The 230,686-nt window shown below is 69.2% G+C and carries 167 protein-coding genes (2 of these 167 cut by a window edge); 103 read left to right on the plus strand and 64 right to left on the minus strand.

Annotated features, from left to right (window positions below; genetic code table 11):
* The 3 genes in view from OG947_RS14300 to OG947_RS14310 are tightly spaced (each overlapping or abutting the next) and all read right to left on the minus strand, a layout consistent with a single transcriptional unit that may run on beyond the window.
* Nucleotides 1–251 carry the 5' portion of a hypothetical protein gene (locus tag OG947_RS14300; protein WP_328812120.1) on the minus strand. It extends 742 nt beyond the left edge of the window, so the window shows 251 of its 993 coding nt (coding positions 1–251); its start codon is at nt 249–251; the stop codon falls past the left edge of the window.
* A complete protein-coding gene (locus OG947_RS14305; RefSeq protein WP_328812121.1) occupies nt 248–1,381 on the minus strand; it encodes a glycosyltransferase in 1,134 nt (377 codons plus the stop codon). Before OG947_RS14305 ends, OG947_RS14300 begins: the two co-directional genes overlap by 4 nt.
* On the minus strand, nt 1,378–2,463 hold the full coding sequence (locus tag OG947_RS14310) for a hypothetical protein (protein WP_328812122.1): 1,086 nt from the start codon (nt 2,461–2,463) through the stop codon (nt 1,378–1,380). The genes OG947_RS14305 and OG947_RS14310 overlap by 4 nt, the downstream gene beginning before the upstream one ends.
* Nucleotides 2,464–2,657: 194 nt before the next feature.
* On the opposite strand from OG947_RS14310, the gene OG947_RS14315 reads away from it, so the two are divergent.
* From OG947_RS14315 to OG947_RS14330, 4 genes are read left to right on the plus strand one after another with little or no spacing between them, the layout of a single operon-like run.
* Nucleotides 2,658–3,611 carry a WcbI family polysaccharide biosynthesis putative acetyltransferase gene (locus tag OG947_RS14315; protein ID WP_328812123.1) on the plus strand — a complete coding sequence of 318 codons (954 nt, stop codon included), beginning with the start codon at nt 2,658–2,660 and terminating at the stop codon, nt 3,609–3,611.
* Nucleotides 3,608–4,606: a glycosyltransferase gene (locus tag OG947_RS14320; protein WP_328812124.1), complete on the plus strand. Its 999-nt coding sequence runs from the start codon at nt 3,608–3,610 to the stop codon at nt 4,604–4,606. The genes OG947_RS14315 and OG947_RS14320 overlap by 4 nt, the downstream gene beginning before the upstream one ends.
* Nucleotides 4,603–5,934: a glycosyltransferase family 2 protein gene (locus OG947_RS14325; RefSeq protein WP_328812125.1), complete on the plus strand. Its 1,332-nt coding sequence runs from the start codon at nt 4,603–4,605 to the stop codon at nt 5,932–5,934. Before OG947_RS14320 ends, OG947_RS14325 begins: the two co-directional genes overlap by 4 nt.
* 40 nt (nt 5,935–5,974) lie before the next feature.
* On the plus strand, nt 5,975–7,165 hold the full coding sequence (locus tag OG947_RS14330; RefSeq protein ID WP_328812126.1) for an NAD(P)/FAD-dependent oxidoreductase: 1,191 nt from the start codon (nt 5,975–5,977) through the stop codon (nt 7,163–7,165).
* 1 nt (nt 7,166) lies between these two features.
* Here the strand turns inward: OG947_RS14330 and OG947_RS14335 are convergent, their stop codons facing one another.
* On the minus strand, nt 7,167–7,796 hold the full coding sequence (locus tag OG947_RS14335) for a TetR/AcrR family transcriptional regulator (RefSeq protein ID WP_027504593.1): 630 nt from the start codon (nt 7,794–7,796) through the stop codon (nt 7,167–7,169).
* A gap of 89 nt (nt 7,797–7,885) precedes the next feature.
* Between OG947_RS14335 and OG947_RS14340 the strand changes: the two genes are divergently transcribed.
* Nucleotides 7,886–9,229, plus strand: a complete 1,344-nt coding sequence (locus tag OG947_RS14340; RefSeq protein ID WP_222631775.1) for a cytochrome P450 — start codon at nt 7,886–7,888, stop codon at nt 9,227–9,229.
* Here the strand turns inward: OG947_RS14340 and OG947_RS14345 are convergent.
* The gene (locus OG947_RS14345) at nt 9,171–9,599 is read right to left on the minus strand and encodes a DUF1707 SHOCT-like domain-containing protein (RefSeq protein WP_222645497.1); all 429 of its coding nucleotides are present in this window, start codon (nt 9,597–9,599) and stop codon (nt 9,171–9,173) included. The two genes, OG947_RS14340 and OG947_RS14345, sit on opposite strands and share 59 nt — an antisense overlap.
* Before the next feature lie 130 nt (nt 9,600–9,729).
* On the opposite strand from OG947_RS14345, the gene OG947_RS14350 reads away from it, so the two are divergent.
* A complete protein-coding gene (locus tag OG947_RS14350) occupies nt 9,730–10,248 on the plus strand; it encodes a PadR family transcriptional regulator (protein WP_156380457.1) in 519 nt (172 codons plus the stop codon).
* Nucleotides 10,249–10,339: 91 nt separating this feature from the next.
* On the opposite strand, the gene OG947_RS14355 is transcribed toward OG947_RS14350, so the two are convergent.
* Nucleotides 10,340–11,164: an acyl-[acyl-carrier-protein] thioesterase gene (locus OG947_RS14355; protein ID WP_442973064.1), complete on the minus strand. Its 825-nt coding sequence runs from the start codon at nt 11,162–11,164 to the stop codon at nt 10,340–10,342.
* A 14-nt stretch (nt 11,165–11,178) separates the two neighbouring features.
* Nucleotides 11,179–11,673 carry a type II 3-dehydroquinate dehydratase gene (aroQ, locus tag OG947_RS14360; RefSeq protein ID WP_222649752.1) on the minus strand — a complete coding sequence of 165 codons (495 nt, stop codon included), beginning with the start codon at nt 11,671–11,673 and terminating at the stop codon, nt 11,179–11,181.
* A gap of 32 nt (nt 11,674–11,705) precedes the next feature.
* Between aroQ and OG947_RS14365 the strand changes: the two genes are divergently transcribed.
* Nucleotides 11,706–12,998: an MFS transporter gene (locus OG947_RS14365; RefSeq protein WP_328812127.1), complete on the plus strand. Its 1,293-nt coding sequence runs from the start codon at nt 11,706–11,708 to the stop codon at nt 12,996–12,998.
* On the opposite strand, the gene OG947_RS14370 is transcribed toward OG947_RS14365, so the two are convergent.
* A complete protein-coding gene (locus OG947_RS14370) occupies nt 12,946–14,163 on the minus strand; it encodes an MFS transporter (RefSeq protein ID WP_328812128.1) in 1,218 nt (405 codons plus the stop codon). The genes OG947_RS14365 and OG947_RS14370 overlap by 53 nt on opposite strands.
* Before the next feature lie 49 nt (nt 14,164–14,212).
* Between OG947_RS14370 and OG947_RS14375 the strand changes: the two genes are divergently transcribed.
* The 4 genes from OG947_RS14375 (at nt 14,213) to OG947_RS14390 (ending at nt 17,718) form a co-directional block, all read left to right on the plus strand.
* Nucleotides 14,213–15,244, plus strand: coding sequence for a LacI family DNA-binding transcriptional regulator (locus OG947_RS14375; protein ID WP_328812129.1), 1,032 nt, complete (start codon nt 14,213–14,215; stop codon nt 15,242–15,244).
* A 110-nt stretch (nt 15,245–15,354) separates the two neighbouring features.
* On the plus strand, nt 15,355–16,314 hold the full coding sequence (locus OG947_RS14380) for a lysophospholipid acyltransferase family protein (protein WP_328812130.1): 960 nt from the start codon (nt 15,355–15,357) through the stop codon (nt 16,312–16,314).
* Between the two features lie 16 nt (nt 16,315–16,330).
* The gene (locus tag OG947_RS14385; protein ID WP_037184717.1) at nt 16,331–16,714 is read left to right on the plus strand and encodes a MerR family transcriptional regulator; all 384 of its coding nucleotides are present in this window, start codon (nt 16,331–16,333) and stop codon (nt 16,712–16,714) included.
* Between the two features lie 8 nt (nt 16,715–16,722).
* Complete coding sequence (locus tag OG947_RS14390) at nt 16,723–17,718, plus strand: aldo/keto reductase (protein ID WP_328812131.1); 996 nt, start codon at nt 16,723–16,725, stop codon at nt 17,716–17,718.
* Nucleotides 17,719–17,809: 91 nt separating this feature from the next.
* Here the strand turns inward: OG947_RS14390 and OG947_RS14395 are convergent, their stop codons facing one another.
* Nucleotides 17,810–18,553: a giguanylate cyclase gene (locus OG947_RS14395; protein ID WP_328812132.1), complete on the minus strand. Its 744-nt coding sequence runs from the start codon at nt 18,551–18,553 to the stop codon at nt 17,810–17,812.
* A gap of 245 nt (nt 18,554–18,798) precedes the next feature.
* Between OG947_RS14395 and OG947_RS14400 the strand changes: the two genes are divergently transcribed.
* The 14 genes from OG947_RS14400 (at nt 18,799) to tuf (ending at nt 34,419) form a co-directional block, all read left to right on the plus strand.
* On the plus strand, nt 18,799–19,611 hold the full coding sequence (locus OG947_RS14400) for a TIGR03084 family metal-binding protein (RefSeq protein WP_222645501.1): 813 nt from the start codon (nt 18,799–18,801) through the stop codon (nt 19,609–19,611).
* Between the two features lie 5 nt (nt 19,612–19,616).
* Nucleotides 19,617–21,320: an acyclic terpene utilization AtuA family protein gene (locus tag OG947_RS14405; protein ID WP_328814032.1), complete on the plus strand. Its 1,704-nt coding sequence runs from the start codon at nt 19,617–19,619 to the stop codon at nt 21,318–21,320.
* Complete coding sequence (locus OG947_RS14410) at nt 21,317–22,465, plus strand: acyl-CoA dehydrogenase family protein (RefSeq protein WP_027504606.1); 1,149 nt, start codon at nt 21,317–21,319, stop codon at nt 22,463–22,465. Before OG947_RS14405 ends, OG947_RS14410 begins: the two co-directional genes overlap by 4 nt.
* Nucleotides 22,462–24,060, plus strand: coding sequence for an acyl-CoA carboxylase subunit beta (locus tag OG947_RS14415; RefSeq protein ID WP_328812134.1), 1,599 nt, complete (start codon nt 22,462–22,464; stop codon nt 24,058–24,060). The genes OG947_RS14410 and OG947_RS14415 overlap by 4 nt, the downstream gene beginning before the upstream one ends.
* Nucleotides 24,061–24,065: 5 nt before the next feature.
* Nucleotides 24,066–26,036, plus strand: coding sequence for an acetyl/propionyl/methylcrotonyl-CoA carboxylase subunit alpha (locus tag OG947_RS14420; RefSeq protein WP_328812135.1), 1,971 nt, complete (start codon nt 24,066–24,068; stop codon nt 26,034–26,036).
* Nucleotides 26,033–27,193, plus strand: coding sequence for an acyl-CoA dehydrogenase family protein (locus tag OG947_RS14425; protein WP_027504609.1), 1,161 nt, complete (start codon nt 26,033–26,035; stop codon nt 27,191–27,193). Before OG947_RS14420 ends, OG947_RS14425 begins: the two co-directional genes overlap by 4 nt.
* Complete coding sequence (locus tag OG947_RS14430; protein WP_328812136.1) at nt 27,193–28,014, plus strand: enoyl-CoA hydratase family protein; 822 nt, start codon at nt 27,193–27,195, stop codon at nt 28,012–28,014. The genes OG947_RS14425 and OG947_RS14430 overlap by 1 nt, the downstream gene beginning before the upstream one ends.
* Nucleotides 28,015–28,019: 5 nt before the next feature.
* A complete protein-coding gene (locus OG947_RS14435) occupies nt 28,020–28,682 on the plus strand; it encodes a TetR/AcrR family transcriptional regulator (RefSeq protein WP_328812137.1) in 663 nt (220 codons plus the stop codon).
* A gap of 65 nt (nt 28,683–28,747) precedes the next feature.
* Entirely contained in the window at nt 28,748–29,281 is a 534-nt protein-coding gene (locus tag OG947_RS14440; protein WP_328812138.1) for a DUF3558 domain-containing protein, read from the plus strand.
* Complete coding sequence (locus OG947_RS14445) at nt 29,278–29,799, plus strand: DUF3558 domain-containing protein (RefSeq protein ID WP_222645506.1); 522 nt, start codon at nt 29,278–29,280, stop codon at nt 29,797–29,799. The genes OG947_RS14440 and OG947_RS14445 overlap by 4 nt, the downstream gene beginning before the upstream one ends.
* Before the next feature lie 291 nt (nt 29,800–30,090).
* The gene (gene rpsL, locus OG947_RS14450) at nt 30,091–30,465 is read left to right on the plus strand and encodes a 30S ribosomal protein S12 (protein ID WP_027504614.1); all 375 of its coding nucleotides are present in this window, start codon (nt 30,091–30,093) and stop codon (nt 30,463–30,465) included.
* Nucleotide 30,466: 1 nt separating this feature from the next.
* A complete protein-coding gene (rpsG, locus tag OG947_RS14455; RefSeq protein ID WP_027504615.1) occupies nt 30,467–30,937 on the plus strand; it encodes a 30S ribosomal protein S7 in 471 nt (156 codons plus the stop codon).
* Between the two features lie 90 nt (nt 30,938–31,027).
* Nucleotides 31,028–33,130, plus strand: a complete 2,103-nt coding sequence (gene fusA / locus OG947_RS14460) for an elongation factor G (protein WP_027504616.1) — start codon at nt 31,028–31,030, stop codon at nt 33,128–33,130.
* Between the two features lie 98 nt (nt 33,131–33,228).
* Nucleotides 33,229–34,419 carry an elongation factor Tu gene (gene tuf / locus OG947_RS14465; protein WP_027504617.1) on the plus strand — a complete coding sequence of 397 codons (1,191 nt, stop codon included), beginning with the start codon at nt 33,229–33,231 and terminating at the stop codon, nt 34,417–34,419.
* 61 nt (nt 34,420–34,480) lie between these two features.
* Here the strand turns inward: tuf and OG947_RS14470 are convergent, their stop codons facing one another.
* Together OG947_RS14470 and OG947_RS14475 are read right to left on the minus strand one after the other, a co-directional pair.
* Nucleotides 34,481–35,146, minus strand: coding sequence for a hypothetical protein (locus OG947_RS14470; protein ID WP_027504618.1), 666 nt, complete (start codon nt 35,144–35,146; stop codon nt 34,481–34,483).
* A gap of 100 nt (nt 35,147–35,246) precedes the next feature.
* Nucleotides 35,247–35,531 (minus strand): hypothetical protein, encoded by a 285-nt coding sequence (locus OG947_RS14475; RefSeq protein WP_027504619.1) that lies wholly within the window; start codon nt 35,529–35,531, stop codon nt 35,247–35,249.
* A gap of 113 nt (nt 35,532–35,644) precedes the next feature.
* On the opposite strand from OG947_RS14475, the gene OG947_RS14480 reads away from it, so the two are divergent.
* Genes OG947_RS14480 through OG947_RS14490 form a run of 3 tightly spaced genes read left to right on the plus strand, consistent with a single transcriptional unit; the run spans nt 35,645 to nt 38,823 of the window.
* Nucleotides 35,645–36,409, plus strand: a complete 765-nt coding sequence (locus OG947_RS14480; protein WP_027504620.1) for a glutamate racemase — start codon at nt 35,645–35,647, stop codon at nt 36,407–36,409.
* Nucleotides 36,410–36,460: 51 nt separating this feature from the next.
* Complete coding sequence (locus OG947_RS14485; protein ID WP_328812139.1) at nt 36,461–37,678, plus strand: MFS transporter; 1,218 nt, start codon at nt 36,461–36,463, stop codon at nt 37,676–37,678.
* Between the two features lie 44 nt (nt 37,679–37,722).
* Nucleotides 37,723–38,823, plus strand: coding sequence for a HoxN/HupN/NixA family nickel/cobalt transporter (locus OG947_RS14490; protein ID WP_056441783.1), 1,101 nt, complete (start codon nt 37,723–37,725; stop codon nt 38,821–38,823).
* A gap of 10 nt (nt 38,824–38,833) precedes the next feature.
* Here OG947_RS14490 and OG947_RS14495 read toward each other — a convergent pair whose 3' ends face one another.
* Entirely contained in the window at nt 38,834–40,336 is a 1,503-nt protein-coding gene (locus OG947_RS14495) for a UDP-N-acetylmuramoyl-L-alanyl-D-glutamate--2,6-diaminopimelate ligase (protein ID WP_328812140.1), read from the minus strand.
* Between the two features lie 65 nt (nt 40,337–40,401).
* On the opposite strand from OG947_RS14495, the gene OG947_RS14500 reads away from it, so the two are divergent.
* A complete protein-coding gene (locus OG947_RS14500) occupies nt 40,402–40,911 on the plus strand; it encodes a GNAT family N-acetyltransferase (protein WP_197027738.1) in 510 nt (169 codons plus the stop codon).
* A complete protein-coding gene (locus tag OG947_RS14505; RefSeq protein ID WP_081821128.1) occupies nt 40,908–41,654 on the plus strand; it encodes a GTP pyrophosphokinase in 747 nt (248 codons plus the stop codon). Before OG947_RS14500 ends, OG947_RS14505 begins: the two co-directional genes overlap by 4 nt.
* On the opposite strand, the gene OG947_RS14510 is transcribed toward OG947_RS14505, so the two are convergent.
* Together OG947_RS14510 and OG947_RS14515 are read right to left on the minus strand one after the other, a co-directional pair.
* Nucleotides 41,628–43,214 carry an NCS1 family nucleobase:cation symporter-1 gene (locus OG947_RS14510; protein ID WP_056441786.1) on the minus strand — a complete coding sequence of 529 codons (1,587 nt, stop codon included), beginning with the start codon at nt 43,212–43,214 and terminating at the stop codon, nt 41,628–41,630. The genes OG947_RS14505 and OG947_RS14510 overlap by 27 nt on opposite strands.
* 133 nt (nt 43,215–43,347) lie before the next feature.
* Entirely contained in the window at nt 43,348–44,049 is a 702-nt protein-coding gene (locus OG947_RS14515) for a GntR family transcriptional regulator (RefSeq protein WP_056441789.1), read from the minus strand.
* Nucleotides 44,050–44,486: 437 nt separating this feature from the next.
* Here OG947_RS14515 and mftF point away from each other — a divergent pair, with 437 nt between their 5' ends.
* The 4 genes from mftF (at nt 44,487) to OG947_RS14535 (ending at nt 49,453) form a co-directional block, all read left to right on the plus strand.
* Complete coding sequence (gene mftF, locus OG947_RS14520) at nt 44,487–45,893, plus strand: mycofactocin biosynthesis glycosyltransferase MftF (protein WP_027504628.1); 1,407 nt, start codon at nt 44,487–44,489, stop codon at nt 45,891–45,893.
* Nucleotides 45,894–46,011: 118 nt separating this feature from the next.
* A complete protein-coding gene (locus OG947_RS14525) occupies nt 46,012–47,274 on the plus strand; it encodes a transcriptional regulator (RefSeq protein ID WP_222650055.1) in 1,263 nt (420 codons plus the stop codon).
* Between the two features lie 104 nt (nt 47,275–47,378).
* Nucleotides 47,379–48,902: an aldehyde dehydrogenase gene (gene adh, locus OG947_RS14530; protein ID WP_027504630.1), complete on the plus strand. Its 1,524-nt coding sequence runs from the start codon at nt 47,379–47,381 to the stop codon at nt 48,900–48,902.
* 56 nt (nt 48,903–48,958) lie between these two features.
* On the plus strand, nt 48,959–49,453 hold the full coding sequence (locus tag OG947_RS14535; RefSeq protein ID WP_037184728.1) for a DUF779 domain-containing protein: 495 nt from the start codon (nt 48,959–48,961) through the stop codon (nt 49,451–49,453).
* A 21-nt stretch (nt 49,454–49,474) separates the two neighbouring features.
* Here the strand turns inward: OG947_RS14535 and OG947_RS14540 are convergent, their stop codons facing one another.
* Nucleotides 49,475–50,338 (minus strand): type IV toxin-antitoxin system AbiEi family antitoxin domain-containing protein, encoded by an 864-nt coding sequence (locus OG947_RS14540; protein WP_328812141.1) that lies wholly within the window; start codon nt 50,336–50,338, stop codon nt 49,475–49,477.
* A 166-nt stretch (nt 50,339–50,504) separates the two neighbouring features.
* Here OG947_RS14540 and eat point away from each other — a divergent pair, with 166 nt between their 5' ends.
* From eat to OG947_RS14570, 6 genes are all read left to right on the plus strand, one after another.
* Nucleotides 50,505–51,935: an ethanolamine permease gene (gene eat / locus OG947_RS14545; protein ID WP_222649740.1), complete on the plus strand. Its 1,431-nt coding sequence runs from the start codon at nt 50,505–50,507 to the stop codon at nt 51,933–51,935.
* Nucleotides 51,932–53,344, plus strand: coding sequence for an ethanolamine ammonia-lyase subunit EutB (locus OG947_RS14550; RefSeq protein WP_056441800.1), 1,413 nt, complete (start codon nt 51,932–51,934; stop codon nt 53,342–53,344). Before eat ends, OG947_RS14550 begins: the two co-directional genes overlap by 4 nt.
* A complete protein-coding gene (eutC, locus tag OG947_RS14555) occupies nt 53,341–54,066 on the plus strand; it encodes an ethanolamine ammonia-lyase subunit EutC (RefSeq protein ID WP_328811239.1) in 726 nt (241 codons plus the stop codon). Before OG947_RS14550 ends, eutC begins: the two co-directional genes overlap by 4 nt.
* 26 nt (nt 54,067–54,092) lie before the next feature.
* Nucleotides 54,093–55,598 carry an amidohydrolase gene (locus OG947_RS14560; RefSeq protein ID WP_328811240.1) on the plus strand — a complete coding sequence of 502 codons (1,506 nt, stop codon included), beginning with the start codon at nt 54,093–54,095 and terminating at the stop codon, nt 55,596–55,598.
* A gap of 625 nt (nt 55,599–56,223) precedes the next feature.
* Nucleotides 56,224–64,899: a non-ribosomal peptide synthetase gene (locus OG947_RS14565; RefSeq protein ID WP_328812142.1), complete on the plus strand. Its 8,676-nt coding sequence runs from the start codon at nt 56,224–56,226 to the stop codon at nt 64,897–64,899.
* A 211-nt stretch (nt 64,900–65,110) separates the two neighbouring features.
* On the plus strand, nt 65,111–91,618 hold the full coding sequence (locus OG947_RS14570; protein WP_328812143.1) for a non-ribosomal peptide synthase/polyketide synthase: 26,508 nt from the start codon (nt 65,111–65,113) through the stop codon (nt 91,616–91,618).
* Nucleotides 91,619–91,670: 52 nt separating this feature from the next.
* On the opposite strand, the gene OG947_RS14575 is transcribed toward OG947_RS14570, so the two are convergent.
* Complete coding sequence (locus OG947_RS14575; RefSeq protein WP_328812144.1) at nt 91,671–93,050, minus strand: wax ester/triacylglycerol synthase domain-containing protein; 1,380 nt, start codon at nt 93,048–93,050, stop codon at nt 91,671–91,673.
* Nucleotides 93,051–93,459: 409 nt separating this feature from the next.
* Here OG947_RS14575 and OG947_RS14580 point away from each other — a divergent pair, with 409 nt between their 5' ends.
* A complete protein-coding gene (locus tag OG947_RS14580) occupies nt 93,460–101,958 on the plus strand; it encodes a non-ribosomal peptide synthetase (RefSeq protein WP_328812145.1) in 8,499 nt (2,832 codons plus the stop codon).
* Here OG947_RS14580 and OG947_RS14585 read toward each other — a convergent pair.
* From OG947_RS14585 to OG947_RS14615, 7 genes are all read right to left on the minus strand, one after another.
* The gene (locus OG947_RS14585) at nt 101,955–103,397 is read right to left on the minus strand and encodes a wax ester/triacylglycerol synthase domain-containing protein (protein ID WP_328812146.1); all 1,443 of its coding nucleotides are present in this window, start codon (nt 103,395–103,397) and stop codon (nt 101,955–101,957) included. The two genes, OG947_RS14580 and OG947_RS14585, sit on opposite strands and share 4 nt — an antisense overlap.
* A 144-nt stretch (nt 103,398–103,541) precedes the next feature.
* Entirely contained in the window at nt 103,542–104,387 is an 846-nt protein-coding gene (locus OG947_RS14590; protein WP_222631717.1) for an ABC transporter permease, read from the minus strand.
* Complete coding sequence (locus tag OG947_RS14595; protein ID WP_037184733.1) at nt 104,384–105,184, minus strand: ABC transporter permease; 801 nt, start codon at nt 105,182–105,184, stop codon at nt 104,384–104,386. Before OG947_RS14595 ends, OG947_RS14590 begins: the two co-directional genes overlap by 4 nt.
* Nucleotides 105,181–106,179 carry a daunorubicin resistance protein DrrA family ABC transporter ATP-binding protein gene (locus OG947_RS14600; RefSeq protein ID WP_027504640.1) on the minus strand — a complete coding sequence of 333 codons (999 nt, stop codon included), beginning with the start codon at nt 106,177–106,179 and terminating at the stop codon, nt 105,181–105,183. Before OG947_RS14600 ends, OG947_RS14595 begins: the two co-directional genes overlap by 4 nt.
* Before the next feature lie 230 nt (nt 106,180–106,409).
* Complete coding sequence (locus tag OG947_RS14605) at nt 106,410–107,375, minus strand: hypothetical protein (protein ID WP_328812147.1); 966 nt, start codon at nt 107,373–107,375, stop codon at nt 106,410–106,412.
* Nucleotides 107,376–107,425: 50 nt separating this feature from the next.
* Complete coding sequence (locus tag OG947_RS14610; protein ID WP_328812148.1) at nt 107,426–108,883, minus strand: wax ester/triacylglycerol synthase domain-containing protein; 1,458 nt, start codon at nt 108,881–108,883, stop codon at nt 107,426–107,428.
* Nucleotides 108,884–108,986: 103 nt separating this feature from the next.
* Entirely contained in the window at nt 108,987–110,435 is a 1,449-nt protein-coding gene (locus tag OG947_RS14615; protein WP_328812149.1) for a wax ester/triacylglycerol synthase domain-containing protein, read from the minus strand.
* A gap of 246 nt (nt 110,436–110,681) precedes the next feature.
* Between OG947_RS14615 and OG947_RS14620 the strand changes: the two genes are divergently transcribed.
* Both OG947_RS14620 and OG947_RS14625 read left to right on the plus strand, forming a co-directional pair.
* Entirely contained in the window at nt 110,682–111,716 is a 1,035-nt protein-coding gene (locus OG947_RS14620; protein ID WP_328812151.1) for an alpha/beta hydrolase, read from the plus strand.
* A gap of 87 nt (nt 111,717–111,803) precedes the next feature.
* Nucleotides 111,804–112,694 carry a glycosyltransferase gene (locus OG947_RS14625; protein WP_051613102.1) on the plus strand — a complete coding sequence of 297 codons (891 nt, stop codon included), beginning with the start codon at nt 111,804–111,806 and terminating at the stop codon, nt 112,692–112,694.
* Nucleotides 112,695–112,875: 181 nt separating this feature from the next.
* On the opposite strand, the gene OG947_RS14630 is transcribed toward OG947_RS14625, so the two are convergent.
* Nucleotides 112,876–113,352 carry a hotdog fold domain-containing protein gene (locus OG947_RS14630; protein ID WP_027504645.1) on the minus strand — a complete coding sequence of 159 codons (477 nt, stop codon included), beginning with the start codon at nt 113,350–113,352 and terminating at the stop codon, nt 112,876–112,878.
* 587 nt (nt 113,353–113,939) lie between these two features.
* On the opposite strand from OG947_RS14630, the gene rpsJ reads away from it, so the two are divergent.
* From rpsJ to OG947_RS14690, 12 genes are all read left to right on the plus strand, one after another.
* Nucleotides 113,940–114,245: a 30S ribosomal protein S10 gene (rpsJ, locus tag OG947_RS14635; RefSeq protein WP_003938093.1), complete on the plus strand. Its 306-nt coding sequence runs from the start codon at nt 113,940–113,942 to the stop codon at nt 114,243–114,245.
* 14 nt (nt 114,246–114,259) lie between these two features.
* The gene (gene rplC / locus OG947_RS14640) at nt 114,260–114,925 is read left to right on the plus strand and encodes a 50S ribosomal protein L3 (protein WP_328812152.1); all 666 of its coding nucleotides are present in this window, start codon (nt 114,260–114,262) and stop codon (nt 114,923–114,925) included.
* Nucleotides 114,922–115,611 carry a 50S ribosomal protein L4 gene (rplD, locus tag OG947_RS14645; protein ID WP_027504647.1) on the plus strand — a complete coding sequence of 230 codons (690 nt, stop codon included), beginning with the start codon at nt 114,922–114,924 and terminating at the stop codon, nt 115,609–115,611. The genes rplC and rplD overlap by 4 nt, the downstream gene beginning before the upstream one ends.
* Complete coding sequence (rplW, locus tag OG947_RS14650) at nt 115,608–115,913, plus strand: 50S ribosomal protein L23 (protein WP_027504648.1); 306 nt, start codon at nt 115,608–115,610, stop codon at nt 115,911–115,913. The genes rplD and rplW overlap by 4 nt, the downstream gene beginning before the upstream one ends.
* A 47-nt stretch (nt 115,914–115,960) precedes the next feature.
* Nucleotides 115,961–116,797: a 50S ribosomal protein L2 gene (gene rplB / locus OG947_RS14655; RefSeq protein ID WP_027504649.1), complete on the plus strand. Its 837-nt coding sequence runs from the start codon at nt 115,961–115,963 to the stop codon at nt 116,795–116,797.
* A gap of 17 nt (nt 116,798–116,814) precedes the next feature.
* The gene (gene rpsS, locus OG947_RS14660) at nt 116,815–117,096 is read left to right on the plus strand and encodes a 30S ribosomal protein S19 (protein WP_027504650.1); all 282 of its coding nucleotides are present in this window, start codon (nt 116,815–116,817) and stop codon (nt 117,094–117,096) included.
* Nucleotides 117,093–117,497 (plus strand): 50S ribosomal protein L22, encoded by a 405-nt coding sequence (gene rplV, locus OG947_RS14665; RefSeq protein ID WP_027504651.1) that lies wholly within the window; start codon nt 117,093–117,095, stop codon nt 117,495–117,497. Before rpsS ends, rplV begins: the two co-directional genes overlap by 4 nt.
* The gene (gene rpsC / locus OG947_RS14670) at nt 117,497–118,300 is read left to right on the plus strand and encodes a 30S ribosomal protein S3 (protein WP_027504652.1); all 804 of its coding nucleotides are present in this window, start codon (nt 117,497–117,499) and stop codon (nt 118,298–118,300) included. Before rplV ends, rpsC begins: the two co-directional genes overlap by 1 nt.
* A gap of 3 nt (nt 118,301–118,303) precedes the next feature.
* Entirely contained in the window at nt 118,304–118,720 is a 417-nt protein-coding gene (rplP, locus tag OG947_RS14675; RefSeq protein ID WP_027504653.1) for a 50S ribosomal protein L16, read from the plus strand.
* Nucleotides 118,720–118,965, plus strand: a complete 246-nt coding sequence (rpmC, locus tag OG947_RS14680) for a 50S ribosomal protein L29 (protein ID WP_027504654.1) — start codon at nt 118,720–118,722, stop codon at nt 118,963–118,965. Before rplP ends, rpmC begins: the two co-directional genes overlap by 1 nt.
* Entirely contained in the window at nt 118,962–119,243 is a 282-nt protein-coding gene (gene rpsQ, locus OG947_RS14685; RefSeq protein ID WP_027504655.1) for a 30S ribosomal protein S17, read from the plus strand. The genes rpmC and rpsQ overlap by 4 nt, the downstream gene beginning before the upstream one ends.
* 100 nt (nt 119,244–119,343) lie before the next feature.
* The gene (locus tag OG947_RS14690; RefSeq protein ID WP_222645519.1) at nt 119,344–120,036 is read left to right on the plus strand and encodes a hypothetical protein; all 693 of its coding nucleotides are present in this window, start codon (nt 119,344–119,346) and stop codon (nt 120,034–120,036) included.
* A 6-nt stretch (nt 120,037–120,042) separates the two neighbouring features.
* Here the strand turns inward: OG947_RS14690 and OG947_RS14695 are convergent, their stop codons facing one another.
* The 6 genes from OG947_RS14695 to OG947_RS14720 all read right to left on the minus strand — a co-directional run bounded on the left by OG947_RS14695 (nt 120,043) and on the right by OG947_RS14720 (nt 129,019).
* Nucleotides 120,043–121,587, minus strand: a complete 1,545-nt coding sequence (locus OG947_RS14695) for an alanine/glycine:cation symporter family protein (RefSeq protein WP_328812153.1) — start codon at nt 121,585–121,587, stop codon at nt 120,043–120,045.
* Between the two features lie 76 nt (nt 121,588–121,663).
* Complete coding sequence (locus tag OG947_RS14700; RefSeq protein WP_222631698.1) at nt 121,664–122,668, minus strand: aldo/keto reductase family protein; 1,005 nt, start codon at nt 122,666–122,668, stop codon at nt 121,664–121,666.
* A gap of 42 nt (nt 122,669–122,710) precedes the next feature.
* A complete protein-coding gene (locus OG947_RS14705; protein ID WP_222649728.1) occupies nt 122,711–125,830 on the minus strand; it encodes a helicase HerA domain-containing protein in 3,120 nt (1,039 codons plus the stop codon).
* A gap of 14 nt (nt 125,831–125,844) precedes the next feature.
* Nucleotides 125,845–126,531 carry a hypothetical protein gene (locus OG947_RS14710; protein WP_222630467.1) on the minus strand — a complete coding sequence of 229 codons (687 nt, stop codon included), beginning with the start codon at nt 126,529–126,531 and terminating at the stop codon, nt 125,845–125,847.
* Nucleotides 126,528–127,550: an endonuclease domain-containing protein gene (locus OG947_RS14715; RefSeq protein ID WP_027504660.1), complete on the minus strand. Its 1,023-nt coding sequence runs from the start codon at nt 127,548–127,550 to the stop codon at nt 126,528–126,530. The genes OG947_RS14710 and OG947_RS14715 overlap by 4 nt, the downstream gene beginning before the upstream one ends.
* A gap of 137 nt (nt 127,551–127,687) precedes the next feature.
* A complete protein-coding gene (locus OG947_RS14720) occupies nt 127,688–129,019 on the minus strand; it encodes an AIM24 family protein (RefSeq protein WP_328814034.1) in 1,332 nt (443 codons plus the stop codon).
* A gap of 182 nt (nt 129,020–129,201) precedes the next feature.
* Here OG947_RS14720 and rplN point away from each other — a divergent pair, with 182 nt between their 5' ends.
* From rplN to OG947_RS14745, 5 genes are all read left to right on the plus strand, one after another.
* Nucleotides 129,202–129,570, plus strand: coding sequence for a 50S ribosomal protein L14 (gene rplN, locus OG947_RS14725; RefSeq protein ID WP_027504662.1), 369 nt, complete (start codon nt 129,202–129,204; stop codon nt 129,568–129,570).
* A 1-nt stretch (nt 129,571) separates the two neighbouring features.
* On the plus strand, nt 129,572–129,886 hold the full coding sequence (rplX, locus tag OG947_RS14730) for a 50S ribosomal protein L24 (protein ID WP_027504663.1): 315 nt from the start codon (nt 129,572–129,574) through the stop codon (nt 129,884–129,886).
* On the plus strand, nt 129,886–130,452 hold the full coding sequence (gene rplE / locus OG947_RS14735; protein WP_027504664.1) for a 50S ribosomal protein L5: 567 nt from the start codon (nt 129,886–129,888) through the stop codon (nt 130,450–130,452). Before rplX ends, rplE begins: the two co-directional genes overlap by 1 nt.
* A 4-nt stretch (nt 130,453–130,456) precedes the next feature.
* Nucleotides 130,457–130,642 (plus strand): type Z 30S ribosomal protein S14, encoded by a 186-nt coding sequence (locus OG947_RS14740; RefSeq protein ID WP_027504665.1) that lies wholly within the window; start codon nt 130,457–130,459, stop codon nt 130,640–130,642.
* A 194-nt stretch (nt 130,643–130,836) separates the two neighbouring features.
* Nucleotides 130,837–132,351, plus strand: coding sequence for an APC family permease (locus OG947_RS14745; RefSeq protein ID WP_051613170.1), 1,515 nt, complete (start codon nt 130,837–130,839; stop codon nt 132,349–132,351).
* 71 nt (nt 132,352–132,422) lie between these two features.
* On the opposite strand, the gene OG947_RS14750 is transcribed toward OG947_RS14745, so the two are convergent.
* The gene (locus OG947_RS14750; protein ID WP_328812154.1) at nt 132,423–132,896 is read right to left on the minus strand and encodes a hypothetical protein; all 474 of its coding nucleotides are present in this window, start codon (nt 132,894–132,896) and stop codon (nt 132,423–132,425) included.
* 709 nt (nt 132,897–133,605) lie between these two features.
* Here OG947_RS14750 and rpsH point away from each other — a divergent pair.
* From rpsH to map, 9 genes are all read left to right on the plus strand, one after another.
* Entirely contained in the window at nt 133,606–134,004 is a 399-nt protein-coding gene (gene rpsH / locus OG947_RS14755; RefSeq protein ID WP_027504667.1) for a 30S ribosomal protein S8, read from the plus strand.
* Nucleotides 134,005–134,018: 14 nt separating this feature from the next.
* Nucleotides 134,019–134,558 (plus strand): 50S ribosomal protein L6, encoded by a 540-nt coding sequence (gene rplF, locus OG947_RS14760; protein WP_328812155.1) that lies wholly within the window; start codon nt 134,019–134,021, stop codon nt 134,556–134,558.
* Nucleotides 134,558–134,980, plus strand: coding sequence for a 50S ribosomal protein L18 (gene rplR / locus OG947_RS14765; RefSeq protein WP_037184745.1), 423 nt, complete (start codon nt 134,558–134,560; stop codon nt 134,978–134,980). Before rplF ends, rplR begins: the two co-directional genes overlap by 1 nt.
* Before the next feature lie 46 nt (nt 134,981–135,026).
* On the plus strand, nt 135,027–135,698 hold the full coding sequence (rpsE, locus tag OG947_RS14770) for a 30S ribosomal protein S5 (RefSeq protein WP_027504670.1): 672 nt from the start codon (nt 135,027–135,029) through the stop codon (nt 135,696–135,698).
* Nucleotides 135,691–135,876: a 50S ribosomal protein L30 gene (gene rpmD, locus OG947_RS14775; protein WP_027504671.1), complete on the plus strand. Its 186-nt coding sequence runs from the start codon at nt 135,691–135,693 to the stop codon at nt 135,874–135,876. Before rpsE ends, rpmD begins: the two co-directional genes overlap by 8 nt.
* Nucleotides 135,873–136,316 carry a 50S ribosomal protein L15 gene (gene rplO / locus OG947_RS14780; protein WP_027504672.1) on the plus strand — a complete coding sequence of 148 codons (444 nt, stop codon included), beginning with the start codon at nt 135,873–135,875 and terminating at the stop codon, nt 136,314–136,316. The genes rpmD and rplO overlap by 4 nt, the downstream gene beginning before the upstream one ends.
* Nucleotides 136,317–136,536: 220 nt before the next feature.
* Nucleotides 136,537–137,859, plus strand: coding sequence for a preprotein translocase subunit SecY (gene secY / locus OG947_RS14785; RefSeq protein WP_027504673.1), 1,323 nt, complete (start codon nt 136,537–136,539; stop codon nt 137,857–137,859).
* Entirely contained in the window at nt 137,856–138,443 is a 588-nt protein-coding gene (locus tag OG947_RS14790; RefSeq protein ID WP_027504674.1) for an adenylate kinase, read from the plus strand. The genes secY and OG947_RS14790 overlap by 4 nt, the downstream gene beginning before the upstream one ends.
* 3 nt (nt 138,444–138,446) lie before the next feature.
* Entirely contained in the window at nt 138,447–139,241 is a 795-nt protein-coding gene (gene map / locus OG947_RS14795) for a type I methionyl aminopeptidase (RefSeq protein ID WP_056441857.1), read from the plus strand.
* Nucleotides 139,242–139,269: 28 nt separating this feature from the next.
* Here map and OG947_RS14800 read toward each other — a convergent pair whose 3' ends face one another.
* Both OG947_RS14800 and OG947_RS14805 read right to left on the minus strand, forming a co-directional pair.
* Nucleotides 139,270–140,289: a glutathione S-transferase family protein gene (locus OG947_RS14800; RefSeq protein ID WP_222639397.1), complete on the minus strand. Its 1,020-nt coding sequence runs from the start codon at nt 140,287–140,289 to the stop codon at nt 139,270–139,272.
* Between the two features lie 9 nt (nt 140,290–140,298).
* Complete coding sequence (locus tag OG947_RS14805) at nt 140,299–141,015, minus strand: GNAT family N-acetyltransferase (protein WP_328812156.1); 717 nt, start codon at nt 141,013–141,015, stop codon at nt 140,299–140,301.
* 82 nt (nt 141,016–141,097) lie between these two features.
* On the opposite strand from OG947_RS14805, the gene OG947_RS14810 reads away from it, so the two are divergent.
* From OG947_RS14810 to OG947_RS14820, 3 genes are all read left to right on the plus strand, one after another.
* Nucleotides 141,098–141,688 carry a PadR family transcriptional regulator gene (locus OG947_RS14810; RefSeq protein WP_285184409.1) on the plus strand — a complete coding sequence of 197 codons (591 nt, stop codon included), beginning with the start codon at nt 141,098–141,100 and terminating at the stop codon, nt 141,686–141,688.
* Nucleotides 141,685–143,208, plus strand: a complete 1,524-nt coding sequence (locus OG947_RS14815; protein WP_222639404.1) for an MFS transporter — start codon at nt 141,685–141,687, stop codon at nt 143,206–143,208. Before OG947_RS14810 ends, OG947_RS14815 begins: the two co-directional genes overlap by 4 nt.
* A gap of 110 nt (nt 143,209–143,318) precedes the next feature.
* Complete coding sequence (locus OG947_RS14820; RefSeq protein ID WP_222631659.1) at nt 143,319–144,110, plus strand: enoyl-CoA hydratase/isomerase family protein; 792 nt, start codon at nt 143,319–143,321, stop codon at nt 144,108–144,110.
* Here OG947_RS14820 and OG947_RS14825 read toward each other — a convergent pair whose 3' ends face one another.
* Together OG947_RS14825 and OG947_RS14830 are read right to left on the minus strand one after the other, a co-directional pair.
* Nucleotides 144,111–144,881 (minus strand): tyrosine-protein phosphatase, encoded by a 771-nt coding sequence (locus OG947_RS14825; protein ID WP_222649724.1) that lies wholly within the window; start codon nt 144,879–144,881, stop codon nt 144,111–144,113.
* Nucleotides 144,874–162,525, minus strand: coding sequence for a non-ribosomal peptide synthetase (locus OG947_RS14830; RefSeq protein WP_328812157.1), 17,652 nt, complete (start codon nt 162,523–162,525; stop codon nt 144,874–144,876). Before OG947_RS14830 ends, OG947_RS14825 begins: the two co-directional genes overlap by 8 nt.
* A 198-nt stretch (nt 162,526–162,723) precedes the next feature.
* On the opposite strand from OG947_RS14830, the gene OG947_RS14835 reads away from it, so the two are divergent.
* Entirely contained in the window at nt 162,724–163,203 is a 480-nt protein-coding gene (locus OG947_RS14835; protein WP_027504681.1) for a MarR family winged helix-turn-helix transcriptional regulator, read from the plus strand.
* Between the two features lie 110 nt (nt 163,204–163,313).
* Nucleotides 163,314–165,245, plus strand: coding sequence for an MDR family MFS transporter (locus OG947_RS14840; RefSeq protein WP_156380482.1), 1,932 nt, complete (start codon nt 163,314–163,316; stop codon nt 165,243–165,245).
* A 266-nt stretch (nt 165,246–165,511) separates the two neighbouring features.
* Here OG947_RS14840 and OG947_RS14845 read toward each other — a convergent pair whose 3' ends face one another.
* Both OG947_RS14845 and OG947_RS14850 read right to left on the minus strand, forming a co-directional pair.
* Entirely contained in the window at nt 165,512–167,008 is a 1,497-nt protein-coding gene (locus OG947_RS14845) for a molybdopterin-dependent oxidoreductase (RefSeq protein WP_328812158.1), read from the minus strand.
* Between the two features lie 13 nt (nt 167,009–167,021).
* The gene (locus tag OG947_RS14850; protein ID WP_328811260.1) at nt 167,022–168,320 is read right to left on the minus strand and encodes a D-arabinono-1,4-lactone oxidase; all 1,299 of its coding nucleotides are present in this window, start codon (nt 168,318–168,320) and stop codon (nt 167,022–167,024) included.
* 53 nt (nt 168,321–168,373) lie between these two features.
* Between OG947_RS14850 and OG947_RS14855 the strand changes: the two genes are divergently transcribed.
* On the plus strand, nt 168,374–169,009 hold the full coding sequence (locus tag OG947_RS14855; protein WP_328812160.1) for a TetR/AcrR family transcriptional regulator: 636 nt from the start codon (nt 168,374–168,376) through the stop codon (nt 169,007–169,009).
* Nucleotides 169,006–170,142 (plus strand): alanine racemase, encoded by a 1,137-nt coding sequence (locus OG947_RS14860; protein ID WP_027504694.1) that lies wholly within the window; start codon nt 169,006–169,008, stop codon nt 170,140–170,142. Before OG947_RS14855 ends, OG947_RS14860 begins: the two co-directional genes overlap by 4 nt.
* Before the next feature lie 6 nt (nt 170,143–170,148).
* On the opposite strand, the gene OG947_RS14865 is transcribed toward OG947_RS14860, so the two are convergent.
* Both OG947_RS14865 and OG947_RS14870 read right to left on the minus strand, forming a co-directional pair.
* Nucleotides 170,149–173,562 (minus strand): TM0106 family RecB-like putative nuclease, encoded by a 3,414-nt coding sequence (locus OG947_RS14865; RefSeq protein ID WP_328812161.1) that lies wholly within the window; start codon nt 173,560–173,562, stop codon nt 170,149–170,151.
* Nucleotides 173,563–173,592: 30 nt separating this feature from the next.
* Nucleotides 173,593–174,546 carry an alpha/beta hydrolase gene (locus OG947_RS14870; protein ID WP_328812162.1) on the minus strand — a complete coding sequence of 318 codons (954 nt, stop codon included), beginning with the start codon at nt 174,544–174,546 and terminating at the stop codon, nt 173,593–173,595.
* Between the two features lie 89 nt (nt 174,547–174,635).
* On the opposite strand from OG947_RS14870, the gene OG947_RS14875 reads away from it, so the two are divergent.
* Nucleotides 174,636–175,247, plus strand: a complete 612-nt coding sequence (locus OG947_RS14875; protein ID WP_328812163.1) for an alpha/beta hydrolase — start codon at nt 174,636–174,638, stop codon at nt 175,245–175,247.
* A gap of 2 nt (nt 175,248–175,249) precedes the next feature.
* Here the strand turns inward: OG947_RS14875 and OG947_RS14880 are convergent, their stop codons facing one another.
* Nucleotides 175,250–176,824 (minus strand): molybdopterin-dependent oxidoreductase, encoded by a 1,575-nt coding sequence (locus OG947_RS14880; protein ID WP_027504698.1) that lies wholly within the window; start codon nt 176,822–176,824, stop codon nt 175,250–175,252.
* A 122-nt stretch (nt 176,825–176,946) separates the two neighbouring features.
* The gene (locus tag OG947_RS14885; protein WP_027504699.1) at nt 176,947–178,737 is read right to left on the minus strand and encodes an AMP-dependent synthetase/ligase; all 1,791 of its coding nucleotides are present in this window, start codon (nt 178,735–178,737) and stop codon (nt 176,947–176,949) included.
* A gap of 146 nt (nt 178,738–178,883) precedes the next feature.
* Here OG947_RS14885 and OG947_RS14890 point away from each other — a divergent pair, with 146 nt between their 5' ends.
* On the plus strand, nt 178,884–180,578 hold the full coding sequence (locus OG947_RS14890; RefSeq protein ID WP_051613107.1) for a DEAD/DEAH box helicase: 1,695 nt from the start codon (nt 178,884–178,886) through the stop codon (nt 180,576–180,578).
* Between the two features lie 42 nt (nt 180,579–180,620).
* Here the strand turns inward: OG947_RS14890 and OG947_RS14895 are convergent, their stop codons facing one another.
* A complete protein-coding gene (locus OG947_RS14895) occupies nt 180,621–181,907 on the minus strand; it encodes an MFS transporter (RefSeq protein WP_081821135.1) in 1,287 nt (428 codons plus the stop codon).
* A 431-nt stretch (nt 181,908–182,338) separates the two neighbouring features.
* On the opposite strand from OG947_RS14895, the gene OG947_RS14900 reads away from it, so the two are divergent.
* Entirely contained in the window at nt 182,339–184,630 is a 2,292-nt protein-coding gene (locus tag OG947_RS14900) for a putative bifunctional diguanylate cyclase/phosphodiesterase (RefSeq protein ID WP_222631621.1), read from the plus strand.
* A 4-nt stretch (nt 184,631–184,634) separates the two neighbouring features.
* On the opposite strand, the gene OG947_RS14905 is transcribed toward OG947_RS14900, so the two are convergent.
* A complete protein-coding gene (locus tag OG947_RS14905; RefSeq protein WP_328812164.1) occupies nt 184,635–185,246 on the minus strand; it encodes a histidine phosphatase family protein in 612 nt (203 codons plus the stop codon).
* 98 nt (nt 185,247–185,344) lie between these two features.
* Between OG947_RS14905 and OG947_RS14910 the strand changes: the two genes are divergently transcribed.
* Together OG947_RS14910 and OG947_RS14915 are read left to right on the plus strand one after the other, a co-directional pair.
* Complete coding sequence (locus OG947_RS14910; protein WP_027504702.1) at nt 185,345–186,520, plus strand: acyl-CoA dehydrogenase family protein; 1,176 nt, start codon at nt 185,345–185,347, stop codon at nt 186,518–186,520.
* An 11-nt stretch (nt 186,521–186,531) separates the two neighbouring features.
* Nucleotides 186,532–187,692, plus strand: coding sequence for an acyl-CoA dehydrogenase family protein (locus OG947_RS14915; protein ID WP_328812165.1), 1,161 nt, complete (start codon nt 186,532–186,534; stop codon nt 187,690–187,692).
* A 58-nt stretch (nt 187,693–187,750) separates the two neighbouring features.
* Here the strand turns inward: OG947_RS14915 and OG947_RS14920 are convergent, their stop codons facing one another.
* The 8 genes from OG947_RS14920 to OG947_RS14955 all read right to left on the minus strand — a co-directional run bounded on the left by OG947_RS14920 (nt 187,751) and on the right by OG947_RS14955 (nt 196,591).
* Nucleotides 187,751–188,725 (minus strand): 2-hydroxyacid dehydrogenase, encoded by a 975-nt coding sequence (locus tag OG947_RS14920; protein ID WP_328812167.1) that lies wholly within the window; start codon nt 188,723–188,725, stop codon nt 187,751–187,753.
* On the minus strand, nt 188,722–190,035 hold the full coding sequence (locus OG947_RS14925) for an enolase C-terminal domain-like protein (protein WP_222645945.1): 1,314 nt from the start codon (nt 190,033–190,035) through the stop codon (nt 188,722–188,724). The genes OG947_RS14920 and OG947_RS14925 overlap by 4 nt, the downstream gene beginning before the upstream one ends.
* Before the next feature lie 268 nt (nt 190,036–190,303).
* Nucleotides 190,304–191,020, minus strand: coding sequence for a sulfite exporter TauE/SafE family protein (locus tag OG947_RS14930; RefSeq protein WP_328812168.1), 717 nt, complete (start codon nt 191,018–191,020; stop codon nt 190,304–190,306).
* Nucleotides 191,021–191,030: 10 nt separating this feature from the next.
* Nucleotides 191,031–192,062 (minus strand): ABC transporter ATP-binding protein, encoded by a 1,032-nt coding sequence (locus OG947_RS14935; protein WP_231476221.1) that lies wholly within the window; start codon nt 192,060–192,062, stop codon nt 191,031–191,033.
* A complete protein-coding gene (locus tag OG947_RS14940) occupies nt 192,034–193,053 on the minus strand; it encodes an ABC transporter ATP-binding protein (RefSeq protein WP_307108320.1) in 1,020 nt (339 codons plus the stop codon). Before OG947_RS14940 ends, OG947_RS14935 begins: the two co-directional genes overlap by 29 nt.
* Complete coding sequence (locus OG947_RS14945) at nt 193,050–194,033, minus strand: ABC transporter permease (protein WP_328812169.1); 984 nt, start codon at nt 194,031–194,033, stop codon at nt 193,050–193,052. The genes OG947_RS14940 and OG947_RS14945 overlap by 4 nt, the downstream gene beginning before the upstream one ends.
* A gap of 11 nt (nt 194,034–194,044) precedes the next feature.
* Complete coding sequence (locus OG947_RS14950) at nt 194,045–194,971, minus strand: ABC transporter permease (RefSeq protein ID WP_027504709.1); 927 nt, start codon at nt 194,969–194,971, stop codon at nt 194,045–194,047.
* A gap of 72 nt (nt 194,972–195,043) precedes the next feature.
* Entirely contained in the window at nt 195,044–196,591 is a 1,548-nt protein-coding gene (locus OG947_RS14955; protein WP_328812170.1) for an ABC transporter substrate-binding protein, read from the minus strand.
* A gap of 370 nt (nt 196,592–196,961) precedes the next feature.
* On the opposite strand from OG947_RS14955, the gene OG947_RS14960 reads away from it, so the two are divergent.
* A complete protein-coding gene (locus OG947_RS14960; RefSeq protein ID WP_328812172.1) occupies nt 196,962–197,981 on the plus strand; it encodes a 2-hydroxyacid dehydrogenase in 1,020 nt (339 codons plus the stop codon).
* The gene (locus OG947_RS14965) at nt 197,978–198,364 is read left to right on the plus strand and encodes a universal stress protein (protein WP_027504712.1); all 387 of its coding nucleotides are present in this window, start codon (nt 197,978–197,980) and stop codon (nt 198,362–198,364) included. The genes OG947_RS14960 and OG947_RS14965 overlap by 4 nt, the downstream gene beginning before the upstream one ends.
* A 31-nt stretch (nt 198,365–198,395) precedes the next feature.
* On the opposite strand, the gene OG947_RS14970 is transcribed toward OG947_RS14965, so the two are convergent.
* The 5 genes from OG947_RS14970 to OG947_RS14990 form a co-directional block, all read right to left on the minus strand.
* Nucleotides 198,396–199,289: a LysR substrate-binding domain-containing protein gene (locus OG947_RS14970; RefSeq protein WP_027504713.1), complete on the minus strand. Its 894-nt coding sequence runs from the start codon at nt 199,287–199,289 to the stop codon at nt 198,396–198,398.
* 33 nt (nt 199,290–199,322) lie between these two features.
* On the minus strand, nt 199,323–200,585 hold the full coding sequence (locus OG947_RS14975; RefSeq protein WP_328812173.1) for a glucarate dehydratase family protein: 1,263 nt from the start codon (nt 200,583–200,585) through the stop codon (nt 199,323–199,325).
* Nucleotides 200,582–201,535: a 5-dehydro-4-deoxyglucarate dehydratase gene (locus OG947_RS14980; RefSeq protein ID WP_222631604.1), complete on the minus strand. Its 954-nt coding sequence runs from the start codon at nt 201,533–201,535 to the stop codon at nt 200,582–200,584. The genes OG947_RS14975 and OG947_RS14980 overlap by 4 nt, the downstream gene beginning before the upstream one ends.
* 111 nt (nt 201,536–201,646) lie before the next feature.
* Nucleotides 201,647–203,245: an aldehyde dehydrogenase (NADP(+)) gene (locus tag OG947_RS14985; RefSeq protein ID WP_328812174.1), complete on the minus strand. Its 1,599-nt coding sequence runs from the start codon at nt 203,243–203,245 to the stop codon at nt 201,647–201,649.
* 184 nt (nt 203,246–203,429) lie between these two features.
* Nucleotides 203,430–204,227 (minus strand): TspO/MBR family protein, encoded by a 798-nt coding sequence (locus OG947_RS14990; protein ID WP_328812175.1) that lies wholly within the window; start codon nt 204,225–204,227, stop codon nt 203,430–203,432.
* Between the two features lie 362 nt (nt 204,228–204,589).
* Between OG947_RS14990 and OG947_RS14995 the strand changes: the two genes are divergently transcribed.
* From OG947_RS14995 to OG947_RS15030, 8 genes are all read left to right on the plus strand, one after another.
* Nucleotides 204,590–205,147 (plus strand): alternate-type signal peptide domain-containing protein, encoded by a 558-nt coding sequence (locus OG947_RS14995; RefSeq protein ID WP_027504718.1) that lies wholly within the window; start codon nt 204,590–204,592, stop codon nt 205,145–205,147.
* Between the two features lie 49 nt (nt 205,148–205,196).
* Nucleotides 205,197–205,757, plus strand: coding sequence for a hypothetical protein (locus OG947_RS15000; protein WP_328812176.1), 561 nt, complete (start codon nt 205,197–205,199; stop codon nt 205,755–205,757).
* A complete protein-coding gene (locus tag OG947_RS15005; RefSeq protein ID WP_307091496.1) occupies nt 205,754–206,314 on the plus strand; it encodes a signal peptidase I in 561 nt (186 codons plus the stop codon). The genes OG947_RS15000 and OG947_RS15005 overlap by 4 nt, the downstream gene beginning before the upstream one ends.
* Nucleotides 206,311–206,871: a hypothetical protein gene (locus OG947_RS15010; RefSeq protein WP_328811273.1), complete on the plus strand. Its 561-nt coding sequence runs from the start codon at nt 206,311–206,313 to the stop codon at nt 206,869–206,871. The genes OG947_RS15005 and OG947_RS15010 overlap by 4 nt, the downstream gene beginning before the upstream one ends.
* Nucleotides 206,864–208,393: a signal peptidase I gene (locus OG947_RS15015; protein ID WP_328812177.1), complete on the plus strand. Its 1,530-nt coding sequence runs from the start codon at nt 206,864–206,866 to the stop codon at nt 208,391–208,393. The genes OG947_RS15010 and OG947_RS15015 overlap by 8 nt, the downstream gene beginning before the upstream one ends.
* A gap of 79 nt (nt 208,394–208,472) precedes the next feature.
* On the plus strand, nt 208,473–208,979 hold the full coding sequence (locus tag OG947_RS15020; RefSeq protein ID WP_307108326.1) for a mycothiol transferase: 507 nt from the start codon (nt 208,473–208,475) through the stop codon (nt 208,977–208,979).
* Nucleotides 208,980–209,041: 62 nt separating this feature from the next.
* Nucleotides 209,042–209,593 carry a hypothetical protein gene (locus OG947_RS15025; RefSeq protein WP_328812178.1) on the plus strand — a complete coding sequence of 184 codons (552 nt, stop codon included), beginning with the start codon at nt 209,042–209,044 and terminating at the stop codon, nt 209,591–209,593.
* 46 nt (nt 209,594–209,639) lie between these two features.
* Entirely contained in the window at nt 209,640–210,107 is a 468-nt protein-coding gene (locus OG947_RS15030; protein ID WP_222632966.1) for a phosphoribosyltransferase, read from the plus strand.
* Between the two features lie 10 nt (nt 210,108–210,117).
* Here the strand turns inward: OG947_RS15030 and OG947_RS15035 are convergent, their stop codons facing one another.
* Both OG947_RS15035 and OG947_RS15040 read right to left on the minus strand, forming a co-directional pair.
* Entirely contained in the window at nt 210,118–211,428 is a 1,311-nt protein-coding gene (locus OG947_RS15035) for an MCE family protein (RefSeq protein ID WP_328814035.1), read from the minus strand.
* A gap of 66 nt (nt 211,429–211,494) precedes the next feature.
* A complete protein-coding gene (locus OG947_RS15040) occupies nt 211,495–212,523 on the minus strand; it encodes an NADPH:quinone reductase (RefSeq protein WP_328812179.1) in 1,029 nt (342 codons plus the stop codon).
* Nucleotides 212,524–212,621: 98 nt separating this feature from the next.
* On the opposite strand from OG947_RS15040, the gene OG947_RS15045 reads away from it, so the two are divergent.
* From OG947_RS15045 to OG947_RS15055, 3 genes are read left to right on the plus strand one after another with little or no spacing between them, the layout of a single operon-like run.
* A complete protein-coding gene (locus OG947_RS15045) occupies nt 212,622–214,268 on the plus strand; it encodes an alkaline phosphatase D family protein (protein WP_328812180.1) in 1,647 nt (548 codons plus the stop codon).
* 45 nt (nt 214,269–214,313) lie between these two features.
* The gene (gene trhO / locus OG947_RS15050; RefSeq protein WP_328812181.1) at nt 214,314–215,162 is read left to right on the plus strand and encodes an oxygen-dependent tRNA uridine(34) hydroxylase TrhO; all 849 of its coding nucleotides are present in this window, start codon (nt 214,314–214,316) and stop codon (nt 215,160–215,162) included.
* Nucleotides 215,159–216,046, plus strand: coding sequence for a pseudouridine synthase (locus OG947_RS15055; RefSeq protein WP_328812182.1), 888 nt, complete (start codon nt 215,159–215,161; stop codon nt 216,044–216,046). Before trhO ends, OG947_RS15055 begins: the two co-directional genes overlap by 4 nt.
* A gap of 25 nt (nt 216,047–216,071) precedes the next feature.
* On the opposite strand, the gene glsA is transcribed toward OG947_RS15055, so the two are convergent.
* Entirely contained in the window at nt 216,072–217,265 is a 1,194-nt protein-coding gene (glsA, locus tag OG947_RS15060) for a glutaminase A (protein ID WP_328812183.1), read from the minus strand.
* On the minus strand, nt 217,262–218,092 hold the full coding sequence (gene thiM / locus OG947_RS15065) for a hydroxyethylthiazole kinase (protein WP_328812184.1): 831 nt from the start codon (nt 218,090–218,092) through the stop codon (nt 217,262–217,264). The genes glsA and thiM overlap by 4 nt, the downstream gene beginning before the upstream one ends.
* A gap of 254 nt (nt 218,093–218,346) precedes the next feature.
* Here thiM and OG947_RS15070 point away from each other — a divergent pair, with 254 nt between their 5' ends.
* From OG947_RS15070 to OG947_RS15105, 8 genes are all read left to right on the plus strand, one after another.
* Nucleotides 218,347–218,547, plus strand: a complete 201-nt coding sequence (locus OG947_RS15070) for a cold-shock protein (RefSeq protein ID WP_027504730.1) — start codon at nt 218,347–218,349, stop codon at nt 218,545–218,547.
* A gap of 172 nt (nt 218,548–218,719) precedes the next feature.
* Nucleotides 218,720–219,799, plus strand: a complete 1,080-nt coding sequence (locus tag OG947_RS15075; RefSeq protein WP_037184768.1) for a BMP family lipoprotein — start codon at nt 218,720–218,722, stop codon at nt 219,797–219,799.
* 2 nt (nt 219,800–219,801) lie between these two features.
* Nucleotides 219,802–221,379: an ABC transporter ATP-binding protein gene (locus tag OG947_RS15080; RefSeq protein ID WP_051613115.1), complete on the plus strand. Its 1,578-nt coding sequence runs from the start codon at nt 219,802–219,804 to the stop codon at nt 221,377–221,379.
* A complete protein-coding gene (locus tag OG947_RS15085; RefSeq protein ID WP_231476227.1) occupies nt 221,376–222,575 on the plus strand; it encodes an ABC transporter permease in 1,200 nt (399 codons plus the stop codon). Before OG947_RS15080 ends, OG947_RS15085 begins: the two co-directional genes overlap by 4 nt.
* Nucleotides 222,575–223,840 (plus strand): ABC transporter permease, encoded by a 1,266-nt coding sequence (locus tag OG947_RS15090; protein WP_027504732.1) that lies wholly within the window; start codon nt 222,575–222,577, stop codon nt 223,838–223,840. Before OG947_RS15085 ends, OG947_RS15090 begins: the two co-directional genes overlap by 1 nt.
* Nucleotides 223,841–223,937: 97 nt before the next feature.
* Entirely contained in the window at nt 223,938–224,585 is a 648-nt protein-coding gene (locus OG947_RS15095; RefSeq protein ID WP_027504733.1) for an SDR family oxidoreductase, read from the plus strand.
* Between the two features lie 39 nt (nt 224,586–224,624).
* Nucleotides 224,625–225,488 carry an HAD family hydrolase gene (locus tag OG947_RS15100; RefSeq protein ID WP_328812185.1) on the plus strand — a complete coding sequence of 288 codons (864 nt, stop codon included), beginning with the start codon at nt 224,625–224,627 and terminating at the stop codon, nt 225,486–225,488.
* A gap of 15 nt (nt 225,489–225,503) precedes the next feature.
* Nucleotides 225,504–226,247, plus strand: a complete 744-nt coding sequence (locus tag OG947_RS15105; protein ID WP_222632959.1) for a siderophore-interacting protein — start codon at nt 225,504–225,506, stop codon at nt 226,245–226,247.
* Between the two features lie 22 nt (nt 226,248–226,269).
* On the opposite strand, the gene OG947_RS15110 is transcribed toward OG947_RS15105, so the two are convergent.
* The 3 genes from OG947_RS15110 to OG947_RS15120 form a co-directional block, all read right to left on the minus strand.
* The gene (locus OG947_RS15110; RefSeq protein ID WP_051613116.1) at nt 226,270–226,830 is read right to left on the minus strand and encodes a hypothetical protein; all 561 of its coding nucleotides are present in this window, start codon (nt 226,828–226,830) and stop codon (nt 226,270–226,272) included.
* A gap of 61 nt (nt 226,831–226,891) precedes the next feature.
* Nucleotides 226,892–227,698: an ESX secretion-associated protein EspG gene (locus tag OG947_RS15115; RefSeq protein WP_328812186.1), complete on the minus strand. Its 807-nt coding sequence runs from the start codon at nt 227,696–227,698 to the stop codon at nt 226,892–226,894.
* Nucleotides 227,695–229,116, minus strand: a complete 1,422-nt coding sequence (locus OG947_RS15120) for a hypothetical protein (protein ID WP_328812187.1) — start codon at nt 229,114–229,116, stop codon at nt 227,695–227,697. Before OG947_RS15120 ends, OG947_RS15115 begins: the two co-directional genes overlap by 4 nt.
* Before the next feature lie 155 nt (nt 229,117–229,271).
* Here OG947_RS15120 and OG947_RS15125 point away from each other — a divergent pair, with 155 nt between their 5' ends.
* A complete protein-coding gene (locus tag OG947_RS15125; protein ID WP_328812188.1) occupies nt 229,272–230,468 on the plus strand; it encodes a metallophosphoesterase in 1,197 nt (398 codons plus the stop codon).
* Here the strand turns inward: OG947_RS15125 and OG947_RS15130 are convergent.
* Nucleotides 230,431–230,686: the final stretch of a PucR family transcriptional regulator gene (locus OG947_RS15130; protein WP_328812189.1), read on the minus strand. 1,061 nt of this gene lie beyond the right edge of the window; 256 of the gene's 1,317 nt are visible here — the last part of the coding sequence; its start codon lies beyond the right edge, outside the window; it ends in the stop codon at nt 230,431–230,433. The two genes, OG947_RS15125 and OG947_RS15130, sit on opposite strands and share 38 nt — an antisense overlap.

Raw genomic sequence — 230,686 nt, forward strand, 5'->3', positions numbered from 1 at the left:
GCCATGCGGTCGGTCATCCCGGGGACCGAGGTGGGCGCCCAGTGGACGACCCCGTGAGCGGTGGGGTCGTCCGGATCGTCACCGCCGTCGGGTGTGTCGAGAGGAAGTGTGATCCACCCCGCGAACGGGTCGATGTCCGACGGCCGGGGCCGCGAGGACAGCACCGTCACCGGCTCGGCGAGCGCCCGTGCGACGGACCGGGCGCGGGTCAGATGCCCCACGCCGTGGTGGTGGACGTAGTACCCGATCATGCAGGGACGGCGGCGGTTCGGCCCGACGTCGTCAGCAACTCGCGGTAGAGGTCGAGATAGCTGTCCACCATCGTCGCGTCCGAACAGATGCGCTCCGCGCGAGCGCGGGCGTGCGCACGGGGGAGGCGCGCAGCATCTCCGATGGCCCCGGCGAGAGCGTCGATGTCGTCGGCGGGCACCATCCGGCCACACGTGTCGTCGAGGATCTCCGGGATGCCGCCGCGACGGAAGGCCGCCACCGGTGTGCCGCACGCGAGTGCTTCGGCGACCACGAGCCCGTACGGCTCGTCCCACTGCGGCGTCACCAGTGCGACGGCGGCTCCGCCGACCAGATCGGCGAGTTCCTTCTGCATCAGGTGACCCTCGTAGGTGACGCCGTCGCCGAGGCGGGGCTCCACCGCCGTCCGGAAGTAGTCGTCGTCGGCTGCCGGTCCGGCGATGCGCAGGTGGTAGCCGGCGCGCCGGGCGGCGTCGATGGCGAGATCGACCCCCTTCTCGGGAACCAACCGGCCCGTCCACACCGCGTACTCGCCCGCCCCGCCGCGATCGCCGGTGCCCTGGCCGAACGGCCACCGGTCGAGCGGGATCCCGTTGGGAACCACGGGGATCGGACCCGCGACGGGTAGCCACTGCTGCGCCGTGTACTCGCTCACCGCGGCGTACCCGGTGTTCGGATTGAGCGGCACCGCGGCCGCCGACTCCAGCCAGGCGAGCGGTGGCGTGTGCAGCGTCGTGAGCATGGGGACCGGCACCATCGAGGACATCGCGATGGGCAGGTAGTGGAGGCTGTGATTGTGGATCACGTCGAACGACTGTGCCAGGGGCCCGGCCAGTTCGAGCATGACCGACAGATAGGCGTGATGCTCGTGCACCACCCACGACGGTCCCATGTGTTCGGTCCGCGCGTGCGGACTCATCTGGAACGTGTGGACGTCGATGACGTCGTGCGCGACGTCGGTCGACGTGCCTTCGGCACCGAAGAGCGTGACGCGATGGCCGCGCTCGGTGAGGGCATGGGCGAGATGCCACACGTGTGCCTCGAGGCCACCCGCGAACGGTTGCGCGATGGGGAAGCGCGACGATCCGAGAAGGGCGATGCGCAGTGGACGTGCGGTGGCGGCGAACGTCATACGAGCACGGCTCCGTCCGCGCGGCCCGAGGCGACGGGAGCGGACAGGGCACGGTAGAGCGCGGCGTGCTCGGCGGCGATCGCGCTCTGCTGATGGCGTCGGTAGTCGGCGAAGTCCGGGCCGGTCGGCTCGGTGCGCAGCGCCTCGCCCACCGCGGCATCGAGCGACGCGGGATCGAAGAGGCCGGGTCCGAACACGAAGGTGGGGCACGGGAACTGATCGGCGAAGTGGCCGATGTCCGGGACGACGGGGACGACGCCGAGGTCGCGGCACGCCTCCATCCAGCCAGAGTGCGTACCGAAGCGGTACGGAAGCACGGACACGTCGATCTCGGACAGGTACTGCCACAGCTCCGCGTCGGTGAACCGACGATGCACCCGCACGTCGACGTCAGGGTGATCACGGAAGGCCAGCAACCGCTCGCCGCGCTCCGGTGCGTACCAGTGGCTCGTGTGGTCGAACACGTCGTCGTCGATGTCGAGACGCACCACGGCGTCGCGTGCCGACGCGGCCGCCACGACCGTCGACATGACCGCCTCGGGATCGAGGTTCGCGCGCAGCGACTTGGCGTGCACGGCGACGACTGCGCGCTCGTGCGCCGTGGTGTCGCGTGCGGCGATGACGTCGAGCGGTGCGACGTGCGGATGCGGGATCACCATCGCCGAGCGGCCCCACAGACGTTCGATCTCCCGAGCGGCGCGGTCGGTCAGCGTGATGACGGCGGCCGCGGCGGGGACGAGGACGTCGAGCTGGGACCGGTGCATGTCGAGCTCGGCGAAGTGTGGATTGTGCAGGTCGTGCACTGTGAGGACGAGGGGGGTCGACGACTCGCGCAGCACGGAGACGACGTCGGCGAGACGGTCCGGTGTGGCGGCGTCGAAGCCGAAGTGCAGGTGCACCACGTCGATGTCGTCGATGTGCGCGCGGAGATAGTCGGGCTCGAGCAGGCGCGGGGGCCACCACTGCCCGGGCGTGGTCGCCTCGAGGGGCCGGGGATCGTCGAGCAGAAGAATGTCGTCGCCCGTGGCGACGACAGCGGCGACGTACGGGTGCGCAGCAGGGATGGATGCGACGGCGATCACGGCTCGGGTCATCCTCTCGGGGGCAGACGCGCGCGCCCGAGGGGTGGGCAGGGCGGCACGGGTGTACGAACAGGGATCGGGCCGCCTTCTGGACCACGACAAAAGTGGAATGCCCCGGGGGGCTCGTCCACAAACGCGGTGTCGTGCAGGTCTCTCACCGCTTCGCCTGCACGCTGTGCGGGTAACCCGACGCCATGCCTCACTCTGCGTCGACCGAGCCGGACGGCCGGACGCGTCACTACGGCGAGTTCTACGGTCTCGACCCGATGCCCGACGATCCACCGCTGTGGATCGTGCTCGGGAACTGCCAGGCCGAGGCCGTGCGAGTGATGCTCGACGAGGTGCCGGACGCGCCGTTCCGGACCGTGCGCATGCCGCCGGTGCACGAACTCGACTCGGCCGACGTGCGGCACCTCGCCGAGCTGGCCGGCCGGGCCTCGGTGTTGCTGGCGCAGCCGGTTCGCGATGACTACCGCGAGCTGCCGATCGGGACGAACCAGGTGGCGTCGATGCTGCCGGAGCACGCCCGGGTCGTGCGGTGGCCGGTCTTCCGGTACAGCGGGCTGTACCCGTTCCAGGTGATCGTGCGGCACCCGAGCGACCCGTCGGCGTCTCCCGCCGGCGCTCCGTACCACGATCTGCGCACGGTGCTCGTGGCCGCAGGCAGAGTGGAATCCGAGCAGTGGCGCGCCGCTCCCGTCGCCCCTGACGCGCTGCGCGCGAACGCCGAGGCGAGCATCGCCGAACTCGCACGACGCGAGCGCCGGGACTGCGACGTCGCGATCTCGGACGTCCTGACCGCGCACGGAGCGGACGCCGCACACACGATCAATCACCCCGGCAATCCCGTGCTGCTCGAGCTGGCCACGCGCATCCTGTCGGCAGCCGGTGTCGACGCTGCGGCGGCGGATCCCGGCCGCGTACTGCTCGATTCGGTGCACACGCCGCTGGAGTCCGCTGTCGTCGACGCGCTCGGCCTCGGCGCCGCGCCCCGGCCGGACTGGGTGATCGGCGGCTCCGTCGTCGATGCCGAGGACATTCACCGTCGCCAACTGCAGTGGTACGCCGAGCATCCCGCGTTCGTGGACGCCGCGCTCACCCGACACGCGGACACGCTCTCGCTGCTGCTACCTGAGGTCGCCTCGTGACGTCGGTCGCGCATCTCGTCATCGGTCCCGAGCGACACGGGGTGGTGCAGTTCGCGCTGCGCATCCGCGACGGCATCACCGACGCCGGTCTCGAGTCGACGCTCCTGCGTCACGAGTCCGCGAGTGACGTCACGTCGATTCCGGACGTCGACGTCGTGCACCTGCACGTGACGGACCGGTTGTTCGGGTCACCGGCGACGGCTGCGGCCGGGGTGGTCGAGGAGCTGGCGCGGCGCATCCACGCATCGGGTTCCGCGTTCGTGGTGACGCTGCACGATCTGCCGCAGCCGTCCGACGGCCGATCCGCGTCCGCGCGCGTCGAGTGCTACCGACGGGTGGTCGCGTGCGTGGACACGGTGATCGTCAGCAGCGAGCACGAACGAGACCTGGTGCGCGAGGCCGGTATCGGTACCCCGTCCGTCGTGATCCCGCTTCCCGTGGCGACGGGGGTCGGCATCCGCATGGACAGCGGCGAGGTGACCGTCGGCGTCCTCGGGTTCCTGTACCCGGGCAAGGGACACGCCGAGGTGCTGGACGCGCTGCCCCCGGGCGCGCACCTGCTGGCACTGGGAACGCCGTCGCCGGGACACGATCATCTGGTCGACGAGCTGACCGAGTCCGCAGCGGCACACGGCACCACCGTGCGTGTCACCGGCTACATCGACGACGCCGACCTTCCGGTCGAACTCGGCCGCGTCACCGTTCCCGTGGCGCATCATCGGCACATGTCCGCGTCCGGGTCGATCAACACCTGGATCGAGCACGGCCGCCGACCGCTGGTGGTGGCCGGCGCGTACACCCGTGAGTTCGCCCGGCGCTCGCCCGGCACCGTGACCCTGTACGAGGAAGACCGTCTCGCCGAGGCGCTGGCCGACGCGGCGGGTGACCCCGAGTCGACGTGGCTGGAGGACGGGGTCGTCGCGCACCCCACGCGCGCGGAGGTCGGCGCCGCGCACGTGCGGGTGTACGCGGAGTCGGCCGTGGTGCACGCGTGATCACCACCGCCGTCCCCACCCCGCTCGGCCACGCGGTGCCCGGAAACAGGTGGGATCTGCTGCGCGACATCGATGCTCCGCGCCCGTCGGTCAGCGTCGTCGTGCCCTATTTCGAACAGCAACGGTCGCTGGATCTGGTTCTCGCGGCGCTCGAGCAGCAGACGTACCGCGCGTTCGAGGTGATCGTCGCGGACGACGGCTCGGCCACGGCGCCGCTCGTCCGCAGTGCACTCGACGTCACGGTGGTCTCGCAGGAGGACCGTGGCTTCCGCGCCGCCGCGGCGCGCAATCTCGGGGCGCGTGCCGCGTCCGGTGACGTGCTCTGTTTCCTCGACGCCGACACGGTTCCCGAGCCCGGGTACCTCCAGGCGCTCGTGCGTCTGCCGTCGCTGGTTCCCGATGCACTCACGGTCGGTCGACGGCGACACGCGGACCTGTCCGCGCTGGGCCGACTTCCGGGGCCGGACGACGAGATCCTCGACGAGCCGCGCTGGTTGATCGACGCGTACCGCGGTTCGCGCGATCTGCTCGATGCCGATCATCGCTCCTATCGCCACGTCATCAGCGCGGTGATGTGTTGCACCGCAGCATTCTTCGAGGAGATCGGCGGCTTCGACGAGTCGTTCGGCGGATACGGCGGAGAGGACTGGGAGCTGGCCAATCGCGCCTACCTCGCCGGCGCCCTGATCGCGCATGTGCCGGACGCCGTCGCCTGGCACGACGGTCCCGACTGGGCCGGCCGACCCGGTGAGCAACGCACCGAGCAGAAGAACACGGAGGCCCTGTCCCTGCTTCCACTCGTCACCGACCCCGCTGCGCGCACCCACGGCGTCCGGTACGCCGTTCCCGACCTCACGGCCGTCGTGCACGCCGACGGACACAGTGCCGCATCGCTGTTGGTGACGGTGGGATCGGTGCTCGCGCAGGGGGACGTCACCGTGTGGGTGGACGGGACGGACGCCGCGGATCTCGTCGCGTCGTGGCGGACCGACGACCCGCGAATCCGCCTCGGTGTCCCCGGCGGCGACGACGTACGGCGCAGCCGCTTCGGGCTCGACCTCGTCGGTCCGGTCGTCCTGGCCCCGGATGCAGCGCGGACGCTGGCGGCGTCAACGCCTCCGCAAGGCCCCGGTCTGGTGCGGTCGACCGTGCCCGGCGGCAGTGTGGAGTGGTGGTCGTGGCGCGCCGTGCGCCGGGCCCGCCGGTGGGCCGACGCACTGGATCGCACCCCGCAGCAGGCCCTCGCCGACCTGTTCGGCATCACGGACGTACCGGCCGACGAGGTCGGCATCGCCGCGGGTCCGCATCAGCCGGACCTGTCGTGGTGAGACCCCCGAACCATTCGAGTCACAGGACACCGGAGGCATCATGACCACCGAGCACGACATCGTCATCATCGGCGGGGGCAACGCGGGCATCAGCGCCGCCGCCCGTTTCCTGAACAAGGGCGTCTCCGACGTGGTGGTCATCGAACCGCAGGAGGTGCACACCTATCGGCCGCTGCTGTCCTACGTCGGCGGCGGGCAGGCGTCCCTCGCGTCCGCGCAGCGCTCCCAGCGCTCGGTGACACCGAAGGGCTGTACCTGGATCCAGGAGCGTGTCGTCTCGGTGGACACCGTGACGCGGACGGTGCGCACCGAGTCGGGCACGGAGGTGCGCTACCGCGACCTCGTCGTGGGATCCGGTCTCGTGCCCGATCACGACGCACTGCCCGGAATCGACGCGGCGCTGGCGTCGTCGTCGGTGGCGAGCAACTACCTCGACGAGGCGACGCGTACCTGGCACCTCGTGCAGACGATGCGTCCCGACGGGCACGCCGTCTTCACGGTTCCTCGTGCGCCGGTGAGCTGCACCGGCACCACCATCAAGCCGCTGTTCCTCGCCGCCGCGCACTGGCGGAAGGTGGGTGCCGCGCCGTCTATGACGCTGGTGGTCGACCGCCCGGATCTCGTGGGAGTGCCGGCGCTCGACGCCCGGCTGCGGAAGTACCTGCGGGAGCTGGATGTCCGAGTGCTTCACCGCACCGCCGTGACGGCGCTCGCGCCGAGCGAGCGATCGATCACGGTGACTGGCGCGGACGGTCGCACCGAGCGGATCGGCTACGACATGCTGCATCTGGTGCCGCCCTACCGCGGACCGCGGTGGGTCGAGGAGACCGGCCTGGCGAGCGCTGATCCCGGCACGCACGCAGTGGTGGACGTGGATCCGCGGACCTTCCGGCACCGCACACACGAGGGCGTGTGGGCCGTGGGCGACGGCGCGTCCATCGACACCGATCCCTCGGGCGGCGGACTACGGCGCCAGGTGTCGATCCTCGTCGACAACGTGCTGGCGCAACGATCGAACGAGACGCTGGGGGAGTACGACGGCTACACCGTGGCGCCGATCCCGGTGGACGCGCGGCGTCTCATCGCGGCCGAGTTCGATCGCACCGGCGAGATCACGTCGTCGTTGCCGTCGTTCCTGGACCCGCTGAAGCCCCGTCGGCTCTCGTGGGCGGGCGACCGGTTCGGCCTGCCGTTCACGTACTGGCACCTGTTGCTGAAGGGCCATCTCTGAGTCAGCTCGTCGGGCGCAGCATTCCGGTGAGGAACAGTTGCGTAGCAGCATCGACGATCTCGTCGGGGGTCGCACCGATGTGGTCCTGCAACCGGGCGGAGACGAGTTCGGAGCAGGCGCCGATGAACATCAACGCCATGAGCCGGTCCTGCGGCGGCGGGAGTGCGCGGTCGGCCCAGAGTTCGTGCGAGCGTTCGACGACCACGTCCGCGACGGCGTCGATGGTCGCCTGACGTCGAGCTCGCAGGGTCGGTGACGCCATCGACTCGACGAACGCGATCCGGCCCTTGCGGGGGTCGGAGAGCATGATCGACACCACGGCGCTCAGAGCGGCCCGCACGCGGTCGGCGACGTCTCCGTCCGTGGACGAGACGGCATGGATCGCAGCGCTTCTCACCTCGTCGGCAACGCTGTCGAGCACGGCGAGCAGCAGGTCCGACTTGGTGCGGAAGCTCTCGTAGAAATACCGCTCGGTGAGCCCGGCGGCCGCGCAGACCGCGGTCATCGTGGTCTTGTCGGTGCCCACCGAGGACATGAGGTCCAGGCCCGCCTCGATCAGTGCGGCCCGGCGGCGGACGGCGCGGTCCGCCGCGTCCACTCCGCCGTAGGTCCTGCTCGCGGGTTCCGCCATGCCGTCAGTCTCGCAGGTCTTGACGAGCGCCTCTCCTGTGACGCACACTACATCTGACAGGACGCCCTGTCAGATACTCAGGAGGCCCCATGGCTCACGCGCTCGCCGCCCCACCGCTCGGCTCCGATCTCCGTCCCGTCATGGGCAGTGCGGGCATCCCCTACGTCGGCCGTTCGATGCAGTACATCCGGGACCCCCTCGCCCTGTGGCGGCAGCAGGAGCGGCGCTACGGGCAGGTCTCGTGGCACACGATGGCGGGCCGGCGCGTGGTGCTGGTGCTCGGCGCCGACGGGTGCGAGGAGATCCTGACCAACCGGGACAAGGCGTTCAGCAACGCACTCGGCTGGCGGCCGCTCATCGGGCCGTTCTTCGACAACGGGCTCATGCTCATGGACCTCGGCGAGCACCGCCACCACCGGCGGCTGCTGCAGCAGGCGTTCACCAAGGACCGTCTCGCGTCCTACGCCGCGGCGATGGAACCGCTGATCGCCCGCACCGTGCAGGAGTGGGACTCGTCGGAGCACTTCGAGATCTATCCCGCCGTGAAGTCGTTGACGCTCGGCCTCGCGACCGAGGTGTTCATGGGCGGGGTGCGCGACGGTGACACCCGGCTGGACGCCGTCAACAAGGCCTTCGTCGACTGTGTTCAGGCGGCGACGTCCATCGTCCGGCTCGACGTGCCCGGTGGTCGGTGGCGCCGGGGTCTGAAGGGTCGACGCTTCCTCGAAGACTTTCTGCGGGACTATCTTCCGGATCGGCGGCGCGGCGACGGCCGAGATCTGTTCTCGGTGCTCGCCCACCTCGAGGACGACGACGGCGAGCGCTTCTCCGACGACGCGATCATCGACCACATGATCTTCCTGCTGATGGCAGCGCACGACACGTCGACCATCACCATCTCCACGATGGTCGATCAGCTCGGCCGACACCCGCAGTGGCAGGAGGAATGTCGCCGGCAGTCGCTGGCCGCGGGCCCCGACGTCTCCGCACCCGAGGCGCGGGCGGGTCTGACGGCACTCGACGCGGTGATGAAGGAATCGCTGCGCATGCTCGCTCCGCTGCCCACCATGGCGCGATGGACGGTGCGGGACACGGTGATCCGCGGCCATCACGTGCCTGCCGACGTGATGGTGGTGGCCACGCCGCACTACACGCATCACGATCCCACCTACTGGTCGGACCCTGAGGTCTTCGACCCCACCCGCTTCGACGGTCGCGCGCTGCCACACAAGTTCGCGTGGCAACCGTTCGGCGGCGGGGTCCACACGTGCCTGGGTCAGTTCTTCTCGGCCATCGAGATCACGATGGTGCTGCACCACCTCCTGCGCCACCACACGTGGTCGGTGCCGGCCGATCGTGCGACACCGATCGACTTCACCTCCCTGCCGTATCCCAAGGACGGGCAGCCCGTGCGGCTGCAGCGCCGCAGCTGACGGTGCCGAGGCCCTGTGTCGCCGCGGCGATGCTGTGTACGAGCAGCACCATGCCCCACGGCCCGGCCACCCAGACGGGCCAGGGGTACAGCATCGATCCCGAGGCGACGCAGGTGATCACGTAGATCACGCTGCACAGCGCGACCACCGACGCCCACCGCAGCCACGCGGCCGCGGGCACGGTCGTCGGATGTCCGGGTGTGGACGGCGCTGGATGCAGATCGGCGGTGACGGCGGCCAGGTCTGCATCGGAGCGGGCCGAGACCACGGCCGCGGAGCGGGTGTCGAACTCGTCCAGGGTCAGGCGCCCGTCTCCCACCGCGGCGGTGAGGAGTGCGAGTGCCTGCTCGTGTGTCTGCGGTGCGGTCATCGAACGCTCGATTCGTCGGGGTGGTCGAGATCGGGGTGGTCGAGATCGGGGGTCGACAGTCCACTGTGGAATGTCCAATCTCAGACTGCACCGTCCACTGTGGACTGTCAAGGTGTGGGACGATGACGCCATGGCCGACACTCGTGGCACCACCGTCAACGCGACGGCGGCCTCTCTGCTGGGATTCCTGCACAACGGGCCCATGTCCGGATGGGACCTCGTCGCCACGGCGCAGGTCTGCATCGGCGGCTTCTGGACGGTCACGCGCTCCCAGGTCTACCGCGAACTCTCCGGCCTCGCCCGCGCCGGACTGGTGGAGGAACTCGAGACGCAGGCGCGTGATCGCAAGCCGTACCGCATCACCGACGCGGGGCGAGCCGAGTTCGCCGCCTGGATCTCGGTGCTCCCCGAGCCGGAGGTCATTCGTCATCCGCTGCTGCTGATGATCTCCTTCGGCGAGCACGTGCCGGCGTCCGTGCTGAGCGAGGCAGTGGCGGCGCACCGGAGCACGCACGAGGAGAACCTGCGCCGGTATCGCGAGCAGAAGGACGCCGCGCTCGACGATCCGTACGCCGCGGCCACCCTCGATTTCGGCATCGCCTACGAGACGATGGTGTTGAGCTGGCTCGACGGCCTGCCCTGGCAGTAGGCGACCGGCCTCCGGCCTGCCCGGGCAGTAGGCGACCGGCCTCCGGGGTTTCTGCTCTCCTCGCGCCCCCTGCGAGCGGGATCCCGCCGACTCAGTCGGCGAGAGGAGCAGAAACGCCACTCACGCCGGCGCGCGCCACCACGCACGCGACCGTGCGCACCGAGTCGTCCACCATGAACCACACCGTCACCGCCGGTGCACCGTCCACGTCGTGCCGACGCCAGCGGAGCGTGACGTGGTCCGGCGCCATGATCGGCGAGAGGTACTCGATGACCGCGCGGTGCGGTCCGCCGGTGATCTCGCCGGACTCCGCGCGGGCGAGCACCTCCTCGACGGCCTGCCAGTAGGCGGCGTTGTTCACGTGGTTGAACGCGTCGACGTCGGTGATGCGCAGCGGGAACGCGAGATCTGTCAGCGAGGACTCCGGCGCCGGATCACGGAGCCACTGCTTCCACTTGAGCCGACTCTCGCCCGCCGTGCGGGTGAGCAGCGCGAGCCCCTCGTCGGAGATGCGCGTCGGCATGCCCGTCGTCGACGAGATGCTGATCCAGAATCCCTCGGTGCGGATGTGCGCGCCCTTGTCGCCGGTGATGTCGACGCGCATGTTCGACCATCGCGTCGACAGACCGGAACACCAGCGCCGCAACGTGATCCGCTCGGGCCAGACCGACGGTCGGTCGATGTCCATGATCGTGCGGCGCACGATCCAGAACGGATCCGTCTCCCCGAGTCCGGAGGCGTCGAGGTTGTCCGACCCGATGTCCTGCAGGTACCGGGCGACGGAGTCGTAGCGCAGCCGGTTCGCGGTGTCGACGTTGCCGGCGCGGATGGGCCACGCGGTCTCGAACCCCTCGCCCGTCGGCGGCTGTGGTGCGAGTTCGTGGCTGGTGACGGGGGAGAGTTCCATGGTGCTCATTTCCGACGTGATGGTCAGGACGTGCGGGCGCAGATCTCGTCGACGGCGTAGCGGTACCCGCGGATGCCGCACCCGGCGATCACCGACACGGCGATCCCCGAGACGAAGCTGTGGTGTCGGAACTCCTCGCGGGCGTGCACGTTCGAGATGTGGATCTCGACGACGGGGATCTCGGGCACGACCAGAGCATCGCGCAGAACGACCGACGTGTGGGTCAGACCGCCCGGGTTGATGACGATTCCCGACGCCGTCCCGCGCGCCTCGTGAATCCAGTCGATCAACGTGCCCTCGTGGTTGGACTGCTCGGCGCGGACAGTGCGTCCGTGGCGTTCCGCGGTCTCGCGGCACAGCGCGACCACGTCGTCGAGCGTTTCGGTGCCGTAGACCTCGGGTTGGCGGGTTCCGAGCATGTTCAGGTTCGGACCGTTGAGCACCAGGATGGGCAGCGGGGAGGCCGGAGGCCGGCCGTCGTCAGGCAGCGTGTCGTGGTGGGCGTGACCGTGGGTCATGGGTGCGGACTCTACCCGGGAGACTGAGCAGCATGCGCGCGTGGATCGTCTGGGGAACAGGTGTCCTCGCCTACATCGTCGGCGTCCTGCATCGCACGTCGTTCGGTGTGTCGGGGCTCGACGCGGCGGATCGGTACGCCGCGAGTCCGTCGGTGCTGTCGTCGTTCGTCGTCCTGCAGGTCGTCGTCTACGCGGCCATGCAGATCCCCGCGGGAGTGCTGCTCGACAGGGTGGGTCCGCGCGCGATGATCGTCACGGGAGCGCTGGTCATGGCGTCGGGGCAGATGATCCTGGCATTCACCGACTCGCTGCCGGTGGCGGTGGCGGCCCGTGCCGTCGTGGGTGTCGGTGATGCGCTGACGTTCATCTCGGTGCTGCGGCTGGTGCCGAAGTGGTTCGCGCCCCGCCGGGTTCCGCTGGTCTCGCAGCTGACGGGCATCTTCGGGCAGGTCGGGCAGGTGCTGTCCGCGGTGCCGTTCCTGACGCTGCTGCACGGCGGGGGGTGGTCCGTCGCCTACGGCGCGGCCGCGGGCAGCGGGGTGGTGGTCGCGCTGGCCGCGTTCCTCGCAGTCTCGAACTCGCCCGATCCCGGACCCGGCAGCGCGCCGCGGGTGACGTTCCGCGAGACGGTGCGCAACATCTCCGTCGTCTGGTCACGGCCCGGTACCCGGCTCGGCTTCTTCTCCCACATGGGGACGCAGTTCTCCATCACCGTGTTCGCGCTGATGTGGGGAGTGCCCTACCTCAGTTCGGCGCAGGGGGTGTCGTCCGCAGTGGTGGGCGCGCTGCTCACCACGTCGGTGGTGTCGGCCATCGTGTCGGGCATCGTCGTCGGCATCCTGACGGGGCGTTATCCCATGCGTCGGTCGTGGATGGTGCTGGCGATCATGGCCAGCAACGCCCTCATGTGGGCGGTGGTGCTCGCTCTTCCGGGACCCGCGCCGACGTGGTTGCTCTTCGTCCTGGTGATCGTCATCTCGGTCGGTGGTCCGGGGTCGGCCATCGGCTTCGACTACGCGCGCACGTTCAACCCGTCGGTCGCGCTCGGCACCGCCCAGGGCATGGTGAACATCGGCGGATTCCTCGCGTCGCTGCTGGTGATGCAGGCCATGGGCGCCATTCTGAACGCGATGGGCGGGTATACCTTCGAGGCGTTCCGTGTCGCGTGGCTCACGCAGTACGCGGTCTGGGCCGTGGCGGCGACGGGTGTGCTGGTGGCCCGCCGCAAGACCCGTCGCGACGCGGGGATCTCGCCCCGGACCTGGCGTGAGGTCAGGGAGCGGATGCGGCCGCAGAGACCGGCACGGGAGCCGTCGGAGCCGTGAAGGCCGACCGCCCGGCGAGGACCCCGAGCAGTGCCAGCAGCATGGTGACGGCCGCGAAGATCAGCACCGCCGTCACCGACAGGGTGTCGACGATGCCGCCGCCCACCAGGGCACCCGTCGCAATGGCCACCTGGAAGGTCACGACGTAGATCGCCGACGCGCGGTCCGCCGCGGCCCCGGCCGGTGCCGAGTGCAGGACGGCGGACTGGATGCACACCGGGATGGTGGTGAAGGCCATGCCCCACAGAGCGATGGCGACGATCGCCAGCACGCCGGATCCGGTGGACAGCGCCAGGACCAGCGCCGCGAGCGCCGTGGTGATGGCGGTCAGGACGACGATCGTCGAGCGCCACGGACCGCGGTCGTACGTGCGACCGATGAGCCAGATGCCGGCGACGCCGGCGAGTCCGTAGACGAACAGCATGGTCGAGAGCACGCTCCCGGATGTGCCGATGCCCTCGCCGACCACGAGCGCGAAGTACGTGTAGCCGGCGAAGTGGCCCAGCGCGGCGAGGAACGTGATGCCGCACAGCAGGACGAGCACCCGGCTGATGCCGGGGCGCGACGTGGCCGTGGTGGCGACCGGAGTCGCGACCGGGAGAGCGGGCAGCAACCGGGTGAGGGCGACGGTGATGGCCAGCGCGACGACGCCGAGCGTCGCCGCGGCGACGCGCCAGTGCGTCCACTGTCCGAGGGCGGCGGTCAGCGGATTGCCCGCGACGAGTGCCAACGACGTCCCGGCGTAGACGAGCGCGATCGCCTTCGCGCGCTTGCCCGGTGCGGCGAGTGACGCCGCGACCGGAGCCACCACGGCCCAGAACACACCGTGGGTGGCCGCGCAGATCAGTCGTGCTCCGACCAGCATCGGATAGCCGACGGACACCGCCGACACGAGTTGCGACACCGCGAGTGCGCCGGCGGTGATGACGACGACCTTGCGACGGTCCCACGACTTCACCGCCGCCATCAGCGGCAACGTGATCACGGCGACCGCGTACGCGTAGAAGGTCAGCAGCAGCCCGATGGCCGATTCGCCGACACCGAGGTCGGCGGACATCTCGGGGAGCAGTCCCACAGGCAGCGTCTCCGCCGTGACGTAGATGAACGCGGTCGCGCCGAGGACGAGCAGAGCGGGCGTGTTCGCGCGCGGAGGTGCCGTGGACATGCTGTGTAACGATACACACGGACGGGGGTGGGCGATAGAGTGGCGATCGATGACCTCGCACACACGCGTCACCATGGCCGACGTCGCGGCGGCGGCCGGCGTCTCGGTCATGAGCGTGTCCTACGCGTACGGGCGGCCGGAGCGGGTCTCGGACGAGACGCGGGCGAAAGTGTTCGACGCCGCCGAGCGACTCGGCTACACCGGCCCGCACCGGGGCGCGCAGTCGCTGCGCAGCGGCCGCAGCAACAACCTCGCCGTGCTTCTGACGGAGAAGCTGACGTACGCGTTCGACGACCCGCAGGCCCGCCGGTTCCTGTCCGGAGTGGCCGACGCGTGCCTCGACACCGACACCGGCCTGGTGATCCTGCCGAACACGCGCGTCGCCCGCGACGTCGACCGGGTGCGCGACGCCGCCGTGGACGGGTACGTCTTCTGGACCACGGTCACCGGGGACCCACTGCTCGACGCGGCCGTCGCCACCGGGCGACCCGTGTGCGTGCAGGGCGGTCCGGAGCACGACGGCACGACGTTGGTCAGCATCGACGACGCCGCCGCGGCCGAGGCGGTCGCCCTGATCGCCCTCGCGGGTGCCGCGCGACCGCTGGTGCTCGCTTTTCCTGCCGACGAGCATCGGGAGCGGCGCCTCGTGCACGGACCGGATCCGGAGACGATCGACTTCCCGGTGACGAGGAACCGTCTGCGGGGCTACCGTGCGGCTGCCGAGGCGCTGGGGCTCGACTGGTCCGCGGTGCCCGTGGCGTTCGGCACCGGCAGCTTCCGCTCGGAGGGGACGCGCGCGATACAGGATCACCTGGACGCGCTGCGGCCGGACACGGTGCTGGCGATGAGTGACGAGGTGGCGCTCGGAGCATTGTCGGTGGTGCGGGACCGCGGCCTGCAGGTGCCGGGCGACCTGGCGATGGTCGGGTGGGACGACACCGAGGAAGCGGCGGGCGCAGGGCTGACGACGGTGGCCCAGTCGCTGTACGAGCAGGGGCGCAGCGCTGCGCGGGCCGTGCTCGCGGGTGAGCCGGTCGCGACACCGGAGTGGCACGTCGTGCGGCGGACCTCGACGAGGTGAGGCGTGCGAGGCGCACACGAACCACCGCCCCGGGGCCGGATGTGCTGATTCGTCACGGCCTGTGTGCAACCGGGGTACGGCGCATCTGACCGTGCAGTAGGTTCGGCCTCATGAGTGGCGCCGATCACACAGACATTTCCCCTACCGACCATCGCGATCCCGAGCTGCAGGACCAGGCCGAGCGGGTCGCCGCCGCTGCCCGGCTGAAGATGAAGGACAAGCGCGAGAACGCGTCCGGTGGACTCAGTGGCCTGGTCGCCTCGCGCGCCGGCGACTGGGACCTCACGGACCAGGACGTCGACAGCATGCGGCGCCAGGAGAAGTTCTGGAACCCGCTCGTCGACAAGTACTTCCGCATGGAGATCGACGGGTGGGAGACCATCCCGCCGCCACCGGTGCTGCTGGTCGGCGTGCATTCGGGTGCACCGTTCGTGTGGGACGCCTGGACGGTGGGGGCGCAGTGGTGGCGACGGTTCGGCCCGTCACGCACGTTGCACGGCACCGCACACGACGCGCTGATGGCCTTCCCCCTCATCGGCACGGTGTTCCGGTCGATGGGTGTCCTGCCCGCTGCTCCCGACTCGATGTCCACGGCACTGGCCGAGGGGCGCGACGTCATCGTGTGGCCCGGAGGTGAGGTCGACTCGCTGCGACCGTGGAGCGAACGTGACGTCGCCACCCTCGGCGGGCGCACCGGCTTCATCAAGCTCGCCATCCGCTGCGGGGTGCCTGTCGTGCCGATCGCCACCGTCGGCGGCGCCGACGCCATGCCCGTGCTGGTCCGCGGTGCCAAGCTCTCGAAGATGCTGGGGCTGGACAAGATCGCACGACTCAAGGTGTTCCCCATCGCCGTGTCGCTGCCGTGGATCATCGCGCCGGCCGCACTTCCGCAGATCCCGCTGCCCGCCAAGATCCGGACCCGCTTCATGCCGCCCGTCGAGGTGGATCACGATCTCGCCCGCGTGGACGACGAGGAGTACGTGGAGGCCAAGTACGAGGAGGTGCGGCGCTCCATCCAGTCCGGCATGGACGCGCTCGCCACCAAGAGGAAGTTCCCGCTCTTCCGCTGATGCCTAAGCTGACGGGGTGAGTCACAGCATCGCGGAGGCGTCCGAGCAGACCGGGCTGACCATCGACACGCTGCGGTACTACGAGCGTGACGGGTTGCTCCTGCGCGCGGTGCCGCGGTCGTCCACCGGACAGCGCCGCTACAGCGACGACGACATCACGTGGATCGTCCTCATCACCCGACTGCGCGCCACCGGGATGTCGATCGCGGAGGTGCGGCACTACGCCGACCTGGTGCGTCAGGGCGAGGGGACGGAGCAGCAGCGGCTCGACGCCCTCCGCGCGCATCGGGAACGGGTGCTGGCGCAGCTCGCCGAGGTGACCGGCCATCTGCGCGCGATCGACCACAAGATCGAGCTCTACGTCGACAGGCTTGACCTGGAGCGCACTCCAGCACGTTGAGTGGGGGCATGACGCTCACCTCACGCACCCTCGGTACGCAGTCCCCTCTCACCGTCTCCGCCCTCGGCCTCGGCTGCATGGGTATGTCCGAGTTCTACGGCGACACCGACCGCGCCTCCGGCATCGCCACCATCCACCGCGCTCTCGAACTCGGTGTGACCTTCCTCGACACGGCCGACATGTACGGCCCGTTCGTCAACGAGGAGCTGGTCGGCGAGGCCATCGCCGGCCGTCGGGACCAGGTGGTGCTCGCCACCAAGTTCGGCAACGAGCGACTCGCCGACGGCACCCGTCTCGGCATCAACGGCACCCCCGAGTACGTCCGCGCGGCCTGCGACGCGTCGTTGTCGCGGCTCGGTGTCGACCACATCGACCTGTACTACCAGCACCGCGTCGACAAGTCGGTCCCCATCGAGGACACGGTCGGCGCGATGGCGGAACTGGTGCAGGCGGGCAAGGTGCGCCATCTCGGGATGTCCGAGGCGTCGGCCGCGACCATCCGTCGGGCGCACGCAGTGCACCCGATCACGGCTGTGCAGACCGAGTACTCCCTGTTCACGCGGGATCTCGAGGAGACTGTGCTCCCGACGCTCCGTGAGCTCGGCATCGGGTTGGTCCCGTACTCGCCGCTCGGTCGCGGGCTGTTGACCGGCGCCATCGCGCACGAGTCGGAGTTGGCGGAGAAGGACTCGCGCCGCACCGCGTACTTCCCGCGGTTCCAGGGCGAGGCGCTCGAGGCGAACCTGACGCTCGTGGCGCGCATCCGTGAGATCGCGGACCGGTTGGGATGCACGCCCGGTCAGCTGGCTCTGGCGTGGGTGCTGGCGCAGGGCGAGGACGTCGCGCCGATCCCCGGAACCAAGCGCGTGCGCTACCTCGAGGAGAACGTGGCAGCGGCGGACGTCGCGGTGACGCAGGAGGTCCTCGACGAACTCGAGGCAGCGGTGCCCGCGTCGGCCGTGGCCGGAGCACGCTACGGAGACATGTCCAGCATCGACGAGTGAGCCCCGAGGCCACCCCCCACCGCGAGTACGTCGACAGTGTCGTGATTCCACTCGCGATCACGACACCACGGACGTACTCGCGGAGAGTGGCTCAGGACTGGTCGAGCCGCACTGCTCGCACGAACGTGTAGAGCAGTGCGGGAACGGCGATGACCAGTGACATGACCGGTGCCCACACGACCAGCGCGCCCAGCGGGGGGACGTCCTCGAACAGCATGTTGTAGCCGATGATGGACGTGACGGCGACACCGGCGATCGCGATGTGAGTGGCCAGCATCCAGCGGTCGAGGAAGACACCGGCGAACAGGCCGAGCACCACGAAGAAGGTGGTCTTCCCGACGGCGTAGGCGGGCGGCATGTCGGCGCTCAGGTTCGCGGCGAGGATGCCCAGGTTGGACAGGACGACGAAGGCGAAGGCGGTGTGCAGCCGCGGCCACGAGGTCACCGTCCACCAGAGAGCGGCGGCGAACGCGAAGGCCGCGCAGCCGATCTGCACGCCCACCGTGAACGTGGTGGTGCCGCCGAAGCCGTACAGGATCTCGAGGGTGGCGCACACGCCCATCGACGCGGTGAAGAAGGCGATGATCCACCGCACGACGCGCTGATCGGTGAACGACGACATGAGGCCGACGATCCACTCGTAGCGAGCCTCGAGTTCGCCGATCGGCTCGTCGTCGTCGTCGTACCGGGGTTCGTCGTACCCGGTCTCGTCGTGCCGCACCGGTTCCGGCGCCGGGTACTCGGCTCGGGGTCCGACGCCCGGACTGAAGGCCGTGGTGAAGGCGCCCGGCGCGCTGTAGGCCTGCCCCGGTCGTCCGTCTCGTGCACTGACCATGTCGGGTCCCGTTCCCTTCGGTGCCCGCATTCGCGGGCGGCCTCGTCCCGCCCGGCGTGTCGCGAGCGTCGTGATGGGTGTCGTGCGGTAAAGCGTCCAACCGCCTGTGGGATTCACCGTAAACCAGGCTTTCGGACCTGCGCTGCGGATGGATGGTGCCACGGATTGTTTTGGAGTTCGTCACAACGTCCAAGAACAAGCAAGCATGCTTGCTTTTTTGGCCCGTGGGTGCGACCGTTCCAGGCATGGCTGCTCTCGAGGTGTTGCTGCAGGACCTGCGTGCGGAGGGCGACGCGCTGGACGCGCTGGTCGCCGATGCCGACGACGCCGCGTGGCGCACGGACACCCCGGCGGCCGGCTGGACGGTGGCGCATCAGATCGCTCACCTGCACTGGACCGACCACGTCGCCGCGCTGACGACGGCCGGCGCCTCCGGTGACGAGGACGCCGAAGCGGCCTTCGACGCGGTGATCGCCGACGCGATGGGCAGTCCGGACTCGTTCGTGGACTCCGCTGCCGACGCACTCGCCGGAGAGCAGGTCAGCACCCTGTTGTCGCGATGGCGGCTCGGCCGAGTGCAACTGCTCGACGTCCTGACACACGTGCCCGACGGCGTGAAGATCCGCTGGTTCGGCCCGCCGATGAGCGCGATGTCGATGGCCACCGCGCGCATCATGGAGACCTGGGCACACGGTCAGGACGTCGCGGACGCCCTCGGCGTGGTTCGCGAACCGACGGCTCGGCTGCGTCACGTCGCGCACATCGGCGTACGCACCCGCGACTTCGCCTACGCGATTCGCGGCCTGACGCCGCCGTCGGCACCGTTCCGCGTCGTGCTCACCGCTCCCGACGGGAGTGAGTGGTCGTGGGGGCCGGAGGACGCGGAGCAGAGTGTCACGGGTTCCGCTCCGGACTTCTGCCTGCTCGTCACGCAGCGCGTGCACCGTGACGACACCGACCTCGTGGCCGTCGGCGACGACGCGGCGACGTGGCTGGGTCTCGCGCAGGCGTTCGCGGGGGCTCCCGGCGGTGGCCGGGACGTGCGGGTGGCGTCGTGACGGAGATGATCAGGGTCGGGAACTGCTCCGGCTTCTACGGTGACCGCGCGTCGGCCATGCGCGAGATGCTCGACGGCGGTGATCTCGACGTCCTCACGGGCGACTACCTGGCCGAGCTGACGATGCTCATTCTCGGACGCGACCGGATGAAGGATCCGACGCGCGGCTACGCCAGGACGTATCTGCGGCAGCTCGAGGAGTGCCTGGGCACTGCACTCGACAAGGGTGTCACCCTGGTCAGCAATGCCGGTGGGTTGGCGCCCGCACGACTGGCGGACGAGATCCGGTCCCTCGCCGACCGTCTCGGTCTGACCGTCTCGGTCGCCCACGTGGAGGGAGACGATCTGCACGACCGCGCCGAGGAACTGGGCCTCGGCTCCCCGCTGACCGCCAATGCCTATCTCGGCGCCTTCGGTGTCGCGGCGTGCCTGGACGCCGGGGCGCAGGTCGTGGTCACCGGACGCGTCACGGATGCGTCGGTGGTGGTGGCCCCGGCGATCTCCCGGTTCGGGTGGACCCGCGATCACCTCGACGAACTCGCGGGCGCCGTCGTCGCCGGTCACATCATCGAATGCGGAACCCAGGCGACCGGCGGGAACTACTCCTTCTTCGGTGAGATCGAGGATCTGCGTCGACCGGGGTTCCCCCTCGCGGAGATCCGGTCGGACGGGTCGTCGGTGATCACCAAGCACGAGAACACCGGCGGCGCCGTGACGGTCGGAACGGTGACGGCGCAGTTGATGTACGAGATCACCGGCCCGCGCTACCTCGGCCCGGACGTCACCGCGCGGCTCGACACGGTGCGGGTCTCGCAGGACGGACCCGACCGCGTGCTGGTCACGGGGGCTCGCGGCGAGGCGCCGCCGCCCACCCTCAAGGTCTCCCGGAACACGCTCGGCGGGTTCCGCAACGAGATGACCTTCGTGCTCACCGGGCTCGACATCGAGGCCAAGGCCAACCTGGTGCGCACCCAGATGACCGAGGCGCTGACGCCGCCGCCGCGCGACGTCGACTGGACTCTGGCGCGCACCGACCACCCTGACGCCGACACCGAGGAGGCCGCCAGTGCGGTGCTCCGTGTCGTCGTCCGCGACGCTGATCCGCAGCGTGTGGGTCGCGTGTTCAGCGCTGCCGCAGTGGAACTCGCGCTGGCGAGCTACCCCGGTTTCTGTGTGACGACGCCTCCGGGTCAGGGGTCGCCCTACGGCGTCTTCGAGGCCGGGTTCGTCGATCAGGCGGTGCCGCGGCACGTGGCGGTTCTCGCGGACGGCACGCGCGTCGACGTCGCACCGCCCACCGTCACCAGGGCTGTCGAGGCGGACCCGTCCGACGCGCCCGCAGGCCGCCTGCCGGCCGAACCGACACGCACGCTGCCGCTCGGCACGGTGGCGGCGGCGCGCAGCGGTGACAAGGGCGGCAACGCCAACGTCGGGGTCTGGGTGCGCGGCGACGCCGCGTGGGCCTGGCTCCGGTCGACTCTCACCACCGAGCTGGTGACGACGCTGCTCCCGGAGACGGCGGGCCTGCGCGTGCACCGGTACGAGTTCCCGCACCTGCGGGCCGTGAACATCGTCGTCGACGGGATTCTCGGAGAGGGCGTCGCATCCGGCGCTCGCTTCGATCCCCAGGCCAAGGGCCTGGGGGAGTGGCTGCGATCGCGGCACGTCCCGATACCCGAATCAGTACTCGCAGAAAGTGGACTCGCATGAGCACCTGGGGTGGCCCCGACCGAGCGCAACTCCGTAAGACGGTCCGGGGGTTCGTCGACCGCGAGGTGCTGCCGCACCTCACCGAGTGGGAGCGTGACGGCGAGATTCCCCGCAGTCTGCACCGCGCGGCGGCCGAGATCGGTCTGCTCGGGGCGCCGTTCCCCGAGGCGGTCGGCGGGGGCGGCGGCTCGCTGGTCGACGCCACGGTCATCTGCGAGGAGATGCACGAGGCGGGTGCGTCCGGCGGCCTGTTCGCGTCCTTGTTCACCTGTGGGATCGCGTTGCCGCACATGGTCGCTGCGGGCAACCCCGACCACCTCGAGAAGTGGGTCCGGCCCACGCTCGACGGCGAGCTGATCGGGTCGCTGGCCATCACCGAGCCCGGCGGCGGATCCGACGTGGGGCACCTGCGCACCCGAGCGGTGCGCGACGGGGACCACTTCGTCGTCAACGGCGCCAAGACCTACATCACCTCGGGGTGCCGGGCCGACTTCGTGGTCACCGCCGTCCGCACCGGTGGAGACGGCGCGGCCGGCGTCTCTCTGCTCGTCGTCGAGCGCGGCACACCGGGATTCGAGGTGTCCCGCAAGCTCGACAAGATGGGGTGGCGGGCCTCCGACACCGCCGAACTGTCGTACACCGACGTGCGCGTGCCCGTGGAGAACCTGGTGGGCCCGGAGAACTCCGGGTTCGCCCAGATCGCGCAGGCCTTCGTCTCCGAACGCGCTGCGCTGGCCGCGCAGGCCTACTCCTCGGCGCAGCGGTGCCTCGATCTGACGGTGGCGTGGACGCGGGACCGCTCGACGTTCGGCAAGCCGCTCATCGCCCGCCAGGCGGTGCAGAACACGCTCAGCGAGATGCACCGCAAGATCGACGTGGCCCGCACGTACACGCACGCACTGATCGATCGCCACGTCGAGGACGGCGACGACTGCATCGCCGAGGTGTGCTTCGCGAAGAACACCGCGGTCGAGGCCGGCGAATGGGTCGCCTCGCAGGCGGTACAGCTGTTCGGTGGACTCGGCTACATGGCCGAGAGCGAGGTCGAGCGTCAGTACCGCGACATGCGCATCATCGGCATCGGCGGCGGCACCACCGAGATCCTCACCTCGCTGGCCGCGAAGCGACTGGGGTACACCGCATGACGACTCTGACCTCCCGACTCGACAGCTCCGGTGACGCGTACGTCTCGGCCGCCGACACCATGATCGCCAAGCTCGCCGAGGTGGAGACCGAACACGCCAAGGCACTGGGCGGCGGGGGCGAGAAGTACGTCGCACGGCACCGCAGCCGCGGCAAGATGACCCCGCGCGAGCGCATCGAGATGCTCGTCGACCCGGATTCGCCGTTCCTCGAGCTGTGCCCGCTCGCGGCCTGGGGCACGGACTTCCCGGTCGGCGCCAGCGTGGTCGTCGGCATCGGTGTCGTCAGCGGCGTCGAGTGCCTGATCGTCGCCAACGACCCCACCGTGCGGGGCGGCACGAGCAATCCGTGGACCCTGCGGAAGACGCTGCGAGCGAACGACATCGCGATGCAGAACCGGCTGCCGGTCATCTCACTGGTCGAGTCCGGCGGTGCCGACCTCCCCACGCAGAAGGAGGTGTTCATCCCAGGTGGCCGCATCTTCCGTGATCTGACGCGCCTCTCCGCGGCCGGCATCCCCACCATCGCCCTCGTGTTCGGCAACTCCACCGCCGGCGGCGCCTACATCCCCGGCATGTCCGATCACGTCGTCATGATCGAGGAGCGGTCCAAGGTGTTCCTCGCCGGACCGCCGCTGGTGAAGATGGCCACCGGCGAGGAGACCGACGACGAATCGCTCGGCGGCGCCCGCATGCACGCCCGGACCTCCGGTCTCGCAGACCATCTCGCGGTGGACGAGAAGGACGCCATCCGCATCGGCCGCGGCATCGTGAAGCGGCTCAACTGGCACAAGAAGGGTCCGGCGCCGCGCACCGAGGTGCTCCCGCCCCGGTACGACGAGGAGGAACTGCTCGGTATCGTGCCGGCCGACCTCAAGATCCCGTTCGACCCCCGCGACGTCATCGCGCGCATCGTCGACGACAGCGACTTCGACGAGTTCAAGCCGCTCTACGGCTCGTCTCTGGTCACCGGATGGGCGGAACTGCACGGGTATCCGGTCGGCATCCTCGCCAACGCCCGCGGCGTCCTCTTCAGTGAGGAGTCGCAGAAGGCGACGCAGTTCATCCAACTGGCGAACCGTTCGAACACGCCACTGCTGTTCCTGCACAACACCACCGGCTACATGGTGGGCAAGGAGTACGAGGAGGGCGGGATGATCAAGCACGGGTCGATGATGATCAACGCCGTCTCGAACTCCACCGTCCCGCACATCTCGGTGCTGCTCGGTGCGTCGTACGGCGCCGGGCACTACGGCATGTGCGGTCGCGCCTTCGACCCGCGCTTCCTCTTCGCCTGGCCCAGCGCCAAGTCCGCGGTCATGGGCGGTGCCCAACTCGCGGGCGTCATCTCGATCGTCTCCCGCGCCTCCGCCGAGGCCCGCGGACAGGCGTTCGACGAGGAGGCCGACGCGGGTCTGCGCGCGATGATCGAGCAGCAGATCGAGGCCGAGTCGGTTCCCATGTTCCTCTCCGGACGCCTGTACGACGACGGCGTGATCGACCCCCGAGACACCCGCACGGTGGTGGGGATGTGCCTGTCGGCCATCGCCTCCGCCCCGATCGAGGGCACCGCCAACTTCGGTGTCTTCCGGATGTGACCGTCATGACCATTTCGTCAGTACTCGTTGCCAACCGCGGCGAGATCGCCCGCCGCGTGTTCACGACCTGCCGCGCCGAGGGCATCGACACGGTCGCCGTGTTCTCCGATCCGGACTCCGCGTCACCGCACGTCGCCGACGCCGACGTCGCCGTCCGGTTGCCCGGTTCCGCGTCGTCGGAGACGTACCTCCGCGGAGACCTGATCATCGAGGCGGCGCAGCGCGCGGGCGCCGACGCGATCCACCCCGGTTACGGGTTCCTGTCCGAGAACGCGGAGTTCGCGCGCGCCGTGCAGGATGCGGGCCTCACCTGGATCGGTCCGCCGGTGAAGGCGATCGAGTCGATGGGGTCGAAGGTCGAGTCCAAGGCCATGATGCAGAGCGCCGGTGTGCCGGTGCTCGATCGGCTCGACCCCGCGTCCGTCACGCAGGACGATCTGCCGGTGCTCGTGAAGGCGTCCGCCGGTGGTGGTGGTCGCGGTATGCGCGTGGTGCGTGAACTCGACGCCCTGCAGGACGAGATCGACGCGGCGTCGCGGGAGGCGCTGTCCGCCTTCGGTGACGCGACGGTCTTCTGCGAGCGCTATCTCGAGACGGGCCGCCACATCGAGGTCCAGGTCATGGCGGACCGCCACAGCACGGTGTGGGCGGTGGGCGAGCGGGAGTGCTCCATCCAACGACGCCACCAGAAGGTGGTCGAGGAGGCGCCGTCTCCGCTCGTCGAGCGCGTTCCGGGTATGCGGGAGAAACTGTTCGAGGCGGCGCGCATCGCCACCGAGGCGCTCGACTACGAGGGGGCCGGCACCGTCGAGTTCCTCAGCGACGAGCGCGGCAACTTCTACTTCCTCGAGATGAACACGCGCCTGCAGGTCGAGCACCCGGTGACCGAGTGCACCACCGGTCTCGATCTGGTGGCACTGCAGATCCACGTCGCCGCGGGCGGCGCGCTCCCGGCCGAGCAGCCCACCACGCGCGGACACTCGATCGAAGTGCGTCTGTACGCGGAGGATCCGGCGCGCGACTGGCAGCCGCAGAGCGGCGTCGTGCACCACGTCGAGTTCGACGGAGCGCGAGAGTTCGAGGTGCTCACGCGAACAGGCCTGCGGGTGGACTCGGGCATCGTCGACGGCAGCGTGGTGGGGACCCACTACGACCCTATGCTCGCCAAGGTGATCTCGTACGCGCCCACCCGGGAGCAGGCGGCCGGAATCCTGGCGAAAGCGTTGCTGCGCTCGCGCATTCACGGGGTGCGCACAAACCGCGACCTGCTCGTCACGGTGCTGAGACACCCCGCGTTCCTCGCGGGCGACACTGACACCGCGTTCTTCGCGACGCACGATCTCGCGGTCCTCGCTCGGCCCCTCGTCGACGACCGGGGTGTGCGGCTGTCCGCACTCGCCGCAGCGCTCGCGGACGCCACCCGATCGAGAGAATCGGCGACGGTGGGCCGATCCCTCCCCAGCGGCTGGCGCAACCTCGCCTCCGTGCCGCAACGCAAGACGTACGCGGTGAACGGCACCGAGATCGTCGCCGAGTACCGGCTGTCGCGCGGAACGCTCGTCACCGACGTCGACGACTGCGCGCTGGTCCGGGCCGAGTCCGACCGGGTGGTGCTGCTGGCCGACGGTGTGCGACGCGAGTTCCACGTCGCGGTCCACGGCGACGCCGTGTTCGTCGACTCGTCGCTCGGACCGGTACGGCTCGAACGGGTTCCGGTGTTCGTCGATCCGAGCGAGATCGTCGCCGCCGGATCGCTGCTGGCACCGATGCCCGGCAGCGTCGTGCGGATCGGTGCTGCCGTCGGCGACACCGTCACCGCCGGCCAACCGATCCTGTGGCTCGAGGCCATGAAGATGGAACACACGATTACCGCACCCGCGGCGGGCGTGCTGACCGAGCTCACGGTCACCGTGGGACACCAGGTGGACGTCGACGCCGTACTGGCGGTCGTCGCAGCAGAAGGAGATCAGGCATGAGCTTCATCGAGACGGACGAGCAGAAGAGCCTCCGCGCCGCGGTGGCCGGACTGGGCAAGCGCCACAACTACATCGACTACGTGCTGCCCAAGGCACGCAAGGGTGAGGCACTCACCGAACTGTGGCACGAGGCCGGGCAGTTGGGCTTCCTCGGGGTGAACCTCCCCGAGGAGTACGGCGGCGGCGGTGCCGGCATCTACGAGCTCGCACTGGTCCAGGAGGAGATGTCCTCGTTCGGTGCGGGCCTGCTGCTCGTGGTCGTCAGCCCGGCGATCTGCGGCACCATCATCGCGAAGTACGGCACCCCCGAGCAGAAGCAGTCCTGGCTGCCCCGCCTCTCGGACGGCTCCGCGATCATGGCGTTCGGCATCACCGAGCCCGACGCCGGCTCCAACTCCCACCAGATCACCACCACCGCGCGACGCGACGGTGACGAGTGGGTGCTGCGCGGCAGCAAGATCTACATTTCCGGCGTCGACCAGGCCGACGCGGTGCTCATCGTCTCCCGTACGGAGGACGCGAAGACCGGGAAGCTGAAGCCGGCGCTGTTCATCGTGCCGACCGATGCACCGGGCCTGAACAAGACGCAGATGCGCATGGACATCATCGAGCCCGATCATCAGTTCACGCTGTTCCTCGACGACGTCCGGCTGCCGGCCGAGGCGCTGGTCGGTGAGCCCGACGCGGCGTTGATGCAGTTGTTCGCGGGTCTCAACCCCGAGCGCATCCTCGGTGCGGCGATGGCCGTCGGCATGGGCCGCTACGCCCTCGACGCCGCCGTGAAGTACGCGAACGAGCGCACCGTGTGGAAGAGCCCCATCGGGGCGCACCAGGGAATCGCGCATCCGTTGGCGCAATGCAAGATCGAGCTCGAACTGGCGAAGCTGATGATGCAGAAGGCCGCGGTGCTCTACGACAGCGGTGACGATTTCGGTGCGGCGGAAGCGGCCAACATGGCGAAGTACGCGGCCGCCGAGGCCAGCATCAAGGCCATCGACCAGGCCATCCAGACGCACGGCGGCGCAGGCCTGACCGAGGAGTACGGCCTCGCGTCCATGCTCGGTGCGGCGCGCATCGCCCGCGTGGCTCCCGTCAGTCGGGAGATGATCCTGAACTTCGTGTCCCAGCACTCGCTGGGCCTGCCGAAGAGCTACTGATGGCGGGCAGGCCGGAGGCCGGTCGGGGCGACGGAATATCTGTGCGGGTCGATCGGTCGGAGGGCGTGGTGACTCTGACCCTCGACACCCCGCACAATCGCAACGCCCTCTCCACCGCCCTGGTCGACGACCTGACGGCGGGGCTCCGCGACGCGGGCGCGGATCGCGACGTCCGCGCCGTGGTCCTCACCCACACCGGCGGAACATTCTGTGCAGGTGCCGATCTCACGGAGGCGGGCAGTTCCGTCTCCTCGCGCACCGAGCAGATGCTGACGCTGCTGCGGGCGATCCTCGAGACGCCGAAGCCGGTGATCGGCAGGATCGACGGGCATGTGCGTGCCGGCGGTATGGGCCTCGTGGGCGCGTGCGATCTGGTGGTGGCCGGGCCGAAGAGTTCGTTCGCGCTGACGGAGGCGCGGCTGGGGTTGGCCGCGTCCATCGTCTCCTTGACGGTGGTGCCGAGGATGACCTCGCGTGCGGCGAGCCGGTACTTCCTGACGACGGAGACGTTCGGCGCGCACGAGGCGGAGGCCATCGGGCTCGTCACCGAGGCTGCGGCCGACACCGGGGCCACGGTGGCCGAACTCGTCGCGGCGATTCGTCCGTCGTCACCGCAGGGTCTCGCGGCGTCGAAACGCCTCACCACCGCCGCGATGCTCGAGGAGTTCGACCGCCGGGGCGCGGACCTGGCGGAGGAGTCCGCGAGGCTGTTCGCATCGGACGAGGCGCGGGAGGGGATGATGGCCTTTCTGCAGAAGCGCAGCCCGTCGTGGGCCGCACCGGCGGAGTCGTCCGGCGCCGCTGTGGGGAAGGAGACGTGACGGCCATGACCGTGCCCACTCGTCACCGGGTCGGTGACACCCGCAGCCCGAAGCAGGATCGCAGCCGCGCCACGCGACTGCGTCTGCTCGAGTCCACGATCGACGCGCTCGCCACCGAGGGATGGGCGGCGACGACGGTCGCCGTCGTGGCCGAGCGGGCCGGCGTCTCTCGCGGTGCCACCCAGCATCACTTCCCGACGCGGGAGGACCTCATCACCGCGGCGCTCGAGTACATGTTCGACACGCGCATGGGGGAGGCGCGAGCCGAGAGCAGTGCGCTCCCGCAGGGCGCCGGGCGGACCGAGGCCGTGGTCACCCGGCTGGTCGACTACTACACGAGCCCCATCTTCCGTGCCGCGCTGCAGGTCTGGACCGCCGCGGCCGCGGATCCCGAGATGCGTGCCCGGGTCCTGCCTCTCGAGGAGAAGTTCGGTCGCGTGGCGCACCGCACGGCGGTCGATCACCTCGGCGCCGACGACAGTGATCCGCGCACCCACCGACTCGTGCAGGCCACCCTCGACCTGGCCCGCGGGCTCGGTCTCGCCGACGTGCTCAGCGACGACTCGCGCCGCCGCGCCGAGATCGTGAAGGTGTGGGCCTCGGTGCTCGACGCCTCCCTGGCCCTCGACGCCACCACTACCACCGCGAGTACGTCCGAACCGTCGTGATCGGCGCTCGCATCACGGCACTTTCGGCGTACTCGCGACAGTCCGCACTCCGATAAGCTGCCGCCATGAACTCCGTGCGGTGGGCCGGCGTGGCAGCAGTGGTGCTGCTCGGGCTCACCGGTTGCGGATCCGACTCCGACGCCGCCACCGACGACGCGCCGTCCACGTCCGCGTCGCAGGGACCCGGCCCGTTCTTCAGCGTCTGCGGCGGTCTGTCCGACGAGGAGGTCCGCACTGCGTTCGCCGTGCCGTCGTTCGCGATCGTGACCCGCAACTCGGTGGGCTGCGAGTGGGAGGTGTCGGGTCCGACCGGCCCTTCTGTCAGCTTCTCCTGGTACCGCGGGAGCCCGATCGGGCGTGAGCGCATGGGGTCGGAACTGATCGGCCGACCGGCAGCGGACATCGAGATCGAGGGTCGGCCGGGGTTCGAGGCGCGATCCGAGAACGCGACGGGTGTGACGTACCTCTGCGAGAACGGTCTGCAGTACGGCGACGACTTCGTCCACTTCTCCGTCATGTACGCCGACAGCGCTCCCACCGCGGATCCGTGCGCCGTCGCCGAGAGTCTGATGACGCTCGTCGCGGAGCGCGCGCAGTGAGGGCCGGACGCGTTCTGGCGGCGCTGTCGGTCACCGCGGTGCTCGCCGGATGCGGGTCGACCATCGAGGGCACGCCCGTGGCGGCGGGCGTGAGTGGCGCGGACGGCGAGTTCCGCTCGCTCCTCGAGGAGTGCGACACGGTGACGCCGGAGCAGATCGCCGACGTCGTGGGCGGCGACGCCATCGACCAGGGCTTCATCGGGGCCATCTGCCGGTGGGACCTGACCGGCCCGGGCGGCGCGGTCAAGGTGACGTTCGACTGGTTCGAGACGGGGTCGCTCGCGGCCGAGCGCGAGGCGAACGAACGTATGGGGTGGACGGTGAGCGACGTCGAGGTGTCCTCGCGGAAGGCCCTCGAGATCCGTCAACCGGACGATCCGGCATCGTGCGGCGTGGCGGCGCAGTCGCCCGATTCCGGGGTCATCGGCTGGTGGGTGCAGTATCGGCCGGGGAACCCGACCGACCCCTGTGAGTCGGCCACGCGGTTGATGCAGCTGTCGCTCAATCTGTCGGCGTGACGACGGAAGGGTGAACTCCTGTACCCGATGCAGGGGCGTTTTGACCATCAGGCGCGCCGCCGGGTACCGTTACAGGTCGTGCCCGGCCCAGCCGGTACGTCTGTGTGCCTATGCGAGGTACAGCCGTGTTCGAGTTCACCATCGAGCAAGAACCGCGGCTGCCGTGTGGGGGTATGCGACACACCCGACCGCGGGGTGCACGAAGCCCGCGGAAGCACTACTGGGTGAGGGGCAGCGTTCTCTTGCCCCAACTGCTAGATCCCTGTTTCTCGACACGAAGAAAGCCGGTTCATGCCAACAATCAACCAGCTGGTCCGCAAGGGTCGCACCGACAAGGTCGCGAAGCTGAAGACCGCTGCCCTGAAGGGCAGCCCGCAGCGCCGTGGTGTGTGCACTCGCGTGTACACCACCACCCCGAAGAAGCCGAACTCCGCGCTTCGTAAGGTCGCTCGCGTCCGCCTGACCACGTCCGTCGAGGTCACCGCCTACATCCCCGGTGAGGGCCACAACCTGCAGGAGCACTCCATGGTGCTCGTGCGCGGTGGTCGTGTGAAGGACCTCCCGGGTGTCCGTTACAAGATCATCCGTGGCTCGCTCGACACGCAGGGCGTGAAGAACCGCAAGCAGGCTCGCAGCAAGTACGGCGCCAAGAAGGAGAAGAGCTGACATGCCACGTAAAGGCCCAGCACCCAAGCGCCCGCTGATCAACGATCCCGTCTACGGTTCGCCGCTGGTCACCCAGCTGGTCAACAAGATCCTGCTGGACGGCAAGAAGTCGACCGCGGAGCGCATCGTGTACCAGGCTCTCGAGCAGGCACGCGAGAAGACGGGCACCGATCCCGTCGTGACGCTCAAGCGCGCACTGGACAATGTCAAGCCGGCCCTCGAGGTCCGCAGCCGTCGTGTCGGTGGCGCCACCTACCAGGTTCCGGTCGAGGTTCGTCCGGGCCGCTCCACCACGCTGGCTCTGCGCTGGCTCGTCTCGTTCTCCCGCGCTCGTCGCGAGAAGACGATGGTCGAGCGTCTGGCCAACGAACTCCTCGATGCCAGCAACGGTCTCGGCGCAGCAGTCAAGCGTCGCGAGGACACGCACAAGATGGCGGAAGCCAACAAGGCATTCGCGCACTACCGCTGGTGATCGCGTCTCGGGGGCGCCGGGAAACATCCGGCGCCACCCGAGCGTTGAACCTTCGACTCACTTCTTCCAACACCAAGGCGGGATGAATTCGTGGCACAGGACGTGCTGACCGACCTGAACAAGGTCCGCAACATCGGCATCATGGCCCACATCGATGCCGGTAAGACCACCACTACCGAGCGCATCCTCTTCTACACCGGTATCTCGTACAAGATCGGTGAGGTCCATGACGGCGCAGCCACCATGGACTGGATGGAGCAGGAGCAGGAGCGTGGCATCACCATCACGTCTGCTGCCACGACGTGCTTCTGGAACGACAACCAGATCAACATCATCGACACCCCCGGGCACGTCGACTTCACGGTCGAGGTGGAGCGTTCGCTCCGCGTCCTCGACGGTGCCGTCGCCGTGTTCGACGGCAAGGAGGGCGTCGAGCCCCAGTCCGAGCAGGTGTGGCGTCAGGCCGACAAGTACGACGTGCCGCGCATCTGTTTCGTCAACAAGATGGACAAGCTCGGTGCGGACTTCTACTTCACCGTGCAGACCATCAAGGATCGCCTCGGCGCCAAGCCGTTGGTCATCCAGTTGCCGATCGGCGCAGAGGACAGCTTCGAGGGCATCGTCGACCTGATCGAGATGAACGCGAAGGTCTGGCGCGGAGAGACGAAGCTCGGCGAGACCTACGAGACCGTCGAGATCCCCGAGGAGCTGAAGGAGCGGGCCGAGCAGTACCGCACCGAGCTGCTCGAGACCGTCGCCGAGTCCGACGAGGCACTGCTGGAGAAGCACTTCAGCGGTGACGAGCTGACCATCGACGAGGTCAAGACCGCGATTCGCAAGATGACGGTCAACTCCGAGCTGTACCCGATCCTGTGCGGTTCCGCGTTCAAGAACAAGGGCGTCCAGCCCATGCTCGACGCGGTCATCGACTACCTCCCGTCCCCGCTCGACGTCGCCGAGACCATCGGTCACGCCGTGGGCGACGAGGAGAAGGAACTCACCCGCAAGCCGTCCGCCGACGAGCCGTTCGCGGCGCTCGCGTTCAAGATCGCGACGCACCCGTTCTTCGGCAAGCTGACGTACGTGCGCGTGTACTCGGGCAAGGTCGACTCCGGCTCGCAGGTCATCAACTCGACCAAGGGCAAGAAGGAGCGTCTGGGCAAGCTCTTCCAGATGCACTCCAACAAGGAGAACCCGGTCGCGACCGCCAGCGCCGGCCACATCTACGCCGTGATCGGTCTGAAGGACACGACGACGGGTGACACGCTCTGCGATCCGCAGAACCAGATCATCCTCGAGTCGATGACGTTCCCGGACCCGGTCATCCAGGTGTCGATCGAGCCGAAGACGAAGTCCGACCAGGAGAAGCTCGGCACGGCCATCCAGAAGCTGGCCGAAGAGGACCCGACCTTCTCGGTCAAGCTCGACGAGGAGACCGGCCAGACCGTCATCGGCGGCATGGGCGAGCTCCACCTCGACATCCTCGTCGACCGCATGCGTCGCGAGTTCAAGGTCGAGGCCAACGTCGGCAAGCCGCAGGTGGCCTACCGCGAGACGATCACCAAGATCGTCGAGAAGCAGGAGTTCACCCACAAGAAGCAGACGGGTGGCTCCGGCCAGTTCGCGAAGGTCATCATCGGCCTCGAGCCCTTCATCGGCGAGGACGGCGCGACCTACGAGTTCGAGAACAAGGTTTCCGGCGGTCGTATCCCGCGCGAGTACATCCCGTCCGTGGATGCCGGCGCGCAGGACGCGATGCAGTACGGCGTTCTCGCCGGCTACCCGCTGGTGAACGTCAAGCTGATCCTGCTCGACGGCGCGTACCACGACGTCGACTCGTCCGAGATGGCGTTCAAGATCGCGGGTTCGCAGGCCTTCAAGGAAGCTGCCCGCAAGGCCGGTCCGGTCATCCTCGAACCGCTCATGGCGGTCGAGGTGATCACGCCCGAGGAGTACATGGGCGACGTGATCGGCGATGTGAACTCCCGCCGTGGCCAGATCCAGGCCATGGAGGAACGCAGTGGTGCCCGTGTCGTCAAGGCGCTGGTTCCGCTGTCGGAGATGTTCGGTTACATCGGTGACCTGCGGTCTCGCACCCAGGGCCGAGCGAACTACTCCATGGTCTTCGACTCCTACGCAGAGGTTCCCTCGAACGTCTCGAAGGAGATCATCGCGAAGGCCACCGGAGAATAGTCTCCGAAGCTGGACCCGGTACCACCGTCACACCGCACCACCCGTAAGTACATCCGTAATGCTGCATAACGCAGGCAATAACAGTCCAGGAGGACACAGTGGCCAAGGCGAAGTTCGATCGGACCAAGCCGCACGTCAACATCGGCACCATCGGTCACGTTGACCACGGTAAGACGACGCTGACGGCTGCAATCACCAAGGTTCTGCACGACAAGTTCCCGGACCTGAACGAGGCGTCGGCCTTCGACCAGATCGACAAGGCTCCGGAGGAGAAGGCTCGTGGTATCACGATCAACATCTCCCACGTCGAGTACCAGACCGAGAAGCGTCACTACGCACACGTCGACGCTCCCGGCCACGCCGACTACATCAAGAACATGATCACCGGCGCGGCACAGATGGACGGCGCGATCCTCGTCGTCGCAGCGACCGACGGCCCCATGCCCCAGACGCGCGAGCATGTCCTGCTCGCTCGCCAGGTCGGCGTGCCGTACATCCTCGTCGCGCTGAACAAGGCCGACATGGTGGACGACGACGAGATCATCGAGCTCGTCGAGATGGAGGTGCGCGAGCTCCTCGCCGCACAGGAGTTCGACGAGGACGCTCCCGTCGTCAAGGTCTCCGCTCTCAAGGCCCTCGAGGGCGACGAGAAGTGGGCCGAGTCGGTTCTCGAGCTCATGCAGGCAGTGGACGACTCGGTTCCGGACCCCGTCCGTGAGACCGAGAAGCCCTTCCTCATGCCCGTCGAGGACGTCTTCACCATCACCGGTCGCGGCACCGTCGTCACCGGCCGTATCGAGCGTGGCTCGGTCAACGTCAACGAGGATGTCGAGATCGTCGGCATCAAGGAGAAGTCGACCAAGACCACGGTCACCGGCATCGAGATGTTCCGCAAGCTGCTCGACTCGGGCCAGGCGGGCGACAACGTCGGCCTCCTCGTCCGCGGCATCAAGCGCGAAGATGTCGAGCGTGGACAGGTCGTCGTCAAGCCCGGCACCACCACTCCCCACACGGAGTTCGAGGGCCAGGCATACATCCTGTCGAAGGACGAGGGCGGTCGCCACACCCCGTTCTTCAACAACTACCGCCCGCAGTTCTACTTCCGTACCACGGACGTGACGGGCGTCGTGACCCTCCCCGAGGGCACCGAGATGGTCATGCCCGGTGACAACACCGAGATGTCCGTCGTGCTGATCCAGCCGGTCGCCATGGACGAGGGCCTGCGCTTCGCGATCCGCGAGGGTGGCCGCACCGTCGGCGCCGGTCGCGTCACGAAGATCAACAAGTAAGACCGCCTCACACCGAACGGCGCTCACCCTGCGGGGTGGGCGCCGTTCGGCGTGTGTGGAATCAGGGCAGCACGACGACGTCCGCGGGAGAGCGCGGATCGATCTCGTAGTGGTCCTCGTACTGGCTGCTCATGCCGGTGACGCGCAGTGTCTGCCCCGCGCGGATCGCGCTCACGTCGATGCCCGTCTGCGTGTTGACGAAGACGGTGGTCTCCCCGGTCCGGTCCGCGATCGTGAACTTGTACCCGTACGGCAGATCGTCCACCACGGCGCTCGTGACGCGTCCGACGACCGTCACCAGCGACGCCTCGGTGGACTCGCCGACCACGCGGACCACAACCGGTCTGGGTGCCACCGCATCGACCGGTCCCAGCGACACGATGCTCGTCGGTCGCACCACCAGAAGTCCGGACTGGTCCGCGAGCGACCCCGTGACACGCACCGATGTACCCGGCACGACGTCGGTGGGCGCCGAGGCGCTGATGTAGATGCCGGCGGTGCGGTCCTGGATCCCGAACCCGACGTCGAGGAAGCTCGATGCGAAGGCACCGGGCGGTGTGGTGACCGTGCCGACCACGGTGACCGTGGCGCCGGCGGAGAGAGTGCGCACCTGCGCGATGGGCGGAGCACCGCCCGGAGCGGCCGATGCAGGGGATGCTCCGAGCGTGAGTGCCACGAGGGCGGTGAGGGTCGTGCCGACAGTGCGGCGAAGGATCGTGCGCATCATGTGAGTTCCGTTTCCGCGCCGATCCCGCGTCGGCGCGCGCGCAACCCTCGTCCTCTCGGGTCGCGACGGCAACCGTGCCGAAAAGCGTTGTGACGCCGACTCACTCGACGGCGAAATCCTCCACCGTGACCACAACGGGAATCCGGACGACACGCGCGAGCGTCTCCTGGACGGCGTGGACGACGGAGTCGGGATCTCCCGGACAGCGGACCGTGATGTGCACGGCGCAGGACTCGTGCCCCACCACCACGCCCTCGATGCGTCGACCCGGCAGCAGCGTCACGGCCTCACCGAAGAGGCCGGAGTGCAGGCCGGCCACACCGGGGACCGCGAGCACCGCTGCGGCGATGAGGTCGGCCTCATCGGGCTCGAGCGGAGCGGTCATCCGCTCAGTCTGCGCTCTGTCACATTCCGACCGGCCTCCGGCCTTCCCGCATCCATCGTGGCCGCGCGCCGACGTCCGGAGGTCGGCCGGTGCCGGGGCGGTAGATTGTCACCGTGAACGTCGCGCTGATCGACTCGGGCCTGGGGTCGTTGCCCACGGCAGCCCGCCTGCGTCGACTGCGCCCGTCGCTCGACCTTCATCTGTACCTCGACCCGGACAACGCGCCGTGGGGACCCAAGCCCACCGCGTGGACGGAGGCGCACGTCGTGGAGACGGCGCGGCGCGCCGTCGACGGTGGAGCCGAGGTGGTGGTGCTGCCGTGCAACACCGCCAGCGTCATTGCGCTCGACGCGACCCGCGCGGCCCTGGGGTCCACCCCCGTGGTCGGGACGGTTCCGGCCATCAAACCCGCTGCACTGCAGTGTGACTCGATCACGGTGTGGGCGACGGCGGCGACCACCGCGTCGTCGTATCAGGCGCGCTTGATCGCGGAGTTCGCGTCGGGTCGCACGGTGTCGGCCGTCGCGTGCCACGGGCTCGCCGATGCCATCGACCGTGGTGATCTCGCGGCCGTCAGCGCGGCCATCGCGTCGGCAGCGGCGCGGACGCCGGACGACGTGCAGGGCATCGTCCTGGGGTGCACCCACTATCCGCTGGTGGCGGACGAGATCATGGCGGCGCTGCCGCCGGGTGTGCGGATGTTCGACAGCGCCGAGGCCGTCGCGGCCCAGACTCTGCGCCGCCTCGACGAGGTGTCGTCGCCGCGTGAGGGACACGGGAGCGTGTCGGTGACCCTGTCGGGACGCGACGGTTCCCTCCCCGACAGTGCGTTGCGCTTCGCGGCCGGGCGATCGCTCGCGGTGCCCGCGACGCTCTGACGCCGTCACCGTCCCGGGAATGAGGAGTCGGTGGGGGGAGTTGGACCCACGGTGACGACGACCGAGGTGCGACCCCAGTCCTGGATGACCCCCGTTCGCTCGTTCTGGGTGGTGGCCCTCGTGTTCTTCACCGTCATGGGATCGTCGGCGGCGCCGTCCCCGCTGTACCCCGTGTACCAGTCCCGATGGGGATTCGGCGCGTCGACGCTGACCATCGTGTTCGCCGTGTACGTCTTCGCACTACTCGCCGCCCTGTTGACCGTCGGGTCGCTGTCCGACCACCTCGGCCGTAAGCCCGTGATCGTGACGTCGCTGCTCGTGCTGATCGCCAGCCAGGTCGTCTTCGTGTTCGCCGACGGGGTCGGCTGGCTCATCGCCGCGCGCGTCGTGCAGGGCCTGGCGGCCGGCGCGGCCATGGGTGCCCTGACCGCTGCGATCATCGATCTGCAGCCGACCGACCGTCTCGGCCCCCTGGTGAGCTCGGTCGCACCGGCCTTCGGGCTGGGAGCAGGCGGTATCGCGGCCGGACTGCTGGTGCAGTTCGCGCCGTTCCCCACGACGCTCGTGTACGTCGTGATGATCGTCGCGCTGGTCGTCCTCACGGCGCTCGTCGTGGCGGTGCCGGAATCCGCGGTCCGGGCAGGCTTCGACGACCGTCGACACGTCGTGCGGGTGCTGACGCCGACCCTCGGTCTGCCCGTGTCGATCCGTGCCCACTTCTGGCCGGTCGTCCCCGCGCTCGTCGCGACGTGGTCGCTGGGCGGGTTCCACCTGTCGCTGGGGCCGTCCATCATGGGCACGGTCTTCGATCTCCGCGGCGCCGTCGTGGGCGGGCTGGACATCTTCACGATGTTCACGGCCGGAGCGATCGGTGCCGCGTCCGCTCGTACTCTTCTCCCGCGCACGGCCATGACCGCCGGTGCACTCACTCTCGCCGCGGGCATCGTGGTGAATCTCGTCGGGCTGCACATCGCGGCGGCGCCGCTGTACTTCGTCGGGACCGCGGTGTCCGGGTTCGGCTGGGGCGCGACGTTCCTCGGCGCGATGAGCATCATCGGCGCTCTCGCACCGCCGGAGCATCGCGGCAGTGTCTTCGCCACGACGCTCGTGCTGAGTTACCTCGCCTTCAGCGTGCCGGCCATCGTCGCGGGTGTGGCGATCCACTCGGCCGGTCTCCTCGTCACCGCGACGGTCTACGGAGCGGTCGTCGTGGCGCTGGCGTCGGGTGCCGTCACGACGACGGTGCTCCGCTCACCCGCGCGCGTCTGACCCAGCACTGCGCGGACGGGTTCCATGAGGAATATTGGTGTCCCATGACGTCTGCCGACACCGTGACCGGACGTGCGCGTTTCACGCGCGACGAGATCCCCCGGCTCCTGGGCCTGGCAGCAGTGCTCGTGGCGCTGCACGTCGTCGGGTGGGGCCTGTTCCTGCACTACGACTCGATCCCGGCGATCCACGGCCTCACCGGCGCGGACGGCACTCTCGTCTACGCGGGCGCCGGGGTGTTGGCCTACACGTTGGGCATGCGGCACGCCTTCGACGCCGACCACATCGCGGCCATCGACGACACCACCCGACTGCTGCTGCAGAAGGGCAGGCGGCCCCTGGCGGTCGGACTGTTCTTCTCGCTCGGGCACTCGACGGTCGTGTTCGCGTTCGTCGCCGCGATCGCGTTCGCCGCATCGCGCGCGACGGACTTCCGGGACGCTTTCGCGGACACCGGCGGCATCATCGGCACCCTCGTCTCCGGCACGTTCCTCTACCTCATCGCGGCTCTGAACCTGGTCGTCCTCGTCGGCATCGTGCGCATGTGGCGTGCCGCGCGGCGCGGACAGTTCTCCGACGAGACGCTCGACGATCTCCTCGCACGCAGAGGACTGCTCAATCGGATCTTCCGCGGCCGCTACGACCGGATGATCAGCCACTCGTGGCAGATGTATCCGCTGGGGCTGCTCTTCGGCCTGGGGTTCGACACCGCCACGCAGGTCGGTCTGCTCGCCGTGGCGGGCACCAGCGCCATCGCCGGTGGCCTGCCGCCGATGGCCATCATCGCGCTGCCGGTGCTGTTCGCGGCCGGCATGTCGACGATGGACACGCTCGACGGCGTCTTCATGTCCAAGGCGTACGGCTGGGCCTTCGTCACGCCGGTCCGGAAGATCTACTACAACATCACGATGACGGGCCTGTCGATCTTCCTCGCCCTCGTGGTGGGCACCGTGCAGATCCTGTCGTTGCTCGGTGAGGAACTCGGACTGTCCGGCGGCATCTGGGACGCGGTGGCCGCAGTGGATCTCACCCTGGCGGGCCAGATCGTGGTGGTCGTGTTCGTGGTGGTCTGGATCGGCTCGATCGTCTACTACAAGGCGGCGCGCATCGACGACCGGTTCGAGCGGGAGACGCCGGCGAGCTGAGCCGCGGCAGTCATCGGGCGACGATCGCGTCGTGCAGTTCGGCGTGATCGTCGAAGTACACGGTTCGACTGCCGAAGTGCTGCCAGGTGTCGCTGCCTCGCCCCGCCACGACGACGGTGTCCCCGGCCGCCGCGTCCGCCACGGCGTGGTGGAATGCTGCGCGCCGGTCCGCGATCTCCACCACGCGGACGCCCCGATCACCGGACCGGGCGCCGCGCACGACGTCGGCGCGAATCGAGTGCGGATCCTCGCCGTTGGCACTCTCGTCCGTGACGACGATGTCGTTCGCATAGGCCGCGGCGACCGTGCCCAGCTCGACGCGCTTGCCCACGTCACGGTCACCGGTCGCCCCGATGACCAGGATCAGGCGCCCCGGGGTGATGCGCCGCAGGTACGGCAGGATCGCGCGCTGGCCGGACACGTTGTGCATGTAGTCGACGAGGGCGGTGAAGTCCTGGCCGGCCGACACGGTCTCGCACCGGCCCGGAATGCTGTGCAGCGCCGAGATGCCGGCGGCCGCACGCTCCGCGTCCACCCCACCGGAGACGAGGGAGGCGAGTGCGACCAGAGCGTTCGCCACCTGGTGGGGGCCGAGAACCTGCAGTGAGAGCGGGATGTCGCCCACCGGGGTCCGGGCGAGGAATCGGGTGCGATGCGTCGTGCAGTCGATGCGATCGGCGCGGAAGTCCGCCGAAGGATCGGACACCGAGCACGTCACCGTCGGCACCGCGCACTCCGACGCGAGCCGCCGCCCGTACTCGTCGTCGATCATGACGACGGCCCGTCCGGTGCGGTCCGGGGTGAACAGCGAGGCCTTGGTCCGGTAGTACTCCTCCATCGAGCCGTGGAAGTCGAGGTGGTCCCGGCCGAGATTGGTGAAGGCGGTGACGGCGAACTCCACCCCGTCGACGCGGTGCTGGGCGATGGCGTGCGACGACACCTCGAGGGCGGCGGCCGTGCATCCGTTGTGGACGAACGTCGACAGCGTGCGTTGGAGCACCGTCGCCTCGGGAGTGGTGCGCACCGGGGCCTCGTCGCTGCCGGCGCCGCTGACCGCCACCCCGGAGATCATCCCCGCACGATGACCCGCGGCGCGCAGGCCGGCGTGGTGGAAGTGCGTCGTGCTCGTCTTGCCGTTGGTGCCCGTCGCTCCGAACACGGCCATCGACGAGGACGGGCTCCCGTGGAACCATGCGGCCAGCGGACCGACGACGACCCGCGGATCCGCGACCACGATGCTCGGCAACCGGGTGCCGGGCCGATCGCTGAGCACGGCCACCGCGCCGGCGCGCTGGGCGTCCTCCTCGAAATCGAGACCGTGCCAGCGTGTTCCGGGGAGCGCGACATACAGATCGCCGGGCCGCACCGCACGCGAATCGTCACAGAGATCGTCCACCGTGACCGGCTGGGCGGGACCTGCGACCGATCCGCCCGCGCGGTCGGCGACGTCGACGAGGGACCTCGCCCCTTGGCCACCGGCATGCCGGATCGGACGGCGGGACACGACACTCACCAGGATGCGGTACCCGAAAGTAGAACGCTCAACCACCTCGGTGCGGCACCCGGGACACTGGAGGGGTGAGCGCAGCCGACGGAGACTCCACGCAGGCCCGAGTGGTGCTGAGGACCATGCCCGACGATCGACTTCCCGAATGGGTCGAGCGCAGCCGCGGCGACTACCGCGCCGATCGCGTCCGGGCGGGTGACACCCTCGAACAGGCGACCGACAACGCCGAGCAGAGTTTCTCCGCCTACTTCCCCGACGGTCGTCCGGCACCGCATCATCAGGTGTACGACGTGCTGGACGGCGAGACCGTGGTGGGGTCACTGTGGATCGGGCCCCAGTCGATCGCGACCACGACCGACTGGTGGGTCTGGGACGTCGCCATCGACGAGCGGTACCGGGGTCGCGGTCTCGGCCGGGCGGCGATGCTCCTGGCGGAGGACGCCGTGCGGGAGAACGGCGGAACGGTACTCGGGCTCAACGTCTTCGGCTTCAACACGGCGGCGCGTCGGCTGTACGAGTCGCTGGGGTACGACACCGCGTCCCTCCGGATGCAGAAGGTTCTCCGGAAGGACGCGCGATGAGCGTGGACGAGCCGGTGGTGTTCGACCTCACCGCGGCGCGCGACGAGTTCACCCGCTTCATGATGTCCTACCGCTTCGGCATGCAGGAGCTCACCACCAAGATCGACATCCTGAAGGACGAGTTCACGCACCTGCATTCCTACAGCCCCATCGAGCACGTGGTGTCGCGGCTGAAGACGCCGCGCAGCATCGCCGAGAAGGCCGTGCGCAAGGGGATTCCGTTGACGTTCCAGGCGATTCGCGCCGGTCTGTTCGACATCGCCGGCGTCCGGATCACCTGTAGTTTCATCGCCGACACCTATGCGGTGAAGGAGATGCTGGCGTCGCAGAGCGACATCCGAGTGCTCGAGTTCGAGGACTACATCGCGAATCCGAAGCCCAACGGGTACCGCAGTCTCCACCTCACCATCGAGATTCCGGTGTTCCTGTCCGACCGCACGGAGCACGTCTTCGTGGAGCTGCAGATCCGGACCATCGCGATGGACTTCTGGGCGAGTCTCGAACACAAGATCTTCTACAAGTACGACGGTGAGGTGCCGCAACGCCTGCGGGACGAGTTGCGCGAGGCGGCGATGGCCGCGGGCACGCTCGACATCACGATGGAGCGACTGCACGCCGAGGTGGTCCGTCTCGGCGACGCCCGCACCGACGCCGGCCCCGACTACGAGGAGCTGTTCCTGCGCTCGCTCATGCCGGGACTGGCGCCGGATCCGCGGTCAGGCGGGGACGTTCCGCACCCGTAGCGAGGTCTTCGTGGCCAGCACCCAGTAGAGGGCGAAGCCGATGCCGCAGCCGATGAACCAGCTGTACTGCGCCGCGGTGTGCATTCCGGTGAGGGTGCCGCCCGTGAGCACGGGGAACATCGCGAAGACGGCACCGACGGCGGTGGCGATCAGTGCGGCCGGGTTGTAGCCCTTGGCGTAGTGGTACGTGCCGCTCTCGTCCATGGTGAACAGGTCGTCGACGATGACCTTCTGCTTGCGGATGAGGTAGTAGTCCGCGATGAGGATGCCGAACAGCGGTCCGATGAACGCTCCCAGGGTCTCGAGCGTGTAGTGGATGACGTCGGGATTGTTGTAGAGGTTCCACGGCGTTATGAGCACGGAGCCGACGGCGGCGATCATGCCGCCGGCGCGCCAGCTGATCTTCTGCGGGCTGACGTTGGAGAAGTCGAAGGCCGGCGAGATGAAGTTCGCGACGATGTTGATACCGATCGTGGCGATCGTGAAGGTCAACGCGCCCAACACGATCGCGAAGGTGCTGTCGATGCGCGCCACCGTCGTGACGGGGTCGGTGATGAGCTCGCCGAAGACGGGAACGGTGAGGGACGCGGTGACGACGACGAGGATCGAGAAGAGCAGGAAGTTGACGGGCAGGCCCAGGAAGTTGCCGCGCTTCACGGCGGCGTAGCTCTTTCCGTAGCGCGAGAAGTCGCCGAAGTTGAGCATCGGACCCGAGAAGTAGGAGACGACGAGCGCGATCGCGCCGAGCATGACGGGCACCGCGGCGAAACCCGTGTAGGTGACGTCGCCGAGGTTCAGGTCGATGGCGCTCCAGCCGGCTTCGTGAATCAGGTAGCCGCACAACAGGAACATGACGACGTAGACGGCCGGGCCGCAGAAGTCGATGAACTTGCGGATGGACTCCATGCCGCGCCAGAAGACCGCCGCCTGCAGGACCCACAGGAGCATGAAGCTGCCCCACCCCAGAGTGGACAGTCCCGCGAAGCCGTGGAGGTCTCGGTCCGCCCACGGACCGAGCGCCGGGAACAGCTTGATCAACACGATGTCGAGCGCGGCGGAGGCCAGGAAGGTCTGGATCCCGTACCACGCCACCGCGATCAGTCCTCGGATGATGGCGGGAACGTTGGCCCCGAGGACGCCGAAGACCGATCGACAGATCACCGGGTACGGGACACCTGCGACCTGACTGGGCTTGGCCACCAGGTTGCAGAAGACGTAGACGATCGAGATGCCGACGAGGAGACAGACGAGCACCTGCCAACTGGCCAGTCCCAGCGCGAAAAGGCTGCCCGCGGTGACGTATCCGCCCACGGAGTGCACGTCGGACATCCAGAACGCGAAGATGTTGTAGGACGACCAGGTCTGCTTCCGCAGCGGGGCGAGGTCCTCGTTGGTGAGCCTCGGGTCGTACCCCTCCTTGATCACTCCACCCCCCACCGGATGTCCCTCTGCTGTCGACCCGCCTCCGGCGTACCCGTGTGCCTCGATCAGATCGTTCACACCGGAGCGGGACCCGGGAGGCGGGTCGAACGGGCCGGTGTGCGGAATGGTGTCGGTCATCGTGTCTCCGTCGCTGGTGCGGACCGTGGTCGGTGCTGCGGAGAAGTCTGAGCCCGTTGTATTTCCGTGTCGTGACGAAACCGATATATCTCTTTACCGGCAGGTTTCCGGGTCCGGTCTGTCCGGTTCCGGCTCAGGAGAGCAGGCCGGAACCCGCCGGAAGCGTCGCGATGACGTCGTTCAGCCGCTCGTTGTGGTGCCCTGCCGCCGCCAGGAGTGCCGCCGAGTCGCGGTCGACGAACGCGCGGACCATGACGCTGTGATCGTCGTTCAACGCCGCGCGGTCCGCACCCTTCACGTGCACCATCGGTTGGACCGGCTCCGTGACGTTCCACGCGACGTCGAGCATGTGGAGCAGGCGGTACATCCGGGACGGCGCGGTGAGGGCGACGTGGAACTCGCGGCTCAACCGGTGGTAGCGCTGGGGATCGTCGTCCGCGATCGAGGATCGGAGGTCTCGCTCGATCTGTTCGGCACGACGCCGTTCCCCGTCGGTGGCGGCCTCGGCCGCCACCGCGAGGGCGGCGTTCTCGAGCACCTCCCGAACGATGTACATCTCGCGCAGTTCCTGAGACGTCAACTGCGCGACCGTGTATCCGAGGTTGGGTCGATGCGACACCAGATTCTCGCCGATGAGGGTCTTCAGCGATTCGCGCACCGGGATGCGGCTGACTCCGAACACGTCGGCGACGTCGCCCAGGGGAATGGGCGTTCCCGGCGGGGCGTCACCCGACAGGATGACCCGGCGGAGTTCGGTGAGGATCTCCTCCTGTGAACCACCCGCGACGTCGCGGGACAGTTTCGCGAGCAGGGCCGAGCGGCGACGCGGCGGCATCGTGACCCCTTCTGCGAACCGGGACGGGACATGGCGACTCTAACCGGGGGAGTCGTCGGACGCTCGCGTGTCGCCGCATCGGTGCGACGAGAGTTGGTGAACGTTCACGTCGGCGGACGCCGGTCGATCGATCCGCTGCCGGGCAGTCGGCTCGCCTGCCCGAGCTCGCGGCGCGGGCTCCCCGGTGCACGTCGATCTGCCGTGGACGATCCGGTCGGCGGCCGCTCGATCCGAGCGAACCTCAAGTCTCGCTTGACAGTCGAGACCAGGCACGCCGACCGGTCGGGGTCACGGCGCGCCGAGCAGCGCCGATGCACGGTGCGCGCGGGGCGGGTGTCCCTCGAACGGACCACAGCGCGATTCCCGCGTCGGCGGGTGTTCGGGCCGATCCTGCCCGACTTATGACAAATACCGAGAGAGGCCCTTACGATGACCCGATGCGCGACGGTCGTCTTCCCGATGGATTCGGAGTGCGTATCGATCCTCGAGTGCGGACTCTCTCGAACGGTCGAGTTCTCCTCGGCGGATCGCCCACCAGGATGGTGATGCTGGCACCCGCCGCGGCCGCGATGATCGGCGACGGATTCCTGCGGGTGTCCGATCCCGACTCCGCCACGGTGGCGCGTCGACTGCTCGACTCCGGTGTCGCGAACCCCCGGCCGATGAGCACTCCGTCCGCCGCGGACGTGACGGTCGTGATCCCGGTCCGCGACAACCACGAGGGACTGCTGCGGCTGATGCGCGCGCTGCGTGGACTCCGCGTGATCGTCGTGGACGACGGGTCCCGCGTTCCCGTCCGGCACGCCGAGATCGCCGTGGACGAACTGTGTGCCTCGGTCGCGGTGGTGCGGCACGACGCCCCGCGGGGACCGTCCGCGGCGCGCAACGCCGGCCTTGCCGCGGCCACGACCGACTTCGTCGCGTTCCTCGACTCCGACGTGGTGCCGCGCAAGGGCTGGCTCGAAGTCGTCCTCAGTCATTTCTCCGACCCCTCCGTCGGGCTGGTCGCTCCGCGCATCGTGGCGCTCGAGCCGGAGGGCAGTGCGCTCGCCCGCTACGAGCGCGCACGGTCCTCCCTCGATCTCGGTCGCCGGGAGGCCCCGGTGTTCGCGGGTGGCCCGGTGTCGTACGTCCCCAGTGCGGCGGTCGTCGCCCGGCGACGGGCCGTGCTCGACTGCGGAGGCTTCGACGAGGCGATGCACGTGGCCGAGGACGTCGATCTGTGCTGGCGACTGCAGGACGCGGGATGGCGCCTGCGGTACGAGCCGGTGGCCCGCGTCGCCCACGATCACCGCGTCACTCTGCGAAAGTGGTTCGGCCGCAAGCTGTTCTACGGTACCGGTGCCACCGAGCTGGCCTCCCGCCACCACGGGAAGGTGCCGCCCGTGGCCATGGCGCGGTCGACCCTGCTCGCACTGCTGCTGGCCGCCTCGGGGACGCGTGCGGGCATGGTCGGTGCGCTGGTCACGCTGATCACCACGGTGGTCCGCCTACGGCGCCTGTTCGTCGATCTGGATCACCCCACTCGCCTCGCCGCGGTGTTCGCGGCACGCGGAACCGTCGGGGGCGCTTGGCAGTTGGCCTCCGCGGCGGTGCGGCACTACTGGCCGGTCACGCTGGTGGCCGTGCTGTTCTCCCGGCGCATCCGACGTCTGGCGCTGGCCATCGCGGTGGCGGAGGGTGTGCGGGACTGGGTCGAGCACCGGGAGCCGGGCGGCCTCGGTCCGGTGCGCTACGCGGCGTACAAGCGCATCGACGACGTCGCCTACGGCACCGGACTCTGGGTGGGTGCCGTGTCGCACCGCGACCCCCGTGCTCTGGTGCCGCGTCTCGGCAACCAGTAGTCCCTGCCACCCGCTCTGTGAGCTGGGTTACAGTGGAGGCCGGTCGAGTGTGCCGACCTGCCGGGCGAGGCTGTTGACGGAAGCGGGGTCTGTGGTGACGGTCAATCCGTGGGTCGCGATGAGGCCCGGGGACGACGCCGCCACGCTCGCGCGCTCCGTCTCCCGCGCTCACGAGACCTTCGTCGGGCCGGGCCTGTCGACCGTGGGACTCGCCCGTCCCGTCGATCCCCAGTCGCCCGTGCGGTCCGTCGTTCTCGACTCCTGGCTGCGCAGCCGCGACATGGGCGTCGACCCCGATCGTGGTGCGGACGATCTCCTCGACGACGTCACGCTCGCGCAGTACCGCGCCGATCACCCGATGTCCGTCATCCGACCCGTGGTGCGCAAGCTCCTCGTCGAGGACGCCGCCGACACCGGCCTTCTCGTGGCCATCACCGACGCGTCGGGCCGGCTGCTGTGGGTCGAGGGCGACACCGCGGCGAAGGATCGCGCGAACGCCATGAACTTCACCGAGGGCGCCGACTGGAGCGAGGGGCGGATGGGCACCAACGCCCCCGGCACCGCGTTGGCCATCGATCACTGCGTGCAGATCTTCGCGGCCGAGCACTTCTCGCGGCCCGTGCACGAGTGGAGTTGCAGTGCGGCTCCCGTCCATCACCCCGTCACCGGCCGCATCCTGGGGGCCATCGACATCACGGGCGGTCCGCGCGTCGCGGTTCCCGAGGTGCTCTCGTTGGTCCGCGCGACGGTGGCGGCGGCCGAGTCCGAACTGCGATTGCATCTGCTCGAGTCCCCGCGTCCCGATCTCGACACCGGAGTCCGGCTGGAGGTGCTCGGAGCCGGGCGCCCGTCGTTGGTCCGCGGCGGTGAACGCGTCGCCCTGTCCGGACGGCACGCCGAGATGCTGCTGCTGTTGCGGGCACATCCCGAGGGGCTGAGCTCCGACCATCTCGCCGCGCTGCTCGACGAGAACGAGCTGGACTCGGTCACCGTCCGAGCCGAGATGTCGCGCCTGCGCAAGGTTTTCGGTGCCGATGGCGTGGCCTCGCGGCCCTATCGACTGGTGGCGGAACTGTCGTCGGACGTCGAGGACGTGCGGGCGGCTCTCGACCGCGGGGACGTCGACGCGGCGCTGCGGCTCTACTCCGGCGTGGTGCTCCCGTCGTCGTACGCCCCGGGTATCGCGGAGATCCGCGAGGAGTTGCGAGTGCGCGTCCAGGCGGCGCTGCTGCGGTCCGGTGACCCGGTGCTGCTGGCGCGGTGGACGGCGTCGGTGCACGGCCGCGAGGACGCCGCCGCGTGGTCGGCCTACCTCGCCACGCTCAGCCCGTCCTCGGCGCTGTACGGGCAGGTCCAGGCTCGCCTCGCCCTGCTGGGCTGACCGAGTCGGCTCTGCAACGGTCATGCAACCGTCGTCATTCTAGTGTCCTGCATCACAGCCCCCGATGACCGTGGGGGTGGATCACCGATGAAGGAGCATGTTCGATGACTGTCTTCGCTCGCCCGGGTACGCCCGACGCCGCCATGTCTTTCGAGGCCCGCTACGACAACTGGATCGGCAACGAGTGGGTCGCTCCGGTCAAGGGTCAGTACTTCGAGAACCCGACGCCCGTCACGGGACAGAACTTCTGCGAGATCGCGCGCTCCACCGCCGAGGACATCGACCTCGCCCTGGACGCCGCACACAAGGCCGCGCCGGCGTGGGGCAAGACCTCGCCCGCCGAGCGCGCCGTCATCCTGAACAAGATCGCCGACCGCATCGCCGAGAACCTCGACTCCATCGCGCTCGCCGAGTCGTGGGACAACGGCAAGCCGATCCGCGAGACGCTGAACGCCGACATCCCGCTCGCGATCGATCACTTCCGCTACTTCGCCGGATGCATTCGTGCGCAGGAGGGTTCGCTGTCCGAGATCGACAGTGACACCGTCGCGTACCACTTCCACGAGCCGCTCGGCGTCGTCGGCCAGATCATCCCGTGGAACTTCCCGATCCTGATGGCCGTGTGGAAGCTCGCCCCCGCACTCGCCGCCGGTAACGCCGTCGTCCTCAAGCCGGCCGAGCAGACACCCGCGTCGATCATGTACCTGATCAGCGTCATCGGTGACCTGCTGCCTCCGGGCGTGCTCAACATCGTCAACGGCTTCGGCACCGAGGCAGGCAAGCCCCTCGCGTCGAGCCCGCGCATCAAGAAGATCGCCTTCACCGGTGAGACCACGACCGGGCGCCTGATCATGCAGTACGCCTCGCAGAACCTCATCCCGGTGACGCTCGAGCTCGGCGGCAAGAGCCCCAACATCTTCTTCTCCGACGTGCTGTCGCAGAACGACGACTACCAGGACAAGGCACTCGAGGGCTTCACGATGTTCGCCCTCAACCAGGGCGAGGTCTGCACCTGCCCGTCGCGTTCGCTGATCCAGCAGGACATCTACGACGACTTCCTCGCACTCGCCGCGATCCGCACCAAGGCCGTCCGCCAGGGTGATCCGCTGGACACCGAGACGATGATCGGCGCCCAGGCCTCGAACGACCAGCTCGAGAAGATCCTGTCCTACATCGAGATCGGCAAGGGCGAGGGCGCCAAGATCGTCACCGGCGGCGAGCGCGCGCAGCTCGGCGGCGACCTCAACGGCGGCTACTACGTGCAGCCCACCATCTTCACCGGTAAGAACAACATGCGCATCTTCCAGGAGGAGATCTTCGGACCCGTCGTCTCGGTCACGTCGTTCACCGACTACGCCAACGCCATCGAGATCGCCAACGACACGCTCTACGGCCTCGGCGCCGGTGTCTGGTCGCGTGACGGCGGCGTCGCCTACCGCGCCGGCCGCGACATCCAGGCCGGTCGTGTGTGGACCAACACGTACCACCAGTACCCGGCCCACGCGGCCTTCGGTGGCTACAAGCAGTCGGGAATCGGCCGCGAGAACCACAAGATGATGCTCGACCACTACCAGCAGACCAAGAACCTGCTGGTGAGCTACGCCCCGAAGGCTCAGGGCTTCTTCTGATGCAGCCGAACCACGGGTCGGCACCGCCTCCGAGGCTCAAAGCAACCGCCGGGGCGATGGAGCTTCTCCGTCGCCTCGGCGGGCTCCACGGCGCGCTGATGATGCATCAGAGCGGCGGATGCTGCGACGGGTCGTCGCCGATGTGTTACCCCGCAGGCGAATTCATCGTCGGGGACCGCGACGTCCTGCTCGGGCTCCTCGACCTGCGCGCGGAGGTCGGCACCGTCGCGGACGACCTGCCGAGCGACGGCGACGCCGTTCCGGTGTGGATCTCCGGGTCGCAGTTCCAGGCGTGGAAGCACACCCAGATGGTGCTCGACGTGGTGCCGGGCCGGGGCAGCGGCTTCTCCCTCGAGACGCCGGAGGGGTTGCGGTTCCTCAGTCGTGGGCGGGCCTACACCCCCGAGGAGAACGCGGAACTCGAGTCGCAGGACCCCATCACCGGCGCGCAGTGGGAGGAGGGCGCTCGCCCGCCCGTCCCCACCGAGTCCATCGTCGTCGCCGAGGCCGTCGACGCCTGCCCGGTGCCGGGGATGGCGATACAGGGTTGAGTCGGGTGCGCTGAGCCGCGGTCACCGCGGTTCAGCGCACCGTCGGAGCGCCGCTCGGACTTCGGCGATCACCTCGTCGGGTCTCTGCGTGAGGTCGCGCCAGGTGTACCGCAGCACCGTCCACTCCTGGACGACGACGTTCTGCCGAGTTCGGTCTCGGTGAAAGGCGGTGGGGTCCGAATGGAAGGCCCATCCGTCGACTTCGATGCAGACGCGTTCGTCGAGGAACACGAAGTCCAGCACGTAGTCGCGCCACGGAAAGTTGACCAGGAACCCTGTGATGCGTCCGGTGCGCATCACGATGACGAAGAGGCGCTCGGCCTCCGACCGAGTTCCTCCTTCCGCTGCCACGAGAAGCTTCTCGGCCGCGGGGGCGCCCCGTCGCCGAGGGTTCCGATCGTGTGCGCGCCGGAGCACCGCCGGCGACATCCGCCCGCGCAAGGCGACGTCGACGATGCCCATCCCCAACTCCTCGGACGCTTCGAGAACCGTGAGACCCGAGGCCGTGACTCGGATTCCGCGCATCGCCACCACATCGGCGGGGTCGAGGTTCCGTCGCCGCACCCGGACACCCGACGGTGCCCTGCTCCGTCCTCCGCGCGGGACCGTGACATCGACGATGCGTGGTGCAACCGAAACGAGTCCGTGCCAGTACGCGGCACTCACCGATGTCACGACGGCCCCGTCGCCGGCCCAGTACGCGGCGCACCGCACCCGAGCGGCGTCCGTCCACGGTCTGTCGCAGGCGACGTAGACACCGCGCGTGACCCGGCGCCAATGGCCCGCTCGGACGCGCCGATCGATCGCGTCCTGGCTCATCCCGGCGTCGTGAGCCTGCGTCGCGGTGATGACACCGTCGTGGAGCGCGAGAAGTCGATCGATCACAGGCGTTGGACGGCCGCGTCGGCTCTCCTGGTTCCGCCGGGTGCGCGGGGCCGCGGTTACCGCGGGTCAGCGCACCGTCCAGTGGAAAAACAATCGCAACGTCCCCGCAACACGGCAGTCCTAGCCTCACCTCACCACCCGCTCACACTCCGAAAGAGGCTCACCCATGGCCGTGAAGGAACCGCGCCCCGTGGCGTCCGATTCTCAGGCAGAATCGTCCGACTACCTGGCCAAGCGCACGCTCAAGACCGGCAGCGCGGGGTGGGTGCTGCTGGCCGGGCTGGGCGTCAGCTACGTCATCTCGGGTGACTATTCGGGATGGAACTTCGGGCTCGAGCAGGGTGGGTTCGGTGGTCTGCTGATCGCGGGCATCCTGATCGCCGGCATGTACCTGGCGATGGTGCTGGGCATGGCGGAGATGTCGTCTGCGCTCCCGGCAGCGGGCGGCGGATACACGTTCGCCCGGCGCGCGCTCGGACCGTGGGGCGGATTCGCCACCGGCACAGCCATTCTCATCGAGTATGCCATCGCCCCCGCGGCCATCGCGACCTTCATCGGCGCCTACGTCGAGTCGCTCGGCCTGTTCGGGATCACCGACGGGTGGTGGGTGTACCTCGCCGTCTACGCCATCTTCATCGGCGTGCACCTCGCCGGTGTCGGTGAAGCGCTGAAGGTCATGTTCGTCATCACCGGCATCGCTCTCGTAGGCCTCGTCATCTTCGCTGTCGCCGCGATCTTCCAGTTCGACGCCTCCAACCTCACCGACATTGCCCCGACGGATGCCGCGGGCGCCTCGAGTTTCCTGCCGATGGGGTACCTGGGGATCTGGGCCGCGGTGCCGTTCGCGATCTGGTTCTTCCTCGCGATCGAGGGCGTGCCGCTCGCGGCCGAGGAAGCGAAGGATCCGGCGCGCAACGTGCCACGCGGCATCATCGCCGCCATGGCGGTGCTGCTGGTGACCGCCACCGCCATGCTGATCCTCGTGACGGGCGCCGGCGGAGCCGACGCGATGCAGGCGTCGGGCAACCCGTTGGTGGAGGCGCTCGGCGACAGCGGCGCCGCGACGGTGGTCAACTACATCGGCCTCGCCGGTCTGATCGCCAGCTTCTTCTCCATCATGTACGCCTACTCCCGGCAGCTGTTCGCGCTGAGCCGCGCCGGCTACCTGCCGAAGTCCATGTCGGTGGTCAACAGCCGGAAGGCGCCGACGCTGGCACTGATCGTGCCCGGCGTCATCGGCTTCGCCCTGACGTTCACCGGCAAGGGCTCGATGTTGTTGAACATGGCCGTCTTCGGGGCAGCGCTGAGCTACGTTCTGATGATGGTGAGCCACATCGTGCTGCGTCGCCGCGAGCCCGACATGCCGCGCCCGTACCGCACCCCGGGCGGCACGGTCACGACCGGATTCGCGCTCGTCATCGCGGCCTTCGCCGTGATCGCGACGTTCCTCGTGGACAGCCAGGCGGCGCTGTGGTGCCTGGTCGTCTTCGCGCTCTTCATGGTCTACTTCGGCGTCTACAGCCGCCATCACCTGGTGGCCAATTCTCCGGACGAGGAGTTCGCGGCGCTCGCCGCTGCCGAGGACGAACTCGGGTGAGCACCTACCACCAGCAGATCTCGGGATCGACCTACACCTTCGACGGTCTCGTCGAGGTCATGGCGAAGGCCACCCCGGCGCGATCGGGCGATCAACTCGCAGGCTGCGCGGCGGAGTCGGACGCCGAACGTGCCGCCGCCGCCTGGGTTCTGGCGGATCTCCCGCTGCAGACGTTCCTCGACGAGCAGGTGGTGCCGTACGAGAGCGACGAGGTCACCCGCCTCATCATCGACAGCCATGACGCGCAGGCATTCGACGCTGTCTCGCATCTGACGGTGGGCGGTCTGCGGGACTGGTTGCTCACGGTCGCAGCGGAACCCGACAGCGCCCGGACACTGCGGGAGGTCGCGCCGGGGCTCACCCCGGAGATGGTGGCCGCGACGAGCAAGATCATGCGCAACCAGGATCTCATCGCGGTGGCGCGGGCGGCGACGGTGATCTCGGCGTTCCGCACCACCATCGGTCTGCCCGGAACGATGGCAACCCGGCTGCAGCCCAATCATCCGACGGACGACCCGCACGGTATCGCCGCGGCGACGCTCGACGGTCTGCTGATGGGCTCGGGCGACGCCGTCATCGGCATCAACCCGGCCACCGATTCACCCGCCGCGACAGCGGATCTGCTGTACCTGCTGGACGAGATCCGGCAGCGTTTCGAGATCCCGGTGCAGTCGTGCGTGCTGTCCCACGTCACCACCACCGTGGATCTCATCGGCAAGGGTGTCCCGGTGGATCTCGTGTTCCAGTCCATCGCCGGAACGGAGGGGGCGAACTCCAGTTTCGGGGTGACGGTGCCGATGCTCCTCGAGGCGAACGAGGCGGGAAAGTCGTTGCACCGCGGCACCGTCGGGAACAACGTCATGTACCTGGAGACGGGCCAGGGTTCGGCGCTGTCCGCGAACTCGCACGTCGGTACCGGGGGCAAGCCGGTCGATCAGCAGACGCTCGAGACCCGCGCGTACGGGTTGGCGCGGGCGCTCGATCCGCTGTTGGTTAACACCGTCGTGGGCTTCATCGGACCCGAGTACCTCTACGACGGCAAGCAGATCATCCGCGCCGGCCTCGAGGACCACTTCTGCGGCAAGATTCTCGGCCTGCCCATGGGTGTCGACGTCTGCTACACCAACCATGCCGAAGCGGACCAGGACGACATGGACACGTTGTTGACGCTGCTCGGTGCCGCGGGCGCTGCCTTCGTCATCGCCGTGCCGGGTGCCGACGACATCATGCTCGGCTACCAGAGCCTGTCCTTCCACGATGCCCTCTACGTCCGGCAGGTGTTGGGCCTCAAGCCCGCTCCCGAGTTCGAGGCGTGGATGCACCGGCTGGGGATGACCGACGACGCGGGGCGGGTCCTGCCCGTCGACGCCGCGTCGTCGCCGCTGCGAGCACTGACGACGCCGGCATGAGCACACCGGACTTCTGGACCGACCTGCGCGTGACGACGCAGGCGCGCATCGGGCTCGGCCGGGCGGGGGACGCCCTTCCGACGACGCGGGTGCTCGAGTTCCGGGCCGCCCACGCCGCGGCGCGGGACGCTGTCCACATGCCGCTCGACACCGACAGCTTCGCTCGGGAGATCGCGACTGTCGGACTCGGGGATCCGGTGGTCGTGTCCAGCAAGGCGTCCACCCGCAGCGAGTATCTGCGTCGTCCCGATCTGGGACGGCAACCCGACGACCTGTCCGGTGTCGACACGGTCGACGCGGACATCGGAATCGTGTTGTGCGACGGGCTCTCCCCGCGCGCACTGATGGATCACGGCGCAGGATTGCTCGCTGCGCTGAAGGAGTCGCTGGGTACGTTCACGATCGCGCCTCCGGTGATCGCGACCCAGGCCAGGGTGGCGCTGGGTGACCACGTGGGCGCTGCGCTCGGGGTGTCCACGCTGATCGTCGTCATCGGCGAGCGTCCCGGCCTGTCGGTGGCGGACAGCCTCGGCATCTACCTGACGCACGGTCCGAAGCCGGGCCGCAACGACTCCGAGCGCAACTGCATCTCGAACATTCACCCGCCCGGCGGCATGCACTACGACCATGCGGCGCGGGTGACGGCATCGTTGGTCGCGGGTGCGCGCACGCTCGGGCGGTCCGGCGTCGATCTCAAGGACTCCTCTCGCGAACTGACCTGACCCGCGCACCGTTAGGGTCTGACATCGTGCTGCTGCAACGTGTGCGCGTCGATCCCGCGCGGGACGACCTCTCGGACGTCCGCATCGTCGACGACCTGGTGAGCGAGATCTCGGCACCCGGGGAGCGCCTGACTCCCGCCTCCGCCGAGACCGTCGTCGACGGGCGCGGGGGAGTGGTGCTGCCCGGGTTCGTCGACGGGCACCTGCACATGGCGCAGTGGGCACTCGCGCGCCGCCGACTGGACGTCGGCGCGGCCACCAGTGCACGGCACCTCGTCGACCTGCTGGTGGCGTCGGGCCTCACCGGCGACGTTCGTGCACAGGGCTTCCGGGGTGCCCTCTGGCCGGACGCACCGCACAAGGACATGCTCGAGGCCGCGCTGCCGGGTGTGTCCGTCGCGGTGACGAGCATGGATCTGCACACCGTCTGGCTCTCCCCGGCGTTGCTGCGCGAGCTCGCGGTCGATCACCCCACCGGTGTCTTCCGCGATCACGACGCCATCGCGATCGCGAGTGCCGTCGACGCGCGTGTCGGTACGGGCGTGCTCGACGAGTACGTGTGCGAGGCGACCGAGGATCTCGCCGCGCGGGGCGTGACCGAGGTCCTCGACTTCGAGTTCGACGACAACCTCACCGCGTGGACGCGGCGCTTCGCCTCCGGTCGTCCGGCGGTGCGGGTGAGCGCGTCGACGTGGCCGACGTGGCTCGACGAGACTCTGGCGGCCGGACACCGGACCGGCGACGTCGCCGCGGACACGGGCCGCATGCTCCGCATGGGGCCGCTGAAGATCATGGCCGACGGGTCGCTCAACACGCGGACGGCCTGCTGCCACGACCCCTATCCCGACGCGGGGCACGCGGCGCCGGCGACGCACGACGCCGAGGCACACGGGCTGCTGCTCGTCGACCATCCGGAGCTGGTGCGATTGATCTCGCGCGCGGCGGGCGGTGGGATCGCCGCCGCGGTGCACGCCATCGGTGACCGCGCCAACACCGTCGTGCTCGACGCCTTCGAGACCGTGCGCGCGCTCATGGACTCGGGTGCTCTCCCCGTCGTCGGTGGACGCGTCGAGCACGCGCAGCAGGTCCGCCCGGAAGACCTGGACCGGTTCGCGGCGCTGGGCGTCGTCGCCTCTGTCCAGCCTCAGCACGCGGTGACCGACCGCGACGTCGCCGACGTGCTGTGGTCCGGCCGACGATCGATCGCGTACGGCTACCACTCGCTGCACCGCCACGGCGCGCTGCTGCAGTTCGGGTCCGACGCTCCCGTCTCCCCGCCCGATCCGCGGTCGGCCGTCGCCGACGCCGTGTTCCGCACCGACGACGAGCGACCGTCCTGGCATCCGGGCGAGGCGGTGCCGATGGACGTCGCACTGCGGGCGGCATCGGGTGGGCGCGCAGGTGTCGACGTCGGATCCGCCGCCGATCTCGTCGTGCTCGCCGAGTCCCCGTACGTCCTGTCGAACGCCGACCTGCGGTCCGTTCCGGTGATCGCCACGATCAGCGGTGGGCGCGCGACCCACGTGTCCTGAGCCTTCGCCACCGTGTCGGAGACACACGCGGTGGCCGAGCAACCCGACCAGTGTCGCTACCCGGCGGTAGTGTCGATGTGTGACAACAGTCTCGCGGTGTGGGTGCATGTTCCACGCCCGGTCGACGCCGCCGGGAGCGTCGCGGGCCGCATTCGGCGCGTCGGTGGGCCACGGGCGGCGCCTGTTCGGTGGAAAGTCCGACAATCCCTCCGGAAACGGGATCGTCGACCGTTTTCGTGCCATTCCTCGTGACGGGGGTGGGGACCGTGTTCCGAGGGCGTCGTCCCTGCTCACACACCCTTTTCTCGCGTTGCGCGGCGAGCGCGTTGGGTCGTACCCGACGTGGTCGACTAGCATGGAGGGCTGCTTGCCAACGAAAGGACTGTCATCGACCACGTCGATTCATCGTCACTGATCAGCGACGTAACGAGTGGCGCCCGCATTCCGGTAAGGAATGAGGTGGAAGTGGAGCACGACGCCCACGGGCGAATCGACGGGCACAGCGCCGGGTACGGATCGCGAATCGGGGGAATCGCTGTCCTGCCACCGTTCACGACGGTGGGCTCGGTCGGCCGGGGCGCGGTGCGCGAGCACGGTGTCGCGAGAGATCACGGGGAGTAGACGAGTGGATGACGGTGCACGGTTCGACGGCGGACCGGCTGACGACGACCGCTCCGACGAGACGGTGACGAGCGAGACGCAGGTGAGCTCGGCGGGAGTGCTGCCCGAGGGCGCGTTCCCGCTGTCGGGAGCACAGCGCGGCATCTGGTTCGCGCAGCAGTTGGCCGGGGACGTGCCGATCGCGATCGCGCACTACGTCGAGCTGAACGGAAGCCTCGACCTCGACCGTCTCGAGTACGCGCTGGACCGGGCGGGCCGCGAGTTCGGATCGGGCTATCTGCGTCTGGCCGAGGTGGACGGCGAGCCGTTCCAGTACGTGGACCTCAGCATGCGTGATCACATCTCCTACTTCGACCTGCGCTCCGAGTCCGACCCGGAAGCCGCGGCGATGGACTGGATGACGCGCGAGTACAGCACGCCGGTGGACATGCTCGTCGACCGCCTCGTGGTGTCCCACGTGCTGCAGTTGAGCGACGAGCGGTGGTTCTGGTACTCCCGAATCCATCACGTCGCGCTCGACGGTTTCGGCGCGATGACGATGATCCAGCGCACCGCTGCGCTGTACACGGCAGCGGTGGAGGGCAGGGAGCCCGAACCCTCCAAGGCCGTCGATCTGAACGATCTCTATGTCGACGACGCCAAGTACCGCTCGTCGGACCGCTTCGAGAAGGACGCCGCGTACTGGGCGGAGAGAGTGCGCAGCCTCCCGGATCCGCCGTCCCTCTCGGCCGTCACCGCTCCGCCGACGTCGCCCGCGCTCATCGCCGGTGGCTTCGTCTCCACCGACCTCGCCGAGCGCCTCGACCGGCGGGTCACCGAACTCGGCACCGCGTCGGCACCGTTCGTGGTCGCCGCCTTCGCCGCGTTCGTCTCCCGCATGACGGGGGCCGAGGACACGGTCCTGAGCCTGCCGGTCTCGGCGCGCACGACGGCGGCCATGCGTCGCTCGGGCGGCATGGTCTCCAACGTCGTCCCGCTGCGTCTCGCACTCCCGCCGAGCTGCACGGTCGCCGAGTCCGCGTCCCGCGCCCAGCTCGAACTCACCGGCGCCCTGCGCCGGCAGCGCTACCGCCACGAGGACATTCGTCGCGACAGCGGCGAGTCGGCGACCCAACGCGGACTGTTCGGCCCGTCGATCAACATCATGCTGTTCCACGACGAGCTGCGGCTCGGCGACCTCAACGGCTCGTACAACGTCCTGACCACGGGTCCGGTCGAGGACCTGGCGCTGAACATCTATCCCGGTGCGGACAGCCGCGAACTGCGGATCGACTTCGAGGCGAACCCGCTGCGGTACACGCAGGACCAGCTGAACGCGCATCGTGCCCGCTTCGTGCGCTTCCTCGATGCGCTGATCGATGCCGAGCCCGACGCACCGCTCGGGTCGCTCGAGGTGCTGACCGACGACGAGCGGCGGCGTTTCGTCCCCGCACTGGGCGGCGAGAGCTTCCCGCAGGTCACTTTCGGCGACATCATCGCCCGCGCCGTCGACGCCGCGCCGGACACGGTGGCCGTCACGTGCGGGTCGGAATCGGTCACGTACGCAGAGCTCGACGCGCGCTCCAACCGCCTGGCCCGGCTGCTGATCTCGCGGGGCGTCGGACCGGAGAGCGTCGTCGCGGTCGCACTCGGTCGATCGGTCGAGATGATCCACGCGACGTGGTCGATCGTGGCGTCGGGCGGCGCCTTCCTGCCCATCGACCCGGCGTATCCGCTCGAGCGCATCGTGCACATGCTCGGGGACTCGGGCGCCCGGATCGGCGTGACCACCCGACGACACGTCGCGGACCTGCCGGACACGATCGACTGGCTCGTCGTCGACGACGACGAGCTGTGCGGCGACCTCGAGGTCTGCTCGCCCGCCCGCATCACCGACGCCGAGCGATCGGCTCCGGTCCGACCGTTCACCGCTGCGTGGATGATCTACACCTCGGGATCCACCGGCTTGCCGAAGGGCGTCACCGTCGGCCACGACGGACTGTCGAACATCATCGGCGAGATGACCGTCTCGTACGGGGTGTCGACGAAGTCGGTCGTCCTCGGTGTCGCGTCGCCGAGTTTCGACGCGTCCATCTTCGAGCAGCTGATGGCGCTCTCGTCGGCGACGACTCTGGCTCTCGCTCCGTCGGGGGTGTTCGGCGGAGAGGAACTCGCGGACTACATCCGCGAGAAGAACGTCACGCACGTCGTCATCACGCCGGCCGCGTTGGGATCGTTGGACCCGGACGGTCTCGAGCAGATCGAGTCGATCATCAGCGCCGGTGAGGCTTTGCCGTCCGAGGTGGCGGCACGCTGGGCTCCGCGCACCGCGCTGCGGAACGCCTACGGCCCCACCGAGACCACGATGATCGGATCGATCTCCGATCCACTGGTGCCCGGTGCTCCCGTGACCATCGGGTCGCCCATCCGAGGAACGCGACAGGTGGTGTTGGACAACAGGCTCCGGCCCGTTCCCGTGGGTGTCGTGGGTGAGCTGTATCTCGCCGGTGTGGACCTCGCCCGCGGGTACGCCAATCGCTTCGCGCTCACCGCCACGCGCTTCGTGGCCGGACCGTGGGCCGAGCCGGGCGGGCGCATGTACCGCACCGGTGACCTGGTCCGGTGGACCGAGGACGGCGACATCGTCTACGTCGGTCGCGCCGACTCGCAGGTGAAGATCCGCGGCTTCCGCATCGAACTGGGCGAGATCGACGCGGTGCTCGCCGAGCATCCCAGCGTCCGTACCGCCGTCACCGTGGCGCACCGGCAGTCGTCCGGGGCCACGGTGCTCGCGGCGTACGTCGTGCTGCGTCCGGACACGACGCTCGAGCACACCGAACTGCTACGCCATGCGGCGCAGCATCTTCCGTCGCACATGATCCCTGCCGCCGTCGTGGTCCTGGACCGCCTGCCCGTCACCGTCAACGGCAAGATCGACCACCGGCGGCTGCCCGAGCCGGTGCTCGCGACGCGCGAGTTCCGCGCCCCGACCACCGTCGTCGAGGAGATCGTGGCATCCGTCTTCACGCAACTGATGGGTGTCGACCGGGTCGGACTCGACGACGACTTCTTCGCTCTCGGCGGCAACTCGCTCATCGCGACGCGCGCCGTCTCCCGTCTGGGTGCCGCACTGGGGACACAGGTCTCGGTGCGCACGTTGTTCGAGGCACCCACCGTCGAGTCGCTCGCGTCCCGACTGCAGCAGGGTGGCCACGGCGAGACCCGCACGCCGCTGGTGCCCCGCGAGCGGACCGGGCAGGTGCCGCTGTCGCTCGCGCAGCGCCGCATGTGGTTCCTCAATCAGTTCGACCCGTCGTCGGTCGCCTACAACATCCCGTTGGCCCTGCGCCTCGAGGGTGATCTGGACATCGCCGCGCTGCAGGTCGCGATCATGGACGTCGTCGACCGCCACGAGGCGCTGCGGACTTCCTACCCGGACACCGAGAACGGACCGGTCCAGGTCGTCCACGATCCCGAGGCCGTGGTGCCGGACCTGACACCCGTGCCGGTCGACGCGGAGGATCTGCACGGCGTGCTGATCTCCTTCGCGATGACCACCTTCCAGGTCACGGAGCACGTCCCGCTGGTCGGTCGCCTGTTCCAGATCAGCGAGACCGACCACGTGCTGGCCATCGTGGTGCATCACATCTCCGCCGACGGTGCATCCCTGACACCCCTCGCGCGCGACCTGATGGCGGCCTACAGCGCCCGCATCGCGTTCTACGCGCCCACGTGGACCCCACTGCCCGTGCAGTACGTCGACTACACGTTGTGGCAGCGGGAGGTGCTGGGGTCCGAGGACGATCCCACGTCGCTCATCGCGCAGCAGGAGCGCTACTGGGTCGAGACCCTGCGCGACGCACCGGATCTGCTGCCGCTCCCGATCGACCGGGCCCGTCCGTCCCGGTCGTCGCTCAGCGGCGGAGCGCACGCGTTCGAGATCGATGCCGAGCTCCACGCGAAGATGATCGACCTGGCCGGGCGCCACCGCACCACGCTCTTCATGGTGGTGCACGCGGCGCTGGCCGTGACGCTCGCCAAGATCAGTTCTACCGACGACATCGTCATCGGTACCCCGGTCGCGGGACGCGGCGACGCGGCGATCGACGACCTCGTCGGCATGTTCGTGAACACCTTGGCGCTGCGCACCACCGTGGGCAGTCGCCAGCCGTTCGACGCGCTGCTGGACCACGTCCGCGAACGCGACCTGCAGGCGTTCGCCAACAGTGACGTGCCGTTCGAGCGTCTCGTGGAGGTGCTGTCCCCGGCGCGGTCGGAGTCGCGTCACCCGATCTTCCAGGTGATGCTGGCGTTCGAGAACATGGGTCACTCGACGGTGGAACTCACCGGACTGCGCCTGTCCACGGTCGATCTCGACCTGCAGGTGGTCAAGTTCGATCTGCAGCTGACCATGACCGATCGCACCGACGACGCGGGCCGTCCCGCCGGTATGCCGGCCACCTTCTCGTACGCGTCGACACTGTTCGACGCCTCGACCATCGAGGCGATCACGCGCCGGTTCGTCCAGGTGCTGACCACGATCGTCGACGATCCCACCGTGTCGGTCGCCGACATCGACGTGCTCGACGCCAGTGACCGCGTGGTCGCCGAGAGGTCGATCCAGCGCGTGTCCGAGGGCCGTCCCGTGGGTGACGACACCATCGTCTCGCGGGTGCTCGATCACGCGGCGAGCCACCCCGAGGCGAGTGCGGTGCGGTTCGGCGAGGTCTCGATCACGTACGGGGAGTTGGACTCTCGTTCGCGCGCTGCTGCAGCGAGGCTGTACGCGATGGGGGTGCGGTCCGGCGATCGGGTCGCGGTGGTGTGCGACCGATCGGTGGATCTGGTCGCCGTGCTGTTCTCCGTCATGCGGGCCGGCGCGACCTACGTGCCGATCGACCCGGAGTATCCCGGTGACCGTGTCGACTACGTCGTCGCCGACTCCGGTGCGCGCTTCGCCGTGGTCTCCGCTCGGCTCGAGGACCAGGTGCGCCGCGACGGCCTGACCGTCGTCGTGGACACCGATGTGGTTGCGCCGGAATCGGATTCGGAGGCGGGGTCCACCGCGCTGCTGCCCATGGCACGGCCGGACGACGTCGCGTACATCATCTACACCTCCGGATCCACCGGGAACCCGAAGGGTGTCGCGATCCCGCACACCAACGTGGTGACGTTGCTGACGAACACCGAGCAGTACTTCGGCTTCGGACCCGACGACGTCTGGACGATGTTCCACTCCTACGCCTTCGACTTCTCGGTGTGGGAGTTGTGGGGCGCGCTCACCACGGGCGGCAGCGTCGTCGTGGTGGACCACTGGACCGCGCGCTCGCCGGGCGACTTCCTGGACATGCTCGCCGACCGGGGCGTGACGGTGCTCAACCAGACACCGTCGGCGTTCTACCAACTCGCCGAGGCCGAGCGCGATCGGGCGGGCACCGAGCTGTCCCTGCGCCACGTCGTCTTCGGCGGTGAGGCGCTGGATCTGTCGCAGCTGCAGCGCTGGTACGCGCGGCACGCGGACGACAGTCCCCGCCTCGTGAACATGTACGGCATCACCGAGACGACGGTGCACGTCACCTACCAGGAGCTGACGGCGGCATTCGCGGCCGCGGCCCAGGGCAGTGTGATCGGCGTTCCCGTCCCTGGGCTCGGCGGCATCGTGCTCGACGACGCCCTGCGGCCCGTGCCCGTCGGAGTTCCCGGTGAGCTCTACGTCCTGGGTGATCAGTTGGCACAGGGCTACGTCGGTCGCCCCGACCTGAACGCCACCCGGTTCGTGGCCAACCCGTACCTGGCCGGTCAGCGGATGTACCGATCCGGTGACGTCGTGCGGTGGAACCGCGACGGTGCACTGGAGTACCTCGCACGTGCGGACGCGCAGGTCCAGATCCGCGGTTTCCGCGTGGAACTGGGCGAGATCGAGACCGTGGTGGCGTCCACGCCCGGTGTCGCGGGGGCCGCGGCGTCGGTGGTGCGGCGTCCGGCCGGCGACGTGCTGGTCGCGTTCGTGGTGCCCGAATCGGGCTCCACGGTCGACGCGGCGGCAGTCACCGAACACGTCGCCTCGCTGTTGCCGGCGTACATGGTTCCCGCGCGCATCGTCGAGCTGGACCGTCTGCCGCTGACCGTGAACGGCAAGCTCGACCGCAAGGCGCTGCCCGAGGTCACCGAGGACTCCGATCGCACGTACCGCGCACCCGAGACGCGGGTGGAGAAGGCGATCGCGGGGGTCTTCGAGGACATCCTCGACGTCACGCCCGTCGGCCTGGACGACGACTTCTTCGGACTCGGCGGCAACTCGCTCGTCGCGACGCAGGTCGCGTCCCGCATCGGTACCGAACTGGGCGTGCACGTTCCGGTCCGCGCCGTGTTCGACGCGACCACCGTCGCCCGACTCGCGGCGGTCGTCGCCGAGCTCGGTGCCTCCGATCGACCCGCGCTCGTCGCCGGTCCCCGTCCCGACGTGATCCCGCTGGCACTCGCACAGCAGCGTATGTGGCTGAGCAACCGGCTCGACCCGTCGTCGCCGATGTACAACCTGCCGTTGGGCATTCGACTCGAGGGCCGTCTCGATCTCGACGCCCTGCGCCGGGCCGTGCACGACCTCGTGACGCGGCACGAGATCCTCCGCACCGTCTATCCCCACACGGACGGCGTACCGCGGCAGGAGATCCTCACCGTCGACGAGGCGGGCGTCGAGCTCGCGGTGGAGGACGTTCCGTCCGCGCGCTGGATCGACGAGTTCGTCGCTCTCGCGACGAGCGGCTTCGACGTCACCACGGCGGTCCCGCTGCGGCTCGCGGTCTTCCGTGACCCGGAGGTCTCCACCGAGGCCGTGCTCGCGATCGTCGTGCACCACATCGCCGCGGACGGCGTGAGCCGCGTGGCGCTGACCCGCGACCTCGTCACCGCCTACCTCGCACGCACCGAGGGCGTCGACCCCGCGTGGGCTCCGCTCCCCGTCCAGTACGCCGACTACGCGGTGTGGCAGCGCGACGTCATCGGCTCGCCCCGCGACGCCGAGTCGGTCGCGTCCGCCCAGATCGCCTACTGGAAGCAGGCTCTCGACGGCCTGCCCCCGGAGCTGGACCTGCCGCGTGACCGGGAGCGGCCGGCGTCGCCCACCCGCGAGGGTGCGTCCGTCCACTTCGCCGTGGACGGGTTCGCGGCGGACCGGGTGGAGGCACTGGCGCGCGACCACAACGCGACGCGATTCATGGTGGTGCACGCGGCACTCGCCGTCGTCCTCTCCCGCCTGTCCGGATCGACGGACATCGCGATCGGCACCGCTCTCGCGGGCCGCGGAGATCCGGCGCTCGACAACCTGGTCGGCATGCTCGTCAACACGGTGGCCCTGCGTCTGCGGGTCGACGAGGATCTGAGCTTCGCCGAACTGGTGGCCGCAGCCCGTCGCGTGGACGTCGACGCGTTCGCGCACTCGGAGGTGCCGTTCGAGACCGTCGTCGACGCCGTCGCGCCGCAGCGCACGGGATCGGTGCCGCCGCTCTTCCAGACCGCACTGGCGTTCCGCAACATCACGCCGGCGCGGGTGGAGCTGCCCGAGATCACCGTGTCCGAACTGGAGAATCCGTTCGAGCCCGCCAACTTCGATCTGTTGCTCACGGTCGACGACGACGGCTCGCGGAAGCCGGGCGGCGACATGACGATGATGTTCACGTACTCGACCGAGCTGTTCGACGAGGAGACGGTGGAGACCTTCGGCCGGCATCTGGCGTCGGTGCTGCGGGCCGGGGTCACCGAACCCACGCGCGTCGTCGCCGATCTGCCGCTCGCCGAGGTGGTCACCGCGGCGCCCGTGGTGGAGCCCACGACTCCCGCGGCGTACTCGGGACCGTCGGTGGTCACGTCGTTCGCGTCGGCCGTGGAATCGGATCCGGACGCCCCCGCCGTCGTGATCGGCGAGAACGAGGTCAGCTACGCCGACCTCGACGCTCGTTCCAACCGCCTGGCGCGCTGGCTCGCGGGGGCAGGAGTCGGTGCCGGGTCGACGGTCGCGGTCCGGTCCGGCGACTCCGGCCTCGACACGGACACCCTGGCCCTGTGGTGGGGGATCCTCAAGGCAGGCGCGGCGTTGGACATCGGCCGAGTCGCACCCGACGTGATCGTGCTGTCCGGCGCATCCCGCAACGGGAGTCGGGCGCCGCTGATCCTGTCGGTGGACGACGCCGCCGACGACGTGGCGCAGTTCTCCGCGCGCCCCGTCACGTACGCGGATCGGGCACGCCCGCAGAACGGAGCCGATCCGGCGCTGGTCCTGCCGACCGGGACGGGCTCGGTCGGCGTGCTCACGTTCGACGAGCTCTCCGGCATCGTGTCCGCCGAACTCGATCGACTCGCCGTGGACTACGAGTCCCGGTTGTTCGCGACGGCGGCGGTCTCGACCGTGTCGCAGGCGCTGCGGGCGCTGGTCGCCGGTGTCGCGGGCGCCGCTGTGCTGGTGCAGGACAGTGCGGCGGAGTCGCTGACGGACGTGCTGCTCGATCAGTGGGTGACGCACCTGTTCGCCACCCCGTCGGACCTGTCGGCGGTGGACGCCGGGGAGTTCGAGGATCTCGCCGTGGTGGTCACCGACGCGGGCCGGGGCGACAGCGAGTCGTGCGACGGCTTCGCCGACGGCACCGAGATCGACGTCGTGCCGTTGACCTCGACGGGTATCGGACTCGCCATGCGGAGCTCATGACGGGATCCGTCCACACCACGGTGACAGGCGCCGTTCACACCACCCGGGTGAGCGGCGTGCGCGCCGCCCTGCTCGATAGGGTGGATCAGATGGGGCGACGCCCCATGAAGCACGCGTGCGCGCATCCGCGGGGAGTGTCGCGAGTACGCAGCGGGATCGTCGGTGGGCAACCACGGGCGGGGCTCGGTATCGATTCACGAGGAGCACGACGATGACGGATGGCACTCCCGACGAGACCTCGAACGAGGACCGGTCGCGGGCGGAACGTCCGGGACGCGCGGGGGCACCCCGCCGCGAGCGTCCGACCAGGGAACGCCCGCGTCGCCGGCAGCGTCCTCGCGCGGCCACCCTGCCGCAGATCCTCGCGGCCGCCGTGGAGGCGAACGCCGACGGTGTGGCTCTGGTGTTCCGCGACGAGTCCGGCGCGACCACCGAGTGGACCTACCGCGAGCTCGACGCGGCGTCGTCGAAGCTGGCGCGCGAGCTGATCGCGCGCGGCATCGGCGCCGAGGACGTGGTGGCGCTGGCCGTCACGCGGTCCGCCGAGTCGATCCTGTCGATCTGGGCGGTCGCCAAGACCGGTGCGGCATACGTGCCGGTCGATCCGAAGTACCCCGCGGACCGCATCGAGTACATGCTCACCGATTCGGGGGCCACCCTCGGGATCACCACCACGGAGCACCGCGAGACCCTGCCGGAGGGAGTGGGCCCCAGCTGGCTCGTCCTGGGCGACGCCGACCTGGACGCCGCCGTCGACGCACGGTCCGCCGAGCCGGTCACCTACGCCGATCGCGTGCGGGTGCTCGGCCCCGCGAACACGGCCTACATGATCTACACGTCCGGATCGACGGGTCGACCCAAGGGCGTCGAGGTGACGCACGCCGGCCTCTCGAGCCTGGTCGCCGAGCAGCGTGAGCGCTTCGGTATCGACGCGTCCGCCCGCACCCTCGCCGTCGCGTCCCCGAGTTTCGACGCCTCGGTCTTCGAACTGCTCATGGCCGTGGGGTCCGGAGCGACGATGGTCGTCTCGCCGCCCGACGTCTTCGGTGGCGACGATCTGACGGCTCTGCTGCGCGAGCAGCGGGTGACCCATGCCGTCATCACCCCGTCCGTGCTGGCCTCGGTCACGCCGTCGGAGTTGCCCGACCTGCGGGTCGTGGTCACCGCCGGTGAGGCGTGCCCGCCGGAACTGGTGTCCCGCTTCGTGACCGACACCCGCCGCATGTTCAACGGCTTCGGTCCGACCGAGGCCACCATCATGACCAACTGCGCGGAGCTGTTCCCGGACGCGCCCGTCTCCATCGGCGGCGCGATCCGCGACTTCCGCACGCCCGTGCTCGACGGCCGCCTGCGCGACGTCCCGGCCGGTGTCGCCGGTGAGCTGTACGCGGCCGGCCCCGGTCTGGCCCGCGGGTATCACGGTCGGCCGTCGCTCACCGCGGAGCGTTTCGTCGCGGACCCCTTCGGTGAACCCGGCTCGCGCGTGTACCGCACCGGTGACCTCGCCCGCGTGCGCAGCGGCGGCGCGGTCGACTACCTGGGCCGCTCCGACTTCCAGGTGAAGGTCCGCGGGTTCCGCATCGAACTCGGCGAGATCGACGCCGCCCTGACGGCGCACCCGGACGTCCGCTTCGCCGCGGCGGCCGGTCATCAGCTGCCCGACGGCTCGACGGTGCTCGTGGCCTACGTGCAGCCCGAGCCGGGCCACGAGATCGACGTCGACGACGTCACGGCCTTCGTCGGCCGGAGCCTCACCGCGTACATGGTGCCGTCCGAGATCATCGTCATCGACGCCGTGCCCCTCACACCCGTCGGCAAGCTCGATCGCGCGGCGCTGCCGCAGCCGACCATCGGCACGTCGACGAAGGAGTACCGGGCCCCGGAGACCCGGACCGAGATCACGGTGTCCGAGGTGCTGGCGGACCTTTTGTCGGCCGAGCGCGTGGGTCTGGACGACACCTTCTTCGAACTCGGTGGCAACTCGCTGCTCGCGACCCAGGTGGTCGCCCGGATCAACCAGGCGGCGCAGTCCCGCATCGCGGTGCGGGACGTGTTCGAGGCGACCTCCGTCGCGGATCTCGCTGCGCGCGTGGATCTCTCGCTCGGTGCCCCCGAGCGGCCGCCGCTCGTGCGTCGTGATCGCTCGGGTGACCTGCCGCTGTCCTACGCCCAGCAGCGGATGTGGCTCACCAACCAGTACGACGTGACGTCGCCCGCGTACAACCAGCCTGTCGTGCTGCGGATGACGGGTGCTCTGGATCTCGAGGCGCTCGGCCACGCGTTCGAGGATCTCATCACGCGGCACGAGACGCTGCGCACCGTCTACCCGCAGACCGACAGTGGTCCGGTGCAGCGCATCGAGCCCGCGTCGTCGGTGTCGGTGGTGCTCGATCCGGAGCGGATCGACGAGAGCTCGGTGTACGAGCGACTGACCCCGGTGGTGCTCGACGGCTTCGACGTGTCGTCCTCGGTGCCCTTCCGTGCCAAGCTCTTCCAGATCGCGGACCAGGACTACGTCCTCGCCGTGGTCATGCACCACATCGCCAGTGACGGTGGATCGCTCGCCCCGCTGGTGCGCGACCTCACCACGGCCTACGTGGCGCGCAGCGCCGGTGCGGCTCCCGAGCTGCCGGAGCTCGAGGTGCAGTACGCGGACTACGCGATGTGGCACCGTGAGCTCCTCGGCGACGAGAGCGACCCCGAGTCGTTGAGCGCCAAGCAGATCGACTTCTGGACGCGCGCCCTCGCCGGCACTCCCGAGGTCATCGAACTCCCCACCGACCGGCCGCGGCCGGCGCAGCCGTCGTCCCGTGGTGCGACGGTGCCGTTCCGACTCGAGACGGACGTCGTCGAGGGTCTGAACGACCTCGCGCGACGCACCAACTCGACGCTGTTCATGGTGGTGCACGCCGCCCTGGCCGTGCTGCTCTCGCGCATGGCCGCCACCGACGACGTGTCCGTCGGCACGCAGATCGCGGGCCGCGGCGAGCAGGCGCTCGATCCGCTCGTCGGCATGTTCGGCAACACGCTGGTCCTGCGATCGCATCTGGAGCCGGGGGAGTCGTTCGAGGACTTCCTGCTCCGCACCCGCACCGCGGACCTCGATGCGCTGGGCAACTCGGACCTGCCGCTGGACCGGCTGGTCGAGATCCTGCGACCCCAGCGCTCGCTCGCCTACGCGCCGCTGTTCCAGGTACTGCTCATGCTGCAGAACTTCGAACGCACCGAGATCGAGCTGCCCGACGTCACCATCGGTCTCCTCGACTCGGACGTGCCGGTCGCGAAGCTCGACCTGACGCTGACGCTCATGGAGCAGGTGAACCCCGACGGGTCGCCCGGTCCCATCGACGGATCGCTGCTGTACGCCACGGATCTGTTCGACGAACCCACCGCACGCACCATCGCGGAACGCTACGTCGGCATCCTCGCCGCCGTCGTGGCCGATTCCTCCACCGCCGTCGGCGATCTCCCGCTGACCACCTCCGGCGAGCAGACGCAGCTCGCCGCGCTGCGCGGCATCGACGCTCCGCTGCCCGCCGAGACCCTCGTCGACGCGTTCCGCCGCGGCGCCGCACAGGATCCGACTCGGACCGCGCTCGTGTACGAGGGGACCTCTCTCACGTATGCCGAGTTCTCCACGCGGGTGAACCGGTTGGCACGGCACCTCGTCGCACTGGGGGTCGGTCCCGACGCCCGCGTGGCCGTCGGCATGCGTCGCTCGCTCGAGATGATGATCGGCATCTACGCGGTGCTCGAGGCCGGTGGCGCCTACGTGCCGGTGGATCCGGACCACCCGCACGAGCGCACCGAGTACGTCCTGTCCAGCGCCGCACCCGTCGTCGTCCTGACCACCACGCGCGATCACCGGGACCTGCCCGAGCACCACAACGTGATCGACGTCGACACGGTCGATCTCGCCGACGTGTGCGCGGAGCCGCTGACGGACGCGGAGCGGACGGGCACGCTCGTGCCGTCCAACATCGCCTACATCATCTACACGTCGGGCTCGACCGGCCGCCCCAAGGGCGTGGCGGTCTCGCACCGCTCCGTCCTGAACCAGATGCTCTGGATGCACGAGACGTACGACCTCACGGTCGGCGACACGATGCTGCAGAAGACGCCCGTCACCTTCGACGCGTCGGTGTGGGAGCTCTTCCTGCCGCTGCAGCTCGGCGCCACCCTCGTCGTCGCGCGTCCGGACGGCCACCTCGACGTGCAGTACCTGCTCGACCAGGCGCGCTCGCACGGCATCGCGATCCTCGAGTTCGTGCCGTCCATGCTCGAGCTCTTCATGTCCGATGCCGGTCTGGCCCTGCCGGGATCGTTGCGCTACCTGTCCGTGGGCGGCGAGGCGTTGTCCGCCGATCTGGTGCGTCGGTTCGCGGCCTCGTCGGCCGCCGAGCTCGACAACACGTACGGCCCCACCGAGGCGACGGTCACGTCCACGCTGCACCGGACCACCGACGCCGACGTCCGTACCGTGCCCATCGGTCGCCCGATCCGTAACACCGGTGCGCGCGTGCTGGACTCGCGTCTGCACGACGTTCCGGTCGGTGTCCCGGGAGAGCTCTATCTCACGGGCGCGCAGCTGGCTCGTGGGTACTTCGGTCGGCCCGACCTCACCGCCGATCGCTTCGTCGCCGATCCCCGCACGACCGGTGAGCGGATGTACCGGACCGGCGACCTCGTCTCGGTCACCGCGTCCGGTGAGCTGGAGTTCCTCGGCCGCACCGACTTCCAGGTCAAGCTCCGTGGTCTGCGCATCGAGCTCGGCGAGATCGAGTCCGCTCTCACCGCGCACCCGGACGTGGCCCGCGCCGTGGCCATCGTGCACTCCGACGAGCGCACCGGCGAAGCTCTGGTGGCGTACATCGTGCCGGAGGCCGGGCGCGCACCGGAACTGGCGAGTGTCCTCGACCTGGTCGCCGAGCGCGTCCCCGCGTACATGGTGCCGTCACACCTGACGGTGCTCGACGAGATCCCGCTCAGCCCCAGCGGCAAGCTCGACCGCCGCGCTCTGCCCGAGCCCGTGGACGTGTCCGGACCGCGGGAGTACCGGGCTCCGGAGACGGTGTCCGAGAAGGTCGTCGCGGACGTCTTCTCCGCACTGCTCGACGCCCCGCGCGTCGGCATCGATGACTCGTTCTTCGAGCTCGGCGGCAACTCGCTGGTCGGCATGCGCGCCGTCGCGCGGGTCAACGAGGCGCTGTCCAGCTCCATCGGCGTCCGCGATCTGTTCGAGAAGCCCACGGTGGCCGCGCTCGCCGCCCGGATCGACGCCGCGGCACACACCGGCCGTACCCGGCCCGTGCTGGCGCCGAGGGAGCGCCCGGAGCGAATTCCGCTGTCGCTCGCGCAGTCCCGCATGTGGTTCGTCAACCAGTTCGACACCGAGTCGGCGGCCTACAACATCCCGCTCGTCATCACGCTGCGCGGTGCGCTCGACGTGGGCGTGCTGCGCGCGGCCGTCGGCGACGTGCTCGAGCGCCACGAGTCTCTGCGTACTCTCTACCCGCAGGTGGACGGCACGCCGTACCAGGTGATCCTGCCCGCCGACCGGGTCGCCGGACAATTCGCCGTGACCGAGGTCGCCGCGGACGACGTGCAGGCGCGCGTCCTCGACATGGTGACCTCCGGTTTCGACGTCACCGCGGAGGTGCCGCTGCGCGGCGCACTGCTGCGGACGTCGGACACCGAGGCCGTGCTGGCGTTCGTCGTGCACCACGTCAGTGCCGACGGATTCTCGATGGGCCCGCTCGCCCGCGACGTCATGACCGCCTACGCGGCACGTCAGGCCGGCACGCCGGCGTGGTCCGAGAACGGCCCGCTGCGTCCGCTGACCGTGCAGTACGCCGACTTCTCCCTGTGGCAGCGCGAGATGCTGGGCTCCGAGTCCGACCCGGAATCGCTGGCGTCGCAGCAGGAGTCGTACTGGGTGACGCAGCTCGACGACCTGCCGGAGGTGCTCACGCTCCCGTCGGACCGCCCGCGTCCCGCGGTGTCCACCGGGGCCGGGTCCGCGGTCCACCACACGATCGATGCCGAGATCCACACTCGCGCGGCAGACTTCGCACGCGCCCACGACGCGAGCCTCTTCATGGTCGTGCACAGTGCGCTCGCCGTCGTACTCGCCCGACTGTCGAACACCACCGACATCGCCGTCGGTGCCCCCATCGCCGGTCGCGGCGAAGAAGCGCTCGACGACCTCGTCGGCATGTTCGTCAACACCCTCGTGCTGCGCACGCAGGTCTCCCCGCACGCCACGTTCACCGAGCTGCTCGCCGAGACGAAGACCGTGGACCTCGGCGCCTTCGGCAACGCGGACATCCCCTTCGAGCGGCTCGTCGAGGTCCTCGCTCCGGAGCGCTCGACATCGCACAACCCGCTCTTCCAGGTGGCGCTGGCGTTCCAGAACCTAGAGCGCACGACGTTCGAGCTCGGTGGCCTCGAGGTCGCCCGGTACGACGCCGGCATTCACTCCGCGAAGTTCGACCTGTCCATCGAGATCACCGAGACGGTGGAGGACGGCGGGCAGGCCGGAGGCCGGTCGGGCGACGTACAGGCCGCGGGCATGACGATGGAGGTGACGTTCTCGACCGACCTGTTCGATGCGGAGACCGTCACGCTGTTCTGCGAGCGCTTCGAGCGCGTGCTGGCCGCGGCGATCGAGACGCCCGACCGCGCCGTCGGCGACATCCCACTGCTCGACTCCGAGGAGGCGGCGTCGTTGGCACCCGTCACCGGGGACGACGCTGTGGCGGAGCGGACGCTCGGCGACCTCCTCGTCGATGCCGTCGAGAGCAACCCCGACGGCCCGGCACTGGTCTTCGACTCCGCGGTCCTGTTCGACGGGACGTCGGCGTCCTACCGCGAACTCGGCGAGTTCTCGGCTCGACTCGCCCGCGTGCTCATCGACCGGGGCATCGGAGCCGGATCCGCCGTGGCGCTGTCCGTCCCGCGCTCCGCGGAGTCGGTCGCGTTGATGTGGGCGGTGACCCGTACGGGTGCGGCCTTCGTCCCGATCGACCCCAACTACCCGGCCGATCGCATCGAGCACATGGTGATCGACTCGGGCGTCCGTGTCGGCCTGACGCTCGGCGTGCACCGGGCGTCCCTGCCCGACGAGATCGACTGGCTCGTCGTCGATTCCGACGAGATCCGGGCACAGGTCTCGGCCGCGTCGGCGGATCCGATCACCGACGCCGACCGCCGGACGGCCGTCACGCCGGCCGACCGCGCGTACATCATCTACACCTCCGGCTCCACCGGTCTGCCCAAGGGCGTCTCGGTGTCCCATCGTGGTCTCAACCAGCTCGGGGTCTCCCAGCGCGAGCAGTACCGCGTCGAGAGCGACTCGCGCGTCATGCACTTCGCGTCGCCGAGCTTCGATGCCTCACTGCTCGAGCTGCTCCTCGCGGTTCCCGCTGCCGCCGCGATGGTCATCGTTCCCACCACCGTGTACGGCGGTGAGGAGCTGGCGCAGTTCCTGCGCCGTCACGCGGTGACGCACGCATTCATCACCCCGGCCGCGCTGGCCTCGGTGGACCACTCGGGTCTCGAAGCGTTGCAGACCATCTCGGTCGGCGGCGAGGCGTACTCGCAGGACCTGGTCACCAGGTTCGCGCCGGGTCGCCGCATGCTCAACGTGTACGGACCGACCGAGACCACGATCGTCTCGCACATCGGCAAGCCCATGGTGCCGGGTGGCCCCATGCCGTTCGGCGGCCCGATCCGCGGCGGCCGCGCCATGGTGCTCGACAGTCGACTGGGTCCCGTTCCCGTCGGTGTGCCGGGTGAGCTCTACACCGCGGGACCCGGTGTGGCGCAGCACTACCACGAGCGCCGGGCACTCTCGTCCGAGCGCTTCGTCGCCGATCCGTACGGCGAACCCGGTGCTCGCATGTACCGCACGGGCGACGTCGTGCGCTGGTGGCGCCGCCCCGAGACGGGTGACCTCGAACTCGAGTACGTGGGTCGTGGCGACTCGCAGATCAAGATCCGCGGGTTCCGCATCGAGCCCGGCGAGATCGACGCCGTCGTGTCCTCGCACCCCGAGGTGCAGTTCGCGCTGACCACGCCGTTCACCACGGCAGCGGGGGCGAAGGTGCTGGTCACGTACGTCACGCTGACCGCGGGATCGTTGCTGCGCGAGTCGGACGTCACCGAGTGGGCAGCGGAATCACTTCCCGCGCACATGGTCCCGTTCGCCGTGGTCGTCATGGACGAGGTGCCGCTGGGTGCCACGGGCAAGGTCGACCGACGGGCTCTGCCGATGCCCGAGTTCGGTACCGACACAGACACGTACCGCGAACCCGCCACCGAGACCGAACGCGCGCTGGCAGCGGTCTTCGCCGACGTGCTCGGCGTCGATCGGGTCGGCGCGGACGACGACTTCTTCGCACTCGGCGGAGACAGCATCGTCTCCATTCAGCTTGTCTCCCGCGCCCGCGCGGCCGGGCTGTCGCTCAGCCCGCGTGACGTCTTCGAGCGCCGCACGGTGGCTGCCCTGGCGGCCGTCGTGTCGTCGGGGGAGAACGCCGTCCGCATGCTGCCCGAGCTCGAGGGTGGCGGCGTCGGATCCCGTCCGCTGACCCCGGTGGAGCACTTCATGACCCGCCGCGGCGGTGCCTACGAGCGCTTCTCGCAGAGCGTCGTACTGGACCTGCCGACAGGTATCGACGAGGCCGGTATCACCGCGACACTGCAGGCCGTGCTGGACCGTCACGACATGTTCCGCGCGCGCCTCACCGGGTCGCTCGACGACGGCTTCGAGATCGTCACCGCGGCACCGGGTTCGGTGGACGCCGCGTCGCTGCTCACCCGAGTCGACGTCGACGCCGACGTCACGGGCGACGACCTCGAGAAGGTGGCCCGCACGGCACTCGACTCGGCACTGGATCGCCTCTCGACGGCCGACGGTCGTCTCGTGCAGTTCGTCTGGCTGGACCGGGGGCCGTCGACCGGCGGCCACCTCGTCGTCGCCGGCCACCACCTCGCCGTCGACGGTGTCTCGTGGCGCATCATCGTGCCGGACCTGGTCACCGCGTGGTTCGGCGTGTCCTCCGGGACCGAGCCGACTCTGCAACCGGTGGGCACGTCGATGCGTACCTGGGCGCACGCGCTCGTGGACCAGGCGCCGTCGCGTCGCTCGGAACTGCCATTCTGGAGTTCCGTCGTGCGGTCCGAGGACGTGTTGCTCGGCGACCGCGATCTCGACCCTGCCGTCGACGTGCAGGCCACGCTCGACAAGGTGCGCGTCACCGTCCCGGCGGACGTCACGACCGCCGTCGTCACCGCTCTGCCGCAGGTGTTCCGGGGCGGTGTGAACGACGGACTGTTGTCCGCACTGGCTCTGGCCGTGGCGAAGTGGCGCCGTGAGCGCGGCACCGAGACGTCGTCGCTGCTGCTGCGCCTCGAGGGCCACGGCCGCGAGGAGGACGTGCTCGGTGACGCCGGACTCGCGGATCTGTCGCGGACCGTCGGCTGGTTCACGTCGATCTTCCCCGTGCTGCTCGACCTCACCGACGTCGACCTCGACGACGCGTTCGCCGGTGGCGCCGCGGCCGGCCGAGCTGTCAAGGCCGTCAAGGAACAGCTGCTCGCGGTGCCCGATCGCGGTATGGGCTACGGCATGCTGCGCTACCTCGACGAGACGGGACGCTCGGTTCTCGCGCGATCCGTCGGCCAGATCAGCTTCAACTACCTGGGCCGCCTGTCCGCGGGCGAGCTGCCCGAGGGTGCGGAGGGTCTGGGCTTCCTCCCGTCGTCCGACATAACCACCCTCGCGGACGTGCCTCTCGATGCCGACATGCCGGCGATCGCCGTGCTCGACATCAACGCAGTCCTCGCGGACGAGCAGCTCGGTGCCACGTTCGCCTTCCCCCGCGGCATCCTGTCGTCGGAGGACGTGTCCGCGCTCGGCACCTACTGGGTCGAGGCACTCACGGCGCTCGCTCAGCACGTCGGGAGCGGCGATGTCGGCGGCCTCACGCCGTCGGACGTACCGCTGGTGCCGGTGTCGCAGAAGGACATCGAGGTCTTCGAGAACGAGATGTCCGATGCCGGGTCTCATCTCGAGGACGTCTGGTCCCTTGCTCCGCTGCAGGCGGGTCTGCTGTTCCACTCGTCGATGCAGCCGGCCGGCGCTCCCGACGTCTACGTCATGCAGGTCGTGATGGACCTGACCGGCGACGTCGACCGGGACCGGTTCGTCGCCGCGGCCGGTGCGCTGCTCGCGCGCTACGACGGGCTGCGGACCTCGTTCCGCACCACCGCGGACGGTCGTGCGGTGCAACTGGTTCCGAGTTCCGCCGAGGTTCCGTGGGTCGACGTCGACCTGCGCGGCCACGACGACATCGAGGGCGACCTGCGCGTCGAGCTCGAGACCGAGCGGGACCGCCGGTTCGCGATGGACAGCGCGCCGCTGGTGCGCTTCCGGATGATCCGCACCGCCGACGACGCGGTCACGCTGTCGTTCATGGCGCACCACATCGTCATCGACGGATGGTCGATGCCGCTGGTGCTCAAGGATCTCCTCACGCTGTACGCGCTGCGCGGAGATGTGTCGCTGCTTCCCGAGGTCCGGTCCTACCGTTCCTTCCTCGAGTGGCTGTCGGTCCGCGACCGCGCCGTCTCGGTCAAGGCGTGGACCACCGCCTTCGCCGGCGCGGAAGAGCCGACGCTGTTGTCGGGAATCACCGATACGTCCGGGGTCTCGACCGACACGGGTCGGGTCGAGGTCGTCATGGACGAGAAGGTCACGTCCGAGCTGACCGATCTGGGGTCGCGTCTCGGTGTCACGCTCAGCACGATCGTGCAGGCGGCGTGGGGCCTCGTGCTCGCGCGCCAGCTGGGCCGCGACGACGTCGCGTTCGGTGGAACGGTCTCCGGTCGCCCCGCCGACCTCGAGGGCGTCGAGACCATGGTCGGCCTGTTCATCAACACGCTGCCCGTCCGCGTGCGCATCGACGAGTCCGACAGCATCGAGTCCTTCCTGCTCCGGTTGCAGGAGGAGCAGACGGCGTTGCTCGACCACCACTACCTGGGGCTGGCGGACATCACCACCGCTGTCGGCCCGGGCGCGGTGTTCGACTCGATCACCGTTCTCGAGTCCTACCCGGTGGACGAGGAGGGCCTGAAGGCCGCCGCGTCCATCGACGGCATGGCCGTCACCGGCGCTCAGGTGCTCGACGCGACGCACTACCCGATCAACGTGGTCACGTTCGCGGACACGCAGATCCGCATGACGCTGCGCTACCTGCGCGACCTGTTCTCCGACGAGTACGTGTCCGCACTGGGCAGTCGCCTGCAGGCCGTGTTCGCGGCGCTCGCCACGTCACCGGGTGCACCCGTCGGCCGCATCGAGACGCTGCTCGCCGACGAGCGCACCGACCTGCTGTCGCGCCGCGGATCCGCCGACGTCGACGAGCGCACGCTCGTCCGGATCCTCGAGGACGCCGCGGATCACGCTCCCAGCAGACTCGCCGTCCGCCAGGGATCGGTGCAGTGGACGTACGAGGAGCTCGACGCTCGTGCCACGCGCCTCGCGCGCGTCCTCGTCGACGCGGGTGTCGGACCGGACGTCGTGGTGGCCGTGGCGGTTCCGCGGTCGCCCGAGTTCGTGCTCTGCGTCTGGGCGGTCGCCAAGGCGGGCGGTTACGTGGTGCCCGTCGACCCGGCACACCCTGCCGAGCGCATCGACTACATGGTGCACGACTCGACGGCGGCGCTCGGCATCACGACGGTCGCCGATCGCCCCGCCGACGTCGACGGGCTGCGGTGGCTCGTCCTCGACGACGAACAGTTCGCGGCCGACGTCGACTCCCGCTCGCCCGAGCGCCTCACCGACGGTGAGCGTCTCGGCACCGTACGCATGAGCAACGCGGCGTACATGATCTACACGTCCGGATCGACCGGTCGCCCCAAGGGTGTCGTCGTCCCGCACACCGGTCTCGCCAATCTGGTGGCCGCACAGACGGACTCGCTGGGTATCGACCACGCGTCGATCGTCCTGGCCGTGGCGTCGACGAGCTTCGACGCGTCGATCTTCGAGATCCTGCTGGCCGCCGGCAATGCCGTGCCGCTGGCACCGGCGCCCGCCGGGTTCTACGGCGGACCCGATCTGGCGCGCTTCGTCACCGACGAGGGTGTCACCCACATGGTGATCACGCCGTCCGCGCTGGCGACCGTCGAGCCGGACGCGGTGCCGTCCGTGCGCGCCGTCATGCCCGTCGGCGAAGCTCTTCCGCCGGATCTGATGGCGGCGTGGGCGACGTCCGGCCGCACCGTCGTCAACGGGTACGGACCCGCCGAGACGACGATCATGATCAACGCGTCGGTGCCCCTCTCTGCAGGCGATCCGATCACGGTGGGCGGTCCCAGCAAGGGCACTCGCGAGTACGTGCTGGACGGCCGACTGCGGCCCGTGCCCGTCGGCGTTCCCGGTGAGCTCTACGCCGGAGGACCGGGTGTCGCGCGCGGCTATTTCGGCCGCCCGACGCTCACCTCCGAGCGCTTCGTCGCCGATCCGTACGGTCCCGCGGGGAGCCGTCTGTACCGCACCGGCGACGTGGTCCGCTGGACCGAGGCCGGCACCGTCGAGTACATCGGCCGCAGCGACTTCCAGGTCAAGATCCGGGGCCAGCGCATCGAGCTCGGCGAGATCGACGCCGCGCTTGCGGCGCACCCGGACGTGGACTTCGCCGTGACGGTCGGCCACCGATCCGTCGGTGGCGTCACCGATCTCGTGTCCTACGTCCTGCCGGCGGCATCCCTGCTCGAGGCGGGCGCGACCCTGGACGTCGCGGCCGTGCACGCCTCCGTCAAGGAGAGCCTGCCCGCGCACATGGTGCCCGCGGTGATCATGCCGCTCACCTCCGTGCCGCTGAACCCGGTCGGCAAGCTCGACCGCGCCGCGTTGCCGGAGCCCACCCTGGTGCGGCAGCAGGCCGAGTACCGCGCCCCGGAGACGCCCGAGGACCAGGCCGTCGCCGAGGTGTTCGCCGATCTTCTCGGCGTGGAGCGTGTCGGTGTCGACGACAGCTTCTTCGATCTCGGCGGCAACTCGCTCGTGGCCACCCAGGCCGTCGCGCGTATCAACGCGGCACTGGACACCCACATCGGCGTGCGCGACATCTTCGACGCGTCGACCGTGGGCGAACTCGCGGCGCGCGCACTCTCGGGTGGAGTCGGTCGTCGCCCCGCGCTCGTCGCGGGCGAGCGGCCCGATCCGGTGCCGCTGTCGCTCGCACAGCGCCGCATGTGGTTCCTCAACCAGTTCGACACCAGCTCGCCCGCGTACAACATCCCGCTGGCGGTGCGCCTCACCGGCACGCTCGACGTCGCCGCGCTGGAGGAGGCCGTCCGCTACGTCCTCGCCCGGCACGAGACGCTGCGCACGGTGTACCCCGGGTCGGAAGAAGGTCCCTACCAGGTCATCCTGGGTGTGGACGACGTTCCCCTCGACCTGGCGCCACGTCCGGTCGAGACCGCCGGTGTGCCCGGCGCGTTGTTCGAGTTCATCGCGTCCGGGTTCGACGTCACGGCCGCCGTGCCCGTGCGCGGTCTGCTGCTCGAGGTCGTCGACCCGGCCGGCGACGCGGCGGAGTACGTGCTGTCCATCGTCGTGCACCACATCTCCGCTGACGGATTCTCGCTCGGCCCGCTGGCACGTGACGTCATGGTCGCCTACTCGGCGCGCGTCGCCGGAGCGATCCCGGAGTGGGCACCCCTGCCCGTGCAGTACGCCGACTACGCGCTGTGGCAGCGCGAGGTGCTGGGATCGGAGAGCGACCCGGAGTCGTTGACCGCCCAGCAGATCGCGTACTGGAAGCAGCAGCTCGCCGGTCTGGACGATCCGATCGAGCTGCCGACCGACAGGCCGCGCCCGGCGGTCCAGTCCATGCTCGGCCACTCGGTGCAGTTCGCGCTGACACCCGAGCAGACGGCCGGACTGCGCGCCGTCGCCGCGTCGCGTCAGGGCACGCTGTTCATGGCCGTGCACGCGGCGTGGTCCGTGCTGCTCGGCGCCCTGTCGGGCTCGCGCGACATCGCCGTCGGAACCCCGATCGCCGGACGTGGCGAGCGCGAACTCGACGACATGGTCGGCATGTTCGTCAACACGCTGGCACTGCGTCTCGACGTCGATCCGGATGCGTCGTTCGCCGATCTGGTCGCGGCCGCCCGCGCGGCCGACCTGGCCGCGTTCGGTCACGCCGACGTGCCGTTCGAGCAGCTCGTCGAGGCCGTCGACCCGCGTCGGTCGACCGCGTACCACCCGATCTTCCAGGTGGGCTTCTCGTTCCAGAACCTCGCGCCGGTGACGTTCGAGCTCCCCGACCTCACCGTCGGGGACGTCGGGCTCGAGGCCGCGGTCTCGCAGTTCGATCTGCACCTCATCGTCAGTGAGGGAGCCGAGGACGGCTCGCTGCAGTCGGTGCTCACCTTCGCCGAGGCGCTGTTCGACCGTGCCACGGCCGAGTCGTTCACCGAGCGCTTCTCCCGCGTGGTCGACGCGCTGATCGCCCGTCCGGACGCACCGGTGCACACCGCGGACGTCCTGAGCGCGGACGAGCGTCGGTCGATCCTGGTGGACACCAACGACACTCGTGTCGCGGGTGCGCCCACCTCGGTCGCACGGATGTTCGCCGACCGGGTCGCCGAGCGTCCCGACGTCGCGGCCCTGACCGAGGGTGACGTCTCACTCACGTACGGCGAGTTCGGCTCTCGCGTCGCACGGCTGGCGCGCAGGTTGCTCGCCGACGGCGTGCGGACCGGTGATCTCGTCGCCGTGGCGATGCCGCGGTCGACCGAGTCGATGGTCGCGATGTACGCGGTGGTCCAGGCCGGTGCGGCCTACCTGCCGATCGACCTCGACCACCCGGCCGAGCGGACGGAGTACGTGCTGGGTGATGCCCGGCCGTCGCTGATCCTGCTGGGCGGTCGAGCTCTGTCGGCGCCCTCGGACGTCCCGACGATCGACGTGCTCACGGCGGAGCTCTCGGACTTCTCCGACGCTCCCGTCACCGACGACGAGCGCAGCCGCCCGCTGTCGGCCGAGGACCCCGTGTACGTCATCTACACCTCGGGGTCGACCGGACGTCCCAAGGGCGTCGCGCTGCCGCATCGCGCTGTGGCGAACCAGCTCTGGTGGATCCAGAACGAGTTCGAACTCACGGCGGACGACGCGATGGTGCAGAAGACACCGTCCACGTTCGACCTGTCGGTGTGGGAGCTGTGGTGGCCGCTGACCGCGGGCGCCCGGTTGGTGATCGGTTCGCCCGAGGCGAACCGGGACCCCGCCGAACTCGCGCGACTGATGCGCGAGCAGAACGTCACCGTCGCCGACTTCGTGCCGTCGCTCCTCGGTGCGTTCGCCTCGGTGGCGACGGCCGAGGACGTCGCGTCACTGCGAGCGGTCCTGTGCATCGGCGAGGCGCTGCCGCGCGATGTGGTCACCGCGTTCGGCCGACTGTCCGACGCTCCGGTGGTGAACCTCTACGGACCGACGGAGGCTGCGGTCTCGGTCACCGTGCACCACATCGCGTCCGACGAGACGGGTCCGGTGTCCATCGGTGGACCCGAGGCGAACGTGCAGGTCTACGTTCTCGATTCGCGACTGCGGCCGGTACCCGTCGGTGTCGCGGGTGAGCTCTACCTCGCGGGCGATCAGCTGGCGCTCGGCTACTTCGGCAACACCACCCTGACGGCGGAGCGCTTCGTCGCCGATCCGTTCGGGTCCGGCAGGCTCTACCGCACCGGTGACGCGGTCCGCTGGGTCACCCGCGGAGACGCGCGGGTGCTCGAGTTCGTCGCCCGCACCGACGACCAGGTCAAGGTGCGCGGTTTCCGTATCGAACTCGGCGAGGTCGAGGCCGCGCTGACCACCGCCGACGGTGTCGCCGCATCGGCCGCCACCGTCGCCCATACCGCCGGCGGCGAGCTGCTGGTGGGCTACGTGGTGCCCGAGAAGGACGTCACCCTCGACGTCGACGCGGTGCGGTCCGCTGCGGCCGAAGCGGTTCCGGGCTACATGGTTCCCGCGCGCATCGTGGTGATCGAGGAGTTGCCGCTGAGCGTCAACGGCAAGCTCGACCGTCGCCGATTGCCGTCGATCGATCTGGACGTGGCGCGGGAGTACCGCGCGCCGTCCACCCCGGTCGAGGAGATCGTCGCGGCCGCGTACGCCGCGGTGCTCGGTGTCGAGCGAGTCGGCATGGACGACAACTTCTTCGAGCTCGGTGGCAACTCGCTGTCGGCGACGCAGGTGGTGGCGCGGGTCAACGCCCGGCTGAACACCCGCATCGGCATCCGTGAGATGTTCGAGTCGGCCGACGTCGCGACGTTCGCGGCGCGCGCCGAGTCGGCGTCGACGTCGGACACCCGTGCACCGCTGGTGCCCGTCGAACGTCCTGCTCACGTGCCACTCTCGCTCGCGCAGTCGCGCATGTGGTTCCTCAACCAGTTCGACACGTCGTCGCCCGCCTACAACGTGCCGCTGGCCATCCGCCTCGAGGGTCGCCTGGATCTCGACGCACTGACGCTCGCCGTCCGGGACGTCCTCGACCGCCACGAGTCGCTGCGCACGGTCTACCCGCAGACTCCGGACGGCCCGACCCAGGTGGTTCTCCCCACTCGCGACGTGCCGCTCGACCTCGCGGTCGAGGACGTCACCGAGGAGAACATCGCCGCACGGCTGTTCACCTTCGTCTCCGGCGGCTTCGACGTCACCGCGGAGGTGCCCGTCCGCGGACTCCTGCTGCAGGTGACGGACGCGGCGGGAGACGCCCCCGCGCACGTGCTCGGCATCGTGATCCACCACGTGTCGTCGGACGGCTTCTCGCAGGGCCCGTTGGCCCGTGACGTCATGGTGGCCTACACCGCCCGCGTCCGCGGCGAGGCTCCCGGCTGGACGCCGCTCCCGGTGCAGTACGCCGACTTCGCGCTGTGGCAGCGGACCGTCCTGGGATCGCTGGACGACGACACCTCCGTCGTCTCGCGGCAGGTCGCGTACTGGCGGACCCGTCTCGCCGGCCTCGGCGACGCGCTGCCGCTGCCCACCGACCGCCCCCGCCCCGCGGTGCAGTCGTTGCAGGGCAAGTCGATCCGCTTCGAGATCTCCGCGGACACCACCGCCGCGCTCACCCGCATCGCGCAGGAGCGCCGCGCGACGCTGTTCATGGCGATGCACGCCGCCTGGTCCGTCACCCTGTCCGCACTCAGCGGCAGTCGCGACATCGCCGTCGGCACCCCGATCGCCGGTCGCGGCGAGCCGGAGCTCGACGACATGGTCGGCATGTTCGTGAACACGCTGGCACTCCGCGTCGACGTGGACCCGGACCTCACGTTCGGCGCCCTCGTGGACGCGGTTCGCGAGTCCGATCTCGCGGCCTTCGGCAACGCCGACGTGCCCTTCGAGCAGCTGGTCGAGGCACTGAACCCCGTGCGCTCCACGGCGTACCACCCGTTGTTCCAGGTGGGCTTCTCGTTCCAGAACCTCTCGCCCGTCCGGTTCGAACTGCCCGACCTCACGGTCTCCGACGCGGGCTTCGACTTCGACGTGTCGCAGTTCGACCTGCACCTCATCGTCAGCGAGGACGCCGCCGCAGGACAGATCGCGATGCTCACCTTCGCCACGTCGCTCTTCGACGAGTCCACGGCACAGGTCTTCGTCGACCGCTTTCTGCGCGTGCTCGACGCCGTCACCGCACGGCCCGAGGACCGCATCGCCGCCGTGGACGTCCTGTCGCCCGAGGAGCGCCGCGACATCCTTCTCACGCGAAACGACACCGCGGTGGCCGGCGTGCCCGAGCTCCTCACGGACATGTTCGCCGCGCGCGTCGCGGCGGCGCCCGACACCACGGCCCTGACGTATCTGGACGACTCGATCACCTACGGTGAGTTCTCCGAGAGGGTGTCCCGTCTCGCCCGGTTCCTCATCGGTGAGGGCGTGCGGACCGGTGACCTCGTCGCCGTCGCGATCCCGCGCTCGATCGACGCGATGGTCGCGATGTACGGCGTCGTCGCGGCGGGTGCCGGCTATCTGCCGATCGACCTCGACCACCCTGCCGAACGCACCGAATACGTCCTCGACAGCGCGTCCCCGTCGGTCGTCGTCATCGCGGGCACCCCGCTGTCCGTCGAGACCACGATCCCGACGGTGGATCTGGCGACCGTCGACGTGTCTCTCTTCGACGGCTCGCCCATCACCGACATCGATCGCAGTCGGCCCCTGTTGCCGCAGGACCGCGCCTACGTCATCTACACGTCGGGATCGACAGGTCGTCCCAAGGGCGTGGCCCTTCCGCATCGCGCCGTCGCCAATCAGATGACGTGGATCCAGAACGAGTACCGGCTCACGGCGACCGACGCGATGGTGCAGAAGACGCCCGCGACGTTCGACCTGTCCGTGTGGGAACTGTGGTGGCCGCTGACCGCCGGCGCGCGTCTCGTGCTGGCGTCGCCCGAGGGGAACCGCGACCCGTCGTACCTCGCTCGTCTGATGCGCGAGGAACGCGTCACCGTCGCCGACTTCGTGCCGTCGTTGCTCGGTGCGTTCTGCGCCGTCGCGTCGCGGGAGGACCTCGTGTCCCTGCGCGCCGTCCTGTGCATCGGCGAGGCGCTCCCGCGTGACGTCGTCCGGGCGTTCGAGGCACTGTCCGACGCGCCGCTCGACAACCTCTACGGACCGACCGAGGCCGCCGTCTCCGTGACCGCCCACCGCACGGTGCGCGGCGCGACCGGAGCCGTGCCCATCGGTACCCCCGAGGCAAACGTGCGCGTCTACGTTCTCGACGACCGGCTGCGTCCGGTCCCGGCCGGCGTCGGGGGAGAGCTCTATCTCGGCGGCGTCCAGCTCGCACTCGGCTACGTCGGTCGCCCGGATCTGACGAGCGACCGCTTCGTGGCGGATCCGTTCGGCGAGAACGGGTCTCGGCTCTACCGCACCGGTGACGCCGTGCGATGGAACGCCGACGGCGCACTGGTGTTCCTCGATCGCACGGACACCCAGGTCAAGATCCGCGGGTTCCGCATCGAGCTCGGCGAGATCGAGAGCGTGCTCGTGTCCCACGAATCGGTGGCCGCGGCCGCCGCCGCCGTGTCCTCGGGACGCGGTGGAGACACCCTCGTCGGCTACGTCGTCGCCCGTCCGGACACGACCGTGGACGTCGACGCCGTACGGGCCGCGGCAGCGGAACAGCTGCCGTCCTACATGGTTCCGCAGCGCGTCGTCGTGATCGACGAACTGCCGTTGAGCGTCAACGGCAAGCTCGACCGACGTCGTCTGCCGCAGGTCGGCGTGGACACCGCCTCGACCTACCGCGCGCCGTCGACGCCGGTGGAGGAAGTGGTGGCGGGAGCCATCGCCTCGGTGCTCGGCGTGCCGCGCGTCGGCGTGGACGACAACTTCTTCGAGCTCGGCGGCAACTCGCTGTCGGCGACGCAGGTGATCGCCCGCGTCAACGCCGCACTGAACGCCCGCGTCGGGATCCGGGAGATCTTCGAGGCGCCCACCGCGGCCGGTCTCGCCCTGCGCGCCGAGCGTGCGGTGGAGTACGGCACCCGCGTACCGCTCGCTCCCCGCGAGCGCCCGGACGAGATCCCGCTGTCGCTCGCTCAGCAGCGCATGTGGTTCCTCAACCGGTTCGACGCGTCGTCTGCGGCCTACAACATCCCGCTCGCCATCAAGCTCACCGGCGATCTCGACGTCGCGGCACTCGAGCAGGCGGTCGTGGACGTCGTCGGGCGGCACGAGGTGTTGCGCACGGTCTACCCCGAGGGCGAGAACGGCCCGCACCAGGTGGTGCTGCCGATCGACCGCACGGGGCTGTCGCTCACGGTCGACGACGTCGACGAGGCGGACGTCCGCGCACGCCTCTACGGCTTCGTGACTCGCGGGTTCGACGTCACCACCGAGGTGCCCGTGCGAGCGGCGATCTACCGGACCGGACCTTCGGAGCAGATCCTGGCGTTCGTCATCCACCACGTGTCGTCGGACGGGTTCTCGCTCGGGCCCCTCGCCCGCGACGTCATGGTGGCGTACTCGTCCCGCATCGCCGGCAACGCTCCGGTGTGGGCGCCGCTTCCGGTGCAGTACGCGGACTACACCCTGTGGCAGCTCGAGGTGCAGGGAGACGAGTCGGATCCCGAGTCCGTGCTCGCCCGGCAGGTCGAGTTCTGGCGTACCGCACTGGCGGGCATCGAGGGACCGATCGAGCTGCCGTTCGATCGCCCGCGCCCGGAGATCCAGGCCATGGACGGCGAGTCGGTGCGCTTCACCATCTCCGCCGACCGTGCGTCCGCTCTGAACCGTGTCGCCGCGGCGTCGCGTTCGACGCTGTTCATGGCGATGCACGCTGCGTTCGCCGTGACCTTGTCGAAGCTGTCGGGATCGCGCGACATCGTGGTCGGCACCCCCATCGCCGGCCGCGGCGAGCAGGAGCTCGACCAGATGATCGGCCAGTTCGCGAACACGCTGGGCCTGCGGCTCGACGTCGACCCCGACAGCACGTTCGCCGATCTCGTCGAGCAGGCGCGCGGCCGCGATCTCGCGGCATTCGGCAACGCCGACGTCCCGTTCGAGCGTCTCGTCGAGGCGATCAACCCCGAGCGGTCGACGGCGTACCACCCGCTGTTCCAGGTCGGCTTCTCGTTCCAGAACCTCGAGCAGATCTCGCTGACCCTGCCCGGTCTCGAGATCTCCGACCTCGGCGTCGAGACCGGCGCGGCGCAGTTCGATCTGCAGTTGCTCGTGGGTGCGGAGGAAGGTGGCGACGGTGTCACCAGTGCGCTCGACTGCGCGTTGACGTTCTCGACGGCGCTCTTCGATCGCAGTACCGCAGATCAGCTCGTGGAGCGGCTGCTGCGCGTTCTCGACACGGTGACGGACGATCCGACGGTGCCGGTGCGCGCCGTCGACGTCCTGTCCGACGCCGAACAGCGCACGCTGATCGACTCGGTCAACGCCACCGATCGCGACGGTGCGCCGTCGCTGCTCTCCGCGATGTTCACGTCGCAGGTCGCGGCCACCCCGGACGCGGTCGCCGTCACGTTCGAGGGCGAGTCCCTGACGTACGCCGAACTCGGCGCCCGTGTCGCTCGCTCCGCTCGCCACCTGATGGCGTCGGGAGTGGGCACCGGCGATCTCGTCGCCGTCGCGGTTCCGCGGTCGCTCGACTCGATCGTCGCGCTGTACGCCGTCGTGCAGACCGGCGCCGCGTACCTGCCGATCGATCCGGATCACCCGGCGGACCGCACCGAGTACGTGCTCGCGGACGCCGGGCCGTCACTCGTGATCACCGGACCCGACGGTCTCGCCGTGTCGAGCGACCTCGTGCAGATCGATCTGTCCTCGGTCGACCTCTCGACGTACCCGTCCGATCCGGTCACCGATGCCGAACGCAGCCGCACACTCCTGCCAGGTGACATCGCGTACGTCATCTACACCTCCGGGTCGACCGGCAGGCCGAAGGGCGTGGCCCTGCCGCACTGTGCCGTCGCGAACCAGATCTGGTGGATGCAGTCGGAGTTCGCCCTCACGGTCGACGACGCGATGGTGCAGAAGACGCCCTCGACCTTCGATCTCTCGGTCTGGGAACTCTGGTGGCCCCTCACCACGGGCGCCCGGCTCGTCGTGGCGAACGCCGAGGGCAACCGCGATCCGGTGTATCTCGCGCGCCTCATGCGCGACGAGCGCGTCACGGTGGCCGACTTCGTGCCGTCACTGCTCGGTGCGTTCACGGCCGTCGCGACCCGCGACGACGTCGCCGCGCTGCGTGCCGTCGTCTGCATCGGCGAGGCGCTGCCGCGCGACGTGGTCACCGCGTTCGCACGCCTGTCCGACGCGCCCGTGATCAACCTGTACGGGCCGACCGAGGCCGCGGTCTCGGCGACCGCCCACCGCATCACGGCGGCCGAGTCGGGTGTCGTGCCCATCGGCGCACCCGAGGCGAACGTGCGTGTGTACGTGCTCGACGACCGGTTGCGACCGGTGCCGCAGGGCGTCATGGGAGAGCTCTACCTGTCCGGCGTGCAGCTCGCCCGCGGCTACCACCGTCGGCCGGGTCTGACGTCGGAGCGCTTCGTCGCCCACCCGTTCGGCGAGGGCCGCCTGTACCGGACCGGCGACGCCGTGCGCTGGAGCGCCGGCGCCGACGGGCCCGAACTGGAGTTCGTGGCGCGGACCGACGACCAGGTGAAGGTGCGTGGTTTCCGCATCGAGCTCGGCGAGGTCGAGTCCGCGCTCACGTCGGCCGACGGTGTGTCCGCAGCCGCGGCCGCGGTCAAGCGCATCGCCGGCGGCGACGTCCTCATCGGCTACGCCGTGCCCGAGGCCGGCAGCACGGTCGACGTCGACGCCGTCCGGGAGACCATGCGAGGACTCGTCCCCGCGTACATGGTTCCGGCGCGGATCGTCGTCATCGACGAGCTGCCGCTCAGCGTCAACGGCAAGCTCGATCGCCGACTGCTCCCCGCGGTCGACGCGTCGGTCACCCGTGAGTACCGCGCACCCTCCACTCCCGTCGAGGAAGCGGTCGCGGACGCGTTCGCCTCCGTCCTCGGGGTGCAGCGTGTCGGCGTCGACGACAACTTCTTCGAACTCGGCGGCAACTCGCTGTCGGCCACGCGGGTCATCGCGCGGATCAACGCGCGCCTCGGAACCTCCGTCGGCATTCGCGAGATGTTCGAGACCGCGGATGTCGCCGGGTTCGCCGCGAGGGTGGAATCGGCGACGTCCGACACCCGCGCGCCGCTGGTCGCCAGGGAACGGCCGGACCGCATCCCGCTGTCGCTCGCGCAGCAGCGCATGTGGTTCCTGAACCAGTTCGACACCGTCTCGCCGGCCTACAACGTGCCGCTGGCCGTGCGACTCACCGGGCCGCTCGACGTCGACGCGCTCGTGCGTGCGGTGCAGGACGTCGTCGCCCGGCACGAGAGCCTGCGCACGTACTACCCGCAGGACGAACTCGGACCGTTCCAGAAGATCGTTCCGGCGGCCGAGCTCACCCTCGACTTCGAACGGGACTCCGTGGCCGAGGACCGCGTGCGCGGGCGACTGGTGTCGTTCGTCGCCCGCGGGTTCGACGTCACCGCGGGGGTGCCGGTGCGCGGTCTCCTGCTCGAGACCGGCGCGGACAGCCACGTGCTGATGATCGTCATGCACCACATCTCGGCGGACGGTTTCTCCGTCGCTCCGCTCGCACGTGACGTGATGATCGCGTACGGATCCCGGTCCGAGGGCAACGCACCCGTGTGGAGTCCGCTCGAGGTGCAGTACGCGGACTACACGTTGTGGCAGCGCGACGTTCTCGGAGCCGTGGACGATCCGGATTCCGTTCTCGCCGAACAGCTCTCGTACTGGAAGGAGTCGATGGCCGGGCTGGACGGGCCCATCGAACTGCCCTTCGACCGACCTCGTCCCGAGGTCCAGTCCATGAGCGGACACGAGATCGGGTTCTTCGTCCCGGCGCGGGTCATGGACGCGTTGCAGGAGGTGTGCCGAGGATCGCGGGCGACGCTGTTCATGGGTGTGCACGCGGCCTTCTCGGTGTTGCTCTCCAAGCTCGGCAACACCCGCGACGTCGTCGTCGGCACCCCGATCGCCGGTCGCGGCGACGAGGCGCTCGATCACCTCGTCGGCATGTTCGTGAACACGCTCGCGCTGCGACTGGACGTCGATCCCGATCTGTCGTTCGTCGATCTGGTGCGCAGTGCGTCGGCGGTCGATCTCGGCGCCTTCGCCAACGCGGACGTGCCGTTCGAGAACGTGGTCGAGGCGGTGGACCCGGAACGGTCGACCGCCTTCAACCCGCTCTTCCAGGTGGGCTTCTCGTTCCAGAACCTCGCACCGGTACAGGCGACGCTCTCCGGCCTGGAGGTCGCGGCGCTCGAACCGGGCTCCGAGATCTCGCAGTACGACCTGCATCTGGTCGTCGCCGAGGGACACGAGAACTCCGAGTACGGACGCGGTCTGGAGATGGCGTTCACCTACGCGACGTCGCTCTTCGACGAGGCGACCGTGCAGAGCTTCGCCGATCGTCTGCTGCGCGTGCTCGAGTCGGTTGCCTTCGCACCCGACACTCGGGTCCGCGACATCGAGATCATGAGCGACGACGAGCGGTCCGTCGTGGTGGTCGAGCGCAACCGCACCGAGATGGCGGGAGTGCCGCCGACGGTCACCGAGATGCTCGATCGTCAGTTCTCGGCGTCACCGGACGACACCGCGATCGTGGCGGGCGACGTCTCGCTCACGTACCGCGAGTTCGACGAGCGGGTACAGGCGCTCGCCCGCTATCTGATCGCCCACTCCGTCGGACCGGGAGACCTCGTGGCGGTCGCGATTCCGCGATCGTTCGACATGATGATCGCCCTGCACGCGATCGTGCGGTCCGGGGCGGCGTACCTGCCGATCGACCTCGAGCATCCGCCGGAGCGCACCAGGTACGTGTTGGCGAACGCGCGTCCGCGCGGCGTCCTGACGGTCTCCCCGGTGGTCCTGGATCTGGACGAGACGGGATGCTCACGCGTCGACGTGGACACGTTGGATCTGGACGAGTTCGCCCTCGGACCGATCCGCGAGGAGGAGCGCACCAGGCCCATCACGGGCGACGACCTGATGTACGTCATCTACACGTCGGGATCGACGGGCAAGCCGAAGGGCGTCGCGGTGGGTCATTCCGCCGTCGCGAACCAGCTGGCCTGGATGACGCGGGAGTACTCGCTGTCCACGGCGGACGCGGTGATCCAGAAGACGCCGGTCACGTTCGACGTGTCCGTGTGGGAGCTGTGGTGGCCGCTGACCGCGGGCGCCACGGTGGTGCTGGCCAAGCCGGGCGGGCAGAGCGATTCGCTCTACATCGCGGATCTGATCCGCACGCGGAACGTCACCGTCGCGGTGTTCGTGCCGTCCCCGTTCGTCGCCTTCCTCACGGTGGCCGAGGCCGCCGACGTGGCGTCGGTGCGTGCAGTGCTCTGCGCCGGCGAGGCGCTGCCGAGAGACAGTGTCGACGCGTTCGGCCGGATCAGCGACGCGCAGGTGGACAACCTCTACGGCCCGACCGAGGCCGCCGTCACCGTCACCCGTTTCTCGGGCGCGTACACCGGTACCTCGTCGTCGATCCCCATCGGGCGTCCGGCCGCGAACACCAGCGTCTACGTGCTCGACGGTGCCCTGCGTCCGGTCCCGGACGGTGTCGTGGGCGAGCTGTACCTGGCCGGCGACCAGCTGGCATGGGGATACTTCGGCCGGACCGAACTCACCGCGGACCGATTCGTTGCCAACCCCTTCGAGCCCGGCCGGATGTACCGCACGGGTGACGCCGTCCGGTGGACCACAGCCGGCGACATCGAGTACATCGGCCGTACCGACGATCAGGTGAAGGTCCGCGGCTTCCGCATCGAGCTCGGCGAGGTCGAGAAGGTTCTCGCCTCGTTCGACGGCGTGACCGTGGCCGCGGCCGCGGTCAAGCGCTTCGGCGGCAGCCCAGCCCTGATCGGCTACGTCGTCCCACAGGAGGGCTCGACGGTCGATCTCGCCGCGCTCGAGGAGTTCGCGGGAACCAGACTGCCGTCGTACATGGTGCCGAGCCGGATCGTCGTCATCGACGCCATCCCACTCGGAGCCAGCGGCAAGATGGACCGCAAGTCGCTGCCCAGCCCCGAGATGGCGGCCCAGCGGGAGTACCGGGCGCCCTCCACCCCGATCGAGGCCGCGTTCGCCGAGGCCTTCGCGTCGGTACTGGGCGTCGACCGGGTCGGCGTGGACGACAACTTCTTCGAGCTCGGCGGCAACTCGCTGAGTGCGACCAAGTTGCTGAGTACTGCCAGGGCGTCCGAGGCCATCGAACGCGACGTTCCGTTGCAGTGGATCTTCACCTCACCCACGCCGGCGACGCTCGCGGCGAAGGTCGAGGCGGGATCGGTCGGGGACGACAAGGACGCGCTCGGCGTGCTCCTGCCCATCCGCACCACGGGCAGCCAGGCGCCGCTGTTCTGCTTCCATCCGATCGTCGGGTTGGCGTGGAGCTTCACCGGTCTGGCGTCGCGATTGAGCCCGGAGATCCCGATCTACGGCATCCAGACGCCGGCCCTGTCCGGGGACGACACCCTGGAGGAGTCGATCACAGCGGTCGCCGAGCGCTACCTGGCGGAGATCCGCACCGTGCAGTCGGAGGGCCCGTACCGGTTACTCGGGTGGTCGTTCGGTGGCACCGTCGCCCAGACGGTGGCGAGCATGCTGCGCGAGGCAGGGGAGACCGTCGACCTGGTGGCGATCCTCGATTCCCGTGGCGGTCCTGCACCGACCGAGGCGAGCGGCGAGGAGACCTCACTGTCTCTGGCCGAGCTCCTCGGCGCTCTGGGCGTGAGCACCGAGGGCGTCCCGGACGTGCCCCTCGGCAGCTTCGAGGAGGCCGCTCGCATGATCGCGTCCGCACCGGCTGTCGCGGATGTCCTCGACGAACGCACGGTCGAGCTGATGCTGCGGGGTGCTGCGCACAACGGTGTGCTCATGGAACAGCACGAGTCGCCCTACTTCGACGGGACGCTGCTGTTCTTCGCGGCTGCGGCGGACGATCCGACCGGCCGCGTGTTCGCCGACAGCTGGATCCCCTACGCCGACGTGGTCGACGCGTACTCGGTGCCCGTGACGCACTGGTCGATGACCACCGACGCCGCGTGGGACGTCATCGTCCCGGTGATCCGCCGGGCCATCGGGGGCTGACGACGCCGGACCGGCGGGCGGGACGACGCGACCAGCGCCGTCCCGCCCGCGGTCAGGCCCGAGTCGTGTCGACGTCCGGGTCCAGCAGATCGAGTGCGTGTCGGACGACGTCCATGTAGTGCTCGATGTCCGGCAGGGACAGTGCGTTCGCTGCGACGGACAGGGAGATCGACGTGCCGACCGACCGCGCCGAGTGCGTGAGATGCACCCCGCGCACGGCGGGAAGAACTCCGTAGCAGCCGACCACCGGCGCGCCGAGCAGCGCGAGTGGCCCGCGTCCGTAGCTCACGTTGCTGAGCATCGTGGTCACCGGCGCGGTCGCGGGATCGGTCGACGGCGCCCGCGTGAGGGCACCGATCACGGGGACCACGACGGAGGGCAACGCACCGAGAGGGTGTGGTGGGCCCGTGCGCTCGGTGGAGCGAGCCACCGATTCCTTCGCCGCCACCAGCGACTCGTGGATTCTGCGGAGGCGTTCCGCCGGATCCGGCACGTCGGTGTGCAGGTCGACCATCATCGGCGTGAGTTGGTTCGCGGTGGTCGCGTCGGTGAGCGAGCGTGTGCTCATCGGCATCGAGATCGAGAGACTGCCCGCGGGCAACTCGCCTCGTTCCTCGAGATAGGTCGAGAGGGCGAGCGAGATGATCGCGGTCAGCATGTCGTTGACCGTCGTGCCCGGGTACGCGGACTTGACGCGCCGGATGCGGTCGAGGTCGAACCAGGCCAGGTCCCACGACATGTCCGGTTCCTTGTCACCGTTGAACCGTGTCGCGGGCACTGCGGTCGGCGCGGTCGACGACGCCGGTGGGGTCCCGGCACGAGACCGCGTCGACCAGCGGACCGCCACCGCGGCGAGGCGCACCAGGTCGGCCGGAACGCGAGAGAGTGCCCGCACTCGACCGGGAACCGGAACCTCGGCGGTCTCCGGTCGCGGCTCTGCCGGAGTGGGGGACAACATGCGGGAGATGAGGTCGGAGGCACTCACACCGTCGATCGCGCTGTGGTGGAACTTGGCGATCATCACCGTGCCGCCGTCGGGGACCCCGTCGACGCCGTGCAGATCCACCAGGAAATGCAGTTGCCACGCCGGCCCGGTGGTGAAGTCGAAGAACTCACGGGAGAGGTCGACCGTCCGGCGGCGCACGATCTCGACGTCGCCGTCCTGCTGGTGCGTCACGGTGACGTGCGAGTCGACGTCCGCGTCGGGGTCGTCCACCCAGAAGGGGTAGTGGATGTCGCCGGGGTAACGGTGGAGCCGCTGCCGGAAGATCGGGTCGAGGTGCACGATCGAGCGGGCGTAGGCCACCGCATCGGCGTGCGTGCGTAGTCCGGTACCGGGGCCCGCGGCGACGTCGACCACGAAGGCGTGGATGAGGATCGCCGACGTGTGCGGCGACTCGAGATAGAGGTTGAGGGCGTCACGGGACGTCATCGGTCGCCCTCGGGTGGGGGTGGAGCGTCGTATGGTTCGCCGGAATCGGCTCACGGGATCTCCTGTGCATGTCACGTCGGGTGGTGCCGCTTCCACGGTAGACAGCGGTGTCTCCGTCCAGGTGGTTCGTGCCTGATCCCGACAAGGTTCGGTCTGCTTTGTGTACTCTCCCGAATCGTGACGAATCAGTGATCGCGTCTCGCTTTCGCCGACCGACTCGGGTCGTACGTCGTCGGCGGACCGTGCAGCGAACTCGATGGTCGGACCCGGTTGCCTTGTCGGGGTTTTGGGACTGTGAAACACTGAATAACCGGATCGAGGACCAGCAGTCGAGGGTGGCGCGGACCGGGTTGCGATCCTCATCGACGACGCAGAGTGCGGTCGTCCCCGGATTCGGAGGTCCAGATCGGTGCAGTCGTTCGACACCGCGCGCGTAGCGAACCGAAGCGTCGGTATCGCCGAGGCGACGGACGCGGAGGACGACGGCGCCCGTGAGGACGGCCCCGCGCCCGTTCCCGACGCGGTTCCCCTGACCGCGGCTCAGCGCGGGATCTGGTTCGCTCAGCAGCTCGCCGGCTCCGTGCCGGTGTCGATAGCCCACTACGTCGACCTGCGTGGACCGGTCGACGCGGCGGCTCTCGAGGCGGCGATGATCTCGGTCGGCCGGCAGTTCGGGTCCGGGTTCGTGCGCATCGTCGAGGAGGACGGAGTGCCGGCCCAGGTGGTCGACCTGTCCATCACCGACACGGTGCGTTTCCTCGATCTGCGCGAGGATGCGACTCCCGTCGAGACGGCGATCGAGTGGATGCGCGCCGAGTGCGCCGCGCCCCTCGACATGACCTCCGACCGGCTGGTCGTCACCTACCTGATCAGGGTCGAGGACGAGCGCTACTTCTGGTACTGCCGGATCCACCACATCGTGTTGGACGGCTTCGGTGCGATGACCATGATCCGCCAGGTCGCGGCGCACTACACCGCGCTCGTCGAGGGCCGCGAGCCGACGCCGACGCGGGCGGGCGACCTCCGCACGGTCTACGACGACGACGTCGCCTACCGCGAGTCGACGCGATTCGAGAACGATCGCCGCCACTGGGCCGAGAAGTTCGAGACGCTCCCCACCGGAGTCTCGTACGTCGACAGCACCGCACCGGTCTCGGTGCCGTGCAGGGCTGCGTCGGGACGCACTCCCGTCGAGGTCGCGGAATCTCTCGCGAAGGGTGTCGACTCGCTCGGCACCACCACGGTCACGCTGGCCATCGCCGCGTTCTCGGCGTTCGTCTCCCGCACCACCGGAACCACCGACGTCGTGCTGTCCCTCCCCGTGTCGGGCCGCGCGAGCGCGGTCCTGCGGCGCTCGGGCGGCATGGTCTCCAACGTCGTTCCCCTCGTCGTCCGCGTCGACGCCGCCGCCACCGTGTCCGACGTCATCGACCGCGTGCAGCGCGAACTCACCGGTGCGCTGCGCCGACAGCGGTACCGGCACGAGGACATCCGGCGCGACGCGGGTGAGATGACGAACACGCGCGGCCTCTTCGGTCCCACCGTGAACCTGATGATGTTCGACAACGAGATCGTGCTCGGCGACGTTCGTGGGTCGTACCACGTGCTCACCACCGGCCCGGTCGAGGATCTCTCGATCAACCTGTACCCGGCTCCCGGCGACGGCGACGAGCTGCAGATCGACTTCGAGTCCAACCCGAACCTCTACACCCAGCAGCGCGTCGAGGACCTGCGGTCGCGGTTCCTCGACTACCTCCGGCGCTTCTCGCACAGCGCTGCGGACGGCCGGGTCCTCGACATCGAGGTCCTCTCCCCGCACGAGCGCGCCACCCTGGTGCCCGCGCGGGGAGCATCGAGCGTTCGACCCCGGCGATTCGTCGACGTCATCGACGACGCCGTCGCAGGGTCGCCCGACGCCATCGCGGTCGAGACGGCGCACGGCGCCCTCACCTACGCGCAGATGGACGCCTCGGCGAACCGCATCGCTCGACTGCTCGTCTCCCGCGGCGCGGGGCCGGAGACCACCGTGGCGATCGCCCTCCCACGGTCGCTGCACTCGATTCTCAGCACGTGGGCCGTGGCGCGAACGGGCGCGGCGTTCCTGCCGATCGACCCGGCGCTGCCCACCGCGCGCATCCTGCACCTCGTCTCCGACTCCGGGGCCGTCCTCGGGATCACCGACACCACCCGCGCGGGCAGCCTCCCCGATGCGCTCGACTGGCTCGCGATCGACGCCGTCGAGACCGACCGGCTGGTGTCGCAGTACTCGCCGGCGCGCGTCACCGACGCGCATCGGCTCTCGCCGATCCACCTCGAGACTCCGGCCTGGATGATCTACACCTCCGGATCGACCGGTCTCCCGAAGGGCGTCGTCGTCGGCAACGGCGGTGTCGCGAACCTGACGCGGGACATCGCTCTGCGTCTGGACGTCGAGTCGTCCTCCCGTGTCCTGGCCCTGGCCTCGCCCAGCTTCGACTCGTCGTTGTTCGAGATGCTCTCCGCCCTGAGCCGGTCGGCGACGCTGGTGGTGTCGCCGGCGGACGTCTTCGGCGGCGAGGAACTCGCGCGCTACCTGTCGGAGAAGGCGGTCACCCACGTGACCATCACCCCCGCCGCGCTGGCCTCCGTCGATCCGGACGGGCTCGATCACGTGCAGCACGTCGTCACCGCAGGCGAGGCCTGCCCACCCGATCTCGTGGCGCGGTGGGGTACCGGCCGACGCATGTACAACGCGTACGGACCCACCGAGATCACCATGATCAGCCACATGTCGCGGCCGCTGGATCCGGCCGCGCCGATCACCGTCGGCCGCCTGGTGCGCGGAGCATCGTGCCTCGTTCTCGATCCGTGGCTCCGGCCCGTGCCCGAGGGCGTCGTCGGCGAGTTGTATCTGTCGGGACCGTCCGTCGCGCGGGGCTACGTCCATGCACCCGGCGTCACGTCGGGGCGCTTCGTCGCGTCGCCGTACGAGCCGGGCGCACGGATGTACCGCACGGGCGATCTGGTGCGCTGGTCGGCCGACACCGAGATCGCGTACGTCGGCCGAGCCGACTTCCAGATCAAGATCCGCGGGATGCGCGTCGAACTCGGCGAGGTCGACGCGGTGCTGTCGATGCACGAGAGCGTCCGCGCGTCCGTGACCATCGCGCACCGACCGTCGTCCGGCTCCCTCGCGCTCGCGTCCTACGTCGTCCTGCAGGACGGCCGCACCGTCGACAGCGACGAGATCCACCGCTTCGCCGTGCAGAGTCTGCCGTCGCACATGGTGCCGTCGTCGGTGATGGTGCTCGACGCGCTCCCCATCACCGTCCAGGGCAAGATCGACCGGCGGAGTCTGCCCGAACCGGTCGTCGAGGTGCACGAGTTCCGGGCGCCGTCCATGCCGGTCGAGGAGATCGTCGCGTCGGTGTTCGGCGAGCTGCTCGGCGTCGACCGGGTCGGTCGCGACGACGACTTCTTCGCCCTCGGCGGGAACTCGTTGATCGCCACTCGCGCGGTCGCGCGACTCGGCAAGGCTCTGGACACCACGGTGACCGTGCGGACGCTGTTCGAGGCGCCGTCGGTGGCGGCCCTGGCGGCACGGGTGCAGTTCGAGTCCGGAGTCCCGCCGCGGCCACCCCTGGTCCGCCGCACGGCCGCCGACTCGGACGCTCTCGAGGACGCGCCGCCGTTGTCGTACGCGCAGCGCCGCATGTGGTTCCTCAACCGATTCGATCCGACGTCGGCCGCCTACAACATCCCGTTCGCCGTCCGGTTGGTCGGCGATCTCGACGTGCCGGCGCTGCAGGTGGCGATGCTCGACGTCATCGATCGGCACGAGTCGCTCCGCACGATGTATCCGGACACCCCGAACGGTCCCGTGCAGGTCGCACTGACGGCGGAGTCGATCGTTCCCGACCTCACCCCGGTCGACGTCCACGAGAACGCGCTGCCGTCCGCGGTGGCCGCGCTCGCCGGTCGTGCGTTCGACGTGACGGAGGAGGTCCCCGTCGCGGCGACCCTGTTCCGGACCGCGTACGACACGCACGTGCTCGCCGTCGTCGTGCACCACATCTCCGCGGACGGCGCCTCGATGGCTCCGCTCGCCCGCGATCTCATGGCGGCCTACAGCGCCCGGGTGTCGTGGTTCGCACCGACCTGGGCACCGCTTCCCGTCCAGTACGCCGACTTCTCGGTGTGGCAGCGCGACGCCCTGGGCGACGAGAACGATCCCGAGTCGGTCATCGCGCAGCAGGAGCGGTACTGGCTCACCGCGCTCGCCGACCTGCCGGACGAGCTGCCCTTCCCGGTCGACCGGTCGCGGCCCACCGAGCCGACGTATGCCGGTGCGTCGCACACCTTCTCGATCGAACCGGAGCTTCACGCGGCGCTCGTCGACGTGGCGCGCGCCCACAGCTCCACGCTGTTCATGGTCGTGCACTCGATCCTCGCGATCGTGCTCGCACGCCACTCGGGCACGGACGACGTGACGGTGGGGACACCGGTCGCCGGTCGCGGCGACGCCGCCGTCGACGACATGATCGGCATGTTCGTCAACACCCTCGCGCTGCGTACCCGCGTCGACGTCGGCACCGGATACCGCGACCTGCTCGCCCACATCCGCGAGCAGGACCTCGGTGCCTTCGCCCACGCCGACGTCCCGTTCGAGCGGCTCGTGGAGGTCATCGATCCGCCGCGCTCACGTGCGCGGCACCCCATCTTCCAGGTGCTCCTGTCGTTCCAGAATCTCGGCCAGGCGCACTTCGAGCTGACCGACCTGCGCCTCGAGACCGTCGAGTTCGATCTGGGTGTGGCCAAGTTCGACCTGCAGTTCACCCTCGTGGACTCCCTGACACCGCTCGGAGCTCCGGACGGTCTCGCCGCGACCATCGCGTACGCGACGGACCTGTTCGACCGGGAGACCATCGGGTCCCTCGCGGAACGTTTCGTGGCCGTCGCCCGCGCGGTGGCCGCGGATCCCGATGTCGTCCTCGACGAGATCGACCTGCTCGGCGGAGTGGAACGCGAGCGCATCACGGCGCCCGTGTTGCCGGAGGGGACCACGGAGGCGGTCTCGCTGACCTCGCGATTCCGTCGGCGCGCAGCCGAGAACCCCGATGCGACGGCACTCGTCGACGCCGCGGGTTCGCACACGTACGGAGACTTCGCGGCGCGCGTGAATCGCGTCGCCCGATCCCTGGTCGAGCGTGGCGTCGGCCCGGAGGTCGCCGTCGTCGTCGCTCTCCCTCGCTCGGTCGACGCACTCGTCGCGGTGTACGCCGTGCTCGAGGCCGGTGGCGCGTACGTCCCCGTGGATCCGGAGCAGCCTGCGGCCCGCATCGATCAGATCGTCGCCGCCACCGCGGCGCGCTGCGTTGTCGTGGCCGAGCCCGACGCACTCCCGGTGGCGGGCGAGAGAGCCGTGTCGTTGGCGACACTCGACGATCCGTCCGTCTCGTCCGCTCCGCTGACCGACGCCGACCGGACGGGCGCCGTGCGCGCCGGCACCACCGCCTACGTCATCTTCACGTCCGGCTCGACGGGTGTGCCGAAGGGTGTGTCCGTCCCGCACGGTGCCGTCACGCACCAGGTGGACTGGTTCGCGCGCACCTATGCGCTGACCGAGAACGACGTGGTGCTCGCCAAGACCCCGATGACCTTCGACGTCTCGGTGTGGGAGATGTTCGCGACACTGGCGGTCGGGGGCACCCTCGCCGTCGCCGATGCCGACGGTCACCGTGATCCCGAGTACCTGATGCGGGCAATCTCGCGGTACGGCGTGACGGCCGTGTCGTTCGTCCCGTCGATGTTCGCCGTCTTCACCGAGGCCGCTGACGACTACGCCTGCCGCTCACTGCGTCTGGTGTTCCTGGCAGGCGAGGCCCTCGGTCGCGCCGCGGTGGACACGTTCCGCGAGAAGTGCGACATCGACGTGCACAACCTGTACGGCCCCACCGAGTTCGCGGTCCACGCGACGGCACATCCGGTCGGGCGGGGCGAACCGCCGTCCGTGCCGATCGGGATCCCGGTCGACGGCACCGCCGCGCTCGTGCTCGACGGTCGCTTCCGGCCCGTGCCGGACGGTGTCGTGGGCGAGCTGTATCTGTCCGGCGTCCAGGCGGCGCGGGGGTATCACGGGCGTCCGGACCTGACGGCGGACCGGTTCGTCGCACTGCCCGGCCACGACGGTGCGCGCATGTACCGCACCGGTGACCTTGCCCGGTGGAATCACCACGGCCATCTCGAGTTCGCGGGGCGCGTCGACCACCAGGTCAAGCTGCGTGGACTGCGCATCGAACTCGGCGAGGTGGAGGCGGCGGTCTCCGCGTCGTCGCGCGTCGCCCGTTCGGTCGCCATCGTCCGCGACGACACGCTCGTCGCCTACGTCGTGCCCGCGCCGGGAGCGACCGTCGACACCGACCTGCTCCGAGCGGACGCGGCGCGCATCCTGCCGGCGTACATGGTGCCGGTCGTGGTCGTCCTGGACGCGCTGCCCGTCAGCGCGAGCGGCAAGCTCGATCGCTCGGCGCTGCCCGACCCGGTGGTGGACGTGCAGCGATACCGCGCACCGCGTACGCAGGAGCAACGCGTCGTGGCCGAGGTCCTCGCGGAACTCCTGGGCGTGGAGCGCGTCGGGCTCAACGACAACTTCTTCGCTCTCGGCGGGAACTCGCTGGTAGCGACCCGCGTCGCGGCCCGCATCGGAGACGAGTTGGGTGTGCGGGTGCCGTTGCGCGCCGTCTTCGACGCGGCCACGGTGGCAGACCTCGCGGACAGCCTCGACACCGTCGTCACCACCAGCCGACACCTGACGTCGACTCCCCGCCCCGAGGTCGTTCCTCTCGCTCCGGCACAGCAACGGCTCTGGCTCGCCAACCGTGTCGATCCGACGGCGGCGACCTACAACCTGCCGATGGGCCTGCGGCTCACGGGACCACTCGATGTGGATGCCCTGCGCGTCGCGGTCGACGACGTCGTCGCCCGACACGAGACGCTGCGCACCGTCTACCCCGACGTCGACGGTCACGGGCGTCAGTCCGTGCTCGCACCGGTGGGCCGGCCGCTGACCCCGATCCCGGTGACGGAGGCCGAGCTCGCGGCGCGTGTGGTGGCGGCGGCGACCACGCCGTTCGACGTGACGACGCAGGTGCCGCTGCGCGTCGAGTTGTTCCGCCTCGGCGACGAGGAGCACGTGCTCGTCGTGGTCGTGCACCACATCGCGGCCGACGGCTTCTCGATCGCGCCCCTCACCGTCGACGTCGTGACGGCATTCGCGTCGCGCACGGCGGGCGTGCTGCCGGCGTGGACGCCGCTCGAGGTCCAGTACGCGGACTACGCCCTGTGGCACCGCACGCTGCTGGGCGACCCGGCAGATCCCGAGTCGGTCTCGGCACGTCAGCTCGCCTACTGGCGCGAGACCCTGGCAGGGCTCCCTGGTGAGCTGTCCTTGCCGCAGGACCGTCCGCGTCCTCCGGCACCGTCCGGTGTGGGTGCCTCCGTGCGCTTCGAGATCCCGGCGCAGACGTACGAGCTGGTCCGCGATCTGGCGCGGGAGCGGCGCGCGACTCCGTTCATGGTGGTGCACGCGGCGCTGTCCGTCGCCCTGTCGCGCATCAGCGGGTCGACCGACATCTGCGTCGGCACCGCGGTGGCGGGTCGAGGCAGCGCCGAACTCGATCCTCTGGTCGGCATGCTCGTGAACACCCTGGTGCTGCGCCTGGCGGTCGACGAGGACGCGTCCGTCGTCGATCTCGTCGACGATGCGCGGGGTGTCGCCCTCTCGGCGTTCGCCCACGCGGACGTGCCGTTCGACACCGTGGTCGACACGGTGGCGCCTGCGCGGTCGTCGTCGCTGTTCCGCGTGGCTCTGGCGTACCAGAACACCGAGCGTTCGGAGATCGATCTCGCGGGTCTGCACGTCGAGCAGTTGCAGAACCCGTTCGATCCCGCCCAGTTCGATCTCACGCTGACCATCGAGGACTCGCCTCACCGCGAGCACTCGGACCCGGTGACCGGCATCGTCACCTATGCCACCGATCTGTTCGACGAGGCCACGGCGGCCACCTTCGCCACCGTCTTCTCGTCCGCGCTCGACGCGGTGGTAGCGGATCCGGGCGGTGCCGTCTCCTCGATCGCCCTGGCCTCGGGCCCGTCGACCGACGCCGACGAGCCGGTGGCCGCGGCCGTGCAGACGAGTCGGCCGCAGCCCGTCGACCTGGCCTCGATGATCACCGCGTCCGTCGAGGCGGATCCGGGAGCTCCCGCGTACGCACGGGGCGAGTTCGAGATCAGCTGGGCCGAGATGGACGCCCGGTCCAATCGCATCGCCCGGGTCCTGCTGGCCGAGGGGGGTGGACCCGGCCGACCGGTGACCCCGCTGGTCGAGGCACCCGAGGACAGGATCGCGGCGACCTGGGCCGCGGCGAAGATCGGCGCGACGCTGACGGACGCGGACACCGCGATCCGGGTGACGTCCGACGACCGTTTCACGCAGGGCCCGGTCGGACCGCTGTCCGCGGCGGACGGCATCGTGTCCGCCGGTCCCGGCGATCCGCTCGTCGCCCTGGGCGATGCCACGCTGACGCACGCAGCGCTCGCCTCGTGCATCACCGCGGACAGTCTTCAGGTGACGTACGAATCGCGGGTGGCGGTGGCCGCCGGGGCGCCGCTGGACCTCGAGGTGCTCGCCGTGGTGGTCGCTGCCGCGGCCGGAGCGACGACCGTGAGTCTCGACGCCTCCGACGATCTCGCCGACGCGCTCGCCGACGAGTGGGTCACCCATGTCGTGCTGTCCGAGTCCCAACTCGCGTCGCTCGACACGCAGGGACTGGACGACCTCGAGGTCATCGTCGTGAGCGATGCCGATCAGGCACCCGCGGCAGCGCCGCTGGACGTCACGGTGCTCACCGGGACGGCGCTGCGAGGCTAGTCGGTGTCGACGCTCGCGGGGGCCGCTGCGCGCGGCGCGGCGACGTCGTCGAGCGTGGCCGCCGCGAGCGCGTCCACGGCGTCCCGGATCATCGCGCAGTAGCGGTCCGGCTCCGCCATCATGGTCGACTCGACCGTCACGGTGAGTGCCAGACGGTTGCCGAGCGAGGTGATGTGGTGGATGAGGCCCATGCCGTCGACCGTGGGCATCGGCATGAACGCGGCCACCGCGCGGGCGCCCAGGAACCACAGGTCGTCGCTTCCGTGCGGCATGTTCGACACCACGGTGGTGGACGGCACTGTCGGACGGTCGTGAGGAGCCAGAGTGGACAGGGCGCCGATCGCCCGCAGGAGGAGGGGCGGGGCGACGTCGAAAGGGCTGACCTCGTGCCGAGACGTCAGATCCTGCACCCGCCTCTTGGCGTCGGCAGCCGAAGCGTGCACAGCGCGGAGGCGCAGGAGCGGGTCGACGACCGTGGTGTGCAGGTCGACGTCCGCGAACGTGGTCTGATTCGCCGCTGCGGTGTCGTGGGTCGCGTGGATGTCGAGCGGCATGGTCGTGCTCAAGGTGGCCGCAGGGTGTTCCCCTGCCTCGTCGAGGAACCGGGTGAGTGCCAGGGAGACCGCCGTGAGCAGCACGTCGTTCACGGTGATTCCGGGAACGGCTCGCGAGATCGTCCGGACGTGTGCGAGGTCCAGCCAGACGATCCGGACGCGGTGGTCGAGTGCGATCCGGGCGTTGAAGCGGGTCGCGGGCCGCGGTGGCCGCGGTGTCTCGGGGGCAGCCCGGCGCACGGCCGCCATCGTCCGGACGAACATCGCCGTCCGGCGGGGCATCGTGGCGGCGTCCTTCCACAGCGGCGGAATCGGGCCCGGAACCGCGGTTCCGCGGCGCTCCGCGACACGTCCGTCGTGCGAGAGGTCGGGAGACGCGAACAGGGCTCGGACCACGGCCACCAGCCCCAACCCGTCCATCGACGCGTGATGGACCTTGATCACCACCGCGGTCGCGCCCTCCGGAAGGTGCGGCACGCCGTGGATGCCCGTCAGGACGTGCAGTTCCCACCCCGACGACGCCAGCGTCATCGGAGTGGCCATGACCCGAGCGATGTGGCGCTCGACGGGGTCCCATCCCGGTCGATCGATCGGAGTGACGACGACGTGGTCGTCGAGGTCCACGTCGCCGGTCACCCAGAACGGGTCACCGAGATCGCCGGCGCGCCGTCGGAGCCGCCGGCGGAACACGGGGGAGACGTCGAGACGTCCACGCATCCACGCGCACACCGTGGCGTGGGTCGGGGATGCTCCCATCGTGCCGGCGGCGTCGAACACCATCACGTAGACGAGGTTGGCGATCACCCGCTCGCTCTCGGCGAGGACGTTGATCGCGTCCCGGGGTGATACTCGAACGCCGATGAAGGGCTGTCGGAATCGTGTCACGGCGTCGGTCCTCGCGTTCGGCCACTGCGCCGACCAGCATCCGCGGGCCGCGCCTACAGCGACTACATTGCCGGAACCGAGCGTTCTGTTACGCCCTTCTCGGGCCGATCGGGCGGCCATTGTGACCGGCCGGTCGCGGCAGCGTCAGAACGTCTCGGCGGCGCGACGGTACCCACGCACCGCAGGCCCCACGAACACCAGGAACAACCCGAACGACCAGGCCAGCGACTGCAACAGCGGGGAGGTGACCGGGCCACCGAGTGTGAGGCCCTTCATCGAATCGACCGCACAGGAGATGGGGTTGTGCTCGACGAACGGTTGCAACCACGTCGGATAGGCCCGCGTCGGGACGAAACCGGAATTGAAGAACATGAGAATGGTGAACACCATTCCGACGGCCTCGACCAGAGGGAAGGTGGTGGTCACGATCGCGGCCGAGGTGACGAACACCGCGAACCCGAGGCCGAACGCCAGCGGCACGAGCATCGCCAGCACGCCCGGAACGGGCCCCTGCTCGAACCGGAAGCCGAGCGTGAACCCGACGACGACGATGAGCAACGTCGTGGTGACGATGCGGGCGGTCTCGGCCAGGAGTCGACCCACCAGACCCGCGGCGCGGTGCACCGGCAGGGTCTGGAAGCGGGACACCAGACCGGCCGCACGCTCTCGGCGCAGACCCACCGCGCTCGCGAGCGACCCGGACATGGCGGCGACCATGGCGATCAGCGGGACGGTGCCGAAGATGCTGTTCTCCCCGGTGGCCGCCGACACGGAGTTGCCGAGCACCGTGCGGAGCATGAGAAGAAAGACCACCGGGTACACGACGGCCTGGATGATGGTCAGCGGATCGCGAGCCCAGCGACGGAGCAGGCGACCGCAGTGCAGCACGCTCTGCGACGCCAGCCCGGCGAGGCTGCGTTCGCCCACGAGGCGTTCCGGTTCGGGGAGCGCGCGCAGATCGAAGCGGGGTTCGGACGTGGTGTCGGTCATGATCGCCTCGTGCTGGCCCAGACCGCGAGCGGTACGAGGACCACGATGAGGCCCACCGCCCAGGCGATCGCCGGCCACAGTGTCGCGGAGTTGACGCCCCCTTCGGCCATGTCACGCATGGCCTTCGAGAAGAGGGAGATGGGCTGGTTGCGGACGAACGGACGGATCCATTCGGGGAAGCCTGTCTCGGGAACGAAGCCCGACGACAACATGCCGAGGATCAGCTGGGGCAGGGTCAGTGCCTGGCTGGTGGCCTCGGGGGACCGGGACAACGATCCGATCGCGTCGCCGCCCGTGGTCAGCGCCGCGCCGACGAGGAGTGCGAACAGCATGAAGATGACGGCGTCGTCGAGTCCTGCCTGGAATCGGAACCCGATGAGGGAGCCGTAGACCAGCGCGGCTATCAGGGAGAGACTCGCGTGCACCAGGTTGGCCGTCGCTCTCGACAGCAGCGGTACCCACGGGGTGACCGGCATCGTCTGCAGTCGGGTGGTCATACCCGACTGACCCTCGATGGCAGCACGCTGCGCTGCGGAGATGGCGGTGAACGCCATGGCCTGCAGGCAGATGATCGGCATGAGGAACTGGGCGTAGTCCAGGCCCTGGAACTGCATGACGAGCCGGAGCGGCAGGTAGAAGCCGACCGTGTAGACGGCCGGGGCGACCACGGCGACCACGAGGCTGCCGGACCTGGCCATCGATCCCAGGGACCGTCCGGACAGGCTCGCCCACTGCTTGAACGCCGTGGGTTCCGGTGCTCGGTGCGAGGCACGTCCTGCGTCTCGGGTGGCCGTCACGAGGGTGCGCCCGAGCCGATGGCGGGTTCGGCCGGAGCCGCATCACCCTGCGACTGACCGGTGAGGCTCAGGAAGACGTCGTCGAGGGACGGCCGGCGCAGACCGATGTCGGACAGTTCGATGCCCGCGGCGTCGAGCCTCTTCAGCGCCTCGGCCAGCGTGCCGGGGCCGTCCGGTGCGGGAATGATGATGCTGTCGCCCTGCAGGTCGGCGGCGCTGAAGGTGGGCGGAAGCAGACCGGCGAGAGCATCTGCGGCGCGGCGCAGTTCGGTCGGATCCAGCGGGCTGATGTGGCAGTAGTTGCCGCCCGTCATCGACTTCAACTCGTCGGCCGTGCCCTGCGCGATGACCCGACCGCGATCGATGACGATGATGCTGTCGCTGAGAACGTCGGCTTCCTCGAGGTACTGCGTGGTCAGCAGCGTCGTGATGCCCTGGTCTCGCAGCGACGACACGAGTGACCACACCGCCTTGCGGCTGCGCGGGTCGAGTCCGGTGGTCGGCTCGTCGAGGAACACGACCTTCGGACGCACCACGAGACCGCACGCGATGTCGATGCGTCGACGCATACCGCCGGAGTAGCCGCGGACCTGTCGATCCCCGGCCTCGATCAGGTCGAAGTCGTTGAGAAGGTTCTCGGCGCGCACACGGGCCGACTTCTTCGTCAGTCCCATGAGACGACCGAAGAGGACGAGGTTCTCCCGCCCGGTCAGGGCGTCGTCGAGAGCGGCGTACTGACCCGTCATGAGGATGGAACGCCGGACGGCCGCAGGATCCTGCGCCACGTCGTGGCCGGACACCACCGCACGTCCGCGATCCGGTCGGACCAGCGTCGCGAGCACCTTCACGGTGGTGGTCTTCCCGGCGCCGTTGGGCCCGAGAACTCCGAGGATGGAGCCGGTGGGGACGCTGAAATCGATGCCGCGCAGTGCGTCAACCGTTCCGAAGGACTTGTGAACGTCCTCTACGAGTACGGCTGTGTCGTCTGATGGCATTGGTCTCCACTGTCGTCGGGTGCGGTGTCGTCAGTGCTCGTCGCTCGAGAGCGATCATGCCCGACCGAGTCGGTCGCGGAGCGACGTGTCGAGCGTGCGGCACTGTCGAAGTCATCCCGCGAACCCCGACCGATGTTACTTCTTCCACGTGGGAGCCGTGGTGGTGGACCGAGTCCGACCACGTCCGAGGACGCGGCCGAACCCGTTTCGACTGTGTGGTGGCAGGTGAGTCAGGAGGCGACGTTCGCGCGCTCCCGTGCGTGGCGAGAGAGTCGCCCCAGGCGAGAGAACTGCGCGGCGGCGGAGTGCTCCAGGCCTCGCAGCTCGTCCTCCACGTGGTGCAGAACGGTGGCGAGATCGAGTGCGGGCACCGAGGAGGAGAGCGTCACCACGGTGGCTGCGCCGACACGGCACACGGTGGCGGTGACGGAACGCGCGTCCTCCGCGATGTGCGGTCCGAAGGACAGAAGGTCGGGCGTGTCGACCCCGGACGGCGGGACCGGCATGTCCGCGACGTGCAGAGCGGTGACGGGTGACGTCCCGGCCGGAACCGCGCGCCGCACGGCGGTGGAGACGACCGTCGACACCACGTCCGCGATCGTGGTCTGACCGAGTCCCGCGGAGATCTGCTCGAGTCGGACGGTGGGGAACTGCGCGACGAGTGAACGGGCGTCACCCAGTGGTGCCGGGTACGCCGGCGCGTCGGCACCGTCGAACGGTCGGTACGCGTGGCGTGCCACGGGCCCACCCGGACGAGCGGGACGGCCGGGAGCGAGGACGGTCTCGACGATGCGGGTGATCGTGCGCGACTCGACGGGCCCGACTGCGGAGCGGAACACGGCGACTGCCGATCCGCTCGGCACCGCATCGAAGCCCGACACCTCGGTGAAGACGTCGAGGCACCACGGTGCGTCGGTCGACGGGTGCGCGGCGTCGAGAAGCGCGACGACGGTGCCGGCCGCGACGCCCGGCGCGTGGACGGTCACCCGGGCGTGCTCGTCGGTTCCGAGCAGACCTGCCTCTGCGGCGAGGTCGGTCAGGTGCCTCGACATGCGATCCGGCGTGGAGCTCTCGGATCCCGGACGCACGACGAACACGTGACGGCGGAGAGACGTGGGTGCATGCGTCCAGACGCCGACGGATGCGCGAGGGGTGTCCGTCGTGGTGACGGGAGTGCGGCTGTGTCGGGGCGCCATGGCGTGTCCTTCGGTGTGCGGGTTCGGGCTGCGGAACGAGTGAGAGGACGTCACGGCGAAACCGTGATCGTCGTGGGGGTGACGGCCTGCGCCGCCGGAGGATCGGCGTCGCTCGGAGCGACCGCCGCCTCCAGACGGTCGAATGCGGTGCGGATGTGGCGTATGTATCGAGCGGTGTCCGGCATCGCGTCGTCCACGGACGTGACCGACACGAACATCGACGCGCCGAAGGTGGCGACGGCGTGCGCCAGAGCCACTCCGGTGACGGTGGGGAGGGGCCCGAAGACGCCCACCATGGGTGATCCGGCGATCGTGACTCCGCCCACGCCGTACGGCACGTTGGTGATCATCGTGTTGGTGGCGACCCGTGCCGGTGCGGCCGGTGACCTCATGGTCTTGCCCAGCAACGCCATCAGCGGCGCCGGCATCACGGTGAGCGGATGCGCCGGCAGCCGGGTGGCGACAGCGGTGGCGTGGTCCTTGGCCCGCGAAGCTGACGCGTGCACGGCCCGCAGGCGCACCACCGGGTCGATCACATCGGTGTGCAGCGACAACGTCGCGACCGCGATCCGGTTGGCGTTGGTGCTCTCCCCCATGGCGCGCGTGCTCACCGGGATGGTGGTGCCCAACGAGTCGGTGGGCAGCTCACCGTCCTCCGCGAGATACGCGGACAGCGCGAGCGAGACGACCGTGACCATGACGTCGTTGAGAGTGACGCCTCCGGCCCTGTTCTTCAGTGCGCGGACACGGCTCATCTCGAAGAACGTCATGTCGAAGACCATCGACGGGCGTACTCGACGGTTGAAGCGCGTGGCGGGGAAGGATTCGTGCGCTGCGGTGCCGGAGTCGGACGAGGCCTTCAACGCGCGGGCCGCCGTTCGCCGCCGCAGCGCCGCTCCCGTGAGGGTCACGATGTCGCGCGGAAGTGCGCGTGCCGCTCGGACGGGACTTGGGACGTCCACCGCAGTGTCCGGGTCCACGCGCGGTGTCGGGTTCGGGCCGAAGACGCGGTTCACCAGTTCGACGGACCCCATGCCGTCGATCGCGCTGTGGTGGCTCCGGAAGATCACTACGGTGGCGCCCTCGGCCACCCCGTCGATGCCGGTGACGTCGAGGACGAAGTGGAACTGCCACGGCGGGCGTTCACGCGGCAGCCGTGTGATCGTGAAGTCGGTGATCATCGACACGAGCAGGTCGCGGCTCTGTCCCGCCGGCGGCGTGTGCACGTACACGTGCTCGGTGACGTCGACCTCGGTCGGTACCCAGTGAGGGAACGCCAGGTTCGCGGGGACCGACACCAGCAGCCGGGTGAAGAGCGGGTCGAGCGCGAGGATGCCGCGCCCGAACTCGGCGGCATCGGCGACGGAGCGCACGGACGCGCCGTCGGCCAGGACGTAGCAGTGCACCACGGCGGCGGACGTGAGCGGCGACTCGAAGAAGAAATTGAGGGCGTCGCGTGCGTGCATGGCGGTACCACGTTCGGCCGTGCCCCGACGTGCCATGGTCATGTTCCGGCCCTTCAGCGATGTGATGAAGGGGAAAGCTACTCCGACCGAACGTTCTGTACAAGCTTTATGCCCGTTTTTACGCTGTAACAAAACTGTAGGCATGCTAAGCAACGGTGGCGACGGACGCGCGCTCGCTGGTGTCGGTCGCGACCGCGAGCGTGTCCACCGCCGAGGCGAGCAGTGCCGTGTAGTGGTCGACGTCCGGCATCAGGGCGCGGTGGGACACCGCGGTCAGGCACATCCGACCGCCGGCCGACACGACGACATGCGCGAGTTGGACCCCCTCCACCACGGGGAGGGGTGCGAACACGCCCGTCACGGGCGCGCCCGCCAACTCCATCCGGTCGTTGCCGTAGGCGATGTTGGAGATCAACGTGTTCGTGCCGGTCGTCGTGGGGGCAGCGGGGCGGCGGGGCATCAGTCGAGCGATCGCCGCCAGGAGTGGGGCCGGTGCCGAGTTCATGGGATGGGAGGGGAGGCTGCGGAGCCGCGTCGCGAGGTCGGACTTGCGGTCGCGTGCTGCCGCGGAGACCGCGCGCAGACGGTCGACCGGATCTGCGACGTCCGTGAACAGATCGACCACGGCGATCGCGAGCTGGTTCGCGGTCTCGCCCGTCGTGTCGACGGTGCGCACGTTGACGGGGAACGACGCCCCGAGGCTCGTGGCCGGGAGCTCGCCGCCCAGGTAGTCCGACAGCGCGATCGACACCACTGTCATGACGACGTCGTTCACGGTCGCGCCAGGCACGGCGGACTTGATCGCGCGAACACGATCGAGGTCGAACCACGCCATCCCGAACGTCATGTCCGGAGCGAGATTTCGATTGAAACGCGTGGCCGGGTAGTGATGGGCGGTGGGTCGCTGTACAGGGTCGAGCTGCCGGACCGCACGCCATCGGCGGACACCGCGGCCGGCGAAACCGGCGAACTCGCGGGGAAGCGAACGAAGAGCAGCGAACGGGGTCGGCACGGCGATGCTCTCGCGGTCAAAGACGTCGTTGCGGTGCGCCGAGACGTCGGCGGACGGCGGGGCCAGCATTCGGTGGACGAGCGACGTGGTGCCCATCCCGTCGATGGCGCTGTGGTGCACCTTGAGGAGGAGCACGCTGCCGCCCTCGGGAACGCCCGGTACTCCGCGCAGACCTGTCACGAGGTGGATCTGCCACGCGGGGACGTCGAAGTCGAACGGCGTGCTCGAGGCGTCCATCACTCGTCGACGCAGGAAGTGGTCCGGATGCTCGTCGGCCGCGGAAGCATCGTGGACGAACACGTGCGCGCGGACGTCGACGTCGCACTCGACCCACACGGGAAAGGCGAGGTCGGCGATCGTCGTCCGCAGGCGACGCCGGAACAGAGGGTGGAGGTCGAGCACGCTCCGCGCGAAGCGCTCGACGTCCGCAAGCGTGCGGAGCGATCCGTCCGAGCGGGCGGCGTCCACGACGATGCCGTGCACGATGGTGCCCGGCGTGCGCTCGCTCTCGAAGTAGTAGTTCAGCGCGTCCCGCGGTGCCATCGGCTCACCCACCGCGGAGGTATGTCGTCGTGTCGCCATCGGAAGTACCGCCTTCGTCTCGGTCGGGGCCAGAACGCTGTCACCGGGCCGCAGCCTCGTTCGGCCGCCTGTACCCGATGATCGCCCTGTTTCGGGCCCGTGTTAACGGAATGACGAATCTTCTTGCTCGTGCATGGCCGCACGCCCGTCTGTGACGTCGCCTAGAGTGCGAGGCGATGGGGCGCATGACACTGCTGTGACGGCAGTGCACTGTCGCCGGGAGTGCAGTGCGAGAGGGATACGACGATGACGTGGACACGACGGCCGATCACCGCTCTGGTCGCCGCTGCGGTGGTCGGTGCGCTCATGACGGCCACCCCCACCGTCGCCCGAGCCGACGACGCACCGATCGCCGCGGTCGAGACCGGCTCGGGTGCGCGGGTGGAGAGCGTGGAGTTCGTCGGCGGTCAGCAGTACCTCGTCACCGTGTACTCGCCGTCGATGGATCGGTCGGTTCCGCTGCAGGTGTTCCGGCCCGCCGACACCTCGGCCCGGCGCCCCACGTACTACCTGCTCAACGGGGCGAGTGGCGGCGAGGATCCGTCGAGCAACTGGCCAGATCAGGCCGATGTGTCCACCTTCTTCGCGGACAAGAACGTCAACGTGGTCGTGCCCAAGGCCGGCGCCTTCAGCTATTACACCGACTGGGTCGCGGACGACCCGGAGCTCGGCCGCAACAAGTGGGAGACCTTCCTGCTGGACGAGCTGCCCCCTCTCATGAACCGCTCGCTCGGAACGACGGGTACCCAGGCCGTCGGCGGCATCTCGATGGCGGCGAGCGCGGTCCTGATGTTGGCCGCCGATCGACCCGGCTTCTACTCGTCGGTCGCGTCCTTCAGCGGCTGTGCCGGCACGTCGGACGACCTGGGCCGCGCCTTCGTCAAGCTCGTGGTCGAGGCGCGCGGCGGGGGCGACACGGAGAACATGTGGGGACCCGACGACGGTCCGGAGTGGGCGGCCAACGACGCGTTGCTCAACGCGGACAAGCTGCGCGGCACTCCTCTCTACGTCACCACGGGAAGTGGGCTGCCCGGCTTCGACGAGACTCTCCAGAGTGCCCGCATCGCAGGGGACGTCCCCGCACTGATCAACCGGGTCGTCGTGGGCGGCGGCATCGAGTCGATCACCAACACGTGCACGCGGACGTTCGCGGAGCGACTGGCGCAACTCGGCATTCCGGCCACGGTGAAGTTCCGAGACAACGGAACGCATTCCTGGGCCTACTGGCAGGAGGACCTGCACGAATCCTGGCCCATGGTGGCGGCGTCCCTCGGAGTCTGATTCTCCGGCTGTGCGCCACGGCCGCGAGCGTGTCGAACTTTGCGGCGCGTCCCCTTATTGTCGACGGTGGAAAGGGGGTCGCCGATCATGACATTGCAGGGAACGGTCACCAGTCTCGTCATTCCTGTCCTCGACGAGGAGGACTACATCGCAGCGTGTCTCGATCACGTGTTGCCGCAGATCGACGAGTTGTCCGAGGTCATCGTCGTGGACAACGGGTCGATGGACGACACGGTGCAGATCGTGAAGGAGTACGCGGCGCGCGAGCCGAAGATTCGTCTCGTGCACGAACCGCGAAAAGGATTGTTCTTCTCCCGTAATACGGGTTTCCGGGAAGCGACATCGGACATCATCGGGCGTATCGACGCGGACACCCGAATCGGCGCCGGATGGGTGTCCGCCGTGAAGCAGACATTCCGGGACGCGGATTCCGATCTCAATCTCGGTGGTATCACGGGATTGAGCGCGCCCTACGACTCACCGTTCACCAGGTCGAAGAAATGGCTCGTCGACGCGCTCGTCCGGGCGAAGGTTCTGGGCAACGGCATGAAGATCGACAACATGCACGGCGCCAACATGGCGGTGCGGCTGGAGGCCTGGGACGCGGTCCAGGACAAGCTGACGTCCCGTTCCGACGTGCACGAGGACATCGACTTCGCGCTGTGTCTCATCGAGGCCGGCTACTCCATCGTCCAGCCCACCGAGATGTGGGCCGACATCTCGCCGCGGCGCGCGTTGACACCGCCGCTGCAGTACACGTCGTTCGTCAAGGCCGGCATCACCAGTTTCGAGATCCACGGTCGCTCCAACTGGTCGTTGCGGTGGCTCGTCGCACCGGTCACCTGGCTCTCGCATGCGGTGTTCTGGTTCCCGTACCGCGCCTACGACCCTGTTCGCCGGTCCTTCTCGCCGAGACGTCTGCTCACCGAGCGCACCTTCCGGCCGGCAGCGCTGTCGGAAGCACCTCCCGGGAGCTGACCGACAGCAGAGCACCGGATGTCACCGCAGGCAGGCCGGAGGCCGGTCGGAAGTCACCGCGGGCAGGCCGGAGGCCGGTCGGATGTCACCGCGGGCAGGCCGGAGGCCGGTCGGAAGTCACCGCGGGCAGGCCGGAGGCCGGTCGGAAGTCACCGCGGGCAGGCCGGAGGCCGGTCGAATGTCACCGCGGGCTGACCCACACGGTGATGTCGGCGTGGACGACCTCGGTGCCGCCGGCGTCGCGCAGGCTGACCGGGATCACGAGTTCCACGCCGCTGGTCACCGATTCCCAGTCCGGCCGATCGTCGAGTAGCGCGGTGGCGGTGAGCCCGGATCTGCCGGGGGCCAGGTACTGGACGTTCATGCCCTTGGGGATCCACCGGTGGGTGGTGGGGATCGTCGCCTCGGCGAGCATCCCCATCGCCACCTCGGCCAGATTGCAGGCCGCGATGGCGTGGAAGGTGCCCAGGTGGTTGTGCACTCCGAACCACGTGGGCCCGGAGACCACGCACCGCCCGGGGGCGAGCTCCCGTACGCGGGGGAGGACCGTGGCGAAGAAGGGCACGCGGACACACATTCCCGCGGAGAACGCCAGGGAGCGGGTGATCCCGCCGGGGAGTCGCTGCCAGAGCGCGTACGTGCTGGTGACCGTTGCCATGGCTGCACCTTACTCGGCGGTAAGATGTTCGGGCGCGGTCGATCCGCGCGCCCACCGGTCGTCCGCGCTGGTTGCATCACGCGCGGATGGGTACCACCTGCGCGGATCGCGCGATCGACCGTGCGATCCGGCTGCGCTACCGCCTCGATTTGAACTCGACCCCCGGCGTGGGTCATACTGTTCGGGTTGCCTTGACCGAGGTGATCCCTGTCGTGCGTGTTGCGACGTGATCTCGCGGCCGAGGTATGCGACGAGAACGACATGCAGTGATTGCGCCGGCACGATGGGCGCATCCGGTCCGCGTTCTCCCGCCGGTCGAGTTCGGGCCGAGGGAGAATCATGTGCGGGAATGCGACACGCCCGACCGCGTGGACCGGAGAACCATGACAGATGAACAGCGGCAACGGATTCCTCCTGGCCACGCGTGTGCGTGGATGCGAGAGTCCGCCACGTTCGTCCTCATGGATGCGCCTCGCGCTCGGCTTCATGCCGGCGTCGGGTCAGCACACTGCCGGGTTCTCCGGATCGACATCCGGAGACGAGAGACCTGACCAACGGTTAACCAGGGCAAGGAAGAGGACATAAGCGTGGCGGGACAAAAGATCCGCATCAGGCTCAAGGCCTACGACCACGAGGCGATCGACGCGTCCGCGCGCAAGATCGTCGAGACCGTGACCCGCACCGGGGCACGCGTGGTCGGACCTGTGCCGTTGCCCACCGAGAAGAACGTGTACTGCGTCATCCGTTCGCCGCACAAGTACAAGGACTCTCGCGAGCACTTCGAGATGCGCACGCACAAGCGACTCATCGACATTCTCGACCCGACGCCGAAGACGGTCGACGCGCTCATGCGCATCGACCTGCCGGCAAGCGTCGACGTCAACATTCAGTGAGCGCGGAGACAACCATGACTGACAACATCAAGCGTCCGGCCAAGGGCATTCTGGGCACCAAGCTCGGCATGACCCAGGTCTTCGACGAGAACAACCGCGTCGTCCCGGTCACCGTCGTGAAGGCTGACCCGAACGTCGTGACCGCGATCCGTACCGAGGAGCGCGACGGCTACAGCGCCGTCCAGGTCGCCTTCGGTGCCATCGATCCCCGCAAGGTGAACAAGCCGGTCACCGGCCAGTTCGCCAAGGCAGGCGTCACGCCTCGCCGCCATCTCGCGGAGCTGCGCGTCGCCGACGCCGCAGGCTACGAGATCGGCCAGGAGCTCACCGCAGCAGAGTTCGAGGACGGCGCTTTCGTCGACGTCACCGGAATCAGCAAGGGCAAGGGCTTCGCGGGAACGATGAAGCGCCACGGCTTCAAGGGCCAGGGCGCGAGCCACGGTGCGCAGGCTGTCCACCGCCGCCCCGGTTCCATCGGTGGCTGCGCGACCCCCGGCCGTGTCTTCAAGGGCATGCGCATGTCGGGCCGCATGGGTAGCGACCGCATCACCACGCAGAACCTCTCGGTGCACAAGGTCGATGCCGAGAACGGTCTGCTGCTGATCAAGGGTGCGATCCCGGGCCGCAAGGGCGGCGTCGTGATCGTCAAGAGCGCAGTGAAGGGTGGTGCGCGAGCATGACCAGTCTCGAGAAGAAGACCGAAGCCAACCTGACGCTCGACGTCAAGGAGCTCGGTGGCAAGACCAACGGCACCGTCGATCTCCCCGCCGAGATCTTCGATCGCACCGCGAACATCGCGCTGATGCACCAGGTCGTCGTCGCGCAGCTCGCTGCGGCACGTCAGGGAACGCACTCGACGAAGACGCGTGGCGAGGTCCGCGGTGGCGGCAAGAAGCCGTACCGCCAGAAGGGCACCGGCCGCGCACGTCAGGGCTCGACCCGCGCACCGCAGTTCGTCGGCGGTGGCACCGTCCACGGCCCGCAGCCGCGCGACTACAGCCAGCGCACCCCCAAGAAGATGATCGCTGCAGCTCTCCGCGGTGCCCTCTCCGACCGGGCGCGCAGCGAGCGCATCCACGTGATCACCGAACTCGTCGCGGGACAGGTGCCCTCCACCAAGGGTGCTCGCACGTTCCTCGCGGAGCTCACCGATCGCAAGAAGGTTCTGCTGGTCATCGGCCGCGCAGACCTGGCCGCATGGAAGTCCGTCCAGAACCTCGACGGCGTTCACCCCATCGCGCCCGATCAGCTCAACACCTACGACGTCCTCGAGGCAGACGACGTGATCTTCAGTGTCGAGGCACTGAACACGTTCATCGCAGGACCGGCCAAGGCAGCAACGGATTCACAGGAGGAGGACAAGTGAGCACCATTGCCGATCCCCGCGACATCCTGCTGGCCCCGGTCATCTCGGAGAAGTCGTACGGGCTCATCGAGCAGGGGACCTACACGTTCATCGTGCACCCCGACTCGAACAAGACGCAGATCAAGATCGCTGTCGAGAAGGTCTTCGGCGTGACTGTGACCAGCGTGAACACCGCCAACCGGCAGGGCAAGCGCAAGCGGACCCGATTCGGCTACGGCACGCGTAAGAGCACCAAGCGCGCGCTCGTGACCCTCTCGGCCGACAGCAAGCCCATCGAGATCTTCGGAGGCCCGGTCGCGTAAGCGGCCGGAGCTCAGAGGGTCCTCGAGGATCAAGGGACGAGACAAACATGGCAATTCGTAAGTACAAGCCGACCACTCCCGGTCGTCGTGGCGCGAGTGTCTCCGATTTCGCGGAGATCACGCGCTCGACACCGGAGAAGTCGCTCATCCGCCCGCTGCACGGCCGCGGTGGCCGCAACGCACACGGCCGCATCACCACCCGTCACAAGGGTGGCGGTCACAAGCGCGCCTACCGGCTCATCGACTTCCGCCGCAACGACAAGGACGGCGTGCCGGCCAAGGTCGCTCACATCGAGTACGACCCCAACCGCACCGCCAACATCGCGCTGCTGCACTTCGCAGACGGTGAGAAGCGCTACATCATCGCGCCGAAGGGCATCTCGCAGGGTTCGCCCATCGAGTCGGGTGCCACGGCCGACATCAAGCCCGGCAACAACCTCCCGCTCCGCAACATCCCGACGGGTACCACCATCCACGCGGTGGAGCTTCGTCCGGGTGGCGGCGCCAAGATGGTTCGCTCCGCCGGTGCCGGTGCTCAGCTCCTCGGTAAGGAAGGCGCCTACGCCACGCTGCGTATGCCGTCCGGTGAGATCCGTCGAGTCGACGTGCGCTGCCGCGCCACCGTCGGCGAGGTGGGCAACGCCGAACAGTCCAACATCAACTGGGGCAAGGCCGGCCGTATGCGCTGGAAGGGCAAGCGCCCGACCGTCCGTGGTGTCGTCATGAACCCGGTCGACCACCCGCACGGTGGTGGCGAGGGCAAGACCTCCGGTGGTCGCCACCCGGTCAGCCCGTGGGGACAGCCGGAAGGCCGTACCCGCAAGAACAAGCCGAGCGATCAGCTCATCGTCCGCCGCCGCCGCACCGGCAAGAACAAGCGATAATCAGGAGGGAGTAGCAGATGCCACGCAGTCTGAAGAAAGGCCCGTTCGTCGACGACCACCTCCTGAAAAAGGTGGACGTTCAGAACGACAAGGGCACGAAGCAGGTCATCAAGACCTGGTCACGCCGCTCGACCATCACCCCCGACTTCATCGGTCACACCTTCGCCGTCCACGACGGTCGCAAGCACGTCCCGGTGTTCGTCTCGGATGCGATGGTCGGACACAAGCTCGGTGAATTCGCGCCGACGAGGACCTTCAAGGGTCACATCAAGGACGACCGGAAGGCGAAGCGGCGATGACCAACTTCACCCCCACCGACAACCCGATCGCCCGGGCCACGGCCAAGCACGTTCGCGTGACGCCGATGAAGGCCCGTCGCGTCGTGGACCTGGTCCGCGGAAAGAGCGTCGAGGATGCCCTGAACATCCTCAAGTTCGCACCGCAGGCTGCCAGCGAGCCCGTCGCCAAGGTCGTTGCCTCGGCAGCGGCCAACGCGGAGAACAACCTGGATCTCGATCCGAGCACGTTGATCGTCTCGGCTGCATTCGTCGACGAGGGCGCGACCCTCAAGCGTTTCCAGCCTCGTGCCCAGGGTCGTGCGTTCCGCATTCGTAAGCGCACATCTCACATCACGGTCATCGTGGAGAGCCTGCCCAAGACCGGCGGCTCGACACGTGGTCGCCGGAAGGGAGCTCAGTAGTGGGCCAGAAGATCAACCCGCACGGCTTCCGCCTCGGCATCACGACCGACTGGAAGTCCCGCTGGTACGCAGACAAGCAGTACGCGGAGTACGTCAAGGAAGACGTGCAGATCCGCAAGCTCCTCGCCACGGGCATGGAGCGCGCCGGCATCGCCAAGGTGGAGATCGAGCGCACCCGTGATCGGGTTCGCGTCGACATCCACACCGCGCGTCCGGGCATCGTCATCGGTCGCCGCGGCGCCGAGGCGGATCGCATCCGTTCCGAGCTCGAGAAGCTGACCGGCAAGCAGGTCCAGCTGAACATCCTCGAGGTCAAGAACGCCGAGTCCGAGGCACAGCTCGTCGCACAGGGTGTGGCCGAGCAGCTCTCGAACCGTGTCGCTTTCCGTCGTGCGATGCGCAAGGCCATCCAGTCGGCCATGCGTCAGCCGAACGTCAAGGGCATCCGCGTTCAGTGCTCCGGTCGCCTCGGCGGCGCGGAGATGAGCCGTTCCGAGTTCTACCGCGAAGGTCGCGTTCCGCTGCACACGCTGCGTGCGGACATCGACTACGGCCTCTACGAGGCGAAGACCACCTTCGGTCGCATCGGCGTGAAGGTCTGGATCTACAAGGGCGACATCGTCGGTGGCAAGCGTGAAGCTGTCGCCGCCGCTGCTCCGGCAGGCGATCGTCCCCGTCGCGAGCGTCCGTCTCGTCCGCGTCGCAGCGGTGCCTCGGGCACCACGGCGACCAGCACCGAGGCCGGCCGCGCAGCGACCGCAACCGCTGATGCACCCGCTACGACCGAGCAGAAGGAGGGCTGACGCATGTTGATCCCCCGTCGGGTCAAGCACCGCAAGCAGCACCACCCCAAGCGTTCGGGTGCCGCCAAGGGCGGAACTCAGGTGACCTTCGGTGAATACGGCATCCAGGCTCTCGAGCCCGCCTACATCACCAACCGTCAGATCGAGGCAGCCCGTATCGCCGTCACCCGCCACATCAAGCGTGGTGGCAAGGTCTGGATCAACATCTACCCGGACCGTCCGCTCACGAAGAAGCCTGCCGAGACCCGCATGGGTTCCGGTAAGGGTTCGCCGGAGTGGTGGGTCGCCAACGTCAAGCCCGGCCGCGTGCTCTTCGAGCTCAGCTACCCGGACGAGCAGATCGCTCGTGAAGCACTGACGCGCGCGATTCACAAGCTGCCGATCAAGGCACGCATCATCACGAGGGAGGTTCAGTTCTGATGGCTACCGGTACCCCGGCTGCCGAGCTCCGCGAGCTCGGCGACGAAGAACTGATCACCCGCCTTCGTGAGTCGAAGGAGGAGCTGTTCAACCTCCGCTTCCAGATGGCCACCGGCCAGCTGGACAACAACCGTCGGCTGCGCGTCGTCCGCCACGAGATCGCGCGCATCTACACCGTGATGCGCGAGCGCGAGCTCGGGCTTGCCGCCGGACCTTCCGAGGACACGGCAGGTGACGCAGCATGAGCGAGGAAACAGTGACTGAAGAGACCACCCGCAACAGCCGGAAGACGCGTATCGGATACGTCGTCTCCGACAAGATGCAGAAGACGATCGTCGTCGAGTTGGAGGACCGTGTGAAGCACGCCCTCTACGGCAAGATCATCCGACGCACCACCAAGGTCAAGGCCCATGACGAGAACGGAGTCGCCGGCGTCGGCGACCGCGTTCAGCTCATGGAGACCCGCCCCCTGTCCGCCACGAAGCACTGGCGACTGGTCGAGGTCCTCGAGAAGGCCAAGTAACACCTGCAGCACCCATGGACGACCCCGCACTCCTCGTGAGTCCGGGGTCGTTCTGCGTTCTCCGGTCCTCGCTACGATGGCCGGATGAGAGGGGATCGGCATGGACAGTGTGATGCAGTTCGCCGGGCAGTACTGGTGGCTGGTGTTCGTCTTCGGCGGATCCATCGCCGGTGCGGTGAAGGGGATCGGTGCTGCCAACGAGCGGCGGGCCGACCGTCGCCTCGAGCGGTACCGCATCAAGCAGCAGGCCAAGGTCGCAGCGCTCGAACTCTCGAAGTCCACGAAGCAGGACGCGGAGACACAACGTCGATCCGTCGAGAAGGCGCTCGCCGAGCACGACGACGTGAACGCTCGGTGGTTCGCCTACGAGACCGACGTCATCAACCTGCTCGAGTTTCCGATGATGACGAACATGCGCGACCCGATGACGGTGGCCTTCCACCGAGCCAAGCTCGAAGCCGACTCCCTCCGGCCGTCGGCGGCGGACGAACTGGTCGGCGATGTCGAGGCGCAGCGGCTCTACCGCTCGGCCGTGCACGACTACGCCGTGGCGTTCACCGCCGCCGAGTCCGAGGCCAAGCGTCGCCGCCGCGGGAACTTCAGTGAGGCGGAGCAGAACCGACTCACTCGCGCGCAGTCGCTGCTGCGCATGGCCTTGGACGGCGCCTCGACCCCCGCCGAGCGACAGGCGGCGTACCGCAAGGCGCGCACCGAGCTCGAGGGCCTGGTGACGCTGCCGACGACTGCGTACGCACAGATCGAACAGCGGATCGCGGGGGCATTGGAGGCGTAGGCGCGGTCAGCCCGTGACGTCCACGTCGTCGACCGCCACCGTCTCGCCCCGGCGATGCGCCATGTAGTCGCGCAGCTCCCGCCTCACGACGGGAAGCAGCAGGTAGAGGCCGATGATGTTGACGAAGGCCAGGGCGAACAGCGCCGCATCCGCGAAGTCCAGTACGGATCCGAGCGACAGCACTGTGCCGACTACGGTGAAGAGGCAGAAGATGACGTTGAAGCTGTGCTTGGCGAGGGCACTGCGGCCGAAGAGGGACGTCCACGCCTGCGACCCGTAGTAGGCCCACGTGATGGCGGTGGACAGCGCGAAGAGCGCCACCGCGACGGTCAGAATGTACGGGAACCAGGGGAGCACCGTCTCGAACGCGTCCGAGGTGAGTGTGACGCCGCCGGCAGGAAGAGCGCCGGTCTCCGCGACGATGGCGCGCTGGTCCTGCCAGGACTGCGTGTTCGCGATGACGATCGTCAGAGCGGTGGCCGTGCAGATCACGACCGTGTCGATGAACGGTTCGAGCATGGCCACGAATCCCTCGGTGACCGGATGACGCGTCTTGACTGCCGAGTGCGCGATGGAGGCCGATCCCAGTCCCGCCTCGTTCGAGAACGCGGCGCGCTGGATGCCGATGATCATGACGCCCAGTACGCCACCCGCCACGCCCGTGGGGGAGAAGGCGCCCGTCACGATCGCACTCATGGCGCCGGGGACCTGCTCGATGTTGACGGCGATCACCACGGCGCATCCCAGCACGTAGACGATGGCCATGGCGGGAACCAGCTTGGCCGTCACGGCGGAGATGGACTTCATCCCGCCGATGATGACCAGCCCGATCACCACGGCGACGACGAGCCCGAAACCGAACTTCGCGCCGTCCGAGCCGAGGAAACCCTCGTCGCCACCGGTGACACTGCGCACCTGAGCGTAGGTCTGGTTCGCCTGGAACATGTTTCCGCCGGAGATGCCGAAGAAGATGATGATCACGGCGTAGACGGTGGCCATGATCTTCCCGACTCGGCTCATCCCGCGCTCCGCGAGCCCCTTGGTGAGGTACTTCATAGGACCACCGGAGACGGTGCCGTCCTCGTGGACGTCGCGGTACTTCACACCCAGCGTGCACTCGACGAACTTGGTGGCCATACCGAGGAAGCCGGCGAGGATCATCCACAGCGTGGCACCGGGTCCGCCCAGGGTGACCGCGACCGCGACACCGGCGATGTTGCCGAGCCCGACGGTGCCGGACACGGCGGCGGTCAGGGCGCGGAAGTGGCTCACCTCGCCAGGTGCGGTGGGGTCGTCATGCTTTCCGCGGACCAGTTCCACCGCGTGTTTGGCGCCGCGTACCTGCAGGAACTTGAAGGTGACCGTGAAGATGATCGCGGCGGCCAGGAGCCAGAGCACGACCAGTGGTACCGATGCACCGCCGATGTCGACGGAGAAGAAGACGACGGTGGTGACCGCCTCGGTGACGGGTTCGAAGGTGGAATTGATGGCATTCTCGATGGTGGTGAGGGTGCCACCGTCGGCCGCAAGGATCCGGGGTACGGAAGTCATGTCTCATTCGACCCCGGCAACCCGGATCCTGCACGCCTTCAGACGTATCTGACCGATCCTTTACCTGATCTTGACCTCAGACCAGACGCTTCTCGGGACTCACCGTCTTCGACGGATCCTTCTCGACGATGTCGCCCAGCGCCTCGTCGATCTTGGCGAGCACGTCGGCGTCGAGGGTGACGTCCTGCGCCTTGACGTTGTCGGCGATCTGCTCGGGACGAGACGCGCCGACGAGAGCGGCCGCGATGTTGTCGTTGGCCAGCACCCAGGCGATGGCGAGCTGGGACATCGTGATGCCCAGGTCGTCGGCGATCGGCTTCAGTTTCTGCACGCGCGTCAGCGTCTCGTCGTTCATGTAGCGCGAGATCATGTCCGCGCCGCCCTTGTCGTCGGTCGCGCGCGAGCCCTCGGGAAGCGGCTGTCCGGGAACGTACTTGCCCGTGAGGACGCCCTGAGCCAGCGGTGACCAGACGACCTGCGAGATACCGAGTTCCTTGGACGCCGGGACCACGTCGGACTCGATGACGCGCCAGAGTGCGGAGTACTGAGGCTGATTGGAGACGATGGAGAAACCGCGCTGCCGGGCCAGTGTCTGCGCTTCGCGGAGCTGGTCCGCGGTCCACTCGGACACACCGATGTACAACGCCTTGCCCTGCTGGACGACGTCACCGAAGGCGGCGATGGTCTCCTCGAGCGGCGTCTCGTGGTCGTATCGGTGCGCCTGGTAGAGGTCGACGTAGTCGGTGCCCAGGCGTCGCAGCGAGTTCTCGATGCCCTCGAAGATGTGTTTGCGCGAGAGCCCCGTGTCGTTCGGGCCCTTCTCGCCGACCGGGAAATACACCTTGGTGAAGATCTCGAGACCTTCACGACGCTCGCCCGCCACCGCCTTGCCCAGCACGGTCTCGGCCGCGCCGTTGGCGTAGACGTCCGCGGTGTCGAACGTCGTGATGCCGGCGTCGAGAGCCGCCTTCACGCAGGCGGTCGCGACGTCGTTCTCCACCTGCGACCCGTGGGTGAGCCAGTTGCCGTAGGTGATCTCGGAAACCTTGAGTCCGCTGTTGCCCAGAAATCTGTAAGCCATGCGAACAACGCTACTCGCGCGCCGGCGCCAGGACTTCTCCTCTCACTCGCGCGCCAGCGCGAGGACCTCCTCTTCGGTGGGGGGACTCTTCGGGTGGAAGGTGAGGCACAGGGGAGTGGCCGTACGCCGGAACTCCGAACCCTCGACGGCCGCGTAGAACTGACCTGCGGGGAGACGTCCGACGTCGGGCACGGAGCCGCCCTTGGCGCGCGCCATCTCCTGCGCCGCCTGGATCTGGGCGGGGCTGTTCAGCAGGCCGTAGAACTGGGTGGCCGCGTTCCCGGCGATGCGATTGTGCAGCCCCTTGGGTGCCTGGGTCGCAAAGACGAGGCCCAGGCCGTACTTCCGGGCCTGCGACGCGAGTGCGAGCGTGCTGTGCGTGGCCGGTGTCGCTTTGTCCGAGGGCGCGTAGTTCTGCGCCTCGTCCATGACGAAGAGTCCGCCGAGCGGTCGATCACCCGCCGGGTTCTTCTTGATCCAGGCGAACAGACCCATCTGCAGCTGATTGACGAAGCTCTGCTTCTGCTCCTCGGTGGTGAGCCCCGAGAGGTTGATGACGGACACGCGCGCCTTCTTCCCCTCGGCCGGGGTGAGCAGCACGCCCGGATCGACGGGAGTGCCGGACCCGGCGAACATCGGGTCGTTCGTCATCGCGGCCTTGAGGTTCTCGGCGAGATCGGCCGCGATGCGCACGGCGTCGCGCAGATCGCTGGCGTCGGCGGGGAGATTCTCCAGCAGGTCGATGAAGTCCGACATGTCGCCGGCCGAGCGCCGCCCGAACCCGTCGAGTGCCGCGCGCAGCACCGCCTGGCGGTGCTTCGCCTTCTCCGTGGTGCCCGTCGCCAGTGCGGCGGGAGCCAGCGCCGCGAGACCCGACTCGACGGACGCGTCGAACTCGTCCTTGTCGTTGACGACGCTGGCGAAGTCGGGGAGCGGCTGGAAACTGAGCGGCCGCCCCGACGACTTGCGCGGAGTCCAGATGACGACGTCCGTGTCCCGCAGATACGCAGCAGCTTTCGCCTCGTCGCCCGGCGGCCACGTGCGTTCGTCCTCCGGCCACGGTGTCCCGAGGCGGGCGAGATCGTTATTGATGTCGAGCACGATCGACGAGACACCGTGCAGGGCACACTCCTCGACCAGCCGACGGATGAGCACGGTCTTGCCGCTACCCGATCCGGCGAAGATCGCCGTGTGCTTGCGCAGCGCCTCGAGCGGAATGCGGACCTCGGCGTTGGTGCTGAGCTCGGTCCCCATCTCGATCTGCTCCCGGCGCGGAGTTGCCGCGGGAGCCTGCGACACCTCGGGTTCGATGAGTGCCTGATCGTCGTCGACGACGCTCGCGTCGGGCAGCACCTCGCGGAACAACGCGATCTCGTGCGCCGGCTTGCGAGCGAGCAGCCACGACGTGAGGGCCGGCGAGTTCTCCGACCGGAGAGCGCCCAGGGCGTGCAGCGAGCGGCGATCGTCCTCGCTCAGCGGCACCTCGACACCACCGGCGCGGTGCAGCGCCGCCACGGTCTGTTCCGTCTTCGCGCCCTTGGGCCACGGTGCGTTGCGGATGAGGATCAACCGACGGCGCGGCATGTCGATGTGGAGACCCGCCGCAGTGACGGCCCGCTCGATACGGGCCAGTGCCGCACGGGCATTGGTGGAGGAGACGGCGCGGAAGCACCAGTGTTCCTCGTCGTCGGTGTCGCTGTCGACGGTGTGGCGGAGCCGTGCGTGCAGTGCCGGGCGGCCGCTCGGCGGAGGATCCTGCGCGAGGCTGTCGTCGGACGACTGGTGTTCGTGGATCCACGCGTCGAGACCGGCGGAGAGCAGTGCCGGGACGAGGCTGTCCTCGGTGCCGGGCTCGAGCGGTGTCGACACGTCCGCGGCGCTGCGCAACTGCGCGTACCGCTCGTCGAGCGCCTCGAGTTCGGATCGCTTGGCCGTGGGGAGCGATGGTGTGTCGGATCCCCCTCCGCTGGAGGCGAAGTCGGTCAGTTCCGTCGCGACCCCCGTCTCGAGGCAGTGGCGGATGTGCTTGTCGACGGCGATGAGCAGCTGGCGGGGAGTGAAGTCCGGCGCCTTGTCGAACGCGTCGACGGCCACCGGCCATGTCGGGTGCGGGGTGGCGAAGCCGACCTCGCGGAAGCACGCCTCGAGGCGACGCTCGAGCAGCAGGCGGCCGACGTCCGACGACGGAATTGGCTTGAGCCGCTGCGTCACCCGGAACCGGTCACGCATCGGTGCGACCCCGCGAGCGGCGATCAGATCCCACGCGCTCGACAGCGCCGACAACACGGAGGCGGTGCGCGGCAACGTCTCACGGAGAGTCATCAGACCGTGGGCGAGCTGCTCGACCACCTTGTCCTCCTGCTCGTCCGCGTAGTCCTTGTCGGCGCCGGTGCGCGCCTGCGCGACGAGGGTGTCGATCTGATCGATGGCGAGGATGGTGGGACCCGTGATCGCGAGCAGTCGGGAGATGTTCTCCGCGATGCCCTGGTGACCGAGCTCCGCGCGGCGGATGCCCCACGACTCGAACTCGTCGGCGTCCACGTCGTCGATCGACTGCAGGTAGGCGTCGCCGATGTCCTGCACGGCCGCGTCGGGTGCGATCGAGAGGACCAGGGCACGCAGGGTGTGCTGGGAGGTCCGACGATGGCGGGGATGGGCCTTGTAGACGCCGGTGACGAACTCGTTCAGCGTGTCGGCGTCGATCATGGTCTCGCCCATGACCTGTCGCCGCTGGTCCTCGCTCACGCCGGCGATGTCGCAGAGCCGCCGCAGGACCAGGCGGAGCTGACTGTCGTCACCGCGACCCGACGGGCGGTTGAGATCGTCGAGCATGCCCATCAGCGTCGAGCGCCAGAAACCCGCGGCGTCGAGGAGCCGGATGAGGAAGAAGTAGCCGCCGCGCGACTGCACCTCCTCGCGGACCTGCCCGAGAAGGTGCGTCTTGCCGGAACCCGCGGGGCCCTGCACGACGACGCCGAGCGGACTGGCGTCGTCCGAGTTCTCGGCGTCGGTGTACGCACTCATGACCTCGGTGAACACCCGCTCGTGCATCCCGGGCACGTGGACGTCCGACTGGGAGCGCCACACGTCGTCGGGTGTGGGGGCCCAGCTCAGCCGCACCGACTCGAGAGCGCGGATCTGTTCGGACTTCGTGGTCGTCATCGTGGAGCCGCCCATCACTGTTCGATCGCCAAGAGGTGGTTCTGCTGGTTGCCGACATCGACGGCCGCGGCGCGGTCCTCGTCGGTCAGCGTCTTCTGGTTCTCCTCGGGGATGAGGGAGACGTCGGGGGCGCGTCGCAGCCGGGCGAGCGCCTCGTCGAGATCCGTGCGCGAGATGTCGGACAGGGCGGGCCGCAGCCGCGACAGCCGCACCCAGGCCCCGGGCTCACGAGCGAGGTCCGCGTACGTCGACCGGATCCGCTGTTCGACGTCCGCGGCGGACAGTTCACTGCGGACCGCGGGGGCGACGATGGCGTTGGGTGGCGTCGGCGGCGCCGTGATCGACGTCGGAGTGTCGCGCGGGAAGAAGACCTCGGCGGGACGTACGTCGTCGCGGTGGAACCACCGGCCGAGGCCTGCCATGACGGTGAACAGGGCCTTGCCGGGGCCGGCCGCACCCTTCGGCGCCTGCGTGCCCATCAGGTCGGAGCAGTGCTTCCAGCCCTTGTCGGTGAGCTCGACGGTCATCGTCCGACCCTGCTTGCCCACCTCGATCAGGCCGAGCGACGCGAGGTGGTCCCGGTGGGGCTTCTTCAACTCGGGCCCGAGCGTCGACAGTTCGGGGTTGCGCACCGCGCGTGCCTCGGCCATCAGCACCATCAGCACGGACACCTCGGTGCCGGTCAACTCGTTCGCGCTCACGTGGGAGTCCCCTTCGATCGTCGTCGGTGCAGTGCCTGTTCGATCATCGTCATCACGCTCTCGTGGTCCGCGAGCACGTCCTCGTTGGTGAAGCGCAGCACGATCCAGCCGTGCGTCTGCAGCAGGTTGTCGCGGGACCGGTCGTCGGCGAACTGAGCACGCGCACGGTGCTCGTGGCCGTCGATCTCGATGGCGACCCTCTCATCGACCCACGACACGTCCAGCGTGAACGGTCTGCTCAACGTCGTCGGCCGGACGGACCGGTTGTGGCGTCGGCCCGCCGCCCACTCGCGGGTGGAGAGGACGCGATCCAGCAGGATCTCCGCCGCGCTGGCCGCGTGCGGACGCCCCTCGACGGGCGGGTAGCTCAGCGGCCGGAAGCGGTCGACGATGGTGTCGACGTCGTCCGGGGTCGACGGAGTGCGCACGGTCAGCACCGGGAACCTGTCCACGGCGGGTGCACCGGCCCCGGTCAACCACACGCCCGTCCCGGTGCTGCACCACCATTCCGCGGCGGTCGCCACCGCTGCCGGGTCGGCGTCGGCGGGGACGTCCACGACGAGGACGGCGCGCTCTCGCCCGTGGACGTCGGCGATCACGCGGGCGGCACCGGCGGCTCGGGTCTCGCGAGCGAAGGCGTCGACACGCAGGGGGCGTCCCGACGTCGACGCGCCCGCGAGATGGGCCAGGTACGGGCCGAAGTGTTCGCTCGAAGACGCGTGCTCGTGAGCTCGTGCCCGAGCGGCGTCGCGGGCCAGCGACGAGCGGTCGCCGACGTCGCCGGGCAGCAGGAAGGGGACGAGGTCGAGCGCGGCCTGCTCGATCGCGGCGACGACGGCGTCCACCATCTCCGACGCGGAGCCGTTCGTCAGGGTGAAGAAGAGTGCGGCCGGAGCATCGGACGGCAGCGGGTCCACCGACTCGGCGAGATCCCTCATCGCGGCGCCGGACAGTCGTACGACCCGGTCGAGCGGGGCGTCGTGCCACCAGGGCGTCGCGGTGTCGACGCGTGTCGTCACGTCATCACCCCCGCCCTGGTGTCGAGGCCGACCGGACCGGCCACCGCCCCGCGGCCGATTTCGGCCGACTTCAGGCCTGCCCTGTCGGTTACCATCCCCGAAACCGTACCCGGGGAAAGGAACCCGTGTCGCGCGGGTCACCGTCCGAGCAGGCCACCCAGCGCGCCGCCGACACCGGCCTGCTGCCCGCCGCCCGTGCCGCCGACGAACCCGCCGGGCGGCTGCTCCGACGGCTGCACGACGACGAACCCCTGCCCGGAGAACTGCAGGGTGAAGCGCTCGCCGGTGCTGCGGCCGATGAGGGTGCCGAAGTTGAGTTGATCGTTGCTCTTCACCGAGGTCTGCAGGCTCGACGACCACGCGACCGCAGCCTGCGGATCCGCGAAGGTGGGCTGGTCGACGTTCAGCACGACGGGTTGCCCGTCGGTGGTGATGGCGATGCGCCCCTGCCCGGTGAAGATGCAGTTGAACAGGCCCGCGTTGCTGCTGGCGGCCGCACCCTGGACCCGGCCGATGCGGTACGACAGCGACGAGTCGAACGCGAGCACGTTGGCGCCGTTGATGGTGAGACCGTCGCTGCCGTCGAGGTCGATGATGTGCACGTCCTGGGCGGCGTTCGCGAGGAAGAGGTCGCCTCTACCGGACACCTTCATCAGCGGCACGCCCTCGCCCGTCACCGTGCGACGGATCATGTTGCCGATGCCGCCGGATCCCTGCGCCTCGAACTTCAGGTCGCCCTGGTAGGCCACCATCGATCCCGAGCGCGCCATGATCTCGCCGTTCATCGCGACGCGGGCCATCTTGCTGCCCTGCTTCTGGATGCCGACGCCCTGGACCTCGGCGTGGGTGGGGGCGAACAGTTCACTTCTCACGGCCAGTGCTCCCTGCGTCGGTACGGGTGGTGGTGCTGCTGTGGTGGGGACGACGGTCGGTGTCGGTGTCGGTGTCGGTGTCGGTGTCGGTGTCGGTGCCGGTGTCGTGGCCGGCGCGGGCTCGTCGTCGACGGTGATGCCGAAGTTCGTCGCGATGCCCGCGAGCCCGTCGTCGAAGCCCTGGCCCACGGCGCGGACCTTCCAGGCGTCGCCGCGTCGGTAGATCTCGACGCACACGACGGCGGTCTCGCTCGTGAGTCCGCTCATCCGGAACGACAGGTCCGGTCCGATGGAGATGGTCGGCTCCAGGCCGCCGAACGTGGTGGGGCCCGATCCGTCCAGGCTGGCGGTGACGGCCACGGTGTCGACGTCGCGGGGCACCGCACCGGTGTCCACGCGGATCCCGCCGCTGCCGTACGTCACGCCGGGGCCGACCGGGTTGTTGAAGAAGACCAGGTCCGCGTCCGATCGAACCCGGCCCGCGGAGTTCAGCAGGAGCGCCGAGACGTCCACGGCGGCGCCGGACACGGAGATGTCGAGGCTGTCCGAGGGTGCGGGGCGGTTCTCCCCCCGTGCGAGGCTGTCCACGGACCTCAGTGTGCCACCGGCGCCTGACAGAGTCCTGTGCCGTCGCCGCGGTGGAGGATTTGGATCCCGTCCGCGTGTTCCCTACACTAGAGCGGTTGCCCGTGGTAGACGCATGCGTCGGCCAGGGCCACAGACCGCGCGCGTCGGGTCGGTATCCGCCGCGTACGTACATCCAGGTCACTAGGAGACCCATGATTCAGCAGGAGTCGCGGCTTCGCGTCGCCGACAACACGGGTGCCAAGGAAATCTTGTGCATTCGCGTTCTCGGTGGCTCGTCACGCCGTTACGCCGGGATCGGCGACGTCATCGTCGCCACCGTCAAGGACGCGATCCCCGGTGGAAACATCAAGAAGGGCGAGGTCGTCAAGGCCGTCATCGTCCGCACCACGAAGGAGCGTCGCCGCGCCGACGGTTCGTACATCAAGTTCGACGAGAACGCTGCCGTTCTCATCAAGCCTGACAACGACCCCCGCGGTACCCGCATCTTCGGCCCGGTCGGCCGCGAGCTGCGTGAGAAGAAGTTCATGCGCATCGTGTCGCTGGCTCCGGAGGTGTTGTGAGATGAAGGTGCACAAGGGCGACACGGTTCTCGTCATCTCCGGTAAGGACAAGGGAGCGAAGGGCAAGGTCATCACGGCCTACCCCGAGACCTCCAAGGTCCTCGTCGAGGGCGTCAACCGCATCAAGAAGCACACCGCTGTCTCGGCCAACGAGCGCGGCGCCTCCTCGGGCGGCATCGTCACGCAGGAAGCCCCCATTCACGTTTCCAACGTCGCGGTCATCGACTCGGACGGCAACCCCACCCGCGTGGGCTACCGCACCGACGACAACGGCAAGCGCGTTCGGATTTCCCGTAAGAACGGGAAGGACATCTGATGACGACCACCGAGAACAAGATCGTTCCGCGCCTGAAGACTCGCTACCGCGAGGAGATCAAGGACGCGCTGAACACCGAGTTCGAGTACGCCAACGTCATGCAGATCCCCGGCATCGTCAAGGTCGTCGTCAACATGGGTGTCGGTGACGCCGCCCGTGACGCGAAGCTGATCAACGGTGCGGTCGCAGACCTCGCCGCGATCACCGGCCAGAAGCCCGAGATCCGCAAGGCCCGCAAGTCCATCGCGCAGTTCAAGCTCCGCGAAGGCATGCCCATCGGCGCGCGCGTCACGCTGCGCGGCGACCGTATGTGGGAGTTCCTGGACCGTCTCGTGTCCATCGCGCTTCCCCGCATCAGGGACTTCCGTGGCCTGTCGGGCACGCAGTTCGACGGCAACGGCAACTACACGTTCGGCCTGAACGAGCAGTCGATGTTCCACGAGATCGACGTCGACAAGATCGATCGCCCTCGCGGCATGGACATCACCGTCGTCACGACGGCCACCAACAACGACGAAGGCCGCGCGCTGCTCAAGCACCTCGGCTTCCCGTTCAAGGAGAACTGAGCGTATGGCTAAGAAGGCACTGGTCAACAAGGCCAACAAGAAGCCGAAGTTCGCGGTTCGCGCGTACACCCGCTGCCAGCGTTGCGGCCGTCCGCACTCCGTGTTCCGCAAGTTCGGCCTCTGCCGTATCTGCGTGCGCGAGATGGCGCACCGCGGCGAGCTCCCCGGAGTGCACAAGAGCTCCTGGTGATCTGATCACCTGACACACCCCGACAGGCCCGAGCCATCACGGCTCGGGCCTGTCGGCGTTCACGGGTGCAGTGCGTCGAGGAAGGTCGCGCGGTCCGAACGGTCTGTTCCTCTCTGCGTGTCTCCCGCCGTATGCCTCGCGCCGGCGCCTCACCGGGCCTAGTGTTGCGCGACGGGGGAGCGAGCGGAGGAATCATGACTCAGACCGCGGAGACCGAGACCTCGGCCACGCCGGAACTCAAGCGGGTCCTCGGACCCGGACTGCTGTTGCTCTTCATCGTCGGCGACATCCTGGGCGCCGGCGTCTACGCCGTGACAGGCGACATGATCGCCAATGTCGGCGGAATGGCGTGGCTGCCGTTCATCCTCGCCTTCGTCGTGGCGACGCTGACCGCGTTCTCCTATCTCGAGCTGGTGTGCAAGTACCCGCAGGCCGCCGGCGCCGCGCTGTACACGCACAAGGCCTTCGGCATCCATTTCGCGACGTTCCTCGTCGCGTTCGCCGTCATCTGCTCCGGCATCACCAGCGCCTCGACGTCCTCGAACGTGGTGGCGGGCAACCTGTTGGCCGGCCTGCACGAGACCTTCAGTACCGAGGACGGCATCGGGTGGTTCGACGTACCCACCGGCGACACAGCGCAATTGGTGGTCGCACTGGCCTTCATGCTGCTGCTGGCGGCGATCAATCTGCGCGGTGTCGGCGAGTCGGTCAAGTTCAACGTGATCCTGACGATCATCGAGATGGCAGCGCTCGCCATCGTCATCGCGATCGGCTTCGTCGCGGTGGGAAGTGGTAGCGCCGAGGGCGACATCGCCAATCTGGTCGTGTTCGACGACGCCAACGAGAAGGGCTGGTTCCTCGCCGTCACCGTCGCGACCACCATTGCTTTCTTCGCGATGGTCGGCTTCGAGGACTCGGTGAACATGGTCGAGGAGACCAAGGAGCCCGAGAAGATCTTCCCGAAGATGATGCTCTCCGGACTCGGCATCGCCTGCCTCATCTACGTTCTCGTCGTCGTGGCCGTGATCGCGGTCCTGCCGCTGGACTACGACTCCGGCAGCGAGGGCATCCTGCTCCACGTCGTGCGACTCGGCGCACCGGGACTGCCGATCGACGAGATCTTCCCGTACCTGACGGTGTTCGCCGTCGCCAACACTGCGCTCATCAACATGCTGATGGCGAGTCGGTTGATCTACGGCCTCGGGCGTCAGCGCATCCTGCCCAAGTCGCTGAGCGCTGTTCTGCCGACGCGTCGCTCGCCGTGGGCGGCCATCATGTTCTCCACCGTCATGGCACTGGTGCTGATCGTGGTGGTCAACCAGCTGCAGGGGAACTCGGTCGTCAGCGCTCTGTCCGGAACGACCGGGCTGCTGCTGCTCTGCGTGTTCGCGGTGGTCAACGTCGCCAACCTGGTGCTCAAGCGCAAGAAGGAGACGACGGGCTTCAGTGCACCGCTGTGGGTTCCGGTGACGGGCGGCACGCTGTGCCTGTTCCTCGTCGGACCGTGGGCGCGGACCGATGCGCAGATGATCCAGTACCGCATCGCCGGCGCGATGCTGCTCCTCGGTGTGGCGCTGTGGGTGGTGACGTTCTTCGTCAACCGTGCCACGCAGGGCAAGTCGCGCTTCATCGACGTGGATGCGCTCGACCGCGACGAGAAGGCGAACCTCGGTGACCGGGTGCGTGATCGGGGAGACGGCAAGGACTGACCGGCGGGGTCGACCCGCGCACGAGACGAGCCCCGGACCTCCCTGAGGACCGGGGCTCGCGTCGTCGAGCGTCAGCTCTCGAAGATGTCCAACGGCAGAGAGCCACCGCCACCGACAGGTGGGACGACAGGCGGGAGGCTGCCCTCCGGAAGCACTGTGACGGGGAGGTCGACGAGCGTGTCGACCGATGTGCCGCCGTCGTCACAGCTCACCGCGACGCTGTAGAGCCCGGCCTCGAGTCCGTCGATGACGACGGTGCCGACGGCGGGAGCGATCGGCAGGAATGGCGTGGCGGGGCCCGAGGCGCTCGCCGTGTTGGTCTCGTCACCCACTTCGGTCGCGGTGACGGTGCAGTCCACCGCGCCCGTGAAGGCGAGAGCGGGTGTCACGGTCACCAGTGTGCTGATCGATTCGACGCCGGGCGTGGGTACCGCGACGACGGCGAGCACCGCCGCCGACGCCGTTCCCGACCCTGCCAACAGCGCCGCAGCAGCTGCCGCTCCCACCATTCCGACCTTGCCGAATGTGCGTACACCGGTCTTCACATCGTCCTCCATCACTCGTCGTGCGCGATAAACGTTGTGAATGGACACTAAAAGGCTGAACGAGAATGGCGGGGCGAAACGGACCAATCGGTCACCGAACTTGGTTCCCCGGCTGAACCCGACCGATGTCGCGGTGAACCGGTGCGTCAGTCCGGGCCGGCGCTGGGCACCGTGCACACCTCCCGTGAGGCTCACACCTGTCGCGGCAGGCCGGAGGGGGTGCTCGCCCACCGCAACCTGTGTGCACACCCCCTGCGGCACTGGCGAGTGCCACACCGGCACCTCACGCCGCACCCGGCCGACACCACCGCCGCGCACTCGTTCCGTGATGCGCACACCCCTTGCCGCAGGCTGCAGAGGGTGTCCGCCCACCGGAACCGGTGCGCACACCCCTGCAGTACCGGCACCACCCGCCCTACCTGCACCGATTTGGTCCCCGCAGGTCACTCCCTTACACTTGACCGGTTGCCCGGGTACCGTCATGCCTGCATACGACCCGAGCTACTCAGGTTTCTTGCCATGATGCTCGAAACACCCGCCAGTGCTCACGTCTGCACTGGCAGGAGCGCAACCCCTGACCGGCAACAGTCGGTCAGGACAGAACACTTCGCTGTAGGCCCACGACGGGACGAGTCAGGCCCTGCTACCAGGGCACCAGCTCGCGCGTGCTGTATGGGAACCGCTGCGAGAAAGGGCCATGAACTCTGTCATGACCATGACCGACCCGATCGCAGACTTCTTGACGCGTCTGCGCAACGCCAATTCGGCGTACCACGATCAGGTGAAGCTGCCTCACTCGAAGATCAAGGCGAACATCGCCGAGATCCTCAAGCGTGAGGGCTACATCTCCGAGTACCGCACCGAGGACGCCGAGGTGGGCAAGACCCTCATCGTCGACCTCAAGTACGGCCCCAGCCGCGAGCGCAGCCTCGCCGGTGTGCGTCGGGTGTCCAAGCCCGGACTGCGTGTGTACGCAAAATCCACCAATCTGCCCAAGGTGCTCGGCGGCCTCGGCGTGGCGATCATCTCCACGTCCACCGGCCTGCTGACCGATCGCCAGGCGGCCAATCAGGGCGTCGGCGGCGAAGTCCTCGCGTACGTCTGGTAAGGGAGGCCACCACTATGTCGCGTATCGGAAAGCTTCCTGTGACAGTTCCCGCCGGAGTCGATGTCACCATCGCCGGCCAGGATGTCACCGTCAAGGGACCCAAGGGCACCTTGAGTCTCACCATCGCCGAGCCGATCATCATCGCCAAGAACGATGACGGATCCCTCTCGGTCAACCGGCCGGACGACGAGCGTCGTAGCCGCTCGCTCCACGGCCTCTCGCGCACTCTCGTCGCGAACCTCATCACGGGTGTGACCACCGGTTACACCACGAAGATGGAGATTCACGGCGTCGGTTACCGCGTGGCACTGAAGGGCAGCGACCTCGAGTTCGCTCTCGGCTACAGCCACCCGGTGCCGATCACGGCGCCCGACGGCATCACCTTCGCGGTCGAGACGCCCACCCGATTCTCGGTCTCGGGTATCGACAAGCAGAAGGTCGGCCAGATCTCTGCCAACATCCGTCGTCTCCGTCGTCCCGACCCGTACAAGGGCAAGGGCGTTCGGTACGAGGGTGAGCAGATCCGCCGCAAGGTCGGAAAGACAGGTAAGTGATGAGCAACTCCGCAGCAACGAAGGGTTCCGACGCGAACCCGAAGCGTATCCCGCTGGGCAAGGACGCCTCCACGCGTCGTCGCCTGTCCAAGACGCGCCGCCACTTCCGTCTTCGCAAGAAGGTCTCCGGAACCGCCGAGCGTCCCCGTCTGGTCGTCAACCGTTCCTCGCGTCACCTGCACGCACAGCTGATCGACGATCTGACCGGCCGCACTCTCGCGTCCGCGTCCAGCATCGAGGCCGATGTGCGCGCGACCGAGGGAGACAAGAAGGCCCGTGGCGCGAAGGTCGGCGCTCTCATCGCCGAGCGTGCCAAGGCGGCCGGCATCGAGGCAGTGGTCTTCGACCGCGGTGGCCACGGTTACGCCGGACGCATCGCGGCACTCGCCGATGCAGCTCGCGAAGGCGGGCTGACGTTCTGATGACCAACGCAGCGAAGATTCAGCTCACCAACGGAAGGACAGCCTGATGCCGGGACGTCAACGGCGTGACGGCGGCAGCGGACCCGCCGGAGCCAACGCAGGACCCAATGCAGGCGGAGGTGACAACCGCGGCGGAGACAACCGTGGAGGTCGCGACCGTCGCGACTCGCGGGGCGGCAACGCTCCCGAGAAGAACAACCTCGAGCGCGTCGTCGCGATCAACCGCGTCTCCAAGGTCGTGAAGGGTGGTCGTCGCTTCAGCTTCACCGCCCTCGTGATCGTCGGAGACGGCAACGGTCTGGTCGGCGTCGGCTACGGCAAGGCCAAGGAAGTTCCGGCCGCCATTCAGAAGGGTGTCGAGGAGGCTCGCAAGAGCTTCTTCCGCGTCCCGCTGATCGGTAGCACGATCACGCACCCCGTCCAGGGTGAGGCTGCGGCCGGTGTGGTCATGCTGCGCCCGGCAAGCCCCGGTACCGGTGTCATCGCCGGTGGCGCGGTGCGTGCCGTGCTCGAGTGTGCAGGTGTTCACGACATCCTCGCGAAGTCGCTGGGTAGCGACAACGCGATCAACGTCGTGCACGCCACCGTTGCGGCTCTCAAGAGCCTGCAGCGTCCGGAAGAGGTCGCGGCTCGTCGTGGTCTGCCGATCGAGGACGTCGCTCCCGCCGGCATGCTGCGCGCTCGCGCCCAGGCAGCAGCAGGAGCAGCTCATGGCTGACCTCAGAGTGACCCAGATCAAGAGCACCATCGGTCAGAAGAAGAACCAGCGTGACAGCATTCGCACGCTGGGCCTCAAGAAGATCCGCCAGTCGGTGATTCGCGAGGACACCCCGCAGACCCGCGGGCTGATCAACGTGGTGCGTCACCTCGTCGTCGTTGAGGAGGTCACCAAGTGACCATCAAATTGCATCATCTTCGCCCCGCACCGGGTTCGAAGAGCGCGAAGATCCGCGTCGGTCGCGGTGAAGGCGGAAAGCGCGGCAAGACCGCAGGTCGTGGCACCAAGGGCACGGGCGCTCGTAAGAACGTCCCGGCCGGCTTCGAGGGTGGCCAGATGCCGATCCACATGCGGCTGCCGAAGCTCAAGGGCTTCACCAACCGCAACCGGGTCGAGTACCAGGTCGTGAACCTGGTCGACATCGAGCGACTGTTCCCCGAGGGTGGCGAGATCTCCAAGGACGATCTGGTCGCCAAGGGTGCGGTGCGCAAGAACCGTCTCGTCAAGATCCTGGGCGACGGCGACCTGTCGGTGAAGGTGTCCATCACCGCCGACAAGTTCACCGGCAGTGCCAAGGAAAAGATCAACGCAGCCGGCGGATCCGTCACCGAGTTGTGAGTTCGGCGGCCCGCCCACTCGACGAGTGAGCGGGCCTCCGGCAGTACGGACCGATGGCCGTGGTACGACTCTCGTGCTGCGGCCATCGGCCGTTCGGTGCCACGGTGAGTGGTTGTCCGGCTCGGCCCGGGCTGCGCACTCCGCGGCGCTGTTAGAGTTCGACGGGGTGCCCGTGCGCCCCGACCATCTCCCTCGTTAGTCACCCCGTCCAGGAGGATCGTTGCTTTCCGCCTTTGTGTCGGCCCTCAGGACACCTGACCTGAGACGGAAGATCCTCTTCACTCTCGGCCTCATCGCTCTGTACCGCTTCGGCGCGACGCTGCCGTCGCCCGGTGTCGACTACGGCAACGTCCGTCAGTGCATCGACCAGGTGTCGGGCGGCGACTCCGCCGGCATCTACTCGCTGATCAACCTGTTCTCGGGCGGCGCTCTGCTGCAGCTGTCCGTGTTCGCGATCGGCATCATGCCCTTCATCACCGCGAGCATCATCGTCCAGCTCCTCACCGTGGTCATCCCGCGGTTCGAGGAACTCCGCAAGGAGGGCCAGGCCGGCCAGGCGAAGATGACGCAGTACACGCGCTATCTCTCCATCGCGCTGGCGATCCTGCAGGCCACGGGTCTCGTCGCGCTCGCCTCGCGCGGGCAGCTGCTCCAGGGCTGCAACCTCGACATCATCGCGGACTCGTCCATCTTCGGACTGGTCACCATCGTGCTGGTCATGACCGCGGGTGCTGCCCTGGTCATGTGGTTCGGCGAGCTCATCACCGAGCGCGGCGTCGGCAACGGCATGTCGCTGCTCATCTTCGCCGGCATCGCCTCGCGCATCCCGTCCGAGGGCAAGTCGATTCTCGACAGCCGCGGCGGCATCGTCTTCGCGCTCGTCTGCCTCGCCGCTCTCGCCATCATCATCGGCGTCGTCTTCGTCGAGCAGGGCCAGCGCCGCATCCCGGTGCAGTACGCCAAGCGCATGGTCGGCCGCCGCATGTACGGCGGCTCGTCCACCTACCTGCCGCTGAAGGTCAACCAGGCCGGTGTCATCCCGGTGATCTTCGCGTCGTCGCTGCTGTACCTCCCCAATCTCATCGCCCAGCTGACCAATGCCAGCACGGCGGCGGATCCGAGTTGGTGGCAACGCGCCATCAACACGTATCTGGTGAACCCGGCGAACCCGGTGTACATCGCGATCTACTTCGGTCTCATCGTCTTCTTCACCTACTTCTACGTCGCCATCACGTTCAACCCCGAGGAACGTGCCGACGAGATGAAGAAGTACGGCGGATTCATCCCGGGCATCAGGCCGGGACGTCCGACGGCCGACTACCTCAATTTCGTTCTCAGTCGCATCACGCTGCCCGGTGCCATCTACCTCGGCACCATCGCTGTGCTTCCCAACCTGTTCCTCGACATCGGTAACTCCGGTGGCGCCCAGAACCTGCCCTTCGGCGGAACCGCGGTGCTCATCATGGTGAGCGTGGGACTCGACACGGTGAAGCAGATCGAAAGCCAGCTGATGCAGCGCAACTACGAAGGGTTCCTCAAGTGAGACTCGTCCTCCTCGGTCCTCCCGGAGCAGGCAAAGGTACGCAGGCGACGCTGCTGTCGGAGAAGCTGGGAATTCCCCACGTCTCGACGGGCGATCTCTTCCGCGCGAACATCGGCCAGAAGACGCCCCTGGGCATCGAGGCCAAGAAGTACCTCGACGCGGGCGACCTGGTCCCGAGTGCGCTGACCGTGGACATGGTGCGCGACCGTCTGGCCGAGCCCGACGCCACCAACGGCTTCATCCTCGACGGCTTCCCGCGATCGACCGATCAGGCCGACTCACTCGCCTCCATCCTCGAGGACGCGGGCACGACGCTCGACGCCGTCGTCTCCTTCGTCATCGACGAGGACGTCGTGGTCGAGCGCATGCTCGCCCGTGGGCGCGAGGACGACAAGGAGAGCGTCATCCGGAACCGGATGAAGGTCTACCGCGACGAGACGGCTCCGCTGCTCGAGTACTACAAGAGCCATGGTCGCAGCGGGCAGGCCGAAGGCCGGTCGGGACTACTCGTGACCGTCGACGCCGTCGGCGAGGTCGAGGATGTCAACAAGAAGGTCATCGACGCGATCCAGGGCGACGACTGACCCATGGCTTTCGGACGTAAGCGCAAGGTGGTCCCGTTCCGCAGCGCCGGTGAGCTCGATGCCATGGCTGCGGCCGGGGCCGTCGTGGGCGCCGCTCTCGTGGCGGTGCGCGACGCGGCGAAGCCCGGCGTGTCCACGCTCGAACTCGACGCCGTCGCCGAGTCGGTGATTCGCGCCGCCGGCGCGGTGCCGTCGTTCCTCGGGTACCACGGCTTCACGGGCAGCATCTGCAGCTCGATCAACGATCGCGTCGTGCACGGCATCCCGAACTCGTCCGACGTGCTCGCCGAGGGTGACCTCATCTCGATCGACTGCGGCGCCATTCTCGACGGCTGGCACGGCGACTCCGCCTGGACGTTCGGTGTCGGTGCCGTCATCGAGGCAGACGAGCAGCTGAGCGAGGCCACTCGGTTGTCGATGGAGGCCGGTATCGCCGCGATGCTCCCGGGCAACCGCCTGACCGACGTCTCGCACGCCATCGAGCAGGGCACGCTGGCCGCCTCGGCGGCGCACGGACGTACCTACGGCATCGTCGACGGCTACGGCGGCCACGGCATCGGCCGCGAGATGCACATGGAGCCGTTCCTCGCCAACGAGGGTGCGCCGGGCAAGGGCCCCGAGCTGGTGGTGGGGTCGACGCTCGCCATCGAGCCGATGCTGACACTGGGCACCCACGAGACCCGCGTGTTGGACGACGACTGGACCGTGGTCACCACGGACGGATCGCGATCCGCGCACTGGGAGCACACGGTCGCCGTCACCGAGGACGGGCCGAGGATTCTCACTCTGCGTCCCTGACGCAGATCCTTCCGACCCGTCCGGGTCGTCAGGCCCAGTGCTCGGCCGGAACCTGCTCCGACTCCTTCGGCGGCGGCGGGGGAGTGCCGTCTCCGAACGGCCTGCCGCCCAACGCTTCCCGGCCGTGTGGGCTCAACCAGCTCGACAGGTCCGGCCCCTTGGGCACGATGCCGGTCGGGTTGATGTCGGTGTGCACCTCGTAGTAGTGCGACTTGATGTGCACGAAGTCCGTGGTGTCGCCGAATCCCGGTGTCTGGAACAGGTCTCGGGCGTAGGCCCACAGCACCGGCATCTCGGAGAGCTTGCTCCGGTTGCACTTGAAGTGGCCGTGGTAGACGGGATCGAACCGCGCCAGCGTCGTGAACAGACGGACGTCGGCTTCGGTGATGGTGTCGCCCACCAGGAATCGCTGGTTCTCGAGACGGTCGCTCAGCCAGTCCAGTCGCGCGAAGAGAGCGTCGTACGCCTTCTCGTACGCGCTCTGGGAGCCGGCGAAACCGCACTTGTAGACGCCGTTGTTGACGTCGTGGAAGATCAGTTCCGCCACCTCGTCGATCTCGCCGCGCAACGCTTCCGGGTACAGGTCGGGTGCGCCCTCACGGTGGTACCGCGTCCACTCCGTCGAGAAGTCGAGCGTCATCTGCGGGTAGTCGTTGGTGACCACCTCGCCCGTCGACACCTCCACCATGGCGGGCACGGTGATCCCGCGTGGGTAGTCGGGGAAGCGCGCGAGGAATGCGTCCTGCAGACGTGGGATCTTCAGCACCGGGTCGAGGCCGTCCGGATCGAGATCGAAGGTCCAGCTCCGCTTGTCGTGGGTCGGTCCGCACACTCCCATCGAGATGGCGTCCTCGAGACCCAGGAGCCGACGCACGATGATGGCGCGGTTGGCCCACGGGCAGGCGCGGGCCACGACGAGGCGGTAACGACCGGGCTCCACCGGGTAGCGCGACGACGGATCGTCGATGATGCGGTCCTCGATGTAGTTCGTGTCGCGGTCGAAGCCGCCCTTCTCCACGTAGGACGGGGTACCGCTGTCGGTGCTCATGGTCGTAACTTACCCGGGGTCGGTCAATTCCATCCCGATGTGCACTCCCAGTTCGGTGAAGCCGAGCGAGAGGCCGAACAGCCGGGCGGTCGCGTTGTCCATCGGCACCGACCACTGCGGCACGAGTCCCGCGTCGATGGCCTCGTTCGTGGCCAGCCGTGCGGCGGTCGAGCCGTACCCCCGCCGGCGTCGTGACGGCACGGTGACCGCGACGGTGTCGGCGAGGAAGCCGCGCCACTCGACGTACCCGGCAGCGGCCGCGGGGAGAGCGTCGTCCTCACCGTCGGCGTCGTCGAACACCGTGAACCACGAGTCGACGCCGACCGCGCGGATCCCGGTGGCGTCGTCGGGAGGCACCAGTGCGAGGACGCGGTCCACATCGTGCCCGTCGTGGGAGATCAGAGGGTGTTCGACGCGCACGTCGTCGCGACTGTCGTCGAGGAAGGCGAGGACCCGTGGTCCACCGCAACGACCCCGGCGCTGTCCCGCGAGCTCGGCGAGACCGTCCCGCGTCGCGAGCACGTCGTTGCCCAGTTCCTCGGCGCGGTCGAGGATGTCGCCGGGTCCGACCAGGACCGCGTGGCCGTCCAGGACGACGAACGTGAGGCGGGTCGCGTCGTCGTCGACCACGTGCAACCGCTCCGCGTCGTCGAGCGAGGCGTCGTCGGGAAGACCCAGTTCTCGCGCCCAGGCGAGACGGACGATGTCGATCTGGTGGGAGTTCATCGCCGTCCACGCTAGCGCCGCTTGTGGCGACCATGCTCGGCGCCGTATATTCCAAGCGGAATATACGGGCGAGGGGATCGACATGGAACGCGTGACACCGCTGGCCATCGCCGTGCTCGCGTGCCTGTTCGAGCGGCCGATGCACCCGTACGAGATGTATCAGCTCCTGCTCGAGCGCAAGGACGACCGACTGCTCAAGGTACGTCCGGGGTCGCTTTACCACGCGGTCGACCGCCTGGCGGAGCGTGAGCTGATCGTGGCGGTCGGCACCGAACGGGAAGGTAATCGGCCCGAGCGCACCACCTACTCGGTGACCGACTCGGGTCGGGCGGCTCTGTCGGACACCCTGCGTACTCTCCTGGCGGAACCCACGCCCGAGTACTCGCAGTTCACCCTGGCCCTGTCCGAGTCGCACAACCTCCCCGGGTCGGAGGTCGCGACACTCGTCCGTACCCGTATCGCTCTGCTGGAGAAGGATCTCGACGAGATGCGCGTCATCGATGCGATGGCCGTCGATCGCCACGTTCCCCGGCTCTTCTCCGTGGGCCTCGACTACACGCTCGCCCTGCGCGAGGCCGAACTCACCTGGCTCCGGGCCTTCGTCGACGACATCGACTCCGGACGTCTCCCCTGGCTGGACAGCATTCTCACCGAACGACAGGACCACCGATGACCAGCACCACCAGCCCGGCCGTGAAGGAGGCGTCCCCCTGGATCGCGCTCTGGACCCTGTGCCTCGGCTTCTTCATGATTCTCGTGGACACCACCATCGTCGCCGTCGCGCAGCCGGCGATCCTCGAGGGTCTGCAGACCGACATCTCGAACGTCATCTGGGTGACCAGTGCGTACCTGCTCGCGTACGCGGTACCGCTCCTCGTGACCGGCCGACTGGGCGACCGGTTCGGACCGAAGAACCTCTACATCGGCGGGCTCGTCGTCTTCACTCTCGCCTCGCTGTGGTGTGGCGTCTCGGGGTCGATCGAGATGCTCATCGCCGCGCGCGCCGTGCAGGGCCTGGGCGCCGCGATGATCACGCCGCAGACCATGGCCGTCATCACCCGCATCTTCCCCAAGGACAAGCGCGGTGCCGCGATGGGTGCCTGGGGCGCGGTCGCCGGCGTCGCCACCCTGGTGGGTCCACTGCTCGGCGGCGTGCTGGTCGACGCGTTCGGGTGGGAGTGGATCTTCTTCATCAACCTCCCCGTCGGTGTCGTCGCCATCGCACTGGCCGTCAAGTTCGTGCCGACGCTCCCCACCAACGACCACAAGTTCGACATCCCCGGCGTCGTGCTGTCCGCCGCCGGCCTGTTCTTCATCGTCTTCGGTCTGCAGGAGGGGCAGAAGTACGACTGGAACGGGTGGATCTGGACCTCCATCGCCGTCGGCGTGGTCGTCTTCGCCGCGTTCATCGTGTGGCAGTCGCGCAACCGCAACGAGCCTCTGGTGCCGCTCGGGCTGTTCCGCGACCGGAACTTCTCGCTCAGCAACATCGGCATCGCGGCCATGGGCTTCGCGATGACGGGCATGATGCTGCCGATCATGTTCTACGCGCAGAGCGTCACCGGACTGACGCCCACGCGTTCGGCCCTGCTGTTCGTGCCCATGGCGGTGCTCACCGGCGTGCTCGCGCCGAACGTCGGCCGTCTGGTGGACCGCGTGCACCCGCGCTACATCGCCGGTACCGGCCTGACCCTGCTCACCGTCGCCCTCGTCTGGCTCGCGATGGAGATGACACCGACCACGGCGATCGTCCGGCTCCTCATGCCCATCGCACTGATGGGTGTGGCCAACGCGCTCATCTGGTCTCCGCTCGGTGCCACGGCCACCCGCAACCTGCCGATGTCGCAGGCCGGCGCGGGCAGCGGCGTCTACAACACCACCCGCATGATCGGGTCCGTGCTGGGCAGTGCGGGTATCGGCGTGCTGATGCAGTCCCGCATCTCCGCCGAGGTGCCGTTCGCCGGTGCGGCCGGCGCGTCGGGTGAGCTGTCCACGGGCCGGGTGCCGGCACAGGTGGCGGAACCGTTCGCCACCGCGCTCGCCCAGTCGCTGTACCTCCCGGCCGCGGTCCTGCTGGTCGGAGCGATCGCGACGCTCTTCTACGCGCGCCCCAACTTCGGTGGGCACGGCGCTGCGGTTCCGGATCCGTCGGTCGAGGCGAGTGTTCCGGCCGGGACGACGCCCGTCCGCTGAGGCGGGCAGGCCGGAGGCCGGTCGGGGTAGGCGGGCAGGCCGGAGGCCGGTCGGGGTAGGCGGGCAGGCCGGAGAACGAGGATGTGTGCGCACCTGGCATGCTCCGATCCATGAGTGAGAAGCCCACCCGTCTCGAGCGCACCACCACCGACGCGGGCGCCGAGGTCGCGATCCTCACGTTCGCCCACGGCGCCCTGAACCTGTTCGACCAGGCGATGTTCGATGCCGTGACGGCCGACGTCGCCGAGCTGGTGGCCGCTCCTCCGCGTGCGCTGCTGCTGCGCGCGGAGGGCAAGGTGGTCTCGGGTGGGGTCGACGTGCACGTCTTCGAGGGGCTGTCGGAGGCCGAGGGAACGGCGTTGTGGGAGGGGCTCTTCGCGGCCATCGCCCACCCGCTCGAGGCGCTGCCCTGCCCGGTGGTGTTCGCCGCGCACGGTCTGACGTTGACGGCCGCGCTGGAGATCGCCCTGGCCTGCGACATCATCCTCGCGTCGCCGAAGGCGAAGTTCGGTCTGGTGGAGACAGTGGTGGGTCTGACTCCGTCGATGGGTGGTCCGCAGCGGATGGCGGAGCGTGCGGGCAGCGGCCGGGCACGTGAGTTCGTCATGACGGGCGATCTGTACACGGCGGAGACGCTGCGCGAATGGGGAGTCGTCAACCAGATCCACGAGGACGTGGACTCCGCCGCCAGGGCTCTCGTCGCACGGCTCGCGGACGGGCCGACGCGCGCCCATGCGGCCACGAAGGAGATCATCGGTGCGTGGCGCTCCGGCGGTGTGCGCCATGCGGATTCGGTGACGTCGGCGGTGTCGGGTGCCCTGTTCGAGACCGAGGATCTGCAGGGCGCGGTGCGCAGCTTCCTCGATGTGGGGCCCGGAAAGGCGACCTACAGCGGGCGCTGATCAGCGCTGGGTGTCCACCAGCGCATTCCTCAGTCGAGTGACCGCGTCGTGGTCGAGGCCGAGCCAGTCCAGGTAGCCGTCGAACGAGCCGTGCGCCGTGGTCATCGCCTCGAGCCCGGCGCGGTAGTACTCCTCCCGCACGCCCAGCAGGTCGTCGTCGAGGTCGGCGGGGGCCACCTCGTCGTGATCGAGAATGTGGCGCCGGAGTGGAGCGACGGCGGCGTTGCTGCGCAGGTAGTCCGCGACGATGTCCTCCTCGACGACGCCGGCGGCGCGCAGCACGGTGGCGACGGTCCACCCCGCGCGGTCCTTGCCGGCGGCGCAGTGCACCAGCGACGAGGTGCCGGACGACAGGGCCTCGACCACCGCCCTGATCGCCACCCGCGCGCCGGGCAGCGTCGGAAAGGCGCGGTAGGCGCCGTCGAGGTAGCCCCGGGCGGTGGTGGCGGGCACGGCGCGCTCGTGCGGCGCGTCGCGTTCCGCGGCGATGTAGGGGACGCGATGCACGGTGACCGTGTCCGGGGCCCGGTCCGAGCCCCACCGCGTCACCTCGGCGTCGCCGCGCAGGTCGAACACGTCGCTGACCCCGAGTCCGGCCAGCGTGGCCCGGCCCTCGTCGGAGAGGTGCGTGAGTGCCGACGCGCGGAAGAGCAGTCCGCTGCGGGTGCGTCCGCCGTCGGACGTGCGCAGGCCGCCGGTGTCGCGGAAGTTCCACGCGCCGTGCAGGTGGAACTGGCCGGGTTCGGAACCATCCGTGCTGCGTTCACTCACCCGTCGACAGTAACGACGCGGTCTCCACGCGTCCGAGCCACCGTCCCACCAGGGGACCGATGTCCGCCACGGCGTCGCTCGACAGCAGTTCGCCGTGTCGCCACGGCACCGACTCCACGTCGGCGGGTCCGGTGCAGTACTGCGACCAGAAGTCCGACATGCGGCCGAGTTCGACGGCGGTGACGTCGGAGTCGATCATCAGGACGGCCCCGCTGTAGGTCGGCGGCACGTGCTCGTCGACGAGGGCGAACAGCGTGAGCATCGCCTTGGTGATCAGTCGCGCCTGGATGTCCGAGACCGGTAGCTGGTCGCCGCCCATCGCCGACCACACCGACCACAGCGCGTCCGGCGTCATGTCCGCCAGGTCGTCGGTCAGGTGCTGGTACGCGCCGAACATGGCGTCCGCCTGCGCCTTCTTGACCGCACTGCCCGGCACGATGCTGTGCACCGGGTCGAGCAGCGACAGCGACGCGACGGTGTGGCCCTGCGATTGCATCCGGGCCGCGACGGCATGGGCCAGCACACCGCCGACCGACCATCCGACGAGGTGGTACGGGCCGACGGGATCCACGTGCCGGATCTCCTCGACGTAGCGCTCGACGACGTCGTCCATCGACCGTGGTGCGAAGTCGGGGTCCGCCACCGCCGGCGTCTGCACGCCGTACAGGGGGCGGCCGGTCTCGAGGTGGCGGCCGAGCTCGAAGTACGGCCAGGCCAGCCCCATCATCGGGTGGATGCAGAACACCGGGGCGAGCTCGACTCCGCCGCCCAGTCGGAGAACGGGACCGACTGCGTCGGACGAGGCGATCGACTCGTCGTCGTCCTCGCGGTCGAGATGCTCGGCGACGGCGCCGACGGTGCCGTGCGAGAACAGGAGTCGGAGCACGCGGTCGACCCCGGCGGCACGACCGAGGTGTGCGGCCACCCTGGTCGCGGTCAGTGAGGTCCCGCCGAGGGCGAAGAAGTCGTCGTCGAGTCCGATGTCGCCGACGCCCAGCACGAGGGCGAAGGCGTCGGCGACCATGTGTTCCGTCGAGGTCGTCGGCGCGCGGTACACCGTCGGTGCGAACGTCGGTGCGGGAAGGGCCGCCCGATCCACCTTGCCCGCGATGGTGCGCGGCACCGCGTCCAGAGCGATGACGCGCGACGGCACCATGTACTGCGGAACCCGTTCCGCCACCGCCTCTCTGACAGAAGCGACGTCGATCCCGTCGCCGGCGACGTACGCGACGAGATGATCCGATCCGGTTCCGGCGTCGCGGTTGAGGAGGACCACCGCCTGCGTCACCGCGGGATGGGCGAGGGCGGCGTTCTCGATCTCGCCCGGCTCGATGCGCAGTCCGCGGAGCTTGATCTGGAAGTCGCTACGTCCCAGATACGCCAGTTCTCCGGCCGAGTTCCACCGCACCAGGTCGCCGGTGCGGTACAGGCGCGCGCCCGGCGGTCCGTACGGCGCGGCGACGAACCGGCTCGCCGTCAGCCCGGTCTGCTCGACGTACCCGCGGGCGAGATGTGGTCCGGACAGGTACAACTCACCGACGGCGCCGAGAGGTACCGGCCGCAGTCGGCCGTCGAGCACCACCGCGTCCACACCGCGGACCGGTGTGCCGATGCCGACGGGGCGGTCCGGCGTGATCGGTCCGTGCGCGGTGGCCCAGACGGTCGTCTCGGTGGGGCCGTAGTCGTCGTACATCTCGCGTCCGGCGGACCACGTCGCCGCGAGGTGATCCGGGAGGGCCTCGCCGCCCACGACGAGGACGCGCACGCAGTCGAGGCCGGCGGGGTCCAGGGAGTCGAGCACGCGGGGCGTGATGATCGTGTGCGTGACCCTCTCGTGGCGAATCAGCGCGCCGACCTCGTCGCCGCTGTGTACGTGCGCCGGCGCGAGAACGAGAGTGCCGCAGTGCGCCAGCGCCATCAGCAACTCGGCGATCGAGGCGTCGAAGGTCGGCGAGGCCACCGCGAGCACACGCACGTCCGGCACGTCGCCGCGCCGGGAACGTTGGTCCGCCAGCGCATCCGCCAGGCCCGCGTGGGTCACGGCGACGCCCTTGGGTCGGCCCGTGGAGCCGGAGGTGTAGATGACGTACGCGATCGAGCTCGGATGCAGCCCCGGACGACGCTCCGACGCGAGCACCGTGTGCGCCGGGTGACGGTCGAGCGCCGACACCACGTCCGGATCGTCGAGCACGATGCGCGGAATCCACGGCGCCGCGGTCGAGGTGGTCTGCTCGGACCGGGACTCCGTGATCACGACGACGGCGCCGGAGTCCTGGAGGATGTGCGCGATCCGCTCGGCGGGTTGCGCGGGATCGACCGACAGGAACGCTGCCCCGGCCGCGGCGACGGCCCACACGGACAGGACGTGGTCGATCGAGCGCGGCATCGCCAGCGCGACCACGACGTCGGGTCCTGCGCCGCAGGCGATCAGTTCCCGCGCGAGACGATTCGCTCGCGCGGACAGATCCGCGTAGCTCAGGTCGATGCCGTTCGCGCGCAGAGCGATCGCGCCGGGACGGGCCGCTACCGCGTCGGCCACGAGGTGGTCGAGAGTCCGGGCCGCCAGCGCGGGGGCACCGCTGCGGGGACGCATCGCGGCACGCTCCGCGGGCTCCACCGTCTCGAGGTCCCCGATCCTGACCGAGGTGTCGCGTGTCATCGACCGCAGTGTCCACGCCAGTCGGCGCGAGACCCGCTCGATGGTGCTCCGGTCGAACAGGTCGGTCGCGTAGGACAGCTCGATCAGCAGGCGCCCCTGGTCCTCGCGCAGCGTCACGGCGAGATCGAACTGTACGGGAGCGCCGCCGAGATCGAGCACCTCGACGGCCGGTGTGGTGTCGGGGAATCGCGGCGGCGCGGTGTTCTGCAGGGTCAGCATCACCTGCACCACAGGGTGACTCGCAGTGGAACGCACCGGGTCGAGGGCCGTCACCAGGGTCTCGAACGGCAGAGCGGCATGCGCGAAGGCGTCCAGGGTGGTCTCGCGCGCCGCGGCGAGGTGGTCGGCGACGGTGCCGTCCTCGTCGATCGTGGACCGCAGGACCACCGTGTCCACGAACATGCCGACCACGTCGTCGAGTGCCGGATCGGTGCGACCCGCGACGGCTGTCCCGACGAGGAGATCGCGCGTTCCCGCCCACTGGGCGAGCACGATCGACAGCGCGGTGTGCGCGACCATGAAGAGGGTGACGTCGTGGGCCTGCGCGACGGACCGGAGTGCGCCCAGCGCGTCCGCATCGAGAACGGTACGCACCCGATCGCCCTGCTGCGACGGGGTTCTCGGACGGGGGCGATCGGTCGGCAGCGCCAGATCGAGGGGTACGCCGGCCAACCGCTCCCGCCAGTGCGCGAGGTGACGCGACAACGCGGAGCCGGGGTCGTCGAGCGATCCCAGCGCTGCGCGTTGCGCGAGGGCATGGTCGGCGTACTGCACGGGCAGCGGTGGTAGGTCGAGTGGCCGTCCCTCCGCGCGAGCGGCGTACGCCGTGACGACGTCGCGCGTGAGCGGCGCCATCGACCACCCGTCCGCGGCGATGTGGTGCACGAGGATCACCAGCACGTGATCGGTCGGTGACACGACGAGAAGAGTGGCGCGCAGCGGAGTCTCGGTGGTGACGTCGATGCGCGCCGCCGCGGCCGTGCTTACCGCCGCGGGGACGTCTGCGGCAGAGGTGCGCACGATCTCGACGGGGACGTCGACCGTGGGCGACACCACCTGGTGCGGCACGCCGTCGAGGGCGGGATGGACGGTGCGCAGTATCTCGTGCCGGAGGGTCACGTCGTCGAGGGCGGATCGGAGCGCGTCGACGTCCAGCGGACCGGTCAGCCTCAGCGCGAGCGGGATCAGCTGTCCACCGCGGTCGGCGTCGACGCGGCCGAGGAACCACATCCGGTGCTGAGCGAAGGAGAGCGGCACCCTGTCCGGGCGCGGCGCCGCCGTCAGGGGAGTGCGCGCCGCGGTCGGCGCCGCGACCAGCACTGCGGCGAGCGCACCCACGGTGGGGTGGTCGAACACCGCGCGCACCGAGACCTCGCGCTCCGTCGCCGCCGACACCCGCGCGGCCACCCGGGTCGCGGACAGCGAATGGCCACCGAGAGCGAAGAAGTCGTCGTCCAGCCCCGGCAGCTCCGGCAACTCGAGCACGGTGGCGAACGCCTCGGCGACGGCGCGCTCGGCCGGGCCGACCGCCTCGCGACGCGGAACCGTCGGCACGGTCCCGGGAAGGCCGGAGGCCGGTCGGCGAGGGGAAGACAGGAGTGCGCGACGGTCGAGCTTGCCCGACGCCGTCAACGGGATCGCGTCCACGGTGACGATGTGCGCGGGCACCATGTACCGCGGCAGGCGGCGCGCGGCGTCGTGTCGGAGGTCGGCGGGGTCGATGGCACTCGTGCCGGACGGCACCACGTACGCGACGAGGTGGTCGTCCTGCACCAGCACCACGGCGCGGTCGATCGCCGGGTGCGAGGCGAGTGCCGCCTCGATCTCGCCGGGCTCGATGCGCAACCCGCGCAGCTTGACCTGGACGTCGGTGCGGCCCAGATACTCCAGATCTCCGCCGCTGGTCCAGCGCACGCGGTCGCCGGTGCGGTAGAGCCGCGCGCCCTGAGCCGCGGCGACGAACCGCTCGGCCGTCGCGGTGGGGCGGCCGACGTACCCGCGCGCGAGGTGGGTGCCGTCGAGGTAGAGCTCGCCGACCACCCCGATCGGCACCGGGCGCAGGAACGTGTCGAGCACCCGCGCGCCGACTCCGCGGACGGGCCGCCCGATGGTCACGGCGTCGTCCGCCCGGAGCGGGCCGCTGCTCGTGGCCCAGACGGTGGTCTCGGTGGGACCGTAGTCGTTGAACAGGCGCCGACCGGGGGCCCATCGGGCGGCCAGTGCCGGTGGGCAGGCCTCACCGGCGGTGACCAGGACGTGGAGTGACGGAACGTCCTCGGGGATCAGCGAGTCGAGCACTCGCGGCGTGAGGAGAGCGTGGGTCACCGCCGACTCAGCCACGAGGCGACCCAGTGCCGGTCCGCCGAACACGTCCGGTGGAGCGACCACCAGGGGAGCGGACAGGGCCACGGCGATGAGCAGCTCGGCGATGGACGCGTCGAACGTGGGGGACGCGACCGCGAGCACACGTGCCTCCGCAGCCTCGCGCAGTCGCTGGTCCGGCCGCGCAGCGCCGCGCAGTCGCTGGTCCCACAACGCGTCCACGAGGCCGCGGTGTGTGACGCCCACGCCCTTGGGGGTTCCGGTGGAGCCGGAGGTGTGGATGACGTACGCGAGGGTGTCGGGACGGATGGCACCGAGCCGGTCGGCGGGCGTCACGTCGGCCTCGGACTCCGCGCCCGTGTCGAGGACCGTCGGTGACACCGTGGCGAGACGTACCAGTGCGGCGGGAACCGTCACGGCGGTGACGGCGACGTTGGCGCCCGTCTCGGTGAGCATGTGCCGCAGTCGGTCCGGTGGCCCGTCGGGGTCGATCGGCAGGAACGCCGCGCCGGTCTTCGCTACCGCCCACACCGCGGTGATCTGGTCCACCGAGCGCGGCAGCGCGACGGCGACGACGGTGTCGGGCGCGGCGCCGAGGGCGATCAGTGCCCGCGCCCAGCGGTTGGAGCGGCGGTCCAGCTCGGTGTAGGTGAGCGTGCGCTCCCCGATCAGGGCGGGCCCGTCCGGGTTGCCGGCCACCGCGTCGGCCAGCAGACGAGGCAGCACGCGCGGTGGTAGTCCGGCGCTGCCGTGCTGGGAGAGCAACAGTGCCCGCTCCGACGGGTGCAGGATCTCGAGGGCGCCGATCCGGTCGAAGGGCCTGCGCGCCACCGCGTCGAGGACGCGGAGCAGGACGTCGACGATTCCGGCCGCGGTCCGCCGGTCGAAGAGGTCGACGGCGTAGGTCAGTGCGCCGCTCAGTCCGTCCCCGGTCTCCGTGAGATCCAGGGTCAGGTCCACCGGCGCGGCCACGGGAACCGAGTCCAGGACGTCGATCTCCAGTCCGGCGGCCACGAGAGTGGGCGGAGTCTGGTTCTGGAACGCGAACATGACCTGCACGACGGGATGGTGCGCGGTGGAGCGCACCGGATCGAGAGCGTCGACGATCAGCTCGAACGGCACGTCGGCGTAGTCGAGGGCCGCCACGGTGTCCTCGCGCACCTGATCGACCAGAGCCGCGACGGTATCGGTACCGGTGACGAACGCGCGGTGCACGACCGTGTCGACGAACATGCCGACCAGCTCGTCGAGATCCTCGTGACCGCGGCCTGCCACCGGTGTTCCGACGGCGATGTCCTCGCTTCCCGTCACGCGGGCGAGAGTGACGGCCCAGGCCGCCTGCAGGACCATGACGAGCGTCGCGTGGTGGGCGGTGGCGAGCGCACGCAGCGCCGCGGTCGTGGCGTCCGGCACCGTCACGCGTACACGCGCCCCGCGGTGCGAGGCCACCGGCGGCCGCGGTCGATCGGTCGGCAACGGCAGCACGTCCGGGAGACCGGCCAGGCGGTCCGTCCAGAACGCGACTCGACCACGGATGTCGTCCGCGTGATCCTGTTGCCACACGGCGTGATCCGCGTACTGCATGGGCAGGGGGTCGACAGTCCACTCTCGACCGGACCGGCGGGCCGCGTAGGACGCCGTGAGATCGCGGGTGAGCGGCGCCAGGGACCAGCCGTCCGCGGCGATGTGGTGCAGCACGAGAAGCAGGACGTGATGCTTCTCGGTCACCGCCACGACGGAGGCGCGCAGCGGGAGATCCGCTGCCAGGTCGAACGGTGCCGACGCCATCCGGTCGAGGACGGCCTCCGGTGTCTCCGACTCCCGGTCGATCGCGATCCGCGCGTGATCGAGAACGTGTTGCTGCGGAACACCGTTCACGGCGGGGTAGACGGTGCGCAGTATCTCGTGGCGGTCGACCACGTCGGCGAGTGCGCCCTGTAGCGCGCCGTGGTCGAGGACACCGCGCAGCCCGAGTGCGAGCGGGATGACGTAGCCGCTGTCGCTGGAGACCGTGTTCAGGAACCACATGCGCTGTTGGGCGAACGACAGAGGCACCATGTCGGGGCGCGGCCGTGTCCGCCGCGGTGCGAGAGCGCTCCGAGGCACGGCGTCGATCTGCGCGGCGAGTGCGTGCACGGTCGGTGCCTCGAACACGCTACGGACCGGAACCTGCAGTCGGGCAGCGACTCTGGTGGCACTGAGGGAGTGGCCACCGAGCGCGAAGAAGTCGTCGTCGAGTCCGACGGGGTCCGCGAGTTCCAGGACCGTCGCGAAGACGGCCGCGACGGCGACCTGCCCGGCGGTGGACGGAGCGCGGAACTCGGCCGTGTCGAGGGGCGGGCGGGGCAGCCGCGCGCGGTCGAGTTTGCCCGACGTCGTCATCGGCAGTGCGTCCATCACGACCACCGCGGCGGGAACCAGATACCGCGGCAGTGCCGCCGCGGCGGCGGCCGACACCTCTGCCGCGTCGATACTGTGCCCGTCGGCAGCGACCACGTAGCCGACGAGACGCTCGTCGATCACCCCGGCCGCGGCGGCGCCGACGCCCGCGGCGCCGACGAGCGCGGTCTCGACGTCCCCGAGTTCGATCCGCAGGCCGCGCACCGTGATCTGGTGATCGGACCGTCCGAGGTACAGCAGGTCGCCGACGGCGTTGCGGCGCATCAGGTCTCCGGTACGGTACGTCCGCTGTCCGTCGGGAGCCGCGACGAAGCGGGACGCGGTGAGTCCCGGCCTACCGAGGTACCCGCGTGCGAGATGGTCGCCTGCGACGTACAGCTCACCGACCACGCCGTCCGGAACCGCGTGCAGGCGGACGTCGCGAAGCGAGACCTCGACGCCGAGAGTCGGGGACCCGACGGTCACGGGATGCCCGGCGGCCAGGAGTGCCGTCGTCGACCAGATGGTCGCCTCGGTGGGTCCGTAGACGTTGGTCATCGTCCGGCCGGGTGCCCACGTGTCGACGAGACTCGGCGGGCATGCCTCGCCGGCGCTCATGACGACGCGGAGGTCACCGCCGGGATCGGGTGTCGCGTCCAGCGCGCGGGGTGTCATCAGGGTGTGGGTGACACGGTGCCGCCGCATCAGGTCGCGGAGTTCGACACCGGCGTAGACCTCGGGAGGGGCGACGACGAGTGCGGCGTCCAGCGCGAGTGCGATGACCAGTTCGCCGACGGACGCGTCGAACGTCGTCGACGACACAGCGAGCACCCGGGCATCGGATGCCGGTGCGTGCCGGGCCCGTTGGTCCTGGACGGCGTTGTGGAGTCCGCGGTGCGTGACGGCGACGCCCTTGGGCCGTCCGGTGGATCCCGAGGTGTAGAGGACGTAGGCGAGGTGGTCGGGTCGCAGAGCCGAGCGACGGTCGCGATCGGTGATCGGTGCGTCCGACAGCGCCGCGACCGCGGCGAGCGTGGCGGGATCGTCGACCGTGATCCGGACGACGTCGGTCGGGAACGGCGCCGCCGTGTCGGCGAGCACCAGCGTGGGCGCCGCCTCGGTCAGGATGTCCGCGAGCCGAGCCCGCGGCTGCTCGGGATCGAGCGGGACGAACGCGGCTCCCGCGCGGCTGATCGCCGCGACGAGAACGAGGTACCGCGCCGACCTGGCGACGGCGACCGCGACGACGGTCTCGGGACCGGCACCGAGCGCGATCAGACGGCGCGCCCACCGGTTCGACGCTCGTGCCCACTCGTCCCGCGTGAGAACGGTGTCGCCCTCGATCACCGCGACTGCGGAGCCGTCCGCGTGGGCGTCGAGCAGGGCGGGGAGCGTCGTCGGGGTCGTGTGGGCGTCGGGATGCGTCCACGTGTCGGGCTCGTCCGCTCCGCGGATCGCGATGTCGCCCACTACGATCTCGGAACCCCGGGCCGCCGCGCGCAGCACGTGCTCGAGGACGGACGAGAGGCATTCCGCGGTCGTGTGATCGAACAGGTCGCACGCGTAGGTGAGGACGACCGCGAGGCCGGCGCCGGCGGGGCGGACGTCGACGGTGAGGTCGAAGGTCGCGGGTGCAGGCCCGACGTCGAGCACCTCGATGTCGGGACTGCCCGGGAGCGGATCCACGTCCTGGAAGGCCAGCACGACCTGGAAGACCGGGTGATGAGCCGACGTGCGAGCCGCACCGAGGGTGTCGACCACGTGGTCGAACGGGACGTGCGCGTGCGCGAAGGCGTCCACCGTCTCGTCTCGGGTGCGGGAGAGCAACTCGGCGAACGACTCCGACGGATCCACGCGGGTGCGCAGCACGACGGTGTCGACGAACAGGCCGACGAGGTCGTCGAGCGCAGGATCCGGTCGACCCGAGATCGGTGATCCCACCGCGATGTCCGTCGACCCGGTCCAGCGCGCGAGGGCGACGGCGAGGGCGGTGTGCACGACCATGAACACCGTGGCCCGGTGAGCGACGGCGAGCTCGCTCAGTGCGGCCACGGTCGCGTCGTCGAGATCGAGGCGCACCGCGTCACTCGCCCGGCCGCGCCGCTCCGGGCGCGGTCGGTCGAGCGGCATGTCGAGGACGTCGGGCAGTCCGGAGAGACGGCACTTCCACCACGCCGCCGCGTCGGAGTCGACGCCCAGTTCCGTCTGCCGCACAGCGACGTCGGCGTACTGCACCGACAGTGGCGACTGTGCCGGTACCCGTCCAGAGCGATGGGACTGGTACGCCGACAGCAGGTCTCGCGTGAGAGGGGCGAGAGACAGACCGTCCGCCGCGATGTGGTGCACGGTCAGCAGCAGGACGTGCTCGTCGTCGGCGAGGCGCAGCACCTCGGCTCGTAGAGGTGGTTCGGTGGCCAGGTCGAACCGCGTGGTCCGGGCATCCGAGAGTCGCTCCACCAGTGCGTCGGGTGTGACGGCGGTGACCGTGAGGGTGGTCGGCGCCGGGGGCGGTAGCACGACCTGGTGCACGACACCGTCCGCATCGGCGTAGACGGTACGGAGGATCTCGTGGCGAGTCATGACGTGACCGATCGCGGACGACAGCGCGCCGAGATCCAGGTCGCCGCGGACGCGCAACGCCAGCGGCATGACGTAGGACCCCGGTTCGTACCGGTCGAGGAACCACATCCGGTGTTGGGCGTGCGTGAGCGGGATGCGGTCGGGACGCGCAGCGTGGAACCCGTGGTCGGTGTACGCGTCTCCCGCATCGACGGCGGCAGCCAGCCCCGCGATGGTCGGGACGTCGAAGAGCGTGCGGAGCGTCAGGTCGCGTCCGGTCGCCGACCGGATGCGCGCGACGACCCGCGCCGCGCTGAGGGAGGTGGCGCCGAGCGCGAAGACGTCGTCGTCGGCACCCACCGGAGCGGACGTCTGCAGGACGGCCTCCACGATGTCCGCGACGACACGCTGGGTCGGTGTGAAGGGAGTGCGGTGGACCCGGCCGCGGCGCGCGGGCGCGGGCAGCGCACGCTTGTCGACCTTGCCCGACGCGGTGAGGGGAATGGTCTCGATCTCCACGATGTCGTCGGGAACCAGATGGCGCGGAAGTGACGAGCGCAGCGACTGCAGCAGCGCCTCCGGGACGGCTGAACGGCCCCGTGTCGGAACGACGTACGCGACCAGTCGATCTTCGACGACCGCTGCCACCGCGCGGTCGATCAGGCCCGACCGCGTCAGCACGGCCTCGATCTCCGCCGGCTCGACGCGCACGCCGCGCACGGACAGCTGGTCGTCGCTCCGGCCGAGGAAGTGCAGGTCGCCGGCGGCGGACCAGCGGACACGATCGCCGGTCCGGTAGAGACGAGATCCGTCCGGTCCGGCGACGAACCGCTCCGCGGTCAACGCGGTGCGATGCGCGTAGCCGCGGGCGAGTTGCGCACCACCGAGATACAGCTCGCCGGGGACGTCGACGGGAACGGGGCGCAGGGCGTCGTCCAGCACGAGGGTCGTCGTGTTCCACACCGGTCGCCCGAGGGGGACGTCCGTCGTGTCGGCGTCGGTCATGACGTGGGCGGTGACGTCCACCGCCGCTTCGGTCGGCCCGTACAGGTTCACCACTCGTACGGGGAGCACGGCGCGGACCGCGGCGGCGACCCCCGCGGGCAGCGCTTCGCCCGACGAGAGGATCGTGCGCAGCGACGTGCAGGCGGCGAGGCCCGGTGCGTCCGCCATGAGCGCCAGCATCGACGGGACGGCGTGCACCACGCTGACGCGGTGCCGTGCGATCAGTTCCACCAGCAGATCGGCGTCGCGGTGGTCGTCCGGATCCGCGACGACGACGCGGGCACCGATCTGCCACGGCAGGAACAGCTCCCACACCGAGACGTCGAAGGTGGCGGGTGTCTTGTGGAGCACGATGTCGTCCGCGGTGACACCGACGAACTCGGCGCGCCAGCGCAGTTGGTTCACGATCGCGGCGTGCGACACCCCGACACCCTTGGGCTGCCCGGTGGAGCCGGACGTGAAGAGCACGTAGGCGAGGTGGTCCGGGCGCAGGGGTGCGAGGCGATCGTCGTCGGTGAGGGGTGTGTCGGAGAAGGACCCGAGGGGCGCATCGCTGATCGTGATCCATTCGACCGCCTCGGGAAGCGTTGCCGCACTCCCGATACCGAGCCGCGCTCCCGACATGGTCACCGTGTGTCGGAGCCTCTCGGCGGGATGGCCGGGATCGAGCGGGACGTAGTGCGCGCCGGTGGCCACGACGGCGTGCACGGCGACGAGCAGATCGATCGACCGCTCGAGCGCCACCGCGACGGCCGTCTCCGGTCCGGCGCCGCGGCTGATCAGGTACCGGGCGAGGCGGTGGACGCGAGCCGAGAACTCGGCTCGGGTGACGTGTCGATCGCCGTGAGTGAAGGCCACACGGGACGGATCCAGAGCCGGCACGGCGTCTAGGAGTGTGGTGGGGACGAGGGGGTGCCGGGTGGAGTTCCACGTCTCGGTGACGAGGGTGCGCTCCGTGACCCCGAGCAGGTCGATCTCGGCGAGCACACGCGAGGGGTCGAGTGCCTCGAGCACCCGCAGGAGTCGGTCCAGCAGTCGGTCCACGGCGTCGGTGTCGAGGACGTCGCGGCGGTGCGTCGCGCGCACGACGAGGCTCTCTCCCGGTTCGACCGCCAGGGACAGCGGGTAGTGCGTCGCGTCCCGCGCCTCGACGCCGAGAACGGAGAGGTCACCCGCCGCCGCGGTCAGAGCGGTGCGATCCAGTGGATACGACTCGAAGGCGAGCGACGTGTCGAATCCGGCGCCCGGCCCGACCTCCGCCTCGATGGCGGACGGAGCGAGGTGATGATGATCGAGCAGCGCGGCCTGCTCACGCTGCAGTCGCTGAGCCGACTCCCGCACCGTCGCTGTGCGATCGAGCCGCACGCGAACCGGAACGGTGGAGATGAGGAGCCCCACCATGGATGCGGAACCGTCCAGCTCGGCCGGTCGGCCCGAGACGGTGGCTCCGAAGACGACGTCGGTACGGCCCACCGCGGAGCCCAGTACGAGTGCCCACGCGAGTTGCACGAGGGTGTTGACCGTGACCCCCGCGGCGCCGGCGCGCGCCACGAGTTCGGCGGTGCGCTCGGTGCTCAGGGTCGCGATGCGTTGTCCCGGTGCCTCGTCGGTTCCGGAACCGTGCGCGGGAGCGAGCAGCGTCGCCTCGGTCGATCCGGCCAGGGCCTCCGACCATGCCGCGAGCGAGGCCGTGGTGTCGCGTTCGCTCACCCACTGCAGGAAGCCGCGGAGTGGAGGCGGCGCGGGCCGGGGGTCCTCGCCGGCGTAGTCGGCCAGGAGATCGGCGAGGACGATCGGCAGGGACCAGCCGTCGAGGAGCAGATGGTGATGGGTGAGCACCAGGGTGTGCCGCTCGTCCCCGGTGTGCAGCAGAGCGACGCGCAGCAGCGGTGCGGCGGCCACGTCGACGGCGACGCCGCGATCGTGCGCGAGGAAGGCGTCGAGCACGGCGGCAGGGTCGGGATCGGCCCGGACGTCCACTTCCGTCCACGGCACCGTGACGGAGGCCGCGATCACCTGGACGTCCGTCCCGTCGGCGGTGGTGTCGAAGGCGACCCGCAGCGCGCCGTGACGGTCCACCAGCGAGTGCGCGGCCCGCTGCAGACGGTCGGCATCGAGCGCTCCACCGAGGTGCACGATCGTCTGCACCACATAGGGATCGACGCTCCCGGCGGCGAGGCGGGCATGCATCAGCAGGCCCGCCTGCAGTGGCGCGGTGGGCAGGACGTCGATCAGCGTGGGATGACGCCCGGTCCACCCGTCGACATCGGATGGTGTCGCATCGACCAGCGGGAAGTCCGACGGTGACCGCCCGCCGGCGCCGGGGGTGTCGACGTGGCGCGCGACGGCCGTCGCCGCCTCGACCCACAGCGAGACGAAGGCCTCGACGTCCGCGTCCGCCAGGACCGCGTCGAGCGTGCTCAGTCGTGCGATCAGGGTGTCCCCGAGGACGACGGTGTCGATCTCGAGCACGGCGGCCGCGCCCAGGTCCTCGGGCCGTGGTCCCGACAGCGGGGAGATGCCGGGAACCGGGAGCCAGTCACCGGTGTCCGTCGTCGTCATCCTGCCGAGGTGCGCGAACGAGATCTGCGGTGTCCAGCGCAGGGCGTGGCGCGCGTCGTCGTCTGCCCCGTGTCGCAGCAGCCCGTAGCTCGCGCCGTGGTCGGGAACTCGTGCGAGGTGCTCCTTGACCCGCAGAATCGCCTCGCCCGCAGCAGGTCCGCCGCGCAGCGCCGCGGCGATGTCGAGACCCGTGAGGTCCAGTCGTACGGGGAACACCGTGGTGAACCAGCCGACGGTGCGCCCGGTGTCGGCGCCGGGAACCAGGTCGTCCTCCCGTCCGTGTCCCTCGAGTTGGACGAGCCTGGTCGGTGCGTCGTCCTGTCGCCACGTGGCCAGCGCGAGGGCGAGCGCGGCGAGGAGGGCGTCGGTCGGTCCGGCGTGGAACAGGGTGGGCGCGCGGACCAGTAGTGCGTCGGCGATCTCTGCTGGAAAGGCGACGTCCCGGACCGTCGTGTCCCGTACCCGATCGACGACGGGGTCGAGGAGTCGTTGTCCGAGAACGGGATCGGGGCCGTCCAGAACGCCGGTCCAGTACGGCAGCCGCGCGCTCGCGTCGTGCGCTGCGAGACCGGACGACCAGCGCCGCATCGACGTGCGGACGGGGGCGAGAGTCGGTGCGACCCCGTCGCGCACCGCGGCCCACGCCGCGACGAGATCGGCGACGAGGACGCCCCACGACACCACGTCCACCACCAGGTGGTGCGCCGCGATCACGAGGCGTCCCGCCGTGTGCTCGCCGAGGTCGTTCCAGCCGAGCCCGAGCATCACGCCGTTCTCGGGATCGAGTGTCGCGACGATGTCCTCCACCGCGAGATCGGCGCCGCGGCGCAGCAGTCCGTCGACCCGGACGGCATCCCGCGGGCGCACCTCGAGGTGTACGCCGTCCGCGTCGCGGACGAGCACGGAGCGCAGCATGTCGTGGTGCGCGACCACGGCCTCGATCGTGGACACCAGGGATGCGCGGTCGATGCCGACCGGGAGCGAGAGCGTGAGGGTCTGAGCGAACTGATGCGGTGTTCCGCCGCGCTCCAGCAGGTGGCGCACGATGGGTGTCGGGTCGACGCGGCCGATGCCGCTGCCGGGTGGCTCGTCGACGGTGCCGACCGTGTCCGCCACGCGCGCGAGCCCGGCGGCACTGCGTTGTTCCACGACGTCACGAGCGCTGATCCGCACGCCCGACGCCGCTGCGACGGTGACCAGTCGGATCGAGAGGATGCTGTCACCGCCGAGCGCGAAGAAGTCGTCGTCGACCCCGACATCGTTGCGGGACAGCACGTGTGACACCGCGTCGAGCAGCCGCCGCTCGACGTCGGAGGCGGGTTCACGGCGGGTCGTGGTCCGGCGCTCCGGCTCGGGGAGTGCGCGGACGTCCACCTTGCCGGAGGCGGTCAGCGGGAGCGCGTCCAGCGGCACCACGTGCACCGGGACGAGGTGGCTCGGCAGCGTCCGGACGACGGCGGCGAGAACGTCCGCGGGGTCGGCGTCACCGGTCACGTACGAGACCAGCTGCTCGCTGTCGCCGTCACGACGGACCACTGTGACGGCCTGCGTCACACCGGGAACCGCGACGAGGGCCGTGTCGATCTCGCCGGGTTCGACACGGCGCCCTCGTACCTTGACCTGACTGTCGGTGCGCCCCAGGTACTCCAGGTCACCGGACGACGTCCACCGTGCGCGGTCACCCGTGCGGTACAGCCGCGTTCCGTCGACCCCGGCCACGAAGCGCGCCGCGGTCTCCGCCGACCGTCCGACGTACCCGCGGGCCAGGCCGGCTCCGGCGAGGTGCAGCTCACCCGGAACTCCGACCGGGACGGGGCGCAGGCGGGAGTCGAGCACCACGGCGCGCACTCCGGGCAGGGGACGCCCGATGGTGACGGTTCCGGACTCCGCCAGCGGCGCAGTCCCGGTGGCCCACACCGTGGTCTCGGTGGGTCCGTAGTCGTTGTGCAGCAGGAGGCCCGGTGACGTCGACCACCGGGACGCCAGCGCGGGCGAGCACACGTCGCCGACACTGAGGACCTGTCGCAGCGACGGAGCTCCGGTCGGGGACAGTGTCTCGAGCACCCGCGGAGTCAGGATCGCGTGGGTGATCGATTCTCGTCGCAGCAGATCCTGCAGAGGTGCACCGGAGTACGCGTCGGAACCGGCGACGACGAGGCAGCCGGACAGTGCTAGGGCGAGAAGGTGTTCCGAGATCGACGCGTCGAAGGTCGGAGCCGCGACGGCGAGGACGCGACTGCCCCCCATCTCCGGAACCCGTGTCTCCGCACCGCGTGCGCGGTGGCCGGCCACGACACCGTGCAGTCCGGCGTGGGTGATGGCGACGCCCTTCGGACGGCCGGTGGAGCCGGAGGTGTACATGACGTAGGCGAGCTCGGTGATCGCCGGGTGCTCCCTCGTCAGCGGCTCCGGTGCGACGTCCGTGACGTCCACCCGGGTCGTTCCGCTCGGCAGATCGACGGGATGTCGATCCGTAGTGACGACGAGGGTCACCCCGGATTCGGCCAGCACGGCGGTGAGCCGCTCGGCGGGGTCCGCGGGGTCGACCGGGAGGAACGCGGCACCGGTGCGCACGACGGCCCAGAGCGCGATCACCTGGTCGACGGACCGCGGAAGTGCCAGCGCCACCACGGTTCCCGGAGTCGCTCCTGCATCGCGGAGAGTGCGGGCGAGGCGCCCGGAGGCGTCGTCGAGTTCGCCGTACGTGAGCGTGGCCGTTCCGCCGCGCACGGCCGGCGCCGCCGGGTCGCTGCGCGCGACCGCCGCCATGAGGTCGCCCAGTGTCGTCGCCGTCGGTGCCGGCCCGCCCGACCGGTCGAGCAGATCGGCCGCCTCGCCGTCGTCCAGGAACGCGAGATCGCCCACGGTGGTGTGGTCGTCCGCCGCGACGATGCCGCCGAGGAGTCGCGTCAGCCGCACGCCGTGCCGGTCGATGTCGGAGGCGTCGTAGCGCTCCGGGTTCCACTGGATGTCCAGCGTCAGTGTGTCGCCGGTGTAGATGTTGATCGCGGTGTCGTGGACGGGCCCCGACGACAGGATGCCGACGGGAGCCGAGATGTCGTCGAACTGCAACGGGGCGACGAACGGCATGATGTTCACGACGGGGCCGAAGGAGACGCCGAACGGCCGCACCTCCGGTGGCAGAAGCTGATCCCAGTCCCGGAAGCGTTGGTGCCGAAGCGCCCCGGTGATCTCTCGCCGTACCTGTACGAGCAGTTCTCGCACCGCCGTGGTCGAGTCGACCGTCAGCCGCAGCGGCACCAGATTGGCCATCATCCCGGCCGTCGCCCGCAGTGCGGCGGTGGTGCGTCCGGTGACGGGGAATCCGAGGACCACGTCGTCGGTGTCGAGCACCCGCGACTGATGCACGGCGAGAGCGGCGACGACGGCGAGCGGGTCGGCTGCGGTTCCCCTCGGCTGGGTCCACGGCAGGCGCGTCGCGACGGGTTGCCGGGGTGCGCTCGGGGGTGCCGCCGACAGTGCCGTGGGGCCGCCGACGCCGGCGAGGTGCTCGCGCCAGTGGGCGAGGTCGGCGTCGTGGCGACGTGACGCGGCGTAGGCGACCTCCGCATCGTGGATGCGGGCGGCGGTGTCGGGCGTCGGCGCCGGTCCCGGAGCCGACGTTCCCGAGTAGTGGCCGGCGATCCGTCCGAGGAGTGTGAAGGCGCCCTGGCCGTCGAGCACCACGTGGTGGGCCCGCAGATACAGGAACGTGCGGTGATCGTCGAGTCGGAGGAACACGCAGCGAACCAGCACGGTTCCGTGGAGATCGACGGGCTCCCGGAACTCGGCGCGCATCCACGCGTGAGCGGACGCCTCGGGGTCGGCGTCGCCGCGCAGGTCGAGCACGTCGAGGTTCATGACGGCGTCCTCGACGTGGATCAGACACGGCTCGTCGTCCTCTCCCTGCGCGAGGCGGGTCTGCCGCAGGCCGGACTCGGTGCCCGCGGCGTACATCGCCCGTTCCAACCGAGCGAGGTCGACGCCCGAGCCGACCGGAGCGGAGATGTCGACGTACAGGGCGACGGTGAGGGCCGCGTCGGGATCGAGGCGCTGGGCCAGCCAGAACGGCCGTTGCGCACCCGTCAGCGGAACCCGGGCGGGGCCGCCGTCCGGTTCGGGGGACACGACCGCCCCCTCGTTCCGGTCGTCTCCCACAGGACGAAACCTATCCGCGGGAATTGCCCGTTCGGTCGGGCTCGCCGTCTTCTGGAGGACTCACAGGAGGCGGCGACGACTGCTGGTCCGGGCCACGCCCCACGGCTCGGGAAGAGAGACACATTAATAGTTGTTTACCTCAGGTATCTATCTATATAGTTGCAGACAGCAAGTAAACGAGTTCGAGGAGAGATCGCCGTGGCCGTCCACACCGAGACAGCAGAGCTGCTGATGGAAGAAGTCTTCCGCTTCGGCCGCGCACTGCGCGTGGCCGTGTCGACGGGGGACGACCGCACCGAGTTGCCGGCCGCCCTGGTCGGCGTACTGGGAACGCTCGCCACCCACGGCGAGTGCCGACAGTCCGAACTGGCGAACGCCATGTGCACCAGCCAGTCCGTGCTCAGCCGTCAGCTCGCCGAGCTGGTGGACGCCGGCCACGTCGTGCGTACTCCCGATCCCGACGACGGACGTGCCACCCGGGTTCGGGTGTCCGACGCCGGACTCGCCTGCTTGGACCGCATCAAGGAGCACCGAGTCGCACGGTTGTCCCGCATGTTGGGGGACTGGGACGAGGACCAGGCGAATGCCGCCCTCGACTCCATCCGCCGACTCACGTCCACCTTCACCGACGAGGCGCAGGCCCGGCACTCCGGCCAGCGCATCCTCTCGCATAACTGAGAATAGGAAGAACCACAGACATGACCGTCACACACGACACTCCGCCCTCCCGGGTGAGTGACACCGATCAGCTCTCGGCTCCCGCCGAGGCCGCCGCGGACTCGACCCCGATGACGCACCGGCAGATCCTCGAGGCCCTGATCGGTCTGCTCGCCGGGCTCTTCACCGCCCTGCTCAGCACGACCATCGTCTCGACCGCCCTGCCCACCATCATCGGTGACCTGAAGGGCTCGCAGACCGCGTACGCCTGGGTCATCACGACGGCACTGCTCGCCAACGCGGCCTCGACGCCGATCTGGGGCAAGCTCGCCGACCTCTTCAACAAGAAGCTGCTGGTCCAGAGCTCGCTCGTCATCTTCGTCATCGGCTCCGTCATGGCCGGCCTCGCGCACAACGTGCCGATCCTGCTCGCCGCTCGCGTGGTGCAGGGCATCGGCATGGGTGGTCTGACCGCACTCGTCGTCGCCATCATCGGCAGCATCGTGTCTCCTCGTGAGCGCGGTCGCTACTCCGGCTACATGGGCGCCGTCATGGCCGTCTCGATGTCCGGCGGCCCGATCCTCGGCGGCGTCATCGTCGACAGCCCCCTCGGGTGGCGCTGGTGCTTCTTCGTCTGCATCCCGCTCGCCGTCATCGCTCTGCTGCTGCTGCAGCGCACGCTGCACATCACCACCGAGCGCAAGGACGACGTCTCCATCGACTGGCTCGGCGCGCTGCTCCTCACCGCCGGTGTGTCCGTGCTGCTCATCTGGGTCTCGTTCGCCGGCAAGGCCGGGTACTACGACTGGATCTCCCGTGAGACCGCGATGTACGTCGGCGGCGGTGTCGCTCTGCTGATCCTCACCGTCCTCGTCGAGGCGAAGGTCAAGAGCCCGATCATCCCGCTCAAGATCGTCACCGAGCGCACCACCGGACTCGCCATCATCGCCTCCGTCGCCGTGGGTGTCGGCCTGTTCGGCGCCACCACCTTCCTGGGTCAGTACTTCCAGACCGCTCGTGGCTACTCGCCCACCGCGGCAGGCCTGCTCTCCATCCCGCTCGTCGCCGGCATGCTCGTCTCGTCGGTCGGCTCGGGTCAGCTGATCTCCCGCTTCGGCAAGTGGAAGCCCTTCATCGTCACCGGTTCCTTCCTGCTCGTCGTCGGCTTCGGTCTGCTGGGCACGCTCGATCACGCCACCAACCTGTGGCTCGTGGGCGTCTTCATCGCCATCGTCGGCCTCGGTACCGGCATGCTGATGCAGAACCTGGTGCTGGCCGTGCAGAACACCGTGAGCGTGCAGAACATCGGTGCGGCATCGTCCACCGTCGCGTTCTTCCGGACGTTCGGTGGCGCCATCGGCGTCTCGGTTCTGGGATCGGTCCTCGCCACCCGCGTCGCCGACAACTCGGCCTCCGGACTCGCCGCCCTCGGTGTCCCCGCCGGCTCAAACGGCGGCGGCACCCTGGACATCGGATCGCTGCCCGACCCGATCGCCGCGGTCATCCGTACCGCCTACGGTGACGCCACCGGACGCATCTTCCTGATCGCCGGGTTCGTTGCACTGGTCACCGTGCTCGCGGTGCTGTTCATCCCGAACCGCCCGCTGCGCACCACGATCGACCTGAAGCCTCAGGGTGAGCAGGCCGTGCCCGTCGAGGACTCGGACGTGCAGGGCGAGACCGCCGTGGACATGCAGAAGGACGAGGCTCGCACCGACACCGCGGACACCACCGAGATCGCACCGGTGACCGCTCCCGTCGGCAAGCACGAGGCCGCGGAGGGCTCCGCACCGTTCGACGGACTGAGCACCGATGCCCGCGACCGGCTGCTGTCGCTGCTGCTGCCCAAGCCCGCGGAGACCCTCGACGCACTCGAGGAGGCCGAGGTGCTGCGCGCCGAGGTCGCCGAGCTCCAGCAGGAACTCGACTCCAAGATGCTGAGCTTCGACGCCGTGTGCGAACGACTGCGCCGGTTGGGTCTCAGCGAGGACCAGATCGCTCGCGTTCTCGGTGACGTCCACGTGCCGGACGTGCACTCGCGATTCGACGCTTCGCACAACTAGTTCGACGACGACAGAGCGGACGCACCCGATTCGGGTGCGTCCGCTCTCTCGTGCGTGGGATGCACGGGTTCCGTGATGTGCACATCCCTTCTGTCCGGCGGACGAGGGTGTACGGCGCGGGAACCTGTGCGCGCGAGCGCTCATCGGCCGTTGCAGGGGGTGTGTACACCGGCAGTGGTGACTGCACACACCTTTCAGTCAGCTACACGGGGTGTGCGGACACCGAGAGGGGTGTGCGCTCCGGCCCAGACGCTGGACCAGTCGACCTACTGCACCGTCACGGGCATGCTCGCGTACCCGCTCGCACCGTCGGGAACGGTGTCGACGCGCACGTCCGTCTGCACCTCACCGGTGCCGTCGGTGGCCCGAGCCTCGATGCGGTGCTGGCCGGAGGTGGCGGTCCAGGCGTATGACCACTGGCGCCAGGTGTCGCGCGAATACTCGTCGGAGAGGGTGGTCTCGGTCCAGGGGCCGTCGTCGACGCGGACCTCGACACGGGAGATGCCTCGATGCTGGGCCCACGCGACGCCGGCGATCATCACCGTGCCCGCCTGGACGTCCTTGCTGCCGACGGGGGTGTCGATACGGCAGGCCGTCTTGATCGGTCCGCGCTCGGACCATCCGCGGTCGGTCCAGTACGCGCGAGCCTGGCTGAACTTGGTCACCTCGAGGTCGGTGACCCACTTGGTCGCCGAGACGTAGCCGTACAGGCCGGGGACGACGAGGCGCGCCGGGTAGCCGTGCTCGATCGGCAGCGGCTCCCCGTTCATGGCGACGGCGAGCATGGCGTCGCGCCCGTCCATGAGGACGTCCAGCGGGGTGCCGGCCGTGAAGTCGTCGTGCGACGAGGACAGCACCATGTCGGCCGATGCCTGCGGACGTGCCTCCGCCAGAATGTCTTTCAGGGCGTAGCCGGTCCAGGTGGCGTTGCCGACGAGGTCGCCGCCGATGGGGTTGGACACGCAGGTGAGCGTCACCATCCGTTCGATGGACACACGCTGTTCGAGATCGGCCAGCGTCAGCGTCATCTCGTTGTCCACCATGCCGTGGATGCGCAGACTCCAGTCCTGCGAGTTCACCCGCGGCACCACGAGAGCGGTGTCGATCCGGTAGAACTCGGCGTTCGACGTGACGTACGGGGACAGGCCGGGCAGCCGGAGATCCGCGGCGGCGGGCACGGGCGGCGCCGGGCTGTCGGGCACCGGGACGGTGAAGGCGTTGCGGTCCTGCGTGACCGCCCGCGTGGAGGCGCCGAGCACCCGTCCCGCGGCGCCGGTCGCGACGGCCGCGGCGGCGCTGATCCCGGCGAGCATCACGAAGCGTCGACGGGAGAACCCCTCCGACGCGTCCGGGTCCGCGCGCTCGACGAGCGACCGTAGGACGAGGATGCCGACCGCGACGCCGACGACGGTGGGGAGCGCTGCGATCGATCCACTGCCGGAGCGCGAGATCGCCGCCAGGACCCCGAGTACGCCGAGAACCACGAACAGTGCCGATCCGATGGGTCGCCGAGCACGTTCGAGGATGCCTGCTCCGGCGGCGAGGAGGGCGATGACGACACCCATACCGATGAAGAGGGCGAGCTTGTCGGAGGTGCCGAACGTGTCGATGGCCCACTCACGGACGCCTGCGGGGGTGTTGTCCACCGCGGCCGACCCCACAGCGACGATCGGTGACGAGTCCGGGCCGACCACGGCGGCGAGGAGTTCACCGACACCGAGCACGAGGGCGGCCGAGAGGATTCCGGACAGGGCCCTGCGCATCACGTTCACTGTGTCACTCTAGTCGTGCGAGCACCGTGTCCGAATAGTCGTTTCCGAAGGTGCCGTGGGGATCCACTCGCTCGCGTTCGACCACGACGTCGTCGAAGCGCGGGTACAGCGAACGAAGTGTGCCCGCGGTGAGGGAGTGCATCTTGCCCCAGTGCGGGCGTCCACCGACATCACGTGCGATCGCCTCCACCGCGTCGAAGTACCCACCCACCGGCCGCCGGTGGTACTGGTGGACGGCGACGTAGGCGGTGTCACGGCCGTGCGCGGTGGACAGCCAGACGTCGTCGGCGGCGGCGCAGCGGACCTCGACCGGGAAGGTCACGCGGTAACCGGTCCGCGCGATCCAGGCTTCGATCGCGCGGATCACGCTCGGCACGGACTCGGGCGGCACCGCGTACTCCATCTCGCGGAAGCGGACCCGACGGGAGGACGCGAACACGGACGAGCTGCGATCGGTGAACGTGCGACCCGACCAGGCCGCCGCCGACACCGTGTTCACCCTCGGGATGATGGACGGGATTCGCGTCGTCACGCGATTGATCACCTCGAAGGCGTTGTTGGACAACAGTTCGTCGTCGATCCACGACGACACGCGGCCCACGGGAGACAGTGGCGTGTCGGCGGGCAGCCGCGTGTTGCGCTTGGTCAGCACCCGATCCGTGTGCGGGAACCAGTAGAACTCCGGATGGTCGACGTCGCGCATGTCGTCGGGGAAACGCTCGAGCGCCTCGCCGAGGCGACCCGGGGTCTCCTCGGCGTGCAGCGCGAAGGCCGGAACGCACCGCATCGTCACGGCGGTCAGGATCCCGAACGCCCCGAGGCCGAGTCGCGCGCACTCGAACAGCGGCCCGTCCGACACCGTGACCTCCGTGCCGTCGGCGAGCACCAGTCGCGCCCCGACCACGTGGGCGGACAGCCCGGCGAACCGCGCCCCGGTGCCGTGCGTGCCGGTCGAGATCGCACCCGCGAGTGTCTGCACGTCGATGTCGCCCATGTTGGTCAGCGCCAGCCCGCGGGCGTGCAGGAGATCGTTCAGGGTGTGCAGCCGCGTTCCGGCGCGCACGGTGACGTCGGTGGTGCCGTCCGGTCCCGCGGCCACACCCTCGATGCCCGTCAGATGGTCGAGCGCTACCAGGACGCCGTCCGTCAGCGCGGCGCCGGTGAACGAATGGCCTGCTCCGACCGCGTGGACCCGGCCCTGCGCGCGCACGACGACGTCCCGGATCTCGTCGGCGCTGTGCGGTCTCACGATCGACGCGGGCCGTGCGCGCTGGTTTCCCGCCCAGTTCGTCCATTCGGTCATGGATGGATACAAGTACTGGACAACCGTCCAGGTCAACCCCCTAGACTTCGACCATGACCGTGCGCCTCCCCGCCGATCTCCGGCGTTCGCAGCTGATCGAGGCCGGGCTCACCGTGGCAGCGGAGGCCGGGATCGCCGCCGTCACCGTGCGCGCCGTCGCCGAACACGCGGAGGTCTCGCTCGGCGTCGTCCACTACTGCTTCGAGAACAAGGAAGCGCTCGTCACGGCCATGGGCGAGGCGTTGGTACAGGAGCTCGGCGCCGCCGTCGGCACGGCCCTGCACGCTGCCGCCGCCGACGGTCGGCGGGACTGCGCCGGCCCCCGTGCGCTGCGCGAGATACTGCACTGCGGCGTGGCCGCACTCTGGTCGGTCATCGAGAGCACGGCCGACCGGCAGCTGCTCACCTACGAGATCACCGCCTACTCGGTGCGCTCCGCGGGAGCCGGACCCGGCATCGGCACGTTGCAGTACCGCGTCATGGACACCGAGACGGAGAGCTTCCTCGAGGCGGCGGCCGAGGCATCACGGATGCGGTGGACCGAACCGATGGCGTCGTTGACGCGTTCCGCACTGGCGACCATCGACGGGGTGGTTCTCCGGTGGCTCGTCGACCAGGACACTCTCGCCGTCATCGCGGAACTCGACGACCTGGCCGCGCGCATCGCGGCGAAGGCGGTGCCGTCGTGACCGTGCTCGATCGGCTCGGTGCCGCGACGGCAGAGCTCGACCCGCCGCTGCTCGCGATCGACGAGGAGTCGCTCGAGGCCAACCTCGCGGATCTGGTGCGACGGGCCGGCGGTACGCCCATCCGTCTCGCGTCGAAATCCGTCCGTATCCGCGGTGTCCTCGAGCGTGCGCTGGCCGTTCGGGGGTTCGCGGGCGTCATGGCCTACTCGCTGCGAGAGGCGTTGTGGCTGAACGAGGTACCGGACATCCTCGTCGGCTATCCGACCGTGGATCGACAGGCGCTCGCCACCCTGGCCGCTGACGCCGACGCGTGCCGCCGCATCACTCTCATGATCGACTCGCGAGCACACCTCGACGTGATCGACGCCGCCGGTCCGTGGGCAGCTCCGGTGCGGGTGTGTCTCGACGTCGACGCGTCGCTCCGCATCGGACCCGCTCACATCGGCGTTCGTCGGTCGCCGCTACGTCGTCCGGCCGAGGTGGCCGCGCTGGCGCGGGAGGCGGTCCGGCGCGGCGCGTCCGTCGTCGGCGTGATGTTCTACGAGGCGCAGATCGCGGGGCTGCCCGATTCCGGACGAGCGGTGCGGTGGATGAAGCGGAAGTCGGCGTCCGAGTTGGCCTTCCGGCGACGCGCCGTGATCGATGCCGTGCAGGACGAGGTGGGCGTACTCGAGATCGTGAACAGTGGGGGCACCGGGTCGATCGAGGTGTCGGCTGCGGATCCGGCGGTGACCGAGGTGACGGCGGGCTCCGGCTTGTTCGCGCCGACGCTGTTCGATCGCTACGACGCGTTCACTGCACGACCGGCGCTCTTCTTCGCACTCCCCGTCGTCCGCACGCCGACGCGGACCATCGCGACAGCGTTCTCGGGTGGGTACATCGCCTCGGGACCGACGGGGGCCTCTCGTGTGCCGTCACTGATCGGACGCGGGGCGTTGATCCGCACCGAGGGGGCCGGGGAGGTCCAGACGCCGGTGGCGGGATCCGGTGCGGCGGTGGGGGATCGGCTGTGGTTCCGGCACGCCAAGGCCGGTGAGGTGTGCGAGCGCTTCACAGAGGCACACCTCGTGTCCGCGGACGGTTCCCGCACGACACTGCCCACCTACCGCGGTGAGGGTCGGGCCTTCGGCTGACCGGCATCATTCGTCGGGGCTCACCCGCATGAAGGCGCCGACCAACGACAGCTCCGCCGGTGTCGAGGGCAGATAGTGCGTCAGCGCGGGTGAGCGGACGACGTACGCGGCCCACTGCCCCCGCGACAAGGCGACGTTGATGCGGTTGCGCGACAACAGGAACTGCATGCCGCGCGGCACGTCCTCGGGGGCCGACGCGGCCATGGACACGATCACCACGGCGGCCTCCCGGCCCTGGAACTTGTCGACGGTGCCGCACGAGGCCTCGTGCAGTCCGGCATCGTCGAGCGCCGCGCGCACGGTGGCGACCTGGGCGTTGTAGGCCGCCACCACGAGCAGGTCCGAGGCGCCCAGCGGCCGTGTCTCCCCGTCACACGTCCAGGCCGATCCCACCAGTGACCGTGCCAGTCGGACGATCTCGACCGCTTCCTCTCGCGAGGACGTCGCGTTGCCCTCGTGGTCGACGAGAACTGTGTGCACTCCCGGGTCGACGCCGTCCAGGTGCCGTCCCAGCACTGTGTCGTGCGAGCGGAGCCGTCCGTCGTAGGACAGGTCGGACACCACGGAACACAGCTCGGGGTGCATGCGGCGAGTGGTGGCCAGGAAGTACCCGAGGTCGGCCGGGAGCGTGTCGGAGCCGTCCGCGAGCCAGCCCAGAGCAGAGGTGTCCACCGGTTCGGGGTGGCTGCCCTGGCTCACCTGCGGCAGCTGCTGCGGATCGCCGAGCAGCAGGAGGTTGCGTGCCACCCGCGCCACCGCAATGGTGTTGGCGAGCGAGAACTGGCCCGCCTCGTCGACGACCAGCAGGTCCAGCTCCTGCTCTGCGAACTCCTTGCGGTTGGTGAACGGCCAGGCCGTCGCACCCACGACGCATCCGCCGGTGTGTGTGGCCAGGTACCCGGAGTACGAGTCCACGCCGAGCCACGAGTGCGTGCTGTCGGACGACCCCTTCTTGGCGACGCTCTCGGGATCGAGCCCGGCGGCGACGACACCGTCGAGAAGGTTCTCGATCACCGAGTGCGACTGGCCGACCACCCCGATGCGCCAGCCGTGATCGCGTGCGAGTGCGGCGATCACTCGCGATCCGGTGTAGGTCTTCCCCGTTCCCGGCGGCCCTTGGACCGCGATGTAGGAATCGTCGAGATCGAGGAGCGACGCCGTGATGGCCGCAGCGACCTGCTCGTCGACGACCTCGGCGAGCGGTGCGCCGGACCGGGTCCGGGGAGGATCACGACGCAGGAGGTCGACCACGGCCGAGGCGCGGACTTCGGGAAGGCGATCCGCTGCCTCCGCCGCGGTGGCGGCGATGGCCTCCCGCAGCGTGGTCGTGTTGACGAAGGCATCGGGCGTCGTGGCGACCGGTGCGACATCGTGGGGTTCGGCGCCCTTGGACAGCGACTCCTCGAGCGTGAGGTGGGCGCCGTCCTCGGACACCTCGACGATCGTTCCGGGCATCGTCCAGCGATACTGCGGGTTCGCGCGTCTGTCGGGCGCGATCCAGTCCGGAGCAGGCGGCGCGTAGAGCACGGTCACCTTCGACCCCACGCGCCCACTGCCGGGCCCGAACTCACCGCGCACCACGCTCGTGCGCCGCTGGACCCGCTTGCCGGGCGGTGTCGCCCACTCGGTCATGGACTCCACCTCCTCGACCATGAACACGTCGCGGGTGTCGGCCCACTCGTCCATCGGCGAGGCCAGTCGGTCGAAGTGCGCCCACCAGTAGGGCTTCTCCTCGCGCTGGTGGTAGCCGACAGCGGCCGCGAGCAGGGCGATCGCCTGCTGGTCGGTCGTGCGTGAGACCGATTCACCGGCGAACTCCCACAGGGCGTCTCGCACCGCGTCCCGGTCCTCGTCGACCGGTTCGGCCGCGTCGAGCGGACCGCGGGGCACCACACCCGCGCGTTCGGCGTGACCGAGCAACCAGTCGCGCAGTTCCAGTGTGGAGCGGCAGTCGTACTCGTTGTAGTCGGCGATCTCGGCGAGGACGCCGGCCGCCTCGTCGAGGTCGCCACGGTCGCGCAGATCGCACCACCGCGCGTACTCGGTGATGGAAGCGACGGCGTCTGCCACGTCGCCGCGGTGATCGGTCATGTACAGCGGTTCGAGCTTCTTGATGCTGTAGCTCGGTGCGCCGATGCGCAGGGCGGACCGCACGACGGGATACAGGTCGACGAGGATCTGCTGCCGGAGAAGGTCGTCGACCTCGTTCTCGTACACCCCGTACCGCGAGGCCAGACGCAGCAGAGCCGACTTCTCGTATGCCGCATAGTGATACACGTGCATGCCGGGGAACGCCTCGCGGCGTGCACGCACGTACTCGACGAAGGCGACGAAGGCGGCCCTCTCCTCGTGCCGGTCGTGGGCCCAGAACGGCCGGAACGCGCCGTCGGACTCCATGACGCCGAAGAGGTACTCGAGCCCCCAGTCGGAGGAGCCGCGTTCGGCGTACAGCGGGTCGCCCTCGAAGTCGAAGAAGATGTCGCCCTCGTCCGGAGCGGGCAGTGCACCGAGAGCGCTCGGGGTGTGCACGTCGACCACCGGTGACCCCGACTGCTCCTGCTGAACCTGGGCCAGGGCCTGCGCGCGCAGGGTGCCGAGGGACCGCTCCGAGAGGTCCGCGACGGAACCGGTGTGTGCGGCCAACTCGTCGACGGTCGTGATCCCCGCGGCGTGCAACGTGGACCGCTGGGAGACGCGCATCCCGGCGACCAGCAACAGGTCACGCTGTGCCTCGACCTCGGGGGTGCAGTGCTCGCACCGGAAGCAGGCGCGAATGTCGAGGTCGGCCCAGGATGCCGGGAGCAATTGCGTCAGGTGGCCGGACAGCAGGGCCACCATCTCGCGCCGTGCGCGGCGGTAGACGGGGAGGACGTCCGGCAGGTGCACGAGATGGTCGGTGCCGTCACCGAGGACGAGGTGGCCCGTGGCGGACGTGGGAACTTCGACAGCCTCGAGCGCGTCGGCGTACGCCGCGATCTGCAGGACCGACGGGACGCGCTCGGTGCGCGACAGCTTGGTGTCGTGCACCGCATAGGTGTCGGTGGACGGGTCGTGGATCAGGAAGTCGCTGAAGCCGAGGAACTCGCCGTCGAAGAACGTGCCCTGGTAGATGACGGGGACGCGCTGCTGCGCCGCGGCGAGGGTGGCCTGTGCGGCGGCGGCCAGCGCGGACGGGATGCTCTCGGCCGGCCGTTCGATGGTCACGACGCCGTCCGGATGCTCGCGCTTCAGTCTCAGCAGCTCGCGGGCCTCGTGCTGACTGCCGAGGCGCGCGAGCCGGGCGAACATCGCGTCGTCGACCTGCTCGGTCTCGATGCGGCCGAGGTTCGCGTCGAGCGTGCGCAGGAGTGCGTACTCGCACCGGGACGCCAGCGCGAGGTCGCCTGCGCTGTGGACGAGGGTGTCTCCGGTGACGAACATGCCGCCACCCTAACGAGACCGGCCGACAGGTCAGCGGGTCCCGAGGGCAGGTGCGATCGTCGTGCCCCAGGCCTCCTTCAGCTGGTCCTCGAACAGTGCCCAGCTGTGCGAGCCCTCGCCGCGCATAGAGATGGTCGCAGGCACGCCCGCCCTCCGCACCGCGTCGGCGAAGATGCCGGTGCACGTGTTCACCATGGCTTCGACGGCTGCTCCACCGAACGGGGGAATGCTGCCGGGCGGGATGCGGTCGACGGGGCCGGGAACACCGCTCGCGGATCCTGCGTAGACAGCCGTTCCGCGGAGGCGGTCGGCGTGGAGGGACGGGTCGTGCTGCGCCCATGCGGGAGCACCGGGAGGGCCCCACATGTTGAAGGGGTTGTTCAGGGCGCCGCCGATCATGATCGAGATCGCGGCCTGGGCGAGCGGGTTCGACGAGGCGGGGCACCCGCTGATGGATGCCGCGGCACGGTAGAGGCCGGGCGCCTGCACGGCGAGATCGAGTGCCGGACCGCCGCTCATCGACACCCCTGCCACCGCGTTGCGGCGCGTACTGCCGAACTGCTGGTCCATGACGCCGGGCAGTTCCTGCGTCAGATAGGTCTGCCATTTGTTGGATCCGAGGATCGGATCGTCGGCGAGCCAATCCGTGTAGAAACTCAGACGCCCACCGATGGGGAGCACGACGGTGACGTTCTTGTCGGCGAAGAATGCCGGGGCGCCGGAGTTGTTGATCCAGCCGACTCCGTCCTCGTTGCCCAGGGCACCGTTGAGAAGGTAGAGCGTGGGGAGCGACCCGCCGCGAGCCGGGCGGAGCACGTCGTTCGGCACGACGCGGTTCATGGCGGGGGAGTAGACGTCGACGACCGAGTGTGTCGGCGAGAGCTGCCGCACCCCGACCACTCGGGCAGGCTCCGCAGCGGTGGCGGCGGGCGCCCCGAGAAGAGCCGCGACGACGGCGACGACGATGACGAAAACCAACCTCATGGTCCGATGCTCGCACGGCGGAGGGAACCGTGGGGTTCGGTTCTGTGTCGAACCGGTGACTATTGAGTCACATCAGCCACAATGGCCACATGCCGTTCTTCGAAGGACCCCGAGGTCGAGCCCACTACCGCCAGTGGGGACCCACCGAGGATCCTGCCGCGACCCTCGTGTTCCTGCACGGGCGGGGACAGCACACCGGCCAGTACCACCGGTTCGGCGCTGCCCTGTCAGCACATGGCATCGCCACCTGGGGCCTCGACCACATCGGCCACGGCTTGTCCGAAGGAGAGGCGGCCGACGACGCCGCCTACCTCGACGCGCTGGCGGAGAACGCACGTCATCTCCTCGACGTCGTGGTCGAGGCCGGCCACCGACCTGCGGTGATGGGCCACTCGCTGGGGTCCGCGACCGCGGTGCGGATGCTCGCGACCGGCGGGGGCGCGCCCGCCGTCGTGCTGGTGGCGATGCCGCCGCGCGCGATCTCCCGCGAGGATCTGACGGCAGCGACCCGGTCGCCCACCCTGGCACTGCACGGTGTGGACGACCGCATGGTGCCGATCGACGGCGTCCGAGACCTCGTGCGCGGCATCCCGACGATCACCCTGCGCGAGTACGCCGACGCCGGACACGACCTGCTGCACGAGAAGATCCACCGCACCGTGACCGACGCGGCCGTTGACCACGTCCTCGCGAACGCCTGACGTCAGCTGACGATGATGGTGCGGGTGTGCCACCCGGTCGAACCACCGGGGATCGGCGGGGTGCGCTCCTCGACCTGCGTGTTCCCGTCCTGATCCGTCGCGCGGACCTGGATGTTGTGGTTGCCCGCAGTGGCGTCCCAGTCCCAGAACCACTGGCGCCAGGTGTCGATCGTGTACTGCTCGGCGAGCGTCGCCTCCTGCCACGGTCCGTTGTCGACACGAACCTCGACGCGCTCGATGCCACGCTGCTGCGCCCAGGCGGTACCTGCGACACGGACGGGACCGGGTGCGACGGGGGCGAAGGCGGCCGGCACGTCGATGCGTGACGCCGTCTTGATCGGTGCCTTGTCGCCCCAGCCGCGGTCGGTCCAATAGGCCGTCGCCTCGTCGAAGCGCGTGAGTTCCCAGTCGACGACCCACTTGGTGGCGGAGACGAATCCGTACAGACCGGGCACGACCTGACGCACCGGGTAGCCGTGCTCGACGGGCAGCGGCTCGCCGTTCATCGACACCGCGAGCATCGCGTCGCGGCCGTCGGTGAGGGCCTCGACCGGCGAACCGATGGTCATGCCGTCGATGCTCGTGGACAGCAGCATGTCCGCGTCGGCCTGCACACCCACCTCGTCGAGGATGTCCTTGATGGGGAACCCGATCCAGGTCGCGTTGCCGGCGAGCGGTCCGCCGACCTCGTTGGACACGCACGTCAGCGTCACGACGCGCTCGATCGGAGTGCGAGCCATGAGGTCGTCCCAGCTCAGCGTCATCTCGCGGTCGACCTTGCCGTGGATCTTGAGCTGCCACTCGGCGGTGGTCAGCTGCGGGACCTGCAGAGCGGTGTCGATGCGGTAGAAGGTGTTGTTCGGCGTGACGAAGGTGGTCGCGCCCTCGACACCGATGTCGGTACCGGCCGGAATGGCGGCGGCTTTCTCGCCGGCCGCGACCGTGGGGAGGCGGAAGTTCTTGATGTCCTCGGCGACGCCGGCGACACGATCGCCGAGGTACCGGCCGACCGTGCCGGCTGCGACGGCCACCGCGGCGGCAGCGCCGAACAGGACGAGGAACTTGCGACGCGGCATGAACCCGTCGACCGTGCCCGCCGGCACCTCGAGCGCTCGCGTGAGGGCTTGCAGGACCGCGATGCCCAGGACGACGCCCACCACGGTGGGGATGACATCACTGAGCGAGGACGTCGGCCGCTGCAGCACCGCGTAGACGCCGACGGCACCGAGCACCAGCAGGATCACCGATCCGATGGGACGGGACGGGCGCTCGAGCAGGCCGGCGATGGCGGCGATGATCGCGATGCCGATGGACATGCCGACGAACAGGGCGGCCTTGTCGTTGGTGCCGAAGGTGTCGATCGCGAACTCGCGGGCGAACGCGGGCGTGCGGTCCACGGTGGTGGAGCCGACGGCGAAGAACGGTGACGACGCCGAGCTGAAGAGGAGCGAGAGGATCTCGCCCACGCCGAGCACGACGCCGGCGGCGACCACTCCGCTGAGCATGCGTGCGAAGGGGTGGACGCGCGTACGCGCGGAGTCACCCGAGGTCTGGCGTTCGGTGGTCGTCGTGGTCATGACTGCTATTCGTCACGATGGCAGTGTCGGCTTGCTCCGGTGGGCGTGTTGACGAGCCACAACGAGCGAGGCGCGCCCGTGAGGAGTTCTCACGGGCGCGCCTCGGGTGGGTCGGACGAGTGTCAGCCGCCGTAGATGTCGGCCACCTCGGTGGCGTGCGACTCCAGGATGACGTTGCGCTTGAGCTTCATGGTCGGCGTCAGTTCTCCCGACTCGATCGTGAAGTCACCGGGCAGGATCGTGTACTTCTTGATCTGCTCGGCCTTGGAGACCTTCGAGTTGGCCGTGTCGACGGCCTTGTCGATCTCGGCGATCAGGTCGGCGTTGGTCGTCAGATCACTCGCGGACGTGCTCTTGTCGAGACCGTGACGCTCGAGCCAGCCGGGCAGAGCCTCGGGATCCAGCGTGATGAGCGCCCCGATGAACGGCTTGGCGTCGCCCACGACGAGGCACTGGCTGACCAGCGGGTGCGACCGGATGGAGTCCTCGAGGCCGGCGGGCGCGACGTTCTTGCCACCTGCCGTCACGATGATCTCCTTCTTGCGACCGGTGATCGAGAGGAAGCCCTCGTCGTCGAGTGAGCCGAGGTCACCGGTGTGGAACCAGCCGTCGCGGATCGATTCCTCGGTGGCCTTCTCGTTGTGCCAGTACCCGGAGAACACGACGGGACCCTTCACCAGGATCTCGCCGTCCTCCGCGATCTTCACGGCGTGCCCCGCGAGCGGGCGGCCGACGGAACCGATGCGCTGCTTGTCGGTGGTGTTGACCGTGACGGCGGCGCTGGTCTCGGTGAGTCCGTAGCCTTCACGCACCGGAACGCCGATGCCGCGGAAGAAATGGCCCAGTCGAGCGCCGAGGGGGCCGCCGCCGGACAGCGCACTGGTGCACCGTCCACCGAGCGCGGCGCGGAGCTTCGAGTAGACCAGCTTGTCGAACAGGGTGTGCTTCGCCTTGAGCACCAGGCCGGCGCCGCCCTTGTCCTGCGCGATGCTCCACTCGATCGCGACGTCCGCGGCCTGATCGAAGATCTTGCCCTTGCCGCCGTCGTGCGCCTTCTGCTTGGCCGAGTTGTAGACCTTCTCGAACACGCGGGGGACCGAGAGGATGAAGTCGGGCTGGAACTCGGCGAACTGCTCGACCAGCGTCGTGGTGTCGGACGTGTGCGCCACCGTGACCTTGGCCTCGAAGGCGCCGAACGACACCGCGCGAGCGAACACGTGCGCCATCGGGAGGAACAGCAGGGTGCGCTTGCCCTCGGTCATCTGGTCGTGCAGCGCCACCTGGGTGGCCGTCGTCTCGGCGTAGAAGTTCGAGTGCGTGAGCTGGACACCCTTCGGGCGGCCGGTGGTCCCCGAGGTGTAGATGAGCGTGGCGGCCGACGACGCGGACACCTGCTGACGACGGGCGTGCAGATCGTCGTCGGACACGGAGGCGCCGCGGGTGGTGAGCTCGTCGATCGCACCGCCGTCGAAGCTCAGCGTCTCGCGGAGATCCGCGGCGCTGTCGGTGACGTCCTTCATGCGGGTGAGGTGTTCGGAGGTCTCGACGACGAAGAGCTTGGTCGCGGAGTCCTCGAGGATCCACTGCGCCTGATCGGCTGCGGACGTCTCGTAGATGGACACGGTGCAGCCACCGGCGGTCCAGATCGCGTAGTCGAGCACGACCCACTCGTAGCGGGTGCCGGCCATGATGGCGACGCGGTCACCGAACTCGATGCCGGAGGCCATGAGGCCCTTGGCCACGCCCGCGACCTCGTCGGCGAACGTGCGCGCCGTGACGTCCTTCCACGAGCCGCCGACTCGCCGTTGGAACGCCACCCACTCCGGGGTCTCGCTCGCGTAGCGGAACACGGTGTCGGCCATCGAGACGTCGTCCGGGATCGTGTAGGACGCGGGTACCGAGTATTCGTGCACGGTGTCTGTACCTTCCAGTAGCAGCAGGTTTGTTGTGTATTGGATCACATGAAGCGATGCTGCGGTGATCGTAGTGCCGTATCCGCTTTGTCCTGTTCGAACAGTTGTCGTTCTGCAGGTGGTCGCTGGACTAGACTCTGGTGCACATGAGCACTTCCGAGTCGGAAACGGTGTCCACCGACACCCCCTCGTTCGTCGATCTCGGTATCGACGAGCGTGTGCTGAAAGCCCTCGCGGACGTCGGGTACGAGACGCCGTCGCCCATTCAGGCAGCCACCATCCCGCCGTTGATGGCCGGGAACGACGTCGTCGGCCTCGCGCAGACAGGCACCGGCAAGACCGCCGCGTTCGCCGTGCCGATCCTCTCGCGCCTCGACGTCGCCAACCGGGTGCCGCAGGCGCTGGTTCTCGCGCCCACCCGCGAGCTGGCCATCCAGGTGGCCGAGGCGTTCGGCAAGTACGCCACCCACATCGAGGGCCTGCACATCCTGCCCATCTACGGCGGGCAGGCGTACGGCATCCAGCTCTCCGGTCTGCGGCGCGGCGCCCACATCGTCGTCGGCACGCCCGGTCGCGTCATCGACCACCTCGAGAAGGGCACGCTGGACCTGTCGCACCTCGAGTACCTCGTGCTCGACGAGGCCGACGAGATGCTGAAGATGGGATTCCAGGAGGACGTCGAGCGCATCCTCGCGGACACCCCCGAGTACAAGCAGGTGGCGCTGTTCTCGGCCACCATGCCGTCGGCGATCCGCAAGATCTCGCAGCAGTACCTGCACGATCCGGTCGAGATCACGGTGAAGACGAAGACGTCCACCGCCCCCAACATCACGCAGCGGTACGTGCAGGTGGCGCATCAGCGCAAGCTCGACGCGTTGACGCGGATCTTCGAGGTCGAGGACTTCGAGGCGATGATCATCTTCGTCCGCACCAAGCAGGCCACGGAGGAGCTCGCCGAGAAGTTGCGGGCGCGGGGCTACTCGGCCGCCGCCATCAACGGTGACATCGTGCAGGCGCAGCGCGAGCGGACCATCGGTCAGCTCAAGAACGGTGCGCTCGACGTGCTCGTCGCCACCGACGTCGCGGCCCGCGGTCTCGACGTCGAGCGGATCTCGCACGTCGTCAACTACGACATCCCGCACGACACCGAGTCGTACGTGCACCGCATCGGGCGGACCGGTCGCGCCGGGCGCGCGGGCGAAGCGCTGCTGTTCGTCGCGCCGCGGGAGCGTCATCTGCTCAAGGCCATCGAGAAGGCGACGCGGCAGCCGATCACCGAGATGCAGCTGCCGAGCGTCGACGACGTCAACGCGCAGCGCGTGGCCAAGTTCGCCGACTCCATCACCCAGTCGCTGTCCTCGACGTCGCTCGGGCTGTTCCGTCGACTCATCGAGGACTACGAGCGCGAGCACGACGTGCCGCTCGCGGACATCGCCGCGGCGCTGGCGACGCAGTCGCGGGACGGCGACGCGTTCCTCATGTCGCCCGAGCCGCCGCCCCCGCCGCGGGAGAAGCGCGAGCGCCCCGAGCGCAAGTTCGACGATCGGGACGCACCGCCGTTGCGCAAGTCTCGCAAGGGCGATCAGGATCTGGCGGTGTACCGGATCAGCGTCGGCAAGCGGCACAAGGTGGCGCCCGGTGCCATCGTCGGTGCCATCGCCAACGAGGGCGGGCTGCGGCGCAGCGACTTCGGGCACATCAGCATCCGGCCGGATCACAGCCTGGTCGAGCTCCCGGCGGATCTCGCGGACGAGACGTTGGAAGCGTTGCGCCGCACCAGGATCAGCGGCGTGCTCATTCAGCTGCAGCGCGACGGCGGACCGCCCCGCGGCAAGCACTGACACCAGCGCACCCCCGCGAGATTCTCGCGGGGGTGCGGTGCATCAGCTCTTCTGCAACGCCGAGGGATGCGCGTCGGTGTCGACGCCGGGGACTCCGCGGCCGCGGATCGACGCGCCCGCCGTCTCGGCGACGAAGAGCAGTGCGATCAGTCCGACGACGCAGGCGCCCATCATGTAGAACGCCGGGACGAGATCGTTGCCGGTCCGTTCGACGAGCCACTCGTTGGCCGCCGGCGCCGTGCCACCGAACAACGAGGTCGACACGTTGTAGGCGATGGCGAAGCCGGCGAACCGGACGTGCGTCGGGAACATGGCCGGGAACGTCGCCGAGATGGTCGAGAGCTGCAGGACGTAGAGCAGGCCCAGCACGGTGAACGCGACGATGGCCCAGCCGAAGTTGACCGTCATCAGCATGTACATCGGGATCGCGAAGATCAGCAGTCCGACCATCGAGACGAGCCACAGTGGCTTGCGCCCCACCTTGTCCGACAGTGCTCCGGCGAACGGAATGACGAGCATCATGGCGAACTGCCCGATGACGACGAGGAACAGCGACGACGTGCTCGACAGGCCGATCCGGCTCTCCAGATAGGTCGGCATGTAGCTCAGCAGGGTGTAGTTGCAGACGTTGAGCGCGACGACGAGGCCCATCAGCGTGAGGATCGGTCGCCAGTAGGTGGCGATCAGTTCGCGGAACTGGGTGGACGTCTTGTGCTCCACCGCGTCCTCGTTCTCGAGTTCACGGAACACCGGGGTGTCCTCGAGCTTGGACCGCATGTAGAGCCCGATGAGCGCCAGCGGCCCGGCGACGAAGAACGGCAGGCGCCAGCCCCACGTGTCCATGAACGCGTCGGTGGAGAGCAGGTCGACGGCCAGCACCACGAGGGCGCCGAGGGAGAAGCCGCCGAGTGTGCCGAACTCGAGGAAGCTGCCGTAGAAGCCGCGCTTGCGGTCGGGGGAGTACTCGGCCATGAAGGTGGCTGCGCCGCCGTACTCACCGCCGGTGGAGAAGCCCTGGATCATGCGCAGGATCACCAGCAGAACCGGTGCCCAGAAGCCGATCGAGGCGTAACTCGGGATGACACCGATGAGGAAGGTCGCGGTGCCCATCAGGATGATGGTCAGTGCGAGGACGTGCTTGCGGCCGAGACGGTCCCCCAGTGGTCCCCAGACGAGGCCGCCGAGCGGCCGCACGAGGAAGGACACCGCGAAGATGCCCAGCGTCAGCAGGGTGGCGGACTCGAGGTCGTCCGGGAAGAACGCGCGGGAGATGTACGTGGCCGTGTAGGCGTACACGCCGTAGTCGAACCACTCGGTCGCGTTGCCCATCGCCGAGGCGCCGATCGCGCGCCGGAGAACCCCGGGCGGAGCGTCCTTCAGCGCCGGTGTCGGGTTGTCGACAGAACCTGATTCGGAAGTACTCACTCACCCAGACCTACCGAAGTCGTGGCCGAACCTCAGCATCGAGAGGGGCGATCGGTCTCTTCGTTATCGAGTCGTTACGGCGCCCGGGCCGCCGCGACAGTGGCCGTTCGGCACCGGAAACCACCTCTCACCTGGCCCTCGCACGGACCGTCGTCGTCGGTGTCGCGGCGCGGGAGCGGCGGCATCCGATCTCGGGCACTGCCGGCAGCGTCGGCGCCGTCCGCGCAGGCATGACTGCTGTCTCGGCGCTGCTCGTCTTTCCACTGCTCAGCTAGGTTGTGGACGGATAGATTGTGGTCGGACAGGTCGTGGTTCGGGGGACACGCTCACGCGCGGTGGTCGAGGAGGACGAGTCGATGGTGTCGACGCCCGTTCCCCCACGAGTGACCGCTGCGGCGCTGGACCGATCGCGCCTCGGTGGGCCCGTCCGGTCGCCGGGGCGCTACCTGGCGGCGTCGTTCACGGTGGCCGCCGTGGTGCTGGCCGTCTACCTGATCGTGCCCGCATCGATCCGGACCGGCGTCTTCGCGGTGGGCGCCATCGGCTGCATGGTCGTGGTCCTGGTCGGCCTGCGGCGCAACAGCCCGACCGACACGTACGCCTGGCGGTGCATGCTCGGCGCGGCGACGTCCTTCCTGGTGGGCCTGTCCGCGCGGAGCGTGCGCGCGGACCTGCCCTCGGCGATCCGGCTGCTGCCGGAGGTACTGGTGTTGCTCGGCTACCTGCTGCTCGTCCTCGGCATCGTCGGCTGGTCGCGGCGAGGGGGCAACTCGCGGCCCACCCCGACCATCATCGACGCGGTCCTGGTCACGCTGGGCATGACGTTCGTGTCCTGGGTGCTGCTGGTGGCTCCGGTCCTCTCGACCACGCGGGACGTGCCGTCCGTGGTGCTCAACGGGCTGTTCCCCGCGATCGACGCCGGTCTGTTCACGATGGCGTTCTTCCTGCTGTTGTCGAAGAGCCGCTTCAACGTGTCCCTGGTTCTCCTCGTCGCCGCACTGCTCGTCACCATCGTCGGCGATCTCGGCTACGCGATCGCGACGGCCCGCTCGGTCGCCCCGCCCGCGGTCGTCCTCGACGCGATGTATCTGCTCGCGTTCGTCCTGCTGGCCGCCGCGTCGCTGCATCCGTCGATGGCGTGGGTGGGCCGCGCGGGAGGTGTGACGGCCGCGCTCACCCGGCAGCGGATGACGGTGTCCGTCGCGCTCGTCGCCACCTGCGCCGCGCTGCCGCTCGTCGGCGACGCGGTGGGGACCGCGGACGTGGTGGTCCGCTCGACCTTTCTGGCCGTGATCCTGGTGGGAATGTTCGTCCGCGGTGAGCGGGCGCTGAGCCGGGTGCAGCGCAGCGAGGACAAGGCCCGCCACGACGCCACCCACGATTCGCTCACCGGTCTCCCCGATCGGTCCATGCTCGAGTCGATCCTGGAACGCGCTGCGCGGAGGCCGTCCTCGTCGGCGTCGGCCACCACCGTGCTGTTCGCGGACCTCGACAACTTCAAGGTCGTCAACGACTCGTACGGCCACCGCGCGGGCGACGAGCTCATCCAGGCGGCGGCGCAGCGCATCCGGCGCGTGGTCTCCGCCGACGAGGACGTGGTGCGGTACGCCGGCGACGAGTTCGTGGTGGTGGCGCACTGTGACCGGGCCCGTGCCGAGGAACTCGCGGAACTGCTCCTGGCCGCGTTCGCGGAACCGTTCGAGTTGAGTGTGGCGTCGCTGTACGTGAGCGTCAGCATCGGCATCGCGACGTCCTGCGGTCCCGCCGGGCTCGCGGACGATCTGGTCCGCGAGGCCGACACGGCGATGTACGACGCCAAGTTCCGCGGGCCGGCGGCCTACGCGTTCTTCGACGAGTCCCTGCGCACCGCGGCGACCCGGTCGGTCGAGCTGGGCAGCGCGCTGCGCGGCGCGGTCGCGCGCGGGGAGATGGCGGTGCACTACCAACCCATCGTGTCGCTGCGGACCCACGACGTGCTGGTCTACGAGGCCCTGGTGCGGTGGAAGCATCGCGGCCGCTGGGTGGGGCCGGACGAGTTCATCCCGGTCGCCGAGGCCACCAACATGATCTCCGAGATCGGGACCTGGGTACTCGACACGGCTCTGGGCGATCTGGTGCGACTGCGGGCGGCGGGAGCGCCGCGCATGTCGATGTCGGTGAACCTCTCCGTGCTGCAGCTGCGTGACGAGCGGCTCCCGGACGTCGTCGCGGACCTGCTGGCGTCGCACGGTCTGGACGGGTCGGTGCTCGGGCTCGAGGTGACCGAGAGTGCCCTCATCGCCGATCCGGTGGTGGCCAATCGGGTCCTCGCACGTCTCGCCGAGCAGGACATCGTGCTGGTGCTCGACGACTTCGGGATGGGGTACTCCTCGCTCGGTCGCCTACGAGATCTGCCCATCACCGTCATCAAGATCGACAAGTCGTTCATCGACCGCGTCCCGGTCGACGACGCGTCGGTGTCCATCGTGACGGCCATCGAGGCCATGGCCACCGCGCTGACCATGCGCACCGTCGCCGAGGGCGTGGAGACGACGGAGCAGGAGCGCATCGTCACCGAACTCGGCTGCACGTACGCGCAGGGGTACCTCTACGGGCGCCCCGCGCCCGTGGAGACGTTCCTCTCCTGACGCGTCAGCGGAGCCGTCGGCCGTGGCGGACGGGAACCGAGTTGACGGTGCGGACCGACCAGCCGTCGTCGTCGCGGACGACGATGCTCACGCCGGCGTTCGCGATGCGCGGCGCAGGGTGGCCGGTGATGGACCTCAGCACGGCCCGGATGATACCGCCGTGGGCCACGGCGACGAGGGACCTGCCGGGGTTCTCGTCGGCCAGCAGGTCGAGTCGACGACGCCCTCGCTCGGCGAGCGCATCGTGCGACTCGGCGCCCGGGTAGTCACCGTCGGGCCAGTACGCCCACGCCTCGTAGCCGGTCATGCCCTCGGCACGTCCGAAGCGACGTTCCATCAGGTCCTCGTGGTCGGCCGAGCGGGTGAGCCCGATGACGTGGCCGATGATGTCGGCGGTCTCCGACGCCCGCGAGAGCGGCGAGCTGACGAGGGTGTCCCACGAGTCGTCGGCCAGCGCGGCGGCCGCTGTCCGGGCCTGGCTGCGCCCGATGTCGTTGAGCGGGATGTCGGAGGAGCCCTGCAGACGCCCCTCGACGTTCCAGTCGGTCTCGCCGTGGCGCACGAGGGCCACTCGGACAGAGGTGCTCCGCGCCCGGGAGTCGAGGTGATCGGTCATGGTCGGGCCCAGAATATCGGTCGACGGCACCCCTGTCCGAGCCTGGTTACCGGAGAGTACGGTGCTAGAGATCAGCGAAGGACTTCGAAAGGTCACAGATGAACCTGGCACTCACCGATGAGGAAGCTGCGTTCCGCGACGAGATGCGAACTTTCTTCCGTACCGAGATCCCTGCCGATATCCGCGAGCGCAACGCGGCAGGCGAGGAACTCGAGCGCGAGGACATGATCACGACGCTGCAGATCCTGAACAAGCACGGCATGGCGAGCCCGCACTGGCCCGTCGAATGGGGTGGCAAGGACTGGACCCCGATGCAGCACCACATCTGGTTGGACGAGCTGCAGCTCGCGTCGGTGCCCGAGCCCCTGGCCTTCAACATCTCGATGGTGGGGCCCGTCATCGCGACCTTCGGCAGCGAGGAGCAGAAGCAGAAGTTCCTCCCGCCCACGCAGAACCTCGACATCTGGTGGTGCCAGGGCTTCTCCGAGCCCGAGGCGGGATCGGACCTCGCGTCGCTGCGCACGGTCGCTCTGCGCGACGGTGACGAGTACGTCATCAACGGTCAGAAGACGTGGACCACGCTCGGCCAGTACGCCGATTGGATCTTCGTGCTGGCGCGTACCAACCCGGACGCGCCGAAGAAGCAGGCCGGTATCTCGTTCATCCTGGTGGACCTGAAGACCCCCGGCATCACCGTGCGCCCGATCAAGCTGATCGACGGCGGCCACGAGGTCAACGAGGTCTGGTTCGAGGACGTCCGCGTCCCCGTCGAGAACCTCGTCGGCGAGGAGAACGCCGGCTGGACCTACGCCAAGTTCCTGCTGAGCAACGAGCGCACCGGCATCACGCGACTCGGCTTCACCAAGACCAAGCTGGCGCAGGCCAAGGCGCTCGCGGCCGAGACCACGGTCGGGACCGGCACGCTGCTCGACGATCCGGTCTTCGCCGCTCGGTTCGCCGAGCTCGAGAACCAGGTGCTCGCACTCGAGCTCACCCAGCTGCGCATCGTCTCCAGCTATGTCTCCGGCAAGGAGAACCCGGCGTCGTCGGTGCTCAAGCTCCGGGGCAGCGAGCTGCAGCAGCTGGCCACCGAGATCCTCACCGACGTGGCGGGACCGGACTCGCTCCCGTTCGCGGCCGGGGAGGACTCGCCGACACCGGTCTGGGCGCAGCGTGCGACCCCGACCTACCTGAACTTCCGCAAGACATCCATCTACGGCGGCTCGAACGAGGTGCAGCGCACCATCATCGCGTCCGGCATTCTCGGTCTCTAGGAGCGCACGACATGCAGTTCGAACTGGACGAAGAACAGAAGCTGCTGCGCGACACGGTGCGTGACGTGCTCGCCCGCAGTTACGACAACGAGAAGCGCAAGGCAGCGGTGGAGAGCGAGCGCGGCTGGACCGAATCGGTCTGGAAGCAGTTCGCCGAGCTGGGCCTGCTCGGCCTCAGTTTCGCCGAGGACGACGGCGGCATGGACGCCGGACCGGTCGAGACCTTCGCGGTCATGACCGAGATCGGTCGCCGCCTCGCACCCGAGCCGCTGCTGGACTGCGTGCTGATTCCGGGTGGTCTCATCACCGAGGTCGGATCGACCGATCAGCGTCAGCGCATCCTGCCGGGCATCGCGGAGGGGCAGACCCTTCTCGCATTCGCGCATTCCGAGCCGGGCACCCGCTGGCCGGCGGCCGAGGTGTCGACGTCGGCCACCGAGGACCTGCGTGAAGGCCGGAGGCCGGCCGGATCGGGTGGCTCGTGGGCACTCTCGGGTGTGAAGAACCCTGTGCTGCACGGTGACTGCGCCGATCACTTCGTGATCAGCGCGGCGCTGCCCGGCGGCGGCGTGGGCCTGTTCCTGGTCGCGGCCGATGCCGAGGGACTCACGCGCAAGACCTACCGCACCCACGACGGACTGCGCGGCGCGTCGCTCGAGCTGTCGGACGTCGCGGGCGAACCGCTCGGTGACGGCGGCGACGCCAGTGCCGCCATCGTGGCGTCCAACGTCCGTGCGCAGGCGGCTCTCGCTGCCGAGGCGCTCGGTGCGATGGAGGAGTCGCTGCGACTCACCACGGAGTACCTGAAGCAGCGCAAGCAGTTCGGTGTGCCGCTCGCCAAGTTCCAGGCACTGACGTTCCGCGCTGCGGACATGTACGTGCAGCTCGAACTGGCACGCAGCATGGCGCTCTACGCGACGATGTCGCTGGCCGACGGATCTCCGGATCCCACGGTCGCGTCGCGGGCGAAGCTGCAGATCGGACGCTCCGCCCGGCAGATCGGCCAGGAGTCGATCCAGCTGCACGGCGGAATCGGTGTGACGGACGAATACCCTGTGGGACATTACTTCTCGCGTCTCACGGCCATCGAGCACACGCTCGGCGGGGTCGACGATCACCTCCGGGTGATCACGTCGTCGCTGAAGGATCACGAGATGCTCGGCGTCTCCTAGCACCGCCTCGACGAAGGCCGGTCGCCCGCGTGGTGACCGGCCTTCGTCCTGTTCGGGGTCAGCCGACCAGGTTGATCAGCGGGGTCCCGTCGGCGAGATGCCGGATGTTGGCGACGATGTCGCGGCAGCGGCCCTCGAACGTTCGGCGCGTGATGCCGGACGAGTGCGGCGTCATCAGCACGTTCGGCAGGCTTCCGAACGGGAGTGCACTCGGCTCGCCTCGCCCGTCCGGGCCGGGGTAGCTGTACCAGACGTCGATGGCCGCGGCGCCGAGCTCGCCGCTCGCCAGCGCGTCGTGTAGCGGCCGCTCCTGCACCAGCGGCCCGCGGCCGACGTTGATCAGGACTCCCGCCGGCCCCAGCGCGCGGAGCTCGTCCGCGCCGATCATGCCGGTCGTCGCCGCGGAGAGAGGTGCCGAGACGACGACGATGTCCGACTCCGCCATCAGCCGCGGAAGTTCCGTGGCATCGCCGGCCCAGTCCAGGCCGTGAGCGGCCACGTCGACGGCTCCGCGTCCGGTCACGGCGGCGCCGAAGCAGCCGAGGGTGCGCAGCAGCGACCACGAGCGCTGCCCGATGTGGCCGAAGCCGACGAGGCCCACGCGGGCGCCCGCCGTCGCGGACGGCTGGGGCAGCGTGTCGTCGTACACCGAGGTCGACCAGACACCCTGTCGCAGTGCGTGATCCTGCGTCAGGAAGCCACGCCGCAACAGCACCGCAGACGCGAGCACGTACTCCGCGATGGAGTCCTCGTGGTGGAACGTGTTGGCCAGCAGTGTGGTCGATGGAAGGGCCGCACGGGCGACGTTGTCGACGCCGGCTCCCGCGACCTGGACGAGTCGCAGGCCCCGGCCCGCCTGCGCCATGGCCTCGGTGACCCGGCCCCCGACATGGACGTCCGCATCGGCGAGGTCGGCGACGAGCGCGTCCTCGTCGAAGCGTTCGTGCCACGACACGACGGTGCCGTCCGGCATCCCCGCCTCGACGGCGTCCCGATGCGGGAGGAGGTTGCGGTCCGCGACGACGACCTTCATGCGCGCTGCAGGCAGGGGCGCTTGCTGTCGAAGGTCCAGTTCGGCACCAGGTACTGCATGCCGACCGCATCGTCGCGGGCCCCGAGGCCCTCGCGCTGGTACAGCTCGTGTGCGGCCTCGACGCGCTCCATGTCGAGGGTCACTCCGAGACCCGGCACGTCGGGGACGGTGAGGTACCCGTCCACGATGGGGAACGGATTCGTCGTGATGCGCTGGCCGTCCTGCCAGATCCAGTGCGTGTCGATGGCGGTGATCTCACCGGGAGCGGCAGCTGCGACGTGCGTGAACATGGCGAGCGAGACGTCGAAGTGGTTGTTGGAGTGCGATCCCCACGTCAGACCCCAGGCATCGCAGAGTTGCGCGACGCGGACCGATCCGTTCATCGTCCAGAAATGGGGATCCGCGAGCGGGATGTCGACGGCGCCGGATCGAATGGTGTGTCCCATCTCGCGCCAGTCGGTGGCGATCATGTTGGTGGCGGTGGGCAGGCCGGTCGCGCGCTTGAACTCCGCCATCACCTCGCGCCCGGAGAATCCGCCCTCGGGTCCGACCGGGTCCTCCGCGTAGGCGAGCACGTCGCGCAGACCACGGCAGGTCTCGATCGCGTCCTTCAGGAGCCACCCGCCGTTGGGATCCAGCGTGATGCGTGCCGTGGGGAAGCGTTCCGCGAGTGCGCGCACGGCGTCGGCCTCCTGCGCTGCGGGGAGGACACCGCCCTTGAGCTTGAAGTCCTGGAAGCCGTACCTGGCGTGTGCCGCTTCCGCGAGTGCGACCACGGCGTCGGGAGTCAGTGCCTCCTCGTGGCGCAGACGGGACCAGGCGTCGGCGGAACTGCCCTCGTCCGAGGGTGCGCGGTACGCGAGATCCGTCTTGTTCCGGTCGCCGAGGAAGAAGAGATACCCGAGCGCCTGCACTCGGTCGCGCTGGCGGCCGTCGCCGAGCAGGGCCGCGACGCTCACACCCAGGTGCTGGCCGAGCAGATCGAGCAGTGCGCTCTCGACGGCCGTCACGGCGTGCACGGCGATCCGCAGATCGAAGGTCTGGGCGCCGCGTCCGCCGGAGTCGCGGTCCGCGAACGCGCGGCGCATCGCGTTGAGCACGGCGTGGTAGTTGCCGACCGAGGCGTTCTCGACGAGGACGCGGGCGTCCTCCAGGCAGCGGCGGATGGGCTCGCCACCCGGCACCTCGCCCACACCGGTGCGCCCGTCGGAGTCGGTCAGCACGACCAGGTTCCGGGTGAAGAACGGTGCATGGGCGCCGCTGAGATTCAGCAGCATGCTGTCGTGGCCGGCGACGGGAACGACGCGCATCGCGGTGACGACGGGCGTGGCATGGGAGGTTCGGACCTCGGTGACGGTGCTCACGTCGACGAGCCTAGGGCGGGTGATTCATTCCCGTCCAACACCATTTGTGGATGCAGCGATGCAGGGTGAGTATCGATCGAGTGCGCCGGCGCCGAGTGCGCACATCTGCCATGAAGCGCACACCCCGTCCAGTCGGCTGTAGCGGGTGTGCGCTCACCAGAGGGTGTGTGCGCTCCCGGAAGCGCCGGCGCTGCACCCACCGCAACCGCACACCTCACGCCACCGCATCGACCAGCAGCACGAGCGCACCACCCGCCGAGACGACGATGGACACCCATCGCAGCCGACGACGGTCGAGTACGCGGTTCACCCAGCGCGAGGCCACGTACCCGAGCGCGACGACGGGCAGGAGCAGGGCGCCGGTCGCCAGGGAGTGCGCGTCGAGGGAGCCGGTGACCCCCAGCGCGGCGAGCGACATCAGGGAGCCGATCAGGAAGAAGCCGCTCATGGTGCTGCGCAACGCGGCGCCGCTGCTGCCGCTCCAGATCAGCGCCATGGGTGGCCCGCCGATGGAGGTGGCGGTGCCGAGCAGTCCGGACGCGGCGCCCGCCGTCATGAGCGATCCGCGTCGCGGTGTCGGCGACCAGCCGATCGCCGTGGCCACGACGCCGAACAGCACCACTGCGCCGAGCATGATGGAGACTCCCCGCTCGGGCAGCACGACGAGCAGCGCGGCGCCGGCGATCACGCCGGGCACCCGTCCCACCAGTGCCCAGCCGGCCCCGCGCACGTCGATGCTCGTGCGCTCCCGCACCACCACCAGCGCGGTGAGCGCGGTGGCGAGCAGGATGATCGTGCCGGGCACCATCCGCGGATCGATGATGGCCAGGACGGGCGCCGCGACCATCCCCATCCCGAAGCCGATCGACGACTGGAGACACGACGCCGTGAAGATCGCGACGCCCACGACCAGCCATTCGAGGCCGGTCACGCGAGCACGGTCATACGGCCACGGCGTCCGATCTCGGGTGGTGGCACTCGGCGATGTGCAGGTTCCCGAGACGCCCGACCGACGGGGGGATGCCCGTGGCGCAGACGTCCGTCGCGTGCGCGCAGCGCGTGCGGAAACGGCAGCCCGACGGCGGGTTCAGAGGCGACGGTACCTCCCCCTCCAGGAGGATGCGCGAACGCCGGGTCGAGGGATCCAGCGTCGGGGCTGCCGACATCAGTGCCTCGGTGTACGGGTGCGTGGGGTGGTCGAAGACGTCGTCGGTCGGACCGGTCTCGATGATCCGGCCGAGGTACATGACGGCGACCCGGTCGGCGACGTGGCGCACCACCGACAGGTCGTGCGAGATGAAGACGTAGCTGATGCCGAGCTCCTTCTGCAGATCCGAGAGCAGGTTCAGCACCTGCGCCTGGACCGACAGGTCGAGAGCCGAGACGGGCTCGTCGCACACCACGACACTCGGGTCGAGTGCCAGGGCCCGCGCGATGCCGAGACGCTGGCGCTGACCACCTGAGAACTCCTGCGGGTAGCGGTGCTCGTCGCTGGGACGCAGACCGACGAGGTGCAGCAGCTCCCGGACGCGGGCGGCGCGGTCGCGCTTGGTCTTGTACATCGTGCGATGCGTGTGCCACGGCTCCGAGATTATCTCCGCCGCCGACATCCTCGAGTTGAGCGATCCGTACGGGTCCTGGAAGACCATCTGGATCCGACGACGCCACGCGAGCAGTTCCTTGCCCTTGAGGCCGAACGGGTCGACGCCGTCCCACGACACGGTGCCCGTGTCGGGTCGTTCGAGCATCATCAGCGTGCGCGCGAGTGTGGACTTGCCGCAACCGGACTCACCGACGAGGCCGAGGGTCTCGCCGCGTCGCAGCTCGAGGTCGATGCCGTCGAGTGCCCGCAGTTTCTTGTGGCCGCCGCTGCCGGCGGCGACGTCGAACGTCTTGGAGACTCCACGGACCTGGAGCAACGGTGCGGCCTGCGTGGCCGCGGCCTCACTCGCCACTGTCGTCGTAACGGACACCGGACACCTCCTCGGGGAAATGGCATGCGGTCGCACGGCTGGTGCCGGCGACACTGCGGAGCTCGGGGCGCTGCGCGACGCAGACGGCGCGCGCGATGGGGCATCGGGCCTGGTACACGCATCCCGGCGGGATGGAGTGCAGATCCGGCGGGGTGCCGCCGATGGACTTCAGGTGCTCGCCGCGCACGGTGGCGACGGGGACCGAGTCGAGCAGTCCCTTCGTGTAGGGATGCTTCGGGTCGCCGAACACCTCGGCGACGGGTCCCGTTTCGACGACGGTGCCGGCGTACATGACGGCGACGTCGTCGGCTTCCTCCGCGACCAGCGCGAGGTCGTGCGTGATGAGGATGACGGCCATGTCGTGCTCGGTGCGCAGGTCGCGCAGCAACGACATGATCTGCGCCTGCACGGTGACGTCGAGAGCGGTGGTGGGCTCGTCCGCCAGCAGCACGGTGGGCCCCAGGGCGACGGCCATCGCGATGAGCAGGCGCTGACGCATACCGCCCGAGAACTGGTGCGGGTAGGAGTCGGCGCGCGACTCGGGCTCCGGGATGCCCACCCGCTCCATCAGCGAGATCGCTTCGACACGTGCAGCTTTCGCCGACATGCCGCGGTGGATGCGGAACGGTTCCGCCAACTGTGTGCCCACGGTGTAGACGGGGTTCAGCGCCGTCAGGGCGTCCTGGAAGACGATGGCGAGCTCGGTGGCGGCGATGCGGCGTCGAGTCCTGGAGTTCGCCGTCACCAGATCGGTGTCGCCGAGCATGACGGTGCCGTCGACGATGTCGGCGATCGGCTCGAGCAACCCGACGAGGGCCTGGGCCGTCATGGACTTGCCGCAGCCGGATTCGCCCAGCAGTGCGAGTGTGCGGCCGCGCTTCGCGCTGAACGACACTCCGTCGACGGCACGCACGGTGCCCGACGGGGTGCGGATCTCGACGGTCAGACCGTCGACCTCGAGCGCGGTGCGGGCGAGAGCGGGAGCACTCATCGACGTGCCTTTCTCTTCGAACGCGGGAGGGTGAGGCGCCAGCGCTGCGCCGGGTCGGTGGCGATGCGGGCCCACGCGGCCAGCACGGTCGCGGACACGGTGGTGATGACGATCGCGAGTCCGGGGAAGAACGACAGCCACCAGGCGCTCTGCAGGTAGGTGCGGCCCTGGGACACCATGAGGCCCCAGCTGATGTCGGGTGGCTGGATCCCGATGCCGAGGAAGCTGAGCGACGACTCGGCCAGCATCACGAAGCAGAAGTCGAGCGTGGCGACGGTCAGCAACGTGGGCAGCAGAATCGGCACCACGTGGCGACGGATCACCGCGCCGCTGCCGGCGCCGAACGTGCGGGCCGCGTCGACGAAGACTCGCGATCGGAGTTCCGCGCTCTCGGCGCGGGCCGTGCGGAGGTAGATCGGGATGCGGGTGATGGTCAGGATCAGCACGATGTTCGCGGCGCTGGGGGAGAAGACGTACAGCACGACGACGGCCATCAGCAACGACGGGAAGCTCATGATGACGTCGGCGACGCGCATGGCGGCGGTCTCGCGCCAGCCGCGGTGGTAACCGGCCCACATGCCGATGATCGAGCCGATGATGCCGGACAGGATGACTGCGGGGATCGCGACCGACAGCGTGGTCCGGCTGGCGAGGATCAGGCGCGCGAGCATGCTGCGGCCGAGCGGATCGGTGCCGAGGATGTTCATGAAGCCGGTGTCGAGGGAGAACGGCGCCAGGTTGGATCGATCGAGGTCCTGACGGGTGGCGGCGTCGCCGACCAGCATGGGACCGAAGATCGCGGTGAGGAAGACGAGCACCAGGATGCTCGCCGCGATGGTGGCGACGCGGTCCCGCAGCAGCAGACGCCACAGCGGCATGGAGGTCGTGCGCGAGGGCGCCGCGGACTTGGCGTCCGGGGTGGGCGGCAGCACCGGGGGAACCGGAACGCCCGAGCTGTCCTTGCTTGCTTCGAGTGTCATGGGTGTACCTCTCAGACCTTGGCCTTGTCGCGAACCCGTGCGTCGAGCAGCGCGTAGCACGCGTCGATCACGATGTTCAGAACGAAGATGCTCACGGCCGTCAGGAGGACGGCTGCTTGGAGGACGGCGAAGTCGCGCTGCAGGATCGCGTCGATCATCAACTTGCCGATGCCGGGCCACCCGAAGATGGCCTCGACCACGACGGCGCCGTTCACCAGGCCGACGGTGAGGTCGCCGGCGACGGTCAGCGCGGGTGCCGCGGCGTTGCGCAGCGCATGGTGGGTGACGACGCGCAGATCGCCGGCACCCTTGCTGCGAGCGAGGCGGACGTACGGGGCGGACAGGGCCGAGACCATCGCGCCGCGGACCACCTGGGTGAGCACGCCGAGCGGACGGATGAGCAGTGTCGCGATGGGGAGCACCCATGCGACGGCGCCCCCGGTGCCGGAGGTCGGCAGGACACCGAGCACCACGGCAAAGATCCAGACGCCGGTGATGGCGAACCAGAAATCGGGGATGCTCGCGGCCGTCATGGACAGCAGGCTCGAGAACCGGTCGGCGAGAGAGTTGGGACGGTAGGCGGCCCAGCAGCCGATGACGATCGAACCGATCACGGCGAGGAGCATCGTGACGAACGCGAGCTGCAGGGTGGCGGGGAAGGCGCGCAACGCCATGGTGGACGCGGCTTCGCCCGTCCGGAGCGACTCACCGAAGTCGAGGTGCAGTACGCCGCCGAAGTAGTCGGCCATCTGTGTCCACACGGACTGGTCGAAGCCGTTCTGGGCGGCGAACGCCTCGCGCTGGGCGGGTGTCGCCGACTCGGGAAGGTAGAGGCTGGTCGGATCACCGGTCAGACGAGCGAGGAAGAAGACGCCGATGAGGACGACCAGAAGTGGGACGAGGCTGGTGTAGACGCGGCGTCGCAGAAAGGCGAACATGGCGGTCACTCCCTTCCGGAGGAGGGGCTGGTCGGCCTCTCGATCGAGGTGGGCTGCTGGTCGGGGTCGTGATCAGTCGGTCGCATCGGAACTCCGGGTCATCTCGGCCAATCGCATCTCGTCGACGGTGGCGGAATCGGGGGTGTAGTCGATGCGCGGGTCCTTGGCCAACACACCGTTCATGTGCGCGATGTACGCCATCTGCGTGATCTCCTCGGGTTCACGGGCGAAGAGATCGGCGAACGCGGTCTGTCGCTCCTCGTCGGTCAGCGATTCGGCCTCGTCGATTCCCTCGTCGAAGTCGGTTGTGCCGTAGGAGCTCTGGAAGCCGTCGCTGCGCATGTACTGATCCATCGTGAACGCGGCGTCGCCGGCCTGATTGCCGTGCTGGATCACCAGCAGGTAGGGCCCGACGTTCGGGAACGGCCGTTCCTGGAACTCGGCGGTGGCCGCCGTGTCCTTCATCTCGATCTTCACGTTCAGGCCGATGCCGGCCAGCGCGTTCTGGATGACCTCGACGGTCTCGTTGATCTTCGGGAACTGCCCGGTGCGGCCGATGAGGCGGATCTCGGTGTCGACGGGAACACCGTCGGCGCGAGCCTCGTCGATGAGGGCCTTGCCCTTCTCCATGTCGTACGGCCACGGGGTGAGCTCGTCGTTGTAGCCGACGACGCCGTCCGCGATGAGTTGCGCAGCGGGCGCTCCCATTCCGCGGAACAGAGCCTTGACGATGCCCGCGCGGTTGATGGCGTAGTTGATCGCCTCGCGCACGCGCTGATCGTCGAGTGGCGGTGTGGTGGCCTGCATCCGCAAGGCGGTGGTCTCGTTGTTCGGGAAGGCGACACCGAGGTCGCCGGCTCCGTCCTCGGGGCCGAGGCCGGTCGCGATGTCCGCCTCGCCGTTGGTGACCATGGCGGCGCGGACGCTGCCCTCGGTACGCCACTGGTAGACGGCCCGCGTGAATTCCGGTGCGTCGCCCCAGTAGGTGTCGTTGCGCACCAGGGAGAGTCGCTGGCCGTAGTCCCACGAGTCGATGCGGTACGGGCCGGTACCGATCGGCTCGCGGGTCCGCTCGGCGCTACCGACCTCGCTCTTGACCATCTCGATGAACGAGAGCCGAAGCGGCAGAATCGGATCGGGAGTCGGCGAGGCGACGGTCAACGTCGTCGGATCCACGGCGCGGACGGTGAGGTCGTCGTCGCCGAAGACGTATCCCTCGACGTTGCAGGCCAGATCGGAGTTCACGGCGCGATCGACCGACACGGCGGCGTCCTCGGCGTCGAACGGTGTGCCGTCGCTGAAGGTGACGTCGTCGCGCAGGCGGATCGTCCACTCGGTGTCCGACGTGCGCTCCCACGACGTGGCGAGCTTCGGTTCGAGGTCACCCGTGGTGGGGTCACGCTCGATCATGGGTTCGGTGATGTTGGACCGCGTGACCACGCCGATGGCCGTCAGCGAGACATCGCACGGCTCCAGGGTCGGTGGTTCCTGCGGCAGCACGATCCGGACGGTGTCGGGACTCGCGGCGTCTCCGCTGTCCGAGTTCGCGACGGTGCATCCGGTGAGGAGTGCGGACGCGGTGATCACCGACACCAGGGATGTGGCGCGGGTGGATCTCATGGATTCCTCCAAGCTGAGGGGGCTTCACCGGGTGCGAGGTGTCGGGGCTGACGACGCACGCCGAGTGGAGCCGATGGACCGCCTGTGACGGTAGACACACGGTAGGAGTGGGGGGAGTGACCGTCAACAGGCGATCGGCCGGGAAATCGCAGTTCGGGGCCGATTTCGGGCTCGCCGTGACGGCGTCGAGCGGTCCGCATCACACTGCCGAGGCTCTGACCTGCTGCGTCACGAGAAGACACGATATCAATACCGGAAGAGTATGGATCCATGCTAATTGCGTGTTGGACCGGTATTCGTCGGCCGACATACGATCACCCCAGACGATGGCCGTCGCTCCCGGTGGCCGTCGCACGGTGAAGGAGGCGGCATGACCGACGGTGGAACGCCGAGCTCGAACGGATCGGCATCGAGTCCCGATGAGGCGCAGCGATTTTTGCGCGTTCTCCGGGTCGGCGGACTCAAGCCTTCGCTCATGGAGACACTCGAGGCCGGCGGCGCGCTGGTGCTGCCGGACGACGATCGCGACGAAGTGCTCGGCCGGCACGCCGACGAGATCGTCGCCGTCGTGACGTCCGGCCGTGTCGGCGTCAAGGCGGACCTCATGGACCGCCTGCCCGCGCTGCGCGCGATCGTCCACTTCGGAGTCGGGTACGACGGCACCGATGCCGAGGAGGCCCGCCGCCGCGGGATCGGTGTCAGCAACACTCCGGACGTCCTCACCGACGCCGTCGCCGACACCGCCCTCGGGCTGCTCATCGACACCCTCCGCGGCTTCTCCGCCGCCGACCGCTACGTGCGCGCGGGCGAGTGGACCACCAAGCCCATGCCGCCGTTGGCGCGGCAGGTCAGCGGATCTCGGGTCGGCATCCTCGGTCTCGGGCGCATCGGCGGCGCCATCGCGCACCGCCTCGAGGCCTTCGGCTGCACCATCGACTATCACAACCGCAACGTCGTCGAGTCGAGTCCGTACCGGTACCACTCGTCTCCGCGCGAACTCGCTGCGGCAGTGGACGTTCTGGTCGTGGCCGCAGCCGGCGGACCGGAGACGCAGCAGCTCGTCGACAGGGAGACGCTGGACGCGCTGGGGCCGGACGGCTTCCTGATCAACGTGGCTCGCGGCAGCGTCGTGGACGAGGACGCCCTCGTCGAGGCGCTGCAGAGCGGACGGTTGGCCGGCGCCGGGCTCGACGTCTTCGCCCACGAACCCGAGGTGCCGGACGCGCTTCGCGCCCTCGACACCGTGGTGCTGCTTCCCCATGTCGGGAGTGCCACGGTGCAGACTCGCGCCGCGATGGAAGCACTCACCCTCGAGAACCTGAACTCGTTCCTCGCCGACGGCACGCTCGTGACGCCGGTCTTCCAGCCCGATCAGAAGGAGACCCGATGAGCGTCGTCGTGGGATATGCGGACACCGTCGAGGATCGCAACGCACTGCCGTTCGCGTTCCGCGAGGCCAAGATGCGCGGTACCGACGTCACCGTCGTGGTCGACGGTGATCGCAGTGCGGTCGACGAGCTGATCATGGCTGCCCGCACCGACTCCGGCGCCGACGGCGTGGCGGCACGGGTGGCGGAACCGGTACCCGGCCGCTCGCACGCCGACAACCTCGTCGACATGTCCTACGAGCCGGACGTCGAGCTCCTCGTCATCGGCGTGCGTCGCCGCTCACCCGTCGGAAAGCTGTTGCTCGGCAGCCTGTCTCAGCGTGTCCTGCTCGACGCACACTGCCCGGTCGTGGCCGTCAAGCCGCCGGTCGAGGTCGCGCACTAATTCGCGGACGCAGCAGCCGCCGGCCGTGATCTCACTGCAGTGAGGTCACGGCCTTCACGTCCGTCAGCACACGGTGCAGGGCGGGGTTGGCGGCGTCGTGACGCCATGCGGCGTTCAGTCGCACGGGTTCCTCGGTGCTGGAACGGATCTCGCGGAACACGACGCCCTCGGTGTGCATCGTGCGTGCCGAGGCCGGCACCAGTGCGCAGCCCAGGCCGGAGCTCACGAGCATCAACATGGTGTGTACCTGCGTCACGTACTGCACGTATCGAGGCGTGACCCCGGCGACGGTGAAGGTGCTGATGAGGAGCTCGTGGAAGTAGCGGGCATCCACCGGCGAGTACATGATCACGGGTTGATCGTCAAAGTGCGTCACGCTCAGACGCTCCACGTCGAGGAGTTCGTGCCCCTCGGGAAGCGCAGCGACGAGTGCCTCGCGGTGGATGGGCCGCGTCAGAATTCCCGGTCGCGTGACGGTGGGACGGACCAGACCGAGATCCAGTTCCCCGCTCGCCAGGGCGTCGATCTGAATCGACGACACCATCTCCCGCAGCACCAGTTCGACGTCCGGCAGAGCCGCGCGCACGTCCGAGAGCAGCCGAGGCAGGACGGCGTGCGCGGACGCCGCGGTGAAGCCGATGACGACGGTGCCCAGATCACCGGCGGGGACACGCTTGACGGTCAGTGCGGCGCTCTCGGCCAAGCGGACTATCCGGCGGGCGTCGGGCAGGAACGCCACGCCGGCGGCCGTGAGGGTCACCGAGCGTGACGTCCGATCGATCAGCTGCACGCCCAGTTCACTCTCGAGCTGCTGGATCTGCCTGCTGAGCGGGGGCTGGGTCATGTGGAGCCGCTCTGCGGCTCGGCCGAAGTGCAGCTCTTCCGCGACGGCGATGAAGCACGTCAGGCGCGAGAGCGAGAACATCGGCTCAAGATAGCCGACCGTGTGAACGGCCGGTCACCATCGCGGCGAGGAGTTGACGAAGTCGGGTTCGAGACTCTGCCGGTAGCCGGTGTCGTCACGGTCCCTGATCCCGCAGTCGAGGTACTGCTGGTGCAGCCTCGCCAGCGCGTCCTCGTCGAGTTCGACGCCCAGCCCCGGTCCCGTGGGTACCGCGACGGCGCCGTTCTCGATACGCAGAACGCCCGGAACCACGACGTCCTCGGTCTTCCACGGCCAGTGTGTGTCGCAGGCGTACGTGAGATTCGGCGTGGCGCCGGCGAGGTGCACCATCGCGGCGAGCGAGATGCCGAGATGGGAGTTCGAGTGCATCGACAGGCCGAGTCCGAAGGTGTCGCAGATGCCGGCGAGCAACCGTGAGCGTTGCAGTCCACCCCAGTAGTGGTGATCGGACAGCACGACCCCGACCGAGTCGCGTCGGACCGGCGGCTCGAGTTGGTCGAACGCCACGACACACATGTTGGTCGCCAGCGGCATGGCGGCCTTGCGGGCCACCTCCGACATTCCGTCCAGGCCCGGTGTGGGGTCCTCGAGATACTCGACGACACCGGTCAGGGCCGACGCGACCTCGAGGGACGTGTCGACGGTCCACGCCGCGTTGGGATCCAGCCGCAGTGGGAGATCGGGAAACGCCTCGCGCAGCGCGTGCATCGCGGCGATCTCCTGCTCGGGTGGGAACACCCCGCCCTTGAGCTTGATCGCGCCGAAGCCGTACCGGTCGATCATCCGTCGGGCCTGCGCGACGATGCCCTCGGGATCGAGCGCGGCACCCCACTCGTCGTCCGCGGAGCCGGGGTGCCCGGCCCACTTGTAGAAGAGATAGGCACTGAACGGTACGGCCGTGCGCACCAGGCCACCGAGAAGATCGGAGACGGGCCGCCCGAGGATCTTGCCCTGGATGTCGAGGCACGCCACCTCGAACGGCGAGAACACCCGATCGGTGGTGCTGGCCGTCGTGATCATGCCGGCCACCCCGTCACCACCCGTCACCGTCAGGCCACCCAGGCACTCGTCCACGACGGCGCGCAGCGTGTGGAGTGCGAAGACGTCCACCCCGACCATGGCCTCGGCAGCAGCGTTCAGGCGAACGAGATGCGCGGTGTCGGCGTAGGTCTCGCCCAGACCCACGGCGCCGCCGTCGGTCCGGATCTGCACGATCGCGCGCAGAGCGAACGGCTGATGGACTCCGACGGTGTTGAGCAGCGGCGGGTCGGCGAAGGCGACGGGGGTGACGGTGACGGAGGTGATACGGGCGCTCACGAGTGCACGGCCTCCTTGGTGACCGAGTCGGCTGCGAGGGAGTCGGCGAGCACGGCGCGGCCGGCTGCGATGATCGCGGTGAGGGCCTCCACGTCCGCGGGGGCGGCGTCGATCAGCGGTGCCCGAACGGGGCCGGCGGCAACACCTTCGAGGGTGACGCCCGCCTTGATCAGGGAGACGGCGTAGCCGGGTACCGAGTCGCGCAGACGCACGAGTGGGTGGAAGAACTCGCGCAGCAAGGCGTCGGTGAGCGTGACGTCGTCGTTCTCGAGCGAGGTGTAGAACGCCAGGGCCAGCTCCGGGGCGAAGGCGAACGTGGCCGACGAGTAGAGCGTGACGCCGATGGCGCGGTAGGCCTGCTGCGAGACCTCGGCCGTGGGCAGTCCGTTGAAGAACTGGAACGCCTTGCCGGTGGGCGCCAGGGAGTCCTCGACCGCGCGTACGATACGCGAGACGCGATCCAGATCGCCTGTGCCGTCCTTGAATCCGACGACGGTGGGGAAGTGGGCGACCTCGACGGCGGACGCCTCGTCGTAGCGCGCGTTGCCGCGGTTGTAGACGATCACCGGCAGGTCGGTGACGGAGGTGACCTCGCGGGTGTACTCGACCAGGCCGGCCTGCGGCATGGTCACCAGGTAGGGCGGGAGCAGCAGGATGCCGTCGGCACCGTTGTCACGAGCGGATCGGGCGAAGATCTTCGCCTGGGCCACCGAACCACCCGCGCCCGCGTAGACCGGGACGCGGCCGGCGACGGTACGCACCGCGGTGGCGACGATCTCGCCGAACTCGACGGCCTCGAGAGCGTGGAACTCACCGGTGCCACAGGCGATGAAGACACCGCCGGGGCCTGCGTCGACACCCTTCGCGATGTGCTCGGCGAGAAGTGCGTGGTCCACCTCGCCGGAGTCGGTGAAGGGGGTGACAGGGAAGAAGAGGACGCCGTCGAGCATGAGATCTCCTGGTGTACGAGAGGGGGGTGGTGCGGGAAGGCCGGAGGCCGGTCGGTGTGGTGCGGGAAGGCCGGAGGCCGGCCGGTGTGGTGCGTCAGGGTGGTAGAGAGTTCAGTCGCGGGAGAGTTGGCCGTCGACACGCCGCCAGATGCCGTCGGGGTTGCCGTCGGCGATGGCGCTGGGGAGCAACGCGGCGGGAACGTCCTGGTACGCGACAGGGCGCAGGAACCGCTCGATGGCGAGCGAGCCGACCGAAGTCGAGCGTGAGTCGGACGTCGCCGGGTAAGGGCCGCCGTGGACCATCGCGTGGCCCACCTCGACGCCCGTGGGCCACCCGTCGAAGAGGATGCGTCCGGCCTTCAGCTCGAGGACGCGGAGCAGGCGTCCGGCGTCGGCGTGATCGGCGGCGTCGGCGTGGATCGTCGCGGTGAGCTGACCTTCGAGAGCGCGGGCCACGGCGGCGACCTGCTCGGCCGAGGTGCAGCGGACGACGAGCGCGGATGCGCCGAACACTTCGGCCTGCAACACGTCTCGGTCCAGGAACGTCGCGGCGTCGGTGCTGAAGAGTGCCGCGCGGCCGGCGTTGGGTGCGTCGGTGACGGTGCCGCGGGCGACCTCGTCTGCGGCGGCGCTCAGCGCGTCGACACCCTTGCCGTAGCTGTCGGCGATGTTCGGCGTCAGCATGGTGGTCGGGGTGCTGGCCGCGACGGCGTCCGCAGCGGCCGCGACGAAGGCGTCGAGTTCCGGTCCGTCCTGCGCGATGACGAGGCCGGGATTGGTGCAGAACTGTCCGGAGCCGAGCGTCAGGGAGGCGACGAAGGCTCGGCCCAGATCTGCGGCCCGCGTCTCGAGGGCGTGCGGGAACAGGAACACCGGGTTGATGGAGCTCATCTCGGCGTACACCGGGATCGGTTCCGGTCGACCGGCTGCGGCGCGTACCAGAGCGGTGCCGCCGGAACGGGATCCAGTGAAGCCGACGGCCTTGACGCGCGGGTCGGTGACCAGAGCGGTGCCGATGGTGCGGCCGTCGCCGTAGACGAGCGAGAACACTCCTGCCGGCATGCCGGTCGACGCGGCGGCCTCGGTGATCGCGCGGCCGACGTACTCGGACGTACCCGGGTGGGCGTCGTGGGCCTTGACGATGACGGGGCATCCGGCGGCGAGTGCCGATGCGGTGTCGCCGCCGCCGACGGAGAAGGCGAGCGGGAAGTTGCTGGCGCCGAACACGACCACCGGTCCGAGTGAGACCGTCCGCTGGCGGATGTCGGCGCGGGGAAGGGGTGCGCGATCCGGCTGTGCGGGGTCGATGCGGGCACCGTTCCAGCTGCCCTCGCGGAGCACCGAGGCGAACAGGCGGAGCTGTCCGCTGGTGCGGCCGACCTCACCGGTGATCCGACCGACGGGCAGGCCGGACTCGGCCACCGCGCGCTCGATGAGCGTCTCGCCCAGCGCCTCGATGTTGTCGGCGATGGCGTCGAGGAAGTTGGCGCGCGCCTCGGACGTGGTGGAGCGGTAGGCGTCGAAGGCCTCGTCCGCCGCCGCGCAGGCCGCGTCGACGTCGGCCATCGTGCCGTGCCGGTAGGCGGGCTCGAGATCCGCGCCGGTGGACGGATCGATGCCGTGGACGGTCGTGCCGGTGCCGGGGACGGTGGACCCGGCGATGATCAGCTCCCCGGTCAGAGGAGCGGTCGTCGTCACCGTTGCAGTCATCAGTGCATCAGCCCTTCTCGCAGTGCGTGGTTGTACAGACGACGCTAAGGCGCGGTGTCATACAAGTCCAAGTCAAAATTGCACTGCAGCGATGCACTGTCGGTATCGACAGGGGTGACGCCTCGGTTCCCGCGGGCGTTGTGTGTTCCCGTGGTGGTTGCAGCGGCCGCGGGAACACGGAACGTCAGCGGGAGCGCACTCGCACGGCGACCGTGCCCACGAGAACGACGACTGCCGCCGTCGCGGCAGTCCACCCGACGATGGTGTTCAGGACCTCGCCGGACAGGCGCCCCTGCGCGACCCACCCGAGTCCCCACGCGAGAGACAGTGCGGGCGCGATCCGTCCGGCGGAGGCGGTGGCCAGGAACAGTCCGACGAGCGCCGCGACGACGAGCACGAGGACGGCCCACAGGGTGGCCGCCGACTCGACGCCCGTCGACGCGAGCCATGCGCTGACATTCGCGACTGTCGCGATCGCCACCCACCCGAGGTAGAGGCCCATCGTCCCGTCGGTGATCAGCGTGTCGACGGCGGTGGTCCGCGGAGCCGCGATCAGCCGCGCGAGCACGAACGCCAGGCTCGCGAGCAGCGCGACGATCACGACGACGCTCAGCAGTACCTGCCCGAACTGCACCACGGTGATCCACGCGGCATTGAGCAGCATCGTCACGGCGATGGGTACGCGGAGTGCTCGTTGCCGCTCGGACCGGCGCTGGGCGGGCAGAGCCTGCCACACCGCGTAGGCGATCAGTCCGAGGTAGATGACCGACCAGATGGAGAATGCGGGCCCCGCCGGTGCGACCAGGGTGGCGGTCGCGCTGAGGGCGCCGTCGGCTGCTTCGGCGATCGGTGTGCCGACCACGGCGCCCGAGCCCAGGAATCCACCGACGACGGCGATGATCGCGCTGACGACGACCAGGAGAACCTGGCCCGACGATGCGGGCTCGGTGCGCTGCCGAGGTGTGGCCGTGTCATGGGTCATGGGAGTCCTTCGAGCGAGTGGATGGTGGCCGTGGAGTGCCCGAAACCGCGATCCGAGAAACAGGGTGAAAGATTTGTGTGACCCACCATTCCAGTATCGGCATCAGGGATTGGCCGATATTGCCCACTGGAACCGCTCTTATACAATGGCGCAGTAATGGCTAATAATGGCTGGCTGGGGCCATTTCGCCGGGCCGCGCATGGTGTAACTCCCCGGTGGCGAACGGTTTTGAGATACGTCCCAAAGAGCTTCCCGGATCCCCCATCCGCTTTGGGACATGTAACGAATGGGTAATCAGCTAGCGAAGCAATGGTTGAACCGCGCCGACCTCCGGCGTGGAGGACACGACGGAAGTGAACCCCATGAACAAGACCACGAAGGGTGCCCTCGCTGCGGGTGCCGCCGGTATCCTCCTGCTCGGTGGCGCGGGAAGCTACGCGCTGTGGAGTGACGCCGAGACCGTCCAGGGCGGCACCATCACGGCGGGCAACCTGGACATCTCGCCGGTCGCCGCAGGTGTGTGGACCGACGTCTCGCCGGGACCGGTCAAGACGCCGGGCCCCCTCGACATCACCACGTTCCGGATGGTTCCGGGCGACGTCCTCCAGTACAAGGCGCAGTACCGAGTACTCGCGGACGGCGAGAATCTTCGTGCGACGATCGCCGCGGATGCTCAGAGCATCCAGCGCACTGGCGAACTGACCCCGACGAACACCCCGGTGTCGTTGGTCAGCACGTACAACGGCACCCCCCTCGCCAACAACCAGATCACGGAGGCGGACAACAACCGCCTCGTCGATGTCACGGTGACCGTCACGTTCGTCGAGACGACGCCGAACCAGGTGGGAACCGAGGACTCGGTGAACCTGTCCGCCTTTCGGATCAACCTGCAGCAGGCCGCCCGCACGACTGCTCCCTGACGCGCCGATCTGCCTGATTCCGAACACCCATCCAGCGAGGTGAACTGACGTGCCGCGGAAAATGTGGCTCGGGGCGGCGGTCGTGGGGGCCGCCGCCCTGGTGTTCGGCTCGGTGCAGAGCACCGGGGCGCTCTGGCGTGACGACGTGACGGTGGCCGGTGCGACCGTTCGGACCGGAACGTTGTCACTGGCCGCCGGATCGCCGTCCGGGTCGGACTACGTGTTCAGCGAACTGACCAAGAACCCGGTGGCTCTGAACGAGGCGGTGCAGGCGCCGCTGGTGATCACCAACACCGGTGACACCCCGCTACGCTTCCGGTTGTCCGCTGCGGGCCCGGCCGTCTCCACGGCGAACGCCGCCGCGACGGTGTCCCTCGCCGGTGCGGTGCTGTCGTCTGGCGCCACGTGCTCCGCGACCACTCCGATGGGGACGGCCTTCGGAACCTTCACGACGTCCGCTCCGACCACCGCGGTTGCCCCGTTGTGGCAGAGCCTTGCCAAGGGTGCGAGTCAGACCTGGTGTATCAGAACGACTCTCACTCAGGTCACGTCGACCAGCGCGGTGGCCTACACCCACCGCTTCGCCTTCGCAGTGGAGCAGACACGATGACGACACACGAGGACGCGACCGAACGCCGCACCGGTCCGTTGTGGTGGATCGGCACCGTTCTGTCCTGGGTGCTGCTGATCGGCGTGGTGGGTGTGCTTCTGGCCGCCGTGGTCGTGCCGAAGGTTGCCGGGGCGCAGCCGTATACGATCCTGACCCAGTCGATGGAACCCACGTACCCTCCGGGCACCCTCGTCGTCGTCAAGCCCAGCGAGCAACTGAGCGTCGGATCATCGATCACGTACCAGATCCGCTCGGGCGAGCCCGACGTCGTGACACACCGCATCATCGCGACCGGTCTGGACAAGGACGGCGCTCGGGTCTACACCACTCAGGGCGATAACAATCCGCAGCCCGACCCGGATGTCGTGCAGCCGGGCCAGATTCGCGGCGCAGTCTGGTATGCCATCCCGTACCTCGGCTACGTCAACAACTGGCTCACCGGTCAGACGCGCACCCTCGTCGTGGGTGCCGGCGCTGCACTGCTGTTCCTCTACGCCGCAGCACAGTTCGTCTCGGCAGCGCGGGACCGACGACGTACGGGTAGGCACGCGTCGTGACGTTCTCGGTGAGCACCCCCACCAGCGTTCGTCTTCGAGCGATCCTGGCGTCCGGCCTGGTGTTCGGCCTCGGCACCGTCGGGACCCTCGCCGCGTGGTCGACGTCCTCGACGACGACGTCCGGCCAGTTCCTCACCGGGTCGGTCGACATCACCGTCAACGGAACAGAGGGCGCACCTACGCCCGCCACGATCACCCTGCCCGCGGGAAACATCCTGCCCGGCAGGTCGACTGCGGCGCTCGTGAACGTCCGGAACGCGGGTAATATCGCCTTCACCTACACCCCCACCGCGGTGACGTCGACCGGTGGCCTCGGTACCAGCCTGACCACCACGGTGAGAGCGGGCACAGGTGTCGCCGTTAGTTCTGTCACGACCGGTCTCACGTGCACTGGGGGTACGACGCCCGTCCTGACCACGTCACGCCCGCTGGCTGTCGGCGCGACCGAGTCGCTGTGTGTCCAGTTCGATCTGTCGATCAACGCAGCCAACACCCTGCAGGGTGTCAACAACACCGTGACGTTCACCTTCGCTGCGACGGGGGTGGGAAGTGCCTGACCAGTTCGAAACATCCGATCGGCGGCGCCGGGTCGCCGACCGCGCACTCACCGCCGCCGCCGTGCTCGGCGCCCTCTGCATCGTGTTCGCGGTCTGCGCCTCCGTGTTCTCGTTGACACCCTTGGTCTTCCGATCGGGCTCGATGGAACCGTCGATTCCCACCGGATCGCTGGCGCTCGCGCGGGAGACTCCCGCGGTGGAGGTTCAGGTCGGAGATGTGGTCAGCGTTCTGCGATCCGACGGGTCGCGCATCACTCACCGCGTGGACCGCGTCGACTTCGCCGAGGGGGAGACCGCCGTCCTGATCCTGAAGGGTGACGCCAACTCCACACCGGACGCCGATCCGTACATCCTGTCTTCCGTCGACCGGGTCGTCGCGCACGTGCCGTACGCGGGCTACGCAGCGTCCTGGTTGTCCACACCGTTCGCGTGGGTCGTCGGCGGTCTCGCCGCGGCGGCTCTGCTGTACGTCGTTGTACGGCCGACAAGTCTCCGCAGGGAATCGCCCGTCCCGCCTGGTCGTCATCGGGTGCATTCCGGGGTCGCGGCAGCACTGGTGGCGGTCGTGGTGGTCCCCGGATTCGCGGCGACGCAGGGTACCGAGGCAGCCCTGAACGACACAGCGCAGGCGCGGGCCGTTCCGACGGCCGCGACGATGGTCCGGCCGGCAAGCTTCACCTGCACCACGACGGGAACGGGAAGCAACAGGGTCGCCAACCTCAGTTGGCCGGCCGGCGATCCGCTGTACGGCTATCGGGTCGTCTTCACACCCACCGGGCTCCTCGGTGGTACCACTCAGACCGTCGATGTGCCGCCGGGAGCGCCGACGACGGCAGTGCCGCCGGGTACCGGATTCGTCATCCAGAACTACCGTGTGACGCTCGTGTCGAGGGTGGGCAACTTCGTCTCGACGCCCGCTCTGACACGCGACATCTCGATCGTCGGGCTGGGGTCCAACGTCACGTCCAGTTGCGACACAGTCGGCACCACGACGGGTCCCGCGGCTGCTCCGCTCGCCGCCGCTCGGGTCGCTCCGTCCACCACAGCAACGGCACCATCGACGACGCCTGCACCCGGCACCACGACTCCGGTTCCCGCATCCACGACAACCGCGCCCCCGGTCACCTCGACCACCACCACGACCGTCGCCCCGGCTCCGACCACCACACCTTTTGTGACGACGACGGCAGCCCCGCCGCCGCCCCCGCCGACGAGCACCACCCCACCGCCCCCACCGGCGAGCGCGTTCGTGGCCGACGGAGGCTCGGCGACGAGCGGCGCGACCACCGCGTCGGTCGCGGGGAACACCCTGACGCTGACCGGACCGGACGGCACGTCGCTGTACTCCCGCACCCTCACGCCGAGTGCGCGGTACGGCTCGGGCGTCGTCTTCTCGACCACGGGTGACCTGTACGTCCTGGCAGATTCCGGGGTGTCGCGCATCGTCGTGGCGAACGGTGTCGCCACCGAGAGTGCCGCGTCGACGGCCGAACTCCCGGCTGACATCGGCGCCCTTCTCTGACCTCTCGCGAGAGAGGTCCGGCGTTTCCGTGTCCGGGGGCGCGGGCACACTGGGGCCACCGACACGAAGGAGATCACCGGTGGACCACAGAGGCGTGCTCATCGACGCGTACGACCGCATCAAGGAGACCGTGCACACGACGCTCGACGGCCTGGATCGGGAGGCGCTGACCTACCGCATCGATCCGGAGGCCAACACCATCGCCTGGCTGGTGTGGCATCTCGCGCGGGTGCAGGACGATCACGTCGCGGGGGTGGCGGGCAGCGAGCAGGTCTACACAGCGGACGGATGGAACGCCCGCTTCGCGCTTCCGTTCGACGACGACGCCATCGGGTACGGGCAGTCGACGGAGGACGTGGGCAAGGTCGACGTCGACGCTGAGCTCCTCGCCGGGTACGTCGATGCCGTTCATGCGCGCACCGTCGAGTACCTCGACACCCTCACGGCAGAAGACCTCGACCGGGTGATCGACGAGAATTGGGATCCGCCGGTCACTCTGGCCGTCCGCCTCGTCAGTGTCGTGTCTGACGATCTACAGCACATCGGCCAGGCGGCCTTCATCCGTGGAGTCGTCGAGCGGCGGTGAGAGAGCCCCGTGTCGGACGGCCGTGACATCGTTACGGCACTCAGCACGAGAGGACCCGAACGATGACCACCACCACCTGGCCGCTGCGTTGGCCGGCGTCCGCACGCGATGTCGCCGACGGCATCGTCCGACTCTCCGCGGCGCTGCGAGAGTCCGATGCCGACGCGGTCGACGATGCTGTGTCGGAACTGGCCTCGCAGAACGGTGTTCGCGTCGAGGACGTCTACGCCGCGATCCTGCGGATGCTCCTCGAGGCTGCTCATCCCGACGGCCTCGACGGTGACGACGTGGGCGCCGTCGTCCGCGAGGCGGCCGCGAAGGACACCGGGTCGGATCCGTCGGACGTCGTGGCCGTGGTGCTCGGCACCCTGGGGGTCCATCCGGAACCGGAGCGTCGGACGAGCGGGTCGAGCGCCGAGGACGAGAATCAGGACCCCGACGACCGTCGAGACGACGGCCAGGTGGTCGTGGCGAGAATGGCCGCGGCGCCTGCGATCCGTGCGTCGGCGGCGGTCACGGACGTGCTCCTCGCCCGCATCGGATCACCGATCGAGGCCGTGGTGACCATGGTCGTCGACGACATCGCCGCCGCGGAGACCATCGAGTGGCCGTGATCGCTCGTCCGATCCGGTGGCACCGGCACGGGTAACGTGAGTCCCCATGCGCGAGACACTGACGTGGGACCTGTTCGGCACGGCGTCGCGTGAGCTCACACGCACCGTCGTGGACAGTGGCTTCCGGCCGGACATCGTCATCGCGATCGCACGCGGCGGACTCATCCCGGCCGGGGCTCTGGCCTACGCGATGGGTGTGAAGGCCGCCGGCACGCTCAACGTCGAGTTCTACACCGACGTCGAGGAGACGCTGCCGGATCCGGTGGTGCTCGCGCCATTGCTCGACACCGATGCACTCGTGGGCAAGAAGCTGCTCGTCGTGGACGACGTCGCCGACTCCGGGCGCACTCTCGCGCTGGTCGTGGGCTTACTGAAAGAGCATGCGGCAGAGGTGAAGTCCGCCGTCGTCTACACCAAGCCCCGCACCATCATCACGCCGGACTTCTCGTGGCGGGAGACCGATCTGTGGATCGAGTTCCCGTGGTCCTCGGAGCCGGTCATCGAACGGAATTGACCTGCTGCCGTCAGCGGATCGCCACCTCGGCGCCGCGGAGTGCGGGTGCGCCGATCAGCGTCGTCCAGGACGGGACCGCGGTGGGCTCGACGCCGCTGCCCTGTCCGTAGATGACGGCCAGCGTGTCTCGCTCGGCGTCCGATCCGGCGTAGGACGCGTCGGCTGGAACGGGTGACTGCTGGGGGAGCGATGCGTACTCGATGTCCTGCGGGCCGGGATTGCGCGAGGGCACCTGGTACGACCCGTCGTTGAGTCCACTGCCCGGGTACTGCGGGAAGAACCGTCCGGGTGCGGTGACGTCCTGATAGCAGGCGGCCGGCCTGTCGTCGAAGAGGCGCGGTTCGTCCTGGTTGGGGAGGTAGCCGCCGCGCGGGTTGACGAAATTGATGGTGGCGCGCGCACCGGGGTACGGATCACCCACTCCCAGAATGCGTCTCGCCTCCCCGATCAGGCCCGCGAACTTGGGCAGCATGCACCCGAACGTGGGGGAGAACTCGGCGAGCAACTCCAACGTCTCTCTGCTGCCGTCGGCGATGGTGATGATCGACTCGGCGTTCGCCGCGAGCAGGTCCGCGGTGCTGCCGGACGATGCGGTCGCCGACGTCAGAAGCGTGTCGACGGCGGGACGTCGCTCGACGAGCGTGTTGCCCGTGACGGTGAGATTGTCGAGTGCGTCGAGCAGATCGGGAGCCGCGGTGGAGTAGGTCTCCGTCAGGGCGGCGAAGTCGACGAGATCCTGCTGCAGCGCCGGCAGCTCACGGCTGAGGCCGGTGACGATCTCGTCGAGTCGGTCGAGTGTGCGACCCAGTGCCTCGCCCCGCCCGTCGAGGGCCTGCGACAGCGCGCCCAGAGTGGTGGCCAGCTTGTCCGGGGGAATGGCGTCGAGCAAGGGCAGCAGGCTGTCCAGTAATTGGCCGACCTCGATGGCGTTGCCGCTCGTGTCCTGCTCGATGACGTCGCCCTCCGCGATGGGAGTGCCCGTTCCTCCTCGCGGAATCTGAAGTGCGACGTAGCGCTCGCCGAACAGCGTCTTGGGCAACAGGCGCGCCGTCACGGACGCCGGAATCATCGGCGCGGAGTCCTCCTCGAGCGCGATGCGGGAGATCACGACACCGTTCTCCGTGGTCGACGATCGCACCTGGCCGACGATGACTCCCCGCACCTTGACGTCGGCGTCGGGTGGCAGCGCGTTTCCCACCGAATCGGTGCGCAGTTCCACCGTCACCACGGACTCGAATGTCCGGGCGTACACCGCGGTGGTGAAGCCGACGAAGGCCACCACGGCCAGAAAGAACGCGAGACCGGAAAGGCGGCGCACCATCATCCGGGAATGGTGACCGCGATCACACCATTTGTCAATGGCCTCTCGACCGTTGACACGAAAGGATCACGGGGCGCTGATGTCGATGAGCACCTTTCCGGTCACCCCGGACTCGACGGCGGCATGAGCGTCGGCCGTGGCACCGAGAGAGAAGCGGTGCAGCGGCAGCCCGTGCGACTCACCGACCGGAAGTGCACCGGCCCGAACAGCCTCGGTCACGTCGTGCTTCGCGGCCCCGAGAGCGGCGGTTCCCACGGTGTACAGCAGCACGAACTGGTACCGGATGTTGCCGACCATGCTCGGGCGGATGTCGATGGAGACCGCGTCGCCGCCGTTGTTCGCGTAGATCGCGACCGACGCGCGGGGTGCGGCGACGGCGGCATCGAGCTCCGCGTTCTGGGCGGGAGCCACCTCGACGATGATGTCCACACCGTGCGGAGCCAGTTCGCGGATGCGAGCCACAGCGTCGCCGGACTTGTAATTGACGATGTGGTGCGCACGGGCTGCGGTGGCCAGACCTGCCTTCTCCGGGCCGCTCACCGTCGTGATGACGGTGGCGCCGGCCCAGCGGGCCAGTTGGATCGCGGCGTGGCCGACCGCACCTGCACCGCCGGCGACCAGGACGGTCTTGCCGTCCAGTGCGCCCGGATGGAGACGGGACGGTCCGTCCTCGGACACGGTGAGCGCGCGATGGGCGGTCACCGCCGGGACGCCGAGCGAGGCGCCGAGGTCGAAGTCGGCGTTCTCGGGCAGCCGGACCACGCGATCCGCCGGGACGACGGTGAACTCCTGGGCGGTTCCGGTGGGGCGCTCGTGCTGGGCGAGCAGCAACCACACCCGGTCACCGGTGGCGATGCCCTCGACCTCCGGGCCGACCGCGTCGACGACACCGGCCCCGTCCTGGCCCGGAACCACCTCGTCGAACGCGGGCTTCTGCCCCGGACCCGCGCCCGTCCGCGACTTCCAGTCGGTGGGATTGACCCCCGCGTCGGCGAGGCGCACCCGCACCTCGCCGACGCCGGGCTCCACGATGTCGCGGTCGACTGCGGTCAGGACGGAGGGTGCACCGGTCTCGGTGTAGACGATTGCCTTCATGTGTGGGGCAACGATTCGACCGGGGGGTCCTGTTCCTGAGAGGGCGCCGCTCGAACGTTCACTTGACCGATCGGCCCCCATGGCATGGACTCACGGGCGTGCACGAGACTTCTCTGAACCGCCGCGGCTTCCTCCGGACCACCACCCTCGCCGCAGGGGTGGGCGCCGCGGCGACCCTCACCGCCCGGACCGCGGCGGCGCAGTCGTCGTCCGTCTTCCGACACGGTGTCGCCTCGGGCGACCCACTCGAGGATGCGATCCTGCTGTGGACCCGCGTCACGCCGACCCCCGACGCGACGCCGGGGTCCGGCCGTGGACCGGCCACCACCGTCACGTGGGATCTGGCGCGCGACGCCGCGCTGACCGACGTGGTGCGCTCGGGCAGCGTCGTAACCTCTGCAGACACCGACCACACGGTGAAGGTCGACGTCACCGGTCTGAGCCCGGCGACGACCTATCACTACCGCTTCACGGCGGCGGGCGAGTCGTCGACGGTGGCCACCACCCGTACTGCCCCTGCCGCCGAGGCCGACGTCGCGCGCCTGCGATTCGGCGTCGTGTCGTGCGCCAATTGGGAGTCGGGGTACTTCTCCGCGTATCGCCATCTCGCCGCCCGCCAGGATCTCGATGCGATCATCCATCTGGGCGACTACATCTACGAGTACGAGACCGGCGGCTTCGAGGGCAAGAACGGCGTCGTGCGAGTCCACGATCCAGTGCACGAGATCGTCTCCCTCGCCGACTACCGAATCCGGCACGCCCAGTACAAGTCCGATCCGGATCTCCAGGCCGCTCACCGCGGTGTTCCGTGGATCTGCACGTGGGACGACCACGAGTCGGCGAACGACGCCTACGCCACGGGCGCCGAGAACCATCAGCCGGACACCGAGGGGGACTGGGCCTCGCGCAAGGCCAACTCGGTTCAGGCCTACTACGAGTGGATGCCCGTGCGCGCTGCGGGAACCGCGAACAACCGGCACCTGTACCGCCGACTGCGGTTCGGGACGCTGATGGAGCTGTCGATGCTCGATCTCCGCACCTACCGTTCGAAGCAGGTGCTGCCGTTTCAGGGCCCGGCGGTGGACTCGCCGGATCGCACCATCACCGGCGCCGACCAGATGGCGTGGCTGACGGCAGGTCTGACGTCGTCGCCCACGCAGTGGCGCATCATCGGCAACCCGGTGATGATCACGCCGACTCTGATTCCGCCGCTGGACCCCGAGGCGGCGCGAGGTGTCACCCAGCTGCTCGGGCTCCCGGCCGCCGGAGTGTCCTACAACGCCGATCCGTGGGACGGGTACACGGCCGACCGGCGCAGGCTGCTCGACGCGATCCGTACCGCGGGAGTCGACAACACCGTGTTCATCACCGGCGACATCCACTCCTCGTGGGCATGCGACATCCCGGTCGACGCCGCGGCGTACCCGGCGGCGGGAACGGTGGCGACCGAGCTGGTGGTCACGTCGGTCACCTCGGCGAACATCGACGACTTCCTGAAGGTCCCGGAGCACACGGTCGGGCGGGTGGCGGAGGAGGCGTTCAAGGCCTTCAACCACCACGTCAAGTACGTCGATCTCGACACCCACGGGTTCGGTGTCTTCGAGGTGACGCCGTCGGGCGCGCAGATGGATCACTGGTACGTCACCGCCAAGGAGGATCCCGCGTCGACGGCCTACTTCGGTGCGGGTTTCCGCGTCGGGTCGGGCACGCAGACGGTGGCTCCCGCCCAACCCCTGGCTCCCTGACTGCCGTGACTTCAGGCCGGCTCGAGGAATCTAGACTGTTCCTCCGTGTCGACGCCCAAGATCGTGCTGTTCTACGTGTTCACGCCGCTGCCGGACCCCGAGGCGATCCGGCTGTGGCAGCACACCCTGGCGTCCGCACACGGGCTCACCGGCCGGATCATTGTCTCCCCGCACGGCATCAACGCGACGGTGGGCGGCGACGTCCGCGCAGTCAAGAAGTACGTCCGCGGCACTCGTGAATACGCGCCGTTCGCGGCCGCGGACGTGAAGTGGTCGGACGGCCGCGGCGGCGACTTCCCCAAACTCAGCGTCCGGGTGCGTCCCGAGATCGTGACGTTCGGAGTACCGGACGAGCTCCACGTGACCGCGGACGGCGTCGTGGGGGGTGGTCGGCACCTCGCACCCGAGGAGGTGCACGACCTGGTCGCCGAGCGGGGGGACGACGTCGTCTTCCTCGACGGCCGCAACGCCTTCGAGGCCGCGATCGGGCGTTTCGACGGCGCGGTGGTTCCGGACGTCGAGAACACGCGAGAGTTCGTGGCACAGTTGGATTCCGGTGTGTTCGACCATCTGAAGTCGAAGCCTGTCGTCACCTACTGCACCGGGGGCGTGCGATGTGAGGTGTTGTCCTCCTTGATGCGCTCGCGCGGCTTCGAGGAGGTCTACCAGCTGGACGGCGGCATCGTGCGGTACGGCGAGCGGTACGGGGACGACGGGCTCTGGTCCGGGTCGCTGTACGTGTTCGATCAGCGCGGCACCGTCTCGTTCTCCGACCACCCGGCCGTCATCGGAACCTGTTCACGCTGCGGTGTTCCCACCTCGCGGTACCTCGACACGGACGACGGCCACGGTCGTGGGTTGGCTCTGGTCTGCACCGAGTGCGTCCCCACGTGACCGTGCCGTTGCCGTTCCGCGACGGCCTCGCACCGCTGCGGCATCGGTTGCCCCACGGCGAGCATCCGGCGACCACGCTCGAATACCTGGAGAGCGTGCTGCCCGGCGACGCGTGGCGGGCGACGATGGCGGCGGGGGAGGTGGTCGACGAGCGCGGCCGCCCGTACAGCGAGGACACGGCCTATCGCGCCGGTGCCGTCGTGCACTTCCACCGGATCCCGGAGCCCGAGGTGCCGGTTCCCTTCGAGATGGAGATCCTGCACGTCGACGACGCGATCGTCGTCGTCGACAAGCCCCACTTCCTCGCGACCATCCCGCGCGGGCGTCACATCACCGAGACCGCGACGGTGCGGCTGCGGCGGCTCTTCGACGAGCCGGACATCACGCCGGCCCATCGGCTCGACCGCGCCACCGCGGGAGTCCTGATGTTCACCAGAGCAGCCCGATTCCGTCGGGCGTACCAGGACCTCTTCGTCGACGGGAGCGTGGACAAGGAGTACGAGGCCGTCGCCGGATTCGACCCCGGCCTCACCTTCCCGCGCAGTGTCGAGAGCCGGATCGTCAAGGAACACGGCGTCATGACCGCGCACGAGGAACCGGGTGAGCCGAACAGCGAGACACGGGTGGAGATCATCGAGAGGGTGGGCGACGCGGCGCGCTACCGGCTCTTCCCTCGCACGGGCAAGACGCATCAGCTGCGCCTGCATCTCTCCTCGCTCGGCATCCCGATCCACGGCGACCCGTACTACCCGACGTTCACGTCCGTGGCGCCCAACGACTTCTCGACACCCCTGCAGTTGCTCGCGCGCCGGTTGAGCTTCACCGATCCGCTCACCGGCGACCCCCGCACCTTCAGCTCACGGAGAGAACTCCGGCTCGTCTGATTCCGGCCGGCCTCCGGCCTTCCCGCTACATGAGCCCGTTGGGGTCGTCCACCTCGACGTCGTGGCCGTCGCCGCGCAGTCGCTCGATCAGCTCACCGAGCAGCCGCACCGCAGCTCCGTTGACCGCTCGGGCGGGCTCGAGATCGAAGCCGATGCGTGTCGGCTCGTCCGGAAGGTCGGCCAGGACGCGGTTCATGATGTTCTCCGCGCCGGCGAAGCGGATGTCGCCCTGCAGCTCGTACACCGTGCGGCCGTCCTCCTCACGGGCCCGGCGCACTGCGGAGTGACCGGACGGGGCGATGTCCATCATGTGCAGATCCATGTCCCGCGACAGTCGCTCGAACACCTCGACCCCGCGCACGCTGTTGCCCCGGTCGTCGAGTCGTGGGGAGTGGACGGCGATCCCGAGCTGACCGGGCAGCACCCCGATGATCGCGCCGGACACACCGCTCTTCGCGGGAATGCCGACGTTCGCGATCCAGTCGCCCGTGCCGTCGTACGTCCCGCACGTGGTCATGGTCGAGAGCACCTGTCGCACGACGGCGGACGTCGCCACCCGCTCGCCGCTCTCGGGATGGACACCGCCGTTCGCCATCGTCGCGGCGAGCATCGCGAGATCGGGTGTGGTGACGTCGATGCTGCACTGCCTGGCGTACCCGGTGACGACCTCGTGTGCATCGCACTCGAGGACCTTCACCGAGGCGAGCATGTGGGCGAGCGCCAGGTTCCGGTCGCTCGACTCCATCTCGGCGTCGAACACGTCGTCGTCGATCGAGAGGTCGCGGCCGACGAACGCGGAGTGCAGCGCGAGGATCCGGTCGACGCGATGCTCGACGTCACGCCCCTCGACCAACGAGTGTGCCGCGATGGCACCGGCATTGATGAGCGCGTTGCGCGGGCGGCCGGTGTCGCGTTCGAGCGAGATCTCGTTGAACGCGTCGCCCGACGGCTCGACGTCGATCTTGCGGTGCACGGCGTCGAGCCCACGGTCGGCCAGCGCGAGGGCGTAGGTGAGTGCCTTGGAGATGGACTGGATCGAGAAGGACGAGTCCACGTCGCCGGCGCAGTAGACCGTGCCCTCGACGGTGACGACGGCGACCGAGAACACGTCGGGGTCGGCTTCCGAGAGGATGCGGTTGCCCGTGAGGACCTCGCCGCCGTCCGAGTTCCGGCAGGCGCGCAGCACGGCCTCCAGGTAGTCGGTGATCGGTGACGTCACCGTGGCAGCCACTCGACGTGCGCGCGCCGGAGGATGTCGTCGGGAGTGACGGCGTGCAGTGCGTCCAGGTAGGCGACCGCGAACGAGCCGGGCGCGGTGGCGGTCTCGGCCGCGATGTCGGCGGCGACCGTCGCGTGCGTGTGGGCCGCGATCGTCGCGACTCCGTGGTCGTCGACGGCGGCGCAGTACGCGGCGACGAGAGCTCCGAGCGAACACCCGGTTCCGGTCACCTTCGTCATGAGGACGCTGCCGCCGTGCACCGTCGCGAGTCCGCCCTCGTGGGCGATGTGGTCGATCGCGCCACTCGCGGACACCGCTGTCGAGTAGGCGAGCAGGCCACGTGCGGCGTCGACAGCGTCCGCCGGATCGTCCGAGCTGTCCACGCCGCGTCCGGACCCGTTCCGCTCGTCGGTGTGGAGTCCGGTCAGGCGGTGGAGACCGATGATCTCGGACGCGTTTCCCCGCACGGCTGCGGGTCGGTGCTCGAGAAGGTCGCGGGCGAGTGCGCCGCGCCACGGCAGTCCACCGGCAGCGATGGGGTCCAGCACCCACGGGGTGCCCGCAGCCGCGGCGGCCGCCGCGGTGGCCAGGTACACCTCACGCAGCTGCGGCTGGGGCGTGCCGAGGTTGATCAGCACCGCGTCGGCCACCCCGGCGAACAGCGCCGCCTCGTCCTCGTTGTCCACCATGGCCGCACTGGCACCGGCGGCGAGGAGCACGTTCGCGGTGAAACCCGCTGTGACGTAATTGGTCACGGCGTGGACGAGGGGCGCGCGGTCACGCAGCGCGACGAGCGCGTCGGCCACGGAGGTCGTCGGGTCGGTCATGAGACGGGTATACCCGCTCGGTGCTTCGCGTCACCTCACGCGGTACCGGTGGCGCATGGTCCCCGGTGTGTTGTAGCCTTATCGCAGCTGACAGGTCGTAGTTTTTGTGTGTTCGTGTTCATGCACGCTCGCTGGGAACTTGTAGTTGCGAGCGTGTGCGTCTTTCTGAGGAAACTCGGAGTTCGTCACGTTCAGTGCCGGCCCGGGTTTCACACGGTGTGAAACTCGAAGTATCAGCTGTAGGGAGCAACACCATGACTCAGGGCACCGTCAAGTGGTTCAACGCCGAAAAGGGCTTCGGCTTCATCGCTCAGGAAGATGGACCTGACGTGTTCGTCCACTTCTCCGAGATCCAGGGCACCGGCTTCAAGAGCCTCGAAGAGAACCAGCGCGTCGAGTTCGAGGTCACCTCGGGCGCCAAGGGTCCTCAGGCGAGCGGCGTTCGCGCGATCTGATTTCGGAGTAACCCACCGAAACTTCACACTGGGGCCGGACACCGACAGGTGTCCGGCCCCAGTGGCATGTCCGGGGGTGGGGTCGCACGCAGGTTTTCGGACGGACGCTCGGCGCTCGTCCGACGCTCGGGTTAATGTTCCTTCACAGCCACGAGCGAAACGGAGCACACCCGTGCCGAACACCCTTTCCAGAGCAACACTCTCCACCGTCGCAGTCGCGAGCGCGTTCACCCTGGTCACCGCCTGTGGGTCAGCGCCGGAAGACAGCGCGAGCGGCGGATCCGACTCGGGTGACTTCACCCCGTGCATGGTCTCCGACTCCGGCGGCTTCGACGACAAGTCCTTCAACCAGCTGAGCTACGAGGGCCTGCAGACTGCGGCCGGCGAACTGAACGTCGAGCCGATCACGGTGCAGTCGAACTCCCCGACGGACTACACGCCCAACCTGAACAACCTCGTCGATCAGGGCTGCGGACTGGTGGTCACGGTCGGTTTCGCGCTCGCGGACGCCACCAAGGAAGCCGCGGAGCAGAACACTGACGTCAACTTCGCCATCGTCGACGACTCGTCCATCGAACTGGACAACGTCAAGCCGCTGACCTACGACACGGCGCAGTCCGCGTTCCTCGCCGGCTACGCCGCAGCGAGCTACAGCAAGACCAACACTGTCGGTACCTTCGGCGGATCGCAGTTCCCCACCGTCACCATCTTCATGGACGGCTTCGCCGACGGTGTGAAGTACTTCAACGAGCAGAAGAACCGCGACGTGCGCGTCATCGGTTGGGACGTCGACGCCCAGAACGGCTCCTTCACAGGTGGATTCGAGGCGAACGAGGTCGCGAAGAACACCGCGCAGGGCCTCATCGACCAGAACGCCGACGTCATCTTCCCGGTCGGTGGTCCGATCTACCAGTCCGCTGCCCAGGCCATCCGTGACGCGAACCGTCCGATCGCGCTGATCGGCGCAGACGCCGATGTGTACGTCTCCGATCCGTCGGTGTCCGACCTGGTGCTCACGTCGGTGACCAAGGGCCTCGCCACCAGTACCGAGGAAGTGGTCAAGGCGGTCGGCGACGGCTCCTTCGACAACACCCCGTACGTCGGCACGCTCGAGAACGACGGTGTCGGCATCGCTCCGTTCCACGATTTCGAGTCGCAGGTCGATCCGGCTCTGCAGGGTGAACTCGACACGATCCGCGCGGGCATCATCGACGGATCGATCACGGTCACGTCGCCCTCGTCGCCCAACTGACGATGGCGTCGAACGACACCGCGTCCACGCTCGACAGCAGCCCCGGGCACGACCTGCCGAAGCTCGAACTCCGGGGCATCACCAAGCGTTTCGGTTCCCTGGTCGCCAACGACCACATCGATCTGACCGTCGAGGCGGGGGAGATCCACTGCCTGCTCGGTGAGAACGGTGCCGGGAAGTCGACGCTGATGAACGTCCTCAGCGGCCTGTACCGGGCGGAGGAGGGCGAGATCCTCATCGACGGGGAGCGGCGCACCTTCGCCGGCCCCGGCGAGGCGATGAGCGCCGGGATCGGCATGGTGCACCAGCACTTCATGTTGATCCCTGTGTTCACCGTCGCCGAGAACATCATCCTGGGCAACGAGAAGACGACGTTCGGCGGTCGCCTCGACCTCGACGCGGCTCGTGCGCTGGTACGGGAGGTGTCGGCCCGCTTCGGATTCGACGTGGATCCGGACGCGACAGTGGGCGATCTCCCGGTCGGCGTGCAGCAGCGCGTCGAGATCATCAAGGCGCTCTCCCGCGAGGCCGACATTCTGGTCTTCGACGAGCCGACGGCGGTCCTCACCCCGCAGGAGACCGACGAGCTGATGACGATCATGCGTCAGCTCGCCGAGGCGGGAACGGCCATCGTCTTCATCACGCACAAGCTGCGTGAGGTGCGCGTGGTCGCCGATCGCATCACCGTCGTCCGCCTCGGGAAGGTCGTCGGCCAGGCCGAGCCGACCGCCACCGACGGCGAACTGGCGTCCCTCATGGTCGGTCGCGACGTGCAGTTGCGCGTCGCCAAGGACCCGGCGCAGCTGGGGGATGCCGCGCTGGTCGTGTCGAACCTGACGGTTCCGGGTGCTGCCGGCCCGGTGGTGAACGACGTGTCCTTCGAGGTGCGCGCCGGCGAGATCCTGGCGATCGCGGGCGTGCAGGGCAACGGTCAGACGGAGCTCGCCGAAGCACTGCTGGGTCTGCATCCGGCGATGACCGGTCAGATCACGCTCGACGGTGCCTCGCTGGTCGGTCGCGACGTGAAGTCCGTGCTCGACGCCGGTGTGGGTTTCGTTCCCGAGGACCGCACCGAGGACGGACTCGTCGGCGAGTTCACCATCGCCGAGAACCTCATGCTCGACCGGTCGCACGGCGGGCCGTTCTCCGCTCGTGGCAGCATCGTGCGGTCCTTCCTCCGGTCGTTCGCGTCGGAGAAGGTGTCGGAGTTCGACATCCGCACGCCGAGCATCGACACGGCCGTCGGCAGACTCTCGGGCGGTAACCAGCAGAAGGTCGTGCTCGCACGGGAACTCGGGCGCGATCTGCGTCTGCTCATCGCGTCGCAACCCACGCGCGGAATCGACGTGGGATCCATCGAATTCGTGCACAAGCGCATCGTCGCGACGCGGGACGCGGGCACCCCCGTCATCGTGATCTCGTCCGAGCTGGACGAGGTGTCGGCGCTGGCCGACCGCATCGCGGTGATGTACCGAGGCGCCATCGTCGGCATCGTGTCCGGCGACGCCTCACGAGAAGAGTTGGGACTGCTCATGGCCGGAGGCCACTCCACCGACGCGAACACCGAGGGAGCCGCGTGACCGCGACGGACACCGCGACGCCGCCGTCCACGTCCGAGTCGGTGCTGCGCAAGATCGCCAGTGGCAGTGTGCTGCTGTCCCTGCTGTCGGTCCTGATGGCGTTCGTCGTCGGCGCAATTCTCATCGCCGTCACCGATCCGCAGGTGCGTGAGACGGCGGGCTACTTCTTCTCGCGGCCCACGGACATGCTCTCCGCGATCTGGGACTCGGTCTGGGGCGCCTACTCGGCGCTCTTCCAGGGCAGTGTCTACAACTTCCGACGGCCTCGCTTCGCGGACGGTATCCGTCCGCTCACCGAGACCCTCACCTTCGCCACCCCGCTGATCGCCGCGGGTCTCGGTGTCGCGCTGGCGTTCCGGGTCGGCATGTTCAACATCGGCGGCCGCGGCCAAATGCTCATCGCCGCCGCGTGTGCCGGCTACGTCGGGTTCACCTTCGACCTGCCGCCCTACGTGCACCTCATCGTCGCGATACTGGCCGGTGTCGTCGGCGGCGCGCTGTGGGGCGGCATCGCCGGACTGCTGCGAGCGCGGACCGGCGCGCACGAGGTGATCGTGACGATCATGCTCAACTACGTCGCGTTCTACCTGATCTCGTACCTGCTGCGCACTCCCGGCGCGCTGCAGGCACCCGGCTCCAACAACCCCAAGACGCCCGCGATGATGGACGACGCGATCCTGCCGTCGCTGTTCGGATCGAAGTACTCGCTGCACTGGGGATTCGTCCTCGTCATCGCCGTGACCGCAGCTGTGTGGTGGTTGCTCGAGAGGTCGAGCGTCGGCTTCCGGTTCCGCGTCGTGGGGGAGAACGCCTCCGCGGCCCGCGTGGCCGGCATCAAGGTCGAGCGCGTGTACATCTACGCGATGGTGCTGTCGGGTGCCCTGGTCGGGCTCGCCGGTGTCGCACAGGTGCTCGGTACCGTCACCACGGGTTTCTCCGCGGACATCGACGCCGGCATCGGATTCGACGCCATCACGGTGGCACTGCTGGGGCGCTCGCGTCCGTGGGGTGTGTTCGCCGCCGGCATCCTGTTCGGAGCCTTCAAGGCGGGCGGCTTCGCGATGCAGGCCGCGGAGTCGATCCCCATCGACATCGTGCTCGTCGTCCAGTCGGTCATCGTCCTGTTCATCGCCGCGCCGCCCCTGGTGCGAGCGGTGTTCCGACTACCCGAACCTCGAGCGAAAGGGGTGAGCTGATGAGCACACTCGCCACGGCTCCTCCTGACGCCGGGTCCCGTCCCGCCGCCTCCTGGAAGCTTCCCGTCGTCCTGGGTGTCGTCACCGTCGTCGCGCTGCTGGCCTTCGGGCTGCGGGGCGACAGCGGCACCAGCACGTTCTCCCTGGCCAGTGACAGCGACTTCGTCAGGTTGCCGGACGTGGGGCTGCCCGCGCGCGCCACGTGCATCGCGCTCGTGATCCTGCTCGCCGCCCTCACGCTGGTCAGTGCGGTTCGCACCCGGGCGGGGCAGCGCACACCGGTGGCGGTCACCGCGGTGTTCGCCGTCGCGTTCGTCCTGCTGTTCCTCACGTGGTCCGCGGTGGGCGAGACCATTCCCGTGCCGGGGCTGCTCCTCGGAACCGTCGCCCTCAGCACGCCGCTGATCTTCGGTGCGCTCGGCGGCGTCGTCTCCGAGCGCGTCGGCATCATCAACATCGCCATCGAGGGCCAGCTCCTCGGCGGCGCGTTCGTCAGCGCGGTGGTCGCGACGCTCACCGGGTCGCCGTACGTCGGTCTCGCCGCGGCACTCGTCGCAGGAGCCTTGGTGGGCAGCGTCCTCGCGGTGTTCTCCATCCGGTACTTCGTCAACCAGGTCATCGTCGGCGTGGTGCTCAACGTGCTCGTCGTCGGGCTCACCAGCTTCCTGTACTCCAAGGTGCTGGTCCCCAGCGCCGCGACACTGAACACGCCGCCGCGCTTCCCCCGCATCGAGATTCCGCTGCTCTCGCAGATCCCGATCATCGGTCCGGTGCTGTTCCGGCAGACGGTCATCGAGTACGTCATGTACATCGCTGTGGCGGCCGTGTTCGTCGGCCTCTTCCGCACGCGGTGGGGCCTGCGGTTGCGCGCGGTCGGTGAGCATCCGCGCGCCGCGGATTCCGTGGGTATCGACGTCGCCCGAACCCGCTTCTGGAACGTCTGCCTCGCGGGCGCCATCGCCGGCATGGGCGGCGCGTACTTCACCCTGGGGTCGGTCGGTGCGTTCGGCAAGGAGATGACCGCGGGTGCCGGCTACATCGCCCTCGCCGCCGTGATCTTCGGACGCTGGGATCCCGTCCGTGCGACGTTGGCGGCCCTGCTGTTCGGATTCGCGTCCAACCTGCAGAACGTGCTGGGCATCATCGGCTCGCCGGTACCCAGCGAGTTCATGTTGATGCTGCCCTACGTGGTCACCATCCTGGCGGTCGCCGGGCTCGTCGGGAAGGTGCGTGGTCCCGCCGCGGCGGGCAGACCGTATCCCTGATCGGCGTCCGATGTTTGTCGGGCGCCGACAACAGGGAACCCCCCTCCGTGGACGGTCGTACGGCCGCCCGTGCTCGAAGAAGGGACACCCGGAACTCATGTCACGCATCGCAGTCGTCGGCGGCCACGGCAAGATCGCCCTGAAGCTCGCGAAGATTCTGACCGAGAGTGGGCACCAGGTCACCTCGCTGATCCGCAATCCCGATCAGACCGCCGACATCGAGAAGACCGGCGCCACCGCCGTCGTCGCGGACGTCGAGGCGCAGACCACCCAGGAGATCGCCGGAACCGTGACCGGCCACGACGCCGTCGTCTTCGCTGCCGGCGCCGGGGGTGGCGATGCCGACCGCACGTACGCCGTGGACCGCGACGCCGCCATCCGCTGCATCGACGCGGCGTCCGCGTCGGGCGTCCCGCGGTTCGTGCTGGTGTCGTACTTCGGTGCGGGCCCGGATCACGGTGTCTCCCCGGACGACTCCTTCTACGCGTACGCCGAGGCGAAGGCCGAGGCCGATCAGCACCTGAAGAACAGCGACCTGTCCTGGACCATCGTCGCGCCGTCCGGCCTCACCGATGACGCCGGCACCGGCTCCATCACCACCAAGGAGCAGGGAGCGACGGGTGCCTCGGTCAGTCGCGACGACGTGGCCGCCGTGATCGCCACCGTGCTCGACACCCCGTCCACCGCCGGCCGCATGATCGAGTTCGACCAGGGCGAGACGCCCATCGCCGACGCGCTGAGCTGACTCCCGGTCGGAACGGTCACCGGGTGAGAGGCTGACCCGGTGACCGTTCGACTCTTCGCCACCGATCTCGACGGGACGCTGCTGCGCTCCGACCGGACCATCTCCGCGCGCACCGCCGACGCCATGGCGGCAGCGCGAGACGCGGGGATCGACGTGGTGTGGGCCACCGCCCGTGCTCGGCACTCCGTGCACGAGTTCGCCGAGCAGAGCGGTTTCCGCGGAATTGCGGTGTGCGCCAACGGCGCCGTCCTCATCGATCTCGCCGACGGGACACCCGTGATCACCGAGACGGTGGGGATGGACGTCGCCGTCGGCCAGGCCGCGGTCGACCGGGTGCGCGCCCTCGTACCGGGAACCGTGGTCGCCGCGGTCGGACCCACCTCGTTCGTCGCGGAGACGGGATACGCCGCGTTGTGCGTGTTCTCCGACCATCACCGCGACCCGTCCACCATGGACACTGTCGTGGGTGGTGATTTCCCGTCCGACAGCGACCGGCCTCCGGCCTTCCCGTGGTTGCGGGAGGACATGGTGAAGATCGTCGCCCGCCACGCCACCGTGCCGAGCGGCGATCTCTACCGCGCGTTGCTCGCCGGCGGTGTCGACGATGTCTCGGTCACCCATTCCGGCGCGCCCTACGTGGAGATCGCCGCGCGCGGAGTGTCCAAGGCGACCGCTCTGGCGGCGCTGTGCGAGCGCCGCGGAATCGCACGGCGGGAGGTCGCGGCCGCCGGCGACGCACGCAACGATCTGGAGATGCTCGCGTGGGCCGGCACCGCGATCTGTCCGTCCAATGCCATCCCTGAGGTGCAGGCTCTCGTCGATCGGGTGGTCGCGAGCAACGACGACGACGGCATCGCGGAGTACCTCGAGGAGTTGGCACACCCCCACGTCGGTCAGGGTTAGGCTACCCTCAGCTGCATGACCGACGCAGCGACCAGCGAGCAGACCAAGGGCTGGCAGGGCACGGTCCTCAAGCTGATGGGCGGCTCGGACGTGCTGCTGACCGTCCTCGCGGCGGAGGACGTCACCCCGCACTACCGTCGGTTGACGGTCTCCGCGGGTGGACTGTTCACGCGTAAGCCCGTGCATCCCACGATGTGGTTGCGCCTGTGGTTTCCCACCGACGACGGCAGTGCCTCGCTGCACCACCGTGCCTACACGGTCGTGAACCCGGACCCCGAGAACGACCGCTTCGACCTCGAGTTCGCGCTGCACGACGGTCCGGCCGCGCACTGGGCACGACGCGCCGCCCCCGGCGACACCCTCGAGGCGACCTTCCAGGGCTCGAAGTACGCGGTACCGGACCCGCTTCCCGCCGGGTACCTCATCGCGGGAGACAGCGCGGCACTTCCCGCGGTGAACTCGTTGCTGGCCGCTCTGCCCGACGATCTTCCCGTCACCCTGTGGCTCGAGACCGTGCACGACGGCGACGACGCGCTCCCGCTCGCGGCGACGAGCGCCACGCAGGTACATCGAGTACGACGGCGTGACGGCGGTGCCTCGATGGTGGAGGCCGTCTCGGCCGCAGCGTTCGACGCGTCCCGCCACGCCGCATGGGTCGCGTGCGACACGGTCACGACGCGCTCGATCGCGTCGATCCTGAAGTCCGACTACCGCGTTCCGCGCAGGTCGGTCAAAGCTCAGGGGTACTGGATTCCCTGAGCGTCACGCACGACGGGGGCTGTCAGGGACGACCGTGATACGTCTTCGCCGCGGTGGTGGACAGCAGGGCCACGATGACGAACCCCATCAGGCCGTTGACGATCGCGGAGCCGAACGCAGCGGTGATCGCTCCCGCGGCGAGGAACGGCAGCACGATGATCGCGACGACCACCAGTCCGGCGATCCAGCTGAAGAACGTGTTCGGTGACGGCACCGCCTGGAACAGCAGGAGCATGAACGCTCCGGCGAGGATCGCGGCGAGGGCGCCGTACACACCGGCGATCCAGGGATCCTCCAGTCCGTACATCCAGAACACGCTGGTTCCCGTTCGGTTGTAGACGGCCTGGACGATCGCCGTGGCCACCCATCCTGCGATGAACGTGGTGATGGCGGTGGCGACGACTCCGCCGATGAACGGGCCGACGTCGAACTTCAGTCCGGACGATGCGGGCTTCTGCGGCGCGTAGCGCTGACCACCGGGCTCGGCGTAGGGCTCCTGCCGACCGTAGGCCCGAGTGCGGTCGTCGTAGCCGTAGTTGCCGACGTCGCGGTTGTCGGAGTCGCGCGGGTAGCGATCGCTCATCTGCCCAGTCCTCTCGATCGGCCGCGCACGCGTCAGCGCCGCAGCGTTCAATGGCCCAACCCTAGCTGCGTGTACCCGTCACCGGTGGTACCGCACCGGCCCGTCGGATCTCGTCGTCGAGCGCCGCCGCGATGGTCTGGGCCGTGGCGGGCAGCACCGCCACCACGTCGGTCGCGTGCACCAGGTAGCGCCCGTCACCGAGCGCGTCGATCCACCGTCTGCCGGCGATCGCCTCGAGCGGGCCGTCGCCGCCGTGTCCCACGACGATCTCACCGAGCCCCTCCCGTGGCCCGTCGAGGATGTGGATCACGCGATCGCGGTCGGTGTCGCCACGCGAATCGTGCAGGTGGGACGACGGAGCGCGGACCACGTCGTCGCGGGACACGGACGACGGCGTCACCCGTCCCGCGCGGCGGTGGGGCAGCGCCGCCGTGAGGGTGTGGGTCATGCGCTCCGGTGGTACGGCGTGGACGTGGACCGTGCCGCCGGTGTCGGAGGTCGGTCGCGGGTCCTGGACCACCACGACGGCGAGCGGGAAGGCCGGAGGCCGGTCGGAATGGAGCGGGATCGCGGAGTACGAGGTTGCGGCTCGGATGCGCACGCGTCGATCGCCCGACTCCACCCCGCAGGCGGTGACCTGGAGTCCGGGTCCGCCGAGCAGGGACGCGGCGGCCAGCAGCGATCGGTCGCCGAGGCGGCGGCGGGCGGCCTCGCGTTCCGCACGCAGATCCGCGGCTGTGCGGGCGCGCGTGGTCCAGGAGAAGGGGAACGGCACTCGATCGCGGCCGATCCGGTCGAGGAGTACGGCGAACTCGAGTGACGTGAGGTGCCACGAGGCGACCCCCGTGGGAGCCGCTCGAACGATCACCCGATCACCGGGGGAGCGACGAGTGGGAGCTCCCCGACCAGGCGGTCGCCGTTGTCCGCCGTGACGAGGTACCCCGCCGTGGTGTGGTCGCCGTCCTGGTCTCCACCGGCGCGGCTCCCCGGCATCATCGCGCCCGGTCCGTAGGCCGCCGCGCGGGTGCCCGCGCCGGAACCGCCCGCGCCGGAACCGCCCGCGCCGGCTGAGGTCGCGCTCTGCAGGACGGGGCCGGTGGTACCGCCCGAGGGGCCGCGCCCGGACGAGGATCCAGGACCGAGTGTCCGCGCGCCCGGCCCACCGGATCCCGCCGACGACCGCTGCCCTGCCGTCCCGTACCCGGCGGGGGTCGAGCCGCGCCCGAAGCCTGCGGGTGAGGTCACGGCAGGCCGGGACCCCGACGGGCCGACCGGTGCCGTGCTCACGGGTGCGACACCGGGCGGCGGAGCTGCGCCGTTCGAGGTGCTGCTCGTGCCTGCTCCCGCGGAGTTCTGGGCGGCGGCCGCAGGCTGTGGCCCTGCGACGGGCGTCGAGTCGCCGACTGACGCCGCCGTGGTCGGTGCGGGACTCGTCGCGAGCGACGAGAGTGCCGTCGAACCGAGCGATGCGGCGTCGACACGTCCGCGCATGCCACCGGCCGCCGAGGACGAGGAACCCGACGCGGACCCGCTCGCCGGATCTCCCGGCGGCGTGAGCACCGGCACGCCGTGATCGGCTCGGACGGCGGTGGGGACGTAGGTGCCGTTCATGACCGCCACGGCCTCGGCGCGCCGCTCCTCCTCCTCGGCCATCATCGCGGTGATCGACCCGGCGGCGCCGACGGGTCCGAGGAACGCGGCCGTCATCGCGGTGCGCGCCCAGTCCGAGGGCGTGAACGACTGTGGGGCGGGCATGGTGGCGCGGGTGAGCGCGAACCCGTCGCGGGACTGCTCGAGCTTGCCCGCGACGATGTCCATGAGGTCGAGGGTGCGCAGCGACTCGGTGCGGTACGTCGTGATCGCGGCGAGCGCGGAGTCGGCCGCGGCGCCCTGCCAGTCGGTCCCGAGCACGGCGCCGAGGTCGTTCCACAGGGTCCACACCAGTGCGGTCGCCCGGGTGTGGGCCTCGCGCCACATCGCGGCACCGGAATCGAGGAGCTCCGGCGTGAGTTCGGTGGTGTACGCGAACATCTCGGGGTGCGACATGCCGTCGAACGCCTCCGGGACCACGACGCTCGCGCCGCTCGCCGTGTCGCCCACCCTGGACCTGTCGACGGCCTCGCGGGCGACCCGGACGGCGTCGTCGGCGTGGAACTCCGCCGTCAGTCGTGCCGCGGACTCCGCCGCGTCGCTGTCGTGTCCCGTCGCGAAGTCGACCATCTCCGACGCCGCGTCCGAGATGGTCTCGCCCGCGGCACCGATCACCCCCGTGATGTCGAACCCCATGTTCGTGTCCTCCCCGACCGCGGTGCCACGATCCCCGTGACATTCGACGCGCGGACCGGCCGCACGGTTCCGCGTACGGTTGACGCGTCTCTCCCACGCGCGGCGATGCTCCTCGAGAGATCGCCGACGCTCCCGACACCGAAGGAACGTGCACCATGTCGGACCACTCAGTGCCGGGCGAGGTTCGCGAGAGCACTCCGTCCGGCGGGCCGCCCGTGGGCCGGCTCGCCGTCGTGACAGTCGTTCTCGCGATCCTGTTCGGGACGCCGCTGTGGACTCTCGCGTTCACCGGCGCGGACTGGCCGATCGCCGCGAGGATCATCGCGACGGTGGTCGCGGTCGGTGCTGCCGCCGCACTCGTGGTCGGCATGGCGAACGGGCACGGCCGGGCACACTCCGACCGGTGGGCGCGCATCGGGGACACCCTGCTCGGACTGGTGTGGATCGCGTTCGTGTGGTCGATCATCGGGCTCGTCGTACGGCTCGGGCTCGGCGTCGTCGGGGTCGACGATCCGCTGCGATCGCGCATCGTCGCCGGCGCCGTGCTGGCCGTCATCGTCGCGTTGGCGGTGTGGGGACGACGCGAGGCGATGCGGCTGCCGCGCACGAAGCACGTGACGGTGACGCTCGATCGACTCGGCGCCGGACTCGACGGGCTCCGCGTCGTCCTGGTGACGGACACGCACTACGGGCCGATCGAACGGTCCGTCTGGTCCTCCGACGTCGTGGCGGAGATCAATCGCCAGGACGCCGACATCGTCTGTCACGTGGGTGATCTCGCCGACGGGTCGGTGGAGCGTCGACGTGAGCAGGTGGCGCCGCTGGAACGGGTGCACGCGAAGTCGGCGCGCGTCTACGTGACGGGCAATCACGAGTACTTCGGCGAGGCCCAGGAGTGGCTCGACCACATGACGTCGCTGGGCTGGGACTCGTTGCACAACAGGCACATCACCGTCATGCGCGGTGGCGACAGGCTGGTCGTCGCCGGGGTGGACGACAGGACCGCGCGCGGGTCGGGCGAGGTGGGTCACGGCGCGGATCTGACCGCCGCGCTGACGGACGCGGAACCGTCGCTGCCGATCTTCCTGCTGGCGCATCAGCCGAAGCAGATCGACGCGGCAGTGGCGGCGGGAGTGGATCTGCAGGTCTCCGGGCACACACACGGCGGGCAGATCTGGCCGTTCGGATTGCTCGTCCGACTCGATCAACCGGTCGTCCACGGCCTCAGCCGACACGGCGCCCGCACGCAGCTCTACACGAGCCGGGGCACGGGGTTCTGGGGTCCACCGTTCCGTGTCTTCGCACCGAGCGAGATCACCGTGCTGACGTTGCGGTCGAGCTCTCTGGTGTGACAGTCGTGGCGGCGCCGACGCCGGCCACCGCGTCCGCCCAGTGCCCGGAGCGGACCAGGGCAAGGGTGAGGAGGAGCCGGTCGTCCGGCGCGGTGATGGATCGGCCGGTCAGTTCCTCGACCTGATGAAGCCGATAGATCACCGTGTTCCGGTGGCAGTACAGCAGTTTGGCGGCGTTGGTGGGTGAACCGTCGGTGGCGAGGACGTGCGCCAGAGTT

The sequence above is a fragment of the Rhodococcus sp. NBC_00297 genome, assembly GCF_036173065.1.
Taxonomy (GTDB): Bacteria; Actinomycetota; Actinomycetes; order Mycobacteriales; family Mycobacteriaceae; genus Rhodococcoides.

Excerpts from the sequence above, each read along its gene's own strand:
- OG947_RS14415 (WP_328812134.1), top strand. The coding sequence starts at position 22,462 with ATGACGACTCTGACCTCCCGACTCGACAGCTCCGGTGACGCGTACGTC.
- OG947_RS14840 (WP_156380482.1), top strand. The coding sequence starts at position 163,314 with ATGACGCACCGGCAGATCCTCGAGGCCCTGATCGGTCTGCTCGCCGGG.
- OG947_RS14905 (WP_328812164.1), bottom strand. The coding sequence starts at position 185,246 with ATGACCGATCACCTCGACTCCCGGGCGCGGAGCACCTCTGTCCGAGTG.
- OG947_RS14380 (WP_328812130.1), top strand. The coding sequence starts at position 15,355 with ATGAGTGGCGCCGATCACACAGACATTTCCCCTACCGACCATCGCGAT.
- OG947_RS14390 (WP_328812131.1), top strand. The coding sequence starts at position 16,723 with ATGACGCTCACCTCACGCACCCTCGGTACGCAGTCCCCTCTCACCGTC.
- mftF (WP_027504628.1), top strand. The coding sequence starts at position 44,487 with ATGCGCGACGGTCGTCTTCCCGATGGATTCGGAGTGCGTATCGATCCT.
- rplF (WP_328812155.1), top strand. The coding sequence starts at position 134,019 with ATGTCGCGTATCGGAAAGCTTCCTGTGACAGTTCCCGCCGGAGTCGAT.
- OG947_RS14375 (WP_328812129.1), top strand. The coding sequence starts at position 14,213 with ATGACCTCGCACACACGCGTCACCATGGCCGACGTCGCGGCGGCGGCC.
- OG947_RS14470 (WP_027504618.1), bottom strand. The coding sequence starts at position 35,146 with ATGATGCGCACGATCCTTCGCCGCACTGTCGGCACGACCCTCACCGCC.
- OG947_RS14920 (WP_328812167.1), bottom strand. The coding sequence starts at position 188,725 with ATGAAGGTCGTCGTCGCGGACCGCAACCTCCTCCCGCATCGGGACGCC.
- OG947_RS14690 (WP_222645519.1), top strand. The coding sequence starts at position 119,344 with ATGGACAGTGTGATGCAGTTCGCCGGGCAGTACTGGTGGCTGGTGTTC.
- OG947_RS14845 (WP_328812158.1), bottom strand. The coding sequence starts at position 167,008 with ATGCGCAGGGCCCTGTCCGGAATCCTCTCGGCCGCCCTCGTGCTCGGT.
- OG947_RS15080 (WP_051613115.1), top strand. The coding sequence starts at position 219,802 with ATGGCGTCGAACGACACCGCGTCCACGCTCGACAGCAGCCCCGGGCAC.
- rpsG (WP_027504615.1), top strand. The coding sequence starts at position 30,467 with ATGCCACGTAAAGGCCCAGCACCCAAGCGCCCGCTGATCAACGATCCC.
- OG947_RS14425 (WP_027504609.1), top strand. The coding sequence starts at position 26,033 with ATGAGCTTCATCGAGACGGACGAGCAGAAGAGCCTCCGCGCCGCGGTG.
- rplC (WP_328812152.1), top strand. The coding sequence starts at position 114,260 with ATGACTGACAACATCAAGCGTCCGGCCAAGGGCATTCTGGGCACCAAG.
- OG947_RS15120 (WP_328812187.1), bottom strand. The coding sequence starts at position 229,116 with ATGGGGTTCGACATCACGGGGGTGATCGGTGCCGCGGGCGAGACCATC.
- OG947_RS14630 (WP_027504645.1), bottom strand. The coding sequence starts at position 113,352 with ATGGCAACGGTCACCAGCACGTACGCGCTCTGGCAGCGACTCCCCGGC.
- OG947_RS15040 (WP_328812179.1), bottom strand. The coding sequence starts at position 212,523 with ATGAAGGCAATCGTCTACACCGAGACCGGTGCACCCTCCGTCCTGACC.
- OG947_RS14590 (WP_222631717.1), bottom strand. The coding sequence starts at position 104,387 with ATGACCGACACCACGTCCGAACCCCGCTTCGATCTGCGCGCGCTCCCC.
- OG947_RS14950 (WP_027504709.1), bottom strand. The coding sequence starts at position 194,971 with ATGTTCGCCTTTCTGCGACGCCGCGTCTACACCAGCCTCGTCCCACTT.
- rplD (WP_027504647.1), top strand. The coding sequence starts at position 114,922 with ATGACCAGTCTCGAGAAGAAGACCGAAGCCAACCTGACGCTCGACGTC.
- OG947_RS14610 (WP_328812148.1), bottom strand. The coding sequence starts at position 108,883 with ATGACCATGGCACGTCGGGGCACGGCCGAACGTGGTACCGCCATGCAC.
- OG947_RS14490 (WP_056441783.1), top strand. The coding sequence starts at position 37,723 with ATGACGTCTGCCGACACCGTGACCGGACGTGCGCGTTTCACGCGCGAC.
- OG947_RS14525 (WP_222650055.1), top strand. The coding sequence starts at position 46,012 with ATGAGGCCCGGGGACGACGCCGCCACGCTCGCGCGCTCCGTCTCCCGC.
- OG947_RS14435 (WP_328812137.1), top strand. The coding sequence starts at position 28,020 with ATGACCGTGCCCACTCGTCACCGGGTCGGTGACACCCGCAGCCCGAAG.
- OG947_RS14810 (WP_285184409.1), top strand. The coding sequence starts at position 141,098 with ATGGAACGCGTGACACCGCTGGCCATCGCCGTGCTCGCGTGCCTGTTC.
- rpsE (WP_027504670.1), top strand. The coding sequence starts at position 135,027 with ATGCCGGGACGTCAACGGCGTGACGGCGGCAGCGGACCCGCCGGAGCC.
- OG947_RS14955 (WP_328812170.1), bottom strand. The coding sequence starts at position 196,591 with ATGAGATCCACCCGCGCCACATCCCTGGTGTCGGTGATCACCGCGTCC.
- OG947_RS15110 (WP_051613116.1), bottom strand. The coding sequence starts at position 226,830 with ATGAGCGATCGCTACCCGCGCGACTCCGACAACCGCGACGTCGGCAAC.
- OG947_RS14420 (WP_328812135.1), top strand. The coding sequence starts at position 24,066 with ATGACCATTTCGTCAGTACTCGTTGCCAACCGCGGCGAGATCGCCCGC.
- OG947_RS14695 (WP_328812153.1), bottom strand. The coding sequence starts at position 121,587 with ATGACTTCCGTACCCCGGATCCTTGCGGCCGACGGTGGCACCCTCACC.
- OG947_RS14370 (WP_328812128.1), bottom strand. The coding sequence starts at position 14,163 with ATGTCCACGGCACCTCCGCGCGCGAACACGCCCGCTCTGCTCGTCCTC.
- OG947_RS14340 (WP_222631775.1), top strand. The coding sequence starts at position 7,886 with ATGGCTCACGCGCTCGCCGCCCCACCGCTCGGCTCCGATCTCCGTCCC.
- OG947_RS15030 (WP_222632966.1), top strand. The coding sequence starts at position 209,640 with ATGCGCGAGACACTGACGTGGGACCTGTTCGGCACGGCGTCGCGTGAG.
- rpsL (WP_027504614.1), top strand. The coding sequence starts at position 30,091 with ATGCCAACAATCAACCAGCTGGTCCGCAAGGGTCGCACCGACAAGGTC.
- OG947_RS14395 (WP_328812132.1), bottom strand. The coding sequence starts at position 18,553 with ATGGTCAGTGCACGAGACGGACGACCGGGGCAGGCCTACAGCGCGCCG.
- OG947_RS14570 (WP_328812143.1), top strand. The coding sequence starts at position 65,111 with ATGACGGATGGCACTCCCGACGAGACCTCGAACGAGGACCGGTCGCGG.
- OG947_RS14945 (WP_328812169.1), bottom strand. The coding sequence starts at position 194,033 with ATGACACTCGAAGCAAGCAAGGACAGCTCGGGCGTTCCGGTTCCCCCG.
- eutC (WP_328811239.1), top strand. The coding sequence starts at position 53,341 with ATGAGCACACCGGACTTCTGGACCGACCTGCGCGTGACGACGCAGGCG.
- rpmC (WP_027504654.1), top strand. The coding sequence starts at position 118,720 with ATGGCTACCGGTACCCCGGCTGCCGAGCTCCGCGAGCTCGGCGACGAA.
- OG947_RS14850 (WP_328811260.1), bottom strand. The coding sequence starts at position 168,320 with ATGACCGAATGGACGAACTGGGCGGGAAACCAGCGCGCACGGCCCGCG.
- OG947_RS14430 (WP_328812136.1), top strand. The coding sequence starts at position 27,193 with ATGGCGGGCAGGCCGGAGGCCGGTCGGGGCGACGGAATATCTGTGCGG.
- OG947_RS14330 (WP_328812126.1), top strand. The coding sequence starts at position 5,975 with ATGACCACCGAGCACGACATCGTCATCATCGGCGGGGGCAACGCGGGC.
- OG947_RS14400 (WP_222645501.1), top strand. The coding sequence starts at position 18,799 with ATGGCTGCTCTCGAGGTGTTGCTGCAGGACCTGCGTGCGGAGGGCGAC.
- OG947_RS14615 (WP_328812149.1), bottom strand. The coding sequence starts at position 110,435 with ATGGCGACACGACGACATACCTCCGCGGTGGGTGAGCCGATGGCACCG.
- OG947_RS14890 (WP_051613107.1), top strand. The coding sequence starts at position 178,884 with ATGAGCACTTCCGAGTCGGAAACGGTGTCCACCGACACCCCCTCGTTC.
- OG947_RS14940 (WP_307108320.1), bottom strand. The coding sequence starts at position 193,053 with ATGAGTGCTCCCGCTCTCGCCCGCACCGCGCTCGAGGTCGACGGTCTG.
- OG947_RS14965 (WP_027504712.1), top strand. The coding sequence starts at position 197,978 with ATGAGCGTCGTCGTGGGATATGCGGACACCGTCGAGGATCGCAACGCA.
- OG947_RS14925 (WP_222645945.1), bottom strand. The coding sequence starts at position 190,035 with ATGCGCGTCGTTCCCGTCGCCGGCCACGACAGCATGCTGCTGAATCTC.
- OG947_RS14600 (WP_027504640.1), bottom strand. The coding sequence starts at position 106,179 with ATGCCATCAGACGACACAGCCGTACTCGTAGAGGACGTTCACAAGTCC.
- OG947_RS14365 (WP_328812127.1), top strand. The coding sequence starts at position 11,706 with ATGCGCGCGTGGATCGTCTGGGGAACAGGTGTCCTCGCCTACATCGTC.
- OG947_RS14345 (WP_222645497.1), bottom strand. The coding sequence starts at position 9,599 with ATGACCGCACCGCAGACACACGAGCAGGCACTCGCACTCCTCACCGCC.
- adh (WP_027504630.1), top strand. The coding sequence starts at position 47,379 with ATGACTGTCTTCGCTCGCCCGGGTACGCCCGACGCCGCCATGTCTTTC.
- OG947_RS14505 (WP_081821128.1), top strand. The coding sequence starts at position 40,908 with ATGAGCGTGGACGAGCCGGTGGTGTTCGACCTCACCGCGGCGCGCGAC.
- OG947_RS14575 (WP_328812144.1), bottom strand. The coding sequence starts at position 93,050 with ATGACGTCCCGTGACGCCCTCAACCTCTATCTCGAGTCGCCGCACACG.
- OG947_RS14315 (WP_328812123.1), top strand. The coding sequence starts at position 2,658 with ATGCCTCACTCTGCGTCGACCGAGCCGGACGGCCGGACGCGTCACTAC.
- OG947_RS14350 (WP_156380457.1), top strand. The coding sequence starts at position 9,730 with ATGGCCGACACTCGTGGCACCACCGTCAACGCGACGGCGGCCTCTCTG.
- OG947_RS14740 (WP_027504665.1), top strand. The coding sequence starts at position 130,457 with ATGGCTAAGAAGGCACTGGTCAACAAGGCCAACAAGAAGCCGAAGTTC.
- OG947_RS14605 (WP_328812147.1), bottom strand. The coding sequence starts at position 107,375 with ATGGCGCCCCGACACAGCCGCACTCCCGTCACCACGACGGACACCCCT.
- OG947_RS14855 (WP_328812160.1), top strand. The coding sequence starts at position 168,374 with ATGACCGTGCGCCTCCCCGCCGATCTCCGGCGTTCGCAGCTGATCGAG.
- OG947_RS14700 (WP_222631698.1), bottom strand. The coding sequence starts at position 122,668 with ATGGCTTACAGATTTCTGGGCAACAGCGGACTCAAGGTTTCCGAGATC.
- aroQ (WP_222649752.1), bottom strand. The coding sequence starts at position 11,673 with ATGACCCACGGTCACGCCCACCACGACACGCTGCCTGACGACGGCCGG.
- rpsQ (WP_027504655.1), top strand. The coding sequence starts at position 118,962 with ATGAGCGAGGAAACAGTGACTGAAGAGACCACCCGCAACAGCCGGAAG.
- rpmD (WP_027504671.1), top strand. The coding sequence starts at position 135,691 with ATGGCTGACCTCAGAGTGACCCAGATCAAGAGCACCATCGGTCAGAAG.
- OG947_RS14895 (WP_081821135.1), bottom strand. The coding sequence starts at position 181,907 with ATGGGCAACGCGACCGAGTGGTTCGACTACGGCGTGTACGCCTACACG.
- rplB (WP_027504649.1), top strand. The coding sequence starts at position 115,961 with ATGGCAATTCGTAAGTACAAGCCGACCACTCCCGGTCGTCGTGGCGCG.
- OG947_RS14820 (WP_222631659.1), top strand. The coding sequence starts at position 143,319 with ATGAGTGAGAAGCCCACCCGTCTCGAGCGCACCACCACCGACGCGGGC.
- OG947_RS14985 (WP_328812174.1), bottom strand. The coding sequence starts at position 203,245 with ATGACTGCAACGGTGACGACGACCGCTCCTCTGACCGGGGAGCTGATC.
- OG947_RS14875 (WP_328812163.1), top strand. The coding sequence starts at position 174,636 with ATGCCGTTCTTCGAAGGACCCCGAGGTCGAGCCCACTACCGCCAGTGG.
- OG947_RS14475 (WP_027504619.1), bottom strand. The coding sequence starts at position 35,531 with ATGACCGCTCCGCTCGAGCCCGATGAGGCCGACCTCATCGCCGCAGCG.
- OG947_RS15125 (WP_328812188.1), top strand. The coding sequence starts at position 229,272 with ATGTCGGACCACTCAGTGCCGGGCGAGGTTCGCGAGAGCACTCCGTCC.
- OG947_RS15070 (WP_027504730.1), top strand. The coding sequence starts at position 218,347 with ATGACTCAGGGCACCGTCAAGTGGTTCAACGCCGAAAAGGGCTTCGGC.
- eat (WP_222649740.1), top strand. The coding sequence starts at position 50,505 with ATGGCCGTGAAGGAACCGCGCCCCGTGGCGTCCGATTCTCAGGCAGAA.
- rplX (WP_027504663.1), top strand. The coding sequence starts at position 129,572 with ATGAAGGTGCACAAGGGCGACACGGTTCTCGTCATCTCCGGTAAGGAC.
- rplE (WP_027504664.1), top strand. The coding sequence starts at position 129,886 with ATGACGACCACCGAGAACAAGATCGTTCCGCGCCTGAAGACTCGCTAC.
- rpsS (WP_027504650.1), top strand. The coding sequence starts at position 116,815 with ATGCCACGCAGTCTGAAGAAAGGCCCGTTCGTCGACGACCACCTCCTG.
- rpsH (WP_027504667.1), top strand. The coding sequence starts at position 133,606 with ATGACCATGACCGACCCGATCGCAGACTTCTTGACGCGTCTGCGCAAC.
- OG947_RS14410 (WP_027504606.1), top strand. The coding sequence starts at position 21,317 with ATGAGCACCTGGGGTGGCCCCGACCGAGCGCAACTCCGTAAGACGGTC.
- OG947_RS14335 (WP_027504593.1), bottom strand. The coding sequence starts at position 7,796 with ATGGCGGAACCCGCGAGCAGGACCTACGGCGGAGTGGACGCGGCGGAC.
- OG947_RS14515 (WP_056441789.1), bottom strand. The coding sequence starts at position 44,049 with ATGCCGCCGCGTCGCCGCTCGGCCCTGCTCGCGAAACTGTCCCGCGAC.
- OG947_RS14405 (WP_328814032.1), top strand. The coding sequence starts at position 19,617 with ATGATCAGGGTCGGGAACTGCTCCGGCTTCTACGGTGACCGCGCGTCG.
- rplN (WP_027504662.1), top strand. The coding sequence starts at position 129,202 with ATGATTCAGCAGGAGTCGCGGCTTCGCGTCGCCGACAACACGGGTGCC.
- OG947_RS14440 (WP_328812138.1), top strand. The coding sequence starts at position 28,748 with ATGAACTCCGTGCGGTGGGCCGGCGTGGCAGCAGTGGTGCTGCTCGGG.
- OG947_RS14510 (WP_056441786.1), bottom strand. The coding sequence starts at position 43,214 with ATGACCGACACCATTCCGCACACCGGCCCGTTCGACCCGCCTCCCGGG.
- OG947_RS14970 (WP_027504713.1), bottom strand. The coding sequence starts at position 199,289 with ATGTTCTCGCTCTCGCGCCTGACGTGCTTCATCGCCGTCGCGGAAGAG.
- OG947_RS14865 (WP_328812161.1), bottom strand. The coding sequence starts at position 173,562 with ATGTTCGTCACCGGAGACACCCTCGTCCACAGCGCAGGCGACCTCGCG.
- OG947_RS14355 (WP_442973064.1), bottom strand. The coding sequence starts at position 11,164 with ATGAGCACCATGGAACTCTCCCCCGTCACCAGCCACGAACTCGCACCA.
- rplR (WP_037184745.1), top strand. The coding sequence starts at position 134,558 with ATGAGCAACTCCGCAGCAACGAAGGGTTCCGACGCGAACCCGAAGCGT.
- OG947_RS15035 (WP_328814035.1), bottom strand. The coding sequence starts at position 211,428 with ATGGTGCGCCGCCTTTCCGGTCTCGCGTTCTTTCTGGCCGTGGTGGCC.
- OG947_RS14915 (WP_328812165.1), top strand. The coding sequence starts at position 186,532 with ATGCAGTTCGAACTGGACGAAGAACAGAAGCTGCTGCGCGACACGGTG.
- OG947_RS14910 (WP_027504702.1), top strand. The coding sequence starts at position 185,345 with ATGAACCTGGCACTCACCGATGAGGAAGCTGCGTTCCGCGACGAGATG.
- OG947_RS15005 (WP_307091496.1), top strand. The coding sequence starts at position 205,754 with ATGACGACACACGAGGACGCGACCGAACGCCGCACCGGTCCGTTGTGG.
- OG947_RS14880 (WP_027504698.1), bottom strand. The coding sequence starts at position 176,824 with ATGACCACGACGACCACCGAACGCCAGACCTCGGGTGACTCCGCGCGT.
- OG947_RS15090 (WP_027504732.1), top strand. The coding sequence starts at position 222,575 with ATGAGCACACTCGCCACGGCTCCTCCTGACGCCGGGTCCCGTCCCGCC.
- thiM (WP_328812184.1), bottom strand. The coding sequence starts at position 218,092 with ATGACCGACCCGACGACCTCCGTGGCCGACGCGCTCGTCGCGCTGCGT.
- OG947_RS14305 (WP_328812121.1), bottom strand. The coding sequence starts at position 1,381 with ATGACGTTCGCCGCCACCGCACGTCCACTGCGCATCGCCCTTCTCGGA.
- OG947_RS14990 (WP_328812175.1), bottom strand. The coding sequence starts at position 204,227 with ATGACCCATGACACGGCCACACCTCGGCAGCGCACCGAGCCCGCATCG.
- rplP (WP_027504653.1), top strand. The coding sequence starts at position 118,304 with ATGTTGATCCCCCGTCGGGTCAAGCACCGCAAGCAGCACCACCCCAAG.
- OG947_RS15095 (WP_027504733.1), top strand. The coding sequence starts at position 223,938 with ATGTCACGCATCGCAGTCGTCGGCGGCCACGGCAAGATCGCCCTGAAG.
- OG947_RS14995 (WP_027504718.1), top strand. The coding sequence starts at position 204,590 with ATGAACAAGACCACGAAGGGTGCCCTCGCTGCGGGTGCCGCCGGTATC.
- map (WP_056441857.1), top strand. The coding sequence starts at position 138,447 with ATGGCTTTCGGACGTAAGCGCAAGGTGGTCCCGTTCCGCAGCGCCGGT.
- OG947_RS14960 (WP_328812172.1), top strand. The coding sequence starts at position 196,962 with ATGACCGACGGTGGAACGCCGAGCTCGAACGGATCGGCATCGAGTCCC.
- OG947_RS14805 (WP_328812156.1), bottom strand. The coding sequence starts at position 141,015 with ATGAACTCCCACCAGATCGACATCGTCCGTCTCGCCTGGGCGCGAGAA.
- OG947_RS15025 (WP_328812178.1), top strand. The coding sequence starts at position 209,042 with ATGACCACCACCACCTGGCCGCTGCGTTGGCCGGCGTCCGCACGCGAT.
- OG947_RS14620 (WP_328812151.1), top strand. The coding sequence starts at position 110,682 with ATGACGTGGACACGACGGCCGATCACCGCTCTGGTCGCCGCTGCGGTG.
- OG947_RS14625 (WP_051613102.1), top strand. The coding sequence starts at position 111,804 with ATGACATTGCAGGGAACGGTCACCAGTCTCGTCATTCCTGTCCTCGAC.
- OG947_RS14800 (WP_222639397.1), bottom strand. The coding sequence starts at position 140,289 with ATGAGCACCGACAGCGGTACCCCGTCCTACGTGGAGAAGGGCGGCTTC.
- OG947_RS14870 (WP_328812162.1), bottom strand. The coding sequence starts at position 174,546 with ATGAGGTTGGTTTTCGTCATCGTCGTCGCCGTCGTCGCGGCTCTTCTC.
- OG947_RS14535 (WP_037184728.1), top strand. The coding sequence starts at position 48,959 with ATGGAGCTTCTCCGTCGCCTCGGCGGGCTCCACGGCGCGCTGATGATG.
- OG947_RS14705 (WP_222649728.1), bottom strand. The coding sequence starts at position 125,830 with ATGACGACCACGAAGTCCGAACAGATCCGCGCTCTCGAGTCGGTGCGG.
- rplV (WP_027504651.1), top strand. The coding sequence starts at position 117,093 with ATGACCAACTTCACCCCCACCGACAACCCGATCGCCCGGGCCACGGCC.
- OG947_RS14815 (WP_222639404.1), top strand. The coding sequence starts at position 141,685 with ATGACCAGCACCACCAGCCCGGCCGTGAAGGAGGCGTCCCCCTGGATC.
- OG947_RS15105 (WP_222632959.1), top strand. The coding sequence starts at position 225,504 with ATGACCGACGCAGCGACCAGCGAGCAGACCAAGGGCTGGCAGGGCACG.
- OG947_RS14980 (WP_222631604.1), bottom strand. The coding sequence starts at position 201,535 with ATGCTCGACGGCGTCCTCTTCTTCCCTGTCACCCCCTTCACCGACTCC.
- OG947_RS14745 (WP_051613170.1), top strand. The coding sequence starts at position 130,837 with ATGACTCAGACCGCGGAGACCGAGACCTCGGCCACGCCGGAACTCAAG.